This is a genomic window from Alteribacter natronophilus (genome assembly GCF_006007885.1).
GTDB lineage: Bacteria > Bacillota > Bacilli > Bacillales > Salisediminibacteriaceae > Alteribacter > Alteribacter natronophilus.
Window position 1 is genome coordinate 112847 of record NZ_VCRO01000003.1, and the last position, 230686, is coordinate 343532.

The 230686-nt window shown below is 48.7% G+C and carries 212 protein-coding genes, 2 tRNA genes, 3 riboswitches and 2 other annotated features (1 of these 219 only partly in view); of the genes, 40 read left to right on the forward strand and 174 right to left on the reverse strand.

The window, feature by feature from the left end; all coding sequences use genetic code 11:
- Nucleotides 1–122: the beginning of a GAF domain-containing protein gene (locus tag FGB90_RS10605; protein WP_138810821.1), read on the reverse strand. It extends 739 nt beyond the left edge of the window; only the first 122 of its 861 coding nucleotides appear in the window; its start codon is at nt 120–122; its stop codon lies off the left edge, out of view.
- 335 nt (nt 123–457) lie between these two features.
- Here FGB90_RS10605 and FGB90_RS10610 point away from each other — a divergent pair, with 335 nt between their 5' ends.
- The gene (locus tag FGB90_RS10610) at nt 458–694 is read left to right on the forward strand and encodes a DUF3813 domain-containing protein (protein ID WP_138810822.1); all 237 of its coding nucleotides are present in this window, start codon (nt 458–460) and stop codon (nt 692–694) included.
- A gap of 101 nt (nt 695–795) precedes the next feature.
- Here the strand turns inward: FGB90_RS10610 and FGB90_RS10615 are convergent, their stop codons facing one another.
- Nucleotides 796–1326: a tubby C-terminal domain-like protein gene (locus FGB90_RS10615; protein WP_138810823.1), complete on the reverse strand. Its 531-nt coding sequence runs from the start codon at nt 1324–1326 to the stop codon at nt 796–798.
- A 105-nt stretch (nt 1327–1431) separates the two neighbouring features.
- Here FGB90_RS10615 and FGB90_RS10620 point away from each other — a divergent pair, with 105 nt between their 5' ends.
- Nucleotides 1432–1887 (forward strand): GNAT family N-acetyltransferase, encoded by a 456-nt coding sequence (locus FGB90_RS10620; RefSeq protein ID WP_138810824.1) that lies wholly within the window; start codon nt 1432–1434, stop codon nt 1885–1887.
- A gap of 176 nt (nt 1888–2063) precedes the next feature.
- On the opposite strand, the gene FGB90_RS10625 is transcribed toward FGB90_RS10620, so the two are convergent.
- Both FGB90_RS10625 and FGB90_RS10630 read right to left on the reverse strand, forming a co-directional pair.
- Entirely contained in the window at nt 2064–2369 is a 306-nt protein-coding gene (locus tag FGB90_RS10625) for an AzlD domain-containing protein (RefSeq protein ID WP_138810825.1), read from the reverse strand.
- A complete protein-coding gene (locus FGB90_RS10630) occupies nt 2360–3157 on the reverse strand; it encodes an AzlC family ABC transporter permease (RefSeq protein ID WP_438502697.1) in 798 nt (265 codons plus the stop codon). Before FGB90_RS10630 ends, FGB90_RS10625 begins: the two co-directional genes overlap by 10 nt.
- Nucleotides 3158–3373: 216 nt before the next feature.
- Between FGB90_RS10630 and FGB90_RS10635 the strand changes: the two genes are divergently transcribed.
- Nucleotides 3374–3946 carry a DUF2179 domain-containing protein gene (locus FGB90_RS10635; RefSeq protein ID WP_138810826.1) on the forward strand — a complete coding sequence of 191 codons (573 nt, stop codon included), beginning with the start codon at nt 3374–3376 and terminating at the stop codon, nt 3944–3946.
- A 125-nt stretch (nt 3947–4071) separates the two neighbouring features.
- Here the strand turns inward: FGB90_RS10635 and FGB90_RS10640 are convergent, their stop codons facing one another.
- A complete protein-coding gene (locus tag FGB90_RS10640) occupies nt 4072–5073 on the reverse strand; it encodes a zinc-binding dehydrogenase (RefSeq protein WP_138810827.1) in 1002 nt (333 codons plus the stop codon).
- A 94-nt stretch (nt 5074–5167) separates the two neighbouring features.
- Nucleotides 5168–5443: a NifU N-terminal domain-containing protein gene (locus FGB90_RS10645; protein ID WP_438502691.1), complete on the reverse strand. Its 276-nt coding sequence runs from the start codon at nt 5441–5443 to the stop codon at nt 5168–5170.
- Nucleotides 5444–5702: 259 nt separating this feature from the next.
- On the opposite strand from FGB90_RS10645, the gene FGB90_RS10650 reads away from it, so the two are divergent.
- Both FGB90_RS10650 and FGB90_RS10655 read left to right on the forward strand, forming a co-directional pair.
- A complete protein-coding gene (locus FGB90_RS10650; protein WP_138810829.1) occupies nt 5703–8822 on the forward strand; it encodes an efflux RND transporter permease subunit in 3120 nt (1039 codons plus the stop codon).
- 483 nt (nt 8823–9305) lie between these two features.
- The gene (locus FGB90_RS10655) at nt 9306–9932 is read left to right on the forward strand and encodes a methanogen output domain 1-containing protein (RefSeq protein ID WP_246056149.1); all 627 of its coding nucleotides are present in this window, start codon (nt 9306–9308) and stop codon (nt 9930–9932) included.
- A 157-nt stretch (nt 9933–10089) separates the two neighbouring features.
- On the opposite strand, the gene FGB90_RS10660 is transcribed toward FGB90_RS10655, so the two are convergent.
- Both FGB90_RS10660 and FGB90_RS10665 read right to left on the reverse strand, forming a co-directional pair.
- Nucleotides 10090–11565: a phospholipase D family protein gene (locus FGB90_RS10660; RefSeq protein WP_246056150.1), complete on the reverse strand. Its 1476-nt coding sequence runs from the start codon at nt 11563–11565 to the stop codon at nt 10090–10092.
- 266 nt (nt 11566–11831) lie between these two features.
- A complete protein-coding gene (locus tag FGB90_RS10665; RefSeq protein WP_138810831.1) occupies nt 11832–12431 on the reverse strand; it encodes a YkzI domain-containing protein in 600 nt (199 codons plus the stop codon).
- A gap of 152 nt (nt 12432–12583) precedes the next feature.
- Between FGB90_RS10665 and FGB90_RS10670 the strand changes: the two genes are divergently transcribed.
- Together FGB90_RS10670 and FGB90_RS10675 are read left to right on the forward strand one after the other, a co-directional pair.
- On the forward strand, nt 12584–13459 hold the full coding sequence (locus tag FGB90_RS10670; RefSeq protein ID WP_138810832.1) for a hypothetical protein: 876 nt from the start codon (nt 12584–12586) through the stop codon (nt 13457–13459).
- Nucleotides 13443–16094: a DEAD/DEAH box helicase gene (locus tag FGB90_RS10675; RefSeq protein ID WP_138810833.1), complete on the forward strand. Its 2652-nt coding sequence runs from the start codon at nt 13443–13445 to the stop codon at nt 16092–16094. The genes FGB90_RS10670 and FGB90_RS10675 overlap by 17 nt, the downstream gene beginning before the upstream one ends.
- 223 nt (nt 16095–16317) lie before the next feature.
- Here FGB90_RS10675 and FGB90_RS10680 read toward each other — a convergent pair whose 3' ends face one another.
- The 3 genes from FGB90_RS10680 to FGB90_RS10690 form a co-directional block, all read right to left on the reverse strand.
- Entirely contained in the window at nt 16318–16836 is a 519-nt protein-coding gene (locus tag FGB90_RS10680) for a BsuPI-related putative proteinase inhibitor (RefSeq protein WP_138810834.1), read from the reverse strand.
- Between the two features lie 109 nt (nt 16837–16945).
- On the reverse strand, nt 16946–17794 hold the full coding sequence (locus FGB90_RS10685) for a YitT family protein (RefSeq protein WP_138810835.1): 849 nt from the start codon (nt 17792–17794) through the stop codon (nt 16946–16948).
- 100 nt (nt 17795–17894) lie between these two features.
- A complete protein-coding gene (locus FGB90_RS10690; RefSeq protein ID WP_138810836.1) occupies nt 17895–18167 on the reverse strand; it encodes a YbyB family protein in 273 nt (90 codons plus the stop codon).
- 117 nt (nt 18168–18284) lie between these two features.
- On the opposite strand from FGB90_RS10690, the gene FGB90_RS19685 reads away from it, so the two are divergent.
- On the forward strand, nt 18285–18425 hold the full coding sequence (locus FGB90_RS19685; RefSeq protein WP_171051786.1) for a hypothetical protein: 141 nt from the start codon (nt 18285–18287) through the stop codon (nt 18423–18425).
- A 101-nt stretch (nt 18426–18526) separates the two neighbouring features.
- Here FGB90_RS19685 and FGB90_RS10695 read toward each other — a convergent pair whose 3' ends face one another.
- The 9 genes from FGB90_RS10695 to FGB90_RS10735 form a co-directional block, all read right to left on the reverse strand.
- Nucleotides 18527–18670 carry a lmo0937 family membrane protein gene (locus FGB90_RS10695; protein ID WP_138810837.1) on the reverse strand — a complete coding sequence of 48 codons (144 nt, stop codon included), beginning with the start codon at nt 18668–18670 and terminating at the stop codon, nt 18527–18529.
- 366 nt (nt 18671–19036) lie between these two features.
- The gene (locus FGB90_RS10700; RefSeq protein WP_138810838.1) at nt 19037–19408 is read right to left on the reverse strand and encodes a rhodanese-like domain-containing protein; all 372 of its coding nucleotides are present in this window, start codon (nt 19406–19408) and stop codon (nt 19037–19039) included.
- 107 nt (nt 19409–19515) lie between these two features.
- Nucleotides 19516–20640 carry an AI-2E family transporter gene (locus FGB90_RS10705; protein ID WP_438502692.1) on the reverse strand — a complete coding sequence of 375 codons (1125 nt, stop codon included), beginning with the start codon at nt 20638–20640 and terminating at the stop codon, nt 19516–19518.
- Between the two features lie 147 nt (nt 20641–20787).
- Nucleotides 20788–21831, reverse strand: a complete 1044-nt coding sequence (locus FGB90_RS10710) for a LacI family DNA-binding transcriptional regulator (RefSeq protein WP_138810840.1) — start codon at nt 21829–21831, stop codon at nt 20788–20790.
- Nucleotides 21832–21976: 145 nt separating this feature from the next.
- The gene (locus FGB90_RS10715; protein WP_138810841.1) at nt 21977–24343 is read right to left on the reverse strand and encodes a glycoside hydrolase family 31 protein; all 2367 of its coding nucleotides are present in this window, start codon (nt 24341–24343) and stop codon (nt 21977–21979) included.
- A gap of 142 nt (nt 24344–24485) precedes the next feature.
- Nucleotides 24486–25328: a sugar ABC transporter permease gene (locus FGB90_RS10720; RefSeq protein WP_138811216.1), complete on the reverse strand. Its 843-nt coding sequence runs from the start codon at nt 25326–25328 to the stop codon at nt 24486–24488.
- A gap of 32 nt (nt 25329–25360) precedes the next feature.
- Nucleotides 25361–26668, reverse strand: coding sequence for a sugar ABC transporter permease (locus FGB90_RS10725; protein ID WP_138810842.1), 1308 nt, complete (start codon nt 26666–26668; stop codon nt 25361–25363).
- Between the two features lie 69 nt (nt 26669–26737).
- Entirely contained in the window at nt 26738–28042 is a 1305-nt protein-coding gene (locus FGB90_RS10730; protein ID WP_138810843.1) for a sugar ABC transporter substrate-binding protein, read from the reverse strand.
- A 481-nt stretch (nt 28043–28523) separates the two neighbouring features.
- Nucleotides 28524–29396 carry an AraC family transcriptional regulator gene (locus FGB90_RS10735; RefSeq protein ID WP_138810844.1) on the reverse strand — a complete coding sequence of 291 codons (873 nt, stop codon included), beginning with the start codon at nt 29394–29396 and terminating at the stop codon, nt 28524–28526.
- A 148-nt stretch (nt 29397–29544) separates the two neighbouring features.
- Between FGB90_RS10735 and FGB90_RS10740 the strand changes: the two genes are divergently transcribed.
- From FGB90_RS10740 to FGB90_RS10750, 3 genes are all read left to right on the forward strand, one after another.
- Nucleotides 29545–30921, forward strand: a complete 1377-nt coding sequence (locus FGB90_RS10740; RefSeq protein ID WP_138810845.1) for an MATE family efflux transporter — start codon at nt 29545–29547, stop codon at nt 30919–30921.
- Between the two features lie 464 nt (nt 30922–31385).
- Nucleotides 31386–32369 (forward strand): TAXI family TRAP transporter solute-binding subunit, encoded by a 984-nt coding sequence (locus FGB90_RS10745; protein ID WP_281280042.1) that lies wholly within the window; start codon nt 31386–31388, stop codon nt 32367–32369.
- A gap of 677 nt (nt 32370–33046) precedes the next feature.
- Nucleotides 33047–35023, forward strand: coding sequence for a TRAP transporter permease (locus tag FGB90_RS10750; RefSeq protein ID WP_138810846.1), 1977 nt, complete (start codon nt 33047–33049; stop codon nt 35021–35023).
- A 288-nt stretch (nt 35024–35311) separates the two neighbouring features.
- Here FGB90_RS10750 and FGB90_RS10755 read toward each other — a convergent pair whose 3' ends face one another.
- Nucleotides 35312–36163 (reverse strand): MurR/RpiR family transcriptional regulator, encoded by an 852-nt coding sequence (locus tag FGB90_RS10755; RefSeq protein WP_138810847.1) that lies wholly within the window; start codon nt 36161–36163, stop codon nt 35312–35314.
- Nucleotides 36164–36198: 35 nt separating this feature from the next.
- Nucleotides 36199–37587 carry an aspartate aminotransferase family protein gene (locus FGB90_RS10760; protein WP_246056151.1) on the reverse strand — a complete coding sequence of 463 codons (1389 nt, stop codon included), beginning with the start codon at nt 37585–37587 and terminating at the stop codon, nt 36199–36201.
- Nucleotides 37588–37803: 216 nt separating this feature from the next.
- Here FGB90_RS10760 and FGB90_RS10765 point away from each other — a divergent pair, with 216 nt between their 5' ends.
- Nucleotides 37804–38970 carry a KamA family radical SAM protein gene (locus FGB90_RS10765; RefSeq protein ID WP_138810849.1) on the forward strand — a complete coding sequence of 389 codons (1167 nt, stop codon included), beginning with the start codon at nt 37804–37806 and terminating at the stop codon, nt 38968–38970.
- A 72-nt stretch (nt 38971–39042) separates the two neighbouring features.
- Here FGB90_RS10765 and FGB90_RS10770 read toward each other — a convergent pair whose 3' ends face one another.
- Nucleotides 39043–39684, reverse strand: a complete 642-nt coding sequence (locus tag FGB90_RS10770; RefSeq protein WP_138810850.1) for a polyadenylate binding domain-containing protein — start codon at nt 39682–39684, stop codon at nt 39043–39045.
- Nucleotides 39685–39908: 224 nt separating this feature from the next.
- Here FGB90_RS10770 and FGB90_RS10775 point away from each other — a divergent pair, with 224 nt between their 5' ends.
- The 4 genes from FGB90_RS10775 to FGB90_RS19690 all read left to right on the forward strand — a co-directional run bounded on the left by FGB90_RS10775 (nt 39909) and on the right by FGB90_RS19690 (nt 43649).
- Nucleotides 39909–40484: a GNAT family N-acetyltransferase gene (locus FGB90_RS10775; RefSeq protein WP_138810851.1), complete on the forward strand. Its 576-nt coding sequence runs from the start codon at nt 39909–39911 to the stop codon at nt 40482–40484.
- A gap of 145 nt (nt 40485–40629) precedes the next feature.
- Nucleotides 40630–42414 (forward strand): B12-binding domain-containing radical SAM protein, encoded by a 1785-nt coding sequence (locus tag FGB90_RS10780; protein WP_138810852.1) that lies wholly within the window; start codon nt 40630–40632, stop codon nt 42412–42414.
- A 110-nt stretch (nt 42415–42524) separates the two neighbouring features.
- Complete coding sequence (locus tag FGB90_RS10785; RefSeq protein ID WP_138810853.1) at nt 42525–43430, forward strand: DMT family transporter; 906 nt, start codon at nt 42525–42527, stop codon at nt 43428–43430.
- A 57-nt stretch (nt 43431–43487) separates the two neighbouring features.
- Complete coding sequence (locus FGB90_RS19690; protein WP_171051787.1) at nt 43488–43649, forward strand: hypothetical protein; 162 nt, start codon at nt 43488–43490, stop codon at nt 43647–43649.
- Nucleotides 43650–43728: 79 nt separating this feature from the next.
- Here the strand turns inward: FGB90_RS19690 and FGB90_RS10790 are convergent, their stop codons facing one another.
- From FGB90_RS10790 to FGB90_RS10800, 3 genes are all read right to left on the reverse strand, one after another.
- Nucleotides 43729–44523: a hypothetical protein gene (locus FGB90_RS10790; RefSeq protein ID WP_138810854.1), complete on the reverse strand. Its 795-nt coding sequence runs from the start codon at nt 44521–44523 to the stop codon at nt 43729–43731.
- Between the two features lie 287 nt (nt 44524–44810).
- Entirely contained in the window at nt 44811–45722 is a 912-nt protein-coding gene (locus tag FGB90_RS10795; RefSeq protein ID WP_138810855.1) for a phosphatase PAP2 family protein, read from the reverse strand.
- A 269-nt stretch (nt 45723–45991) separates the two neighbouring features.
- The gene (locus tag FGB90_RS10800) at nt 45992–46951 is read right to left on the reverse strand and encodes an EAL domain-containing protein (RefSeq protein ID WP_171051788.1); all 960 of its coding nucleotides are present in this window, start codon (nt 46949–46951) and stop codon (nt 45992–45994) included.
- Nucleotides 46952–47343: 392 nt separating this feature from the next.
- Between FGB90_RS10800 and FGB90_RS10805 the strand changes: the two genes are divergently transcribed.
- Nucleotides 47344–47637 (forward strand): 4a-hydroxytetrahydrobiopterin dehydratase, encoded by a 294-nt coding sequence (locus tag FGB90_RS10805; protein ID WP_138810857.1) that lies wholly within the window; start codon nt 47344–47346, stop codon nt 47635–47637.
- Between the two features lie 82 nt (nt 47638–47719).
- Here the strand turns inward: FGB90_RS10805 and FGB90_RS10810 are convergent, their stop codons facing one another.
- Complete coding sequence (locus FGB90_RS10810) at nt 47720–48466, reverse strand: DUF2087 domain-containing protein (RefSeq protein WP_138810858.1); 747 nt, start codon at nt 48464–48466, stop codon at nt 47720–47722.
- Between the two features lie 144 nt (nt 48467–48610).
- Here FGB90_RS10810 and FGB90_RS10815 point away from each other — a divergent pair, with 144 nt between their 5' ends.
- The gene (locus FGB90_RS10815) at nt 48611–49135 is read left to right on the forward strand and encodes a DUF5673 domain-containing protein (protein WP_138810859.1); all 525 of its coding nucleotides are present in this window, start codon (nt 48611–48613) and stop codon (nt 49133–49135) included.
- A 241-nt stretch (nt 49136–49376) separates the two neighbouring features.
- Here the strand turns inward: FGB90_RS10815 and FGB90_RS10820 are convergent, their stop codons facing one another.
- The 3 genes from FGB90_RS10820 to FGB90_RS10830 form a co-directional block, all read right to left on the reverse strand.
- On the reverse strand, nt 49377–49982 hold the full coding sequence (locus FGB90_RS10820; protein ID WP_138810860.1) for a LysM peptidoglycan-binding domain-containing protein: 606 nt from the start codon (nt 49980–49982) through the stop codon (nt 49377–49379).
- Nucleotides 49983–50099: 117 nt separating this feature from the next.
- Nucleotides 50100–50444 (reverse strand): ArsR/SmtB family transcription factor, encoded by a 345-nt coding sequence (locus FGB90_RS10825; RefSeq protein ID WP_138810861.1) that lies wholly within the window; start codon nt 50442–50444, stop codon nt 50100–50102.
- 18 nt (nt 50445–50462) lie between these two features.
- Nucleotides 50463–51104, reverse strand: a complete 642-nt coding sequence (locus FGB90_RS10830; RefSeq protein ID WP_138810862.1) for a pyroglutamyl-peptidase I — start codon at nt 51102–51104, stop codon at nt 50463–50465.
- A gap of 238 nt (nt 51105–51342) precedes the next feature.
- On the opposite strand from FGB90_RS10830, the gene FGB90_RS10835 reads away from it, so the two are divergent.
- The 5 genes from FGB90_RS10835 to FGB90_RS10855 all read left to right on the forward strand — a co-directional run bounded on the left by FGB90_RS10835 (nt 51343) and on the right by FGB90_RS10855 (nt 53299).
- Entirely contained in the window at nt 51343–51837 is a 495-nt protein-coding gene (locus FGB90_RS10835; RefSeq protein ID WP_138810863.1) for a sigma-70 family RNA polymerase sigma factor, read from the forward strand.
- A 65-nt stretch (nt 51838–51902) separates the two neighbouring features.
- Nucleotides 51903–52118, forward strand: coding sequence for a DUF1659 domain-containing protein (locus tag FGB90_RS10840; protein WP_138810864.1), 216 nt, complete (start codon nt 51903–51905; stop codon nt 52116–52118).
- A gap of 40 nt (nt 52119–52158) precedes the next feature.
- Nucleotides 52159–52377, forward strand: coding sequence for a DUF2922 domain-containing protein (locus tag FGB90_RS10845; RefSeq protein ID WP_138810865.1), 219 nt, complete (start codon nt 52159–52161; stop codon nt 52375–52377).
- A gap of 94 nt (nt 52378–52471) precedes the next feature.
- Nucleotides 52472–52678: a YvrJ family protein gene (locus FGB90_RS10850; RefSeq protein WP_138810866.1), complete on the forward strand. Its 207-nt coding sequence runs from the start codon at nt 52472–52474 to the stop codon at nt 52676–52678.
- 417 nt (nt 52679–53095) lie between these two features.
- Nucleotides 53096–53299: a hypothetical protein gene (locus FGB90_RS10855; protein ID WP_138810867.1), complete on the forward strand. Its 204-nt coding sequence runs from the start codon at nt 53096–53098 to the stop codon at nt 53297–53299.
- Here the strand turns inward: FGB90_RS10855 and FGB90_RS10860 are convergent.
- From FGB90_RS10860 to FGB90_RS10875, 4 genes are all read right to left on the reverse strand, one after another.
- Nucleotides 53261–54622, reverse strand: coding sequence for a DUF2254 domain-containing protein (locus FGB90_RS10860; RefSeq protein WP_138810868.1), 1362 nt, complete (start codon nt 54620–54622; stop codon nt 53261–53263). The two genes, FGB90_RS10855 and FGB90_RS10860, sit on opposite strands and share 39 nt — an antisense overlap.
- A 271-nt stretch (nt 54623–54893) precedes the next feature.
- Nucleotides 54894–55541 carry a PAQR family membrane homeostasis protein TrhA gene (trhA, locus tag FGB90_RS10865; RefSeq protein WP_138810869.1) on the reverse strand — a complete coding sequence of 216 codons (648 nt, stop codon included), beginning with the start codon at nt 55539–55541 and terminating at the stop codon, nt 54894–54896.
- A 28-nt stretch (nt 55542–55569) separates the two neighbouring features.
- Nucleotides 55570–56241, reverse strand: a complete 672-nt coding sequence (locus FGB90_RS10870; RefSeq protein ID WP_138810870.1) for a hypothetical protein — start codon at nt 56239–56241, stop codon at nt 55570–55572.
- Between the two features lie 313 nt (nt 56242–56554).
- Nucleotides 56555–56818 carry a hypothetical protein gene (locus FGB90_RS10875; protein WP_138810871.1) on the reverse strand — a complete coding sequence of 88 codons (264 nt, stop codon included), beginning with the start codon at nt 56816–56818 and terminating at the stop codon, nt 56555–56557.
- A 162-nt stretch (nt 56819–56980) separates the two neighbouring features.
- Between FGB90_RS10875 and FGB90_RS10880 the strand changes: the two genes are divergently transcribed.
- Entirely contained in the window at nt 56981–57712 is a 732-nt protein-coding gene (locus FGB90_RS10880) for a class I SAM-dependent methyltransferase (protein ID WP_138810872.1), read from the forward strand.
- 326 nt (nt 57713–58038) lie between these two features.
- On the opposite strand, the gene FGB90_RS10885 is transcribed toward FGB90_RS10880, so the two are convergent.
- From FGB90_RS10885 to FGB90_RS10935, 11 genes are all read right to left on the reverse strand, one after another.
- Nucleotides 58039–61458, reverse strand: coding sequence for an efflux RND transporter permease subunit (locus FGB90_RS10885; RefSeq protein WP_138810873.1), 3420 nt, complete (start codon nt 61456–61458; stop codon nt 58039–58041).
- A complete protein-coding gene (locus FGB90_RS10890; RefSeq protein ID WP_138810874.1) occupies nt 61455–61907 on the reverse strand; it encodes a MarR family winged helix-turn-helix transcriptional regulator in 453 nt (150 codons plus the stop codon). Before FGB90_RS10890 ends, FGB90_RS10885 begins: the two co-directional genes overlap by 4 nt.
- A gap of 662 nt (nt 61908–62569) precedes the next feature.
- Nucleotides 62570–64636, reverse strand: a complete 2067-nt coding sequence (locus FGB90_RS10895) for a sigma-54 interaction domain-containing protein (RefSeq protein WP_138810875.1) — start codon at nt 64634–64636, stop codon at nt 62570–62572.
- A gap of 343 nt (nt 64637–64979) precedes the next feature.
- A complete protein-coding gene (gene iadA / locus FGB90_RS10900; RefSeq protein WP_138810876.1) occupies nt 64980–66161 on the reverse strand; it encodes a beta-aspartyl-peptidase in 1182 nt (393 codons plus the stop codon).
- A gap of 265 nt (nt 66162–66426) precedes the next feature.
- Nucleotides 66427–67215, reverse strand: coding sequence for a hypothetical protein (locus tag FGB90_RS10905; protein ID WP_138810877.1), 789 nt, complete (start codon nt 67213–67215; stop codon nt 66427–66429).
- A 12-nt stretch (nt 67216–67227) separates the two neighbouring features.
- On the reverse strand, nt 67228–68202 hold the full coding sequence (locus FGB90_RS10910) for an ABC transporter ATP-binding protein (RefSeq protein ID WP_138810878.1): 975 nt from the start codon (nt 68200–68202) through the stop codon (nt 67228–67230).
- Nucleotides 68168–69199, reverse strand: coding sequence for an ABC transporter ATP-binding protein (locus FGB90_RS10915; RefSeq protein ID WP_138810879.1), 1032 nt, complete (start codon nt 69197–69199; stop codon nt 68168–68170). The genes FGB90_RS10910 and FGB90_RS10915 overlap by 35 nt, the downstream gene beginning before the upstream one ends.
- Nucleotides 69200–69209: 10 nt before the next feature.
- Complete coding sequence (locus FGB90_RS10920) at nt 69210–70769, reverse strand: ABC transporter permease (RefSeq protein WP_138810880.1); 1560 nt, start codon at nt 70767–70769, stop codon at nt 69210–69212.
- A 17-nt stretch (nt 70770–70786) separates the two neighbouring features.
- Nucleotides 70787–71710: a nickel ABC transporter permease gene (gene nikB, locus FGB90_RS10925; RefSeq protein ID WP_138810881.1), complete on the reverse strand. Its 924-nt coding sequence runs from the start codon at nt 71708–71710 to the stop codon at nt 70787–70789.
- Nucleotides 71711–72160: 450 nt separating this feature from the next.
- On the reverse strand, nt 72161–73801 hold the full coding sequence (locus FGB90_RS10930; protein ID WP_138810882.1) for a glutathione ABC transporter substrate-binding protein: 1641 nt from the start codon (nt 73799–73801) through the stop codon (nt 72161–72163).
- A 367-nt stretch (nt 73802–74168) separates the two neighbouring features.
- Nucleotides 74169–74438 carry a hypothetical protein gene (locus FGB90_RS10935; protein WP_138810883.1) on the reverse strand — a complete coding sequence of 90 codons (270 nt, stop codon included), beginning with the start codon at nt 74436–74438 and terminating at the stop codon, nt 74169–74171.
- Between the two features lie 123 nt (nt 74439–74561).
- On the opposite strand from FGB90_RS10935, the gene FGB90_RS10940 reads away from it, so the two are divergent.
- Complete coding sequence (locus FGB90_RS10940; protein ID WP_138810884.1) at nt 74562–75869, forward strand: ATP-binding protein; 1308 nt, start codon at nt 74562–74564, stop codon at nt 75867–75869.
- 155 nt (nt 75870–76024) lie between these two features.
- Here the strand turns inward: FGB90_RS10940 and FGB90_RS10945 are convergent, their stop codons facing one another.
- The 3 genes from FGB90_RS10945 to FGB90_RS10955 all read right to left on the reverse strand — a co-directional run bounded on the left by FGB90_RS10945 (nt 76025) and on the right by FGB90_RS10955 (nt 78633).
- Nucleotides 76025–76504 (reverse strand): thioredoxin family protein, encoded by a 480-nt coding sequence (locus tag FGB90_RS10945; protein ID WP_138810885.1) that lies wholly within the window; start codon nt 76502–76504, stop codon nt 76025–76027.
- 4 nt (nt 76505–76508) lie between these two features.
- The gene (locus FGB90_RS10950; RefSeq protein ID WP_281280043.1) at nt 76509–76940 is read right to left on the reverse strand and encodes a disulfide oxidoreductase; all 432 of its coding nucleotides are present in this window, start codon (nt 76938–76940) and stop codon (nt 76509–76511) included.
- A 94-nt stretch (nt 76941–77034) separates the two neighbouring features.
- Nucleotides 77035–78633, reverse strand: a complete 1599-nt coding sequence (locus FGB90_RS10955; RefSeq protein WP_138810887.1) for a putative bifunctional diguanylate cyclase/phosphodiesterase — start codon at nt 78631–78633, stop codon at nt 77035–77037.
- A gap of 46 nt (nt 78634–78679) precedes the next feature.
- A riboswitch (cyclic di-GMP riboswitch) is annotated at nt 78680–78762 on the reverse strand.
- A gap of 174 nt (nt 78763–78936) precedes the next feature.
- On the opposite strand from FGB90_RS10955, the gene FGB90_RS10960 reads away from it, so the two are divergent.
- A complete protein-coding gene (locus FGB90_RS10960) occupies nt 78937–79170 on the forward strand; it encodes a KTSC domain-containing protein (protein ID WP_138810888.1) in 234 nt (77 codons plus the stop codon).
- A 188-nt stretch (nt 79171–79358) separates the two neighbouring features.
- On the forward strand, nt 79359–80474 hold the full coding sequence (gene ald / locus FGB90_RS10965) for an alanine dehydrogenase (protein WP_138811218.1): 1116 nt from the start codon (nt 79359–79361) through the stop codon (nt 80472–80474).
- A gap of 159 nt (nt 80475–80633) precedes the next feature.
- Here the strand turns inward: ald and FGB90_RS10970 are convergent, their stop codons facing one another.
- The 21 genes from FGB90_RS10970 to FGB90_RS11070 form a co-directional block, all read right to left on the reverse strand.
- Nucleotides 80634–81458 carry an HAD family hydrolase gene (locus FGB90_RS10970; RefSeq protein ID WP_138810889.1) on the reverse strand — a complete coding sequence of 275 codons (825 nt, stop codon included), beginning with the start codon at nt 81456–81458 and terminating at the stop codon, nt 80634–80636.
- 216 nt (nt 81459–81674) lie between these two features.
- The gene (locus FGB90_RS19695; protein ID WP_171051791.1) at nt 81675–81824 is read right to left on the reverse strand and encodes a YrzI family small protein; all 150 of its coding nucleotides are present in this window, start codon (nt 81822–81824) and stop codon (nt 81675–81677) included.
- A gap of 265 nt (nt 81825–82089) precedes the next feature.
- Nucleotides 82090–82449: a DUF1516 family protein gene (locus tag FGB90_RS10980; RefSeq protein ID WP_138810891.1), complete on the reverse strand. Its 360-nt coding sequence runs from the start codon at nt 82447–82449 to the stop codon at nt 82090–82092.
- 140 nt (nt 82450–82589) lie between these two features.
- Nucleotides 82590–83321, reverse strand: coding sequence for a response regulator transcription factor (locus tag FGB90_RS10985; RefSeq protein ID WP_246056152.1), 732 nt, complete (start codon nt 83319–83321; stop codon nt 82590–82592).
- Nucleotides 83322–83388: 67 nt separating this feature from the next.
- Entirely contained in the window at nt 83389–84048 is a 660-nt protein-coding gene (phoU, locus tag FGB90_RS10990) for a phosphate signaling complex protein PhoU (RefSeq protein WP_138810892.1), read from the reverse strand.
- 11 nt (nt 84049–84059) lie between these two features.
- Nucleotides 84060–84890 (reverse strand): phosphate ABC transporter ATP-binding protein PstB, encoded by an 831-nt coding sequence (gene pstB / locus FGB90_RS10995; protein ID WP_138810893.1) that lies wholly within the window; start codon nt 84888–84890, stop codon nt 84060–84062.
- A gap of 18 nt (nt 84891–84908) precedes the next feature.
- Nucleotides 84909–85793: a phosphate ABC transporter permease PstA gene (pstA, locus tag FGB90_RS11000; protein WP_138810894.1), complete on the reverse strand. Its 885-nt coding sequence runs from the start codon at nt 85791–85793 to the stop codon at nt 84909–84911.
- The gene (pstC, locus tag FGB90_RS11005) at nt 85794–86729 is read right to left on the reverse strand and encodes a phosphate ABC transporter permease subunit PstC (RefSeq protein ID WP_138810895.1); all 936 of its coding nucleotides are present in this window, start codon (nt 86727–86729) and stop codon (nt 85794–85796) included.
- Between the two features lie 102 nt (nt 86730–86831).
- Nucleotides 86832–87833 (reverse strand): PstS family phosphate ABC transporter substrate-binding protein, encoded by a 1002-nt coding sequence (locus FGB90_RS11010; protein WP_138810896.1) that lies wholly within the window; start codon nt 87831–87833, stop codon nt 86832–86834.
- A gap of 255 nt (nt 87834–88088) precedes the next feature.
- Nucleotides 88089–88823 carry an MBL fold metallo-hydrolase gene (locus tag FGB90_RS11015; protein ID WP_138810897.1) on the reverse strand — a complete coding sequence of 245 codons (735 nt, stop codon included), beginning with the start codon at nt 88821–88823 and terminating at the stop codon, nt 88089–88091.
- Nucleotides 88824–89383: 560 nt separating this feature from the next.
- Nucleotides 89384–89773, reverse strand: coding sequence for a thiol-disulfide oxidoreductase DCC family protein (locus FGB90_RS11020; protein WP_138810898.1), 390 nt, complete (start codon nt 89771–89773; stop codon nt 89384–89386).
- A gap of 435 nt (nt 89774–90208) precedes the next feature.
- Nucleotides 90209–90502, reverse strand: a complete 294-nt coding sequence (gene rpmA, locus FGB90_RS11025) for a 50S ribosomal protein L27 (protein ID WP_138810899.1) — start codon at nt 90500–90502, stop codon at nt 90209–90211.
- Between the two features lie 5 nt (nt 90503–90507).
- Nucleotides 90508–90840 carry a ribosomal-processing cysteine protease Prp gene (locus FGB90_RS11030; protein WP_138810900.1) on the reverse strand — a complete coding sequence of 111 codons (333 nt, stop codon included), beginning with the start codon at nt 90838–90840 and terminating at the stop codon, nt 90508–90510.
- A 12-nt stretch (nt 90841–90852) separates the two neighbouring features.
- Nucleotides 90853–91161, reverse strand: coding sequence for a 50S ribosomal protein L21 (gene rplU / locus FGB90_RS11035; RefSeq protein WP_138810901.1), 309 nt, complete (start codon nt 91159–91161; stop codon nt 90853–90855).
- 12 nt (nt 91162–91173) lie between these two features.
- Nucleotides 91174–91266 (reverse strand) — a sequence feature (ribosomal protein L21 leader region).
- Nucleotides 91267–91320: 54 nt separating this feature from the next.
- Nucleotides 91321–92781, reverse strand: a complete 1461-nt coding sequence (locus tag FGB90_RS11040) for an Rne/Rng family ribonuclease (protein WP_138810902.1) — start codon at nt 92779–92781, stop codon at nt 91321–91323.
- A 60-nt stretch (nt 92782–92841) separates the two neighbouring features.
- A complete protein-coding gene (locus tag FGB90_RS11045; RefSeq protein WP_246056153.1) occupies nt 92842–93684 on the reverse strand; it encodes a M50 family metallopeptidase in 843 nt (280 codons plus the stop codon).
- A complete protein-coding gene (locus FGB90_RS11050) occupies nt 93677–94498 on the reverse strand; it encodes a M23 family metallopeptidase (RefSeq protein WP_138810903.1) in 822 nt (273 codons plus the stop codon). The genes FGB90_RS11045 and FGB90_RS11050 overlap by 8 nt, the downstream gene beginning before the upstream one ends.
- Before the next feature lie 878 nt (nt 94499–95376).
- Nucleotides 95377–96390, reverse strand: coding sequence for a DUF2332 domain-containing protein (locus FGB90_RS11055; protein WP_281280044.1), 1014 nt, complete (start codon nt 96388–96390; stop codon nt 95377–95379).
- A complete protein-coding gene (locus tag FGB90_RS11060; protein WP_138810904.1) occupies nt 96387–96992 on the reverse strand; it encodes a GNAT family N-acetyltransferase in 606 nt (201 codons plus the stop codon). Before FGB90_RS11060 ends, FGB90_RS11055 begins: the two co-directional genes overlap by 4 nt.
- Nucleotides 96993–97688: 696 nt before the next feature.
- Complete coding sequence (srtD, locus tag FGB90_RS11065) at nt 97689–98429, reverse strand: class D sortase, LPxTATN-specific (RefSeq protein WP_138810905.1); 741 nt, start codon at nt 98427–98429, stop codon at nt 97689–97691.
- A 110-nt stretch (nt 98430–98539) separates the two neighbouring features.
- On the reverse strand, nt 98540–100033 hold the full coding sequence (locus FGB90_RS11070) for a BCCT family transporter (protein WP_138810906.1): 1494 nt from the start codon (nt 100031–100033) through the stop codon (nt 98540–98542).
- 175 nt (nt 100034–100208) lie between these two features.
- Here FGB90_RS11070 and FGB90_RS11075 point away from each other — a divergent pair, with 175 nt between their 5' ends.
- Both FGB90_RS11075 and FGB90_RS11080 read left to right on the forward strand, forming a co-directional pair.
- Complete coding sequence (locus FGB90_RS11075; RefSeq protein WP_138810907.1) at nt 100209–101141, forward strand: ABC transporter ATP-binding protein; 933 nt, start codon at nt 100209–100211, stop codon at nt 101139–101141.
- On the forward strand, nt 101131–102354 hold the full coding sequence (locus FGB90_RS11080; protein ID WP_138810908.1) for an ABC transporter permease: 1224 nt from the start codon (nt 101131–101133) through the stop codon (nt 102352–102354). The genes FGB90_RS11075 and FGB90_RS11080 overlap by 11 nt, the downstream gene beginning before the upstream one ends.
- A 46-nt stretch (nt 102355–102400) precedes the next feature.
- On the opposite strand, the gene FGB90_RS11085 is transcribed toward FGB90_RS11080, so the two are convergent.
- Both FGB90_RS11085 and FGB90_RS11090 read right to left on the reverse strand, forming a co-directional pair.
- Nucleotides 102401–102919 carry a DoxX family protein gene (locus FGB90_RS11085; protein ID WP_138810909.1) on the reverse strand — a complete coding sequence of 173 codons (519 nt, stop codon included), beginning with the start codon at nt 102917–102919 and terminating at the stop codon, nt 102401–102403.
- A gap of 358 nt (nt 102920–103277) precedes the next feature.
- The gene (locus FGB90_RS11090) at nt 103278–103904 is read right to left on the reverse strand and encodes an alpha/beta family hydrolase (RefSeq protein WP_138810910.1); all 627 of its coding nucleotides are present in this window, start codon (nt 103902–103904) and stop codon (nt 103278–103280) included.
- A gap of 161 nt (nt 103905–104065) precedes the next feature.
- Here FGB90_RS11090 and FGB90_RS19700 point away from each other — a divergent pair, with 161 nt between their 5' ends.
- The gene (locus tag FGB90_RS19700; protein WP_171051792.1) at nt 104066–104203 is read left to right on the forward strand and encodes a hypothetical protein; all 138 of its coding nucleotides are present in this window, start codon (nt 104066–104068) and stop codon (nt 104201–104203) included.
- A gap of 1 nt (nt 104204) precedes the next feature.
- On the opposite strand, the gene FGB90_RS11095 is transcribed toward FGB90_RS19700, so the two are convergent.
- The 10 genes from FGB90_RS11095 to FGB90_RS11140 form a co-directional block, all read right to left on the reverse strand.
- Nucleotides 104205–104669, reverse strand: coding sequence for a GyrI-like domain-containing protein (locus FGB90_RS11095; protein ID WP_171051793.1), 465 nt, complete (start codon nt 104667–104669; stop codon nt 104205–104207).
- Nucleotides 104670–104943: 274 nt separating this feature from the next.
- Nucleotides 104944–106494 carry a class I adenylate-forming enzyme family protein gene (locus FGB90_RS11100; protein ID WP_138810912.1) on the reverse strand — a complete coding sequence of 517 codons (1551 nt, stop codon included), beginning with the start codon at nt 106492–106494 and terminating at the stop codon, nt 104944–104946.
- A 35-nt stretch (nt 106495–106529) separates the two neighbouring features.
- Nucleotides 106530–108101: a class I adenylate-forming enzyme family protein gene (locus tag FGB90_RS11105; protein ID WP_138810913.1), complete on the reverse strand. Its 1572-nt coding sequence runs from the start codon at nt 108099–108101 to the stop codon at nt 106530–106532.
- Entirely contained in the window at nt 108098–109177 is a 1080-nt protein-coding gene (locus tag FGB90_RS11110; protein WP_138810914.1) for an acyl-CoA dehydrogenase family protein, read from the reverse strand. The genes FGB90_RS11105 and FGB90_RS11110 overlap by 4 nt, the downstream gene beginning before the upstream one ends.
- A gap of 17 nt (nt 109178–109194) precedes the next feature.
- Entirely contained in the window at nt 109195–110334 is a 1140-nt protein-coding gene (locus FGB90_RS11115) for an acyl-CoA dehydrogenase family protein (protein ID WP_138810915.1), read from the reverse strand.
- Nucleotides 110335–110697 (reverse strand): AtuA-related protein, encoded by a 363-nt coding sequence (locus FGB90_RS11120; RefSeq protein WP_138810916.1) that lies wholly within the window; start codon nt 110695–110697, stop codon nt 110335–110337.
- Nucleotides 110678–112063, reverse strand: a complete 1386-nt coding sequence (locus tag FGB90_RS11125) for an acyclic terpene utilization AtuA family protein (RefSeq protein ID WP_138810917.1) — start codon at nt 112061–112063, stop codon at nt 110678–110680. Before FGB90_RS11125 ends, FGB90_RS11120 begins: the two co-directional genes overlap by 20 nt.
- Entirely contained in the window at nt 112060–112284 is a 225-nt protein-coding gene (locus FGB90_RS11130; RefSeq protein ID WP_246056154.1) for a biotin/lipoyl-binding carrier protein, read from the reverse strand. The genes FGB90_RS11125 and FGB90_RS11130 overlap by 4 nt, the downstream gene beginning before the upstream one ends.
- A gap of 12 nt (nt 112285–112296) precedes the next feature.
- Entirely contained in the window at nt 112297–113082 is a 786-nt protein-coding gene (locus FGB90_RS11135; RefSeq protein WP_171051794.1) for an enoyl-CoA hydratase/isomerase family protein, read from the reverse strand.
- A gap of 19 nt (nt 113083–113101) precedes the next feature.
- Nucleotides 113102–114631: an acyl-CoA carboxylase subunit beta gene (locus FGB90_RS11140; protein WP_138810919.1), complete on the reverse strand. Its 1530-nt coding sequence runs from the start codon at nt 114629–114631 to the stop codon at nt 113102–113104.
- A gap of 260 nt (nt 114632–114891) precedes the next feature.
- Between FGB90_RS11140 and FGB90_RS11145 the strand changes: the two genes are divergently transcribed.
- Complete coding sequence (locus FGB90_RS11145; protein ID WP_138810920.1) at nt 114892–117042, forward strand: sigma-54-dependent Fis family transcriptional regulator; 2151 nt, start codon at nt 114892–114894, stop codon at nt 117040–117042.
- Between the two features lie 215 nt (nt 117043–117257).
- Here the strand turns inward: FGB90_RS11145 and minD are convergent, their stop codons facing one another.
- The 21 genes from minD to FGB90_RS11250 all read right to left on the reverse strand — a co-directional run bounded on the left by minD (nt 117258) and on the right by FGB90_RS11250 (nt 141593).
- Entirely contained in the window at nt 117258–118058 is an 801-nt protein-coding gene (gene minD / locus FGB90_RS11150; protein ID WP_138810921.1) for a septum site-determining protein MinD, read from the reverse strand.
- 98 nt (nt 118059–118156) lie between these two features.
- Nucleotides 118157–118849 carry a septum site-determining protein MinC gene (gene minC / locus FGB90_RS11155; protein WP_138810922.1) on the reverse strand — a complete coding sequence of 231 codons (693 nt, stop codon included), beginning with the start codon at nt 118847–118849 and terminating at the stop codon, nt 118157–118159.
- A gap of 58 nt (nt 118850–118907) precedes the next feature.
- Nucleotides 118908–119432, reverse strand: coding sequence for a rod shape-determining protein MreD (mreD, locus tag FGB90_RS11160; RefSeq protein ID WP_246056155.1), 525 nt, complete (start codon nt 119430–119432; stop codon nt 118908–118910).
- On the reverse strand, nt 119432–120313 hold the full coding sequence (mreC, locus tag FGB90_RS11165; protein WP_138810923.1) for a rod shape-determining protein MreC: 882 nt from the start codon (nt 120311–120313) through the stop codon (nt 119432–119434). Before mreC ends, mreD begins: the two co-directional genes overlap by 1 nt.
- A gap of 12 nt (nt 120314–120325) precedes the next feature.
- Nucleotides 120326–121366: a rod shape-determining protein gene (locus FGB90_RS11170; protein ID WP_138810924.1), complete on the reverse strand. Its 1041-nt coding sequence runs from the start codon at nt 121364–121366 to the stop codon at nt 120326–120328.
- A gap of 401 nt (nt 121367–121767) precedes the next feature.
- Complete coding sequence (gene radC, locus FGB90_RS11175) at nt 121768–122442, reverse strand: RadC family protein (protein WP_138811224.1); 675 nt, start codon at nt 122440–122442, stop codon at nt 121768–121770.
- Nucleotides 122443–122507: 65 nt separating this feature from the next.
- Nucleotides 122508–123080: a Maf family protein gene (locus FGB90_RS11180; RefSeq protein ID WP_138810925.1), complete on the reverse strand. Its 573-nt coding sequence runs from the start codon at nt 123078–123080 to the stop codon at nt 122508–122510.
- 218 nt (nt 123081–123298) lie between these two features.
- On the reverse strand, nt 123299–124723 hold the full coding sequence (gene aspA / locus FGB90_RS11185) for an aspartate ammonia-lyase (RefSeq protein WP_138810926.1): 1425 nt from the start codon (nt 124721–124723) through the stop codon (nt 123299–123301).
- A gap of 675 nt (nt 124724–125398) precedes the next feature.
- Nucleotides 125399–126550: a hypothetical protein gene (locus FGB90_RS11190; RefSeq protein ID WP_138810927.1), complete on the reverse strand. Its 1152-nt coding sequence runs from the start codon at nt 126548–126550 to the stop codon at nt 125399–125401.
- A gap of 120 nt (nt 126551–126670) precedes the next feature.
- A complete protein-coding gene (locus tag FGB90_RS11195) occupies nt 126671–127495 on the reverse strand; it encodes a hypothetical protein (RefSeq protein WP_138810928.1) in 825 nt (274 codons plus the stop codon).
- Nucleotides 127495–128427: a PilN domain-containing protein gene (locus tag FGB90_RS11200; RefSeq protein WP_138810929.1), complete on the reverse strand. Its 933-nt coding sequence runs from the start codon at nt 128425–128427 to the stop codon at nt 127495–127497. Before FGB90_RS11200 ends, FGB90_RS11195 begins: the two co-directional genes overlap by 1 nt.
- Nucleotides 128428–128433: 6 nt before the next feature.
- Entirely contained in the window at nt 128434–129420 is a 987-nt protein-coding gene (gene pilM / locus FGB90_RS11205; protein WP_138810930.1) for a type IV pilus biogenesis protein PilM, read from the reverse strand.
- A gap of 326 nt (nt 129421–129746) precedes the next feature.
- Nucleotides 129747–130490, reverse strand: coding sequence for a prepilin peptidase (locus FGB90_RS11210; RefSeq protein WP_246056156.1), 744 nt, complete (start codon nt 130488–130490; stop codon nt 129747–129749).
- 418 nt (nt 130491–130908) lie between these two features.
- A complete protein-coding gene (locus tag FGB90_RS11215) occupies nt 130909–131331 on the reverse strand; it encodes a prepilin-type N-terminal cleavage/methylation domain-containing protein (RefSeq protein WP_138811225.1) in 423 nt (140 codons plus the stop codon).
- A gap of 126 nt (nt 131332–131457) precedes the next feature.
- Nucleotides 131458–131541, reverse strand: a riboswitch (cyclic di-GMP riboswitch).
- Between the two features lie 122 nt (nt 131542–131663).
- Nucleotides 131664–132866: a type II secretion system F family protein gene (locus FGB90_RS11220; protein WP_138810932.1), complete on the reverse strand. Its 1203-nt coding sequence runs from the start codon at nt 132864–132866 to the stop codon at nt 131664–131666.
- A gap of 6 nt (nt 132867–132872) precedes the next feature.
- Complete coding sequence (locus FGB90_RS11225) at nt 132873–133904, reverse strand: type IV pilus twitching motility protein PilT (RefSeq protein WP_138810933.1); 1032 nt, start codon at nt 133902–133904, stop codon at nt 132873–132875.
- A 325-nt stretch (nt 133905–134229) separates the two neighbouring features.
- On the reverse strand, nt 134230–135900 hold the full coding sequence (locus FGB90_RS11230) for a GspE/PulE family protein (RefSeq protein ID WP_138810934.1): 1671 nt from the start codon (nt 135898–135900) through the stop codon (nt 134230–134232).
- Nucleotides 135901–135918: 18 nt separating this feature from the next.
- Nucleotides 135919–137649, reverse strand: coding sequence for a VanW family protein (locus FGB90_RS11235; RefSeq protein WP_138810935.1), 1731 nt, complete (start codon nt 137647–137649; stop codon nt 135919–135921).
- A gap of 26 nt (nt 137650–137675) precedes the next feature.
- A complete protein-coding gene (locus FGB90_RS11240) occupies nt 137676–138167 on the reverse strand; it encodes a hypothetical protein (RefSeq protein WP_138810936.1) in 492 nt (163 codons plus the stop codon).
- A 244-nt stretch (nt 138168–138411) separates the two neighbouring features.
- Nucleotides 138412–140118 (reverse strand): sensor domain-containing diguanylate cyclase, encoded by a 1707-nt coding sequence (locus FGB90_RS11245; protein WP_138810937.1) that lies wholly within the window; start codon nt 140116–140118, stop codon nt 138412–138414.
- 227 nt (nt 140119–140345) lie between these two features.
- Nucleotides 140346–141593 (reverse strand): bifunctional folylpolyglutamate synthase/dihydrofolate synthase, encoded by a 1248-nt coding sequence (locus tag FGB90_RS11250; RefSeq protein WP_138810938.1) that lies wholly within the window; start codon nt 141591–141593, stop codon nt 140346–140348.
- 120 nt (nt 141594–141713) lie between these two features.
- Between FGB90_RS11250 and FGB90_RS11255 the strand changes: the two genes are divergently transcribed.
- Nucleotides 141714–142601 carry an ATP-grasp domain-containing protein gene (locus FGB90_RS11255; RefSeq protein ID WP_138810939.1) on the forward strand — a complete coding sequence of 296 codons (888 nt, stop codon included), beginning with the start codon at nt 141714–141716 and terminating at the stop codon, nt 142599–142601.
- 76 nt (nt 142602–142677) lie between these two features.
- On the opposite strand, the gene FGB90_RS11260 is transcribed toward FGB90_RS11255, so the two are convergent.
- Entirely contained in the window at nt 142678–145317 is a 2640-nt protein-coding gene (locus FGB90_RS11260; RefSeq protein WP_138810940.1) for a valine--tRNA ligase, read from the reverse strand.
- 78 nt (nt 145318–145395) lie between these two features.
- Nucleotides 145396–145685, reverse strand: a binding site (T-box leader).
- Between the two features lie 178 nt (nt 145686–145863).
- Here FGB90_RS11260 and FGB90_RS11265 point away from each other — a divergent pair.
- On the forward strand, nt 145864–146058 hold the full coding sequence (locus FGB90_RS11265) for a YszA family small membrane protein (protein WP_138810941.1): 195 nt from the start codon (nt 145864–145866) through the stop codon (nt 146056–146058).
- Nucleotides 146059–146224: 166 nt separating this feature from the next.
- Here FGB90_RS11265 and ysxE read toward each other — a convergent pair whose 3' ends face one another.
- From ysxE to hemA, 9 genes are all read right to left on the reverse strand, one after another.
- Nucleotides 146225–147235: a spore coat protein YsxE gene (gene ysxE, locus FGB90_RS11270; protein WP_138810942.1), complete on the reverse strand. Its 1011-nt coding sequence runs from the start codon at nt 147233–147235 to the stop codon at nt 146225–146227.
- Complete coding sequence (locus FGB90_RS11275) at nt 147232–148155, reverse strand: hypothetical protein (protein ID WP_138810943.1); 924 nt, start codon at nt 148153–148155, stop codon at nt 147232–147234. Before FGB90_RS11275 ends, ysxE begins: the two co-directional genes overlap by 4 nt.
- 13 nt (nt 148156–148168) lie before the next feature.
- On the reverse strand, nt 148169–149320 hold the full coding sequence (gene spoVID / locus FGB90_RS11280; protein ID WP_138810944.1) for a stage VI sporulation protein D: 1152 nt from the start codon (nt 149318–149320) through the stop codon (nt 148169–148171).
- A 658-nt stretch (nt 149321–149978) separates the two neighbouring features.
- The gene (gene hemL / locus FGB90_RS11285; RefSeq protein WP_138810945.1) at nt 149979–151271 is read right to left on the reverse strand and encodes a glutamate-1-semialdehyde 2,1-aminomutase; all 1293 of its coding nucleotides are present in this window, start codon (nt 151269–151271) and stop codon (nt 149979–149981) included.
- A 19-nt stretch (nt 151272–151290) separates the two neighbouring features.
- Nucleotides 151291–152268 carry a porphobilinogen synthase gene (hemB, locus tag FGB90_RS11290; protein WP_138810946.1) on the reverse strand — a complete coding sequence of 326 codons (978 nt, stop codon included), beginning with the start codon at nt 152266–152268 and terminating at the stop codon, nt 151291–151293.
- Nucleotides 152269–152332: 64 nt separating this feature from the next.
- On the reverse strand, nt 152333–153118 hold the full coding sequence (locus FGB90_RS11295; RefSeq protein ID WP_138810947.1) for a uroporphyrinogen-III synthase: 786 nt from the start codon (nt 153116–153118) through the stop codon (nt 152333–152335).
- Nucleotides 153119–154051, reverse strand: coding sequence for a hydroxymethylbilane synthase (gene hemC, locus FGB90_RS11300; protein ID WP_138810948.1), 933 nt, complete (start codon nt 154049–154051; stop codon nt 153119–153121).
- A 28-nt stretch (nt 154052–154079) separates the two neighbouring features.
- Complete coding sequence (locus tag FGB90_RS11305; protein ID WP_138810949.1) at nt 154080–154898, reverse strand: cytochrome C assembly family protein; 819 nt, start codon at nt 154896–154898, stop codon at nt 154080–154082.
- 19 nt (nt 154899–154917) lie between these two features.
- Nucleotides 154918–156315: a glutamyl-tRNA reductase gene (hemA, locus tag FGB90_RS11310; RefSeq protein WP_138810950.1), complete on the reverse strand. Its 1398-nt coding sequence runs from the start codon at nt 156313–156315 to the stop codon at nt 154918–154920.
- 391 nt (nt 156316–156706) lie between these two features.
- On the opposite strand from hemA, the gene FGB90_RS11315 reads away from it, so the two are divergent.
- The gene (locus FGB90_RS11315; protein WP_138810951.1) at nt 156707–157201 is read left to right on the forward strand and encodes a LiaI-LiaF-like domain-containing protein; all 495 of its coding nucleotides are present in this window, start codon (nt 156707–156709) and stop codon (nt 157199–157201) included.
- A 51-nt stretch (nt 157202–157252) separates the two neighbouring features.
- Here the strand turns inward: FGB90_RS11315 and FGB90_RS11320 are convergent, their stop codons facing one another.
- From FGB90_RS11320 to FGB90_RS11370, 11 genes are all read right to left on the reverse strand, one after another.
- Nucleotides 157253–157984 (reverse strand): amino acid ABC transporter ATP-binding protein, encoded by a 732-nt coding sequence (locus FGB90_RS11320; RefSeq protein WP_281280045.1) that lies wholly within the window; start codon nt 157982–157984, stop codon nt 157253–157255.
- A 12-nt stretch (nt 157985–157996) separates the two neighbouring features.
- The gene (locus FGB90_RS11325) at nt 157997–158674 is read right to left on the reverse strand and encodes an amino acid ABC transporter permease (RefSeq protein WP_138810952.1); all 678 of its coding nucleotides are present in this window, start codon (nt 158672–158674) and stop codon (nt 157997–157999) included.
- Between the two features lie 72 nt (nt 158675–158746).
- The gene (locus FGB90_RS11330) at nt 158747–159613 is read right to left on the reverse strand and encodes a transporter substrate-binding domain-containing protein (RefSeq protein WP_138810953.1); all 867 of its coding nucleotides are present in this window, start codon (nt 159611–159613) and stop codon (nt 158747–158749) included.
- A 539-nt stretch (nt 159614–160152) separates the two neighbouring features.
- On the reverse strand, nt 160153–162954 hold the full coding sequence (locus tag FGB90_RS11335; protein WP_138810954.1) for an MMPL family transporter: 2802 nt from the start codon (nt 162952–162954) through the stop codon (nt 160153–160155).
- Between the two features lie 324 nt (nt 162955–163278).
- The gene (gene yihA / locus FGB90_RS11340) at nt 163279–163866 is read right to left on the reverse strand and encodes a ribosome biogenesis GTP-binding protein YihA/YsxC (RefSeq protein ID WP_138810955.1); all 588 of its coding nucleotides are present in this window, start codon (nt 163864–163866) and stop codon (nt 163279–163281) included.
- Entirely contained in the window at nt 163863–166187 is a 2325-nt protein-coding gene (gene lon / locus FGB90_RS11345) for an endopeptidase La (protein ID WP_138810956.1), read from the reverse strand. Before lon ends, yihA begins: the two co-directional genes overlap by 4 nt.
- Before the next feature lie 246 nt (nt 166188–166433).
- The gene (gene lonB / locus FGB90_RS11350) at nt 166434–168107 is read right to left on the reverse strand and encodes an ATP-dependent protease LonB (RefSeq protein WP_138810957.1); all 1674 of its coding nucleotides are present in this window, start codon (nt 168105–168107) and stop codon (nt 166434–166436) included.
- 119 nt (nt 168108–168226) lie between these two features.
- Nucleotides 168227–168472 carry a hypothetical protein gene (locus FGB90_RS11355; RefSeq protein WP_138810958.1) on the reverse strand — a complete coding sequence of 82 codons (246 nt, stop codon included), beginning with the start codon at nt 168470–168472 and terminating at the stop codon, nt 168227–168229.
- Nucleotides 168473–168520: 48 nt separating this feature from the next.
- Nucleotides 168521–169795, reverse strand: coding sequence for an ATP-dependent protease ATP-binding subunit ClpX (clpX, locus tag FGB90_RS11360; protein WP_138810959.1), 1275 nt, complete (start codon nt 169793–169795; stop codon nt 168521–168523).
- 455 nt (nt 169796–170250) lie between these two features.
- On the reverse strand, nt 170251–171546 hold the full coding sequence (gene tig / locus FGB90_RS11365) for a trigger factor (protein ID WP_138810960.1): 1296 nt from the start codon (nt 171544–171546) through the stop codon (nt 170251–170253).
- A 133-nt stretch (nt 171547–171679) separates the two neighbouring features.
- Nucleotides 171680–172723, reverse strand: a complete 1044-nt coding sequence (locus FGB90_RS11370; RefSeq protein ID WP_138810961.1) for a tetratricopeptide repeat protein — start codon at nt 172721–172723, stop codon at nt 171680–171682.
- Nucleotides 172724–172877: 154 nt separating this feature from the next.
- Between FGB90_RS11370 and FGB90_RS11375 the strand changes: the two genes are divergently transcribed.
- Nucleotides 172878–173294: a hypothetical protein gene (locus tag FGB90_RS11375; RefSeq protein WP_138810962.1), complete on the forward strand. Its 417-nt coding sequence runs from the start codon at nt 172878–172880 to the stop codon at nt 173292–173294.
- A 69-nt stretch (nt 173295–173363) separates the two neighbouring features.
- On the opposite strand, the gene FGB90_RS11380 is transcribed toward FGB90_RS11375, so the two are convergent.
- The 18 genes from FGB90_RS11380 to FGB90_RS11465 all read right to left on the reverse strand — a co-directional run bounded on the left by FGB90_RS11380 (nt 173364) and on the right by FGB90_RS11465 (nt 190100).
- Nucleotides 173364–173440, reverse strand: a tRNA-Arg gene (locus FGB90_RS11380).
- A gap of 2 nt (nt 173441–173442) precedes the next feature.
- Nucleotides 173443–173516 (reverse strand) — tRNA-Gly (locus tag FGB90_RS11385).
- A 78-nt stretch (nt 173517–173594) separates the two neighbouring features.
- A complete protein-coding gene (locus tag FGB90_RS11390) occupies nt 173595–174110 on the reverse strand; it encodes a metallophosphoesterase family protein (protein ID WP_138810963.1) in 516 nt (171 codons plus the stop codon).
- Nucleotides 174110–174721 carry an XTP/dITP diphosphatase gene (locus FGB90_RS11395; RefSeq protein ID WP_138811227.1) on the reverse strand — a complete coding sequence of 204 codons (612 nt, stop codon included), beginning with the start codon at nt 174719–174721 and terminating at the stop codon, nt 174110–174112. The genes FGB90_RS11390 and FGB90_RS11395 overlap by 1 nt, the downstream gene beginning before the upstream one ends.
- Before the next feature lie 5 nt (nt 174722–174726).
- The gene (gene rph / locus FGB90_RS11400; protein WP_138810964.1) at nt 174727–175482 is read right to left on the reverse strand and encodes a ribonuclease PH; all 756 of its coding nucleotides are present in this window, start codon (nt 175480–175482) and stop codon (nt 174727–174729) included.
- Nucleotides 175483–175588: 106 nt separating this feature from the next.
- Nucleotides 175589–176824: a GerMN domain-containing protein gene (locus FGB90_RS11405; protein WP_138810965.1), complete on the reverse strand. Its 1236-nt coding sequence runs from the start codon at nt 176822–176824 to the stop codon at nt 175589–175591.
- A 425-nt stretch (nt 176825–177249) separates the two neighbouring features.
- Entirely contained in the window at nt 177250–178071 is an 822-nt protein-coding gene (gene racE / locus FGB90_RS11410) for a glutamate racemase (RefSeq protein WP_138810966.1), read from the reverse strand.
- Nucleotides 178072–178103: 32 nt separating this feature from the next.
- Nucleotides 178104–178571 (reverse strand): MarR family winged helix-turn-helix transcriptional regulator, encoded by a 468-nt coding sequence (locus tag FGB90_RS11415; protein ID WP_138810967.1) that lies wholly within the window; start codon nt 178569–178571, stop codon nt 178104–178106.
- A gap of 331 nt (nt 178572–178902) precedes the next feature.
- The gene (gene ptsP / locus FGB90_RS11420) at nt 178903–180630 is read right to left on the reverse strand and encodes a phosphoenolpyruvate--protein phosphotransferase (protein WP_138810968.1); all 1728 of its coding nucleotides are present in this window, start codon (nt 180628–180630) and stop codon (nt 178903–178905) included.
- Entirely contained in the window at nt 180630–180893 is a 264-nt protein-coding gene (locus FGB90_RS11425) for a phosphocarrier protein HPr (protein ID WP_110516240.1), read from the reverse strand. Before FGB90_RS11425 ends, ptsP begins: the two co-directional genes overlap by 1 nt.
- 28 nt (nt 180894–180921) lie before the next feature.
- The gene (gene ptsG, locus FGB90_RS11430; RefSeq protein WP_138810969.1) at nt 180922–182916 is read right to left on the reverse strand and encodes a glucose-specific PTS transporter subunit IIBC; all 1995 of its coding nucleotides are present in this window, start codon (nt 182914–182916) and stop codon (nt 180922–180924) included.
- A gap of 200 nt (nt 182917–183116) precedes the next feature.
- Nucleotides 183117–183956 carry a glucose PTS transporter transcription antiterminator GlcT gene (gene glcT, locus FGB90_RS11435; RefSeq protein WP_138810970.1) on the reverse strand — a complete coding sequence of 280 codons (840 nt, stop codon included), beginning with the start codon at nt 183954–183956 and terminating at the stop codon, nt 183117–183119.
- 141 nt (nt 183957–184097) lie between these two features.
- Nucleotides 184098–184322, reverse strand: coding sequence for a helix-turn-helix domain-containing protein (locus tag FGB90_RS11440; RefSeq protein WP_110519602.1), 225 nt, complete (start codon nt 184320–184322; stop codon nt 184098–184100).
- Between the two features lie 182 nt (nt 184323–184504).
- The gene (locus FGB90_RS11445) at nt 184505–184969 is read right to left on the reverse strand and encodes an acyl-CoA thioesterase (protein ID WP_138810971.1); all 465 of its coding nucleotides are present in this window, start codon (nt 184967–184969) and stop codon (nt 184505–184507) included.
- A 99-nt stretch (nt 184970–185068) separates the two neighbouring features.
- On the reverse strand, nt 185069–185833 hold the full coding sequence (sdhB, locus tag FGB90_RS11450; RefSeq protein ID WP_210237236.1) for a succinate dehydrogenase iron-sulfur subunit: 765 nt from the start codon (nt 185831–185833) through the stop codon (nt 185069–185071).
- Nucleotides 185830–187605, reverse strand: coding sequence for a succinate dehydrogenase flavoprotein subunit (gene sdhA / locus FGB90_RS11455; RefSeq protein WP_138810973.1), 1776 nt, complete (start codon nt 187603–187605; stop codon nt 185830–185832). Before sdhA ends, sdhB begins: the two co-directional genes overlap by 4 nt.
- Nucleotides 187606–187675: 70 nt before the next feature.
- Complete coding sequence (locus FGB90_RS11460; protein ID WP_138810974.1) at nt 187676–188284, reverse strand: succinate dehydrogenase cytochrome b558 subunit; 609 nt, start codon at nt 188282–188284, stop codon at nt 187676–187678.
- A 466-nt stretch (nt 188285–188750) separates the two neighbouring features.
- Nucleotides 188751–190100 (reverse strand): TrkH family potassium uptake protein, encoded by a 1350-nt coding sequence (locus tag FGB90_RS11465; protein WP_138810975.1) that lies wholly within the window; start codon nt 190098–190100, stop codon nt 188751–188753.
- A gap of 285 nt (nt 190101–190385) precedes the next feature.
- Between FGB90_RS11465 and FGB90_RS11470 the strand changes: the two genes are divergently transcribed.
- Nucleotides 190386–190856: a YslB family protein gene (locus tag FGB90_RS11470; RefSeq protein WP_138810976.1), complete on the forward strand. Its 471-nt coding sequence runs from the start codon at nt 190386–190388 to the stop codon at nt 190854–190856.
- A gap of 199 nt (nt 190857–191055) precedes the next feature.
- On the opposite strand, the gene FGB90_RS11475 is transcribed toward FGB90_RS11470, so the two are convergent.
- From FGB90_RS11475 to zapA, 15 genes are all read right to left on the reverse strand, one after another.
- Nucleotides 191056–192288 (reverse strand): aspartate kinase, encoded by a 1233-nt coding sequence (locus FGB90_RS11475; RefSeq protein WP_138810977.1) that lies wholly within the window; start codon nt 192286–192288, stop codon nt 191056–191058.
- 172 nt (nt 192289–192460) lie between these two features.
- A riboswitch (Lysine riboswitch) is annotated at nt 192461–192643 on the reverse strand.
- A 74-nt stretch (nt 192644–192717) separates the two neighbouring features.
- Nucleotides 192718–194502, reverse strand: coding sequence for an excinuclease ABC subunit UvrC (uvrC, locus tag FGB90_RS11480; RefSeq protein WP_138810978.1), 1785 nt, complete (start codon nt 194500–194502; stop codon nt 192718–192720).
- 144 nt (nt 194503–194646) lie between these two features.
- Nucleotides 194647–194961, reverse strand: a complete 315-nt coding sequence (gene trxA, locus FGB90_RS11485) for a thioredoxin (protein ID WP_138810979.1) — start codon at nt 194959–194961, stop codon at nt 194647–194649.
- A 160-nt stretch (nt 194962–195121) separates the two neighbouring features.
- Entirely contained in the window at nt 195122–195967 is an 846-nt protein-coding gene (locus tag FGB90_RS11490) for a bacteriorhodopsin (protein WP_171051795.1), read from the reverse strand.
- A gap of 269 nt (nt 195968–196236) precedes the next feature.
- Entirely contained in the window at nt 196237–197214 is a 978-nt protein-coding gene (locus FGB90_RS11495) for an electron transfer flavoprotein subunit alpha/FixB family protein (RefSeq protein WP_138810981.1), read from the reverse strand.
- An 18-nt stretch (nt 197215–197232) separates the two neighbouring features.
- Nucleotides 197233–198003 (reverse strand): electron transfer flavoprotein subunit beta/FixA family protein, encoded by a 771-nt coding sequence (locus FGB90_RS11500; protein WP_138810982.1) that lies wholly within the window; start codon nt 198001–198003, stop codon nt 197233–197235.
- Nucleotides 198004–198092: 89 nt separating this feature from the next.
- Entirely contained in the window at nt 198093–198872 is a 780-nt protein-coding gene (locus FGB90_RS11505; protein ID WP_138810983.1) for an enoyl-CoA hydratase, read from the reverse strand.
- A 124-nt stretch (nt 198873–198996) separates the two neighbouring features.
- A complete protein-coding gene (gene fadR / locus FGB90_RS11510; RefSeq protein ID WP_138810984.1) occupies nt 198997–199581 on the reverse strand; it encodes a fatty acid metabolism transcriptional regulator FadR in 585 nt (194 codons plus the stop codon).
- A gap of 326 nt (nt 199582–199907) precedes the next feature.
- Complete coding sequence (locus tag FGB90_RS11515; protein ID WP_138810985.1) at nt 199908–201620, reverse strand: AMP-binding protein; 1713 nt, start codon at nt 201618–201620, stop codon at nt 199908–199910.
- 304 nt (nt 201621–201924) lie between these two features.
- The gene (locus tag FGB90_RS11520) at nt 201925–203625 is read right to left on the reverse strand and encodes an AMP-binding protein (RefSeq protein ID WP_138810986.1); all 1701 of its coding nucleotides are present in this window, start codon (nt 203623–203625) and stop codon (nt 201925–201927) included.
- 566 nt (nt 203626–204191) lie between these two features.
- Nucleotides 204192–204602 (reverse strand): DUF350 domain-containing protein, encoded by a 411-nt coding sequence (locus tag FGB90_RS11525; protein WP_138810987.1) that lies wholly within the window; start codon nt 204600–204602, stop codon nt 204192–204194.
- Nucleotides 204603–204614: 12 nt separating this feature from the next.
- On the reverse strand, nt 204615–206978 hold the full coding sequence (locus tag FGB90_RS11530; protein ID WP_138810988.1) for an endonuclease MutS2: 2364 nt from the start codon (nt 206976–206978) through the stop codon (nt 204615–204617).
- 27 nt (nt 206979–207005) lie between these two features.
- Nucleotides 207006–208733, reverse strand: coding sequence for a DNA polymerase/3'-5' exonuclease PolX (gene polX, locus FGB90_RS11535; RefSeq protein ID WP_138810989.1), 1728 nt, complete (start codon nt 208731–208733; stop codon nt 207006–207008).
- Nucleotides 208734–208845: 112 nt separating this feature from the next.
- Nucleotides 208846–209391, reverse strand: coding sequence for a CvpA family protein (locus FGB90_RS11540; protein ID WP_138810990.1), 546 nt, complete (start codon nt 209389–209391; stop codon nt 208846–208848).
- A 5-nt stretch (nt 209392–209396) separates the two neighbouring features.
- Nucleotides 209397–209666 (reverse strand): cell division protein ZapA, encoded by a 270-nt coding sequence (gene zapA / locus FGB90_RS11545; RefSeq protein WP_138810991.1) that lies wholly within the window; start codon nt 209664–209666, stop codon nt 209397–209399.
- A 134-nt stretch (nt 209667–209800) separates the two neighbouring features.
- Here zapA and rnhC point away from each other — a divergent pair, with 134 nt between their 5' ends.
- Together rnhC and FGB90_RS11555 are read left to right on the forward strand one after the other, a co-directional pair.
- Entirely contained in the window at nt 209801–210781 is a 981-nt protein-coding gene (rnhC, locus tag FGB90_RS11550) for a ribonuclease HIII (protein ID WP_138810992.1), read from the forward strand.
- Nucleotides 210782–211087: 306 nt separating this feature from the next.
- Complete coding sequence (locus FGB90_RS11555) at nt 211088–212512, forward strand: 4-hydroxyphenylacetate 3-hydroxylase family protein (protein ID WP_138810993.1); 1425 nt, start codon at nt 211088–211090, stop codon at nt 212510–212512.
- A gap of 148 nt (nt 212513–212660) precedes the next feature.
- Here the strand turns inward: FGB90_RS11555 and pheT are convergent, their stop codons facing one another.
- The 3 genes from pheT to FGB90_RS11570 all read right to left on the reverse strand — a co-directional run bounded on the left by pheT (nt 212661) and on the right by FGB90_RS11570 (nt 217500).
- Nucleotides 212661–215084, reverse strand: coding sequence for a phenylalanine--tRNA ligase subunit beta (pheT, locus tag FGB90_RS11560; RefSeq protein ID WP_138810994.1), 2424 nt, complete (start codon nt 215082–215084; stop codon nt 212661–212663).
- 74 nt (nt 215085–215158) lie between these two features.
- Nucleotides 215159–216187: a phenylalanine--tRNA ligase subunit alpha gene (gene pheS / locus FGB90_RS11565; protein WP_138810995.1), complete on the reverse strand. Its 1029-nt coding sequence runs from the start codon at nt 216185–216187 to the stop codon at nt 215159–215161.
- 557 nt (nt 216188–216744) lie between these two features.
- Nucleotides 216745–217500 carry a TrmH family RNA methyltransferase gene (locus FGB90_RS11570; RefSeq protein WP_138810996.1) on the reverse strand — a complete coding sequence of 252 codons (756 nt, stop codon included), beginning with the start codon at nt 217498–217500 and terminating at the stop codon, nt 216745–216747.
- Between the two features lie 136 nt (nt 217501–217636).
- Between FGB90_RS11570 and sspI the strand changes: the two genes are divergently transcribed.
- Nucleotides 217637–217846, forward strand: a complete 210-nt coding sequence (sspI, locus tag FGB90_RS11575; RefSeq protein ID WP_138810997.1) for a small acid-soluble spore protein SspI — start codon at nt 217637–217639, stop codon at nt 217844–217846.
- Nucleotides 217847–217895: 49 nt separating this feature from the next.
- Here the strand turns inward: sspI and FGB90_RS11580 are convergent, their stop codons facing one another.
- On the reverse strand, nt 217896–218975 hold the full coding sequence (locus FGB90_RS11580; protein ID WP_138810998.1) for a M42 family metallopeptidase: 1080 nt from the start codon (nt 218973–218975) through the stop codon (nt 217896–217898).
- 89 nt (nt 218976–219064) lie between these two features.
- The gene (locus FGB90_RS11585) at nt 219065–219565 is read right to left on the reverse strand and encodes a dUTP diphosphatase (protein ID WP_138810999.1); all 501 of its coding nucleotides are present in this window, start codon (nt 219563–219565) and stop codon (nt 219065–219067) included.
- 162 nt (nt 219566–219727) lie between these two features.
- Between FGB90_RS11585 and FGB90_RS11590 the strand changes: the two genes are divergently transcribed.
- Nucleotides 219728–220120 (forward strand): sigma-w pathway protein ysdB, encoded by a 393-nt coding sequence (locus FGB90_RS11590; protein ID WP_138811000.1) that lies wholly within the window; start codon nt 219728–219730, stop codon nt 220118–220120.
- A gap of 343 nt (nt 220121–220463) precedes the next feature.
- Here FGB90_RS11590 and FGB90_RS11600 read toward each other — a convergent pair whose 3' ends face one another.
- From FGB90_RS11600 to infC, 13 genes are all read right to left on the reverse strand, one after another.
- Nucleotides 220464–221894: a dihydrolipoyl dehydrogenase family protein gene (locus FGB90_RS11600; protein ID WP_138811002.1), complete on the reverse strand. Its 1431-nt coding sequence runs from the start codon at nt 221892–221894 to the stop codon at nt 220464–220466.
- On the reverse strand, nt 221881–222336 hold the full coding sequence (locus FGB90_RS11605) for a TVP38/TMEM64 family protein (protein ID WP_246056168.1): 456 nt from the start codon (nt 222334–222336) through the stop codon (nt 221881–221883). Before FGB90_RS11605 ends, FGB90_RS11600 begins: the two co-directional genes overlap by 14 nt.
- A complete protein-coding gene (locus FGB90_RS19965; protein WP_138811004.1) occupies nt 222233–223666 on the reverse strand; it encodes an FAD-dependent oxidoreductase in 1434 nt (477 codons plus the stop codon). The genes FGB90_RS11605 and FGB90_RS19965 overlap by 104 nt, the downstream gene beginning before the upstream one ends.
- Nucleotides 223663–224265, reverse strand: coding sequence for a CDP-alcohol phosphatidyltransferase family protein (locus FGB90_RS11615; RefSeq protein WP_138811005.1), 603 nt, complete (start codon nt 224263–224265; stop codon nt 223663–223665). Before FGB90_RS11615 ends, FGB90_RS19965 begins: the two co-directional genes overlap by 4 nt.
- On the reverse strand, nt 224258–225235 hold the full coding sequence (locus FGB90_RS11620) for an ABC transporter ATP-binding protein (RefSeq protein ID WP_171051796.1): 978 nt from the start codon (nt 225233–225235) through the stop codon (nt 224258–224260). Before FGB90_RS11620 ends, FGB90_RS11615 begins: the two co-directional genes overlap by 8 nt.
- 14 nt (nt 225236–225249) lie before the next feature.
- Nucleotides 225250–226056: an ABC transporter permease gene (locus FGB90_RS11625; RefSeq protein ID WP_246056157.1), complete on the reverse strand. Its 807-nt coding sequence runs from the start codon at nt 226054–226056 to the stop codon at nt 225250–225252.
- Nucleotides 226053–226931 (reverse strand): ABC transporter permease, encoded by an 879-nt coding sequence (locus FGB90_RS11630; protein WP_171051797.1) that lies wholly within the window; start codon nt 226929–226931, stop codon nt 226053–226055. The genes FGB90_RS11625 and FGB90_RS11630 overlap by 4 nt, the downstream gene beginning before the upstream one ends.
- Nucleotides 226909–228144, reverse strand: a complete 1236-nt coding sequence (locus FGB90_RS11635) for an ABC transporter substrate-binding protein (protein WP_138811008.1) — start codon at nt 228142–228144, stop codon at nt 226909–226911. Before FGB90_RS11635 ends, FGB90_RS11630 begins: the two co-directional genes overlap by 23 nt.
- 152 nt (nt 228145–228296) lie before the next feature.
- Nucleotides 228297–228878: a TVP38/TMEM64 family protein gene (locus tag FGB90_RS11640; protein WP_138811009.1), complete on the reverse strand. Its 582-nt coding sequence runs from the start codon at nt 228876–228878 to the stop codon at nt 228297–228299.
- Nucleotides 228879–228963: 85 nt separating this feature from the next.
- Nucleotides 228964–229266: a DUF1294 domain-containing protein gene (locus FGB90_RS11645; protein WP_246056158.1), complete on the reverse strand. Its 303-nt coding sequence runs from the start codon at nt 229264–229266 to the stop codon at nt 228964–228966.
- Nucleotides 229267–229353: 87 nt separating this feature from the next.
- Nucleotides 229354–229710 (reverse strand): 50S ribosomal protein L20, encoded by a 357-nt coding sequence (gene rplT, locus FGB90_RS11650; protein WP_138811010.1) that lies wholly within the window; start codon nt 229708–229710, stop codon nt 229354–229356.
- 93 nt (nt 229711–229803) lie between these two features.
- Nucleotides 229804–229995, reverse strand: coding sequence for a 50S ribosomal protein L35 (rpmI, locus tag FGB90_RS11655; RefSeq protein ID WP_138811011.1), 192 nt, complete (start codon nt 229993–229995; stop codon nt 229804–229806).
- 128 nt (nt 229996–230123) lie between these two features.
- Nucleotides 230124–230627 (reverse strand): translation initiation factor IF-3, encoded by a 504-nt coding sequence (gene infC, locus FGB90_RS11660; protein WP_138811012.1) that lies wholly within the window; start codon nt 230625–230627, stop codon nt 230124–230126.
- Nucleotides 230628–230686 lie beyond the last annotated feature (59 nt).

Consider the following 230686-nt stretch of genomic DNA (forward strand, 5'->3'; position numbering starts at 1 on the left):
TCCCGTTTAACTATGTAGGCGGTATCAACGTTCAGCTGTTCGGCCATGATCTGGAGCAGCTGATAAGAAGCCTTTTTAAGAGTTGGAAAATCATCGACAGTAAGTGCAATACTTTGGGACATTTGCAGGCCTCCATTCTGAAAAAAAACGTTTTCCTGTCAGTCAAACAAGATTACATTTTGTAACTCGAAATATTACTTTCAGTCTGAACCTTTTTACTTAAATATGCAAGGGATTTACCTATTTTTTAGTGCTTAATTTCCCTTTCAATTGATAAATCCGGAGCTTTTTGGAAACCCTACTCTGGAATCCCAAGAGAAAAGGAGAGTCATTTATTATGAGCAAACATTCCAAATCTAAACGAAATCCGGTTGACAGTTCAACAGCTGCGGCACCGAAAAATGAGAAAGTTGTTAAACACGACAAACAGGCAAATCCGAAACAGGGGTGTTAACAGATGGCCAATCAGCAGTTTCAGCAGGCACGTGAAGCCATCGAAGCGGCACACACAGCTATGAATGCAGCCCATACACCGGAAGGTCTGGAACAGGCGTACAATCAGATTCACCGGGCGCGTCAGGCGCTGAGTCAGGCATTCGCAGACTCATCCATGGCCGAACGGGAACAGCTGGGACAGATGCAGGAGGAATTTTACAGCGCAGCCGAATCATTTTCACCCGAGGATCTACAGTAAACCGGCTTAGGCACTGCAAAGTAAGCCAATCCTTTTTTATATGTAAAAAGACCCTGGAGGGCATTCATATGCTGCCTTCAGGGTCTTTTTATGGTTCATGTTTAACCGAGCACTCTTGTAAAATGCAGTGAAAACAGATGATAGACAGCCAGTATAACCTCCGGTTTCATCATTTCCGGATGATGAATTTCTGCCCGCTGACGTTTTGCAAGCCCCACAGCTCCCCGGGAAAAAGAGGCAGCAACTTTGTCATCCCTGACCCTGACAAGCTCTGTTCTTGTCCCACGGGTCTGATTACACAGCTCAAAGTCCTCATTATCATAACGAAGGTGAAACAGGCATCTTTTTCTCTGGATACAGCTTTTTACCGTACCGCACTCTTCACCGTTCACTGAGATGTCCCACACTTTTTTCGGGAACGTATTCAAGTATGGTGCCTGGACGATACGTACGCAGACGGTTCCGACTTTCACTTCTGCATTGGTACAGAAATGTCTGCTCATTCTGGCGAGCCACTTCCGGCCCCGGGTTTCATAAAAAAGGTTCAGATAGCCGCATGTTCCCATTTCCCCTTCAAGGGGGACAGGCTTATCCGAATACCTCAGGAGCGGGCTTGTATATTCATAATACATTCTGCAAAACTCACTTTCTCTGAATATGCAAAATTAGGTGTAGTCCTCTGTCTGCGAACATTGTATCATAGAAGTGACCAGAAGTTAGGGGGCAGACTGAACGACATGAACGTATACCGTGTACCGAAAACAGCAGGCCCGGAAACCCGTGCGGCATTAATGAACCTGATGATGGAACAGATGAATCAGCTCGGCGGACCGGTAACGGAAGAGAATCTCCTTAAAACAATCGATCTCGCTCTTACCGAGCATTCAGGCTCTGAATTTTTCGCTGCTGAAACGAGGGACGGCAGCATCGTCGGCTGCGCCTTTTTCAATACGGGTATCAGCCTCGACAAAGGCGGACGCTATATCTGGCTGAACGACCTTTACGTCAAAAAAAGCGAACGCCGCAAAGGGATTGCCAAACGGCTGCTCCTCCAGGTTCTCTACTGGGCCGAACAGGAGGATTACAATGGAATTGAGCTTGAAACCGGCATCAACAATGCCGCAACCAAGCGCCTTTACAATTCCCTCGGCTTTTACGATATTATTTCCAAACGCTACAGCCGCTCGCTTTAGGCGGACCGGCCACCCTTAACGGGTTGGCCGGTTTTTATATGAACCAGCCTCTATAGGGAGCAGGGTAAAAACCATAACCGTCAACTCCATCAAAATAAACCCCCAAAATAAATTAACCACCAAATCAGCACGACTAACCACCAAACTAATTACTCAGCAGTTTCCTGCTCCGGCCTCTAAAACACCATCTGCATGACACCCAGCACTCCGATCGCCGCTCCTACAACCACAATCAGAGGTGCCCCGAAGTATGCCAGCAGCGCTGCAGCACCGCCTCCTGCAACAGCAAACCACACATTGTCTCCTACCGTGAGGATGCCGGGAAGAATAAGCGCACCAAGCACCGCATAAGGCACTCTAGTCAGCATTCTTCTTGCCCATGACGGCCAGTTTTCCGTATTCAGCATCACCAGGGGAAGCAGCCGCGGTATATACGTTACTGCCCCCATCGCCACAATCATCCAGAACATCGTCATCGACATGAGCTGTCCGCCTCCTTCTTCACTTCCGCCTGTTCAGTATGTGATTTCCCTCCACTGTCCGCATCCTGCTTTCCCGCATTCATCACCTGCTCAAAACATTCATATACGGTCACTGCCAGAATGGTGGCAAACATAATTGCCCACCCGGTGCTGAGCCACAGCGCCAGAACTGTATGAAACAGCGCACCCATACCCGCAAGGATCACAACCATACGCCCTTCTTTACGGATCGAAGGTACCAGGAGTGCAATAAACAGGGCAAAAAGTGCAATTGCCATGCTCTCCTGTATCACGAGTGGCAGAAAAGCCCCCATGTAAAACCCGGCGGCGGTAAAACCGACCCAGCTTCCGTACGCGACCCCTGCCACACCAATAATATAAAATGACCGCAGCGGTGCTTTTTTAGTGGAAGCCACCGCAAACACTTCATCGGTCATTCCGAATGCATAGAGGGCCCTCTGGCCCTTTGTTCCCGTTTCGGCCTTTTCACTGATCGACGCGCTCATGAGAAGATGCCTCAGGTTGACAATAAACGTTGCCAGCACCACCTCAAACGCCCCTGCACCGACGGCGATCATGGAAAGGGACATATACTGGGCAGCCCCGGCAAAAACAAGCATGCTCATAAGCACAGCCTCAGCCGCGGTGAGCCCTGTGGCGCCGGCAATCAGGCCGAATGTTATTGCTACAGGCATGTATCCTACTGCTATGGGCAGCCCGTCGGCCAGTCCCTTTTTCAAAAACGCTGTCTGTGTCACCGGATCCCCGGTGCTCTCTGCTGCTGTCACTCCCAAAACCGCCACTCCCCTGCTGAAAGTTTTTATCTATTTTACGCCTCTCTCCGGCATCTGGCAAGAATTGTTTTCAGCCGTGTTTTACCGGTGTTCAGGGCGGAAATAAACACCCCTATTTTCCCATTAAAAAAATCCCCCAAAAGGGTAGACGGGGAGGCTTTTAAGGGAGTAAACTTAGCTGGATAAAACATCAAGCGAGGTGAATCACAAATGGTATGGCAGGCTATTATTATTTTCATTGCCCAGCTGCTGTTCGTTCCTGTACTGACGCTCCGTACGATTATGATGGTAAAAGGGATGAAGAAAAGGACCGCCGCGATGGGTATCCTGGAAGGGGCTATTTACGTCGGTGCCCTCGGTCTTGTCTTCAGTGACCTTTCCAACTACTACAATATGATCGCCTATGCCCTCGGATTCGGGGTTGGGCTTTATATCGGTGCCCTAATTGAAGAAAAGCTGGCCATCGGCTATGTAACAATTGAAGCAAACATCCCGGACCGCAACGAACCGCTCATCAGCCGCCTGAGAGAAGTGGGCTTCAGTGTATCCACCAGCCCTGTGGAAGGAATGAATTCAACGCGATACCGTTTGGATTGCACCGCACGCCGGGACCGTGAAAAAGAATTCATACGAGTTGTGGAAAATCACGAGCCGAAAGCCTTTATTGCCTCCTACGAACCGAGAAGCTTTAAAGGCGGCTACATTACTAAAGCCATGAAAAAGAGAAGAGAGAAGTTCCTTAAAAAGAAACGCCGGGAACAGGAAGAAAGCCAGTCTGCCTGATAGGCGGACCGGCTTTTTCTCTTGGACTACTTTCCTGTAAAAGTCTCACGTTTTTTTTACCCCTCTGACTGACAGCATATTTTCCCCGCTCAAGATAAGAGCGCTCTTCACCTGCTCCCCGTTCATTAAATATCCAGCACAATCTTCCCGAGCTGCCGGCCTGCCTCCATATACTTCTGCGCTTCGGCTGCTTCATCCAGAGCAAATGTCCGGTCGATTTCCGGCTGGATTTTATGTTCTCCGACAAATGCCAGCATACTCTTAAAATCCTCGGGACTTCCCATAGTCGTCCCTCTCAGATCCAGATGCTTGAAAAACAGCTTCGGCAAAAGCAGCTCAGGAACCGGTCCGGTCGTGGCACCGAAATTTACAATCCGGCCTGCCGGCTTTGCCACGCTGATCAGATCATTAAAGCTCTTTCCTCCGACCCCGTCCACACAGAGATCCGCAGCCCCCATCTCCTTTTTCAGCTTCTTCACATATCCTTCCGATTTGTAGTTTACCCCGCCGGATGCGCCGAGCTCTTCTGCCCGCTCAAGCTTTTCATCACTGCCGGATGATACAAATACTCTCGCACCGCGGGCAAGGGCAAACTGCAGGGCAAAAGTGGCGACCCCGCTCCCAATCCCGGGGATGAAGACCGTTTCTCCTTCCTGCACTTTTCCACGCGTCACCACGGCCCTGTAGGCAGTGAGTGCCGCAAGCGGAAGTGCCGCTGCTTCCTCCCAGGAAAGATGCTCCGGTTTACGGTAAACCTGTTCTGCCGGGACCTTTACATACTCTGCATACGTCCCGTCTGTCGGCATTCCGAGAATATGAAAGTCCGGTCCATTAAATTCCGGATCATCTCCCCAGTTAAGACCCGGGTTGATGATCACCTCATCTCCAGAGCTCCAGCCACTTACTCCTTCACCGCATTCCTCCACCACTCCGGCACCATCAGCTCCAGGTACAGCAGGAAGCGACATACCCGGGTACATGCCGTATGTAATAAACACGTCCCGACGGTTCAGGGCGGCTTTTTCCAGCTTTACAAGCACTTCACCTTCCCCGGGTTCAGGCTTTGACACCTCCTCAAAGTTCAGCTTGTCCGGTCCGCCTGTTTCTCTCAGTACAACTGCTTTCACAATAATCTCCTCCTTATATCCGTTTCCCTTCTCTATTTCCTTTTAAGACAGTTAAAAAACCGCCCCAGAAAATACTGGGACGGTCTCCGCTGCATCAGTCATATACTTTTCCGAACGCTTCCTCCACCTGGGAAAGAATCGCGTCCCACTCTGCGTCAGGCTCTTTGTTTACAGTGACAAAATCCTGAAATCCGAAGATGTTGTCCACACCTTCAATGGCTAGAAGTTCCTTTGCAAGGGCGTGATCAGGCTCGTCCCCTTTTTTAAAGGAGGCACTGCCGTTCCCTTCAAAAAGTACCTGGTTTGCTGTAAGTTTCATTGCGTTCGGGTTTGGTGTTGGTTCTGCTCGTACTTCTACTGCCACAATCATCATCTCCTTGACGGGTTTCTTCTATCATAACACGGCAGAAGTCCCATGCAAAAGAACGAAGCATATGGCTATTGCCGCACTGGCAGACAGGCCGGAAAAGTTCCGGGTTTTTTTTCGGGTAATTTTGACGAAACAGGTAACTTGAGCTTGAAAAAGTACAAATCAGGGAATGGTCTGATATAGTAAATATATTATACAAACGTTATACATAAAGTACTGCTTTTGACATATACAACAATACGAAGAGGTGGCATGCACAATGTTCAATGCTGTAATTAAAAAGCCGAAAATCACACTATTATTTATTCTCCTTGTAACCATCGTGGGGGCGATTACATATACCCAGCTGCCCCAGCGTGAAATTCCCGAAGTAACATTCGATATCAGCACGGTTTCGACTGCTTTGCCCGGCGGCTCTCCTGAGCAGGTGGAGCGGAGAATCACTGAGCCCCTTGAAAGCGAACTGCTGAACCTCGATGGCATCGATGAAATATCTTCAGTCTCAACTTCAGGATTCTCAAACATTATCATCGAAATCAGTGAAGGTGCAGACCGAGATCAGGTGTTATCCCGCATCCGCCAGACAGTTACAGATGTCAGTACCGGCTTCCCTTCCGAAGCACGGACCCCTGACGTATCGGAAGAAGTACAGCTCGGCGCCCTGTCGTCTTACCATCTTCTCAGTGACGACAGGGAAAACCTGTACGAACTGAACGGCATGGTTGAGGAATGGGAAGAGGAAATTCAGTCCATTCCCGGTGTTCAGGGTACCATTGTAAAGGGGCTCCCTTCAGAGGAAATCCTCATCGACATTGATTATGACGCTCTTCTTGAAGAAGGGCTGCAGGTGCCGGACGTCATTTCCGCCATTGAGGATGAACTGAATACGTCACCACTCGGTGTTGAACGGATCGATGACGAAAACGTCCAGCTTGCCCTGCCTGAAACGCAGGAACTGAGTGCTCTTGAAAATTTGGCCATCGGGCTGAACTTCAGTGATGAGCCTGTGACTCTCTCCGAAGTGGGGGCAGTCAGCCTTGGAAGAACCGACGAAGAAGATTTAATCACCTATGAAAATACACCAGCTGCCTCATTTACGGTGATCCCCGATGACGGGGTGGACATACCCGGCCTCCACGAAACAGTGGACGAACGGCTCGCCGGCCTTGCCCAGGAGCTTCCGGCTGATGTAACACTTGATAAATTCTACACCCAGAATACAATCGTTCAGGATATTTTCGGCGACCTGGCACTTTCCTTCCTGTTTGCCATCGTTGCTGTCGTAGTCATAACACTTCTCGGCCTGAACCTGTCGTCAGCTGCCATCGTCGCGCTCGCCATTCCAGTTTCAATTCTGATCGGACTCGTCCCTCTTCCTTTTCTCGGGGTGGATCTGAACCAGATTTCCATTATCGGTATGATTATCGCTCTTGGTATTCTTGTTGATGATGCCATCGTGGTGGGGGACAATGTGCAGCGAAAGTACCAGGAAGGCCTTGATCCGGTGGAAGGGGCTATTGAGGGGACAAAGGAAGTGCGAACCTCCATCATCACATCCACCCTGGCAATTGTTTTTACTTTCCTGCCTCTCGTCTTCATTACGGGAGCCAACGGTGATTTTATCCGTGCCCTTCCAAGTGTGCTGATCACTACTATTCTTGCATCAACCATTATCGCCCTGTCACTCGTGCCGATCTATCTGATCTGGCGCCGCCGCAGAAAAATCAGGAAAGCGGATGGTAACAGCAGCAATACCCCTGAAAACCGGGATGTAAAAGTGGGACTTCTCGGGAAGCAGATCGATAAACTGGCAGACTGGTACAGCGGCAGCGTCCTGAGACGTGTCGTGAAGCACCCTGTGAAAGTTGCCATATCAGGGCTCGTATTCTGTATTCTCTGCTACGGTCTGATTCCGTTTATTCCGGTCGTATTCTTCCCGAGTGCCGACCGTCCGGAAGTGACTGTGGAAGTCCGCATGCCGGCAGGGACACCTCTTGATCAGACTGAAGACGTCCTGTTTGATATGGCGGAGATGGTTCTCGCAGAAGATGATGCTATCTATGAAACGGCTGTGTATGCCGGTTCCGGACTTCCTCCCCTGTTTGGGGAGGGGATGAGCAACACGAGTGAGGAAACGGGCGAAATTCTCCTGAGAACCGACCGGGATATTCAGTCAGCCGAAGAAACAATCAGCCGCTGGACCGGACCGCTTCAGGACGCCTACCCGGATGCGGTGATCGAACTGAATACGATTGAAGCAGGTCCTCCGGTCGGTGCACCGATTGCCATTAAACTGCAGGGACCACAAATGGAAGAGCTCAAAACGATCAGGGATGACCTGATGGACTTTATTGGCTCCCTTCCTGAAACATCAACCGTAGTGGATGATCTGGGTGATGATCGCCCGGTAATCCTCTACGAACCGGATCGGGAACTGATGGAGGAAAACGGCATCACACTAAACCAGATCAGTGAACAGATCGGCCTTGCAACAGAAGGAATTCCGCTTACGGACTTCGATGACGGCACGTCCACTTATCCGATGCAGCTGATCGTAAACGGCGATGCCGAAGAGCTTGATCTGTCGGACTACGTGCTTCCTTCGCAGGCCGGAGGCGGAGAAGGAGCACCGGAGCTCATTGGACTCGATGAGCTGACAGAGGAAGTCCGAACCACACAGACACCGCTCATTGCCAGGGAAAACGGTGACCGTACGATCACGGTCCGCGTATTTCCCGATGACGGTGCCCAGCAGGATCTCGAAAGTGAAATCGAGTCATATGTTGAAGATACTGTTTCCGATGCCGGTTTTGATCAGGACTATACGATCAGTATCGGCGGCGAAACCGAGGATCGGGATGACTTCTTTGTGGAACTTGCCACGCTGTTTCTCGTGGTTATCTTCCTGATTTATATTGTGATGGCAATCCAGTTTTACTCGCTGGTCATGCCGTTTCTCATTATGAGTACCGTCTTTCTGGCAGTAACAGGTGCAATCATCGGCCTGTTTATCACACAGACCGGTCTCGGCTTCATGGCGATGATGGGAATCGTTTCCCTCGCCGGAATTGTGGTACGTAATTCCATCGTGCTCATTGAATTTATCGAGCAGCGCAGACGTGCAGGAATGAAACTTGAAGATGCGGTCGTAAATGCCGGGAAAGTAAGGCTCAGACCGATTCTGCTTACGGCGATTACTGCCATAGCAGCTCTTCTGCCGGTTGCCTTCAGCGGTGACGTACTGTTTGTGCCACTCTCCATCTCAATTATTTCGGGACTGCTGTTCTCCGCTGTTTTCACAGTCATCCTTGTACCGGCGTTCTACATGGTTCTTAAACGCCGGTCCGCCCGGAAAGAAACGGAACCGAAAGCTGAATAGGAAAGAAAATCACGTTTTGTTCCACTGTGTTATAGAATAGTGAAAACAAACAAAGAGGCTGGGACAGAAGTATTTTTACAGACGAAAATCCGAACAAATAATATGCGATGCTGATAAATCGCTCCTGAAATATACGCCGCTTTCCGCGGGAAGCGGCTGAGCCTCCGCGTGCTTCGCAATGCGGGGTCTCACCTGCGCTTTTCCTCCCGCAGGAGTCGGCGAATATTTCATCCGCTTGTCAGCTTTTTGTTCGGATTCTCATCAAAATACTTTCTTTATCTCCCAGCCTCTTTGTTTCTGTTTTTTACCCACTCTTCAACTGTGCCGCCTCCTCCCAGCCGCTCCCCGGATATTTCTTACTATTCCTGCACTAAAATGTTGGCCCTTAAAAGCTTTATCACCTATAATTGATAGTACATGCCAGACTTTCAAATTCTATTACCGAGGTGAGGGTCCGTGGAAAAAACAGAGGAACTAAGTAAGTTGACTGGACAAGCCTTTCTGGCCCAGCTGATTACACAGTACGCGGCCCTTCATAAAAAAACGGCCGGTCCACATGCAGAAGCATATATAAAGCAGATCGGCATCCGCACAGGGGAGTGGCTCGAGCGGTTCTTTAACGAGGACAGCGGAGCTTCCTGGACAGTGGAAAAATATGCTCAGGTCATAGTAGACATCAAGAATGCTATAGGCGGACACTTTCGGATCGTTGATGTCCATTCCGACCACGTGGTGGTACGGGCAACGGAATGTCCTTTCGGAAGTGCAGTTAAACATGCCCCCCATCTATGCAATATGACTTCAAGCGTGTTCGGCGGCATAGCGTCCCGCCAGTTCGGCTACGGTGAAGTGTCTCTGAGAAAAAGAATCGCCGCAGGAGACAGCGTATGTGAAGTCGCTGTCTATTTCACTCCGGCAAACAGCGAAAATGGAGATATCTATGAAAACATTCCGGTAACGCCTGAAAACGGCAGCCCGTTTTTATGGGAGGAAGAAACAATCAGGCTTCTCAATGAGGAAATGAGAAGAAATGACGAATACATTCTTGAACTGCTAGATGAGCTTGAGACTCTCAGAAACAAAGTAAAAGAGTCATCCGGGACTGATTAACTCCCCCGCATCAGCCAGTGACATAAGCAAGGCATTTAAACGAGAATCCGAACGAATAGCTGACAAGCGGCGGATTTCTCCGGAGTGGGTTTCCAGCCCCCCATACTGACTGTTTAAATTTCCATCTCTAAAACACTTCCCGCCCAGCCTCTTCGTTTTAAAAAGTGGAGAGGCCGCTCCATTCCTGAAACCTGTACAGCCAGCGGGTTAACTTTGAATCATCTGCGAAATGTTTGTAATCGAGCGTATACTCTGCACCATCGTTCGTCCAGAGCCTGCGGAAGTATTCCCTCACTTCAGTTACAGCGCCTGACTCCTCCCCTCCTGAGATCTTAACGTTCGTTTCAAGATTCAGATCATCCAGGTTACGACGGGTAAAATTGGACGAGCCTGCGATGACCACAGCTTCCGTCCCACGGTCCACAAGTACCATCTTCGTGTGGTACTGCTCTCCGTTTGTATTGTACCACCTGACCTCAACAGCACCAGCGGACTTCCCGGTGAGTTCGGCAGCAGCCGGCCGGTTGGGCACCCCGTTTTTTTCCCTTCCAAACGCATCTTTGTTTGCATCAAGGATTACCCGGACATCCGTCCCCCGTTTGGCTGCTTCCAGAAGTTCCGAAATGACATCCCGGTCCGAAAGATAAAATGCGCCAAGGTAGATGGTATCTCCTTCATCAGTCAGCTGAAGTTCCTCTAAAAGGTTTTCCTTTATTTTTCCCTCAGTAATGAGCTGAATCTTTTCCCCGGTTCCTTCCGTTTCATCCGTCAGGTCCTCAACCACAAATTCGTCAAACCAGTGCTCTTCGGCTCCCGACATTACCGCGACTGCTTTCTCCGATTCAACAAGATCTCCAAGTATCGGCCCATTCACAGCAAAGGCAACATTTGAATGAAGTCCGCTGGCATCGTGGGGATTTGCTGATGTTACGAGCCCTTCCTGGTCGGTCACGACAACCTTCCTGTGATTGGCTTTAAAATTTAATAGTTTTAAATAGGAACGAATTGTACCATCCGGACTGTCCGGGCTGAACGGGTTCGGCAGCCACCCGCCATCTTCCTTATTTCCTGTAAACTGCGGCCCGGCCCTCCAGAACGCACTGAACACCGGATTTGAGTCTCTCAGTCTGGACAGATCCGTTATAACTACTCTGATCCCCGCTTCCTCAAGAGCTTTCATCCCATCGGTTTCATAGGAACCGTAGAAAGTATTAATGGGATCCGTAATGACTATAATCTCTGTTTCAGGCTCGGTTTCTTTCTTTGTAATCAGCGCTTCCACCAGTTCACCTGATATCCCCGGAAAATCATGTGTCCTGTCATATTCATCATTAAACAGAAACATGTCGAGCAGGATAAATGACTCTGCTTCATCGATCATTTCATGAATTCTTTCAAATATAACGTGATCATGTTCACACCCGTCTTCACTTAAAAACGTCTGATCAGCAAGAAATTCCACCTCACCAGGATGAGCCTCCCCTTCATAGGAAAGACCTTCCGGCAGCGGCTTTAAAACCCCGTACAGAAAAAATACCGTATAAACGAAAACGGCGGTGAGCGCGATCCCTCCAGCCATCAGCTTCCTCCAGCCAAACCGCTTTCTCCCTGCTTTTGTCACTACCTCTGCCATACATAACTCCCCCTGCATCGACAGCCTCTGTCATTTATTTCAATAGTAGCATAAAAAAATTTAGAGATTATGTATAATTTAACTTTTCTGTAAACTTCATATTCCCACGCACAAAAAAAGCCCCTGAAAGAGCTTGTCCGCGTATTTTTCGCACGCCATAACCAGACGCGGTAAATCAGGTCCCCAACCCTCTCTCTTTGTTCAGTACTTCATCTAATCAGATGGCAAAAAGAAATCCGCCATTAGCGGATCGGAATTAAGAATCGCTAGTCGGCGTCGCGGAGCTCATCACGCTGTTCCGCAAGTGTTTTTAATTTCTCTTTCAGCTCTGCACACTTCTCCCCGTCGTTCGCTTCCATCGCTTCAAACAGTTCCATGAGAGAATAATCAATTTCAGCGCCAAGTACGTAGTCCATTACCTCAGGATCCACCTCACGTCTGTGGCCCTGTCTTCTTCTAATCGTTCTGTAGGAGCTCATCTCCTTTTCACCTCCGCCTATTTTCATTACTGAAACAATTTTCCCATTATCAAAGCAGCTCACATAAATCCAGCCATCGGTTTCCGTTTTTACAATGCCTCGGCCTTTGCCTTCCGTAATCAGCTCTTCAAGCAGAATGGCCACTTCCTCAAGATCCACCTGGAGCTCCTCCATGACGATTGCAGTTCCTTCATTCTCCTGCTTTCGAATCGGAATCATCGCTTGTCCCTGGTCATTTTTTATAAGAAGCTCTACAGTCTCCTCTTCATAACGCCACGTCAGGCGAAAATCCGCTTGAAGCAATTTATGAATGAATGTTTTGAGCATCGGTTTCGAAATACGAACGAAAAGATCCTGAAACTCGGCCTTGAACCGGTAATCTTCCATGACCACGCTCCTTTCGAGTTTCTTAATGCTATCCTATGTAGCTGCACCGAAAAAAGAATGACTTTTCCGCGTCCAAATTCATTTATTTTTGTTTGTCCACCCTGTCCAAAGCCTGTAAAATAAAGACTGATCATTTGAATGGAGGAAAAGCTGTGCCACGCCTGACCGAACGACTGCTCAATCAAAATATAGACCAGGACACCTGCCTGGCCCGTGCCCGTACAATAGCCAGGCAGCTTGTCCTTGGAGAAATACCCGAACCCATACCGGAGAGAGATCCTCTTTATTTTTTAAACGTCGTTCGCCTTACAATCGGTGAACTGACGGAAAAACGCTATCTATTGCTGAGAAAAAAGGAACTGAGCAGTTATGTAAGCAGGGAAGCTGAACGGTGCCTTGTAAATGAATGCAGCGACCGTTCGCTGTTTCAGGACCTGCTCTCGGAGTGCCGTCGCACCATCCCTGTTCCTGAGCCGGAACCCGATCGCGGCTTAGACAGAGGGTTTAAAGCTGTGGACACTTATGAGTCCTGGCTGCAGAGCTGGTTCTCACGGCCACACGCTGCTTCGTACAAAAAGAAATGCCTGGAAATTCCACAAAAAGACAGGAATGCCCTGCAGGAAAGAGTGCTTGACACCCTGTCCCAGTTTCGCCACCACCCGGGTACACGACGGGTCTGGTTCCAGCTGCTCCTCTTTCACGAACGGTATGAAGACGGGCTGGCATCGCTCCTCGCAGACGAACCGGATCCTCTGAAATGTTCTGCAGATGAAAAAGCACTTATTGCTGCTTCCGTTGCCGATGAGACTGCCATTCCGTTTCTCCACCAGTGGACAGAACGCCTGATCGAAAAACGGACAGCCGCTCACTATAAAGAAGCAGGAAACTGTCTGTCGCTTCTTGAACAGGCATACCGCAATCACGGAAGGAAGAGCCGGTTTCACGAGTGGCTGGAAATCCTTCACAGACGGTACGCCCGATTCACTGCATTTCGAAAGGAGCTGACAGCTTTTGAGAACAGAAACTAAGCGCATCGCCTTCTATCTGGACCGGGAATCCCCGGGCTTTTTCCTGTGGACGGAACAAAACGGACACCCGCTTCCGAAAAGCAGCCAGCTCCTGTTCAAGCAGAATCTGTTCCGTTCCGATGAACAAAGTTTCTACGGCACAGTGTATCCACTGACGGAAGCACAGGACCGGAATGAAACGATACTCACGGGTACTGTGATCCCCCTCGGAGATGCTGTTTCCCTGAGAAATCACTTTCCTGAGATTCTGACTGCCGAGCAGATGAAACCGAAGCCGACGCAGTTCGGCGGCTGGTCAGTGGAACACCTGCCCGATCTTCCCGTATTCAGCTCTGACAAAGGCCTTTTTGATTCTGATCTTGCCACAGTTCTCTTTGCCGGTTACGGCACTCACGGACTGAACCAGCTGCAGAGTGATCCGGACGAACGAATAAGAAAATGGGCTGTTTCCCTTACCAGGCCCGAAAAAACGTGTGAACTGCCTCTTCACCTGTACCATTACTGTCTCAGCCGGCTGGGTCTGACAGAAAATAAACCATTCCAGGTTGCACTGGCCGTACACGAACCGGATCTGATCTCGGATGAATGGAAAGTGGAACTGGCAATTACCGAGACAAAAACGAAACGAACGGCTGTACTGAACGACATCAGGGACGGCCGTCACTCTTTTATTCAGAACCCGATGCCGTATATCAGCGAAAAAGTTCAGGCTCTTTCACGTGTCCCGGGTCTTGAGATGTTTGCCGGTGGAGCAGGCGTGATTGAAATGGAAGATGAGGCTGTATACGCGTTGCTGCAGTCATACCAGGGTCTGTGCGAGTCAGCCGGTGTTGCGGTGCTCGTACCCCAAAGCTGGGAGCAGACAGCCGATCTCCGTGTCAATGGGGAAATCCGTCCCGGCAGTTCCGGAACAGGAGCTGAAGTGGACTGGTTTTTCACTCATCACGATTCCTCTCTCCCGGAAGACACGATTCGTAAATGGGTGGACGAAGAACGTTATTTCATTAAATTTGACCGCCGCTGGATGCGCTGGGATCTTCAGAAAGCAAAGAGATACCTAGCTGAAATTGACCGCATCCGCGGGCACCACCGGGCCAGTCTATTTCAGGCGATTCAGGAGATCGCCTATATGCCTGGTGATGAATCATATACTGAACTAACAAACGACGACAGCCGTGTTGCATTTTCCCTCTCCCCGGACTGGTTTGAAGCTGTCAGAAAAACGTCTGCACCTTCCCTGGGGGCCCGGTGGGCATCCATTTTAAAGCCATACCAGGATGAGGGTGCCCGCTGGCTCCTGGCCATGAGAAATCTCGGACTCGGTGCATGTCTGGCAGACGATATGGGCCTGGGGAAAACAGTTCAGGCGATCGCTTACTGCGAACACGTCACCGCAAACGGGACGGGGAGGATTCTGATCGTCTGCCCCACCTCACTTCTCGAAAACTGGGTGCAGGAATTTGAACGGTTTGCACCAGACGTAACTGTTTCTTCCTATTATGGATCCCCGGATCAGCGAAGCCGTCTGGATTTCTCGGACACACAGGTTGTTTTGACGACCTATCCTCTTCTCATCCGTGATTCAGAACGGCTTTCGGCCCCGGACTGGGCTGCCGTTCTGATGGATGAAGCGCAGATGATCAAAAACAGCCGGACGCAAATCTGGAAGGAAGCCAAAAAACTCCGGACGCCCCATCGGATTGCCATAACCGGCACGCCGGTGGAAAACCGCCTGTCAGACCTCTGGTCACTGTTTGACTGGTTTGCAGAAGGCTATCTCGGTCCCCTTCCCTCATTTCTGTCCAGGTTTTCAGGGGAAACTGAAAACCGCCTTGCTGAAGTGATCGAGCCGTTCGTATTAAGACGGACAAAAGACCGGCAGCGGCCGGACTGGCACCTTCCGGAAAAAACGGAAAAGACGATCTACAGTGAACTGACCCGTGAGCAGCATCTTCTGTACAGGGCTGTAGTGGAGGAAACGGCTGACACACTGGAGTATCTCGCCCCGCACGAACGGAAAGGCGTGTTCTTTAAAGGTCTAACCAGACTGAAACAGATCTGCAACCATCCGGCCCATTATTACGACGAAAGAACGCCCCTGGGCGGCCGGTCGGGAAAATGGGAACAGTTTATGGAGACGTCCCGGCACCTTCTCGAGACCGGGCGGCAGGCGATTGTATTTACGCAGTATCGTAAAATGGGATATCTCCTTCAGGATGGCCTGAAAGAAAACTTCGGCCTCGATGCCGCTTTCCTGAACGGAGCTTTAAAAATGAAGGAACGCTACCGGATGGTCGAGGAATTTAACCGGGGAGACTCTGCTCCATTCCTGATCGTGTCAATCAGGGCAGGGGGGACGGGCCTGAACATGACAGGAGCATCGGAAGTGATTCATTATGACCGGTGGTGGAATCCGGCCGTGGACCGGCAGGCCGCTGACAGGGTGCACCGGATCGGACAGACAAAGCCGGTTACAGTCCATGCCCTGACCACAAAGGGCACAGTGGAGGAATCCATCGAAAAAGCTCTTTTGCAGAAAGAAGCTCTTTACGGCTCCCTTTTTCAGACAGGAAAACAGACACCGGTCTGGAGGCTGCCTGCTGAAAAGATCCGTTCGCTTTTTTACGGAGCATAGCCATTGCTGGTCGGCATCAACACTGATTTTGGTCAGGAACAAGGCTCTGACAGATTGATTCGGAAAATAGTAAAAGACCTGCTTTCATCTGTATTCAGTGAAAGCAGGTCTTTTTGTTTTGCTGTTTTAGAAAAGATTGTTGTTTTTCTACGCTGCAGACCGATGCTTTCCGCTTTTTAAATCACAACAGTTTATACGAAAAACACCCTTTTGTTTAAGCAGATTAGAACTGTGCTGTTTTATTGAGTGTAAAGACGCTCTTATCGATTTCTTCATTATCCACAGAGAAAATATTGAGCATCGCTTCCACCTCGAAAGTACGACCGGAAAGATCCTCATCAGTCTCCCAGATGTCTTCCATTACGTACTCACCACCGGCTTCCACCGTTTCACTCACAAGGGCCTGGGTAAACATCTGTCCCTCGGAAAACTGGTAAAGGGCGTCACCATCTTCATCTTTTACAATCACGTCGTACTTCTGCGAGGTTGCAAAATCTATGCGCTTTTCCTCGTCAGTTTCATTTTGTATCGTCAGGACTGTTTTGAGGCCTTCATCCGTCTCTTCCACATCCATGGTGAATGTCAGCTCATATTCAGTGACAGATGCTTCCTCCTCTGTTTCTTCTCCTGCGTCTCCGTTTTCACCGGTTCCCCCTGTTGTTTCGTCCCCGGTACCACATGCAGCAAGCGCAAAGGCAAAACTGCCGATAACTGCTGATTTCAACCACTGCTTCATTGTCATATCGTGTGCCTCCTCTTGGCGTGCATTTGTTCTGTCTTGTTAGACGGGAGGATTGCGGGAACGTTACATCATTTGCAGGCCTCTCAGAGCCCAATTTCTGTAAGTCTGTCTAGTCTTTTCTGAACATCCCGACAACACCGGTCGTCTGAATGATGTTTGTAAATGCAGTCGGATCCACTTCTTCAATGATATGCCGCAGATGATACAGCTCGTACCGGGTGATTACAATCATAAGAATTTCCTTATCTTCCTTAGTATATCCGCCTTTCGCCGGGATGCGGGTAACTCCCCGGACAACACGTTCATGAAAAACCCGCTGCATTTCGTCAGGATTCTTCGTCACAATCATCGCAGTCAGCTTCACGTGACGTGTATGGATCGTATCAATAATTCTCGATGCCACATAAAGGGCCAGGAGCGTGTATAATGCCTGTTCCATACCGAACAGCAATCCCGCCGATATGACAATGATGGAATTCATTATAAAGAAATAGACCCCGAGAGAGCGGTCGCTGTAACGTGCCATAAGCAGTGCAAGGATATCCACCCCTCCGGATGACGCTCCGTACTTGAGCACCAGACCGCCGCCGATGCCGCTGAGCACTCCTCCAAATACGGCGTTTAGAATAACGTCCTCACTGATTACCCTGATTGGAATAACTTCAAGAAAAAAAGTGGTGGCCGCAACGTTGACAAAACTGTAAAAAGTAAAGCTCTTCCCGACCTTTTTCCACCCAAGGATGGCAACCGGAATATTTAAGAGCAGTAGAAACAGACCCGTTGAAATGACCGGCACAAGTTCAGCCAGAATCTGGGCCAGCCCCGTAAACCCGCTTGCAAATACATTTGCAGGTATCAGAAAAAAGTTCAGTGTTACGGCAAGAATCAGGGCAGCCCCTACCGAAACGGAAAATTTCTTTATTTCTTCAGATATACTGGTATCAAATTTCGCGAGCATAACCGTCTCCTTCTGCAGCAACAAGCAGCGTCTGTTTTTCTTAGTCTGGTTTATTTAAAGAGAAAAAACCACCATGCGCGCATGATGGTTTCCTCTGCCTCTATTTATTCATGTTTTCATTGTAGTAGTTTACTGAATACATGGCCCCTTCATCGACCATTGAATTATCCTGAATATCATCGGGATCCGAGTGACCAACTTTTTCATTCAGATACTCGTTATGATCTTCATTGGTCTCATTTTTAACCTTCGACTGGAGCCTCTTGAACTGATGATAAAGCTTTTCCCGGTTTTCCTCTTTACCGAGATAATAGGAACCTGCTGCGACTGCTGTTGCTACAAGTGTTGAAGTAATCAGTTTGTTTGCCAACATCCCTCACCCCTTCTTTTTTTGCTGGTAATAATACTTTACCCCCTTTTATTCGCGATAAACATTACATATCCTCCCGAAACAAGGCGCATAGTAGAACTGACGAAAGGAGGTTCCAGCATGCCGTATAACCCGAACCGTGACCCGAACAAAAAACCTGTTGACCGACAGGCGCGCCGTGAGGAAAAAAACCTCGAGGAACAGGCTGCACGTCAGAAAACAGACAAACACAGCTACTCCAAGAAAACCGATCATTTGTAATTCCGGCAGCCTCGGGCTCCGCTCAGAACACAAAAATGGAGACCCGTTATTTTTCTCTCGGGTCTCCTGTATGTGATCTCCGCCACTTTCTCTTATTTTCGTCAGGCGCGTCTGCCTGAAATTAAGTTGATAATCGCCACCACCAGTGCCACAACGAGCAGCAGGTGAATTAGTCCTCCTCCAATTTCAAAACTGAAACCGAGTAACCATAGAATAATGATAATCCCTACAATTGTCCAAAGCATGTTTTGTACCTCCTGTTTTTTTTAGTAGTGGAATTGTTCTTCATCTGCAGATGAGTATTTTTCCTGATGCTTAATTGTTTCTTGGTGATAAGTTACCCCCGGTTTTTAAGGGCTAAACATATGACAGAAACTTATCAATTGATCATTTATCCCCCGGTTCCACTGCACCCTCCCAGGGAAAACCACCCTGCCGGGTCTTCCGTTGGCGCTGCTCTCACAGGAGTATTGAGCGTTCTCTCCGATCATTTTTTAAAATGAACATTTCACCTTTAACAGAGCTGGACTTATAGTTTCACAGGACAAAAAAAGCTCCCACCGTGGTGAGAGCCTTTCTTTTCAGCCGGGATTGTCCCCGACTCATTTTTTCTACAGTTTTTTCAGATCCTCAGGCGACTGGATCCGCTCTTCGGGGCCTTCATTTTTTTCAGCATCCCATTCGAGCATACCGCCATCGTAATTTGTAACTTTATCGAATCCTTTATCTTTCAGAAACATCGCTACGTTCTGGGAGCGGTTCCCGCTGCGGCAGATAAACACATACTCCTTCTCCTTTGAAAACCCGTCAACCACTTCCGGTACGCTGTGCATCGGCAGGAGCGGCACCCCGGGGATGTGCCCTGCTTCATATTCTTCCGGTTCACGGACATCAATGACAACTGTATCTGCCGGTCTGTTTTTTACAAGCTCTTTCAGTTCTTCAGCATCGACCTGTTTAATACCGTCAATTTCGTGTGGCATTTCTGATCACCTCTGTTATTAGTACGTGCTTATTCAGTATAGGAAATTCCACTGCTGTTCATCAACTTTACAGATTTTCACCATACAGATGTGTCTCAACCGTCTGGTCACATCTCTTTCTCCTCTTTCCCATTTTCATGGTTCTCTTTTCGTTTAAGCATGTACAGCCTGTATGCATGGGAAACGACAACCTTGGAAACGGCATACGTTGGAACTGCAAGAAGGAGACCAATCAATCCGGCAAACTGACCTGCAACAAGTAAAAGCAGGATAATTGTCAGCGGGTGGACAGCCAGCTTTTTCCCCATTATCTGAGGACTGATGACGTTACTTTCAACCTGCTGGACCACGACGATCACAATTAGTACCTGAAGCACCATAAACGGGGAATCAATAATCGCCACAATAACGGCCGGTATTGTTCCAATCCACGGGCCTATAAAGGGAATTACGTTCGTTACCATCGCAACAAGGGCAAGGATAAGCGAATACTCGATTCCGATAATCAGAAAACCGATATACATGAGAACCCCGACACAGAAGCTTACGATAATCTGCCCCTGTATGTAGTTACTCAGTGCTCCATCAAGATCTCCAAGAATCCGGTGACCCTCGTCACGCTGTTTTTCCGGTAGATACTTCAGCACGGTATCCGGGAGCTTTTCCCCGTCCTTCAGCATGTAGAAAAGGATGAAAGGAATAATAATGATAATGATGAGAATGCTTGTGACTGTGCCGATAAAACCGGCAATGTTACGGGAGATCACCTCAAATGCCTGGGTGAGGTAGTCAGTCAGGTTTTCCGTAATTTCCTCGATGGAAAAATTCTCTGTTTCCTGGAAACGGTCCACCCATTCATTGTTCTGAAATTCAATGAGCATCGCTCTGAAGTCGTTAAACAGAGCAGGTGCATTGGCAACAAGATTATTTACCTGTTCCTGAAGGGTCGGCCCGATAAGGAAAACGAGGCCGGTAATGACACCAATTCCAAGCAGATAAATCATCAGAATTGCCAGAGGCTTCGGCACTCTGCGTTTATGAAGCAGCCCTACAATTGGCCGCAGCAGGTAAAAAAGAACCCCGGCTAAGAGAAATGGCACAAACAGTGTTGAAACCATAACACTGATTGGTGTGAAAATAAAAGGTACCAGAGTTGCCAGGTAAATGATGAGGAGAACAAAGGTTAATCCGTATAAAAATCTGAAAAACTTCGACTTTGGCAACAGGTTCACCTACCTTTTTTATATATGGCATATTATAGCACAATCTTCCTCCTGCGCCCGTTTTTAAAACGTGCCGCTTCTCTGCTTTCGGAACGTATTTTCTGCCTGAAAATACCCGCTGCCGTTTACCGGGAGCGGGTAATAATACGTCAATACCTATTGATGAGCAGGCTTTTTAGACTGGCGCCTGCACGACTGCCGTTTAATCAGCTTGTGGGGAATAAGAACTTTTTTCGGTTTCGCAGCGGGCTGCATGATTTTTTCGATCAGGCAGGTGGCCGCCTCATAACCGAGACTGTAGATGTTAATATCCACAGTTGTCATCGGCGGTGCAGACAGCTCCGAAATCATCACGTTGTTGAAACTCACGATGGAAACATCGTCAGGCACCTTCATATCCATCTCACTCAGCATCCGGAGTACACCGAACGTCATCATATCATCGGCAACGAGCATCGCAGTAGGCGGCTCCTTAAGGCTCATCAGATCAATGACCGCTTCCTGGCCGCCCTCCTGAATTTCCTCATGAAACACAACATATTCGTCCCTGAGCTTCACCCCTGCATTGTTAAGAGCGCGTTCATAGCCTTCCATATGGTCGACGGTGACAACAAAATCAAGATTGCCCCCGATAAAAGCAATCCGTTCATGACCGAGGAGAAGCAGGTATTCGGTAACTGTTTTTGCAGCTTTAAAGTTGTCGTTGTTTACGTAGGTGATATCCGACATTCTCTGGTCGTACGGCCGCCCAATTACTGTAAAAGGAAATTTCTGTTCATAAAGGTATGAAATCACTTTGTCATTCACCCGCGAGTAGAGAAGAATGATTCCGTCCACGCGGCGCCCCTGCACCATATGCTTTACTTCTTCAAAGATCTCTTCCTCTGTCTGTCCCGTTGAAAGATAGAGTCCGTATTCGAGCATATGGGCTTTTGTACTGATCCCCCGGATGACTTCCGGGAAAAAAGGATTCTGGAACGTTTTATTTGCAGAGTTTGGCATGACCAGTCCAATTGTTTTCGTACTCTGGTTTGCAAGACTGCGTGCATTGAAGTTAGGGTGATACCCCAGCTCGCTCATTGCCTCCCTCACTTTTTCCTTCGTGCGCTGACTGATCCTCGGGCTGTTTGCAATAACCCGGGATACTGTGGAAGGAGCCACATTTGCACGCTTTGCCACGTCTTTTATTGTCACGGCCATGGGCTTAACATCCCTTCGTTTATATTCAGAACCAGGCAGGATGTCCGGATGCAGACTGGTTATCGTTTAATCCTGCAGGTTCTGCCGGCGGTGGCAGTACAGGGGCAGATGCCACCTGAAACCACCGCCGCCCCCTGAATCTTTTTTATCGTTGTACTCTGATTTTCACAATGCCGCTTCCAAGCGTTTCAAAATGCGCTGTATTGCCATTAACGGATATTTCCTTCAGCTCATCCGCTCCGTGGACAAAAACAGTAAGCTCTTCCCAGTCAGGCGTATAAGTGCCGTTTACAGAGCCGGAAGTAATGGAGAGTCTGGTTTGATCATACGAAAAGGTGACAGGCATTTCAAACGATTCTCCGGTTTCGTAACCGAAAGTTTCACCATCGTCATCATACACCGTATACGACGTCTCGCCTTTTTCACCGGCATAGAAATGAAGCTGGTAATCGGTTTCCTTCACCGCCGTTGAACGCTTAGGGGATCCGTGTGCTACCACTGACCCTCTCTTCACAAAAACAGGCAGCGTTTCAAGATCAGCCTCTGTAAGAATGTGTCTGCCACCCTCAATCACTTCCTCAGTCCAGTAGTTTACCCAGTTCCCCTCAGGAAGGTAAACGGCGCGGTGGAAAGTATCCGGTGCTGTAATCGGTGCTACGATGACATTTTCACCAATCATAAACTGATCGCTGAGATTAAACGTGGCCGGATCTTCAGGATATTCGAGAACAAGCGGGCGCATAACCGGCACACCGGTAACCGACGCGTCACGAAACAGCTTGTACAGCTGCGGCATCCAGATGTAGCGGAGGTCGATGTATTTTTTAACGTTTTTCTCCACGTCCTCCCCAAAACTCCACGGTTCCTGGCGGAGGGTTCCGATGGCACTGTGGTTTCTGAAGTACGGGGTAAACGTTCCGAACTGAGTCCACCGTGCAAGCAGCTGGCCGTTGGCATCGTGTGCAAACCCGCCCACATCGGGCCCAGTGAAAGGTACACCGGACATGCCAAGGTTCATACACATAGGAATCGCCAGCTGGAGATGCTCCCAGAAGCTGCGGTTATCTCCGGTCCAGACACTTCCGTAGCGCTGGACTCCGGCATAACCTGCACGGGTTAAAAGAAACGTCCGTTTTCCATTGAGATTCTTCTTCATTCCTTCATACGTTGCCTCGCCCATCTTCAGTCCATAGATGTTATGAACCTCCCGGTGGGTTTTCGGACTGCCGTTGTTCTCATGGATCACCTTCGTATCCATCGTCTTTGTTTCGTTAAAAACAGCAGGTTCATTCATGTCGTTCCAGATACCTTCAATCCCGAGTTCCGTATAAAATCTGTGCTTCTCACCCCACCAGTCGCGGACATCATCCTTGGTGAAGTCAGGAAAGGCACTGTTCCCGGGCCATACATCGCCGTAATAGACATTACCTTCGATATATTTGCAGAAGTGATCCTGCCGGATTCCCTCCTGGTATGCTCCGTATTCCGGATCTTCCTTCACACCGGGATCGACAATCGGCACAACCCTGATGCCCTGCTCCTTCAGATCTGCAATGAGCTTCTTCGGATCCGGAAAGCGGTCTTCATCAAAGGTAAAGACGCGGTAGCCGTCCATATAGTGAATATCCAGATAAACGGCATCCACAGGGATCTCCTTTTCAATAAACTGACTCACAAGCTCACGAACTTCCTCTTCCGTTTCATAGCTGTAGCGTGACTGATGATATCCGATCGCCCACTTCGGAGGAAGCGGCATCGTACCTGTCAGACCTGTGTACTGGCCGAGGACTTCTTTCATAGTCGGGCCGGCCATCACGTAGTAATCCATCTGTCCGCTTTCGCAGCTGAAGTGATAAGTCCCGTCTCCATTACGCATATTAAAGTGCGTTTTTCCAGGGTTGTCAAAGAACAGACCATGAGCATGTCCGTTTCTCAGGGTCATGAAAAACGGAATCGACTGGTAAAGGGCGTCTGTTTCCGGATTGTGCGGTGCGTAGACATCTGTGTTCCACATTGTCATTTTTTCGCCGCGTTTATCAAGAAAGCCGGTCTTTTCACCAAAACCGTAATAGTGGTCGGCCTCATCAGATTCCTTATAGCAGACAATTTCCCCATTAGCACTGTGTCCCATTCCTTTGTCACCTTCGGAAATCAGAACTCTGCCACTGCTGTCCAAAAACGTAATCCGGAGCGGATCTGTAGTTACATGAGCTGTCAGATTGCCGGCAGTCAGTGTAAAACTGCCTTCCTGTTCCTGAAGATCAACCTTTATATTTTCCGGGGTCTGAATTACCGCAAAGCTGTCATCCAGCACGGGAACCTGTTTCGGGTTCATGACAACCCTGGCCACACTGCTGCTGTAAAAAAGGATCGTAACGTATCCATTTTCACATTCCAGCTGCAGGTGGGACGCCCCTTTCTGAACAGCGGTCACGCTGCCTGCATCGCGGTAGTCCGTTCCCTCAATCTGCTTTTTATTTCCCGGGTGAATCGCAAAACTTGTGTCCTGCATTCCAAAACCCTCCTGCCAGTTCGTTTTAATTTACTGTTTTACTCGTTTCCAGAACACTGCGGTAGAATATCTTCTGCAAAGAAAAAGATACGGAAGAAAGAAGGGACCTTTCTTGTACCGTATCTTTTCGAATATGCAGCTGTTACCCTTTTGTAGCCCCTGATGTAAGACCGGAAATCAGGTAGCGCTGCAGGTACAGGAATACTGCTGCGATCGGTACGGCAATCAGAATCGCACCGGCTGCGAATCGTGTAAAGTTGTTTGCGAACTGATCGTTAACGAAGTTGAACAGCCCCAGTGCCAGGGTAAAGTTCTCCGGACTCCGGAGTACAATCCTCGGCAGAATAAAGTCCATAAACGGTGCCATGAAGTTAAACAGGGCAACAACCGCCAGAATCGGCTTTGCAAGAGGAAGCATGATCTGGAAGAACACCCTCAGGTGACCGGCTCCGTCAATTCTGGCTGACTCATCGAGCTCCCGCGGAATCGTGTCAAAATACCCTTTTACAAGGAAAGCGTTCATTGGGATCGCCCCACCTACATAAATAATGATCAGACCAAGCAGGGAATCAAGAAGGCCAACCATATTCAGAAGGATGTAAAGTGCCACCATTGCCATCAGTACCGGGAACATCTGAACAAGAAGGAAGGCGTAAAGCCCGTTTTTCCGTCCGACAAACCGGTAGCGTGAAAATGCATACGCCACAAGGGCAACCATAAACGTTGCAATGATCGAGGTTGAGAAAGCCACAATCAGCGTATTCTGGTACCACTGAATATAATTACTTCTCGGATCCGTAAAAAGCCAGACGTAGTGTTCAAGGGACCAGTTTTCCGGAATCATGGAAGCACCGTAAAGGCTTGAACCGGGATTCAGGGAAAGACCGAACGCCCAGAGAAGCGGGTAAAAGATAATGACAAACATGATCCCGATCACTGTGTAAATACCGGTAAGTTCAAGGAGGTTTCTCCTTTTTTTACTCATTCTTTTAGGTTTCTTCGCTGCTTGTGTACTCATTATATCTGCCCCTCCTCTTTAAACGATCTTGAACGGCGGAACTGGAAGAAGGCGAATGTAACTACCAGAAGGCCAAGAATGATCGAGATTGCAGCAGCCATATTAAACTGCTGTGTTTCAAATGTCAGCCCGTACACCCACGAGATCAGGATGTCGGTACCTCCGGCGACCTGCCCCCGTACAGGCGGTCCACCCTGGTTAAAGAGATAGATAATATTAAAGTTGTTAAAGTTAAAGGAATACTGCATGATCAGAAGCGGTGCCGTGGCAAACATGACGTGCGGAAACGTAATGTTCCTGAATTTCTGCCAGCGGTTCGCGCCGTCAATGTCAGCCGCTTCGTACCAGTCACTGGAAATACTCTGGAGTACCCCGGTGAACAGTGCGAATACAAACGGGAACCCGAGCCACACCTGAATCATAATCAGGGCTATTTTGGCAAAAAACGGATCGCTCATCCATGGCAGACCTGATCCGAAAAGAGGCTCCAGAATGTCACGGTTAATTGCTCCGAAGTTATCGTTGAACAGAGCGGAAAAAATGATAATGGATACGAACCCGGGTACAGCCCAGGGAAGAATAAATACAGTACGAATAAGTTTTTTCCCTTTAACTCGTGCATCGTTGACAAGGATCGCAAGGAATAGAGCAAGAGCAATCTGCAGCGTAGTCGCAACAAACGTCCAGATCAGTGTCCAGGACAATACGCTGAAGAAGGTATTGCGCCACTCCGAAATCGTAAAGAGTCTTACAAAGTTATCAAATCCCACCCAGTCCAGGATGTTTCTCGGCGGTGCATTGTAAAGGTTATAGTTTGTAAAAGCCAGTCCAACCATGAACAGAAGCGGAAAAATAACAACAAAGATAAGAAGAAAGAGTCCAGGTGCTATAAGATAATAAGGGAATCCGGTGTCCCAGGCGTTTCTGAAACCTTCCTTTATCCCGGGAACGGTCCAGCCTAATTGAATTCTCTTTGCGTCCTTACGTGCGTCAATTATATTTACTACATAAAAAGTAATAAAGAAGGTAAGAAAAATCAGAGACAGAATACCGTAACTGAGGAAAATACGGGAGTCATCCTCACGGGGAATCTCACCGAGCGTTACAAGTCCCTGAAGACCATCTGTAATAAATTCAAATAAAACCAGAAGAAAAGCCGCAAAGAGAATGAATAAGGTCGCACCTTTAAACCACCGTCTGTTGTACATTTGCCCTAAACCTGGAATGATTGAAAGCAATGCAGCTACATTTGGATTGTGTTTTTCATTCACGATCTTTACGTCTGGTTGATTATCGTTAGTAGCCATAGTTGCGTCCTCCTGCTTTAAAGAATCGGGATTGGAGAACTGCTTCCCCAATCCCATCTTTTAACTGTCTTATTGACCCATGATCGCAATCTGCTCGCGAATCTGTTCTACAGCTTCGTCAAGGACTTCCTGAGGATCATCACCCTGGGAAATAAACTGCAGTGCATCACTGGCCGGCTCCCATACCTGGCTCATTTCAGGTACGTTCGGCATCGGCTCTGCAACCTGGGTCTGATCAAAGATCGGCCCCATGAATTCGTCATCGATTTCTACAGCCGTGTGTGCAGGAAGCTCACCTGCAACCTCAAAGTAATGCTCGGAGTTCTCTGCATTCGTCATGAATAGTGCAAGTTCAGTAGCCCAGTAATGATGCTCGGAGTACTCGGATACGAGCCATCCTTTGTTACCGGAGAAGGAGTTCAGCTGATCGCCATTCCACTCAGGAAGCATCGCTACAGCAAGGCTGTCACCAAGGGCGTCACGGTAGTCAGGGATTGCCCATGGACCTGTGATAACCGATCCGACTTTCCCATCCTGGAAGAGACCGTTCATAACCTCTCCATCAACACCAGTAGGCATGTAATCTTCTTCAAACCAGGACTGAATCAGTTCAGCACCCTGTACAGCACCTTCGTTGTTAAGACCAATGTCCTCTGTGTTATAAACACCGTCTTCATCCTGGTCAAAGATGTATCCGCCTGCACCTGTCAGGAACGGGTATACGAAATAGAGGTTTGTAGCTTCCATAAGAAATCCGTACTCGTCTGCACTGCGGTCTGTATGTTCTGAAGCTATTTCCATCAGTTCATCCACAGTCTGAGGGGCTTCTTCAACAATATCTGTGTTATAGAAAAGCGCGTAGGTCTCAACTACTGCAGGAATACCATACTGTTCTCCCTCATAGCTGAAAGATGTTACGGCTTCCTCGTTGTATTCTGCAAGACGCTCTGCCTGATCATCAGTAAGATCAAGTTCTCTTGCAAGACCCTGAAGCACGATGTCTCCCATACGATCATGCGGCTGGAAGAACAGGTCAGGACCCTGACCGGACGGACCATCAAGGCTGATCGCCTCTGTCTGGTCAAGCATGGAGAACGGAGTAATTTCAACTGCAATACCATGCTCGTCCTCAAAACGGTCCGCAAACTCTTCGTGAGCATCAAGCTGGGAATCTTCATCGTTTACCCATATAGAAAGTGATTCTGGTTTTTCAGGTTCTTCGCCATCTCCCTCGGCAGTGTCACCGTTTTCTTCTGTACCGGTGTCCTGGTCGTCTGCAGGAGTTTCCTCGGCATCATCTCCACCGCCGCAGGCTGCAAGACCGACAGAAAGGGCAAGAATTGCTGCCGGTGTCAAAAACTTCGCTCTAAACATTGTGTTTCCCCCTTAAAATAAGTATGTGTAAGTACTGTGCACTCATCTGTCTGTCATAATGCACTCCTATAAGCGGCCTCCCTGATGCGTGAATACTTCCTATCTCAGCGAATACTGAAGCGCTTTCACACAGGGCAGGATCTGAACCTTACACAGTTCATACAGGGTCGTATGGCCCAGGTTCTGCTGTGAGTGCAAGAGGTGAGACAACCGTTTGCACAATATGGGCAAAAACAATTCACAGAATGAAAATTACTCTGTGAAATCGTTTGCACCTGCTTTACAATTTTATTATATAGGCACTCTATTAGAAATACAACCCTTTTTATATAAATTTCTGTAACCGCTTACTTTTTTACTGATATAACTTCCGGTACTTGTGAACACCTTTATATCAGTAGTTTACCAGTGTTTCAGGGATGGTTTTTCTATACCTCAATACTATATTGCAAGCGGTTGCGCACTTTACTGTTAAAAAGGATCACCACTCCCTTTTCACCCGCATACTTCGGAACGCTGTCGGAGTGATCCCTTCGTATTTTTTGAACAGCCTTGAAAAGTAGCTGCGGTCCAATATACCTACTTCTGCGGCAACTGCTTCAAGATCCAGTTCCGTCGATAACAGCATTTCCTTGGCACGTTCAATCCTGCAGCGGTTAATATACTGGCCTGGGGTAAGTCCAGTGGTCCGTTTCACACATCTGGCCACGTAATCCACATGATACAGCAGTGCCCTTGCTATTCCTTCCACTTTTAAAGCAGGCTCATTGTAATGCCGGTGGATAAACCGGATTGCCTCACTGGCTACCTGTTCTGCACTGGTGGGCAGACGTACTGCTTCCCGCTGAAGAAACAGAAGAGATTCATAAAAAAGCGCCTGCTGCTGGAGCTGGTCAGCAGGGGCACCTGACAGATTGAGACTGTTAAGCCGTTCCATCATCGTTTCAAACTGGTTTCGATTATGGATCTGCCCGTACGTAGGGATTATCAGCTCGAAAATGGCCTCTTCCGTATAAGTACTTTCCTTTTTCAATATATCCGACCAGTCAAAATCCTTCAGCCTGTCCGTTTCGTATGAACCCGGCAGTTTAAAATGAATCCAGTAGATCTCGGTGTCCTCTGTACACTCCTTCCATCCTCCATGCTTAATTCCGGGTACAAGTATGAGGTATTCCCCTTCTTTTACTTCATAGGAAACACCCTCTTCCTTCATATATAATGTTCCTTTTTTTACAGCCAGAAGATCAAATACCTCAAACGTTCTGGAGAAATGTTTCTGACCTTTCCTGAAACTTCCTTTCCCACCCTTAATAAAGACAGGCAAAGGCGGGATTTTTGCTCTTATTGTTTTCACCTTTTCACCTCACATCGTTTTTGTCCTTATATTATCGTGTTTATGACTATTAAACAAAGTCTTTGACCGATAAGATAAATATAGCAAAATACGCTTTTGTCCACAAAACGTTAATTATATTGAAAACAGCGGAGACATGGAGGCATTTATGGATACAGATAAAAAGAAAAAACTTACCCTCTTCGCTCTTACCTGGCCCATATTTATAGAGATCTTTCTTCATATGTTAATGGGAAATGCGGACACCCTTATGCTCAGCCAGTATGATGACCAGGCAGTAGCTGCTGTTGGAGTTGCCAATCAGATTATGAGTGTCATCATTGTGATGTTCGGGTTCGTTGCCATGGGGACGGCAATTCTCATAGCCCAGTATCTCGGGGCCCGGCAGGAGCGGGAAGCCGGCAGAATAGCGGTTGTTTCCCTCGCTGCGAATCTGGTTTTCGGTCTTGCGCTCAGTCTTATTCTTTTTGGTTTTGCTCCCCAGATTCTCGGGGCAATGAATCTTCCCCCCGAACTTATGAATATGGCTCTTGTATACCTGCGGATCGTCGGCGGCTTCGCCTTCGTTCAGGCCCTGATCATGACTGCAGGCGCTATTGTAAAAAGTCACGGGTTCACAAAGGATGTCATGTGGGTCACGCTCGGAATGAACGTACTTAATGTGATCGGAAACTATCTGCTTATTTTCGGGCCGGGGCCATTTCCATCCCTCGGTGCCCAAGGAGTGGCGATCAGTACAGCGGGAAGCCGGACCATCGGCTTTATCGTTCTCGGATTTCTTCTGTACAGGCGTGTAAACGGTGAGCTCCCCTTTGCCGCTGTTTTCCGCTCATTTCCAAAGCCTGAAATTCAGCAGCTTCTTAAAATCGGAATCCCGTCAGCAGGTGAGCATCTCTCCTACAATATGTCCCAGTTCGTGATTACCATCTTTATCGCTGCAATGGGAACAGCAGAGCTGACAGCCCGTGTCTATGTTACAAATATTATGATGTTTATTCTTCTGTTTGCCGTTGCCATAGGCCAGGGTACGCAGATTATTGTCGGCCACCTCGTTGGTGAAGGAAAATACCGTGAAGCTTATGAAAGGTGCATGAAAAGTCTCTGGATCGGAATGGGACTCAGCATTGGAGCCGCCTCTCTGTTTGCTGTATTCCGTGAACCGATCCTGTCCATCTTTACGGATAATCCGGATATTATTGAAATTGGCGGCATTCTGCTTCTTCTTACAATTATTCTTGAACCAGGACGTACATTTAATCTTATTGTGATAAACTGCCTCAGAGCTGCAGGAGATGTAAGATTCCCTGTTTACATTGGAATCCTTTCAATGTGGGGTGTCTCTGTTACCATTTCCTACACTGCAGGCCTTGTGTTTGGGCTCGGTCTGATCGGTGTGTGGCTCTCCTTCATTGCAGACGAGTGGCTGCGCGGCCTCCTCATGCTAAGGCGCTGGAAAGGGCGAAAATGGGAGAGAATGGGCTTCACCTCAGGAAAAACGGATTCAGGAAAGGCCGCAGGCTCCTAATGTGGAAACTATTTTCTTCCTATTATAATAACCGGTTTCCATATTCAGAAAAGCAGCACGGGATCTCAGAACCTCAGAACCGTGCTGCTTTTTTAAGTTCTCCGTCATTTCCAGTTAATGTTTAATTATTTCAGCCGGGGGTAAAAGAAACCAACTGTGCATAATGTTTTATACACCATTAATCCCTATGTATAAAAATACATCATTTATACACGATGCTTTTCACCCGGGACAGGTGCCGATTCTGTCGATTACGATCGCAAAGTCTTCAGCACAATTCCCGTTAATTCCCTATGCTTCGGGGTATGGGAGATCTGCCCTGGTTCACCATGATGGCCGGATTCCAATATCTTTTGACAAGCATCCGGTTTTCTGCTTAAATGTATTAAGTAATACTAACAATTTTTATTCATTTGTTAGTATGAAACATAATATTTTATTTTCAAAAAAAGGGGGAAATAAAATTGAAAAAAGTACTTACTCTTGCTGCTTCAGTGGCGGCAACAGGAATGGTTCTTGCAGCCTGCGGTGATGGCGGAGACGGTGAAGCAGATGTATCCAACCTGCAAATTGGTACCGGAAGTACAGGCGGTACATATTACCCGCTTGGCCAGGAAATGGCAAACGTTATCAATTCCAACGTTGAAGGCTATGAGGATTTCGATCTCAGTGCTGTATCAACCGGTGCTTCTGTTGAAAACATTACCTCCATCGGAAGCGGCGATCTTGAGCTCGGGATGAGTGTACACCTTCCTGCTCTTGATGCTGTTGAAGGAACAGGTGAGTTTGAAGAAGCAGGAATTACAGTGGATAACTTTGGTTTTATGGGCCATATTTATCCTGAAGTTATGCAGATCGTTGTCCGTGCCGATGCCGGTATCGAATCTGTAGCGGACCTTGAGGGAATGGACATTGCCATTGGGCCGACAGGGTCAGGTACCCGTGAAGCAGCCCGCCTCATTCTTGAAGCTTACGGACTCAGTGACGATGATTATAATGCATATGAAGAAGGATTCGGTGACGCATCCGGCCGTATCCAGGATGGAAGCCTTGACGCTTCTTTCGGCCTTCTTGGCCTGCCGAACAGCGGAATAGAAGAACTTTCCGTTCAGCGTGATATCGAACTCCTGACTCTTTCCGATGAAGCTCTTGATTACATTGAAGAGAACAGCGGTTATGAGAGCATGGAAATTCCGGCTGATTCCTACGACTTCATGGACGAGCCGGTTATGGCCATGACAGCGTACGCTATTCTTATTGGTTCAACAGACGCCATTGACGAAGACCTCGGCTATGAAATCGTCAGGGCTCTCTATGAGAACTATGACAGTATTTCACACGCTCAGGGACCACAGCTGGCCCCGGAGAACATTATGAACGGTTCTGACGGACTTCCACTGCACCCTGGTGCTGAACGATACTTTGAGGAGCAGGGCTACCTCGACTAAGTAAATAATCCGGCCGGACACTCTGTCCGGCCTTTTTTAAGAACGATGAGCCTGTCCTTCCCGGGGACATGCGGACTGAAATTATTTACCCTTTAAAAAGTTCTTTTCGAAAAGCTGTGTTCGTATAGATTGTTGCTATTGAACAAATTAACTATTGAGCGAAAGGCGGCGACTCCAGCGGGAATAGCATCAGGTGAAGACCCCGCAGGGTGTTTTTCCCGAGGAGGCTGAAGCGATGCCCGCGGAAAGCGTCCGCCTGCAGCGGAATAAAACAACAATCTTTCCTAAAACAGCTTTTCGTAAAGATTGTTGCTGCTGGTATTATTAATTTCGGAGCGAAAGGCCGCGACTCCCGCGGGAAAAGCAACAGCCACAGACCCCGCAGGGCGATTTTCCCGAGGAGGCTGAGGTGCTGCCCGCGGAAAGCGTCGGTCTGCAACGTAGAAAAACAACAATCTTTCCTAAAACAGCCTTTTAAAAGGTACTGTTCCGACTGCTCTTTAACACAGACATAATATAATCCGCCCTCCTGCGGCGGGTCCACTCAGCGCAGTGTGCACAGGGTAGCAGGATGATCCGCACGAACAGCGGAATGCCGACGAAAAAGCAGGAAAACAATAACATCCTCCTACTTTTTCGTCGGTTTTTATTCGGATGAATATCAAGGTGGTGATTGTATGGCAGATGTAACAAAAGAACAAATGGATGACCAGAAACGGAAAGAACTGCTGGCAAAGTACGACAAAGAATCAACGTACCGGACAAATCTCGGCCAATGGAAATGGATTATCGCTTTTATTGCCATCTCCCTGACGGTCTTTCACCTGTACCGAGCCGCCCCTATGAACGGGCCGCTTGTTTCGCTGATGCAGGGAGCCGTCCACCTGGGAACAGCTATGGGACTTATCTTTCTCCTCTATCCCGCTACAAAAAACGGCATTAAAAAGAAAGGGATACCCTTTTATGATATAATCCTTGCATTTCTCGCCATGGGAAGTGTCTATTATATCGTATACCAGTACGATCACATCAGGGTCGCCATTAATTTCAACACGTTTACTACGTTTGACATTATTGTTGCGACCGTGGGAATACTGCTTCTGCTCGAAGCAACCAGACGGGCTGTCGGTCTTCCCATAGTAATCATCGCAGGACTTGCCATTGTTTATGCAATGTTTGGAAATAATCTTCCTTATGGCTTTGGTCATGGAGGATTCAACTGGGAAGGCATCTCCCGGCGACTGTTCTACACTTCAGAAGCCATATTCGGAATTCCGATCCAGATTTCCTCAACCTATATCTTCCTCTTCCTTTTCTTTGGCGTAATGCTGACGAAAACAGGGGTCGGCCAGTTCTTCAACGATCTGGCGTTCGCACTGACAGGACGATTTACAGGCGGAACAGCGAAAGCAGCAGTTGCAGCCTCTGCTCTTCAGGGAACAGTAACAGGAAGTTCTGTTGCCAACACTGTAGGTTCCGGTTCATTTACAATTCCCATGATGAAGCGTGCCGGGTTCCGTCCGGAATTCTCGGCTGCTACGGAAGCCTCTGCCTCCACGGGAGGACAGATTATGCCTCCGATCATGGGGGCTGCCGCTTTTATCATGGCTGAATACATCAGTGACGTATCGTACAGCGATATTATTATTATCGGTATTATTCCTGCCGCCCTTTACTTTACCGGTGTTATACTCGGGACGCATTTTGAAGCCAAACGTTACGGGATCCGCGGCCTTTCGAAAAAGGAACTGCCTACACTGCAGGGGATTCTGAAACGAATGGACCTCATTCTGCCGCTGTTTACGATTGTATTTATGCTCGTAAGCGGGTTTACACCGACAGCAGCAGCTCTTACTGGTATCGGTACAGCCTTCCTTGTTTCCACGTTCAGGAAAGATACACGGATGGGGCCGCGCGACATCGTCAGTGCACTTGAACAGGGTGCACGGATCGCCCTGCCGGTAATTGCTGCCTGTGCAAGTGCCGGTATTATCGTTGGAGTCGTTGTCTTTACGGGTCTTGGCGGAAAAATTGCCGGTGCTCTCTTAAACCTTGCAGGTGACAGTCTGTTTATGCTTCTCTTCTTTACAATGATTGCCTGTATCATTTTAGGTATGGGTCTGCCGACAACAGCCAACTACGTAGTTACGGCATCCATGGCAGCTCCGGCCCTTATTGAATTCGGTGTACCACCGGTTGCTGCCCACTTCTTCGTATTCTACTTTGGTATTGTGGCTGACATTACGCCGCCGGTCTGTCTGGCTGCCTATGCCGGTGCCGGAATTGCCAGAGCGAATCCAATGAAATCGGGAGTCAATGCCTTAAAACTGGCTATCGCTGCCTTCATCATTCCTTATGTGTTTGTTTACAGTCCGGTTCTCCTTCTGCAGGACGCCACGTTTGTAACGCTGGCACCGGTTCTTGTTACAGCCGTGATCGGAATGGTTGCAGTGAGTGCCGGTATGATGGGCTATTTCATGGACCGCCCTTACTGGTACGAGCGGATTCTTCTGTTTACAGCAGGTGTAATGCTCATTATTCCTGAAAACCTCACCATCTCCGGTGCCGGTCTTGTACTGCTTCTTCTTGTAGGACTGATCCAGTTCCTTCGCAAGCGCAAGCGTGACAGTAATAATGAGGAAGCTACAGCTTAATCTTTACGAAAAGCTGTTTTTCGGATAAATTATTGCTTTTGGTTTATAAATGATGGAACGGAGGGTGGCGACTCCTGCGGGAAGAGCAGGAGTCGAAGACCCCGCAGGGCGATTTTCCCGAGAGGCTCCAGGCCCTGCCCGCGGAAAGCGTCCGCCTGGAGCGTAATAAACAACAATCTCTACGAAAAAAGCCTTACGAAAAACCAAACCCCGCACTGCCCTTTTTTATGAGGGGCGGTGCGGGTTTTCTATTGTATCCTCCAATTCTCCTGACGATGAAGAAAACGTCTATTCCTCAAATACATCAAAGTTTTCCCACAGCCCTTCAAGCTCATGAAGCCGCTTTTCCACTTTTACATGCTCTGCCCGGGTGACAGCTGTTACCAGGGCGTTGACGATACTGAGAGGTGCAGAGAACGAATCGATAAACGAGTTAATCTCCGTAGCGGTAATTAATTTCAGATCCCCGAGAGGAACAAGCGGACTCATATAATGATCGGTAATTACGAGGGTCCTCGCCCCTCGCTGTTTTGCGTACCTGAGCACTTCCACGGTCCTCTTTGTATATCTGGAAAAACCAAATCCGATTACCAGATCGTTTTCCTTTATATCAAGCAGATGTTCCGAAACGCCGTCACCCTGTCGAATCATTTCGGTGTTCTGCAGAACCATGTCGAGATAAAACTCCAGAAAGCTCCCAATACTTGCTGCACTTCGGTACGCGATAATATAAATGTTCTCCGCCTCGATAATCTGCCGTACCGCTTCTTCAAAATGACGGGTGTTCAGCTGTTCAAGAGTCGTCTGCAGGTTATGAATATCATCTCCGAGAATTTCTGTAACCACATCTTCAGGTGTTCCGTCTTCTGTTGTTTTTGCAAGCACTTCTGCAGAAGTCATTTTTCTCTGCATCGATTCCTGAAGATGCCGCTGCAGATCCGGGTACCCCTTGTAGTTCAGAAAGAAAGCGAACCTGATAACAGTCGCTTCACCGACCCCAACATGCTTTGCCAGTTTTGAAGCTGTCAGAAAAGGTGCTGTTTCACGGTTTTCCACAAGGTAGCTGGCAATTTTTTTATGTGATTTACTCATTGTATCCTGCCGGTTCAAAATGCGGTCATATACTTCACTCTCATACATTATTGATGCCTCCCTGAGTCATGCTGCGGTCTGTCCTAGGAACCGCCCAGTCTGTGGTTAAAGATGTTGTGCAGAGCATCCATAGTTCTGGCGAGTTCCCGATCGGTATGAACAGTCGCTATACTGTATCTATTCAGCGGCTTCGTGTAAATTCCTTCATTTATCAGGTGAAGATCCAGATCCTTTCTGAAACCGAGGTCAGCTTTCTGCATATCACGGTAGTTACGGACCTCTTCAGCCGAAAAGATCAGATTAAAGATTGTACCCATTCCGGCTGTCTGGAACGGAAGACCTTTTGCGGCAAAAAAGGCCGAAAGCTCTTTTCTAAAGTGGTCTGTAAACTGAAGTGCCGCAGCATAGGACTTTTCAAGCTCTTCTATAACGGCAAGACCTGCAGCGAGAATCATGGGATGACCATTGTAGGTGCCACTGTGAAACAGTGTGTCCTCAGAAGATGAATTTCTGCTCTGAAGTGTATCGAATACATCGCTCCCCGCTTTGGGGCTGGAGATGTCCATAATCTCTTTTTTTCCTCCTACGATTCCAAAAGGAAAACCTCCGCCAATCACTTTTCCCAGAGTGGTCAGATCAGGTGTCACCTGATAGCTTTGCTGGGCACCTCCCAGAGCAGATCGGAACCCGGTTTTTACTTCATCAAAGATGAGCACAATCCCCAGTTCCTCTGTCACTTCCCTCAGACGGGATATAAAGGATTCATCTGCCGGAATAAACCCTCCCTGAACCGGCTCAATCATAACCGCAGCCAGATCGTTCTGATTTCTCCTCAGGATCCGCTCTGTCGCATCAATATTGTTAAACGGCAGAATGATGGTGTTTTCATCCCCTCCGGGCAGAAGGCCGGCAGATTCCGGAACTGATCTCGGCTCATCCGGATTTCCTGCCCTTGCAGTATCGGGGTTGATACTGTAAAGCACTTCATTGTATCCGCCGTGATAATGCCCTTCAAACTTAGCAAGCTTTGTTTTCCCGGTATATGCATATGCCAGTCTCAGGGCAAGAAGAGTAGCTTCAGTTCCGGAATTGGTATATCTAAGCCGTTCCATGGAAGGGAAGTAGCTTTTGATCTTCCCGGCATACTTAAATTCCAGTTCATGGGGTGTCCCGAATAAACATGTACCGTCTGTCTGCATTTGCCTGCCAATGGCGCCTGTAACCGCCGGATGACCATGTCCCAGTGCCAGAGAACCGTAACCCATCAGGAAATCTACATATTTATTTTGATCCACATCTGTCAGTTCTGCTCCTTCACCGTGTTTCATGACAATCGGGTACGGAGCAAAGTGCTTAATGTTCGCCGTCACCCCACCAGGAAGATGATCTCTTCCTTCCGTCTGCAGCCGGTACGATTCCTTCGTCCGTTCCAGGTACATGGGCAAAGGGTGTGAAAACCGATGAATTGCCACAGGATCTTCATCCTTCCATTCCTTCATTTTTTTGAAATATATATTTCATTATATGCTATATAAGCTTGTACTTGAAGAGAAAATTTCGCCCATTTTTAAAAATGAATGATATACTCCAAAAATGTTTGAAGATTCAAAAAAGTTAGCCAAATCAAATAATCACTGCTATACTTATCTGGTATACAGAATAGAAATCTTACACAGGAGGGTGATAAAATGGCTCAACCAAAGTACATTATGAACCTTGATAAGATTAAGGAAATTCCGGAAGAAGAGCGTGCCAGGCTGAAGCAGATTACGGAAAAGTTCGTTTTCCGCGTGAATGATTATTATCTTAGTCTGATTGACTGGAAAAACCCTGAAGATCCGATCAGAAAACTTGTAATTCCAAACGAAGGTGAACTCGAAGAATATGGACGCTGGGACGCGTCAGATGAAGATACAAACTACGTCGTACCAGGCTGTCAGCATAAATACACAACAACCGCGCTGTTAATCGTTTCCGAAGTATGCGGTGCCTACTGCCGTTACTGTTTCCGGAAACGTCTGTTCCGTAACGATATTAAGGAGGCCATGGCAGATGTACAGCCGGGGATCGAGTACATAAAAGATCACCCCGAAATCAATAACGTTCTCCTGACAGGCGGCGATTCCCTCATTCTGGCCACGAAGAAGCTGCGCCGGATTATCGAACAGCTCCGTGAAATTGATCACGTCAAAATCATCCGCCTCGGTTCCAAAATGCCGGTTTTTAATCCGATGCGCATTTATGAAGATGAAGAGCTCCTCAAACTGATCCGTGAGTATTCCACTCCGGAAAAGCGGATTTATGTAATGGCTCACATTAACCATCCAAACGAAATTACAGAGGAAGCCAAGCGCGGGTTTGCCGCCCTTCATGACGCCGGTGCCATTGTTGTTAACCAGACGCCTGTACTTAAAGGTATCAACCACGATCCTGAAGTGCTTGCCGAGCTTCTTGACAAACTTTCCTGGGCCGGAGTGACTCCTTACTACTTCTTTATCAACCGTCCTGTGGCCGGCAACAATGACTTTGTTCTCTCCCTTAAAGAAGCATACGAAGCAGTTGAAAAAGCAAAAGCGATTACAAGCGGACTGGGTAAACGGGTACGCCTTTCCATGAGCCATACGTCCGGAAAAATTGAAATCCTGGCAATCGAAGACGGTAAAGCCTACCTGAAATATCACCAGTCCCGTGATGGTGAGTACGGTAAGTTCATGGTGCTCGACTGTCCTGATGATGCCGGCTGGTTCGACGACCTTCCAGGTAACAAAGAACACTGGGAGCAGCCGAAAAAGAAAATGGAAACCTTCGAATCTGCCAACGAAAAAATTAAGCAGAAAGAAATTGTTAAGTCATAGACCTGCTCACAACCTGACTGTAAAAAAGCCCTCTGACGTTTCTGCAGAGGGCTTCCTGTTTTCCGGGTGTTCTTAAAAGTCGTCGTCATCTCCCGGCATATATCCCATATGATTCATCCCCTGATGCGGCATCCCATTCCCTGGAAGCATTGGCTGGCCAGGCATTTCCATCTGACCGTTCCCGGGCATCATCGGCATCCCATTATCCATATGGCCATTACCCGGCATCATCGGCTGACCGCCATTTCCATGGTGGTTATTGCCGTGACCGGGATTGCCGTGGTTACCGTGATGATGGTTTCCGCCCATCATCTGGTTCGGATCCATCGGCATCTGCTGCGCCCCCATCACGTTCGGGCCGCCCATCCCCATCATCTGGTTCGGATCCATCGGCATCTGCTGCGCCCCCATCACGTTCGGGCCGCCCATCCCCATCATCTGGTTCGGATCCATCGGCATCTGCTGTGCTCCCATTACGTTCGGGCCGCCCATCCCCATCATCTGATTCGGACCCATCGGCATCTGCTGTGCTCCCATTACGTTCGGGCCGCCCATCCCCATCATCTGATTCGGACCCATCGGCATCTGCTGTGCTCCCATCACGTTCGGGCCGCCCATCCCCATCATCTGATTCGGACCCATCGGCATCTGCTGTGCTCCCATCACGTTCGGGCCGCCCATTCCAGCCTTACCTTTACCGCAATTACACCCCATTAATTTTCCACTCCTTTAATTGTACTTTCCAGATTAGAACGCACAATTTCATTCCATTGTATGGATGTGTGTCACGGTTTGTGACTTTCCCTTCGGCAGCGCGGGAAAGCCCCTGACCCGGCCTGAAAAATTCTCCCCCCTCTCTCTTTAAACTTATTCTTCTCTTCTACAAACCTGCACTTCAAACATAAAGTAAAACAGTAAATCGGGAAGGAGAGATTACTTTGGCCTACATCGAACCTTCAACTGCCTGGCTCAGAGACGGACGTCCGTTTACTGTCCGGACAGCCTATCCGGCAGATGCAGAAGATATGAGAAACCTGACCAGGGAAACCATTGCGGAAAAGGACAGCGGTCTTCTCTTAACTGCAGAAGAATTTCAGCTCAGCGTACAGGACCAGGCCGAGCGGATTCAGAATTCCTTCAACTCCCCATGGCACACCCTTGCTGTTGCACGGCATGAGGGTAAACTTGCCGGAGTCGCATCCTTCGAACCGGAACAGATGCTGCAAAAGCTTCGCCACCATGGACTCATGGGGCTGATTGTAGCAAAGGAATACCGTTCCCTCGGCGTTGGCAGAACACTTCTCACCACCCTGCTCAAATGGGCCGCTGAACAGCCTCACCTGAAAAAAGCAGGACTCGAAGTGATATCAACAAACGAACCCGCCATCAGCCTATACCTTTCCCTCGGGTTTCAGCCGGCAGGCAGGTTCCATAATCACGTGCATCTCGGCAATGCCCGTTACGCCGACGTCTACAGGATGGAAAGGCCACTCAGGTATGACGACAATAAGTAAGCTGTAACAGGAGCACCGTGTGTACCTGCCGGTATTACCAGGCAGCTCCGTAACAATCCTCTTTCCGTTAAACGGCTCCGCATGCTCCTATAGAAATGTGGTATGATTAACCGGAAATCATGCCTGTTCTGGAGGTTTTTCAATCATGAATGTAACCGCAACCACACTGAATGCCAAGTACATCCATACATGCCTTGCTCTCCGGCTGTTAAAAACCTATGCTGCACCGGAATTCGATGTAGACATTGCTGAATTTACGATCAAGGATCCGGCGATGAACATCGTGTCCGATCTCTACAGCAGAAAGCCCGATGTTCTCGGGTTCAGCTGTTACATATGGAATATCGAAGAAACGATCCAGGTCGTTAAAATGCTGAAAAAAGTGCTGCCTGATACGAAAATTGTATTCGGCGGCCCGGAAGTATCATACGATACCGCCCAATGGCTCGAACGTGTACCTGAAGTGGACTTTATTGTCATTGGAGAAGGAGAGGAAACATTCAAACACCTTCTTCAGGAAATTGAACGTGGAAAAAACGGCTGGCACTTCGTCTTTGGACTGGCGTACTGGAAAAACGGGGAAGTCATCGTCAATCCGGGGAGAGGAAAACTGGATTTGAAGACCATGCCCTCACCGTACAGGCTGGATGAAGACCTCCCGGCACTCGGCAGGCGCGTTGTTTATTTCGAAACAAGCCGGGGGTGTCCATTCAGCTGTCAGTTCTGCCTTTCCTCCATCGAAGTGGGGGTAAGATATTTTGATATAGAAAAAGTGAAGTCCGACCTGCTGTATCTGATCAGGAACGGAGCAAAAATGATCAAGTTTATCGACCGGACGTTCAACATTAAGCGCGATTATGCTCTCGAAATCTTTGATTTTCTGATTAAAAACCATGGCGGCTGTGAATTCCAGTTTGAAATTACAGCTGACATCATGAGGCCGGAAGTCCTGTCTTTTTTAAACGAAAACGCCCCTCCAGGTATCTTTCGCTTTGAAATCGGAGTCCAGTCCACCAATGATGACACAAACGACCTTATTAAGCGCCGGCAGAATTTTAAAAAGCTTGCGAGAACCGTAACTATGGTACGGGAAGGCGGTAAAATCGACCAGCACCTCGATCTGATTGCCGGTCTGCCGGAAGAAGACTATGAATCATTTAAGACGACTTTCAATGATGTCTTCGCCCTGCGGCCGGAGGAACTTCAGCTCGGCTTTTTAAAAATGCTGAGGGGTACCGGGATGCGAGCCATGGCAGACCAGTACAATTACAAGTATATGGATCACGCACCGTATGAAATCCTCTCAAACAGCGTCCTCAGCTTTGATGAGGTTGTAAGGATTAAGCAGGTGGAAGATATTCTCGAAAAATACTGGAATGACCACCGCCTTGACCACACGACGGGATTTCTGACAGATAAGGTTTTCGACACTCCTTTTGATTTCTTTCAGAAGTATGGAGAGGAATGGGACAGGCAGGGCTGGGGGCGAATCGGCCACCAGTTTGAGGATCTTTTTATACGACTGGACCGTTTTCTCGGGAAAGAGAAGATTGAGGAGCTTGAAACGGCACGCAGCCTGATGAAGCTTGATTATCTGCTGCATCATAGACATAAACCGAGAAAGCGCTGGTGGAAAGCTGACTTTGACACAGAAACTGCCCAGCTTGTCCGTCACTTTCTATCCGACAGCCCTGAACACGTTTCTCCAGCCTTTTCCGCTCTTTCCCTGAATGCCAGAGAGCTTCGGAAGCATATCGTAATCGAGCGTGTATCCATTGATATAAACCGGTATCTTGCAGACGGTGAAACAGTCCGCGCCGAGCACTACCTTGTTGTTCACTACTGCCCCAAAACCCTTCGCGCACAGCCGTTCTCCGTGCCTGCAGCCACTGTGTCGCACAGTCAGAGTCAAATCAGCCGGGGTCATTAAGCGGCCTGGCCCCGGTGTTTTCCTCCGGGCATGGTGTGTTATAGTGGCAAAGCGTAACAGTTAATACCATCTGGAGTTCAACAATATATGCACTGAAGGAGGGAATCCCCTTGTATAAATGGGCTTTTCTCTTGATCATTGGGGGAGCCGCCCTGTGGGGCACCATCGGCATTTTCGTTCAGGGCCTCTACGATCTCGGTTTCTCACCTATAGAAGTGGTGGCAATCCGGGTCATTGTCGCTTTTTTCGTAATTGCCGCTCTCCTGCTGATCAGAAACCCGTCTCTTGGAAAGGTAAATTTCCGCCACCTGCCGCTGTTTTTCGGTACAGGTATTATGAGCATTGTGTTCTTTAACTGGGCTTACTTCACGACGATCCAGGAAATAAACCTGAGTGTAGCTGCTGTACTGCTTTACACCGGACCTGCTTTTGTCACAATAATGAGCCGGATTTTCTTTCGGGAGGCCATCACCGGCCCAAAGGTACTCGCTCTCTGCATGACACTGGCAGGCTGTACGCTTGTAATCGGCCTTTTTCCCGTGAGTGCAGGCCAGCTCTCGGTATATGGAATCGTCACAGGTGTTGCCTCGGGATTCGGATATGCTCTCTACAGTATTTTCGGAAAAACGGCATCCAGGCACTATTCATCGCTCACAATTACGTTCTATACTTTTCTGTTCGCATCGGCTGCTATGCTGCCGTTCAGTGGAATCGTTCACTCTGCCCCTGCACTGCTTACCATGGAGGGTATTCTGCTCGCAGCCGGACTCGGCACCATCCCGACTGTCTTCGCCTACCTCCTTTACACTGCCGGCCTTAATCAGGTGGAATCGAGCAGGGCTTCCATAGCGGCAACGGTTGAACCTGTCGTTGCGGCACTGATTGGCCTCATCGTTTTTGCAGACCAGCTGACAACGTGGCAGTTTGCCGGTATGGCCCTCGTTCTGCTTGCCGTCCTTGTCATCCAGAAAAGACGGAAACCGGCGAAACCCTCTCCCGTAAATGCCAATGTTTAGCCCTTTTCCTGTTAGGGAAAATAGTCTCCAATAGTCGAAAAAGGAGGGCGAAAGCAGATGCCGGACAAAGACGCAGATGTAAGACACAGAGAAGAAGAGGTTGAAAAGAAACACGACAGCAGCAAGGTTGCCTCCACATTTATTAAATACGCCGCCTACCTGATTATTTTCTTTGGGATCCTCTGGTTCATCATTAACTATATTCTTCCGCAGTTTTAAAAATCCCCGGACACGAATGGACTTTTCAGGCTTATAACCTTATCTCCACATAAAAAGACATGTTCCCGAAGTTACGGGATCATGTCTTTTTCGTCGTTTTTTCACTTATTTCAAGACCTTCCTGAAGCATAATATCATGTATGGCCTGCCGGTAGTGGGCAAACGTTTTATCCTGTACCTTCAGCTGATTTACAACAAATGCCTTTACAAGCTTCGTTGAAAAACCGGTATAGTACGCACTTGCCCCCATGAGAGTAACAGTTTCCCGGAGTCTCGTAAATTCGTCCACCAGGTTATCATCCTCCATTGAAGTGAGGCCGGAAAAGTCAAATATAATATAATCAGCGCCGGTTTCCTCTATTCTGGACAGGACCTTATTTCTCAGCAATTCAAAACGTTCTTCATCAAAGGTACCGATAAGAGGAGCAAAAAGGGCATTTTCAAGAACCACTGGCAGGATAGGGGTAGCTGTTTCTGCAAGCATTTTTTCCCTCCGCCGTTCATTCCGTTTTTCTTTTGTCACGTCCCGCCAGAACAGAATGTAACCGGTATGGTCACCGGCTTTATCGAGCAGTTTATCTGCGTGGAGATCCGCTATGTAATCATAAATCGGCACTGTTTTCCGATATGGGAGCCTGTTATTTTCAATTACTTCATGAAAATTTGAACTGGAATCATGGAGCCTGTCGACAGGATACCCGATCAGCTCCTCCGGTGATTCAACCGGAAGATATATGAGAAGATCTTTAACCAGTTTCACGGCCTGGGTGTTCATCCACTGCAGTTCAAAACCCTCGTTTACAATAAAGACATTATCGTTCATATTATCCAAGAGCCGAATGTAATCAATAGACTTCGAAAGCTGCCCCTGCATATAATATCCCTCCCTGTGTTTGTCCCTGCTGCGGTTCGGACGACCGATCGGACTGTATCCGGCTTATCCGGATGAACATCATAAACCTTTTCCCGGTGCTGTATTCAAAACACTTTGTTTCATATACCCTTTATATTATTTTTCAAACGTGTTTACATTAATTTCTGTTAAAATGTTCTTGCTCTTCCCGCAGGAGTGTCACGCCATCGCTCCAATAAACATTTCAAACTAACAGAGCCTTATATTACAAAAGAGCACCCCTTGGAGGTGCTCTTTTGTAAATTCCATTATCCGGTTTTCTTCTGTCCGGAGTAAATCTCTTTCCAATTAGGATAGAGGCCGATTTTCACAAACAGCCAGGGAGCAGCCCACAGCCCCCAAAGCCCGATCAATCCGTACCGCAGACCGCCTGTAAAAAGTGTCTGGGGTAATAGCCACTTGATACCTTCCTGAATAATGAATAGTCCTGCCAGTCCGATTAGGAGCGCTCCTGCCTTTTTCAGCCAGCTTTTTGGAATGACCATTCCTACATGCCGTGCTTCCATCATAAAACCGACTCCTGCCCCCAGAAGGAATGCACCATAGCTGATGCCTTCAGAGGCGGGAAAGATCATCATCATCAGGACCGGCACAGCAATGATGGCAGCCCACTTTGCTTTTTGGGACATGCCCGTAATCCAATTCTCCAGAACAATAAAGCCGAGAAGAATGACAGCCGCAGCGCCAATTCCCGTGAGTACGTCAGCAGGCCAGTGCACGCCTGTATAAAGCCTGCTGAATGAAATAAGTCCTGTAATCATAAATGCAAAAATCCAGAAAGCTTTGCTCTTCAGGGCGATGGCAAACATCCCCCACAGAGTAGCCGAACCCTGGGCATGTCCGCTTGGAAAACTGTCATACGGATAGTGGCTTCCCACCTCGGCTGATGAGACAAATAAAGAATTGATCCCCTCTGTACCCACAGGCCTTTCCACAGCAAAATGAGATTTAAGAAGAGAATTGGTATACACCGACAGTAAAAAGACATACACAAGCCGTATTCCAAACGCCTTTGACAGACACCAGTACACGAGCGGTACCATCAGAAAATAAAACAGTTCGTTACCCAGAAATGTCAGCACATACGCAGCAGCATCCGCCACCGGATGCTGAAGCGATGTAATATACTGCAAAAACGAGATTTCATATTCACGTATCATCCCTATTCCCCCTAATATAAATACAGCCGGGTCCACTCTCTATGTAAGGCTGTAACCCCAGTCTTCCCCATATATACATGCCTGGGCTCATACGATTAATTTCGGCAGAAATCACCGTGAGTCCTGTTATAACATTACGGGCCAGATCGGATTGAAACCAGAATCAGCTTACCACCGGGGACGGAGAAAAGGAATACCCTTTTGTCTGTTTCCTTTCCTAAACAGAAAAAGCCCCGAATCCGAAGCAGCGGAAACGGGACTTTTTCTGTTTACTTCACGTATTGTTCCAACGGAGTTTTGGACGGTTTACCAAAGAAATACCCCTGGCCAAGATCAACCTGGGTTCTTAAGAACTCCCATTCCTCCCGCGACTCAATACCTTCGGCAAGAAGTGTAATGCCGGTACTCTGTGCCACATTGGAAATCATCCGGATTACCTTCTGCTTCTCTGTACTCAAATGACAGTCCATAATGAGTTTACGATCAAGTTTGGCGTAATCCGGGCGGAGATCAGTCATGACATCAAGAGTCGAGTAACCGGCTCCAAGATCGTCCAGGGCCACTTTCACACCTGAACGTCTGTAATAATCAAACACTTTTCTCAGATGATCCATATCCTTGATCCGTTCTGTCTCCACTACCTCAAAAACGAGATCGCGGGGCTGAATCCGATACTCCTCCACGGCTTTAAATGTGCTTCTCAGGCAGAATTCGGGATCGTAGATGGAATTGGGCAGAAAATTAATAAAGCGCTTCGTACCGTGGTCAAGCATCATGGCACTTGTCCGGATCGCGTTCATTCTCGCCTCACTGTCAAGCATGGACTGCATACCCGACTCCTGGGAAAACCTGAACAGGGATCCGGGGTTGAAGTCATAGAGCTGACTTCTGGGCCGAAGCAGAAATTCATACCCGTACACATCTTCATCCGAAGCTCTGACGATAGGCTGCAGAAAGCTGCGGAAAAGCTTCTCCTGAATAATCTTCACAAGACGGGGATTCATGATTTTATGATACATCTCATTAAGAGGGATAAAGTCATTAGGCTGTTCCCCCGTCATCCCGAGACTGCATTTTACCGCCGAACGTTTTCCAGCAGGAAGTGTTGTGTAAAGCTCCTCTGTAATTTTCTGCAGAATGTGCCAGTCCGTAAATTCCACATCTGCTTTCCCGCGGCGGATCCGCATATTTAATCCCCTATCCTGTACAATCCCGGTCATGATGGCCATTAGTTCTGATCTGCTGGAATATATACTGAACACTCCCTCTTTGCTGAGAGGGATTTTTGTCGTACAGAGGTAACACCCGCTCACGTACATCACCTTCTTTCCAAGGATGCATGAAATATAAACCGAAAAGTCTTTTTATCCGGCTGAAAGTCAATAGTAAACAATACCCTCTGCAGACCGGTTAAAACCGGATTGCCCCTTATTTAAACAGGTTTTTTAGAGATTTTTAGACAGAAAAAGAGAAAAATATGAAAGATCGTTTTTTCACCTTTTCACGGGGGACCTGCTCTGATAGACTATTACTAATCACCGCAATTTATTTGAATTTTCACTTTATTAAGCCTTAAAAATACAAATTTTGCGGTGTGAATATTTTTCAAGGAGGATGTTAAATGACACTTACGCACGAAGAAGTGGCCGCTTGTCTGGAAGACTCTTCAGGTTGGGAACTCGATGCTCAGGAATTTATGACCAAACAGTTTACGCTGCCCTCGTTTGGAAAAGCCATCGCTTTTGTCGATGAAATTGCCAGACTTTCCGAGGACCGGAACCACCATCCTCAGATTACAATTGATCATAAAAAAGTCACTCTTCGCCTGCGTACAATGGATGTCAACGGTCTGACCCAGAAAGATGTGGAATCCGCCTATGCGTTCGACCGTACTGTAAGCCGTTATCTGAATTAATATACTTACAGACCCGCGTGCCGTATATTCGGGCGTCTGACATAAAACAGGGTGCCGCCCACTGATGGGCAGCACCCTGTTTTTATTCAACTGCGGTCGGATCCACGTAATACCTTGAACCATCCTGATTCCGCTTCATAAACCCGTATTCGATTAAGTAGCGCCGCAGAGTGGCAAAATCATCATAAAACTCTTTTAATCTTTCGCTTACTTCTCTTTCAGTGTAGGTCTTCGCAGGGTCAAACTTCCCGGTAAGATACTTAAGAATTACGATCTTTCTTTTTTCCTTTCGCGGAAACTGCGTGATTTTTCCAGTGCTGCTGTCCACGTAGGTTTCCAGAAACTTATCATTCTCTTCTTTTGTTGTTTTCCAGCGGTCATCCACCATTTTAGCCCCCTTATGCACATCCCCGTTTTTCTCACTCTGCTCATATGCATCCATCAGCGCCAGCATCACTCTGGCCTGCCTGGTCTTTTCCCGGAACTTAAACCGGTACTGCCTGACTGTCGATAAACTTGTAAACCCAAGACCAGCAGCAATCTGCTCATCCGTCTGCCCTTCCAGCATTCTGCCGAGCACCTGCTGCTGTACCTCAGACAATCCGGTCTGCTTTTTGGAGAGTGCCAGCATCTGCCTTTCCATTGATCCATGCTCGGCCTTTATATGCCGCTCGGCCGCCTTTCGTGCATCTGTAAATTCCCCGTTCTGCGAATATATGACACCCTCTTCATACCAGGCACCGCAGACCAGACAGTTGAAGCGCCCCTCTTCGTACACATAACCTCTTCTCATCACTTCCGGCTCGCAATCCCAGAAAAGTTCTTCCATCTGCGTTCACTCCTTTAGAAACATCATATGCTAAAACAGTATAATTGTAAACAAAGTTTACTTTCGTTTATAAAAAACAATCTTATTTCATTAAGGAAGACCAGTGTGATAAAATAGAGAGAGCTAAAAAACGGAGGAATTTTCATGCGATGGATTTACTTGTTTATCGGGACTGTTCTGGCGGTCATATCCCTGTACTACATTTTCACCCATAAACAGCGTAATGCCTTTCAGGACTATGTAATTTACACACCTGAAAATGATGATAAAAAGATCGGAACGGGAACAAAGCTTTACAAAGCCGCTCTTTATCTGAGCTACGTTGTGCTGATTCTCGCTCTCGTACTCTATGTGGAAGTGTTCAGAAGTTTTGAAACCTCTACTATTATCTTTATTCTCATGCTCCTGACAGGTGGTGCAGTCCTTCTCACTCTTGAAAAACTGTTTGAAATCAGAGGACAGGGGATCGTCTTTGCAGGCTATCAGGCAAACTGGGGCAAAATCCGGCAGATTGGCTGGGGAAAGAAACGGCGGCGCCGCACTCAGCTCATTATGGAGCTGGATAAGGGAACGAAAATTAAAACAACGATTGCCAATGAGGAAAAAGATCAGCTGGAAGAGCTTCTGGAGAATTACGTTACATTCGATAAAGAGCAGACAAAGAAATAACCGGCAGAAAAAAATGTTTTCCGTTTCGGTGGACAGTAAACATGAGACCAAATCGTATAGCGATTTGGTCTTTTTTAACTGCTGTTACTTCCATAAACACGTTGAGTAACCTTTAACCAGTATTAAAAACGGCCTCAGTCCTGTGGAATACAGGACCGAAGCCGCCGCTTAAATCATTTTCCCTGTAAGCCTGAACAAGGGCACTTCATTTAAAAGTGCAGGTTCCCTGTCGCCGGTTGTGTTAATCTTCCACTCGCTCCAGCAGGATTTCAGTACCGATTTGAATATTGTAAGGGTCTATTCCATGGTTAATATTATTCAATTCTTCTGCAGTTACACTGTCATACTGCTGGGCAATACTGTAAAACGTCTCGCCTTCCTGAACGGTGTGAGTAGCTGCATTTACGTCTGAAGAATCCTCACTGTCTCCTATGCGTTCCAAAAGAATTTCAGTGCCAACAGGGATATTGTAAGGGTCTATTCCATGATTAATATTATTCAGTTCTTCTGCGGTTACGTCATCATACTGCTGGGCAATGCTGTAGAATGTCTCGCCTTCCTGCACTTGGTGAGTATCAGCATCCGCCTCGGAAGAGTCATCGCTGTCATCTGAGTACCCAAGCATAATTTCGGTGCCTATTTGAAGGTTGTAAGGATCCAGTCCGTGATTAATCTCTTTTAAATCCCCGGCAGTAATACCATCATGTTCCTGAGCAATACTCCAGAAGCTATCGCCTGCTTCTACTGTCTCGGTATCCTGGTCTGCAGCGGCTGCTGTTAAACCGGTAAAACCAAATACCAGACCTGTAGTCACCAGTGGAGTTGCCAGTAATGAGATTTTTCTCACGTTTAGCCTCCTTAAAAAAGAATGTATTAACCTATTCCAACATTCTTATTACGACTAAACGTATAATTTTAATAATTCTGTAATGTTTATGTTAATTAATTATCATCTTTTTACCGGCTAGTCACAGCAGACACGTTTCCCTGACGCCATGAGCTCACTCAGGAGCGGCTGCATGTCCGGCAGCTGTTCAATGATGGAAACGAGCTGGCCGTAACCTGCATGGTCACTGTTCAGACGGTAGTAGATCCACTGGCCGCTGCGCCTTTCGTTTACTACCCCTGCGAGTTTAAGTTTCTTTAAGTGCTGGCTTACAGACGGCTGACTCATCTGAAAGATATCAACCAGTTCGCATACACAGCATTCGTCCCTGTACAGAATAGCGAGCATCTTCAGTCTCGTTTTATCACCGATCAGCTTAAACAGCGCTGCCGCCTCTTCAAGCTCCTCGTGCTTAATATCCACCGGATTCGCCTCCTTCTGTTAGTGAAAATAGCCCTGCTCCCTGCTGCCGGCAAGCACTTCAATCATTATTTTAAGAGCCCTTGCCTGCACCTCCAGACTCATGGAAGGCATGTGAGGCGTACCCGCCGTCATTGAAGGCAGTGGCGGTACATGAATGAAACCGGCTCTCAGGGAAAGCTTCTCCTCTTTTGCATAGAGCAGTGTTTCATAGAGGGTGTTGTTACAGATATATGTACCCGCTGTATTGGAAATCTGAGCAGGGATCCCCTCATTGTGCAGTGCTTTTACAATCGCATCACTTGGTATCGTGGAAAAAAGGCCATCGGGTCCGCCTTCCACGAGGGGCTGGTTTTGAGGTTTATGCCCCGCATTATCCCCGTACTTCCCTTCACCTTCAGTATGCTGCACGTTAATCCCGATCCGTTCGGGTGTAATGGCACTTCTTCCCGCCGCTATACCGAGAGAAAGTACTACATCCGGCTGAACCGCTTCGATCTCTTTTCTTAACCGGGAAGCGCATTCCCTGTACACGACCGGTAATACAACGGTATGAATTTCTGCCCCCTCAATCGTCCAGCCTGCCGCTGCTTCCGCCAGTGCCTGGGTCGGGTTTTCCATAAAAGTTCCAAACGGCTCGAAGCCGCTGATCAGAATTTTCATTGTAATCTCTCACTCCCTGCCGCTATTATAACACGCTCAGGAAATTGATACGTTACAGACAGTAGCCCTTTACTGTAAGCACCTTCAGATCACAAATCCTCCTGAACGTTACAGTGAAAAAGGCAGGCTGTTGTACGCACAGACATAAAGTTTCCACGTTCGCCTCCATGGTCCGGGTTCTTTACGATTGGGTTACCGCGGAATAAGAAGGGGGCGCCTCCGGAATGGAAAACCTTCAATGTCCCGCATCTCATTTGATGAAATCTGTAATCAGTTCGAGCCGCTCATTTATTCGTTTATTCATAAATACCGGCTGATCCATGACCAGGAAGAGTATGTCCAGATCGGAAGAATTGCCCTTTATGAGGCGTGGCGACGTCATGATGCCGACCTTGTCTCGTTTCCCGGTTATGCCAAAAGCTATATCAGAGGGTACCTTCAGAATGCCGTGACCGCTGACAGAAAGAAGCAGGAACGTTTCGTTTCAGCCGAACCCGCCACCCTCGCTCTTATGCAGGAGGGTGGCGATGATGAAGACCTTAGGTGCTGTGATATTCAGCTCGTCTGTGACTCGGCAGGATTATCGGACCGGGAGCGTAACTGGCTTTATGATTTTGTATACAGGGATCTCCCAATCGAGGCAATAGCCCGACGGCATGGCGTCAAGGCAACCACTGTAAAAACATGGCGGAAAAGTGCAGTCAGAAAGCTGAGACACGAATTGAAAAAATAATTTATTTTTCTTCTCCTCCTTTTTGCCTCCTGACTTTTACTTAGAGTGTGAAAGGAGGTGATCAGATGCAAACGACAGTAAATTCCCGGCTTTCACTTGTTTTCCGCACCGGCTACACAGATGAAGGAAAGGAAATCGAACGCACCCGTAATTTCCAGAACGTCATCACGGACGCCAATAATGAAGGGCTGGCCCAGGCTGCCCAGGCAATTGCTTCTCTTCAGATCCATCCGCTGGCACGCATTGAAAGAAACAACACGTATGACCTGCCGGGCCAGTAAACAGCGTACACGATTCTGAAAACAGGAAGGAGGAATAACGATGAGCAGACGGCTTGAACTTTTGTTTAAAAACGAAGACGGCGGCAATGTCACACTATTGGTGGAAGACCCGCAGGAGCCTGTTGATCCTGAACAGGTGAAAAATGCGATGGATACTGTAATTGAATCAGACGTCTTTTACTCGCCGGGCGGCATGCTGAAAGAAGTGCACGGAGCGAGAATCGTAGAACGTACTGTCGAACCTGTTGAATTCGAATAACCTTTAAACACAGAAGCAGATTGCCGTCTTTGCAGTAAAAGACAGGGCGCTGCTCCTGTTTCAATCATTACTGAAAAAGAAAGGAGGAATAACAATGGAAACGGAAATCTGGATGAGTGTTCTTGGAGATTACGGGTTTCCTGCTGCAGTGACATTCTATCTGCTCTATCGGATGGAGAAGAAGCTTGAGCAGATCAACCGCTCAGTTCTTCTGCTGTCCAGGCAGAATCCCCCTGCTCCCGAACAGCCGTCCTTTCCCCTGCCTCCCCGCAGCAGTAAGGCTTATATGCACGATCACTGAATGTGAAGAGGCCGGGTCAAAAAACAGTTAATTTTTGATACAAAGTAGTTCTCGTTGATTGTACAAAAATACACTCGCTTGCCGCGGGCAAGGCTTCAGCTACCCGGGGAATACCGCCCCGGGTGACCTCCAGCTCTGTCCTATCCCGCAGGCGTCCCGCGATTTTTGAACAATCAGCCAATACATTACTTATTCCAGAAAAAAGCTGCGACATAAGAAAAGTGTTTAGATGGGAATCCGAACAAAAGCTGACAAGCGGAGTATATCTCAGCAGCAATTTACTTACGCAGCATTTTGTCTATTCGGATTCTCGTCTGTAATAACACTTCTGTCCCGTCCTGTTTTCTCTCGTAATCAGTGTCATAGATTCGTTCCCGGATTCATAGAGTAGAACAAACGAACCTGGAGGGATGAAAAATGAATACAGCTTTTTATTCAGAGAAAAACATGAAAGAAATTAAGGACTCCCGCGCTGATTACGGCAGCGAAGACATTTTCCCGGAAGATAAAATAATCGATTTTCTCGACCGCGGTTCCAAAATACTCTTTGCCTGCCTTACCATCGCCGGTATACCGTATCTCCTATTTCTCCTGATCGAAGCCATTGTTCGACTGCCGTAGCCGGATCGTTGTACCTCTGTACGGCGAAGCAATTACTGCCAGGCGGTCGATTTTACCCTGAAGCCGGTCCAGGTCCCGGTTAAGAAACGCCTCTTTACGGAGACCTTCGGCCACGTACTCGGCAAAGTGCCACACATCAGACCTGATTGCCTTTGTACTGTGACTGGCAACCTCATAAAGCGCATCAAGCAGTTTCACCTGAACGGCTACATCTTCCCTGCCATAGAAACGGATCTGGAAAAAACTCTGGTAGAGGTATTCCCGAAAGCTGTAAACCTTTTTTACTACAAGGAGATTACCGTGTTTATCATGCAGAAAATGATCCCGGAAATCTTTCCGTGTAAGAGCAGACAACGTATGTCCGAGATAATTAATGCACTCGATCGCAGTAAATGGATCGTTAATTCCAGGTGACAGGGACCGCGCAGCAATTTCAACTATTTTCACAATACCATAGCGCACATCCTGGACACTTTCCCTTTCGTTCCCCATGATCATCAGCCGGGCATATTTCTGCTCGTTTATATGTGTTTTGTCCCCGTAAACCTTCATCAGGGGCAGCCCCCGTCCGAGATAATCACCGTGGGAGTGAAGCAGCTCCACAATCACACCATCTTCTTCAGCCGCTTTTTTCAGTCCTTCATAATCGATCCACTGCACGTACCCGGATCTGGATGCCCGGATCTGCTGCATCTCTTTATCCAGAACCTCCTCGCCCTCCCAGTCCTCCCAGGGATCTTCCTTCTCCTTATCACACATATCCTTCCAATTCTGATCCATCACCTTCAGGGTATAATCGAAAATGTTCTGGATCAGGTTACGGACCTGGATCCACTTTGCAACGTGATGAACAAAAAACACGAAGAAGCCCACGGCCACAATAGCGATGAGGACAGCCAGCAGTGGGGAAATCAGTACACCCGGTGGATTCTCCCCGAAATGTTTCGTAAGCAGAAGAAGTACCAGGGCGTAGACAAAACCGCTGATAAAAACACCGAGAATACGCTGTGTATGGTGATCGGTTATGAAATTCTGCAGCGAACGCGGTGAAAACTGCGATACATAGGTGGTCATGACCACCAGAATCGACGAAAAAGAAATAGAGGTCATGGTCAGAATTGACGTTGCAATGGTGCTGAGCAGCGTGTATGCGAGCTCAAAATCAGCCAGCAGAATAGTTGGAATACGGTCTTTTACATTGTCATTCACCCATATAAACTGATCAAGCTGGTGGCTTAAAAAAGCCAGAATAAAAGCGAAAACACCGTAAATCGTCGGAATAAACCAGTAACTCGCCCGCACAAACAGCAGCGCCCGTGTCATATCACCGCACCTCCCCGGTCTTTAGGCTCTAGTATCGGCAAAAAAAGCTGAATTATGACGGCAGGGATTTTCCAGGTGCGCCTGCCGAACAAGAACACTGGCGTGAGCCTTAAAACAAAGCTGTTTTCCCGAGGAGGCTGAGGCGTTGCCCACTGAAAGCACCCGTCTGCAGCGTCATAGAACTACAACCTTTCCAAAAAATGTTGTCCTAAACAAGAAAAAAACGGAACACCCGGGAAGGGCATTCCGTTTCAGGACATAATGTATTCGTTTATACCGGTGTCACGTAAAGAAGAATAGAAAGAAAGTGAGCCACCGACGCTGCAAGCACGAACAGATGCCATACAGCGTGGTGATAGCGGAATTTCCGCCACACATAAAAAATTGTTCCTGCAGTATACAGAACCCCTCCGGATACGAGGAGCACGATTCCGCCTGTATCCACGACTGCTGCGATCGGCTGCAGAACAAACACGATCATCCAGCCCATGCCGATATAGAACAGAGTTGATAGAAAAATAAACTTTTTAACAAAGAAAACCTTGAACACCACGCCCGTAGCAGCCAGCGTCCACACTGTTCCGAGCAGAAGCCATCCGTACACCCCGTCTACTACAATGACCATAAAAGGTGTGTACGTTCCGGCAATAAACAGGTAGATCGCAGAATGATCAAGGACTTCAAAAACGCTCTTCACTTTTGTTCCTTCCCTGAAACTGTGAAGCAGTGTCGAGCAGACATACATCAGCAGCAGTGTCACACCATAAATCGTAAAACTGATTACGTGTGATGCAGTGCCGTGTATGCTCGCAAAAACAATAAGGAGAGTAAGAGCTGCAACACCGAATGCCGCTCCTACTCCATGTGTAATGGCATTAGCAATTTCTTCTCTTTTCGTAAACGTATGTGTTCCCTGCAATGGCAGCCTCCTTTATCTATTGTACGTGTTATCTGTTTTGTATAGAGGCAATTTTCCAGGTGCCGCTTCCGTCTTCATTCTGTACAAATTCCATTTCAACCATTCGGCTCTCCGTTTCAAAGTCCCCTTTATTGTCATTGAGAACAGTAAAACTGTACTCGGCCCTGTAACGGTTCCGGCTTCTGTCATACTCTGCCTCATGCATACTCAAAAACTCAATTTCGGAGAAGTTAAGATTATCAAATTCAAATGATAATTCAATCTGGTTTTCAGGCGTTACCGTAAACTGTTCCTGTTCCATATCCACTTCCACCTGATCCGCTGTCAGATCTCTCAGCTTTTCACCATCGCGCCTGTGCAGCGCTTCAAAAAAATGGCCGGCAAGCTGGTCAATTTCCGTCCGGAGAGCCAGTTCCTCTTCCTTTTCGTCCCGTGCTTCATGCATCTGCTGCCGGTAGGTGATAATATCATTTTTTAATTTGTCATTTTCTTCTTCCAGTGCCTCAAGTTCCTCTTGCATCTCTTCGTTTTTCTCTGAATATTTTCCGAGCTGCTCAACAAGGCGTTCATTTGTTGCAATCAGTGTTTCCCTGTCATCATTTTCGTCCGCAGGTTCATATTCCTCCGCAGCGAACTGGTCATTTTCCGAACATCCGATGAGTGTAATCGTCAGAAACACGGGGATCAACAGCTTTTTCATGTTTGTCACCTGCGTTCTTCATAGTCTTAATCGTATTCCTGAGGAATGCTGTCTTGAGCAAAGGACGCTTTTCAGCAGAGGAGCTGCCTTCTCCCTCCCCTGTACCCCGATATCAGCAGGTACATGAAAAGCACAGTCTTATTACACCTATTATACAGGAATTTCAGCTGAGTAAAAGATTTCCTTCCGATTTTCGCATAAGCAGATGATATACGGCAATTTTCCTTAATCTCCGAAAACAGAAAAAACCGCGCCCCAATGACTGGAACACGGTGAAGAGTAATAATCGCAAACAGGCTCCCCCAACAACCTCCTACCAGAATAACAAAGCTCCCAGAGCAAATCCGCTTATGGCAGCAAGAGCAACCGGGTAAACATAAGGACGATAATAACCGTACCGGGGTCCCCATCCATAGCCAAATCCCCCACCCTGAGGCTGACGGGATTCAAGGAATACATGGCTCGGGCTTACCCTTACAATTCTTCCGGCATGCTGGCGTCCGCTGTGCTCGATAATCCGCACGTTGCGGCCCTGATGGCGTCTGCATACGTTATAGTAATGATCGCATCTTGACAACACATCCACCTCCTTTTACACCAGTCACTCTCAGTCTATTACCTTTTTGTAAAATGGATTGTACAAACATCACGACTGCACTTTATTTCGTACCGCGGTGATCTCCAGCTCCCCTGCCCCTTTAATCAGTTCACCATTTTCATAAAGAAAGAAGGTATTCCCTTGTCACACCTGTTCACATACACGGATATGCTCGCTCATTTTGGCGTTACGGTTGCACACCCCGGCGGAAGGGGAATGACAGAGAAAGCTGTCAGTCTTCTCCCCATCGCAGCCGGAACAAAAATTGCTGAACTCGGCTGCGGACTAGGTGATACAGCGCGCTGGCTTTCCGAGGAAAAAGGAGCCATCGTATACGGTATCGATGCCCATCCGCTCATGATCTCAAAGGCGCGCAAACGCCACAAAGATCAGCAGGAAAAGAAGAAACTCCACTTTCTTCAATCCGATGCTTCCCGGGTGCCTTTTCCCGATCATATGATGGACGGGATGCTTGCAGAAAGTGTCCTCAGTTTTGCAGATGTTCACGATGTACTGAGAGAGTGCCGGCGCCTCCTTCGTCCGGGCGGCTTTTTCGCCTCTCTCGATCTTGTCGCCGACCAGGACTTTACAGCACCTGATAAAAAGTCGTATGGAGAGTTTTACGGTATGAAAAATGTCCTTACGAAAAAAGAATGGATCCGCCTGCTGGAGGATTACGGTTTTACAGTAGAGCACGTAATTGAAGAGCGCCCTGGTGAGGCCGGAACCGATGAGAGCATTCCAGAACTTGTAATGTCCCGTGACATTCCTGCAGACTGCTATGAACTTATGGAACAGCACGTCCATCTGCTGGAAAAATACCAGTCGTGGACAGGATACGCCTACTTCATCTGTAAATATGACAGGGCCTGAGGAAAGGCCGGTTATATACAAAAGTTCGTTGTTGATTTTCCCTCACTGCACTCCCTTTCCGCGGGCACCACTGCAGCCAGCAGAGTAGTTGCCATGCTTCTTCCTCTTCCGGACTTGCTCCGAAGTGTCTGCGTCGAAGCAGCTCGAAGCGAACTCACGATGTAAACGCTCGTCCCTGCGGGGTCTTCCGTCGGTGCTTTTCCCGCAGTGTCACGTGTTCGCTCCAATCACCTTTTACAAATCAACATTAAGATTTAATAGAGCCATACAAAAAGAAACCCCGGCCAGGAGCAGAAAAGCTCATCAGCCGGGGCTTCAGTATTAAATTACTCATCATTTTTTCTGTTTCTGTCGACAATCCGCTCGAGCATTTTAAGAAGCTCTTCTCTGGACATTTCCTGCGATTTATGACGATCCTTCCGGGAAGGAAGAGAGTCCCCGGATTCCGGACTGGAATTCCGGCTCTCACGGCTCTCATTGTTTCCGGTTACTTCCAGGTATTCCCCTTCCTCCAGATAAGCAGGCTCATCTTCATAGGACTCATCCTGCTCTTTATAGAACTCCTCAAAATCAAGCTCTGACTGATCTGTCTCGCCCGTAATCATCTGCTGTCTGCCGGATTCATCACCTGCAGAATACCTCTCGTCCAGCAGATAGGCAGGAACGAGCTGACCATCCGGAGTGACGTACTTTTTATTCAGTGTCCGGGTTTCTTTGTCAAAGAAGCTGTACAGTACCGGAATCAGGAAGAGCGTAAGGAATGTTCCGCTGATCAGACCCCCGATTACCGTAATGGCCATCGGCTGCTGCAGCTCCGTTCCTTCCCCGATCCCGGCGGCAAGCGGCACCAGACCGAGAATTGTCGTGGCAGCCGTCATAAAGATCGGACGGGCACGGTCTTTCACGCCGGTGACAATAGCATCATAACTTTTCATTCCTGCTTCTTTCCGCTTGTTAATATAGTCCACGAGAACGATCGCATTGTTAACGACAATTCCCGCCAGGACAATGAAACCGATAAACGCCATGACACTTACAGGTGTCCTTGTCAGCGTCAGGCCGATAGCCACGCCGATGACGACAAGGGGAACACTGAACATGATAACAAATGGATACTTCAGTGATTCGAACTGCGCTGCCATGACGAGGTACACAAAGACAATGGCAAGGATCAGGGCCATAACGAGATCCATGATGGCATCATCGAAAAGCTGCTGATCACCGGTTATATCGATGGTGACTTCATCCGGAAGATCCAGATCCGCTACGGTTGACTGGACGAGACTGTGAATCTCACTCTGGTTATACTGCGTGCCGTACTGAAGGCTGAACTGGACCGCATCTTCCTGGTTAATCCGGTTGATCTGAGCCGGACTTTCCCCTTCCTCAACAGTACTGATATCCGAAAGGGAGACGTAGCTGCCTTCAGCTGTCCGGATCATGAGGTTTTCAAGTGCATCCACATCTTCGATAAACTCTTCCTGATACTGCACTCTTACATCATATACATCATCTTCTTCTGTTACGATCTGCGTCGCTGTCGTGCCGCGGAGAGCACTGCTGACAGCGCCGGCCACATCTGCCGGTGTCAGGCCTTCATCCCTTGCAGCTTCATCATCGATCTGAACCTGAACCTCCGGAGCCGTGTCGGTCAGATCGTTGGTGACCTCCTGGAACTCGCTCATCCCCTCCAGTTCTTCCTGGATCTCAAGGACGGCCTCCTCCAGTCTCACCGTATTTGTATCAAGGACGTTGAAGCTGTAGGTATTTGGGTTGCCTCCAAAGGAAGCTTCCAGCTGAATACTGACTTCCTCGGCATCTTCTGCTGCCCTTTCGATCTCACGGCGCAGATCTTCGGCAAATTCAGCAGTGGTCATATTCCTCTCGGCAACAGGAACCATGCTTACATAAATGTAGCCTTCGTCATTACCGCCGCCCCCAAGGGCATTATCCTCCTGTCCACCGGAGCCGGTTACACTCGTGTAATCCGAGATTTCATTCCTGCCGTCCAGAACCTCTTCCACATTCTCAATGACGGCAAAGGTATCATCAAGCGGGGTGCCGTTTTCCATTTCAATTTCAACCTGGAAAAACCCTTCATCGGTCGACGGCAGAAATTCGGATCCCACCGTGTAAACTCCGGCTGCACCTCCTGCCAGAAGCAGGAACGTAATGAAGATGACACTGAACCGGTGACGAAGCGACCAGCGGGCCGACTTATCAAACGCTTTAACAAAACTGCTGTTCTGGCGCTTCTCTTCAAGGTTTTCCTTCGGTTCCTTCAGCCAGCGCGCTGCAAGCATCGGTACAACAGTCAGCGCCACAAGCAGCGAGGCAAAAAGACTGAAGGAAACAGTAAGAGCAAATTCCCTGAACAGATTACCGACAATACCGGTAATAAAGATAACCGGAAGGAACACAGACACTGTAGTCAGAGTGGAGGCCGTAATGGCGCCGGCCACTTCCTTCGCTCCGTCCCTGGCTGCTTTTGCCGGATCCTTTTTCATGCTCAGGTGCCGGTAGATGTTTTCAATCACGACTATGGAGTTATCCACGAGCATCCCGATTCCGAGGGCGAGGCCTCCAAGCGTCATAATGTTAAGAGAAAAGTTCGTAAAGTAAAGAAGTACGAACGTGACGATCACGGAAAAAGGTATAGCGATTCCGATAAGAAGCGGCGTCTTAAAGCTTCTAAGGAAAACAAACAGGACAATCATGGCAAACACACCGCCGGCAATCAGAGCAAGAGAGACGTTGGAAATGGCCTCTTCAATAAATTCACCCTGGTCAAACAGCATCGCTGTATCAATGTCACTGTACCGTTCTTCCTCAAGGAGTTCATCCAGACGCTCCGTGAAGGTGGCCGACACCTCTGCCGTGTTGGCGTCTGACTGCTGCTGGACACTCATTAGAATGGAGGTGTCCTGGTTGGTACGTGTAATCACGTCACCGTCTTCTGCTGTCAGTTCCACTGTACCAAGATCATTAACGGTGATATCATCCCCTGTTTCGGGATCCTGGGCCACCGCAATATTTTCGATGTCCTCGACTTCAGCAAGTTCAAACAGTACACGGGTAGTCAGTTCCAGCCCATCGCTCTGAACGTTGCCTCCCGGCTGGGTCACATTGTGGGCGGAAATGGCTCCGGCCACTTCGTCTATCGTAAGCCCGGCCGATTCCAGCTCATCCTGATCGAGACTCACCTGAATCTCGTCTACGATACTCCCGAGGGAATCGATTGAGCCGACACCTTCCACTTTCAGAAGTTCCTGTTCGAGATCGCGCACGAGATCACTCAGTTCCCCGATGTCTCCTGTGGAGGAGATACTCATCTGAATGATTGGAAACTGGGACGGATCGAACTTCAGAAACTGAGGCGTGCCGGCTCCGTCCGGCAGCGGTGTCTGGTTCATATTTGTAATAATATCGTTTTCAACATCATCAAAAGATGTTGCCCATGAAAATTCCAGAAGGGTCAGGGATGAACCTTCCATGGAAATGGAACTGATGTTATTTAAACCGGGCAGGGTGGAGAGACTCTCCTCCATCGGTCTTGATACCCTGTCCACCACTTCCTGGGGTGAAGCGTCATCGTAACTCGTTACGACAGCTCCGATCGGAGGATCAATATCCGGGAGCAGTTTTAATGGGATGTTTGTCAGGGAGATGACACCAAGCAGAAGAAAAAGGGTCATCGCTACAAGGGTAAAAACGGGTCTTCTGATTGAGAAGTTAGTCAATTTCATCGGGTTCTTCCTTCCTGTTCCTCAAGCATTATGTTTCTCAGTTTTTCGTATACGGTCCGGAAGTGTTCGAGATCATCTTCCGGTATTTTTGTTAAGTACTTTTTCATAATCATCTGTCTCGTCTGTTCCATATGTTCAAGGAGAAGAAGGCCTTCGCTGTCGAGAACGAATGGAACGGTTCTGCGGTTACTTTCATCCGGTTCCCTTTTTACGAGTTTCATCTGCTCGAGTTTGGAGAGCATCTGGCTGACAGCACTGGCAGAAACATTCATATGATAGGATAAATCTTTCACGTAATGGACTTCCTGCCGGCCGATCAGGTAAAGAATCATCTGCTGGTTACTCGAAAGCCTGTTGTCGTACTCGGTACCGAACTCGTGCTGAATCATGAGAAAAACTTCCACAACGAGCTTTTCAATATCCAGCACGGTCTGCTCAATCTTCTCCATAAGCTGTATTCCCCCATAATTTATTTCAAATGAGACTGGACACAAATGTTTTACAGACGGAGATCCGAACAATCGATATGACGTGCAGGTGAATGGCTCCTGAAATACTACGCCACTTTCCACGGGAAGCGGCTGAGCCTCCGCCTGCTTGGCTGCTTAAGGGGTCTCACCTGCGCTTTTCCTCCCGCAGGAGTCGGCGAATATTTCATCCGCTTGTCAGCTATTGTTCGAATGCTCCTTTAAATTCTTCAATTATCTCTCAGCCTCTTTTCACTGTTTCCTCAAATTAAGAAAGTTAACCGTTAACTTTCTTAACTATAATTGTTTCAGCTTTCCTGCGTCAATCGTTTAGGGACGGGACTGCTGTGAACATTTTGTGAAGGAAGCAATTCCTCTCTGCTGTCCCGGTCACAGTACGGAGCAAAAGCGCTGACGCGCCTTAATAAAAAAGCTTTGCTTCACGTCTTCCGTTCGCTTTCCGCGGCGGTCCGGGGAGCCTCCTTCGGTTATCGCCATGCGGGGTCTCCCCCTGGCCCCGTCTGCCGCAGGAGTCTCACTACCGCCGTTAAGCTTCGCAAATCGAATTGATATTTGTCCAAAAAAACGGATTTTACGCTGCACGATTAAAAAAACATCTCCCCTCAAAAGGGAAGATGTCTGCTTTATATATGAATTGTCGAAAGAAACTCCCTGCCTTTTTCCGTTGTACGGGAACCCACCCGGCCCCGGCTTTTCTCAATGAGCCCTCGTTCCTCCAGAAGATCCATTCTGTAGCGGACCTGCTGTTCGGAAAAGTTCAGCTTTGTTTCCTTTGACTTTTCCGCTACTTTTATCCGGCTGATCGACTGTCCTTCCTTCTCCAGCCCGTCAATGATGGAAAGAACGGCAACAATCTCTTTTTCCTGTATCGTCGTACCAGCGATCTCTTTCCCCCGGGGAGTTCCATCCTCTATCCCGGCATTCGGCTGGCCAAGGCGTTTCGCCTGGAAAAAGCTTTCGTTGGGGATGTCTTTCATACGGATGACCTGATCGTCACAGACCGCCAGCATATAGTCGATTGTATTTTTCAGCTCCCGGATGTTTCCGTACCACTGGTACCTTTTCAGCTGCTGAAGCACTTCAGGTTCAATCTTAACGTCCATCCGTCCGGACTGGTGCATAAAGAAGCGGATCAGTGACTCAATATCATCCTTTCGCCTGCGGAGTTGAGGAAGGTGCAGAAACAGAACCTTAAGACGATGGTACAGATCCTCACGAAACTCGCCTTTTTCAATCAGCTCCAGAAGATTCCGGTTCGTAGCCGCTACAACCCGTACATCCACCGGAATGATACTGGTGCCCCCTATACGAAGCAGCTCTTTTTCCTGGAGCACCCTGAGAAGCCTGGCCTGCACTTTCAGGCTGATATCCCCGATTTCGTCGAGGAACAGAGTCCCCCCGTTTGCCTGCTCAAAAAGTCCCTTCCTTCCGCCTTTTTTGGCGCCGGTAAATGCCCCTTCTTCGTAGCCGAACAGTTCACTTTCAACAAGGTCTTCCGGCAGTGCGCTGAAATTCACAGCAAGAAACGGACCCTTATGGCGTGGAGAGGCATTGTGAATCGAGCTTGCAAACAGCTCTTTACCGGTACCGCTTTCCCCTTCAATCAGAATCGTAAGATGGGTTTTGGCAAGTTTCTGTGCAATGGTCTTCGTTTCAATGAGCTGCCTGTTATCGCCGATAATATCATCGAATGTGTATTTTCCGTAGTGTCCCCGCTTTACAAGCTCACGCCTGAGTTTCCGTTCCATTTCAATGGTTTCCACCGCATTCTTGAAGGTGGCCACTGTCGTGCCGTCAGAGTCAATCGTAAAGCGGTGCACGATGACATCTGCGTAATCCACTGTAAAGTACTCGTCTGCCTCTTCTTCATCCCCGCTCATAATAAAATCACAAAGTTCGCGGCTGGTGAGAATATCGCAGATTTTTTTGCCAATCACATGAGTCGCCTGGAAGCCGAGGAGTTTTTCCAGAATACCGTTGAAAACTGTAACAGTGCCTCTGCTGTCAACTGCGAGGATTCCGTCGTGAACCCCATCCACGACTTTTTTTAGGTGTTCGCTTACCTGATTGGCTTCGCTGGTGGCCAGTGCCAGTCGCCGGCTCAGCTGAATGATGGTCCTTATGTAGCGGGTGGACACTTCTTCCTGTTTTTCGTTCAGAAGTCCAAGCCGTTCGAGCACGGTAATAATCGTGGTCATATCCAGAAGACGCGGTCCGATATCAATGATTTTCGTGACGTTTCCAGGCACCAGATTCATTTCACCCGGCGTTATGGCCAGGTCCACGTTCTTGACCATTTTTTTACCCGGAAAATACGGGTAGAGATTAATGTGGTTTACCCCCAGTGTTTTCAGGGAGGCAATCGCTTCGTTAACAGTCTCGGGAAAATCATTCACATACAGTGCATCTGTTCCGTCTGGGACTGTAAAAAGCTGATCGATACTCTGAAAATTGACGATTCGCCTGGCTGTGATCATCTGGCAGTTTTCCCCGATAAACGGCTTCACTTCCTCTTCTATTAAATATGAAGAAAGAAGAATCAGACGATCTGAAATAATGCGGTCAATGCCCTCATCAACCGCAAAGCTTTCAATATTTACAAATGTTCCGATAAATTCGGACAGCTGATCCACAAGGGTGCGCCTCGTTTCCTCAGAGCCTGCCAGAAGAACCAGTTTTTTCTCTTTCACACCGAACACTCCCTCTGGCTCAAGTATATCATAATCCCGGTTCTTTATTGGCTAAAGGGTAAGTGTCTTCAAAACCATTAAAAACTCCTAAAGTAAGAGGCTGGGACAGAAGTGTTTTAAAAACGGGAATTCGAAAAGGTAAATCGCTCCTGAAATATACGCCGCTTTCCACGGGAAGCGGCTGAGCCTCCGCGTGCTTCGCTACTTAAGGGGTCTCACCTGCGCTTTTCTTCCCGCAGGAGTCGGCGTATATTTCATCCGCTTGTCAGTTTTTTTCCGCTTTCCTTCCAACCATTTTATTTATGTCCCAGCCTCGGCCCTTATTAACAATTCTAATGACAATTTACTCTTCGAAAGTCCCTTTTGTCACGATTTCCCGGTCTTTCATCATCCATTTCCCCCGGGCCATCACGCTGTCAATTGAAAGATCATCTCTGTTGAGAAGAAGCAGGTCCGCATCCTTCCCGGCTTCTACCCGCCCCTTACCGGTAAGGCTGTATGCATCAGCCACATTGGAAGTAGCCACTTTTATCGCTGTCTCAAAAGCGATGCCTTCTTCAAGAACCGCATCTCTGACTTCCTTAAAAAGGCTCGTCACCCTGCCGATTCGGAGACCTTTCAGCTTTCCGGCTTCATCAAACTCCGGCAGGCTCCCCTGGCCGTCACTTGTAAAGGTAATCCGGTTATCCGGCACCCCTTCAGCCAGCATATATTTCAGACCGCGGCTGCACTTCGTTTCGTCACCGGCCAGAATTTCCTTCGTGGTGCTTGTTGTAAAATCAACATATCCGCCCTTTTTGGCGAAGGAAACACCAGCTTCCAGCAGCTCCCGGTTTCTGTTAATATGCGTTGGAACAAACTGGGTAATAGGAATATCAGTTGTGTCCACCACTTCCTCTATGAGACGGAGGCGGTCGGGACTGTCTCCCAGGTGAACGTTCACCACGCCTGCCTTGCCTGACAGAATACCGCCTACACGGGCATCGCTTGCAATTCTCGCAAGCTCCTCTTTCGTTGGCTGGGACGATCTGTGATCGGAAATGGCAATCTCACCTGCACCGATGATCTCTTCAATCAGAATAATATCTTTTTCAAGTGAACCTGTCAGTGTTTTTACGGGAACCTGATACGAGCCGCTCTGACAGTAGCAGGTTATCCCTTCCTCATTCAGTGCTTTCGCTTTGGCAACGAGATTGGTCATTGTCCTCGTTGTTCCATCTGTTCCAATTACACCTACTACAGTTGTAATTCCCCCGGCCGTACAGTCCGACAGCATCAGTTCCGGCGTACGGGTTTTAAAGCTTCCCTCCCCGCCGCCACCTGTAATATGTACATGGGAATCAATCAGGCCGGGCATCAGTTTTTTACCGGTTCCATCCACGAGCTCAACGTGTGGCGAGCTCTCCTGCAGCTCAGGTAAGATGTGTTCCCCGACTGCTGCGATGCGCCCGTCTGCGATCAGGACATCTTTTTTTCCGAGAGGTTCCGGAGCGTATACCTCCGCATTTTTTATGAGTTTCAGCATCCTTCCACCGTCTTTCATTCAAAAGTAGTTTGTGCAGTAAAATAGCCCTGAAGAGCTGGGACTGAAGTGTTTTAATATAAGGAAATCCGAAAAAGCCCCTTTTTCCACTTATTTCTCAGCCTCTTCGTATCCAGACATAATGATGTTCCGGACAGGTCTTAAGCGTTTCCGGAAATTAACCACAATCATTATATCCAAAAAAACATGCAACTTAAATAATACTTCTGCACGCGGCCCGATCCTTTACGGAGCTTTCCATAACCGGTCATGCCTGAACAGCCTGTTCAAACGCCTGAATCCGTTCCCTGCAGAGCTGTTTTATACTCCCCGCATTGTGCACGGAACATATGGCGCCTCCGAGTTTTCTGTCCGGATGCCAGACAGCGGCGCATTCACCCCCGGGACCGTAATAAACATACCAGCCGTCAGGAAGTCCAGCCGGGCAATACCTTTCCATAACTTCGGCCAGCCGTTTAAGTGCCCGCTTCCACGGAAGGGATGCACAACTGTCCGGGTCACTGAGAGACTGGTACATGGATGCTGTTCTCAGCAGTGAACCAGGTGCTCCTTTCCCCATCCAGAACTCCCGGCTGGTCTCGAGCATTTTAGACACCGGATGCCCAGGTCCAGCAGAACCCTCCCAGTCTCTCTGGAGAAAGACAGCAAGCCCCGCCCGGGAGGCAAGAGTCGTCTGTTCTGCAGAGAGATCCTTTGGTTCCGAAACGGTCCGGCAGTCACGTGAAACCCAGCGGCAGAAGTCTTCAAGGTCGATGCCGAAGCGGAACAGAACCGACTTCAGGGCCTGCTCCTTCACTTCAGGTCTGAGGGGCAGACCGCAGCAGACGGCAATCTCCCTGTCTGTAAGAAGAAACTGTTCTGCCCCGCCGGCTGCTATGAGAGGCAGACCTGCAAAAGGAAGAAGAAGCGGGGATTGCTGCCCGTTTATGTCAGCTGCAGTACCCTCCCGTTCCAGACAGAATTCACTCCCTGCAAATACTTCGGTCACACCTGCCGCCCCTGTTGATTTCCAGTGATAAACAGCACTTTCCCTCATAACACCACACCTTTAGTTCTGATCATACAGATGGCAGGCCACATAATGGTCTTCACCCATTTTCTGAAGCTCGGGCCGGTCTGAATGGCAGCGGTCGTGAGCTTTCGGACAGCGCCCCACAAACGCACACCCTTTAGGCGGATCAACAGGAGAAGGTACATCTCCCTGAAGAATGATCCGCTCTTTCTGCTGGCGCGGATTGGAAATCGGGATCGCTGAAAGGAGCGTCTGTGTATAAGGGTGGAGGGGATTTTCAAAGATTTTATCGGTGTTTCCCACTTCCGCCATTCTGCCGAGATACATGACCGCTGTCTGATCGCAGAGGTGACGGACAACGCTTAAGTCATGTGAAATAAACAGATACGCAAGTCCAAACTCTTCCTGAAGATCCTTCAGCAGGTTCAGAATCTGGGCCTGAATCGATACGTCCAGTGCCGCAACGGGCTCATCAGCGATTATCAGCTTCGGGTTGAGAATGAGAGCACGGGCGATGCCGATCCGCTGTCGCTGACCACCGGAGAATTCATGGGCATAGCGGCTGATGAATTTCCGGTTCAGACCGACGACATCCATCATTTTTTCAATTCTTTCCCGTCGTTCCTTCCTGCTTTTTACACCATGGGCTTTCAAGGGCTCTGCCAGTATATCCTCCACCGTCAGGCGGGGATTCAGGGAGGCGTAGGGATCCTGAAACACCATCTGCATGTTTTTACGCTGCTCCCTCAGTTCACTTTTGGAAAGAGAGGCAATGTCTGTGCCTTCGTAACGGACTTCCCCGTCGGTTACGGGAACGAGGCGGGTAATCCCCCTTCCGGTTGTGGATTTTCCGCACCCTGATTCACCCACAAGACCGAGCGTCTCCCCTTCATTAACGGTAAAGGAGATGCCGTCTACGGCTTTTACATAGGTTGTCCTTTTTTTAATAACCCCTTTCCGCTGGGGAAAATGGATTTTAAGGTTCTTTACGTCCAGCAGCGGCTGTGTCACGGGCTCCCGCCTCCTTTCCTTTAAATTGATCGTCATAGAGCCAGCATCTTGCGTCATGTCCGTCCTTCAATTTCAGAAGCGGCGGATCTTCCTCGGTACAGCGTGGCATTACGTGACTGCATCTTCCTGCAAAGCGGCAGCCTTTTTCCACGGTTCCCGGCGGCGGCACCTGCCCTTTAATCGAGAACAGGCGGTCCTGCTTTTCCTCAACCTTTGGAAGGGACCCGAGCAGCCCCACAGTGTATGGATGTTTCGGATCGTTAAAGAGCGTATCCACGTCAGCCTGCTCGACGATTTCACCGGAATACATGACGACGACTTTGTCACACATCTCCGCAACTACACCGAGGTCGTGGGTAATAAACATGATGGCGGTGTTCGTTTTATTCTTGAGCCCGCGCATAAGATCAAGGATCTGGGCCTGAATCGTTACATCGAGTGCCGTTGTCGGTTCATCGGCGATAAGAAGCTGCGGCTCGCACGCGAGCCCGATGGCAATCATCACACGCTGCCTCATGCCTCCCGATAATTCAAACGGGTGACTGTCATAGATCTGCTCAGCGCGGGGAATTCCCACAAGTTCCAGCATTTCAATGGACTTCCTACGCGCCTGGGTTCTGTTCATGTTTTTGTGAAGAAGGAGCACTTCATCAATCTGCCGTCCGATGGTAAACACCGGGTTCAGGGAAGTCATCGGCTCCTGAAAAATCATCGATATATCGTTTCCGCGGATTTTCCGCATATCCCGCTCTTTTTTATCCAGGAGGTTTTCCCCTTTGTAAAGGATTTTCCCTCCTGAAATTCTTCCGGGCGGTGACGGAATCAGCCGCATTATGGAAAGGGACGTCACACTCTTTCCGCAGCCCGATTCCCCCACAACACCCACAGTTTCACCTGCCCCGATTGAGAAGGAAATTCCGTTTACCACCTTCACTTCCTTTCCGTCACTTTTAAAACTGACTTCAAGGTCCTGTATATCAAGTACATTCTCAGTCATAGTTGATCACCTATTCCTTAAGCTTAGGGTCAAGTGCATCCCTCAGGCCGTCTCCGAAAATGTTAAAACTGAGTACGGTAATCACAATGGCGAGACCCGGGAAAAACGTAGCATGAAACACCGTTCCGCTGTTGTCTTTTGCCGCGCTGAGCATTGATCCCCACTCCGGGGCAGTAATATCCCCGCCGAGTCCGAGGAAGCTCAGAGCAGCTCCGATCAGTATCGCCACCCCGATCCGCATCGTCAGATATACGAGAACGACCGACAGGGTCCCGGGGAAAATATGCCGGAAAATAATTACGGGATCTTTCACCCCGATGGATCTCGAAGCCTCCACGTAAGTCATTTCCTTTAGTGCCAGTGTGGAGCCGCGGACGATCCGGATGAACACCGGTACAGTAAAGACAGCAACGGCCATGATGATGTTCGTAATTCCTGCACCAAGGAACGCAATCACGGCAATGGCAAGAAGAATTCCGGGAAATGCAAGAAGAACGTCGGTCATCCGGGTTACGAGGCTGTCAACCCAGCGCCCGTAAAACCCGGCAAGCAGGCCGAGAACCGTTCCGAGAAAAGCTCCGATGGCAACAGAAACGAAACCGATCAGCAGCGTATCCTGTGTACCGTGAATCACCCGGCTGAAGATATCCCTGTTCTGATGGTCAGTACCAAACAGGTGAACCGAAGATGGAGGCTGATGCTTATAGATATCCGTCAGCGTGACGTTCGGTTCACTTATGGTCAGGTAGGCGAGGACCGGTTCAGCTGTTCCCCCTGCCTGGACATGGACAGCAGATTTCACGGGGCCTGTCTGAACAAGAATGATCCCCTCCCCTTCTCCGGTAATAGTCACGATGCCGTTTTCATCAACAGCAGCGACTTCTTCATTAAGAGACTGGAAGTGCAGCCCTTCGATAGCTTCTGCATTGGATGCGGGTGCATTAAAACCGCTCGTGTCCTCTTCTTCCTCTGTTTCATAAAGACGAAGAGCAAGCTCATGAATTTCACCACGGTCTGTTATTTCTGTTCCATCCGTTAGAACGGCAGTCACGTCAATCTGAAATTCCTCTCCTTCATTTAAGACGCCTTCGGGGTGAACCGGTTCCAGACGGGAAACGACCGCCTCTCTGCCTTCAAACTGTGACTCTCCTTCCACCACTACCTGAAAAACACCGCTTACTTCGCCTGCTTCCACGGTGGCATTTGTAAAGCCGGATGTATTGGCATTAACATTGATCCCCCGCTGGGACTGTCTGACTGAGGCAATCCGTCTGTTTTCGGACTCCACCTGCACCCGCGTCAGCTCACTTCCCTCAACCGTCGTGCCGTCGCTCATCACACCTTCCAGAACAACACTTGTATTTGTCAGCTGGTCCAGGTCAATTCCCTTTTCGGGATACTGCGCCGTAACAGGACGATGAGGGTCGTATGGGGCAAAGAAAGAGCCGAATATACCGACAAACATGATTGCAACTACGACGGCAAAGGCCACAACAGCCATCTTCTGTTTCAGGAATTTAGCAAGAAAAGCTCTGAAAGGAGAATAGGGTTTTGCTTCATTCTGCTTCATCGTGTCTCTCCTTTCCGTCAGTCATAGCGGATCTGTGGATTAAGGAATCCATAGCTGATATCCACCAGTAGATTAATAATTAAGAACTGCAGGGAAAACAGGAGAATCAAAGCCTGTATCACCGGATAATCCCTTGATAAAATCGAGTCGATCAGATAAGACCCCAGCCCCGGCCAGGCAAATACCTGTTCTACAACGACAGCACCGCCAATCAGAAAACCGAATTGCAGCCCCGCCATGGTCACAACGGGAATCAGGGCATTTCTAAGTACATGACTCCAGATAACAACCCGTTCTTTCTGCCCTTTTGCTCTGGCCGTTCTGACGTAATCCTCTCTCATAACTTCAAGTACACTTGAACGGGTAAAACGGACGATAGTCGCCGCCACACCAAAACCGAGTGTAATAGACGGAAGCAGCAGGTGCCAGATCGTTCCGCTGCCGCTTGTAGGGAACCATCCGAGCTGGACGGCAAAAATCTGCATCAGCATCAGACCGAACCAGAACTCAGGAATGCTCAGTGCCGTAATAGTGGAAACCATTCCGGCACGGTCCCAGATGGAATTCCGTTTTGTAGCCGAGATTATTCCTACAGATACACCAATAAGGATCGCCCAGAACATGCTCAGGATGGTGAGTACGGCAGTGTAACCGAACCTGCGTACTACTTCCTCGGATACATCGGCACGGGTCCGGTATGACTGGCCAAAGTCACCATGAACAAGCATGTCAACCATATACCGGCCATACTGAACAGGAAGCGGATCGTGAAAACCTTCGCGCTCATAGAGCGTCTGATACGTCTCCTGGTCAATCTCCGCTCCGTACATAATCCGGATCGGATCACCGGGGGTAAGATGGACAAATAAGAACGAAATAATGGTAATGATAAACAGGATGGGAACCATCCCGATCAATCTTCTAAGTACAAATTGAAGCACACCGTCACCTTCTTTCTTCTGCGCAGGAAGCTGTGCAGGTACTAAAGCTTTATTTCTATATGAATTGCGCTGTCTTTCCGGTTTTCGAAGCAGGATGGAACCCGGAAATCATTTTTCCGGGTTCACCGCTGCCCCAAGTAAATAGCTGCAGAAAGGTACGTGAAGGTTTTGCCGTCAGATAAATGCAGCTTCGCTCCACCCTTACAGTCGCTTTCCGCGGTGATGCCGGCAAGCCTCCGCGGCTCTGCCTGCGGGGTCTCGCCTGGCCTCCATTGCCGCAGGAGTCTCCCTGCAGGTGTTCCGCTTCGCACGTAACCAGGCGATCAACCGGTTATTCATGAGCCGGGAGGTTTCCATGAAAATAGCTCTGCTTAATTGACGGAGTGGAAATCCTGCAGAAGTTCAGCACACCATCCGACCTTTCCGCTTCTGTTTCAATGTTTCATAGTTTTAATGGATCTCTGCAAGGTTGAGGTGGATCGCACCGGACGGAAGAATGTAAATTCCGTGAACGTTTGATCTTTTTGCAATAAGAGCATCCGGAATGTGAAGGAACACCCACGGTGCATCCTGATAGATGATGTCCTGGATCTCTGCGTAAGTCTGCAGGGCCTCATCCTCATCCGGAGTAGACAGAGCATCGTCAAACAGTCCATCAAGCTCCTCATTGATGTAGAATCCGGAATTGTTAAAGTTCGGCGGCACACGGTCGGAAGCAAAGTTTGGTCTCAGACCGTAGTCAGCTTCCCCTGTTCCCGGAGACCAGCGGCCGATCCAGAGATCCGTATCTTCACCTGCATCGAGCATGTCAAAAAGTGTACCGGATTCGTATGCTTCAACTGATACATCGATCCCGATTTCCGCAAGCTGAATTTCAACGTACTCGGCAACACTGATAAATTCTGTACTGTTCCGGGTCCAAATCGTCGCTTCAAACCCGTCTTCCAGTCCCGCTTCCTCCATCAGTTCACGGGCATACTCCGGGTCGTACTCATAAACCGGCTGGCCGTCATATCCGTAAACAGCAGGAGCAATTGCGGAATCAGCTACCTGACCGTATCCGTCAAGCACCTGGGCAATGAGTCCGTCTTTATCAATAGCGTGGTTCATCGCTTTTCGCACGTTCAGATCATCGTAGTTGTCATTCTGAAAGTTCATTCCAACGTAGTAAAGATCTGTACTGGAACCTGTATAAACGTCAAGATCTTCTTCGTTTTCCAGTTCAGAGGCATTCAGCGTAGGAATAGGGTTAATGATGTCCACTTCTCCTGCGCGTAGCATATTTACACGGGTACTCGCTTCCTGGACAGGAAGGAATGTAATACTGTCCACCCGCGCTGCTTCTTCTTCATTCCAGTAGTCATCGAATTTCTCAACAATCACATGTTCACTGTCACGCCACTCAACAAACTGGAATGGTCCCGTTCCCACTGCTCCTTCACGGTCCAGGTTATAGTCCTGATCCTCCAGCTTTTTACTGATTTCCTCCACCGACTTCATTGCTGCCGAAGAATGAGCCATATAGGATGCCATAGCCGAGTTCGGCTCTTCAGCTACAATCGTGACCTGGTAATCGTCGTCCACGACGACTTCATCGATAAAAGAGAAAAAAGACGACCTTGCCATACCGTTGTCCGAATCTCTCACAAAATCGAGGTTTTCTTTAACCACATCGGCGTTGAAATCCGTGCCGTCGTGGAAGGTCACACCTTCACGGAGCATAAACGTAATTTCCATCGCATCGTCACTGAATTCATAGTCCTCTGCCAGGACCGGAGTGATCTCCATGTTTTCATCAAAGCGCAGGAGTCCCTCCATGATTGTGCTCTGAATTGTAGCGGAGTTTCCATCCGTTGTATTATGAGGATCCATTGAGGTAGGCTCAGCTTCTATCCCGACTGTCAGATCACCGCCATCTTCAGGTTCTGCAGCTTCTTCATCATTTTCCTCATCTTCCTGCTGTTCGGTTTCCCCGCCGTCTGCAGCATCCTCTTCTGCATCTGCAGGCTCGTCAGCCCCGTCATTGCAGGCAGCAAGCAGAAGCATTGATGCTGCTGCCGGAACGGCTAAGTATTTTTTCCAGACTTTCATTTTGGTTTCCCCCTTCAGTTATTCTCATTCACTCGTTATACAATGCAAGGATGATGCCAAAAAAGCAAAAAATTCTAATTTCTCTCCCCTTCCTCTTTATTTCTCTATTATTTCAAAGGTTTATAATGACCTTGTGAAATCTTAAGTATTCAGAAAAGTCAAACCATTAGGGTGTTTCGGTTTATTTATTGGTTTACGCTTATGTTTATTCACAAAACGTACTATACCGCGATATTTTGAATAAATCAACATAAAATTTCATTATTATGCACCACGCATAAAAAAAAAGCCCCTGACACCAGTAGTGTCAAGGACTTCTTCTTTTCCAAGTGAATAAAACATAATAAACCTTAAAGCAACCAATAAACTAACGCATCGCAAAGAACACAAAGATCAGGGCTATGGTAATGACACCGGCACCACCCAGAAAGACATTAATCTTTTTGCGGTCCCTGATAACAGAACCGAGAAACCAGATAAATGCAAAGATCAGGGCAAAAAAGACGATCCCGTCCACGATCGGGTGAATAACGGTCCCCTGAACCGTCGTTTCCTGGTAAATCGGAAAGTTCACCAGAAGCGCCGCCGCCCAGAGAACCACCAGACCGCCGGTACCAATCATTAAGTATTTTAACATTCGAATCACCTCTACAGCTGTATTGTTATTCAGTGAAATTTGACAAAGTGCTGCAAAAAGATTGTTTTACAGCCATCTTAACTTTACAATATAGGAAACAATTAGAAACGGGAGGGAGACGAGATGACCCTCTTCCGGGATCTCATACATAATCTTTTTTACATTATCACACCCGTTTTTCTTTATTATACCTTCTGGTCAGGATCAGGCCTTGAGCGGCACCGCAAAATGTCCGCGCTGATCTTTTTCGCCCTCGGTTCTGCATCGATGCTCCTGTCCATGATGTTTCCTGTTGAAATCAGCGGATTTAAATTTGACTATCGCTACCTGGCCGTCATCTTTGCCATGTTATACGGAAGCTGGATCCTGGCGCTGGCTCTCATGCTGACACAGTTCGTGTTCCGCATACTCATGGTTGGACCTCATGACGTGGCTTTCTATTTGTATTTCAGCGTACTGGTCTTTATAGGTTTTTACCTGCTTTCAAGGCATTACCAAACCTTTTCTGTAAAAAAGAAAATGACCTCCTATGCAGGCCTTCTGGCCATTCTCTGCTCCCTTTCAGCGGTATTTTCCAGTTCCCGTTTCGCTGACAGCAGATTGGAGATGCTTATTTATATGGGGCAGTTTTTTCTCATTTACGCAGGTGGATCCATCCTTCTCATTTATCTTGTGGAAAGACTTCTTGACAGCCAGAGAATGAAGGCGGATCTCAGAAAGAGCGAACAGCTGAGAACGGTCAGTGAACTGGCTGCCTCAGTGGCACACGAGGTCCGAAATCCTATGACAGTAGCAAGAGGCTTTGTACAGCTGATTCATTCAAGCCCCAGTCTTACTGACAGCGAACGGAAGTATTTACAGCTGACAATGTCCGAAATTGATCGCGCCCAGCATATTATAAGTGATTACCTCAGCCTTGCAAAGCCAAAGGACTCCAGATTGGAAACAATCAGCGTCTCACAGGCTCTCGATCAGGTGCGCCACACCATTCAGGCATACGCGCTTATGAATAATGTTTCGGTTTTCCTCGATGTTCCCTCGGGCATGAAGGTGCGGGGAGATGAGAAGGAGCTGATGCAGGTCCTCCTGAATCTCGCTAAAAACGGGATTGAAGCCATGCCTGATGGCGGGAAACTTTTTCTCACCGCCAGCCATGCAGGAGAAAAAGTCAGGATGACAATATCCGATACCGGAACCGGCATGACGAAAGATGAAGTACGCCAGCTCGGAGAAGCCTATTACACAACGAAGGAAAAAGGAACTGGACTCGGTCTGATGGTATCCTTCTCCATTATCCGGTCCTGGGGTGGACAGATTGACGTTAAGAGCGCCCCGGGTAAAGGAACGGCATTTACCATTGTCCTGCCTGCTGTCCGCGAGTCTGCCGGCCTGGATCAAACAGTGGAAAGCGAAGATGTGAACAGGGTATAACCTGGTCAGGCAGCTGCCATCCGAAGGGCTGAACGCCGGAATTCTTATCCTAACCGGATTCACCTGTACTTAACCGGGACGGAGACCCTCAGCTCATCACCAGGCTCTTTCCGCCTTTTCCGCAAAAAGAGAGACCGTCGCCGGTCTCTCTTTTGTTATTGCTGATCCAGCACGACTTCATTAAAGAACTGCCGGTACGTTTTTTCATCCGCACCGCCTGCGACCCGCGCTTCCTCTACCCCGTTTTCATAATGAATCACTGTTGGTGTGCCTTCAATGTCATAGTAATCGAACATCTCATTATCGTATTCCAGCAGATTGAGCATATGAAGGTCCACTCCCTCGTCTTCCGCTGCCGGGACAAGGTATGGTGTCACTTCATTACAGACCGGACATGCAGGACTGAAATAGTATACGGTAAAGTCCTCACCGTTATCTTTCATTTCATCAACTTCATCAGGAAGAATGATGTTTTCATACAAGGGGTTATCCAGTGTATCAATTGTTTCCGGATGGAGACGGTCTTTCCCGTATGGATTCCCTTCCGACTGCTGCTGGTTCTGCTGGGTTGTCACAAAGGCAAGGGCTGCAAAGATGACGAGCAGCACGACGCCGAATATAATAATTTTCTTCATGATGTCACTCCTTCGTTTTCACGATCACATAAATCATGATTATGGAGATCATTGAAAACGCCGTAAAAGCAAGAAAAGGAATCGTAACGAACCCTGCAAAATTAATATACTGATAATTGCATGGAACAACACCGCAGACGTCGGATGTTTCCGCAAGGGCCGGTACTTTCTGAATCAGATAGTGATAAAGGGAAATCAGCGCCCCGATCACACTGAGCGGTAATGTATAGACTGCCTGACGAGCGTCTTTCCTGACAGTCGCAATCGCCAGGGTAATGGCCAGCGGGTACATAAAAATCCGCTGTGTCCAGCATAGCTCACAGGGAATAAACAGCCTTATTTCCGAGAAATAAAGGGAACCGAGAGTTGCTGTAACAGCAATAGCCCAGGCAGTAAACATTCCATATTCAACTGCTTTTTCCGAAGTCGTCTTCAAGATCCATCTCTCCCATTTTACCATATGGATCTATCATAAACGATCACTCTGCATCCGTACAGACGGTTCACCTTTTTGTAAAATTCAGCTGCCCTCAGTCTTCCATAAACAGGCTTTCTCCCACTACATCAGCCTGAAGGTAGGGGATAACCTCCTCTGATGGAAGAGGTCTGCAGTATAGGAAGCCCTGGATTTCATCGCACTGCCGCTCACACAGAAATTTAAGTGTTTCTCCTTTTTCAACCCCCTCTGCTACCACTTTCATATTCAGGTTTCTTGCCAGTTCAATAATCGTAGTGACGATCTTCTCATCGTCGCTGTTTGCGTGCTCACACATATCACGAATAAAAGACTGATCAATTTTGACTGTATCCACGGGGAAGTTCTTAAGATAACTGAATGTGGAATACCCTGTCCCGAAGTCATCGATCGAAATCCTGATTCCGAAATCTTTCAGTTCGCTGAGCATTGTCCGCGCTTCCGGCAGATGGTACAGCAGCTGGTTTTCAGTAATTTCCAGTGTAAGCATATCCGGTTCAATGCCGCTTTCACGGACAGTATGCATTACCCGATTGGCAAACGACCTGTCTTCACACTGAACAGGCGACAGATTAACCGACATCCGTAAACTCAGTCCGCTCCGCTTCCATTCTACAGCCTGTCTGCAGGCTTCCTCAATAACCCAGTAACCAGCAGGGACAATCAGCCGGCTGGCTTCTGCTGCAGGTATAAACTCTCTTGGTGATACATTGCCAAGCAGCTCGTCCTCCCAGCGCAGGAGTGCTTCCACCCCGGAAACACACCTTCCCTGCAGATTTACCTGGGGCTGATAAACAAGGGACAGATTCTGATTCTCCACCGCTTCTGCCAGCCGGCTTTCAATGAGGTGCCTGCGTTCATCCTCTTCCCCGGTGCTTTGACCAGGCCTGCCGCTTCCTGCTATTTTCCTGAGATAATCAGTATAAAGTCCCTGCTCATAACATCCGGCATGCCAGGATGCTTCGGGTGTAATGTAACTGCTGCTGAATACTTTTGTACTTTGCCATTCCAGTGTTTCCCTCTCTTTTTTGGTGAGAGTCCGGTCACAGAGAAATACAAACACTCCATAGCCGAGATAGTAGACACTTACGCAGTCATTCTGAAGAAGCCTCAATTCATCTGCCGCCTGCCTGATTCTGCGTACATCTGTTTCAGCACCACCTGAAGGGGCGATACAGAGAACACGGCTTTCCGAGCAGGTATTATTGGAGGTAACGTAACGAAAAGCTTTCTCACCGGGAAGCATCGTTACACTGTCCAGCCAGGATGGATTAGGCACTGCCGTCCCATTCTGGCGGTCAGAGGGTGAGTAGACAAAGAAGGTATACTGCTCATCCTCCGGAAAATCCTTAAGCATCGGGATGCTGGTGCATTTAAACTCTGTTACACACCCGTCTGCGCAAAGAAGGCTGACATTCTTTTTCTGATCCGGCCCTTCCTCCCTCCCTGCTGCAAGCTCAAAAAGGCGATAATCGCTCCCCTCGATCTGGTGAGGGTGAAACCCTGTGAATGTGTAATAGGACGGACTGGCATAAATAACAGAATGGCTTTCATCAATAAGTAAAAACAGCGTTTCATCGCTGAGAGTCTGATTCAGACGTTCTATAAAATAAACAAAATTCTGCTTGCCCTCTCGTTCAAACGTTTGAAACATAGGAAAGACCCCTTCCGGAAAAATGCATAAAAAAACCAACCTTTCATTTTAAGAAGGTCGGTTGCACTACCAGCTCCCGGTTATCAAAGTGCCCACATACAGATAACCGTTCGTCGCTCCCTGTCTTGTCATATTATTGTAATATTCCGTCACTCGAACAATCAATAGGTAATTCTTTGATGATCCCTCTAAATAGTTCAGAACATTCCGCCTCTTTATGTCCGTTTCTTTTTTTACAACACGGGTAAACTGTTTAATAAATGCAGTAATTAATGGAAAACTGAACTAAGGAGAGGATATGCAATGGAAATGGAATTCACTGAAATTCATGAGGAAAAAATAAAATCAGTGGCCTATGACGAGATCAATCATCATTTTCATGTAAAATTTCAGGATGGCAGCTATGTGATCTACTATGAAATGAGAAAAGAGGACTACGTGGGATTCCAGAGTTCAGGCCGTTACAGTGAGTACCTTGAAGAGAAAATCATTCCTGCGTATCCGAATAAGGTGATTAAGGAAGCCAGCGGGAAGTGACACACGTATCTTATGGGGGATAACCTGGAGCTGGATGGATTCAGCCGCAGGTTATCCTTTCTTATTGACCGAATCTTTTTTCTTTTTTTCCGTTTAAAATAATTGTGGTACTTGTCCGGGTCTTTCGTTAAAATTGAAGTTGGTAAACATGTACCAGACAGATCAGGAATACATAAGGAGGTTTTATGATGAAGATTGGGGTACCACGTGAAATTAAAAACAATGAAAATCGTGTTGCACTGACCCCTGCGGGTGTACTTATCCTGAAGCAGGAAGGCCACGAAGTATTTGTCGAACATGACGCAGGAATTGGAAGCGGTTTCACCAGCACTGACTACGCTGATGCCGGCGCGACGATTCTGCACCATCCGGAAGACGTATGGGGCCGGGCAGATATGGTGATGAAAGTAAAAGAGCCTCTTGAATCGGAATACAGGTATTTCCGTGAGGGACTGATCCTCTTTACATATCTCCATCTGGCTGCAGTACCGGAACTAGCAAAAGCTCTGACCGAAAATAAAGTAACGGCTGTTGCCTATGAAACAGTTGAGGTTAACGGGGCACTTCCTCTCCTCACCCCTATGAGTGAGGTAGCGGGCCGTATGGCAGCTCAGATCGGCGCCCAGTTCCTTGAAAAACCACACGGAGGCAGCGGCGTACTTCTTTCCGGTGTTCCCGGCGTAAAACGGGGCAAAGTAACCGTAGTCGGCGGCGGAGTTGTAGGAACGAACGCAGCGAAAATCGCCATGGGCCTTGGAGCAGATGTGACAATTATTGATCTCAGCCCTGAAAGACTTCGCCAGCTCGATGATATCTTCGGAGTGGAAATTAACACACTCATGAGTAACCCCGTTAACATTGCAAATGCAGTAAAGGAATCGGATCTCGTCATAGGGGCAGTACTCATTAAAGGTGCTAAAGCTCCGAAACTTGTGACGGAGGAAATGATCTCCGACATGCTTCCGGGATCGGTTATTGTGGATGTTGCCATCGACCAGGGTGGGATTTTTGAAACGATTGACCGGATTACGACTCACGATGAGCCGACATACACGAAAAACGGCGTCGTACATTATGCCGTGGCCAACATGCCTGGTGCCGTACCGCGTACGTCAACCATTGCACTTACCAATGTAACAGTGCCATATGCTCTTCAGATTGCAAACAAAGGCCTTAACAAAGCTGTGGCCGACAATGCTGCCCTTGAAAAAGGGATAAACACAGCAGGCGGCTATGTGACGTATGAAGCTGTAGCACGGGATCTTGGTTATGAATACCGCACCGTTGCTGATGTGCTGAAATAAGCAGACAATAGAGCGCCCTGCAGGACTGTGTTCACGGTTCTGCAGGGCTTTTTTGTTATCTGTTAACCGGAAAGCTCCGCTGGGTTATTTATGGACAGAAAAAAAAGCCCTCTGCTCGTGATGTGAGCAGAGGACGTGTTTATCCGCGCGCAGCGTTTATTAAAACTTAAAATTTTCAACCCAGTCCGTAATGCGGTTCACCTGAATCAGGTTGTCGTGATCAACCGGGTTCCCGTGTGCGGAAATATAAACGGCTTTCATCTCCTGGAGCAGTGCAGGTGCAATTTCGTTTATAAAGTTATCACCAACGGACACCACTTCAGAAGGGGCAACACTGTATTCGTTTTTCAGCTCGTTGAAGTAATGATCCGTAAGGCTTGGCTTTTTTGCCGACGTAATGACCTTCGGGAATACACCTTCCAGGTCCAGTTCCTTAAACAGGCGTCCTACATCATCAGCATCGCTGTTCGTCATCAGGACAATGTTTGTTTTTTCCCCGAGACGGAGAAGGAAATCACGGAGGCCCGGAATCGGGTCAAGCTGGAACTCATCAGTGACCATATACTCCTTCGTCTCCACGTACCGTTTGTAACAGTTATCCACTCCGTAGTGTTTTGCACATGCGAACGGCAGCCACCATCCATCGCCTATTGCAACAATCTTCTCAAAGTCAAATTCAACATCACGGTCGTAGACCTGCTCAACCTTTTCGGAAGGCCACGCTGTTCCATCCCAGTTGTGCGCTTCAACAACCCTAAGCGTCATCGGATCAACGGTAAGCACCGCATCCTCTTCCACATCGTATGCCTTACCGATGGCAAGAATATGGTCGCCGATTTTCGATTTTTCATAGTCACGCCAGAACGATTCAAGGTTTTTCTCCTCTACATCAATTGCAAGCCGTTTGGCGTAATAGTCAAAATGGTCAGTACCTTCATAAAGCGTCCCATCAAGGTCAAAAATATACAGTTTCTCTACACTCATGCCCACACTTCCCCTCACTAAACGTAAAAAGCTCTACTTACCAGATTAATACGTTTTGAGGTTTCGCGCAAGTTCCGACAATTTTTTTACTTCCCTGATGCTGCTCTCTGTTACAGGATTTCAGATCCCTAGCCGTAACCTTCCCAATGTTCCTGCCTGACAATTTGATTCACATACCTCTTCCACATCGTTATCTCCCCCTTTGAAATTGCAGTGCTACAGGATCCGGTACATTTCCGACTGCCTGTTCCGCTGCTCATCAATTTTTCTGCAGCGGTCCAGGTACTTCTGTTCTTTTTCAATTTCGCTTGGTTTATATGGCTGTTTTTCAATAGATATGGTGAAGTGAAACAGGGTAAAAATCATCAGATCACCTCCTTCCACCTCAACCAGATTATGAAAAACACTCCCGTACGATACGACGTTTTCATACATTCGGGTAAGATCAGTTCTAAAGTCACCGTACATTTTTCGACGACCAGTTCTTTCGTCACACGAAAAAGTTATTAAAAAAACACGAATATGGCTGAATCCAAAAAAGGATGAGCCAAAAGATCACTGAATACAAAAAAGGCTCCCACCGATGGTGAGGGCCCTTATTATCAGCTGGGTTTTATCCCATTCTCTTCCGCTAGGCAACGAAGTATCCGAAATAAATGACGATAATCACAAGAATGATAAACTGCGTCCAGAGCACCATTGGCCTGGATCCCTGCAGCGTGTCTTTTTTTATGCCGGTCGAAAGCTGCTCCATCGTAAAGATCAGCGCCACAGCAAGAATTGCTTTTACACCTGTGGCCCAGTAAAAGTTCCAGATCAGAAGCGTCGCACCGGTTACAAGAACGAATATGTAAAACAGTCGAAGTGTCATCTGGACTATTTTGCCGCCTTTAGCCTTTCCGGACTTCAGCAGAATAACGGTTACGATAAACAGAATCAGCATCAGAAACCAGGCAAGTGTATGTGTGTGAAGCATTGCAGTATAGTTCACAGGTATCTCCCCCTTCTTTTTTTAATCACTCTCTGACAGTATATCGTTTTATGATTACGGGGTAAAGAATACGGGGATTTCTTCACGTTTTTGTCATCATTCTTTCCCCACGTAAAAAACCAGCAGGGAGCTGGCTGGTTTTACGAAGGCACCGTTATTCGCACGTCCTGCATCATGTAACCGATATTGCGGACGGTTTTTATATAGACCGGATTTTTTCTATTTGGTTCAATTTTTCCGCGAATCCGGCTGACAAACACATCAATGATTCTGACATCCAGATCGCTCCCATCCGCTGAAAGCTCCTGCAGCAGACGGTCCCTCGACAGGGCTTTTCCCTTGTTTTTCATTAAATAATATAACAATTCGAACTCTTTTTTCGTTAAATCAATGTGTTCATCATTCCTGAACACATTAAAGTGATCCGGGTCTATGGTCAGGTCCCCGATCCTCGTTATTCGGCTCTGCTCTTCCAGGCTGCCGCCGTGGTCCCAGCAGCATTTCCCGGAACGGCGGATTGCCGCTCTCACTCTTGCTGTGAGCTCCTTCATCCTCAGAGGCTTCGTCACGTAATCATCTGCACCAAGCTCGAGGCCAAGGACGGCATCGAGCTCATCATTCTTTTCCGATATAAGAACAATCGGAGTCCAGTTGTCGTGTACGAATCGCAGTTCCCGGCATAAATCCAGACCGCTGAATCCCGGAAGATCCAATTCGGTTACAATAGCTGCCGGTTTAATGGATATTGCCTTCGTTACCGCTTCGGCGGCATCTCTGATCACGTGAGTCCTATATCCTGCTTTTCTGAGCTGTGGAGTAAGAACCTCTACTATTTCCTCGTTCTGCTCCACAATAATAATCGATCCAGTCACGACCACCCTCCTCTGTTTCCCACCGGACTGCCAACGATACACCCCGGTAATTCGGTACCCTGAAGGTTTAATTTAAGTCAAAACGCTGCCCGTTCACCTCATAGATAATCCACTCGGCAATGTTGGTTGCGTAATCAGCGATCCGTTCGATGTACCTTGAAATGAAAGCCATCTGGGTAATCTGCTGAATGTCTTCTTTCTTGGAAACAGCAGTATCAAAAATAGATTTAACAAAATCCCCGTAAGCACGGTCCACATCATCATCCAATCCGGCAATCTGCTGGGCTTTCAGCACGTTGCATTCCTTATAAGCCTGCAGAACTTCCTTCATCATATAATCCGCTTTGGCAGCAAGCTCGAGAAGAGCACTTTTATGTTCCTCCAACACTTCTGAAGGAGTGATTCTCTTCGCCGCCTTGGACATATCCACTGCAAGATCTCCTACACGCTCAAGATCACTGGAAATCTTGAGCATAACGATAATCTTTCTGAGATCCGATGCAACCGGCTGCTGTCTGGCAATAAGCAGCGTTGCTCCTTCGTTAATCTCCTGTTCCAGTTCGTTAACGGTCTGGTCGAGTTCGATCATTTCCTCGAGTCTGGAGTAGTCGCCGGTTTCAAACGCCTCGACTGTTTCCCGCAGTGAATGCCTGACCATGGATCCTAGCAGCATCACTTCTGTCTTCAGCTCCATCAGGCTTGTGGCAAACGTTCCTCTTACTGTCATTGTGAGCCCCCTTACCCGAAGCGTCCGCTGATGTAGTCTTCTGTCCGCTTATCTGAAGGATTGGAAAAAATAGTGTCTGTTGCATCGTATTCAACCACTTCCCCGTTCAGGAAGAAAGCCGTTTTGTCACTGATCCGTGCTGCCTGCTGCATATTGTGCGTGACGATTACGATAGAATACTTTTCTTTCAGATCCTGAACGAGCTCCTCCACTTTCATCGTTGATTTCGGATCCAGAGCGGAAGTAGGCTCATCCATCAGAATGACGTCCGGTTCAATTGCAAGACAACGCGCAATGCAGATCCGCTGCTGCTGACCCCCGGAGAGACTGTAGGCATTCTCATCAAGGCGGTCTTTGACCTCATCCCAGATCGCAGCGCCGCGAAGACTTTTTTCGACGATCTGCTTCAGGGTCTTCTTATCACGGATTCCGTGAATCCGAGGTCCATAGGCCACATTATCAAAAATCGTTTTCGGGAACGGGTTCGGTTTCTGAAAGACCATTCCCACACGGGTGCGAAGTTCTTCAACCTTAAATGAGCGGTCGAATATATTACTGTCCCGGTAAAGAACTTCCCCGGTAATTTTTACGGACTCCACCATTTCCACCATGCGGTTCAATGCTTTAAGGTAGGTGGATTTTCCGCATCCCGAAGGTCCGATAATGGCCGTAACTTCGTTCTCTGCAATTGGAAGGTGAATGTCCTTTAAGGCATGTGTCTTCCCATAGTACAGATTTAATCCTTTGGTGTTAAAAACAAGCGGTTTTCCAGTATCAGGTTCTGGCTGGATAATACTCTGTTTCCGGGTGATTGTTTCAGGCTTCGGAGTAGCAGGGGTCATAGAAAAAGCCTCCTTTAATTAATAACGTTTCGAGAATTTATTTCGAATCAGTATAGCTGCCGAATTCAGAATAAAGAGGACGATTAACAGGACAACAATCGTTGCTGCGGCAAGGTTGGCATATTCAGCAACCAGAACAGCATCCAGCGTCCAGTAGTAGATCTGCATTGGCAGTGCTGTAAAGTTATCCGTCACGTTTGTCGGCACCGGAATCAATAAAGCAGGAATGCCGATTACAACAAGCGGAGCCGTTTCCCCGATCGCTCTGGACAGTGCCAGGATTACACCTGTCAGAATACCTGCGATGGAGGCCGGCAGGATCACATTTTTGATCGTCTGCCATTTCGTTGCTCCCATCCCGTAGGATGCTTCACGCAGGTGGGAAGGAACGGATCTGATTGCCTCCTGTGCTGCCACAACTACAATCGGAAGAACGAGAAGGGACATTGTGAGTCCTCCGGCAATGACACTTGCACCAAGGCCGAAAAGTCTCACAAAAATCGTCAGACCGAGGATTCCGAATACAATAGAAGGAACACCCGCAAGGTTAGCTATATTGGTTTGAATGATCGAATGAATTTTTCCCTTTTTCGCATATTCTTCAAGGTAGATCGCCGTTCCCACCCCGAGAATCATCGTCACCGGCCCTACAATCGCCATCAGCCAGAGGGTACCGATGATTGCGCCCCGTATACCGGCACGCTCAGCGCTGGTGGAAAGAAGCCCTGTAAGAAAATCCATCGAGATCCAGCCGATACTGTCTGCTATTACTCTGTACAGTAGAATTGCAAGAACGACTAAACCAAACATGGCAGAAGCAAAAAATATGCCTTTAACCATTTTGTTAATGAAGAGGCGTTTGTCCATTCTCTTTTTGACTCTGTCAATGTCAATGTACTCCATTTAATAAACCTCCCGGAACCTGCGGCTTATATATCTCGCCAGCATGTTCATGGTGAGTGTGAACACAAACAGTGTCATAGCCACCGCATACAGACTGTAGTAAATAGTGGTACCCGCGGCAGCATCACCACTTGTGACTTCTACGATATAAGCTGTCATTGTCTGCATGGACTGTGTTACGTCGAAAGTAAAGTTCTTTGTGCTTCCGCTTGCGATCGTAACGATCATCGTTTCTCCTATCGCACGGGAAATCCCCAGAACAAAGGAGGCAATAATTCCCGAAATTGCAGCAGGGATAACAACACGGAACGTAACTTCAAATTTCGTGCACCCCATGGCAAGGGCGCCTTCTCTCATGGCGTTCGGGACTGAACTCATGGCATCTTCCGACAGTGATGCCACCATCGGGATGATCATAATCCCCATAACAAGTCCCGGACTCAGAGCATTTGTAGATGCAAGTCCCGGGATCACTTCTCTCAGGACAGGCGTTACGAACGTAAAGGCAAAAAAACCATAAACAATTGTTGGTATCCCTGCTAAAACTTCAATCATCGGTTTCAGCACTTTTCTCGCGCCTGTACTGGCGTATTCACTCAGGTATACCGCTGTTGTAAGACCGACCGGAATGGCAACAAGCATGGCAATAATGGTCGTCATCATCGTTCCCATGATTAATGGCAGAATACTGTACTGAGGCTCAACCCGGCTGAGCGGTCTAAGCACTGTACCCGAGAAAAATTCCGCGATGGAAACCTGTCTGAAAAACAGAATCGTTTCTATTATTAATGTAAATACTATGCCGATCGTAGTAAGAACAGATATAAATGCGGCAGTGAAGAGTAAAACCGGTACTGCTTTTTCAATCACTGACGTACTGCTGGTTGCTTTTTTCTTCTGCTGGATCATTTCTTTAACACTGCCAGCCTTAAGCATTGAAACTATCCCCTTTCCTGCACTCAATGTATCCCCATGTAAAAATGATGGAGATGAGAAGGACGTGTCTCCCCACCCCCGTCACAAACTTTCCATCAGCAATCAGTCAATGGCACGGATTTCTTCAAGCTGCTGCTCGAGCTCCTCTTCCGGAAGCGGAGCAAAACCTGTTTCTCCTGCGAATTCGCCTGCTGCATATTCAAACACATACTCAGCGAACGCTTTTACTTCAGGCTTTTCCTTTGCCGAGTTAAGGCTGATGTTTGTAAATACCGGACGTGTAAAAGGAGCATAGTCTCCTTCTTCATCGATCGTATCAAGAGACGGTTCAACAGGGCCGTCACCGAAATCAATACTTACTGCATTCAGCTGGTCCTGGTTATTCACGTAGTAACCAAACCCGAAGAATCCAATGCCGTTTTCATCCTCGGAAATGAGGCTGACAAGCGTGGAGTACTCCTGCTGAAGGTTGATGGTATCAACAAGATCCTGCTCCTCAATAATTTCATCTACGAAAAACTCATACGTTCCGTGGTTCTCGTTCGGACCATAGAAATTGATTTCCTCCTCCGGCCATTCGTCGCGGATATCAGACCACATTACAACATCGTCATCAGCATAGTTACCTGTAACGAACATGTTCTGTACTTCTTCCTGTGTCAGGTCTGTTGCCCAGTCGTTTTCGGGATGGGTTACAATCGTAAGTCCGTCCAGCGCCACTTTAAATTCCCGGGTTTCAATTCCGTTTGCTTCAAGTTCTTCAATTTCGCTGTCGCGAATTTCCCGGGATGCGTTTGAAAGATCTGTTTCCCCGTTAACAAAACGCTGCATACCCGCAGTCGTTCCCGCACGGCTCACTTCCACACTCACGCCGGGCTGTTCTTCAATCATAAATTCTTCTGCAATTCTTGACATTAGAGGATAAACTGTCCCGGACCCGTCAATAGCGACCGTACCGGAAAGGTCTTCTGTCTGTTCTTCTGAAGTATTTTCATCTCCGCCGTTCCCATTGCTTTCCTGACCTGCGTTTCCTTCTTCTCCCCCACATGCTGCTGCAACGACCGCAAGACCTGCTGCAATAACTGATAAGCCGAATTTTTTCATGACAATTTCCTCCTCATATCAAGTGAATTCTCTTTTTGTGTGAATCTCGCTCTCACAATTAGTAGTATAGTAGCGATATATTAAGGAGAAATAAACGGGGTGTAAATCAATTGTGTAGGTAGTGTAAAGATCGGCTTTACAATAGAGAGGGCCGCTGTCAGACGTACACAGCGTCGATAGCTTTGGAGTGCAAAACAAAAAGAGCCTTTCCCGAAGTGATTCATACTCCCCGGGAAAGGCTCTTTTACTGTCTGTTTATAATTCGTATGTATTTCCTGATGCAGCAAGTTCAACCGGTCCGTCATATTCCTTTCGGGCTTCCGTCACAAGTTCGTCCCTGTCGCCAAAGTGCGGCAGGTGGGTAAGGACAAGCTTTTTCACGGCCGCTTTCCGCGCCAGTCTGCCCGCTTCCGTACTGTTCATATGGCCGTACTTACTTGCATCCTGACCTTCATAAAAACTCGTCTCCGCAAACAGCAGATCCGTCCCCTCACTGAAGTCTTCGAGAGATTCCAGATACGTTGTGTCAGCTGTGTAAACAAAAGACCGTCCTGCTGCCTCCACCCGCATGGCATAGCATGGAACCGGATGATCTGTCGGAGCGAAGGAAAAGGTCATCTCACCGAGCTGAAGGGTTTGACCGCTGCTGTACGGCAGTCCTTCTGCAGCGCCCTCCTTAGTGAGGGAATCGTATCCCTTTTGATCTTCCTGATGGCCGTACATGATAAGGTGGTCGCTCGTGCGGCCGAGGCCGAGATCGACGACCCTGCTGTACTGCATTACCCCGATATCGGCCACGTGATCGGCATGGTAGTGGCTGAATACAACCGCATCGATGTCCTTGAGTGCAGAATACTTCTGAAGCTGTGACACCGCACCGCTTCCCAGATCAATGACAACTTTCATCCCTTTGTACTCAACCAGGTAACAGGAAGTGGCCTCCCCTGTTTCAGGGTAGCCCCCCCAGAAACCGACAACTGTAATCTTCATATGCATGCGCTCCTTCCAGGATAAATTTTGGTCCGCTGACTTGCTGCTTTGGACCGGAATGACTGTGATGAAGGGAGTGTTATTGTCCTTGGTGGAGGGTTATTGTCCTTATATCAGATTTATTGTTCTTACAAAATATATATTGTCCTTATATCAGATTTATTGTCCTTACAAAATATATATTGTCCTTATATCAGATTTATTGTCCTTACAAAATATATATTGTCTTTATATCAGATTTATTGTCCTTACAAAATATATATTGTCCTTACATCAGATTTATTGTCCTTACAAAATATATATTGTCCTTATATCAGATTTATTGTCCTTACAAAATATATATTGTCCTTACATCAGATTTATTGTCCTTACAAAATATATATTGTCCTTATATCAGATTTATTGTCCTTACAAAATATATATTGTCCTTACATCAGATTTATTGTCCTTACAAAATATATATTGTCCTTATATCAGATTTATTGTCCTTACAAAATATATATTGTCCTTAGCGGTTGCGAGCGCCTGTCTCCACCACTTCATTCGCCGAAACAGCCCGGCTACAGAAAACGCTTCCTCACATCTGGTGAGGGCAGCGCACAGCTTTGCTTTTTCCCGAACCACCTGATCCGATTTCGTGCAATGAGGCTGTATACCGCATTCCTGACCGGAGGCGGCACAATGATGAATACGTAAACCAGCTTCCACAGCCCCCGGAGGTGCCGGGCGATCCGCAGTGCCGCTGCAGAACGGAGGTAATACTTACCTTTATCGATAAGTACCATGCTGTCCGTCGATTCGGGTACGCCGTGTTCCTTCAGAAGCCGCTGCCCCGCCTCACTCTGAAGGGAAGCGAACCTGAAGACGGCGTCCGGATCCCGCTTAATAATAAACTGCACACTTCTGTCGCAGAAATTGCATTCACCGTCAAAAAGCACTACTTTACTCAATTCAACCGCCTCCTTCTGTCCCCATTTTACCACTTCAGGGAGGGTGGGTTGCAAACCGGAGGCCGGGAAGGAAGAGAGGAGTTTCGCTGGCAAATTGATTTTCGCGTAATTATCCGGATTTTACCGTAAAAAAACAAAATCTCTGCGAATATCTTTACCTCTTATTCCTGAATGTCAGGGGAAATTACACACTAATCGCTCCGAACACAAATACAATCACCCGGAAGCACTATCTAATCGCTCCGAACACAAATACAATCACCCGGAAGCAGAATCCAACCGCTCCAACTCAGAAACTTACCGCTCCCGACAACACCTCTGCCACCAGCTCCGTTCCTCAAAAACCACCGAAAACACAAAAACCCCCTGCGCTCAAAATGAGCACAGGGGGCTGAACAGTCTTCTATGTGATCAAACGCCGGGCCACAGAAAGGCTTACGCTTCCTGAACCTCCGGGTATACGCTCACGCGCTTGCGGTCACGTCCCACACGTTCGAACTTAACGATACCGTCCACTTTTGCGAAAAGCGTGTCGTCGCCGCCTTTACCTACGTTTACACCTGGGTAAATGCGAGTTCCGCGCTGACGCACAAGGATAGATCCGCCGGTAACTTCCTGACCGTCTCCACGCTTCGTACCGAGGCGTTTGGAGATTGAGTCACGACCGTTCTTCGTACTACCTACCCCTTTTTTCTGGGCGAAAAACTGAAGATCGAGTTTCAAAAACATATCTTTCACCTCCCGGATACTTTGATATACTCCCCGTATTGTTCCTCCAGCATGGCAAACGATACGATGAGTCCTTCCAAAAGAAGCTGAACCTTCTCGCTGGTACCGGTCTCAAGATCCTGAGGTACCCGGCAGCGGAGAAAGCCGCCTTCGTCTCCCATTTCAACCGGGAGTTCCAGGCCGGTCAGCTCTGCAACCGCATTGATGGATCCGAACGACAGAGCAGACGCTGCGGCACACACCAGGTCATGACCGTGGGGCCCCGAATCAGCATGTCCCTCCATCGTAAACGCCATCACATGCTTATTTTCATTTCGCTCAATCGTGACCTTAATCATAAAAGCCTCCGATTAAACGGTAATAGAGTCGATTGTCACTTTTGTGTAAGGCTGACGGTGACCCTGCTTACGACGGTAGTTCTTACGCTTTTTCATCTTCCACACGATTGTCTTCTTGCCTTTACCGTGCTTCTCGACTTTAGCTGTAACACTCGCTCCGTCAACCAGTGGAGAACCAACTTTTGTCTCGTCTCCGCCGACAAGGATTACGCGGTCAAAAGTAACCGTGTCACCTTCAGCAGCTTCAAGCTTCTCGATGAAGATCTCCTGACCTTCCTCAACCTTGACCTGCTTGCCGCCAGTTTCAATAATTGCGTACATATGCGCACCTCCTTAAATACTCAGACTCGCCATCACAGGTGCTTTCTATCCCTCAGATGAGGGGCAGTTCGCTTAAAAACCTGATCTGCGCGGTTGCAGTTCCTTGGGCGCAGCCAAACAACTAACAAGAAACATCATACCACAAGCCAAAAACCAGTGTCAACGCTCATTTCCCCTCTCAAAGAAACGGCGGACTTCCTTCTCGTTACCGGTTAAACGGATCTCAAACCCCGCCCCTTCCTTGCGGGCAAAGAAAACAAGTTTCCCCGTACGCTCCTCAAGCTCCCTGTGATTGGAACCGGCTTTCAGAAACGCTGCCAGGCTGTCTCCGGCGCTGATGCAGACCGCTTCTGTTTCCGACGGGAGTGCAGTAAGCTCGCGCTCGAGTGCCGAGTAGAGGCTGTGGGCCGACTTCACCTGACCGGTGCCGCTGCAGGACGGGCACGTTTCAAGAAGCCGTTCTGCTACTGAAGATCGGGCTTTTTTCCTCGTCATCTCCACTAGTCCAAGGCTCGTAAATCCGGCCACGCTTGTTTTCGTCCGGTCTTTTTTCAGCGCTTCCTTCAGGGTCCGGAGCACTGCATCCCGGCTCGTGTCGTCCTCCATATCGATAAAGTCGATCATGATGATCCCGCCCAGATCACGGAGCCGGAGCTCCTCGGCAACCGCCGCTGCTGCTTCCAGGTTCACTTTTACAGCAGTATCGTCGAGTCCTTTTTTCCCGGTATATTTCCCGGAGTTCACATCGATCACCGTCATGGCTTCGGTTTCTTCTATAATAAGAAACCCGCCGCTTTTCAGCCATGCCCGTTTCTGAAACACCCGCTCGAGCTTCTGTTCCAGTCCGTAAGCCGCAAAGATTCCCTCCCTGGCCGTATACTGCTTTACCGTCGCCTGCTCGGCCGGGTTCATACTCATCCACCGTTTCAGAAACCGGACATCCTTCGGGTTATCGCAGATGAGTTCCGTCCCCGGATTATGGGCGTAGTTTCTGGCAGCCTGAAGCACGAGTGAGCCGCCGGCAAATACGAGGGACGGCGTCTTTTTTTCCTCTGCCTCACTGAGGGCGTCGCCAAACATCGTTCTGAGCACATCCATTTCCCTCAGAATCTGCTCCCGGCCCATTTCCTTTGCCGCCGTCCGGATGATGATCCCTTCCTCATCGTGTACGGACTCCCGTGCAAACTCACGCCACTCTTTCCGCAGTTCGTCATCCCCGAGCCGCTTTGAAACTGCCACGTAATCGGAATATGGGAGGTAGACGATCGACTGTCCGGGCATCTGGATGTATTCCGACAGCCGTGGCCCTTTCGTTCCCATTTCCTCTTTCGTTACCTGGACAAGAACGGTCTGTCCCTCTTTCAGACAGGACGTGAGAGGCTTGTCCCCGCCTTTTGCCGCTCTGACTTCCTTCATATGAAGATAGCCGTCCTTTCCGGTTCCGATATGAACGAATGCCGCTTCCATACCGGGGAGAACCCGGGACACTTTTCCCGTAAAGATATCTCCTTCCCTCGCTCCCTGGGAAGGGGGTTCAACGAGCCATTCCGTCACTTTTCCGTTCTGGAGGACTGCGCCTCTTTTTTCCTCAGTTGCTGTGTTCAGCACGATCTCGTACACACGCGTCCGCTCCGTTTCTCAATTATTCTGCTTCGTATTATACACGAAAAGCCCGGCCGGCTACAGGAACAGGGCGCCGACAGGGCTCATTTGTTTTTCCTTATTAAAGTAAGCATCGATTACTGCTGTTTCCTCCACTGATTCACCCGACTCTCTCTGAATAAACACATGCCGGCAGTCCCGGCGCAGATTTTTCATCGTTTCTGCCACGTTTTCCGATCCTGCAACAAAAACAGGCCGGATCCTGTCCGGCATCCGGTTTTTCTTTTCCCGGCGCTCAATAAGGAACCGCATGAAGATAAAATGCCGCTGTTTCCACTCCAGGTAGTGATGAACCATAAGGAACATGAGTACGACAATCAGATTCAGATGGAACGGGAGGATGAGGAGGGCAGCAAGCGTCAGAATCCCAAGGAAAAAAAGAGACGTACAGAACGATACGGACATGGCCCTCCGGTACGGCATCAGGGCACTCTGAAGGGAAAAAACAAGCTTCCCTCCATCCAGCGGCTTAACCGGGAGCAGATTAAATAGAAGGATAGTGAGGTTATGGAACAGGAAAACACTGTGGTCGGCAGCACTCCACCAGGGGAGTGGAAGAAGAATAAAACTCATTCCGACCATCCAGAGATGCTGGGCCGGTCCCGCCAGGATCACCAGTACCTCTTCCTTAACCGGCCGGTTGCCGTATTCCTCCGTTTCGGCCACTCCTCCGAAAGGAAGCAGTTCAATTTTCGTCAGCCGCCAGTCAAACTTCCGGGCCATCCAGGCGTGGCCCATTTCATGGATGAACACAATTGTAAAAAGCATGATGACTTCTTTAAAGTATCCGGTCACCACCCCGGTTCCGAGAACGAGCCAGAAGAGCGGATGAACTTTAACGAGCCTCAGAAGACTAATCAAGCGGGATCACATCGATCGGGTCGACGAACGCCTCCCCTTCCTTCAGGGCAAAGTAGTACACACCCACTTCCTCATTATCGCCTGCCGGTGATACATACCCTACAAGATCCCCTGCCTCTACATGGTCATAGAGGTTTACCTGGATGTTTTCGAGCATCCCGTACCAGGATTCCCCTCCGTCATAATGACTGATTACGACGGTCTTGCCCCACTCCTGTTCCTCATCCTCCCCTACAAACCGGATAATACCGCTCCTGACAGCTTCAACGGTTTCATTGAGCTCCGTTTCCACATAAATTCCCCGGCCGTTCTGGGCAAAAGACTGGGCAATTGTACCGGTTGCCGGAAGCGCAGAGGCATATTCCACTTCGGCCCCTTCCTGTCCGGGTGCCGTTTCCATCCCCGCCGGAAGAAGAGCGAGCGGTCTGCCAAACTGGCCTTCATACCAGTCCGCCACAGCCGTAAACTCAAACTCCTGATTAAAGGAGTTGTACATAAACTGCCGGGCCTGATCAAACTGCCCGGACGGCAGGCTGAATATGATGGCCGTCACCAGAACCAGACAGATGCTTGCCAGCAGCTGAAACATAATCCGTTCCTTTTTAATGAACGGTTCCGGCTTTCCATCCTCATCCACTCTTCGCGGCTGCGGACGGTAAAAGTCCGTTTCATCCCTCGCTTCGTCGTGACTGGTCTGGACCCACGGAACAGTGGCTCTGTCCCTTCTTTTTTCGCCTTCCCTTACTCTGCCCGGCTGGCGCTTTCTTCTTTTGGCTTCCATCAGTTTTTTTATTTTATCCACTCGGTGATCCATAAATTTCCCCCGCCTGTCTGTGTAGAAATTGCAGTATAAACAGGTTGTCTGCTCTTACTGCACTATATGTCCTGTCCACTGTGTTTATGCAGGGGGGCGGGAGAGGGAGGGCGTTCATTTTGATTGGCTGTTAGATGTTTTCGGGAGGCTGTCGCCTTAAACAGGAGGGGCGTATCATTTCTCCGCTTTTTGCAGGGTGTTTTAATACGATTTCGGCTCTATCTCATCATTTCCGCCTTAAACTCACAGCGTTTTAATACGATTCAGGCTCTATCGCATCATTTCCGCCTTAAACTCAAGGTGTTTTAATACGATTTAGGCTTTATCGCATCATTTCCGCCTTACACTCAAGGCGTTTTAATACGATTCAGGCTTTATCCCATCATTTCCGCCCTAAACTCACGGCGTTTTAATACGATTCAGGCTTTATCGCATCATTTCCGCCTTACACGCAAGTCGTTTTAATACGATTCAGGCTTTATCGCATCATTTCCGCCTTAACTCAAGTCGTTTTAATACGATTCAGGCTTTATTGCATCATTTCCGCCTTACACTCAAGGCGTTTTAATACGATTCAGGCTTTATCGCATCATTTCCGCCTTACACTCAAGGCGTTTTAATACGATTCAGGCTTTATTGCATCATTTCCGCCTTACACTCAAGGCGTTTTAATACGATTCAGGCTTTATCGCATCATTTCCACCTTAAACTCACAGCGTTTTAATACGATTCCGGCTCTACAGCATCATTTCCGCCTGCGATTCACAGCGTTATAATACGATTGATTTCCCCTCCGTTTCACCTGAACATAGGACAAAGCCCGCCCGGCAAATCTCACCGGGCGGGCTTCTCATCTATACTGTGGAATACCTCCTGTGTCACAGGGTCCACTCAAACCAGCGGGCATGACCATCTGTTTTTCCAACGGTCTGGTATTTGACGTTCCCGCGCAGGTAGGCATCTGCGTGAAGGAGACGATCATGCATATTGTTGTATACGTGATAGACATCGCGCTCCCTGCCGAGTTCATAAACCGTTTCAAGCAGCGTTTGCTTCACATCTTCAGGCATCTGATTTGCTACATGAGTATGAAAAACCACGAGTGGGCCCGAATCCGGCATACCAGAAGCAATTTTGGGAAGAAGTTTCACACCATCACCTTCCACAAGGGGGACCGGATCTTTTTCCATGATCCTGCATGCCTGGGTGAACTGTTCGCGCCGCCTGCTGTGTTCAGGCCAGATCAGCGCATCCAGCCAGCGTCTGTCAGAATCAGCCGTTACATCCAGTACATTGAGATCGACACCGGTGCGGGCAGCTACCGGTGGAACCTGACGCAGATTCATGTCCAGCTGTCCCGTCACCTCCGAAGTCAGGTGTACGTCTGATTCTGTACTTCCATATACGTGCCCGTCTCCATAAGAGTAGGAGTACCGATCCCATAAAAGCTGAAGGCCGGCACTGGTGCCAATCTCAATCATTGAAAGAGGGGTTCCCGTCCGGGCATAAATATGGGAGAAAACCGGGAACAGGTAGGCACAGCGGCGAATTTCATTGGTCTGCACCCTTCTTGTCTGCATGAGCTGCGTCACTTGTTGACGGTAAGTTCCGCAAAAGTCCCTGAACGCATTCCAGCTGTTTTCCGGCACGTCGGGTACATCGGTTATACTGGGGTAAAAACGCGAGAGTTCGTGCTCCTCGCCCCTGAGAAGCAGATCCTGAACGGATGCAAAAAGCAGATTCGGTGCCGGCTGGCCCGTCTCCCCCGACATTGCAAGCTTCAGAATCTCCTCATCGCCGGCGATCTTCCGGGAGAGAAAATCATAAAGGGGGCTTGAGTCCCTGCATTCCATTTCAGCAAACTGAATAAACCATTTTGAAGCGTCTGTCACGTCGTTTCCGCACCTCCTACTGAAATCTCTTTCACATAGCACATACAGTCATGAACGCGGTCATAACTCTTTTTCACCTGCTCCTTCTCCTCGCCTGCGTAGTGGGCAAAAGCCTGCATCGGAATCAGACCGGGTTTATTTGTCACGAGTGGCCTGCTGATTTCACTGCCTTCCAGGTAGACATGGAGGTAGGAGGTTTCAAGACTGAACCCGTTTTTCTCATACCAGCGCTGCACGCGGTCGTCATCCCGTGTCCATACTTCCAGGCGGTTGAGACCCAGTTCTTTTGCACGCGTCTCTCCTTCTGCAAGAAGCTCACCTGCAATCCCCTTCCTCTGGTGATCCGGGTGAACGGCCAGGTGCCAGATCATGCCCCCAAGCCCTTCCCCTCTGGAACAGACTGTAAGTTCCTTTTCCTCGTATTCAATATCCAGCATGCCTACGATTTGATCGTCATCCACTGCCACGAGTTCTATCGAAGGGTTGCTGTATTGTTCTTTCCTGTTCAAAACGTTGTCATAATAGGCTGTGTCGAGGAACGAAAGAACACGGCACCTCAGCCATTCTTTTTCATAAGTACTATTGTATGGTCTTATTTCCATATGTCATGTCCCTCCAATTATGAAGTGAGGGCGCGGGCGTATCCCGATAATACCGAACCATTATTTTACAACCACGCGTCCGGGAGCCCCTGCTTCTCCCATGTGCCAGCTTCCAGCTTAACCGGCAGAGCTGATCTATGAATGAACGGTCAACATCTGTAAACTTTTTCAGCTTCACGGGAGCCAGCCCCTTATTTTCCTTTATACATGGCAGATTCCCTTTTTTTAGAAAAATCAATCAGTTAGATCTTACCACAAATTACGCTTATATAAGTCAAATACAGCATCGGCTCGTTAGACACCCTTATGACCGGCTCTTATGAAGCTAAAATACTCCCTCGGCTCGTTTGCCCCCTTTTTGTCCGGTTCTTATGCAGCTCAATTTCTCCATCTGCTCATTTGCCCTCCTTTTGTCCAGTTCTTATACAGCTTAATTTCTCCATCTGCTCGTTTGCCCCCCTTTTGTCCCGTTCTTATGCAGCTCAATTTCTCCATCTGCTCATTTGCCCTCCTTTTGTCCGGTTCTTAAGCAGCTCAAAGCCTCCCCCTGCTCGTTTGAGCCCCTTTTGAACGTGCCCTGTAACTATCAGGGTTAAGTTCCCCCCTTACTACTTGTCTTTAAGCAGATCCACCACACAGCTGTAAAACATGCCACACAGCAAAAAGACCCGATCCCTCTGTACCGGATCCGGTCTCTTAAGCGCCTTCGTTCATCTCACTGTCACTGTCACTGTCTCTGTCCTGTTGCGTAATGTCCGTCAGTTCCGCCTGAATAATATAGCGGTCGGGAGCAGCCCCGAAGTAATTAAACGGGTAGCAGGTTGTAAGTGTCAGCGTCGGCCTGTCCTTATCCACTATTACCGTCCGGTCATCTGCATCGGTAATCCAGATATCCCGAATCTGGTATTCGTAAACCCGGTCTTCAAACTCCATGTAAAGCCGGTCACCTTCCTCAAGCTCACCAAGTTCCCGAAAGACCGTGTCCCTGTGTCCGGAAAGAACTGTGTGACCCAGGCCGTCAGGTGGCGTTGTAAAATCACCTTCATGGTAGCCGACTCCCTGGTCGAGTGTATCATCATCTGTTCCCCAGTAAACCTCATAGAGCCTGTCCAGCTGCGGAATAATCAGTTCACCCACTTCATCACCGGCTTCGTAGGGATAGTCCTCACGCCCGCCTTCAGTCAGGTCCTCCCCTGTACCGGAGATCATCGGCGGATCTTCGGATACAGCACCGGAAGAGGTGAGGCTTTCAACGTCTGAACGATCAACGGGGCTGAACACCTCCTGGTAATCAGTATCACTCCAGTTTTCACTGACGGACTGGGCTCTGTCGGCATCCTTTGTCACCCCGGCACTGCCTGTGTACCATTGAATAGCGCTCCATCCGGCTACCGCAAGTCCAGCTGTCAGAACGATCCAGGCCAGTTTATTAATCATAAACGCCCTCCACATTCCGTCTTCACTACATCCATTTTACACCAGTGTTAATAAAATGGAAAACAGAAAGCAGTGACTCTCCACCGGGGATTGTGACCCGGAAAAAGCGTTTAAACTTCTTTCTGTTTCTCCTCTTTTTCCTCGCTGAGTGTTTTCACAATACCAATGCACATGAGAATCAGGATAATCGAAAGCGGGAAGGCACTGATGATGATTGCCGTCTGAAAGGCATCAAGCCCTCCTGCAGCAAGCAGGACCGCTGTCGCTGAGACAAAAATGAAGCCCCAGAGAATTTTGATTTTCACCGAAGGATTCAAATCTCCTCCTGTTGACTGCATACCCAGAACAAACGTGGCCGAATCCGCCGTTGTCACAAAAAAGATTGTAATGATGATGATCGTAAATGCTGAAATGATCATACTCAGGGGCAGTTCCTGGAACACGTAAAACAGTGCAGTCTCAAGCTCCTGCGCAGAAACCTCAAGCCCGTGATAGAGTTCCAGATAAATCCCGGTTCCCCCGAAAACGGAAAACCAGATAAACGAAACGAGGCTCGGAGCCAGAATGACACCGGTAATAAATTCCCTGATGGAACGCCCCCGCGAAACCCGGGCGATAAACATACCCACAAACGGTGTCCACGAAATCCACCACGTCCAGTAAAAGACGGTCCATCCCTGTGTCCACGCTGCTTCCTGTGGATCGACAGGGCTCATACGGAGTCCCATATCGAAGAACGTCCGGATGTAGGCCCCCAGCGCCGAAGAAAATGTATTAAGAAGAAACAGTGTCGGCCCTGCAATAAATACAAAAATCAGAAGCAGACCGGTGATGGACATGTTGATTGTACTGAGATATTTAATTCCTTTTTTAATCCCCGTTGATGCCGATATAACGAAAATAACAGTGATAATCGACATAATAATCAGCTGTACAGTGAAGTTATACGGCACGTTAAACAGAAAGCCCAGGCCGGAGTTGATCTGCTGGGAACCGAGGCCAAGCGATGCTGCTACACCGAACAGAGTTGCAAATATAGCTATGATATCAACGACGTTACCCCACGGTCCCTTCATTCTATCCCCTAAAACCGGATTAAGCGTGGTGCTCACAAGGCCCGGAGCCTTGTAGCGGAACTGCTGAAGAGCCAGTGCCAGTGCCACAAGCGCATAGATTGACCAGGCATGCAGGCCCCAGTGAAGCCAGGTATAGCGTACACCATCCACAGCCGATGCTGCCGTCCCCCCTTCACCGCGGGGCGGGTCGGCAAAATGGTAAATCGGCTCGCTGACCCCGTAAAACAGCAGACCGATCCCAATACCTGCCGAAAAAAGCATACTGAACCAGACAGGCCGGGAAAACTCCGGCTTTTCATCCGGACCCCCAAGCTTCACTTTTCCATACTTACTGAACGCAAGCCAGATGGCGAAAACAAAAAAGCTCGTTGTTAGCAGCTGAAAATACCAGCCGAATGTTTCAAACATAAACGCCTGGGCCTCTCCCATCCAGACTTCCATTCTTCCGGGTATCATCGCACCGACCACCACAAAAACGGCCGCCAGTGAAACGGATACTTTTAAAACGACTGAGAACTTTTCCTTCATGTCTTCCATCCCTTCCGAGCAAAGTCCCTTACTTCTTAAGAATCAGCTTCTGATAGGGTGCCCATAACTTCATCTTCTAATTGAATAATTTTCCGGAAGCATGAAACTTCCGCTTCCTTTTATTCGTAACCAGTAAAGTGAAGTAGTACATTTGTTTTATGAAAAGGAGAGAGAAATGGAAAAAGTACTAAGCGTAAGTCAACTCGGCAAATCGTTTAAAGACAGGCAGATTATCAGCGACATTTCCTTCGAAGTACATAAAGGAGAGATTATGGCTGTTCTCGGACCAAACGGGGCAGGTAAATCAACAACAATCCGCAACATTATGGGCATTATGTATCCCGACGAAGGGGACATAAACTTTCACGGTTACGGAGATGGTGCGATCCCACGCCACCGGATCGGCTATCTGCCGGAGGAACGTGGCCTCTATAAAAATGTGAAAGTGATGGATATTCTTCTCTATTTCGCTGAACTGAAGGATTACCCGGCAAAAAAAGCAAAAGAAAGAGCACTTCATTATCTGAAGAAATTTGATCTCGAGGGCAAAGAGAAGACATCTGTTGAGGAACTTTCCAAAGGGATGGGACAGAAAGTGCAGTTTATTGCCTCCATCATTCACGAACCGGAGCTCCTCATTCTTGATGAGCCTTTTTCCGGGCTCGATCCTGTCAGTCAGGAGCTCTTTAAAAAGGAAATCCGTAATCTTGCGGATAACGGCACAGCCATTCTTCTTTCCTCTCACCAGATGAATCTCGTTGAGGAACTGTGTGATCGCCTGTTCATGATTCACCGGGGTCAGAAGGTGATTTACGGGACACTGGACGATGTGAAGGCCCGCTACGCCAACTTTAAATGCACAATACGCGGACGAAATGACCGGGAACGCCTTCAGCAGCTGACAGACGTACAACGGGTGGAGGAACAGGAAGGCCGCTCCGTTCTGCACCTGTCCAGGGAAACCCATGTACCAGGCTGGCTCCGTCAGATCCCCGAAGAACTCGATATTCAGGAGCTGTCCATAGACCGTATCAGTCTCCATGAGATCTTTATCGGTATTGCAACAGACCGTTTAGGGGCAAAGGAGGCTGATCTCATTGAGAAATAGTATGAAAGTAGCCAAATGGGAAATTAAACGGAATATGATGAATAAGTCGTACTTTATCTCTTTATTTCTTACTCCCGCTATTTTTATTTTCTTTTTTACCGTACCGGGAATGTTCACTTCGGATCCGGCTGACGATGAGCTTCTTGTCTATGTGGACGACAGGATTGGGGTATGGGAACAGGCTGAGGAACATATCAGCCGGGAAAATATGAACATCATTACCGATTCCTCGTTTGAAAGCGAAGATGAGATATTAAGAGAACTCGAACAGTACACCGAAGACGCCGTCATCATTCAGATTACGGAGGAACGTATCCAGTCTGGCGCTGTACCGGTATATTTGAGTGAGGATGTGGATGAGATGGCTGTGTTCCAGTTTAATGCACTGGAACAGCCGTTAAGACAGCTGCAGCTTGAAAACCTCGGACTCGATGAAACGGAAGCCGCTCTCGCATCTGCCGGCGTCAGTCTGACTCCCGTTTCAGCCGAAAGTGAGACAGAAGCAGTGGAAGAGGCTGCTGCTGATCCTCTGGAACGGCTCGTTCCCGGACTGTTTGCCGGCGCGATCCTGTTTGCGATTATGTTTACCGGGATGATGATCTTTCAGAGTGCTTCCCAGGAGAAAAAGGAAAAAGTCTCGGAAATGGTCCTCTCATCGGTTACCCCTTCCGACCTGATGCAGGGTAAAATAATGGGGTACTTCGTCCTCGGAATCGTCCAGGTTCTGTTCTGGGCAGCAGTGGCTCTGCCTCTGGTACAGTGGCAGACCGACATCCCAGTATTTGATTACCTGTTTGTACCGGAGCTCGCCCTTCTTCTGCTGATCGCAATAGCCGGCTACCTCATGTTTGCTGCAATCTTTGTAAGCCTCGGCGCCACAGCGGAAGACGTTAATGCATCGAGTAATTTTCAGGGCATCATTATGATGCTGCCGTTCCTGCCGTTTGTTTTTATCGGACCGGTTTTGTCTGATCCGTCGGGCACTCTTGCACAGGTGGCTTCCTTTATTCCAATCACCTCACCTGCCATTCTTCTTCTCAGGCTGAGCGTAATCGAGGAATGGCCGTGGGTGGAGCTTATCCTTGCCCTGCTCGTTCTCTTCGGCTCCATCCTGATCATTATGAAACTTGCAGGTAAAATCTTTAAAACCGGTATTCTTATGTACGGGAAAAACGCCACACCGAAAGAAATCCTCAAATGGATTCGTCAGTAAAGTCACTAAAGTCCGGAAGCCGATCGGCTCCGGACTTTTATATTCTTTAAGCAGTGGCAGGCTTATAAACTGCTTTCCCCTTTTTACTGCGGATGTGGCTGAACAGCTGCTCCCGGATATACGGGATTACCCAGCGGTCCCCGCCGTAACGGCCTGCATTCAGACCCGCTGCCAGAATGAAGATGGTAAACAGGACCATCCACGGATTTGAAGAAATGGTACCGGCAAAAAGAAAGGCAAAGTTCATCATAATTCCGAAAAACGCTGCTGCGGTGGTAAACACTCCGAGAATCAGACCGAGACCGACCAGGACTTCTCCCCATGCCACCAGGAAACTGAAGACGTCTGCGTTAGGCAGGGCAAAGGTTTCAATAAAGGCATGGTAATTCGGGTACTGGGCCGCAACATCAGGGTTTGCAACAACCCCGTTCAGGTAGCCGCCTGCGTTAAAATCCCCGGTCACTTTCCCCCATCCGGCACTCAGCCAGAGCCATCCGATGTAAATCCTGATAACAGCAAGAATTCCGGCTGCAATACGATTCTTTCTTAAAAAATTCATAATCATGTCAACATTCCTCCTGCTAGTAATTAAGTTGCTCAATATTTCACATAATCATCGAAAAAATAATAGCCTGGTCTTTCCTGAAGAAGACTTTAATTACGCGGACACCTTATTGCTCACGATTTCACATTAACATCGTTAAAAAACTGCTCCCATATTCTGAGGTCTTCAAAACTGTTTTGCTCATCATTTCACATTAGGTTGTCCAGTTAGTGATCACTAACGATCTTTCACTTATAGTATAACCCGATAAAGTTTGTGAGGGTGATCACAATGTTGAACATTCGGTGACAGATTTTCTGATTAATACGAAGACAGGTGGCAGGACAAGCTGTCCTGCCACCCCTGTCTGTCAGTGAAGCTAAAAACGGCTGATCACGCTGATCACACTTTTCAGTACGTCCATCGATTCGTGCACATTGCCTTCAATTTCAAGACTGTGGTTCGCATCCTTTATCAGGGAGAGCTCAAGGCGCCTGTTCCTTTCCAGTTCCTCAAACCGCTCCCGGCGAAAACAGGGGTCCTGATCACCGAGAATCACGAGTGATTCATGGCGAGATGCTGCAAGACTCTCAAACACATCGTCCCGCTGAATAAGCGGAGTCATCCACAGCGCTTTCGCCTCCCTGAACCGTTCTTCCTCCAGAAGTCTAGGAAGAGCTATGGTTCCCAGTGACTTAGCAGCAAGACAATAGTGCTGATAGGATCTTTTTCCCACAGCGCTGTCAATAACGGCACGAATGGTCTCCGTAAATTTTTCTTCGCTTAGGGCAGCAAACTGTTCCCTGTCAAAGCTGTAATTGACATGAAGGACGTCGAATCCCCTGCTGCAGAAGATGCCCGTCGTGTAGTAGAGAAGCGGTGCCTGTGCGGTGTATCCTGCTCCGGGAAGGATGACTGCAAGAGTATCTGTACCTCTTTCCTGCCTGATCAGGGAATAAGGTGTCTTCTCTCCTTCGTTTTCCACATAGCTGTTCGAAATGTCCATTTCTTCATCCCCTTCCGTCCTTTTAAGTATATTTGCCTGTCGGGCACGTTTGTCCTTCTTTTTTGGAAATTGTGCAGGACACTTAATTAGAGGGCATGGTTTACCAGGCAGGACATAGACTGCTAGTAACGATACCTTATATTTTTAGAGAGGTGACGAAGATGAAGCGGAAAAAGAAACAGGACCCTCACCTGAAGCTCGTCCATAACGCCAAACATCAGTCCGAGAAACAGGTAAAAAAACCTGTACGGCGCTGGGTAAAATACGGTTCGACCCAATATGCGATCTACTACAGCTGAATCAGAGCCTGTCCTCTTTCAAAGGAACGTACAGCCTTACTTCTTCACCTTCACTTCCACGGTTATAAAAGCACTCGATGGAACAGGAATTGCGGTTCCACTCTCTTCCCTGGGCGGCGATCCAGCTGTGCAGGGTTTTATACCCATTATTAATCGTGCCTGCCGTACAGCGGGTCACTCCATAGTCGTGCTCCAGAAGAGTAAAGCCCGTCATAGGTTCCGGAACACTTTCAATCTCCGATACTTCCGAGCATGCCCAGTAGGTGGACAGGACTTCGTTTTCGTAATGGGGACTCCACGTCAATTCCGGTCTTATCACGTTCTGCACCTTGTGCCGTTCTGCTTCAAAACGGTTCTGGACGTTTACAGCAGCTTCAGGAAAAGCCGAGGGGAACGGGCCGGAGAAAATGATTCCAACAAAATGAAACCTCTTCGCTCTGATTATTTCGCACTTCTGCTCTTCCATTAGCAATCTCCCCATTTCCTGTTCGGTTTGTGTGACTCCTTCTCGGTCGATCCAATAACATCCTTTTAATTGAACATTAATATTCAGATAACTCCCACATCCTCCTTATATAGTATATAATCGCCTACACTCAGCCTTCCCTGCCAAAGCTTTCAGGCGTAAAGTAAGGAAGGAGTCCAGGTCCGGGGCGTTATCGCGTCAACTAACCACGGTGCCTGTGAAGCAAATATAAATAAACCTGCATCCCTAATTGAATGCAGGTCGTATTTAATAATTATCGCTGTTTGTTTAGATAGAGATCTTTGTTTGTCTGCCTTAAAATATGTTTCTGAATCTTTCCCGTAGTTGTCATAGGAAGTTCTTCTGTAATCACTGCTGCTTTTGGAACCTGGAAACTGCCCAGACGCTCCTTGCAGAACTGAATAATTTCATCTTCCGAAAGTGTCTCGCCCGTTTTTGGTACAACAAAAGCCGTTACAGCCTCATTCCATTTTTCATGAGGTAGTCCCACAGCTACTGCATTGGCAATTTTCTCATGTGTGAGAAGCACCTGTTCCACTTTGATGGATGCAACATTTTCACCGCCGGTCTTAATAAGATCCTTCTTACGGTCCACAAACACCATCTGGCCATCCTCATCCCAGTATCCAAGGTCCCCTGTGTGGTGCCAATTATGCTTACGGCTATTTCTGGTTTCTTCTTCATTATTCAGATAACCGGTCATTACATTCGGTCCACGGTGTACAATCTCACCAATTTGACCACTCGGAAGGAGATTTCCTTCCTCATCCATTACAGCAGTATCGTTAATCAGAGCAGATCCTCCCCAATAAGAACCAAAGCGCCGAAGCTGCTCTTCCGGTTTGAAAAGCATTGTTGCCGGATAAACTTCCGTCTGACCGGTACCAAGGGAAAAATCTGCTCCAAGTTCGTTTATGCACCTCTCAAGTGTCGTTTTATCCATCGGTGCCATGGCATACATACAGGTTGCAAGAGAAGAGAGATCATATTGCTTTCTTTCAGGATGATGCAGAATAGCCTTGTACATAATCGGAAGGCCGAACGTCCATGTTATCTTATGATCCTGAATTGTCTTCATCAGTGAAGCGGGCTCAAACTTTCTGATTATGACACTTGTAGCTCCTATGTTTAGAAATGATACAGTAAATGTGTGCTGAGCGCAGTGGAACATCGGCATCATTGCAGTTGCCGTGTCTGAAGATTTAAGCCCCATTTCAATAATATTACTCATACTGGACACATAAACAGCCAGGTGGCTGATCAAAACCCCTTTCGGGTTCCCCGTAGTTCCGCTTGTAAACATAATCTGTGCCGTATCCCGGTCTTCGATTTCCACTTCCGGTTCATTCTCATCTTCGTCGGAAAAAACATCCACAAACGTTTGTTCCGAATCCAGCTCCCCAATTACGAGTACTCGTTCACATAGTTCTTTAAACTCAGTTAGGTCAGAACTGATCAAATCAGCGTCTCCAATGAGCATTTTCGCCTGTGTTTCTTTCAGAATGTAGTTTTTTTCTCTCAACGAGACGCCGGGATTTACCGGCACCCAAACAAGTCCCGCTTTAGCAATCCCAAACATTGCAACAACGAAGTCAGATGAATTTCCGCAGATAGTGGCAATGGCATCCCCTTTCTGATAACCACTTTTCAGAAGGTAATTTCCAAACTGATTGGCCATGCGATCCAATTGAAAATAGCTGATATTCTGCCCCCCGTCTGTCAGTGCAGTTTTCCCGCCGAACCGTGCAGCACTCCTTCTGAGGATATCTCCTACCGCGACCCTATTAACAACCGAAGTTTTCATCCAATCACCCCTTATTTTATTAGAAAATTCAGACATCAAATGTTATACTGCTCTTCCAGTTTTTCTTTCAGCTTAACCTTCTGAATTTTTCCGGCAGGTGTCAATGGTACATCCCTTGTAACTACAAAAGATTTTGGTATTTTGTAATCTGCGAGATACTTCCGGCAGTGGGCCTCCAGTTCACTCTCCATCGGTGCATCCTCCCCCGATGGAACAATAAAGTAAACTCCCGATTCCCCGAAAAGTTCATCGGGTACACCAATACCGGCTGCCATCTGCACTTTTGGGTGAGAAACCAGTACGTTTTCAACTTCACCGGGAAAAATATTATAGCCCCCACTTACATACATTTCTTTTTTCCGTCCCTTAAATGAAATACGATCCTCTTCATCCATGGAAACCATATCACCTGTAAAAAGCCAGCCACCCCGTTGAAAGCTGCGGGCTGTCTCACTCTCGTTTTTATAATAACCCTTTGCTACACAGTCACCTCTAATCACAAGTTCACCGATTTCCCCTCTTGCCACTTCGCGCTCATCATCCCCTACTACTTTCACCTCAAAATCTCCTATCGCGACACCGATCGATTTCTTCAGCTGTTCAGGTGAATCTGTGATATTTGAGAGCACACATGCTCCGGAGGTCTCACTCAAACCGTATAAGTTGGCCATTTGAGCCTGAGGGATCCTGTCTCTGATCATATCGCACAATTCCGGTTCTACATTCGAACCTCCCGCGATACAGAGTCTGAGCGAGGAAAGATCATAAGAAGCATGCTCCTTGAAGGTAAGCATCATCAAATACATTGTGGGGACCCCGCCGAAAATAGTCGCCTTTTCTGACTGAATGACTTCCAGTACGGTATCCGGTCTGAAACTGGGTACAAGAGCCACGCTGCTTTGACTTAGCAGAGCAGCCATAATTGTACATGTTATGCCGCCTACATGATTAAACGGAAGGCTCCCGATTGCAACATCATGACTTTTCATTCCAAAATGGCGAACCTGTGCCCTGGCGGAAGCTGTAATGCTTTGATTTGTAATCATTGTTCCTTTAGGATTCCCTGTCGTACCTGAAGTGTAAATCATTAGGATATTATCTTCTTCCCTTATGTTCTTCAAACTATGCGATAATTGTTCCTCATCTGCCTCTGTTTCCATCAGGTCTGCCAGCGAATAACTTCCCCGAAAACCCTCCCCTATGAAAATATAAGTATCCACTTTTGGGAGTCTGGAAGATAAACTTGAGAAGAACTCACTGAAGTCAAAGTCCGGCAGTGCTGCAATTGATACAATCGCCCTCAGATCAGAATGATTACACATGTATTCAAACTCTGACTCACGAAACCTTGGACTTAATGCAACAGTTTCTGCCCCTATTTTCGCTGCAGCAAAAAAAGTGAAAAGCCACTCAGACTGGTTGAGGGCAGCGATTCCTATTTTATCCCCGGGGGAGAACCCTTTTTGAAGAAAAGCTGTCGCAAGCCGGTCTGTGTAGTGGTCAAACTGACTATAGGTTATTTTCTGCCCTCCTTCTATTAAAAATGGAGCGTTCGGGCTCCTCTTTGCCGCTTCTTTCAGGCATCCTGCTGCAGTATTTGCATTCACAGACTCATCACCACTTTTTCTGCTGGAATATTATTTAAATGAAGATCAAACATCTTTGTATCTCTCCAGAACCTCTGAACCGGAAATTCCATCATATAGCCTGCACCCCCATGAATCTGGAGAGCTTCGTCGCAAACATGAAGTGCCATACTGACAGCTTCCTCAAGAACAATTTGTCTTTGAAAGCTGTCGATATTATAGATAGAATCATACACTGCGCGGTAGGTCATGTTACGTGACTTTTCCAGATTCAGTGCCATATCGGCCATCTTATGACGAAGACTCTGAAATTCAGACAGCGCACTTCCAAACTGCTGGCGTGTCCGGCTGTAGCTCACCGCTGCCTCCAATGCTTTTTCTGCGATGCCTGTGCATATGAGTGACCAGGTAATCCGTTTCTGGTCATTGATCAGCCGGCGCTGTTTCTCAGCCTCATCCCCCTGACACAGCAGGTTTTCAGTCGATATTTTCACATTACGGAATTCAACCTCCGAAACAGAAGAGCTCCTCCAGCCGAGCATGTTTTCAGTTTTTTGCACAGTAATTCCTTCGCTGGCAAAATCCACTGTGATAAAACCTGATTTGTCATCGTCAAAGAAGGAGAGAATCAGGAAGTCGGCCATTCCACCATTACGGACATTCTTCAGTCTGCCGTTTAAATTAAAGAAGCCTTCTTTAATCTTTACCGTCATGTCTCCTGGATCAGCAGCTACGGTTGTGCCGATTCTTTTTCCTTCCAGAGCCGCTGACAGAAAATCGGGTACTAATTTGCTTTTATTTGTCCGATCCAGCAGAGAAACAGCATTGTTATGCTCCTGAAGAACAAGAGCAGGTCCGGCAGCTCCTGTCTTGGCCAGTTCTTCCATCAGTACAGCTTCCATTACTTCATCCATGCTTTTTTCCCTGTCAGGTGTCATCCCTGTAAGACCCAGTTCACTCAATCTTGCTATGAACCATTTTGGAATCAGTTGGTCTTCCTCCCAGTTTTCAATCCTGGATTCGATTTCATTTCTTATCATTTTTTTAAATGAGCTTCGAAACATGTCATGCTCTTCGGAAAAAATCCAATGTGACACATCACTTCCTCCTTTCCCTACAGGCCAATTTCTTTTGCTATGATTTCTTTCATTACTTCATCTGTTCCTGCACCGATTCTGTTAAGCCTCGAATCTCTCCATAGCCGCTGCACAGGATGATCAGGTCCAGCTGCCTCTTCCCCCAGGAGTTTAAGAGCCTGGCCGGCTGCGTAGTGAGCAGTCTGGGCAGAAAGGAGTTTAATCATGGAAATTTCTTTTGAGGGTACTTCACCCTGACTGTATCGAAAGGCAGTAGCGTATGTCATTTCCCGGCATACTTCAATACGTCTCTTTATATCCAGCAAACTCCGCCTGTAAGCAGGTCCCCTGTTTTCAACAGCCTCCGCTGCTTTTTCGTAACAGAAATCCATAATGCCGATTGCACTGGCAGCTGCAATCATTCTTTCTCCCTGAAGCTGCCACATTATCTGGTAAAATCCTTTGCCTTCCACTCCCAGTAGGTTCTTATCCGGTACCCTGACATTATCCAAAATCAATTCTGCTGTGTCAGATGATCTCATGCCAACCTTATCCAGTTTTCGGCTGACGGAATATCCAGGGGTGTCTGTCTCAACTAAAAACAGACTTATACCTTTGTAACCCGGCTCATCGGAAGTCCTGACAACCATTGTGACAAAATCAGCACGAGTTCCATTGGTAATATACATTTTCGCACCGTTCAGGACCCATTCACCACCTTGCTTTACGGCCCGGGTCTGGATGGAAGAAACATCCGATCCCGTATTCGGTTCGGAAATACCGATGGCAGCAATTTTTTCCCCTCTTATAGCCGGCTTTAAAAAATGCTCATGATGGTAGGGGCTGCCGAATTGAAGAATCGGTGGTGTCGCCATATCGGTCTGGACCGCGATCCCCATAGGAAACCCTCCAGCACCGCACTTGTTGATTTCTTCTGCCAGAACCATCTGCATAAAGTAGTCTCCCCCTTGACCACCGACGCTCTCAGGGTATCTGAGTCCGAGAAAACCAAGTGAACCCATTTTCCTGAACATGCTGACTGGAAAGGTACCAAGTTCCTCCCACTCACTGATGTAAGGAGATACTTCCTTTTTTACAAATTGTCGCACTCTCTCCCGTAAAGCATCATGTTCTTCAGTAAAATAAGGTTGTTTTCCTTTTCTTAATACCGTCTCCATTTAAATTCCCCCGCCTCCACGGCTCTGTATTTCAGGTAACAGATGTTCAGGAAGTTCTATCTCCATTCTAAGAAGGTTTGCACCAAAGCATTTTCCCAGGTTATCCAATCGCAGGGAAGACGCACCTCCACCGTTAAGCGCACTGTGACAGACGAGTTTTAAGGCCTTAATATTCGGCAGTTCATAACGGAACACGTCACCTTCTACAAGTCCTTCAAAATGACTTTTCACTCTTTCCGGTGTGACCTGATCGAGAACAGCCTGATAGATTTCGTCGTTATTCACAAAAAGTCCAATATCCACAGTATTTCCCTTGTCCCCTGACCTCGCGTGTGATATCTCCTTAAGCATTACTTTCGACACCTGTTTTCACCTCCTCAAAACCTACTGTAACGAAAGGCTCGATTAGTTCACGCGGAACGAGTGATGACCACATTCCAACCAGATCCCTCGGCGGACTCCCTGTAAAAGACCCCATGGACGGAGGACCATTTAATGCAAGGGGTGGAAACAGCCGGGCAAATTTTGCAGCGTCCCTTTTAGTGTCTGCTCTCACCGCCATACGAAGATATACTTCATTCAGGTCTTCTCCCGGTTCACTTGCCAGTGGCCCGTGAAGAGAATTGTATCCCACATAGTCAGTGCGGATTTCTTCATACTCCCAGCCGTTTTTTCTGATCTGATTCCTGATAATTTCGTCCGCTTTTTTGGCTTTCAAGAGAGCGTCGGGCCAGGAAAATCCGACCATTACCTGCCCCATACATCCGTTCTCATATCCCATTACAACTTTCAGGCTGTCCGGTTTTGGTTTTCCTTTCACTCCGGTAACTTTAACGACGTCCGGTCCGGTTTCTTCGAGTCTCACCTCTGTCAGGTCCACCACAACATCCGGTGTAATGTAGCTGGATGGGTCATGGATTTCATAAAGCATCTGTTCTTTCACTGTTTCAGAGGTCACAAGGCCTCCTCTGGTCTCCAGTTTACTTACAGTGAATTCTCCATCCTTCGATACTTCTGCAATCGGATAACCAATATTATCAAGTCCTTCAATGTCTTTCCAGTTTCCGCTGAAGTTCCCTCCGGTGGATTGTCCTGAGCACTCGAGAAGGTGACCCATGAATACTCCTGAGGCCAGACTGTTCCAGTCATCCGACTTCCAGCCGAACTCATAAATCAATGGGGCAAGGAATTGTGCAGTATCCGTTGTTCTGCCGGTAATGATAACGTCAGCCCCTTCCTTTAAGGCTTCTACCAGCGGCATGGCTCCGATATAGGCGTTGGCGAACATAATCCTGTCCTCAACCTCAGATAAATCCCTTTGTGTTTCCATGTCTTCAAGGGATACCCCGTTTTCCTTAAACTCTCCCAGCCTGCCTGCCACATCATCACCGGTAACAACGGCAATCTTCAACCCTTCAAGCCCCATCTCGGACGCTATTCTAACCACTTCCTGCTGTGCAGCGTAAGGGTTCAGCCCACCTGCATTCGTTAAAATCCTTATCCCCTTTTTCTTTACATACGGTAAAAGCGCTATCATAGAAAGAGAAAGATCTTTTGTATAGCCCGCTTTCTCGTCCTTTTTTTTATCTTTCACCAGGATCGACATTGTCAGTTCAGCCAGACAATCAAAACAGAGATAATCCACATTTCCCTCTTTAGCTGTAGCGACAGCCGGCTCAATCGTATCTCCGTAAAACCCCTGTGCCGCACCTATTCTTACTTTTTTCATTCATTATCCTCCTCTTCTACGGTCATAATCAGATCACCTTCCTGAATAAAATCCCCTTCGCTGACACTGACATCTGTAACCATTCCGTTAACAGGTGCCTCAATAGGAATTTCCATTTTCATGGATTCAAGAATTACGAGGTTCTCTCCTACCCTGACACTGTGGGATTTACGCTTTTCAATTCTCCATACACTTCCGCTCATCGTCGAATGAACTTTCAATGAAAATCCTCCTTACCGCCCGTTCCATACCGGGCTTCTTTTCTCAAGAAAAGCGGCTGCCCCTTCTTTCAGGTCATCACTTCTGAAGGAAACCACTCTTAAAGTGGACAGATAATCGAATGATTTCATAAGATCCATCTGTTCCGTTGTATAAAAAGCATCCATGCTCAGCTGTACTGCCAGTGGACTGTAGGAAGCGACCGTCATTGCCGTTTTCATCACTTCTTCTTCAAGAAGTTCCGGTTCCACCACCCTGTGAACCAGCCCTTTTTCTGCAGCTTCCTCAGCTGTTAGAACACTCGCTGATAGCATCATTTCCATTGCATTACGGTCTCCGACCGCCCTTCTTATCCATGGAAGAATCACAAAAGGGACGAGTCCGAGCCTGAGTTCTGTTAAGCCAAGCTTAGCTTCGGAAGACGCAATTGCAATATGGCACATTGCAACAATCCCACATCCCCCACCAAGTGCCGGTCCGTTGACTGCAGCGATTAGCGGGGTGCTGACCTGTGCTCCAAGCTTGAAAAGTTCCGTGCTGTCTCTTCCCTCGAAATGAAGCTGCGGAACTGGTTTATCAAAATTGCTCTTAAATTCTTTCAGATTTCCTCCGGCAGAAAAAGCTTTCCCTTCTCCTGTGAGGATGATTGCGTTCACATCGTTCCTCTGATCAAGGTCTGTAATTGCCTCTTTCAATTCCTCAGCCATCTTCTCAGTCAGGGGATTGCGCATATCCGGTAAATTCAGAGTTACGCGTGCAACCTTTTCCGTTACTTCCACCAGTATCGTTTCATAATTCATTTTCACCGCTCCTTTATGATCAGACCGGATGGATGGCATTTCTTTTATCCGGTCCTTTCTTTATTTTTGATCCGTACAATTGAAAACGTCTTGCTGTATTCGCCCTGAGCTCATCAAAACCGATAATATCATCAATGATCAGCTCGGATGCCAGTCGATGAATATCGATGTTCTCAGAGTATTCCTTCCTTTTCTGACTGATAAATGATGCTCTTTCTGTTTCGTCAAGTTGCTGAATTTTATTAAAGTAGACAGCGTTTACCGCTGCTTCCGGTCCCATAACCGCAATTTGTCCGCTCGGCAGGGCCAGAACAGCATCAGTTCCAAACGCCGGGCCGCTCATAGCAAATAATCCGGCTCCAAAACACTTTCGTACCACTACGGATATCTTAGGCACAGTCGCTTCCGCCATTGCGCTGATCATTTTTGCTCCGTGACGGATAATGCCGGATTGCTCGACTTTTGAGCCGATCATATATCCAGGTACATCTGACAGAAAAAGGAGCGGTATCTGGAAAGCATTACAAATCCATATAAACCTTGCCGCTTTATCCGGTGTATCCACAAACAGTGTTCCGCCTTTTACCTTGGACTGGTTGGCTACGATGCCGGTTACTTTGCCTTCTATACGGGCAAAACCGGTAATAATTTCCGGAGCAAACAGTTTTTTATACTCAAACCAGCTCCCTTCATCAATCACCTGGTCGATCAGTTCGTACATATCGAATGGCGTATTGGTGTTTTCCGGAATGATATCTTCAATTTTTCTCCCCTGGACAGGCTGTTTTGATTCAGAAGCAGCCGGTTTTTCCCGATAATTCGAAGGCATATAGGAAAGGTAATTTTTACAGACTTCAATTGCCTCGATCTCCGAATCAACCAGAACATCACCAAGACCACTTTTTGAGCAGTGCATTCTCGAGCCCCCCATCTGCTCCATGGTAGTCTTTTCTCCAATAGCCATTTCAACCATCCGGGGTGAACCCAGATAGGCACTTGCGTTTTTCTCAACCATAATTACCAGATCGCTGAAAGCAGGCACATACGCAGAACCTGCAGGAGAGGGGCCGAAAAGGATGCAAATTTGCGGCACCACTCCCGACATTTGTACCTGATTATAAAAAACCTTTCCGCCATGGCGTCTTCCTGGGAATACTTCCATCTGATCCGTGATCCTCGCACCTGCCGAATCAATAAGATAAAGAATCGGTACTTCAAGCTCCATTGCCTTTTCCTGAATTCGGATGTTCTTTTCTACCGATTTAGGTCCCCAGGACCCTGCTTTTACCGTTGGATCTGCTGCCAGAAAACACACCGTTCTGCCCTGAATTTCACCTATTCCTGTCACACAGGCATCTGTAGGCAGCGTCGGGTCCTCTCCATTTGCAAACAATCCGTCCTCAATAATGCTCCCCTCGTCAAATAACAGGTCAAGCCGTATTCTGACAAACATTTTTCCATCCTGTTCGTTACGGACATGGTATTTTTCAGGTCCCCCCTGCATAATCCTGCTTTTTTCTTTTAGATAACGCTCCATCGATTCCCGCATATTCTCCCTCCTCTTCTTTCACTTTTTAGATAATGCAAATACCGTGCCAAAGAAGCGTGAGTCGTACATTTTGTCATGAAATGTACGTCTATCAGGTGATTTGGGCCCTTATGTTAAAATAGATCTCTGCCATCTCCCGGAATTTCTATGTAAAGCGGAAAATACAACTGTCCATACTAAAAGACAGTTGTATTGCAAATTAGTCAGAATATTATTATAATTAAAAAGGAGACAACTGCTTACATACAGGGGGATAAAAATTGGAAATATCTCGCTTTACTACAGTGGATTTTGTCAGCCTCAGTCCTGATAATACCGTGGAGGAAGTCCTATCAACGTTTTTGGAGAAGAGAGTCGATATTGCATGCATTATGAATGATAATCAACTTGAAGGAGTGATTACAAAGTATTCTCTTTACCGGCTGCTTCTCAGGAAAAAAACTCTTGATCAAAACATAAAGCCCGAAATTATTAAAGATGTAATTAAAATTAATAAAGATATGAATCTTTACGAAGCAAGGGATGTAATGGTAGAAGGAAAAGTCAGTCATGCAGTTGTCGTTGATAACAACGAAAAAGTGTTCGGTATTATGTCGAAGTCCGATCTTATAAGAGGTATAATGTCCGAAGCCGAAAATATTGCAAACAAAATGAGTTCTCTTATTGAAAACCTGAGAGATGCCGTTGTTTCCATTTCCACTAAAATGACAATCACTGCAATAAATAAAGCAGCTGAGGAGATGTTCGGTGTTTCACGCTCTACTCTTCTTCATTCTTCTCTTTATCACCACCTTCCTGAATTCGTTCCCAGTGTATATAAAGTACTGAAAGAAGAAACAGTTCTTGAATCCAGAAGAATTGAAGTAGCAGGCTTTACTGCCATCGTATCGATTATTCCGATAAAAAAATTCGGCGAACTGTCAGGGGTAATGATCGTATTAAGAGACGTTACTTCTTATGAGTCGATAGCCAGTGAACTGGAATCCACAAAAAGACTGAAAACGACCTTGGACTGTGCCCTGAAACTGACCTATGACGGTGTCGTCATTACAGACAGTGACAGGAAGATCACAATGGCCAATGATGGATTTCTCGATTTGTTCGGATTCCATTCGCAGGAAGAAGTCATCGGCTCCACCTTTTCAAAAGCTGCCCCTCAAATCCCTTTAAAAACAGGGGGTCAGTCGAGTGCTGAGGGAGAAGTTATTCAAATAGGACAAGTGAAGTGTATTTCTGTGCAAAACCCCATTATAAAAGACGGGAGAAATATAGGGTATATTCATAAAATCATCTATAAACATCTCGACCAGTGGAAAAGTCTGCTGAATCACATGGATAACCTTGAACACGAACTTTCGTATTACAGAGGGGAATTTTTAAAAGCTTCCAATCAGACAAGCCCCTTCTCACATATTGTTTCTGAAAGCTCCATCATGAACAAGGTAAAGAACGATGCCTATATTGCCGGACAGAGCTTTTCCACGGTATTGATTAACGGTGAAAGCGGGACAGGTAAAGAATTGATAGCCGAGGGAATTCATAACGTATCAGGAAGACACGGTGCTTATATTAAAGTTAATTGTGCTGCCATTCCTGAGGAGCTCCTTGAATCTGAATTTTTTGGTTACGCTGAAGGTGCATTCACTGGAGCAAAAAAAGGGGGGAAACCAGGTAAATTTGAACTGGCTGACCGGGGTACTTTGTTTCTGGATGAAATTGGGGACATGCCCATGTCGCTGCAGGCTAAACTTCTGAGAGTCCTGCAGGAACAGGAATTTGAAAAGCTGGGAGCAATTGAACCCACTTCCGTTGATGTCAGAATTATTGCTGCTACAAATAAAGACTTGATTAACCTGATAAAAGAGGGCAGATTTCGGGAAGATCTTTATTACAGAATTAACGTCATTCACCTGACGATCCCCCCATTAAGGGACAGAACTCAAGACATTCCTCCCCTCTGTAAACATTTATTAAATAAAATCAACGCTAAAACCCAAAAAAACGTCCTCAGACTGACGCATGAGGCTGTTAATGCTTTACAGCAGCACAACTGGCCCGGAAACGTACGTCAGCTGGAAAACGTTCTTGAACGAGCCGTTCACTTCTGTACCGGTTTATCAATAGATAAACACGATCTTCCTGAAGATATTATTACTAAAGCTGTTAAAAATGAGAAAGATGAATTACTTACAATTAAAAATGAGAAAGATGAATTACTTACAATTAAAAATGAAACAAAAAAACAATCTATGCATTCATTTGACGAAGCTGAAGTAGAGGTAATTATTAATGCTCTGAAAAAAACCGGTGGCAACAGAACTAAAGCTGCTAAACTTCTAAATATCAGCCGATCGAACCTATACCAGAAAATGAATAGATTAAATATCCAGGAACACTTCCATTACTCATAACATCATTTAAGCTAATAAGCCACCTGTAAATCATGCAGGTGGCTTAGCTGGGTCTGAATACAGAGTTTTCGAGGACCAGTAAGCTCTAAGCTTTCTCTGCAGACATAATGTAATCACGGTCAGTATCTGCATCGACCTTCTTTCAGCGGCTGGTCTATAACAAAAAAGCATGCTGACCCAGCGGATCAGCATGCTTTTTATAAATTTATTTACAATCAGGCGCGCATACCGAAGAATTTTTTCACCTTCGTCAGCATGCCCTTGTCTTCATACAGGTTCAGTAAAGGGACAGACTCTCCGTTAATACGGCGGGCAATGTTGCGGTAGGCGATGGACGCTCTGCTTTTATTGTCCATGGCGATCGGCTCACCATCATTGGAAGCACGGATCACTTCGTCGTCATCTGCAACTATGCCAAGGAGTTCAATAGCAAGAACAGAAACAATCTCGTCCACGTCTATCGCTTCGCCGTTTTTGACCATCTGGGGACGAATCCGATTTACAACGAGCCGGGGGGAGGATACGTGATCTTCTTTTTCAAGAAGGCCGATGATCCGGTCTGCATCCCGTACAGACGACTTTTCCGGTGTTGTTACAACGATGGCCTGGTCGGCACCTGCAACGGCATTTTTATATCCCTGTTCAATACCGGCAGGGCAGTCAATAAGAACATAGTCGTAATCCTGCTTCAGTTCGTCCACAAGCTTTTTCATCTGGGCAGGTTTGACAGCAGACTTGTCCTTGGATTGTGCAGCAGGAAGCAGTGTCAGACTTTCAAAGCGCTTGTCTTTAATGAGCGCCTGGTGAAGCCGGCAGTCTCCTTTAACAACATCGACGAGATCGTAGATAATTCTGTTCTCCAGACCCATCACGACGTCCAGGTTTCTAAGACCGATATCCGTATCAACCAGACAGACCCGTTTTCCATTAAGAGCAAGGGCGGTACCAATATTGGCGGTCGTTGTTGTCTTTCCGACACCGCCTTTTCCGGAAGTAATGACGATGGCCTCTCCCATGTTGCGTCTCCCCTTTCATCCTGCATTAATCTTCTATGTGTAAATCTATTTTATCATGAAATGACAGGTGGATACTGTCATTTTTTCGAGCATTTCCGTTAGCCGATTCTCTCGTCTGTAATGCCGGGACGAATGATACCAGCTTTGCTGATTCGCTCAAGCTCCATCTGGTTCTCTCCGTTTACAAATGCACATTCCATGTCTTCTTCACCGGTACGTTCCTCACCTTCAGGAGGACGGCGGATGACGTCTGCAATGCGGAGCTGGGAGGGATTCATCTTGCCGGCACATATGATCGCTTCCCTGTTTCCGTTCATGCCTGCGTGGGCGATCCCTCTAAGCGATCCGAGAACATAGATGTTCCCGCTGGCCTTAACGGTACCGCCAGGGTTGACATCGCCAACCACGAGCAGATCACCCAGGACCTCGATAATCTGGCCGGACCGGACGACGCGGGCAAGCCGGCTAACCTGATTGTCAAGCCGCATCTCTTCTGCTTCGTGTTTGGTTATAACGTCTGTATCAATTGTATCAATGACTGCATGAATCTGCTCGGTAAACCGGTTCTGCAGCTGCTCAATCTGCTGCTCCTCCAGGTAGCGCTTACCGGTAACCAGCTTGATTTTCACCACGTTGGAATCGTTTTCCTGGGGCTGGGGACGCTCTGACAGTTTATCGGACAGTTCCTCCAGAATATCGTCAAAGGCGCACTGGTCGTTCAGCACAAACGTCAGACCATCCTTCGTCCCCTTGATGATCACGTTCTGCTGTTTCACTTGTTTTTGAACCATCTATTATCACCTCTGGTACTGATATTGTGGAAGCTGATCTGCTGCCCGGAAGCACGGATCAGATAATTTCATCTTTTCGTCTGTTTACAAGCAGAAGCCATTTTCGGATAAAATAGCCTGCTGCAATAAAGATCAGGCCATTAAACACGAACGTCGGTAAAAGCCTCTGATAAAGAAACAGATTGTGCGGCATATGCGCAAGCCCCATAAGGGAGTAAATACTGTATACAAAATATTCAAGCCCCACGATGGCAGCAAGAACGAGAAAAACTGTCATACCCATATTTTTCTGGACAAACGGGACGGTTACACTTACAAGGTAAATCGCAAGCGCCATTCCGAAACTGTATACCCCAAGGAGCGGGGAATAAATAATGTCGTAGAGAATACCAAAAACAATTGCATAAGACAGGCCGATTCCCCGTCCCTGGAGAATCCCGGCAAATACAATTACTCCGAGTACCCAGCGGGGAACCATCGTATAGGCAAAACCGTATTGATCCGGTGCAAAGATCTGATAAACCGTACCTTCAAGGATGAACAGAACAAACAGGACAATGAAAACAGAATAACGTACCAGCATCAGCTGTCCTCTTCTTCCGGATCAATTTCCGGCTCAAGTCCCGGAGCCTCACGTTCAACAACCATTACATGATTGAGGTGATTAAAGTCCGCTGACGGTTCAACGTACGCCTGCTGTGTGAGACCGAATTCATCGTTTTCATAGTCAACGATTTCACCGATCACAAGCTCACTCGGAAATACGCCTCCGAGGCCTGACGTCACCACTGTCATCCCCTCTTCAAGTTCTGCGTCCATATCAATCTTTGTAAACTGGAGATAGCCTGTCTCGTCACTGATTCCTTCAATGAATCCGTAAATGGATTCTTCTCCGTCCACAAACGCGGAAATCCGGTTCGTGCGGTCCTGATCGGACAGGAGCTGTACAGTCGACGTAAGCTGGCTTACGTCCCGTACTTTCCCGATTAAACCTTTCGATGTAATAACCGCCATATCCTCCTCAATACCGTGCCGGGCACCTTTATCGATGCCGATATACTCGTTCCACCGGTCAGGGGAACGGCTGATCATTCTTGCCGATCGGAGGGATGAGGCATTCAGGGCTGCCGATTCCTGCAGACCGAGGGAGGATTCCAGCTCCTCGTTCGTCCTTCTCAGTTCCGACAGTTCCACCTGAAGGGAGGCATAGTCATCGAGATGGGATTTTAATACTTTATTTTCTTCGTATACGGTCCGCATATCATTGATGGTCTCAAAGAAACCCGCTGCCAGATGAGCGGGTCTTGAGAAGGCAGACTGGACAAAACCGACACTGTCATGAAGCAGCTGCTCCGGCAGTGACATATCCCGCCTCTCACTCATGGAATAACCGATGAGTGCCACAAGTACAATGATGCAGACAAGCAGTACAATCAGTCGCTTGTTTGAAAAAATGGGAGGCATTCGGACACCTACTTACCCTTTCCGATTTGACCGGACGGTAATACCCGCTTTTGAACGGAACAGATGAAGATTTTCAAGGGCACGTCCAGTACCGACAGCAACACAGTCCAGCGGGTCTTCAGCCACAAGAACCGGCATACTCGTTTCCTCGCTGAGCACTTTATCGAGGTGGCGGAGAAGCGCCCCGCCGCCGGTCATGACAATTCCCCGGTCCATAATGTCCGCAGCCAGTTCAGGAGGGCTCTGCTCAAGCGTGTCCTTCACAGCCTGGACAATGCTTGCCACTGTATCCTCAAGTGCACCTGCAATTTCCTCGGCAGTGATGGAAATGGTTTTCGGAAGGCCGCTTACAAGGTCACGTCCCCGGATTTCCATTTCTTCCGCCTCACCCTTATTGTCTGCAGAACCGATTTCAAATTTAATCGCTTCAGCTGTCCGTTCACCGATCATTAGATTGTATGTTTTCTTCACATATTGGACGATATCATCATCCATTTCGTCACCGGCAATTCTGATCGACTGGCTCGTTACGATCCCGCCGAGGGAAATAATGGCCACTTCAGTCGTTCCTCCACCGATGTCCACGATCATGCTTCCTGTCGGTTCCCACACAGGAAGATCGGCACCTATTGCTGCTGCAAAAGGCTCCTCAATTGTATAGGCTTCGCGGGCTCCTGCCTGTTTAGTGGCGTCTTCCACAGCTCTTTTTTCCACAGCTGTAATCCCGGACGGCACGCAGACCATTACGTTCGGCTTTCTTGTAAATATGGAGCGGTGACGGAGAGCCTGTTTAATAAAGTACTTCATCATTGTCGCAGTCGTATCAAAATCAGCGATGACACCGTCTTTCATCGGGCGGATTGCCACGATGTTACCCGGCGTACGGCCGATCATGTTTTTCGCGTCATTTCCGACTGCTTCGATCGTACCGGAATCGGAGCGCGTCGCCACTACCGATGGTTCACGTACAATAACCCCTTTTCCCTTTACATATACAAGTGTGTTCGCCGTACCGAGGTCAATTCCCAAATCTTTCGAAAAACCACCAAACATCTATGTATGCTCCCTTCATTTTTAAAAGATCACGTTTTATATCATGTCACTGTCGTGTTCCTGTTTTCATTTTATTTTAAACTGAAGCCGGTTTTGCTTACGAACCAGCCTGCCAAAGTTTTATTATACCAAAACTCCCATCGTTAATTATACTCAAATTTTTCTCAGATGAGTAGCATTTTCAACGGGAGTTGTAAAATTCCTCACATAGTCCTTGAAGCTCATTGTCAATGTAACACGTACAAAAACGCTTTACCAGTGACGAAAGGGAAAAACACCGGCCCCCACTGATGGGGAAAACCGGTGCTGTTCACATACATATTAGGCTGTCGAACGGCGGTTAACGGGCAGTCTGCACGGCACTGAGGGACTCCGTTATGCCGGATGCGTGCAGTAAAAAACTACACGTACCCTTTTTCCTTGAGGGAGACAAACTGCTGGTCACCGATGATCACATGATCGAGAATCTCAATTCCCAGAACACTGCCGCACTCCACGAGCCGCTTTGTTACTTCGATGTCCTCCCGGCTAGGGGCTGCATCACCGCTGGGATGGTTGTGAAGACACACAATCGACGCTGCCGAGTAGCGGAATGCCTCCTTAAACACCTCCCGCGGGTGCACAATTGACGCGTTCAGGCTCCCGATAAAGACGGTGTGCCTGAAAATTACCTGATTTTTCGTGTTCAGATAGAGACATACGAAGTGCTCCTGCATCAGGTGACGCATATCATCCATCACGAAGTTAGCCACGTCTTCAGGGGAGCGGATCGCGTAGCGCTCCTCGGTTGGAAACCGGTGGATCCTCCGTCCAAGCTCAATAGCCGCTTTCAGCTGGACTGCTTTAGCATCGCCGATACCGTGAATATCGAGAAATTCCTTAATTGAAGCATCTTTAAGAAGCCTCAGTCCGTCGAAGTGACGAATCACTCTTCCTGACAGGGACAGCACCGATTCATCTTTAGTCCCGGAGCCGAGAATAAGGGCCAGAAGTTCCTGATTCGTAAGCGCCGATGGTCCTTCCTGCAGCATCCGCTCTCTCGGACGTTCGCTTTTCGGTACATCCCTGATCATCATTTCCGCCAATTTCGTCACCCTCTTTTTCGTGAATGACCGCGTTCACGGGTGACTTGCAAAGAGGTTTACGCCTGCCAGTTCACACCAAATTCCTTTAACACCCGGACGGTTCCTGCCAGGGGCAGTCCGACAATGGCAAAGTAATCTCCGGAAATCCTTTCAACGAGAACCGCACCGAGTCCCTGGATTCCGTAGCTTCCCGCCTTGTCAAACGGTTCACCGCTATTGATATAGGTGTCGATCTCTTCGTCTGACAGAGGGTAAAAATACACGTCTGCTTTTTCATAAAAGGTTTTTCTCTTTCCGTCAGCCAGGACGGCCACACCGGTATAAACGCTGTGGGATGTGCCTGACAGCCGTTTCAGCATGCTCCTGGCATCGTCAGCATCCACAGGTTTACCAAGTACGTCGCCATCGATGGCCACGACAGTATCCGACCCGAGGACCACATGCTCAGGATGGTCACGGAAAACCGCCTCCGCTTTCTGTTCGGCAAGGGAAACGACGAGTTCTCCCGGGCTCAGGGCCGGGTCTGTCCATTCTTCAACATTACTGGAAATAGTCTGGAAGGGTATGTGTGCCTGCTCGAGGAGCTCCTTCCGGCGGGGGGATTGTGAGGCAAGAATCAGTCTTGTCATTGCGGGTTCCTCCTGACCGGCCAGCCGGTTCAGGTGTTAGAGGTAAAAATATCATACCATAAACCCTGAACCAATTTAGCCATAAAATTTGTAAAATCAGGCAGGAAAAATTGTGTGACAATTCTTCCTGCCTGTACTTAAAAACTACTTATATTGAGGATTCGCTTCGCGCCTTACGCTCGCTTTCCGCGGCGATGCCGGCAAGCAGCGGTTGGTTCCTACTCACCGAAAAGCAGTTCTGAAGCGGCAATACCGGGTCTCGTCATCTCTTTCGGGTCGAGAATGCGGTCGAGCTCTTCTTTTGTAAGAATACCGCGTTCGGTGCAGATTGCCCGGACGCTCATGCCGGTGCTGATTGCCTCTTTGGCAATGCGCGCTGCTGTTTCATAGCCTACGTGCGGGTTGATGGCGGTGATAATTCCCACGCTTGTTTCAACCATGTCCCGGCACCGTTCAATATTCGCTGTAATACCGTCAACTGCAAATTCCCGGAACACACTGATTCCGTTCTGAAGGATCGTAAATGACTGGAGCAGGTTAAAAACAAGTACCGGCTCCATGACGTTAAGCTCAAGCTGTCCGGCTTCCGATGCCAGACTGATTGTATGGTCGTTGCCGATCACCTGAAAGGAAATCTGATTGACCACTTCGCACATAACCGGGTTCACTTTTCCCGGCATGATGGAAGAACCGGCCTGACGGGGCGGCAGGTTGATCTCGTTGAACCCTGTGCGCGGACCGGAACTCATGAGTCTCAGGTCATTGGCTATTTTTGATAAATTGATCGCAAGAATTTTCATGGCGCTTGAAAGCTGCGTGTAGGCATCCGTATTCTGCGTTGCATCCACGAGATCCTCGGCACTGTGAAACGGCATGTTCGTATCTTCCGCTAGGTACTCGGTCACCTTGCTGATGTAGTCCGGCATGGCGTTCAGGCCGGTTCCCACAGCAGTTGCTCCCATATTGATTTCATAGAGAATATCAACGGAGTTCTGAATCCGTTTTAAATCCCTTGCAAGTACCCGCCGGTAGGAGCCGAACTCCTGGCCGAGACGTATCGGTACCGCATCCTGAAGGTGGGTGCGCCCCATTTTAATCACTTCGTCAAATTCCATCTCTTTCTTTTTCAGTGTCTCAATGAGGTCGTTGAGTGCTGTAATCAGTCCGCGGGAAAGGTTCAGACACGCAATATGTATCGCTGTCGGAAACGCGTCATTCGTGGACTGGGCCATGTTTACGTGGGTGTTCGGGCTCACTCTCATGTACTCGCCCTTCTTCCCCCCGAGTATTTCAATCGCCCGGTTTGCTATAACCTCGTTGGCGTTCATATTAAACGACGTCCCTGCGCCGCCCTGAATGCTGTCCACGATAAAATGATCGTTAAACTTGCCTGCGATCACTTCATCCGAAGCTTCCATAACCGCCTGTGCGATTCTCGGGTTCAGTACACCAACCTCACGATTCGCACGGGCTGCCGCTTTTTTCACGTGACCGAATGCCCGGATCAGCTCTTCGTGCGGGGGATAGCCGGTAATCGGAAAATTCTCCTTCGCCCGTACGGTCTGAATCCCGTAATAGGCATTGGCGGGAATCTCTTTTTCCCCCATCAGATCCCGCTCTGTTCTTACATTTTTATCTGTCATCTCCGCGTCATTCCTTCCCTCTCTTCATAAACATCCTATCTTATTGTATAGAAAAAAGCATGATTATGTAAGGTGGAGGTTTGTTAATATCCGTTTATAGTATGGTCGGAAAACGACCGGGGCATGAGTTTGCCTAATGAGCTCGTTACCCCATGGCGGACGGGGACCTGACAGGAAGGTTCTTGTCATAAAGATAGTTGTTTTACTACACTGCAGGCGGACGCTTTCCGCGGGAGTCGCCGCCTTCCGCTCCATAATTAATTTTACGAAAAGCAGCAAATTATCCGAAAAGACCTTCCCGGAAACAGCACTCCCTTGCACACTGATTGTGATTTAAAAAAATAAGTATACCTCTTAGTCAGCAAATCGCTCTTTTGCGCAGCTGACGCCAGCAGCGAGACTCCTGCGGCAGTGGCGAGCATCCGCATCATGCTCTAACTTCGAGGTGCTTCGACGTATTCTGCTTCAGAGCTACGCCTGCAGAGGAAGAAGCAGGGAGTCTTTTCGCCAGGCGAGACCCCGCAGGGCGAAGCTCGCGGAGGCTCGCCGGCACCGCCGCGGAAAGGGAGCGGATGGCGTTCAGCGGAGCTGCACGAAACGACGGAAGAGTATACTCATTAAAAAAACACCCGCCCCTTTTGAAAGGCGGATGTTCTGACAATAGCACAAGAAATTCTATGACTCCTTCAGAGCCCCTACAAGCTCCTCATAAAGGAGTACGCTTTCCAGAAGCCGGTGCTGCAGATCCCAGCCCGTTACACCATTGTGCTGGAGCTGTTCCACCGCTTCCCCGGTCTTTGCGGTCCAGAGTGCGGCCGCTTCCTGAACCGAAGCAGATTCCCCGTCGAGATCTGCAAGTTTTTCTTTCCATTCGTACCACTGATCAGCCATAGCTGCAAGATCGGCGTCAGGTACTTCTGTACCGTTCAGAGTAAACGCAGCGCCAAAGCCGAGAAGTTCGTCCACCAGCTGCGTACCGGCGTATAGATACGCGGCTGTCTCCTCATCAACAGACACATTCTCGCCTGAGACACTGAATACTTTCGGGTACGTATCATAGCCGGCCTGCGTATAGGCCGCGGCAATATCATCCCCTGCCCCTTTGTTCGGGGCGATACCGATAAACATAAAGCTTGGGTCCGTATTCCCGGTGAGCACAGCCGGATAGCCTTCCGTCCGCATGCTCCGGACCGCTTCGCTGCCTTTTTCGGCAGTGGAGAATGCCCCTCCCTGAACGACGTGAACAGTGAGGTTTGGAACCCCTCCAGTAAACTCGTCATCCGTCACGGAACCGACGGGCGCGGACGCTTCAATTGAGCCCCCGTCCATCTCACCGCCCGATGCTTCCTCGGCAGCAGGAGCAGCCGCCGAGCTGGCATAGTCTCCTTCACCGGTAGTAAAAATGGTATAAAGCATCAGACCGAAGCCTGTCCCAACTATAATCGCCGACATAACAACCGCCAGCATCCTCCCTGGAAGCTGAAGTTCCGGAAGCACAAACTTCCTTCTGACCGGACGCTTTTTCTTTCGTTTAACCGGTGGAAGCTTCGGGCTCCCGTCCCGGTTGCCGTCATCCCAGAACGGCTTTCGCAGGATCGATTTCTCCTTATGATGCTTACCGAAATCCACAACGTTGCCCTGATCGGCTGTATGATCAGATCCCGGCGGCTCTTCAGCTGCCAGAACCCAGTGAAACACTTCAGGTTCGTCCCTGTTCTTCTCTGATGCCGCCTCTTCGGACTGGACGCTGCCGCTGTCGTCTTCATCCCGGAAAATCAGTTTCTTTTCGCCATTCATCCGGATCGTAATGACATTCTTTTTATCCACCACGCCCAAACTCCTTTCACGGTGATCGTTATACTTTACTCTATTAACTAGCACCGGCTGATAGAACGGAAAGTTTGCTTTTTCTCGGCATTGGCTTCCTGTTTTCCTGACTATGTCAGTTTAGTCGATAAATGGCTGGTCTCTGTCTTCGTAAATTGGATAATCGGTTTTTGGTGCCTCCTGTTCAAGCTCACCTAATGCCGGATAATAGTAGGATGAAACGACGACCTGGAAATCAAGAAGGTCCTCCCCGTCAATAATCATCCGGTCTTCTGTCTCTTCGTCTGCACTCTCATCCTTTGAGAAATACACTGTCTCTATGTTCATAATTCTCGTAAGATGATCAAGCTCCCCGAGAAAACGGATCAGGTGATCGTACGTATCCACGCGGACGTCCATAGTGGCCGTCTGTTTATACATACCTTCTCGTTCCTCACCTCGCCACTCACCGCCGACGAAATCCCGTTCTTCCTCGGTTGTAACGGAACCGTCCTCAAGCGGATCATCCGAGTCCCCGTCCTCCGGGTCCCTTGTATCCGTATTATCGGTCTCCTGCTCCACTATTTCCCCTTCCGGCGTCACACTGCTGCCGAGCACCTCGTAAACCGGCGCTTCCGACTCCATGGTCAGATTCATTACACGTACACCGGAAATTTCCTCACTTCTGTTAATATCCAGCAGAAACTGGTCCGCCAGCGGTACCACCGGAAGCTCACGCTGAAGCGGCGTCGAGGAAGCCGTGTGCCCCTCACGTTCCGCCCGTTTGTCCGCGCGTTCTTCCTCAAGATGCTCAATCCGGCTTTCCTCCTCATAAAGGTCCGCCATTACCGCCTCACGCTCGGACAGCTTCGGCTGCAGATAAAGAAAGTACGCAGCTGCCAGCACGATCAAAAGTAAACCGGCAGCAGCCGCTGTATACGAAAGGAGACGTCTCGTGTTATCCATTACTCATCGCCTCCGATCTCATCGTCCTCAAAATCAAAATCCAGATCGGCATCGAAATCAATATCCGCATCCACTTCGTCATCCCCGCTGCCGTTCGGACCGTCGTCATCAAAACCGTCATCGTCAAAGCCATTATCGTCCAGACCGTTATTTATATCTTCTCCGCCGGAAGGAGAATCTCCTTCACCTTCTGTATCAATCTCCAGATCGAGATCCAGGTCAAGATCCAGATCAGCATCTGTCCCGTTCTCCTCTTCTCCAGGCGACGCCGGCTCCTCACCTTCCGCCTCATCCTCTGCGAGCTCCTCTTCAAGAGCTTTTACGCCGGCAGGGTCCAGGGTCACCGTCATGGACGCGACGTAGTGAGGCAGGTAGACCGCTTCACCTGCAGCAGGCTGGTTCTGGAAGCCGAAGCCCGCACCCGGGTCCGTGTCCTCTTCTTCTTCCTCCGGGATCATATCCTCCCCCGCAATCTCATGGAGTGTCACCTGGCTTACCAATCCGGAATCCTCAAGCGCACGGTGGTAATAAGCAACGTCAGCCATCTCGTAAAACGCCGCTTCTATGTATACATCAAACGGGAAATTGTATTCGTACTCAACGAAGTACCCTTCAGGCGGCATAAGCCTCACCATCTCGTGAAGCACCGTACTTCCAGGCTGGACTTTCTCATTCATTTCACTGATCATCCCTGCCAGTGTCACCTGATCGGCATCCGAAAGTTCATTGATCTCGGAACGGATTTCCGCCGCCTCGACCTGACGTTCAAAAAGCTCCTCCTCAAGAGCCAGGGTTTCCCGCTCAACAGCAGAGCCCCAGAACCCGGTGCCGGCAACAGCCAGAAGACAGACAGCCGCCAGGCCGCCGGTAACATACAGGAGCGTTCTGTCCTTTTTTTCCCGCTTTGGAAGTAAGTTGATTTCAACTGGCATGTACGACTACACCTCTTTTTTCAGCAGCAGCCCTACCGTTTCGTGAAAACGCTCAGGAATACTGGTATCGGAATTTGACACACGAAGCTTTGCAGAATCGTACCGCTGCACCGGTATATCAAACTTCGACCGGCAGTCCTCCTCAAAATAGGAGAGAAACGGATGATCGCCGTCAATGCTTACTTTCGTCAGATCCTTCTCCCCCTGATGGTAGGACGATTCATAGTAATTTCTCAGTTTTCTGACATCAGACAGAATATCCTCCCACGCCTGCATGACCTCCGCTTCGCTCCCCTTCCACTCATAGGTGAGCTCCCCGTCAATGGACTCCACGTCCCAGTTATGGGCTCCTCCGCCCCAGGATATATGGCGCGTTACCACAGGCGTTTCCCCGTTAAATACCGTGAGGAGCACGTGACTCGGGTAACACTGCATCACGAGAAGATGCTCATCCGGCTCCTGGTAACGGGCATCGTGGTAGAACCGGTAAAACGCAAGTGGCGTCACATCTGCTGCCACCGGCTTGAGCTTCACCGTCTCAAACAGCTTCGCGTACTCCGCAACCGCCTCCTCAGGTGCAGCCACAATCAGAAGATGCCGGTGCCTGTCATCGGCTCCCGTCTCCTCCCAGTCAAACGCCGGCTCATCAAACGGCAGGTGGAGCTGTTTTCCAAGCTCCATATACAAATGCCCCGTCGTCTCCTCGTCCTTGACCTCCCGGGGAATCGAATGCTCACGGACCACCACAAGGGCATCCGGTATCGTAAACACAATTTTCTGCTTTTTCATCTGCCACTCTTCCACACACTCTTCCAGAATCGTCACCAGCGTATCCCACTCCGCAATCCGTCCGTTCTCAATGACCCCTTTCGGAAGGTACCGCTCACCGAAATCCGCCACATCGTCCAGGGAAGTATTCTTCCCCCGCACATACCGGATCGCATGATCTTTCACCGTAATCGCCGCCAGCGCCTGCCTTTTTCCAATTCCCATCTCGTATCCTCACCTTTAACCAGTCTATGTAAAAGAAAACAATCATCAGCGTCTATGTAACACCCGTTGATCACTGGTGCTTCGTCTTTATTACCCTTTGCTTCAGACCCGTTGAGCCGCCCCCGCGAAGCTCTCGAATCCAGTGTCGCTCCATGCGGACACATTTTATTGGGGCTGTGATAAAGCTCCGCTGAACGCCCTCCGATCGCTTTCCGCGGCGGTGCCGGCGAGCCTCCTCAGGCTTCGCCCTGCGGGGTCTCGCCAGGCCCCCCCACTGCCGCAGGAGTCTCACTGCTGGCGTTCAGCTGCGCACACTATGAAATACCCTACATAAAGAGCCCGCTGTACCACTGCCAGATCTGGGCGCCGTAGAAATAGGTTATGAGAGTTCCGACGGCAATGGACGGGCCGAATGGGATCGGGCTTTTCCGTTTTTTACCGAAGAACAGCATCCCGGTTACGCCAACTAAGGCTCCAATCAGGGAAGCTATGAAAATACTCATCACTACCAGCGGAAACCCGAGCACCGTACCGATTACCGCATACAGTTTTACGTCGCCGCCGCCCATGCCGCCTTTTGAAACGACTGCAACGAGGAAGAGAAGACCGAATCCGGTAAGCATCCCGGCAACCGTAAGCCACCACGGCTCCGGAGCCGCGAACGTCAGCCTCAGAAACAGAAGCGGCACAAAGAAGAACACGAGCACTTTGTTCAGAATGAGAAACGACGTCAGATCGCTTACCGTGATGATCACAAGGAGCGACACAAACAGAAGACTCACCAGAAGCTCTGCACTCCAGCCGAACTGGACGTAGCTCATAAGGAACAGTCCGCCCGTAATCAGCTCCATCACCGGATAGAGCGGCGATACCCGCTCCCCGCATTCGCGGCAGCGGCCTTTAAGAAATATGTACGAAAATACCGGAATCAGTTCCACGGCCTTCAGACGGTGGCCGCACTTCGGACAGCTGGAGCCGGGACTTACGATCGACTGCCTTTTCGGCATCCGTATTCCCACAACATTATAAAAAGAGCCCATAATCAAACCGAACAAAAACACGTAGATCATAATTACGATCTCCAACCCGATCACCAGCTCTCTGTTATTCACCTGTACTTTTCAATTAATCATAGACTTCGCTGTAGACGACGTTTTCTGCGTGCACCGCTTCAGCCTGCTCCGGAAGATCGCCCTACAGGGTCTTCCGTCGATGCTTTTTCCTCTGCCAGTATTGCTTCGAAGCTGGCTAGTTTCGAAGCAATACCGGCTGGCTCACGAAGCAAAGCTCATTGCTGATCCGCTGGGATCGCCAACTGTCAAAAAAAACACCCTTTGCTTAAAAACTGGCCACAGCCAGACAAAATATATACATATCTTTCATTATAAGACCTTTCAACGTCGAGAGGAACCGAAACTTGGGAGATTTTGAAAATAATTGTCTACATATAAAAAATACAGTCACAAGGACTGTATTTTTTTTAAATATCTAGTTTAAATCTACAGCATTTCTATTTAGATCGTTAATGTTAACTTTAGAAGTTATATGATTATCAATTTCAACCAGGTAATCACCATCATTATACTCTACAACAATTTTATAATCCTCTCCGCTAGGGTTTGAAGGTAGATTTTCCATATAATCGTTATCAACCAAATCAAAATGCTCTCCATCATAAAACAGATAAACTCCATTTTCTGAATTAGCAGTTACTTCAGAATAATTATGAACTCCGGTAGTCACCATCAAACGAGCAGAATTTACAGCCTGCTCCGCATTTGCAATGTGAGCATCCTTTCTAGAGTTATCCATAATATTACCAATCGCCGGAATCGCGATCGCTGCGATGATCCCGAGGATGACGATAACCGCAAGCAGCTCGACCAGGGTAAGACCTTTTTCATTCTTCATGATTCTTTTCAGTTTCTGAATTTGTCTGTTCACTTTTGTGAACCTCCCTCACTTGTTGTTTTAGAGCACACAAAAAACCGGCAAACGTGGAGAAAGAGGAGTCCGCATCGTGTGGTATGTTTCCTCTCAGGTGTCTGCCGGTTGCACTACTCGCTCCCTGCGGCCCAAGTGCCCAGATATAGGCCGCAGTTCATAGCTTTCGAGTAATATTTTGTTCTCTATAGTAGTATTATAGTTGATATTTCCTACTTAGGAAAGATAAAAACCTCAAAATTTCACTATTTCTCAACTAATTCATAGGAAGGAAGTCAGTCTAGGTGAAGATACTGCTATTAGATCGTATCGAATATCTCAAACATCGGTATTGCAATTGCTGCTACGATGACCCCCACTACCACGGCAAGACTGACAATCAGGATCGGCTCGATTGCTGTTTTCAGCCGTTCGGTCGCCTGGTCCACTTCCGCTTCATAAAAATCAGCCACTTTACTGAGCATCGAATCAAGTGCACCCGTCTTTTCGCCGACTACGACCATTTGTGTTACAAGGGGAGGGAAAATCCAGTGTTTCTCCATCGGTTCAGCCATGCTTTCCCCTTTTTCAAGCGCCTGGCGTGAATCCCGGATCACTTTTGCCAGCACTTCGTTTCCCACAACCCGTTCAACGATGGATGTGGCATGAAGCACCGGAACGGAACTTGAAAACAGGGAGGCAAGCGTCCTCGACATTCTTGCAATGGCCGCTTTCTGCAGAAGGGAGCCAAAGATCGGCAGCTTTAAAAGAGCATAATCCAGGTAATACTTGTACTTTTTATCCCTGCTCATGAGCACAACGGCCAGAGCGGCCACCGCTGCAAAGACGATCAGAATCCATCCGCTGCGCTGCATCCATTCACCGGCTGCAAGTACCATCGCCGTAAGCCACGGCAGTTCTCCTCCAAATCCGGCAAACATATCAGCAAACATTGGCACTACAAACGCCAGAAGAAACATAACGACTCCCGCAGCAACAAACCCGACGACTGCCGGGTAGGAAACAGCGGAGATGACCTTCTGTTTCGTCTGGTGCTGTTTTTCATAGTACAAAGCGAGGCGGTCAAGAATTTCCTCGATGTTTCCTCCAGCTTCCCCAGCTTTAATCATGTTCGTAAACAGCGAAGGAAACACGTGACGCTGCTTTTCCGCTGCTTCGGAAAACGTTGCCCCTTTACGAATATCCTCAGCTGTTGCCTTAAGACCTTCCGCAAGGAGTTTGTTTGAGGTCTGTTCGGCCAGGATTTCGATACTTTCCACAAGGGAGAGACCTGCGTGAAGCAAGGTGGAAAACTGCCTCAGGAAGATAAGAAAGTCCTTCGTTTTCACACGCTGAAAAAGGGTCACATCTTTATAGAGCCAGCTGTCCAGATGTTTAAGATCGACGACGTTAATGTTTTTTTCACGGAGCTTCTCCCGTGCCTGCTTTTCAGAATCGCTCTTTAATTTTCCGTTAACGAGGACGCCGTTGCGGTTGCGTCCACGGTACCTGTATATGGCCATTGCTATCTACCTGCTTATGTAAAAGGATGCTGCTTCGTTATCAATCTTTCGGTCACGGAGCAGTTCGTTCACGCTCATTTCAAGGGTATGCATGCCCAGGGAACGGCTCGTCTGAAGAACCGTAGGAATCTGGTGAATTTTTTCCGAACGGATCAGGTTCTGCACAGCCGGGTTGCTGATCAGGATTTCCGTTGCAGCTACCCGTCCCCGGCCGTTTGCCGATTTAAACAGACGCTGGGAAACGACTGCCGATAGAACCGAGGCGATCTGAATCCGCACCTGCCCCTGCTGCTCGGGAGGAAACACATCAATGATCCGCTCAATTGTGCTGGCAGCGCTCGTCGTGTGCAGGGTGCCCAGAACGAGGTGACCTGTTTCCGCAGCCGTTACGGCAGTTGCGATCGTTTCCAGGTCGCGCATCTCTCCTACAAGAATCACATCCGGATCCTGCCGGAGGGCCGCTCTGAGTCCATTGGCAAAATTCCTCGTATCAAAACCCACTTCGCGCTGATCCACGACGCTTTCATTATGTTTATGTAAATATTCGATCGGATCTTCAAGAGTAATAATGTGGCGCTTCATCGTTTTGTTCATGAAGTTCACCATCGCAGCCAAAGTAGTAGACTTGCCTGAGCCGGTAGGTCCGGTTACGAGAACAAGTCCCTGGGGCTTTTTGGCGATGTCTCTCAGCACCGGCGGCATGTTAAGGTCTTCGAGAGTCGGGACTGAGGTAGGGACAACCCGGACGGCAAGACTGATGCAGGAGCGCTGGAAGTATGCATTCATCCGGAAACGGGAAACACCGGGGATGCCGTGGGAGAAGTCCAGTTCTCCTTTCTGTTCAAACGCCTGCCACATCTCATCGGGTAAAACGGAACGGGCCATCCGCTCCGTGTCAGCCGGTGCAAGCGGTTCGCTGTTATGGTGCATCAGTTCACCGTCAATCCGGAAGACCGGCGGTACACCCACTGTCAAGTGAACATCGGAAGCTCCTTTTTCAAATGCTTCAACTAGTAATGACTCCAGGTCTCCTGGCATAGTCACTCCCCCTTATCTGTTTCTCTTTAGCTGTTTACGGAAAGAATGATGTTTTATGTTGCTGCAGGCGGACGCTTTCCGCGGGCATCGCTTCAGCAGAGGAGGATTCCTGCTTCTTCCTCTGTAAGTTAAGCTCCGAAGCCGGCTCCGTCCAAGCAACTCGACGTTTACTCACGAAGATAACGCTCGTCGCTGGAGTCGCCGCCTTTCGCTCTATAATTAATTTGACCAATAGCAACAATCTACGAACACAGCCTTCTCTATTAATTAATTTTGTATTTAACCCAGTTCCGTGAGCGACCCTGACATTTGCTTTCAGAACCCCCTAATCATCCAGGGCCACCCGCAGCACTTCATCGATCGTGGTTCTGCCCTGCTTTGCCTTCAGCAGACCGTCTTCCACGAGAAAAATCATATCGTTTTCCGTAGCGTAGTCTCTCACAGCGGACATGGGTCTGTTGTCGAGGACAAGCCTTCTGAGTCCGTCGTCGATCATGAGAATTTCGTGAATCGCCATTCGCCCCCGGTACCCTGTATCGTTACAGTGTTTACAGCCTTCTCCCCGGCAAAGTTCATCCACAGGGATTCCCCGGCTGTCAAACCACTTCCGCTCTTCCTCCGTCGGCGGATAAGGTTTTGAGCACTCCGTACATACCTTTCTCACAAGACGCTGGGCGATAATGCCTGTGAGTGATGACATAACGAGGAACGATTCCACGCCCATGTCGATGAGACGGGGAATGGTAGAGAGTGCGCTGTTCGTGTGAAGCGTACTGAGAACGAGGTGACCTGTGAGGGAGGCCCGGACGGCAATTTCTGCGGTTTCCCGGTCTCTTATCTCTCCGACCATGACAATATTCGGGTCCTGCCGAAGCATGGATCGAAGTCCCGCCGCGAAGGTGAGGCCCACTTTAGCGTTTACCTGTACCTGGTTAATCCCTTCCATCTGGTACTCCACGGGATCTTCGATTGTCATTATATTAACGTCGTCCTTGTTCAGCGCATTTAGCCCGGCGTAAAGTGTGGACGTTTTGCCCGAGCCGGTGGGGCCGGTAATAAGGACCATTCCGGACGGACGGTTCAGCAGCTTCCTGAAGTACGTTTCGTTCACTTTATTGAACCCCAGGGCGTCGATTTCAGTCACCGACTGATTCATATCGAGAATACGGATGACCATTTTTTCACCGAACACTGTTGGGAGGGTGGAGATCCGAAGATCCACCTGCTTTCTGTCCATACTCACTTTAACGCGGCCGTCCTGAGGCAGCCGCGTTTCTGTAATATTCAGATTGGCCATTATTTTCACCCGGGCTACCATGGCATTGTGAAAATGCTTTGGCAGGGACTGTTCTGTCCGGAGAACGCCGTCAATCCGGTTACGGACAACGATCTTTGTTTCCTGGGGGTCCACGTGAATGTCACTTGCACCGTGCTGCAGGGCCGTGACGAGAATCTGATTAACAAGACGGATGACAGGCGCTTCCTCGTCTTCGTCAATAGCCGTGCTGTCTTTACCGACCTGACTTTCCTCCACGTCTTCCACAGAGAACTCCTTCATGGAAGGTTCAAGCTCGTAGTATTTATAAATGGCCTGCTGCACATCTTTTTTGGAGGCGATGAAAGGTTCAATTCGAAAGCCTGTATGCAGGCGAAGGTCATCAATAGCCACGTAATCGAGGGGGTCTGCCATGGCGATGACAAGCTTCCCCCCTTCTTTCCTGAATGGCATGACGAGGTGCCTTCTCGCCATTTCCTTTGGAATAAGCGACATAAGTGACGAATCCACCGGTTCCCGGCTCAGCATCACGTGGGGGATGCCGAGCTGTTTTTCCAGAACATCCATCAGCTGTTTTTCTGAAATGAGCCCTTTTTCAAGGAGCACGTCCCCCAGCTTCTGGGAACGGTCCTTCGTGGCTGCAACGGACTCGACCTGCTCCTTTGTAATCACATTTTCCTCGACCAGAAGATCGCCGAGTCTGCGGTGCCGTGCTTTCATGCCGTTTTCCTCCAGTAACTAGTAGCCTTTGATCGGCTCTTCTTCGTCATCATCAGCCGGCGGGGTCTGGCCTCCCGGACCCGTGCCGCTTCCAGGCTGGCCGTGGCCGTTTCCGTTCCGGTCATCATTCTGACCCGGAACAGTGCTTCCAGGAGGTTGGCCTGATCCGTTGTCCTGGTCACCTGAAGGGGGCCATCCGCTTCCGTTTTGGCCTCCTTCTCCATCATCGTCCCACTGATTGTTACCATCCTGCCAGCTGCCGTTTCCGTTCTGATCCCAGTCATGCTGGCCGTTTCCATCCTGATTCCAGCCGTTCTGGCCATCCTGAGAGCCGTCTCCGTTCTGATCCCAGCCGTTCTGGCCATCCTGGGAGCCTTCTCCGTTCTGATCCCAGCCGTTCTGGCCATCCTGGGAGCCGTCTCTGTTCTGGTCCCAGCCGTTCTGTCCATCCTGGGATCCGTCTCCGTTCTGATCCCAGCCGTTCTGTCCATCCTGGGATCCGTCTCCGTTCTGATCCCAGCCGTTCCAACCATCTCCCGGATCCTGGCCGTTCCAGTCTCCGTCTTCAGGGAACTCTTCCTCTTCTTCAGCTTTATGCCGTTCTGCCGTACTCCACTCTTCAAGACGGTTTTCCGGAGGATAGTAGTCTTCAGCGACGATCTCCTCCTGAGCGTCCACATCACCGGTTTCCGTCAGGGAGGTATGGCGCACTGTGCGCACCTGATGTCCTGCGCTTCCTTCGCTGATTACAGCCCTGTCTCCTTCAGAACGGCTGCTTGAAAAGCGCACTCTCGTTTTGGGTTCCACCTCGGCCACTTCCTCCACCGTTACGCGGATATCGTAAGGCAGCGGGATGCCGTAAAGAGTTGCTTCGATTCTATTATTCTGTTCGAACAGCTCCAGTTCATAGGCATGGGCATTCGGATTATAAAATACGAGATCCCGCTCTCCCGGTACGATGGCAGCATCATATCCAAGGGGGACACCGTCCGGAAGTTCATGACGCTGTGTGCGTTCCAGCAGTTCAAAGTTGGTGTGAAGAAGGACTTCAAACACTGCCGAAGCTGCAGCCGCCGTTTCTGCAGCCGCTTCAGGTGAGTCGCCCGGTTCGCCGATGGCTTCAAGGAATGAAAACGCACTTTCGGCAGGGATTTCCACTACAGTCGCTAATCCGCCCGTTCCGGCTGCCGCAGTCCGCGAAGCAGAAGCAATAACCGTCTCATCAGGTTTAACATCGTCCAAAAGGTAGTCATGGACGTTTTTATGAAGTTCTTCCACGGGAAGCTGGGACACCCGCTCCCCAAGATCCGCTGTCAGCATGTCCACATCTGTTTTTCCCTCGGTATATTCCGAGAAGGTAAACTCATTAAGAAGTGTGCGGATCTGCTGCTCATTCACCTGAACAGAAAGCCCTTCCGTTCTGCCTTCCCCCGCAAACATCCGCTCAACCGAATCGTCTACGTCGAAAGTAAAGACATCGTTTGAGACTTCGAGTTTTTCGTCATACCATACAAGTGCCACTTCACTGTTTTCCTTCCACTGGTCCAGCTCGGCCTGCACAGCTGTAACGGCTTCGTCCTCACTCATTTCACTCACGTCGACCCCTGCAATCTGCGTTTCCCTCTCGAGCCTTTCGTCCTGCCAGAACGTCTCATGAGCCATTGACCCTGCATATGAAAACAGGGACAAAAAGGCGACACTTCCAACGAGTACAACGAGCGATGCGGCAAACCATTCATGAAACTTCACGGCGTTTCCCCCTGACAATTATTCTGCTAATCCCGTCCTGCTGAGTCATACAGCCTCTTCCTGCGTTTTAACAGCTGTTCTTCATCCCGCACATCATCATCTTCTGACTTCGTATCTTCCAGTGGCTGTTTATGTACAATCCGGTTTTCCGGATGTCCCTCTCCGCTGGAAGATTCCGGTTTCCCCGTCTGCCTTCTCTCATCTGCAGCTTTCCTGCCTGCACTATTATAATTACGTTCCCTTTTTTCTTCCTTTTCCACCTCTTCACCATCTTCAACCCTTGATTTACCGGCATGTTTCGCACCGATTACGGCAGAAATAAGAATAAGGACGAGCACGACTGCCGCAAGCGGAACCCACCAGGGGTAGAGCTCAAGCAGAGCAGATGCCCCTGCTGTAAGCGCTCCGGCAAGTATTACGAGAAGTGCGGTCACTTTCCTGCTGAAAACCGATGGCAGGAGCAGCATGAGAGGAATCAGTAAAACTGTTCCAATCCCTATGAAAATATATTCAGACAATCCGCTCACCTACTTATCTGGTAAAAATTCTGACAAAAATGCTGTTATTTTCATTTTATACCAGACATGGCAACAATGAAAGAAGCGGAGGCCGAGTTTATTGTCAATTTCTGCAGACTTTTGCCGGGATATCCTTTTTCGAGGTGAATTCAGGTGAGACTCCCTGAACAGGAATCTTTGAAAAAAAGCAAAAGCCGGCCCTCCACTGCTTACGAAGAACCTGCTTTTGCTTTTTTCCTGTCTGTTAAATGCTCGTCACCTCGGACGAATGAAAGTTGGCAACCCGGTTGCGCCCTTTCTGTTTCGCCCCGGTATACATGGCCCGGTCCGCGTTTCTCAGTACTCCCATTGCACTTTCATCCGGCTCCGTTTTCCCGGCAACACCAATACTTGCCGTCACCTGAATGGTAAGCTCGTTTCCTGTTTCAAGGTCATTTTCCACTACAAACTCATGCTGCTCAAGTGCCCGCCTCAGTGTTTCTGCAAGACTGTGGGCAAACTGAACGTCCGTATCATCTATGAGAATCACAAATTCCTCTCCGCCGTACCGTGCCACTGTACCACGTTCAGCGACTTCCGAACGAAGCACTTCCGCCACCTGGCAGAGAACTTCATTGCCGCTGTGGTGTCCGTAAGTGTCATTTACTTTTTTAAACCTGTCAAGATCGAGAAGAATGATGGCAAACTGTTTGGCGTTTTCCGGCTGCTGATCATACTTTTCAAGCAGGAGGTTTTCAAAGAACCGGAAATTATATAAACCTGTGAGGGCACACCGTTCACTCTCGCGTTTTTTCTCTTCGTAGTTTCTCGCATTCTGAGCAGCCACTGCCATATAGTTGGCCATAAACTCCAAAATCATGGCATGTCTTTTTTCAAAAGCCTTTTTCCTGATTGAGGTGAGGGTTACAACGCCTACACTGCTGTTATTGCGAATGACGGGTACGCTCAGCACAGACTGGCTTCCGCTCAGTGTATCCCGGCTTTCCATATGCGACCACTGTTTATAGTAATCAAAATGATAGGATGTTCCCCTCATTAGCACTTTCCGGCTGATCCGGTCCCCCTCTAAAGGGATATCTTCCACCTCGCACATGGGGTGGGCACGAAGTTCTCCGTCCACTTCATCGTAAAGATAGATCCGGTCAGCGGGAAAAATGGCCCGTGCGTGTTTATAAAAGAGCGAGATAATACCGTTAACCGTTAAACTTTCATTTACCTTGTAGCCAAAAGAGCTGACTTCCTTAAGGAGGGAATTCGTAGTTTCTGTGTTGTGGTACTGTCTGAGGATAAGGGACACGCTGATGAACGGAATCCCCATCAGCAGGATGGCAATAAAACCGATCTGTTCGTAAAGCACAGTAAGTGTAAGGCCAACCGGAATGATCATGACCGCTGAAATGGCCTCCCACTTCAGGCCTTCATCCCAGAATGTGATTCCTTCCCGTCTGGCCACGTACTTCATGGAAAAGTAGATAATCACGTGGTTGGAAACAAAGAATGTGAGAGCGTAGCCGATCGTCGGGATGATCTCGTTGGACCAGGTGAGACGCTCAAGACTGCCCGTCGTCCCCCCGAGGAGGTAGAAGACCCCTGCCGAGGAAAGAGAGACGATCATAAAAATGATTGAATTAAATGGAATTCTGTAGAGATCCCGTTTTGTCAGCCTCAGCATCAGCAGAGCTGTCAGCAGAGCCAGCTGTGTAACCGCCATCTCCACCAGAAGACCGAACTGGAGAAATACAGCCAGGGCGATCCCGTGAAGCGGGATGAGTGAGGTGTTTTTCACCCGGATCGGGAATAGAGAGACAATGACAATGAGCAGTGTAAAAGCGAGAAGGGCAATTGTCTGTTCACTGGAAAGACCGGTAATACGGTCAATGAAAAAGTAAAGGAATAAAGGAAATGCGACGGCCCACATGAGCCAGAAGGTGCGTTGTCTTCCTTTTGTCATGTCATCTCTCTCCTCTTTTATGACATCTCAAAGATCTTTTTACGGAAAAGTATGAATTTTCCACGAACGATTAAGTGCTCTCATTCTATCACACTCTGTTCACTATTGTTAATACTATTGACTCAATTTTCCACAAAGTTGTAAAAACAACGGAGTGGCCACTAGTTCATTTGTGCTTGTTCTGCACAGATTCCCCAGGGTCACTCCGCTCGAATAATATAAAATACCTATTTCTTTTTTACCAGAATATTTCTTATTTCACCGGCAAAAGCCTGAGAGCCTGAAACGAGAATACCTTCGTTTTTCCCGGTTTCACTCATCTGTTCATAGAGCCAGCGTTCTGCGTCTTCTGTTACTGAGGCGCTTTTAAGTCCGGCTGCAAGTTCTTCCGCAGAGGCAACACGTTCATCATCGAAGGAAGTCACTGTAATATGTTCAAAGCTCTCTTCCATAATATTCAGCATGGTCCGGTAGTCTTTGTCTTTCATTGAAGCAAACAGAACAGTGAACGTCCGGTTTTCATATGATTCCCTGATCGTCCGGCAGAGCGCTTTTACAGATGCCGGATTATGGGCTGTATCGACAATAACGAGTGGTTCCGTGCTTACCGTTTCCATTCTTCCCGGCACCTGTGCAGCAGCAAGACCTTCTCTGACCGCCTCTTCGTCCACCATCATGGCGTAATACTGACGCATATAATCGAGTGTCATGAGGGCAAGGGTGGCATTTGTAACCTGATGGTGCCCCTGCATGGCTACTTTCAGTGATTCGAAACTCTGGTAGTTTGACTGATAATCGAATACCGTTCCGGATGTTCCGGAGGATTTAATCTCCGACTGTCCACGTGGACCCGGCACGTAAAGTTTTGCATGACGGGCCGCTGCTGTCTCCTTGAGAACGTCCAGCGCTTCCCCTTCAGCCGCTGTCATCACGGGAACGCCTGACTTAATGATCCCTGCTTTTTCCCGGGAAATATCACGAATCGTGTCACCGAGAAAATTCTGATGGTCCATCGATACATTCGTGATGACAGAAACAAGAGGAACGATGACGTTCGTCGCGTCCTCCCTGCCACCGAGTCCCGTTTCAATCACAGCAATATCCACCGGTTTTACTGTGGAAAAGTAATAAAGGGCTGCCGTTGTCATCCGTTCAAATTCCGTAACGGTTTCTCCCGTTTCCTCTTCCGTTTCCTTTATGGCAGGAGCAATCTCCGCCAGGCAGGCGTTGAGCTCCTCCTCCGTCACGTGCGTGCCGTTTATGGCAATCTGCTCAGCCGGGCTTTCCCAGTAAGGCGATGTATATGTACCGACAAACAGACCGGAACGTTTCAGCATTTCCATCAGAAACGCAGTAGTAGAGCCTTTCCCATTTGTTCCGGCTATGTGAATCGTTTTCACCCTCCGTTCGGGATGTCTCAGTTTTTCCATCAGTTTTTCCATCCGCCCGAGGCCCAGGCTGATTTTTTTCGTCATTTAAGGTTCCTCCGTTTCAACCGCGCTGTAAAAAGACATTTCGGTTTGCTAAAATAAGTGCTGTCCCTTAATTTTGCACAATCAGGCTTTAAATTGCAATGCGGGAAGGAGCCCTTAGCAATGACATACGGCTGGCTTATAGCCAACAGCAGTCTTCAGACAGATAAATTTAATGATTATTCCCGGTGGTTTCAAAAAGCTGCCGCCCGAAAAGGAATTGAACTCGACCTCGTCTGGAACAGTGACCTCCAGGTGGCCTTTGACCGGTTTGGAAAAAGAGAATTCCGGCCTCCGGCGAACAGAGGAATACCTGATTTCATCCACTTCGCAGACAAGGATCTTCACCTTGGTGAACATCTCGAGGCAAACGGAATCCGCCTTTTTAACAGTACCCGGGCGATCGGGCTCTGTGATAACAAAGCCCGGATGCACGCAGCCCTCTCCGGTCACGGACTCCCGGTTCCAAAAACCGTGATTGCCCCTAAAGTGTACGATGGGTGCGAGCAGGGAAATCCTTATTTCCTGAAACAGGTCATCAGTCTTCTCGGTCTTCCTCTGATCGTCAAGGAAGCTTACGGATCGTTTGGCCGCCAGGTATTTAAGGCCGAAACTCCGGAAGAACTTGAGGCCATTGTCAGAGGGATCGGAAGCCGCGAAATGATTTTTCAGGAGATGATAACGGAAAGTACGGGAACCGATGTCCGCCTGAATGTTGTCGGTGATGAAGTGGTGGCATCCATGAAGCGGACGTCCGTCACTGATTTCCGCGCCAATGTGACCACAGGCGGTTCAGCCGAACCATGGGTTCCTTCGACCGAGGAAAAAGAACTGGCTGTCTCCGCTGCACGGGCTGCAGGTGCGGATTTCGCCGGGGTGGATCTGCTGTTCGGCCGTGACGGACCTGTTCTCTGTGAAATCAATTCGAATCCCCACATCAGAAGTATTTACGAGTGTACAGGTGTGGACGTAGCTCCTTATATGATCGATTACATTCTGAATGCCATCTGACAGCGCTCAGCTCAAAAATTAACGCCCCAGCCAATCCGGCTGGGGCGTTTTACGTGAGAAACCTCTCATATACTTTTTAATTTTTCAGCTCTGCAATACGTGCATCCACTTTTTCGCGCTGATCAAGGTAGTCTTTTTCCTTTTCCCGTTCAGCCTGGACAACGGCTTCAGGGGCTTTGGCTACAAAGCCTTCGTTGCCCAGCTTTTTCTGTACGCGCATAACTTCCTGATCCAGTCGCTTTCTTTCTCCTTCAAGGCGTTCGATTTCCGCATCGAGGTCGAGAAGGCCTGCAAGCGGCATATAGAGCTCGACGCCTGACAGCACGCTGGACATGGATTTTTCAGGAGCAGTAAGATCCGCTCCCATCTTCAGATCACTTGGGCGGCAGAAGCGCTCGATATACTCTTCACCGCGTTCAAGCTGGGCGAGAATGTCCCCGCTGTCGGCTTTGATCTGAAGCTCCACTTCCTTACTCATCGGTACGTTCAGCTCCGCTCGGGTGTTACGGACAGAACGAATGATGCTCTGAAGCAGTTCCATATCCTTAACAGCCAGGCTGTTCATCAGCTTCTCGTCTTTAACCGGCCATTCTGCAACGGTGATGGATTCACCCTGGTGCGGAAGGTGCTGCCAGATTTCCTCTGTAATAAACGGCATGAACGGGTGAAGCAGACGGAGTGTCCGGTCGAGTACATAGGCAAGTACCGAGCGGGTTGTGTGCTTCGCTTCCTCGTCGTCTCCGTTTAATGGCAGTTTTGCCATTTCAATGTACCAGTCGCAGAAATCATCCCAGATGAAGTTGTAAAGGGAGCGGCCCACTTCACCGAACTCGTAAGCATCAATGTATTTAGTTACATGCTCCGCGGTTTCCTGGAGGCGGGTCAGGATCCATTCGTCTGCGATGGACTTTTTGCCGCTCAGATCGATGTCCTCGTACTTAAGGCCGTCCATATTCATGAGAGCAAAGCGGGAAGCGTTCCAGATTTTGTTTCCAAAATTCCAGTTTGCTTCGACTTTTTCCCAGTAGAAACGGAGGTCCTGACCAGGTGAACTTCCAGTGGAAAGGAAGAACCTGAGAGCATCGGCACCATACTTGTCGATCACATCCATCGGATCAACGCCGTTTCCGAGGGACTTACTCATCTTGCGGCCTTCTGCGTCGCGGACAAGCCCGTGAATGAGAACATCCTTAAACGGACGCTCACCGGTAAACTGCAGACCCTGGAAAATCATCCGGGCAACCCAGAAATAGATGATGTCATAACCGGTCACAAGTACATCGGTGGAGTAGTAGCGCTTAAAGTCCGGTGCTTCCTCATCCGGCCAGCCCATCGTGGAGAACGGCCAGAGTGCGGATGAGAACCACGTATCAAGAACGTCTTCGTCCTGCTCCCAGTTTTCAATATCCTCAGGCGCCGTGCGGCCAACATAAAGCTCTCCTGTTTCCTTATGGAACCATGCCGGAATCCGGTGACCCCACCAGAGCTGGCGGCTGATACACCAGTCACGGATGTTCTCGATCCAGTGCATATACGTTTTTTCAAAACGGTCCGGCACGAAGTCAACTTTGCCTTCACCTTTCTGAAGTTCGATAGCCTGTTTTGCCAGAGGTCCCATTTTAACGAACCACTGGGTGGAAAGGTACGGCTCGACAACTGCGCCGCTTCGCTCGGAGTGACCAACAGAGTGCATGTGATCTTCGATTTTAAAGAGAACGCCTTCGTCCTGCAGGTCCTTAACGATCTGCTTTCGGCACTCAAACCGGTCCATACCCTGGTATTTACCGGCATTTTCGTTCATTACCCCGCCTTCGTCCATAACGAGAACGCGTTCAAGGTCGTGACGGTTGCCGATTTCAAAGTCATTCGGGTCATGTGCAGGGGTAATCTTTACGGCACCGGATCCGAACTCCATGTCCACGTAGTCATCTGCTACGATTTCGATCTCACGGCCGACGATCGGAAGTTTTACTTTTTTCCCGATGAGGTCCTGGTAGCGCTCGTCTTTCGGATGAACGGCAACCGCCGTATCCCCGAGCATCGTCTCCGGACGTGTTGTCGCTACTTCAATGTGGCCACTTCCGTCTGCAAGGGGATACCTCATATGGTAGAAACCGCCCTGGACGTCCTTATAGATAACCTCGATATCAGACAGCGCTGTTTTCGTCTGGGGATCCCAGTTGATGATATACTCCCCACGGTAGATGAGCCCTTCCTCGTAAAGACGGACGAACACTTCCCGCACTGCATCGCTCAGTCCCTCATCCAGGGTAAAACGCTCGCGGGAGTAATCAAGGCTCAGGCCCAGTTTGGACCACTGCTGGCGGATAAAGTCCGCATATTCCTCTTTCCATTCCCAGGACTTTTCAAGGAATTTTTCTCTTCCTAGTTCATGGCGGGAAACACCTTCCTCACGAAGCTTCCCTTCCACCTTTGCCTGGGTGGCAATGCCCGCATGGTCCATTCCCGGGAGCCATAGTGCGTCATAGCCCTGCATACGTTTTGTGCGGATGAGAATGTCCTGGAGAGTCGTATCCCACGCATGGCCAAGGTGGAGACGTCCGGTTACGTTCGGCGGCGGAATGACGATCGTATAGGGCTTCTTATTTTCGTCACCGGTTGCCTCAAAGAATTTGCCGTTTACCCAGTACGGATACCATTTGGCTTCGGTTGCCTGCGGATCGTACTTCGGCGGCATTGAAATTTCATTGCTCATGTTTATTTTCCTCCTTATTATAAATGGGTTTTCTATGTCTGCAGGCGGGTTCCTGAAACACAAAAAAGCCCTCTTCCGTCAAAGGACGAAGAGAGCATTGCTTCTCGCGGTACCACCTTTGTTTACACCGGTTCCGTTCAGACCAATAGACTGCGGCGGATTGCGGTGTACACTCGTGTGACCATAACGGGGTCTGCCGGTCCGGACTACTGGCACTGACTGGGCACCTGTTTACCAGGGCCTGACGGTGCGTTCGCACGGACAACTCCGGGGCGACGTTCCATCCCTACATCCAAGAAAACCTTTCAGCAGTGCGGTTTTCCTCTCTGGTGGGTTCACGATGTACTCTTCCCCATCACGGTTAAACTATGTTGACTATCGTTATTTTACTCAAAGATCCTCCAAGTTGCAATAGGCACAGGGGTAAACTTTATAAACATCTTGCCCTGTGCTCCACTGTTTTAAACCTCTCCTGTCCCGCGCCACACAAAAACGCCCGCATCGGCATAGAATGGGAGTAAAATCTGTACAGGGAGGCCCCGCGCCGTGACCAGACGATTCAGTAAAAACCGGCTGCCTTTATGGGGGCGGCGGATTATCGACGCTTTTTACCAGTGTCTGCTTCCAATTATCTTTTTCCAGCTCATCCGCACTCTTCTGTTTCCGAGTACATTCGATGTGATTCTCCTTGCTACACTGGCGGTCCTTTATTTCTCAACCGCCTACGGCTGGTTTAACTGAACCGGTGCGCCCAGGCATTACGGCTGAGCGTACCGCTTTTTTATTTAGTTAGATGACGCGGCAGACGGACGCTTTCCGCGGGAGCCTCCGTCTTTCGCTCCCTAAGAGCACACAGCAAAAGGGCCGGAACCAGCGCGGCTCCGTGCCCTTTTGATTATATGAAGTTTTACTCGTGCGGTTCCTGAAAGAGGGTATTCATAAGCCGGTTTGTGCGGTTCAGTGAGAGAATCCGCCGCTCCAGGTGAGTGACGAGCTGGAGCTGGGTTTTTTCACGCTGTTCGTTTCTGTAAAGGTCCACGCTGTGAAAGACACTTTCGGGAAACGCCAGGTAGCTCATAAGCAGATGCCGCTCTTCATCAAACAGGGAAAAATGGCGCTCATAGGTGCCAAGCCAGTGTATGCCCTCTGCCGTATCCCAGGGCTGGCTCTGAAAATAATGACGGAATAAAATAGCCAGTTCTCTTGCAGGTGTATCAAGTACGGCCCGCTCAAAATTAAGAAAATAACCGGAGCCGTACTGATCAAACAGGACGTGGCTTTTATTCAGGCGTCCGTGACAGAGAACGCTCCGGAACGCTTTTTTCTCCTTGCACATCTCCACCCATGATTCCAGGTGCTCTTCCGCAGCTTCTGCCATCTGCGTCATCCGGTGGAAATGGGTCAGAAACGTGAGCTCAAATGGCGACATATACATACGCGATTCCGCCTGGTCCGCAAAACGTTCCATCTCCAGCTTTCTGTGATCCCAGCGCCTTTTTAATGAGTCAAAAGAAGCCTGGATCGTTTCCTCGGAGTAGTCCTGGTTTTTTTCTGTCAGACCGTGGAGTTTTGCCGTCTCCTCCAGAATGACGTCTTCTTTGCTGACGGGATGCTGGAATCGTTCGTGTGCTTCGTACCAGGGCATCAGATAGTACGTATCATTGCCTCTTCGTACGAGAAAATCACCGTACTTTGTCTGGATCACAGGGACCACGTAATGAAAGCCGATCCGGTCCAGCCGCCGCATGACGTGAATAAACCAGTCGCCTTCCTCCCGGGAAAGCTGTGTTTTTTTAAGAGCGAAGGTGCCTCTGGACGTATGGATCTTACTCACCTTGCCAAAGCTTTCCACCCGCTCCGGATAAAGATCATAGTGAAACAGTACTGAGCCGAGGTGATCGTAGGTTTTCGTTGTCAATTAGCCACCTTCTCTCTCTTCCCGTCCACCCACTCACTGAAAGCAAGCACAAATGACCGGGACTGTTCCCATTCTTTATACATCTCTTCCAGCAGAAGATAAGCCTTTTCCGGATTCTTGGCTCCTGCTTTTTCTATCTTATCTGCAGTCCGGATAAACTCCCACGGTACGAGTGCTTCCCTGAGAATCTCCAGATAGTGCTCCTCACTAAGCACTTCAAAACTGTCGATTTCATCCAGAAAAACAATCAGTCCCTTTTTACCGGCAGCACCGCTGTATTCCTTCAGGAAGCCGGCCATTGAGCGGAAGCCTTTTTCCGGTTCCCTTCCCGAGAATGTCCAGAAAAGCTGGCCGTACACCTCCCTGCCCTGTGCGAGTCCGGTAAACGGATCCATCACAGGCAGATCCTCTTCTGCCATCGCCGGAAGGGTTTCAGCTTTCCCAAGTCTCGCCACTGCTTCGGTGAGTGTTTTTTTAATAATGGACATCACCACCGGATCCGTGTCGGATGGCAGTTTTTTCACTGCATCCAGGAGGCACTTCTCCGTCATCACCGGTCTTTTTGCATCCGTTCCCTTCATCTTCATGCCCACAGCAGCCGCTCCCGCCACCAGCGCTGCGGCGTCACGTTCACGATTTTCATATGAAAAAAGGGAAGTGACCTCATCATGCAAGGTCAGCCACCCCTTTGTATCAAGCAGCGCCATGTCTCCGTCTGCAGTCCTGATCATCCGGTTAATCAGACAGAGGCCACGATTGTCAACCGACTCCCGCCACTGGATATGCCAGTTCATCAGCTGGGTGTTTGCCCACCGCCGGACGACTTTAATTCCTCTTTCTGTGTTCAGTTTCTCCCCCGGTACAATCCAGTCCCCTTTGGTAAAGCCGTATGCAGCTTTAAGATGTTCAAGTTCTCCCATAGCTCTTCTCCTCCTAGGATGAGGCCGAAGATGTCTTTCGTGTTGGAATATACAGGATCTGGCCTTCCTCCACCCGTTCTTCATTCAGATTATTCGTTCGCATCAGGTGGCTGACCTGGAGTTTGTAGCGGTTTGCGATTGTTTCTATCGATTCACCAGCCTGAACAATACACATGCGCAGACGTGAAAACTCTTCGCCTTCATCGTTATTAGCCAGCACCTTCGTTAAATACAGGGCATTTTCATCGCGGGGCTGTTCCTCTGCAGGCTCTTCATACTCCTCGTATTCCTCTTCTTCCTCCTGTCCGAAGGTTTCCTCCTCATACCTCATGGCATAAAGATCTTCGGCAGGTTCTTCCTCTTCCTCACTGGAAGCCTGATCATATGCGTGTGGCTGTTCATTTCCGCTGACCGCAGAGAGAGGTTCCTGCTGCTCTTCCTGCTGCTCATAAGAAGGAGACTGCCACGCCTGTTTTTCGCTGGTCCCGTTACTGATCTTCTGCTCTTCCGCTGCAGGTTCGCTTCTCACGGCAGGTTCCACCTCTTCGGCTTCCTGTTGTGGAGGCTGCTGCCATTCCGGCGGGCGGAAGCCTTCAAAATGGAACGTACGATCACCGTCCAGGTCATCCTCGGTCACAACTTTTTCAACGTACTCTTCCTCTTCCTCTTCCTCTTCGTCTCTGTTTTCCTCGCTGTCTTCATTGGCAGGGGCGTTAAATTCTCCGCGCATACCGGTAATAGCGAGGTCGGCCTGCAGTTCAATGCAGCCGTTCCCGGGCAGGTCGTAATCGAATGATTCCACGTTCACATACACTTCATCCAGGTTACTGATTCGGCTCCTCGGAATCGTGACATCAATCGGAAACGGATGCCTGATTTCCCCGTGTCCTTCTTCTGAAATCCGTACTTCATCGATAGAACGGAACGATACCTGCTCGGACAGACTCGCATTGCGCTGCTGCTGAGTTGCATCCACTTCCTTACCCGGACGGTACTCTCCGGTTAAAACAAGGTTGCCTTTCACCGTTACGTGCTCTTCTGCCTCTTCAATCGCAATCTCCGGTTCAAGCTCCAGTGACATCACACTGTCAATCTCCTGCCCCCGATTCAGCCAAACTGCTTCCTGAATGGAAAACGATAAGGTTGACGCCTGTTCATTAGCCACACGCTTCTCCTCCTTTTATCAAAAGAACATCACTTTCCGCTCTGATTCTCAGATGCAAATCTTTGTCCTACATGAATGTAAAAACCGCCATTCATACAGTACACATTTATGAGCAGGCAGGCCGGATTATGACTGGAAGAGGAAGTTTGATGGCAGAAGTACGCTTTGCAGGTGAAATGGATCGGAAATTATAGTTTAGTTAAGTGCATGCTGCGGTCTGGGGTGACTCATTCTGTGTTCTCAGCGATTGTTTCAGCTTTAAGGTGGTTAGTTATGTGTTTGGAGCGATTAAATGCGGCTTTAGGGTGATTAGTTCCCTGGACGGTGATATAGTTCGGTTTCTTTCATTAAAGCTGTATTCGGATAGATTGTTGTTTTATTGCGCTGCAGGCGGATGCTTTCCGCGGGCATCGCTTCAGCCGACAGAGTAGTTATCGTGCTTCTTCCTCTGCCCGAAACGCTCCGAAGCGTCTGTGTCGAAGCAGCTCGAAGTGAACTCACGATGTAAACGCTCGTCCCTGATGCTTTTCCCGCTGGAGTCACCGCCTTTCGCTCCATTAATAATGTGACCAATAGCAACAATCTATACGAACACAGCCTTCATTAAAAAAGTCCGGTAAAGAAGAATCCCTTTACCGGACTTTAACACGTTTATGATTTACTGTTCTTCGCGGATACGGGCAAAGGCTTTCCCGGCTGCCTCCACTGTGCGGTCGATATCTTCATCCGTATGCTTTGTGGAGAGGAACATACCCTCGAACTGGGATGGAGCAATGGAAACTCCCTCTTCAAGCATGTAGCGGAAATACTTTGCAAACATATTGAGATCCGACTGTGCAGCCTGATCGTAATTTTTCACCGGTCCGTCGTTGAAGAAGAAGCCGACCATTGATCCTGCACGGGTAATGGAGCACGGAATATCGTGCTTTTCAGCCGCTGCTTTAATACCGTCTTCAAGACGTTTACCCAGGCGGTCAAACTCCTCGTAATCCGATTCTGTCAGCTGGACGAGCGTTTCATAACCGGCTGTCATGGCGAGAGGGTTACCGGAAAGAGTGCCTGCCTGGTAAATCGGCCCTGCAGGAGCGATCTGCTCCATGATTTCCCGTTTGCCGCCGTAGGCACCAACTGGAAGTCCGCCGCCGATTACTTTCCCAAGACAGGTCAGATCAGGCGTCACACCGAGTTCACCCTGGGCACAGTTATACCCCACCCGGAAGCCGGTCATAACCTCGTCAAAAATCATAAGCGATCCGTGGTCGTGAGTAATCTCGCGTACTGCTTCAAGATAGCCTTCTTCCGGACGGACAACGCCCATATTACCGGCGACCGGCTCAAGAATCACGGCAGCGATATCATCGCCGAATTCGTCAAACGCAAGCTTCAGACTTTCAACATCGTTATAAGGGACGGTAAGGGTGTTCACAGCAACCGACTCCGGAACACCTGGGCTGTCCGGAAGGCCGAGAGTGGCTACACCGGAACCTGCTTTAATGAGGAGCGAGTCACCGTGGCCGTGATAGCAGCCTTCGAATTTAACAATCTTGTTGCGCACTGTGTAACCCCTGGCAAGACGCAGGGCACTCATCGTGGCTTCAGTCCCTGAGTTGACCATCCGCACAACTTCGATGGAAGGAACGCGGTCGATGACCAGCTCGGCAAGCTTCGTTTCAATCTCTGCGGGTGCCCCGAAGCTTGTTCCTTTTTCCGTAATGTCCTTAAGGGAGCTGACAACGCGGTCGTCAGCATGGCCAAGCACGAGCGGGCCCCATGACATAACGTAATCGATGTACTCGTTGCCGTCGATGTCCCAGATGTGTGACCCTTTTCCCTTTTCCATGAAAACAGGCTCCATGTTTACGGACTTGAATGCCCGTACCGGACTGTTTACGCCGCCGGGCATCACTTTCTTCGCTTGTTCAAATGCTGCTTTCGATTTTTCAAAGTTCATTTGATCGGCCTCCTTTAGCTTATCCGTTCAGCCAGCGGACAGCGTCCTTGGCATGGTACGTGAGAATCATATCTGCTCCTGCCCGCTTCATACTCGTCAGCTTTTCGAGCACGACTGCTTTTTCATCGACCCAGCCGTTCTGTGCGGCAGCTTTCACCATGGAATATTCCCCGCTTACGTTGTAGGCAACCACCGGATACGGATGGCGGTCACGCACTTCCCGGATCACGTCAAGATAGGACAGGGCCGGCTTGACGATGAGAAAGTCTGCGCCCTCCTCTACATCCGAATCTGCTTCGCGGAGTGCTTCCAGACGGTTTGCCGGATCCATCTGATACGTTTTTCTGTCTCCGGATTTCGGGGAGCTGTGGGCAGCATCCCGGAACGGACCGTAAAAAGCAGATGCATATTTCACTGCATAGCTCATGATCGGAATGTTCGTAAACCCGGCCTCATCCAGCCCTTCACGAATTGCCGCAACGAATCCGTCCATCATGTTTGAAGGTGCGATAATATCGGCACCAGCTTCAGCCTGGGAGACAGCTGTACGTGCAAGAAGCGTCAGGCTGTCGTCGTTTACGATTTCACCGTTTTCCACTACCCCGCAGTGACCGTGATCGGTAAACTGGCAAAGACATGTATCTGCAATGACCGTCATATCCGGATAGCGCTCTTTAATCCGGCGGATACCCTGCTGGACAATGCCGTTCGGATCATAGGCGGAGGAACCCACCTCATCCTTGTCTGCCGGCACTCCGAACAAAATCATCGTTTCAATACCAAGCTCAGCCACTTCGTCCACTTCCTCGTCCAGGCGGTCAAGAGACCACTGGTAAACCCCGGGCATGGACGGGACTTCCGTTTTAATATTCTCTCCCTCTTTTACAAAAACAGGGTAAATAAAGTCAGATGTATGTAGATGTGTTTCTCTGACACTGCTGCGGATCCCCGCAGTTCTGCGCAGACGGCGGTGCCGTCTGAATGAGGCGTTAGTCATGTCGTTCTCCTCCTTAAATTTCTGCTCATGGCTGTTACAGCCGGACCAATGACGCCACAGGATTTTACCTGTACAGCTCCCTTGTAATGGCTTCAATAAGCCCTTCCGCTGTGTAGGTGCCGGCCATTAGAAAGTCGGAAATCCCGGCCTTCTTAAGAGCAGCTCCTGTAACGGGTCCGATGGCGGCAATCCGGGATGCCCTCCAGATCTGCTCTTTTTCACAGGCCGTTAATGGCCCGAAAAAAGCACGTACCGCTGAAGGACTGAAAAAAGGCAGTACGTCCAGCCGCCCTTCTTTCACCGTTTCAGCAAGACGGCGCGCGCCTTCCGGATCCGGCACGGTGTCATAGACGACAGGATCCTCCACAATAAAGCCGTGGGCAGACAGAGTATTTTTCAGGACGGGCCGGGCAATCCGGCTTCGCGGATAGAGAACACGGCTCCCGCCGGGAAGCTCCTGAACCAGCTCTGCGGCCAGGTGCTCGGCGTCAAAGGCCGCCGGCATATAGGTAACCGTCAGGCCCCTGGCATTCAGGTACCTTTCGGTCTTCGTCCCTACACAGGCGAGACGCACGCCTCTGATCAGACTCTCGTCGACTCCTGCTTCCTCCATGGCCTTCAATGTAAAATAAACAGCGTTCGTGCTTGTGAAGACGACCGTATCGTAAGCCGGAAGACGCAGAAGCATGCCTTTAAGCTTCTCCGCACTCTCACTCTCACCAGCCCTGATTTTAATCAGCGGAACTTCAAGAGATGATCCTCCGCTTTTCCTGATCAGTTCAGTAAAGGGGGCTGCCTGGTGCTCTGCTCTTGTGTTGGCAATCGCAGCCCCTTTGAGCTTTCCTTCCACTTAAAGGTCGAGCTCCTCTTTTACCTGATCGAGCACTTCCTTAGCTCCCTCACCAAGCAGAACAGACGCGACACTTTCACCCACAGCTGCCGGATCCTCTCCCGCTTCGGTGCGTTTAAACACCTGCTTTCCATCAGGTGAAGCGACAAGGGCCGTCAGTTGAACACGTCCATCATCCAGCAGTTTCGCATGCCCTGCAATCGGAACCTGACAGCCTCCTTCCACCTTATGAAGAAAAGCGCGTTCCGCAGCTGTGGTCCGTTCTGTCACTTTGTCGTTAATTTTCTTGAGGAGGTCGATCAGTTCGTGGTCATCTGCACGGCACTCAATGCCGAGAGCGCCCTGTCCCACTGCCGGAAGAGATACCTCAGGATCAAGAAATTCCGTGACGATATCCTCTGTCCAGCCGACACGCTCGAGCCCCGCAGCTGCCAGAATAATAGCATCAAAGTTCTCTTCACGGAGCTTTCTCAGACGGGTATCGATGTTCCCGCGGATCCACTGGATTTCAAGGTCCGGCCGTTCAGCAAGGACCTGGGCGGAACGGCGCAGACTGCTTGTACCTACAACCGAACCGGCAGGAAGCTCCTTCAGCGTCTTCCCGCTTTCGGAAATAAAAGCATCTCTCGGGTCCACACGTTTTGGTACCGAAGCAATTGTCAGCCCTTCTGTTTGCCCGGAAGGAAGGTCTTTCAGGCTGTGCACGCTCATGTCGATTTCCTTATCAAACATGGCTTTCTGAATCTCTTTAACAAAAAGGCCTTTTCCTCCGACTTTGGACAGTGTGACATCGAGGATTTTATCCCCTTTCGTCACAATTTCCTTAATTTCGAATTCAAAAGGCAGACCAAGCTTCTCCAGCTCGCTAATGACCCATTTCGTCTGGGTGATCGCCAGGTTGCTTCGTCTTGAACCGATAACTATTTTTCGCATAGAAACCTCCGCTTAGTCGTTAATTAGTTTAATACCACAAATGAAATTCCGAGAACGAACTCGAAAGAAAGTAATTAATCAGGAGGACAAGAAAGGCGGCCATGTTAAGAAGTGCCAGACTGTAACCCCGCTTTTTATTCACCACGTGCTCAAACAGGTACCATCCGTAAACCGCGATAACCACAAAACTGGACACAACTTTAAGATCAAACCAGGGGACGGTACCGAATTCAATCCATGCCCATATGACTCCGAGAATGAGACCGACAACCAGAAGAGGAAAACCCACCAGGGCGAAAACGTAGGAGAAGCGCTCAAGTTTAGCCAGATCGCCAATTCTGTACATCCGCTTTCCCCACTGCTTCCCTTTAAGCATAAAGTGCTGAAGCATGTACATAAAGGAGAACGCAAATGAAAGTGTGAAGGCGCCGTAGGAAAGAAGAATCACGCTCACATGAATGACAAGAAGCTCCATAACAAGCAGGTTCTGCAGCTGCTCAGGTGCATCCCCGGTAGGAGCGAACACGCTGATCGTCATGATGACAAAACCGACCACATTGACAAAGAAGATAAGAAAGTCCATTTTAAACAGACGGTTAATGATCAATGAAAATGTTACCAGTATCCACGCGTATAGAAAAAGCCCTTCAAAGATCGTCATCAAGGGCAGCCGGTTATATTCAAACATCCTGAGCACAAAGAAAAAGAACTGCAGGAACCAGACAATAGAAAGCAACCAGAAGGCAATCCGGTTCACCTTCTGGCTGGTCTGTATGAAATCAATAAAATACCCGAGTACACTTAAAAGATAAAGAACGATAATCAGAAGATAAAGAGCATTCAGCATAGCCCGTCTCCTGCAGTCATTACGACCGGGCCAGGGCCTTGACAGACTCTTTTAAACTCTGCCGGTCCGCCAGTTCCGCTTTGCGCTTCTGTATATTCCATTCACGTTCCGCTTTATTAATCTGAATCCGGGATTTCGGCATGTCGTTCTTCTCAAGCTCGTCTTCAATTCCGAACAGCTTGGTAACGAGGGCCAGTGATTCCTCGGCGTTCTCTTCTTCCGGCAGCTCCTTCACTGTCGTAATCGGGTCACGGAGGATCTGGTTAATGATGCTTTTCATGTGTTTGCGGATTACTTTCTTTTCCCGCTCTGTCAGGTCAAGCTTACGTTCAAGGCTTTCCATCGTATCCGCCTGTACGGAAAGGGCCTTTGTACGGAGAGCTGAAATAATCGGTACGACACCGAGCTGGTCGAGCCATTGACTGAACGCCACAAGCCCTTCTTCAATCATGAGCTCAATTTTTTCTGCTTCCTTCTGACGGACTTCGAGGTTGGCAGCCACAATTCCCTGAAGGTCATCAATATCGTAGAGATAGACGTTATCAATTTCCCCTGCTCCCGGGTCTATATCACGGGGAACCGCGATATCCACGAGGAAAAGCGGGCGGCCATTCCGCTTTTTCGTCAGAGCGGACATCCGCTCTCTTGTGAGCACATATTCAGTTGAACCGGTGGAACTGATCATAATATCCGCCGTTTCAAGAGCCTCGTCCATTTCGGACATGGCACGTGCTGCACCATTGAACTTGGCAGCAAGCTCCCGCCCTTTTTCCGCAGTCCGGTTCATGACAGTAATATCATTTACTCCACTTGCGTGAAGATGCTTCGCTGTAAGCTCACTCATCTTTCCGGCACCGAGTACAAGCACTTCCTTTTCACTGAATCCACCGAAAATCTTTTTACCGAGCTCCACCGCCGCGTAGCTGACACTTACGGCGTTTTCCCCGATGCTTGTCTCGGAGTGGGCACGCTTTGCCAGTGTCACAGCTTCCTTAAACAGCTGGTTGAACACTGTACCGGTTGTCCCTTCCGTCTGTGCCGTCTGGAAGCTGTTGCGGATCTGACCGAGAATCTGGGTTTCTCCCACAATCATGGAATCAAGCCCGCAGGTAACGCGGTAAAGATGTTCAACCGCACTTTCATCTTCACGGATCTGAAGGAACGGTGAAAAGTCTTCCTTCGGCATATTAAACCACTCAGAAAGAAACGCCTTCGTATAGTAACGCCCAGTGTGAAGCTGATCCACGACAGCATAAATCTCCGTGCGGTTGCACGTGGAAACAATCACACACTCAAGCATACTTTTGGAGTTTCTCAGTTTCGTTAATGCACCCTCAAGGTCGTTCTGAAAGGTAAATTTTTCTCGAATTTCGACCGGTGTTGTTTTATAATTTAAGCTGACAACAAGGATGTGCATTGTTTCACCCCCGAATATAACCTGGAACGCTGACTCAGCCAGGGCCCCTTATAGGATCTATATATAAATAAACACGTTTTTCCTGCTGCATACGACCATTTTACATACCTGAACCATTGTAACATGTCTGACCTTATGAATGAAAGGCAGTACCTGTACATACTGTCTACATTATAACATCCACAGGAACCAGGACAAAAACAAAGGTTTGAACAGACTGTGAAACTTTCCGGATACCGAATCAGATGATGGGTCGTCTGCCAGGTTCTTCTTCTGTTATCTTACCCTTCTGCTGTTTTTTTAACCTGACGGTTGTGGGATCAGGCTGGAAGCGGCGGGCCGGGAGCGTACAGGTCTGTATTTACCAGGAAAACAGAGAGGATGACCCTTTATGAAAAAACGTTCAAGACGCAATCTCGTTCCCGCCCTGATTCTTTTAGCGGTCGGTTCCTATTTCCTTGCCCAGCAGCTCGGTATGGATATTCCTTTTGCAGGCACGATCCTGTCGTGGCCTTCAGTTCTTGTGATTGCAGGACTGTTTTTTCTCAGTCAGGGATATTCGCAGCGTGAAGACGGCCAGGTTTTCACAGGAGCTGCCACACTTGGATTGGGGCTTTACTTTCACGCAGTTTATACATTTGACCTCTGGTCCATTCACTGGTCCCACTTTACACTGATTTTCGGAATTGCATTTCTTCTGAAGTACCGGTACAGCCGCCGTGACGGCTGGATTCCGGGGATTATTCTTATAGGGATCAGCCTTTTTTCACTTTTCTTTCAGGGATCTGTCAGGCTCATTCAGGAAACTTTAGGTGCAGCCTCCCAGTTCTGGCCCGTAATCCTGATTGGCCTTGGGCTCTACCTTCTTTTTTTGCGGAAAAAATAAAAACAGACAAAGAGGACCGCCTGGTGGCAGTCCTCTTTTTCACCTATTTATCTAAAGCACCTTGCTCAGAAATTCCTGAGTCCGTTTTTCTTTCGGGTTCTCGAACAGCTCTTTTGAATCACCTGTTTCCACTATCTGCCCATCGTGCATGTAAACAGTGCGGTCTGCCACTTCCCGGGCAAAGCCCATTTCGTGGGTGACAACGATCATGGTCATGCCTTCCTTTGCCAGCTGCTTCATCGTCTCGAGCACTTCTCCGACCAGTTCCGGATCCAGTGCTGATGTAGGCTCATCGAAAAGCATAATCTTCGGCTTCATGGCAAGCGCCCTGGCAATCGCCACCCGCTGCTTCTGACCTCCTGAAAGCTTGTTCGGGTAGACGTCGTACTTGTCCCCGAGCCCTACTTTGTCGAGAAGTTCCTTTCCTTCCTTAACAGCCTGAGCCCGGTCGATCTTCCGGACAATCATCGGGGCTTCCGTTACATTTTCCAGGACGGTTTTGTGAGGAAATAGATTAAAGTGCTGAAACACCATTCCCACCTGCTGACGGACTTCATTAATATTGTGGGTTTTCAGTTCAATCTGGTCCCCGTCAAACACGACCTTTCCGTCATTCTTTATTTCAAGGAAGTTGAGACAGCGGAGCAGGGTACTCTTTCCCGACCCGCTGGCACCAATCAGGCAGACAACTTCGTTTTCATAGACTTCAAGATCCACGTCTTTCAGTACGTGAAGATCACCAAACGACTTATTAAGCTTTTCTACTCGTATCATCTCTTTCATGGTCTTCTCCCCCTATCTGTCACTGACAGACAGCCTGCGCTCGACCATATTTACAATCCATGTAAGGATCATAACAAGGGCGAGGTAATAGACGGCTGCAATAATGTATGTTTCGAGTGTATTAAATGTTGCTGCGGCAATACCCTGTGTGAGCCTGAACAGCTCTGCGATCCCCACGAATGCCGCAAGTGAGGAGTCTTTGAGGGCAATGATGAACTGGTTGCCAAGAGGCGGTACAGCCCTGCGCAGAGCCTGGGGCATGATAATCCGCTTCATCGTCATACCTTTTGTCATTCCAAGGGAGCGTCCCGCTTCCATCTGCCCTTTGTCAATGGACTGAATGGCGCCCCTGAAGATTTCCGCAATATAGGCTGAGTTATGTACAGCAAGGGCAAAGGATGCCGCCCAGAACGCAGACAGCTGCACGACCCCGGTTAATCCGTAAAACAAGATAAAGATCTGTACAATCAGAGGTGTTCCCCTGATGACAGTAATGTAAATATCTGCAACCACCCGGGTTACGGGGTTTGCAAGCTTAAGAAGTGCAACAAAAACACCTATGACCGTTCCGATTACTACAGCGGCCACGGTGATCCGGATTGTCACCCACGCGGCTTCAAAAAAGAACGGATACGTACGAATCAGTTCGGAGAAAAACGTATTCAGATCAAAAACATTCGCTACTATCATTCTGTCACCTCGTTTTTAAGAGGGAAAAATGTGCACGAATCCGCGCACATTTTTCCGGAGTTTTATGATTTATTAATCTTCACCGATGTTTTCATCGAAGTAACGCTGATTGATTTCCTCGTACTTACCGCTCTCATGAAGAGCTTCAAGCGCTTCGTTGATTCCCTGCATGAGCTCATCTTCGTCGTGACGGAGGGCGATGGCCATTTCCTCCGTATCAATCAGGTCGCCCCGCAGCTCAATATCGAGCTCCTGGTCCTCAATATTGATGAGGCCTACGAGACGGTCGGTAACAACTGCATCGTGGCGGCCCTGGGACAGCGTCTGAAGAGCTACAACGTCAGAGTCGTACGTAACGGTGTTTTCAGTGTAGTCCTGAATCATCGTGTGATAAGTCGTTCCTTCGGCAACAGCCACTTCTGTATTCTCATCGATGTCCTCAAGTGACTGAATATCGCTGTCGGATCTGGCAAACACCTGTGCCCCGGAGTAGTAATACGGATCGGAGAAAGCTACATTTTCCTTTCGCTCCTCTGTAATACCCATACTTCCGATAATCGCATCGTAACGATTGTCGTTCAGTCCAAGGATGATGGAGTTCCACGTAATGCGGTGCGGTACACCTTCCAGACCGAGCTCCTCGGCAATTGCCATTCCGATGTCTACATCGAAACCTACTACATCTCCCGTCCCATCATCGTAACTGAATGGACGGTATTCTCCGGAAAGGGCAAATACGAACTTCCCATCCTCCAGGGTGTACTGGTCATAATCCGTATCGTCCCCCGGAGAGTCGGTATCGTCACCGTTTTCCCCGGCTGTTTCTCCGCCGTCATCAGCACCTGTATCTGCTTCGTCTTCCTCCCCTTCACCGCAGGCGGCAAGCACCATGGTCGCAGCAAGAGTTACTGGAACAAACCCTTTTAAGTACTTTTTCATGTTCATATCTCCCCTTAATTATGTTTTACCCCGGATTCCGGAGCATGTTTCTGTCTCTTAGGTTCAGAATTGAACTTTGCTTTATTATCATAGCAAAGCTCTGAATGGGCACACAAAACAGCAAATTCGTAATTTACTGTCAAATTAAAGCCTTGTGCGGTTATTTTTCCGGGTTATATGTAATTTCCATACACATCCTCTCCAATCCTTCCTGCACCGGATTAATTGTATAAAAGCTTCCATTTATATTGGATGTAAGTTTATTCCCGCTTTTTACACAGGATAAACTTCCGTTTACAAAAGCAAAGACACAGACATTTTGTCTGCGCCTTTGCTTTGCCTGTTCTCGGGTAATTTTCTGGAAGTATCTATATCGTGCGAAAGGCGGAGACTCCAGTGGGAAGAGCAGGATCAAAAGACCCCGCAGGGTGGGGGTTCCCGAGGAGGCTGAGGTGTTGCCCACGGAAAGCATCGGTCTGTAGCGTAGAAAAACAACAATCTTTCCGAAAATAGCCTTCTGAAAAGAGATTGATTTTCTTTTAAATCGGTCGCCTGAACGGCCACCAGTTCTTATTACCAAAAAGACCGATCATAACCGGAATAAAGAGTGGCAGCATGATGACTGCGTACACGAGAAGTCCAGTCAGAACAAGAGTACCGATCTGCATCAGACTCAGCACCCCAGAAGGCATCATAGCTCCGAATGTACCGGCCAGAATCACAGCAGCCGAGAGCACAACTGTACCGATCTGCCGCATTGCGTGAAGAGCTGCCTCCCTGATATTTTCATGCGTGCGCACATCTTCCGTAAACCTGGTCATCAGAAAAATAGAGTAATCCACCCCGAGGGCCATGAGCATGATAAAGCCGAAAAACGGCACAGCCCATGTAATTCCCGGGTAACCGAGCAGAGTGACAAAAACAAACTCCGTAAACGAGATCGATACGATATAGGTCATTACAAGAGACACAAGAATATAGAGAGGCATCACGAGCGACCTCAGCAGTACAACAAGGACGATAAAAATTCCGGCCAGCATTACAAGGGCAGTTCTGAGAAAGTCGTCATTAGAGATTGTCTGCAGATCCAGATTGACGCTCGACAGTCCCCCTACGGCAATAGGGGCATCCTCCAGAGGTGTCCCTTTAAGAGCCAGGGCAGCACGTTCTTCAATCACCGCCGAAGTTTCCATCGCTTCGTTGCTGTAAGGATTAACCGAAAAGATAACATCGATCGTGGTCACTAAACGGTTCGGTGTCGTATAGGCCTCCCATACTCCATCCAGCTCCTCAGCAGCAGCTTCCGCCGGTACAAAGAACCCCTGAAGCGGGTGTGCCTGCTGAGCGGCAATTTCAGCAAGCAGATCCTCCACTTCCCCAAGGCCGTCTTCCAGTTCATTCATTGCTTCTACCGCTTCGTCCAGGCCATCCGCTACCTCCTCAAAGGCATTTTCTATTTCGGATAAAGACGCGGCAAGCTGCTCCTGACCTTCAGCAGCTTCCTCTGCACCTTCCGCCAGTTCTCCGGCTCCTGTACCGATGTCGTCCTGAGCTGCAGAAAGTCCGGTAAGACTTTGCGACAGCTCTGCCAGGCCTGATTCAATTTCCGCCAGACCTCCCTGAAGTTCCTCCACTCCACTCCCAGCTGGCAGCTGCTGAGCGAGTAAGTCCAGCTCCTCTGTCAGGACAGCCAGATTCTGCTCCAGCTCTCCTGCACCGGCAGCAGCTTCTTCTGTGCCTGCAGCTGTCTCTGAAATGCCGTCTTCTATTTCACGGGCCCCTTCGGCAAGCTGTCCGGTCCCTTCGGTAAGTTCATCCACGTCCCCGGCACCGTTTTCCTCCTCATTACGAAGTTCGTCTGCCAGTTCCTCCAGACCTTCCGCCAATTCGGTTAAACCATCTCTGATTTCATCCGTCCCGTCTGCCAGTTCACCGGCAAGGTACGGTACAGTAAATTCCTCAATCCTGCTTCCTTCGGGGCGCGTGGCACTTCTGACCTCCTGAACACCGTCAATTTTTCCAAGTTCATAGGTTACCAGTTCGATGTAGGGGAGCCACTCCTGACTGTTCCATGGCTCGTCATGTTCAATGACCACCGTTGCCGGAAACATCTCCCCGTCTCCAAAACGGTCAGCAGTGACGTGAAACGCCTGCACGGACTCGAAATCATCACCAATTTCGTCGAGTGAATTAAAGGAGGTCGCATTGTCATACGTGAGGACAGATGGAATCATAATTGCAGCAAGAATGAGTACTGTCCAGCCCGGTCTGTAAAGGGAAAAACGCCCAAAAGCTCCCCAGGTCCGGCTCGGTTTAACCTGAAGTCCCGACCGTGACGGCCAGTAAAGCTTTTCACCGAGAAGCATCATGGCTGCCGGCACCCATACCCAAATCGCTGCAGTAAGTACAACAATTCCGATGCTCACGCCCATTGCCGAACGGTAGAGGTCAAACTGGGCAAAACCAATGGCAAAAAAACCGATAAAACCGGTCAGGGCACTTGATGCCACGGTCGGCCCGACAGCTTTAAAAGTCCGCCTCATTGCTTCGGTACGGTCCTCAGCCTGGATGAGCTCCTCCTTAAAACGGTTCAGAAGCAGAATACAGTAGTCGGTTCCGATTCCGAAAAGAACAGCCACGATAAAAATCTGAGTGAAGTTTGAAACCGGAAAATGGAAGTACTCAGCCATGTAAGAAACAATCCCGACACTCACCGCATACGACGCCCCGACGGTTACAAGTGGAACGAGCGGCGCAGCCAGAGATCGGAATACAATAAGAAGAATCACGAGCACGAAAATGACTGTTATGATTTCAGTTGTTGCAAGCCCTTCTTCCGAACTGATAATCACGTCATCTTCAATGACAGATGAGCCTGATATTAGGACAGGTACTGTCTCTGTCTGAAGTGCATCATCCAGATCGTCTCTCACGGAGGCAGTATCACTGAACAGCATATCCATACGGACAAACGCAATTGCTGTCGTCTCGTCATCACTGATCAGGAGCTCGCGATTTTGCTCTGAATCAAATGGAGTCACCACTTCTTCAACCGGAAAGCCGCCAATTTCGCTGCCTATACCGTTGAGCACTTCCTCAATATCTTCAAGTTCAGTATTTGTTAACGGATCGTCACTATGGTAAACAGCAAGCACTGTCTCCCCGGAAGCACCTTCATTGTCAGCCAGGATCTCATCGGCCAGCTGGGAAGGATATCCTTCCGGTACACCCGCCTGCCCCCGTTCACGCACAAGTTCATCCAGATCCGGTGAATAGATAAATAACAGTACGGCCCCTGCAACCCAGATAACCGGGAGCAGATATATCCAGCGTAATGACAACGTACAGGTCCCCTTTCACCGTTTCCGTTTATTGAAGTTAAATTCTGTAAAACCTAATGTAATCTTAATGCTGAGGATTAACTTTTACAAGCGGTTTGCGTGTCTGGGGGGCGACTTCCATTTATGGAACACGAATTGGACTGAGGTTTGGCTGAAGATCAATTATATCCAAAAAATACAATCTGAGAAGTGGTCCAATTATTCTTTAAAGTGGTCCAATCATTCCAAATCATAGTCCAATCCTATTTGATTTCAATGCAATCAAGCGTGGTGCCGCACACACGAAAAAGAGACCCCTCGTCATCAAGGGGTCTCCGGAGGAATTCAGGCGAAAAGTGCGTCACTGATCTCCCGCCACGCCTTGTCTTTGCCAAGGCCCGTCTCGGATGAGAAAAGGATCACCGGGTCGTCCGGCGCCACATCCAGATCACGTTTGATGACGGCGAGATTTTTCTGCTGTTTGCCTTTTGAAATTTTATCGGCTTTCGTTGCCACTACGATTACTTTCTGTTCGTGGTGCTTCAGCCAGTCGTACATCATCCGGTCGTCTTCAGTCGGTTTGTGACGCACGTCGACCAGGAGAACGACACCGCGGAGCTGTTCCCGTGTCTCAAAATAAGTTTCCATAAGCCGGCCCCATGCGTCCCGCTCCTTTTTGGACACTTTAGCATAGCCGTAACCCGGTACGTCCACAAAATGAAACCGGTCGTTGATTTTATAAAAATTCAGCGTCTGCGTTTTTCCAGGGCGCTGGGATGTACGGGCCAGAGCCTTACGTGCAAGAATTGTATTAATAAAGGACGACTTCCCCACGTTTGAACGTCCGGAAAGCGCCACCTCCGGGAACGGTCCCGGAGGAAACTGGTCTGCTCTCCCCGCACTTATGACGAGATCTGCTTCTGTTACTTTCATTTCTTTTCCCCTGCCAATGCGTGCTTCAGCACTTCATCCAAGTGTGAAACAGCGATAAATGTTAAGTCTTTTTTCACGCTCTCCGGAATATCTTCGAGATCTTTTTCATTATCCTTCGGCATGATGATAGTTGTGAGCCCGGCGCGGTGGGCACTCATGGATTTCTCCTTTAATCCTCCGATCGGGAGCACTCGTCCTCTAAGGGTGATTTCACCTGTCATCCCTACTTCCTTCCGGACAGGCCGCTCAGTTAAAGCGGAGATCAGAGCAGTGGCCATCGTAATCCCGGCTGAAGGTCCGTCTTTCGGAATCGCGCCTTCGGGTACGTGGATATGAATATCATTTTTCTCATGGAACGAAGGATCAATCGACAGCTCATCTGATTTGGAGCGGATGTAGCTGAACGCAGCCTGGGCTGATTCCTTCATCACGTCGCCGAGCTTCCCTGTAAGGGTGAGTTTACCCTTTCCCGGTGACAGGCTCACTTCAATAGTGAGCGTATCGCCCCCCGCTGTTGTATAGGCCAGACCTGTTGCTGCACCGATCTGGTCTTCGGCTTCTGCCTTGCCGTAACGGAACTTCGGTTTTCCAAGCATGGACTCGACTGTATTCTCCGTTAGAACAACGCGCTTTTTCTCACCTGAAACGATCATTTTCGCTGCTTTACGGCAAAGGGAAGCCATTTGCCGTTCCAAATTCCGCACTCCGGCTTCACGGGTGTAGTAGCGTATTGTTTTCAGAATCGCTTCTTCCTTTACCTGAAGGCGGCTTTTGTTCAGACCGTGATCCTTCATCTGCTTTGGAAGGAGATATCCATTGGCAATCTCCAGCTTTTCCACTTCCGTATAACCCGGAATATGAATAACTTCCATGCGGTCCATAAGCGGTCCCGGAATACGGGAGATGTTATTGGCCGTTGTCACAAACATCACCTTGGACAGATCGTAAGGCTCTTCAATGAAGTGATCGCTGAATGAGTTGTTCTGTTCGGGATCCAGAACTTCCAGCAGTGCCGAAGATGGATCGCCCCTGAAATCATTGGCCATTTTATCGATTTCATCGAGTAGAAATACAGGGTTTACGGAACCAGCTTTTTTCATTCCCTGGATAATACGTCCAGGCATGGCTCCTACATAGGTCCGGCGGTGACCGCGGATTTCGGCTTCATCCCGTACTCCACCAAGGCTCATGCGGACAAATTTCCGGTCGAGGGATCTGGCAATGGACCGTGCAAGGGACGTTTTCCCAACCCCCGGTGGTCCGGCAAGACAGAGGATCGGCCCTTTCAGTTCTTTTGTCAGCTCCTGCACAGCAAGGTATTCAAGCACACGCTCCTTGACCTTTTCAAGTCCGTAGTGGTCCTCATCAAGAATCTGTTCAGACCGGTGAATGTCCAGAAGATCCTCAGTTTCCTCGTACCAGGGAATGAGGACGAGCCACTCGATATAGTTGCGGATCACGGAGCTTTCAGCAGAGCTTGCCGGCATTTTTTCATAGCGGCCAAGCTCTTTGTAGGCCTTTTCCTCAATGGTCTGCGGCATCTGAGCCTTCTCGATCTTGTTTTTAAGCTCGGCAATTTCCCCTTCCTTGCCTTCCTTATCGCCGAGTTCCTTCTGGATTGCCTTCATCTGTTCACGCAGGTAATACTCTTTCTGCGTTTTTTCCATTGATTTTTTCACGCGCTGACCGATTTTTTTCTCCAGTCCGAGTACTTCTTTTTCATTGCTCAGAATGCGGAGAATTTTATTTAGCCGGTCGGATGGGGCCTGCGTCTCAAGAATATCCTGCTTCTGGACAATTTTGAGCGGCAGATGGGACGCGATGATATCGGCCATTCTGCCCGGCTCGATAATATCGGAAACCGATGCGAACGTTTCCTGGGATATTTTTTTTGAAAGTTTGATGTACTGCTCGAACTGTTCAAGGACGTTGCGCATGAGGGCCTGTTCTTCAACTGTCGCCTCCTGGCGCTCCTCTTTAAGATCGATTTCAGCTTCATAATACTCCTCGCGGTCATGGAACTCTCTGATTTCCCCGCGCTGAAGCCCCTCCACAAGAACACGGATTGTACCGTTTGGAAGTTTGAGCATCTGTTTCACTTTTGCCAGTGTGCCAATATGATATATATCATCAGATGAGGGTTCATCTACACTGATTTCTTTCTGGGTGGCGAGGAAAATCTCATGCTCCTCGACCATGGCACGTTCAAGTGCCTGAACGGATTTATTTCTTCCTACATCAAGATGAAGGACCATCGTCGGGTAGACGAGCAGCCCCCTGAGCGGTAGTAAAGGCAATGTACGCTGATTGCTGTTGCTCATTATGTAGTCCACCTCCACATCGTTAATATCCCCTTTTAGACAGTCACTGACCAACCGGAAAATTGTATAAAAAAGGAAGTGACGATGACAATTGTAATCTTGTTCAATTTTATCCTATTGCCTGGGCAATGTCTAATAAACCATGCTGCCTTCAGCAGGTAAAAGAGGACGGGCAGTAAACTGACCCGCCCCCTCAGGTGAGAGCCTTTTTCCCATGCTGGTTTCACGCCGCCGTTTAAGTGATGATCAGATTTTTGCTTCCTGAACGGCTCCTGCTGCAGCCGGAAGGACATTTTCGTCTTCGGCCATTTCTTCGCCTTTCAGTGCCAGTTTCAGTACTTCGTCAAAAGAGTCGACAGCGTGAATCATGATTCCGTCCATCTCAGTCAGGATCGCCTGAAGATTTTCCTTAGGAATAATGACGGCACTTGCACCGGCCTGTTTTGCCGCTTCGACTTTTGCCACAACGCCGCCGATTGCTTTCACATTGCCGTGAATGCTCAGCTCCCCTGTCATGGCTACTTTATGGCTGATCGGTACTTTATGAATGGCTGAGTAGATCGCCGTAGCAATTGAAATCCCTGCTGAAGGTCCATCCACCGGCGCTCCTCCAGGGAAATTCACGTGGATATCGTAATCATACGTGGCAATCCCCATATGACGGAGGACGGTCACCACGTTTTCAACAGATCCCTTCGCCATACTTTTGCGCTTAATCTGCCTTGTCTGATCACCTGTACTTTCCTCTTCGGCAATCCCTGTAATGTTAATGGAGCCTTTGCCTGTGTTTTTCATTACCGTAACTTCGATTTCAAGCAGCGCTCCCAGGTTTGGACCAAATACAGCAAGACCGTTCACAAAACCGACTTTATCCTCTTTATGAATTTTCTTTTCCGGACGCGGTGCACGCTGGCTGGAGTGAATGACCCACTCTACATCACTTACCGTAATGGAAGTGCGTTTCTCACTTGTGGCCATCCCGGCTGCAATCTGCATAATGTTGACTGCTTCCCGGCCGTTGGTGGCGTATTTGGCAATAACACCGTAAACTTTTTCGTCCACGTCTGCATGAATCCTGCTGGCAGCTTTCTTTGCTATGGACTCGATTTCAGCCGGAGTGAGTGCCCGGAAGTAAACTTCCATACACCGGGAACGAATAGCAGGAGGAATCTCCTGCGGGTTTCTTGTCGTTGCTCCGACGAGCCTGAAATCAGCCGGAAGACCGTTTTGAAAAATATCATGAATATGCTCGGGGATCTGCTCGTTTTCCTCACTGTAGTAGGCACTTTCAAGGAATACGCGCCGGTCCTCGAGAACCTTTAACAGTTTGTTGATCTGAATCGAGTGAAGTTCGCCGATTTCATCGATGAATAAAACACCACCGTGAGCCTTCGTTACAGCTCCCTGTTTGGGCTGGGGTATGCCGGCCTGTCCCATGGCTCCTGCACCCTGGTATATCGGGTCGTGAACAGAACCGATCAGCGGGTCTGCAATGCCCCGTTCATCAAAGCGGGCAGTCGCTCCGTCAAGTTCGATAAATACCGATGTCCGGCGAAACGGGGTGAGATCGCTCTTTTTAGCCTCTTCAAGCACAAGACGTGCAGCTGCTGTTTTTCCAACTCCCGGCGGGCCGTAGATAATCACGTGCTGAGGGTTGGGGCCGCACAGGGCAGCTCTTAGTGAACGAATGCCGTCCTGCTGGCCGACAATGTCCTCAAAGGATTTCGGCCTTACTTTTTCAGCCAGCGGTTCGCTTAATGTAACGGACCGCAGTTTTTTAAGCTGGTCAAGTTCCTTTCGGGCCTCTTTATCAACGCTCACACGCTGGGAGCGCTGGTTTCTGAGTAGATTCCAGAAGTATAGCCCGATTACGACTCCGAAAAATAATTGTATAACAAACGCCAGTCCTGTAAATGACATGAGTGATTCCTCCCGGTGCTTTAAGTCTGTGGTGATTAGTATGACCTGTTGCAACCGGGATAACCTGTGTCAGGGCACTAGGCAATAATTAGCACGAGTACCAGTTGGGAATTTAAAACTTAGTCTGAAAGAAGTTTCGCTTTGATGTTCATATGCTGCGAATGGCCGGTTTCAATACAGGGAATAGAAACGCCGCTCCTCACCGGCTGCTCGCTTTCCGCGGCGATGCCGGCAAGCCTCCTCAGCTTCGCCTGCGGGGTCTCGCCTGGCCTCCACTGCCTCAGTACTCTCTCTGCCGGTGTTCCGTTCTGTTTGTAATAGTCATATGAACTTTCACCGGGTCTCACTGTTAGCTCACACATCATTAAACCCCCCGGCTTGCAGCCGGAGGGTTATGATACAGCATGAGCTGTTTATGCACTTTCCTTTGATTCGCTGTCCTTTTCATCCACGACTGTTCCGTCGGATGTTTCGAGACGAGGGCGTGCGTGATCTCGCACCGTTTCCGCCGTAATGACACACTTTGCGATGTCTTCACGGGAAGGGAGTTCGTACATGACATCAAGCATCATGCCCTCAATAATGGAACGAAGGCCACGGGCACCGGTTTTACGTTCAATTGCCTGTTTAGCCACTTCAACAAGCGCTTCTTCTTCGAATTCGAGCTCCACGTCGTCAAGCTCAAGAAGTTTCTGATACTGCTTTACCAGAGCATTTTTCGGCTTCGTAAGAATTTCGATGAGCGCATCTTCGTCGAGTGGACGAAGGCTGGAGATAACCGGCAGACGACCGATGAACTCCGGAATCAGTCCGTAACGCAGAAGGTCTTCCGGCAGGATTTTGCCAAGGTACTGACCTTCTTTCAGATCCTCTTTGGAGGAATCGGAACCGAAACCGATTACTTTTTTACCGAGACGGCGCTTGATGATCTGTTCGATGCCGTCGAAGGCTCCTCCACAGATAAACAGTACGTTCGTCGTGTCGATCTGGATGAATTCCTGATGAGGATGCTTCCGTCCGCCCTGCGGTGGTACGCTGGCTGTTGTACCTTCAAGAATCTTAAGCAGGGCCTGCTGGACACCTTCTCCTGAAACGTCGCGGGTAATAGACGGGTTTTCGGATTTACGTGCCACTTTATCGATTTCATCGATGTAGATGATGCCTCGTTCTGCTTTTTCCACATCGTAGTCGGCAGACTGGATAAGCTTAAGGAGAATGTTTTCAACATCTTCCCCTACATAACCGGCTTCTGTAAGTGACGTTGCATCAGCAATGGCAAACGGCACGTTCAGAATACGGGCAAGAGTCTGAGCCAGAAGGGTTTTTCCGCTTCCTGTTGGTCCAATCAGACAGATGTTACTTTTCGCCAGTTCCACTTCGTCATTCTTGCTTGTGGAATTGACACGTTTGTAGTGGTTGTATACCGCAACAGACAGTGATTTTTTCGCCTGATCCTGACCAATGACGTAATCGTTCAGAATCTCACGGATTTCCTGTGGCTTTGGAATATCCTCCATTTCCACTTCCTCTTCGCTTCCGAGCTCCTCTTCCACAATCTCAGTGCAAAGTTCAATACATTCGTCACATATATACACGCCGGGACCGGCTACCAGTTTACGCACCTGATCCTGCGTTTTACCGCAAAATGAACACTTAAGCTGGCCTTTTTCTTCGTTAAATTTAAACATTCCGCTTCACCCCTTGTCTTTTTTCGATGACGTACAGTTTATCGAGACGGAAAATCCGGGATCTCACAGTATCTGATTTGTATGTTCTCATTGTACGTACACACACCCGTTTTTAATCACGGGGAACCAAAACACATACGGCAGAAAGGGAAATTTCTCCCTTATTTTCTGCTCCCATTGTATCACAGCAGAAAGCTGCGCCTGAAACAGGACGCACTCCTGTATGATGTTTTTACAGCATAAAACAGCCATTTTCCTCTGTCAAACATAACGGATGACAGGCAGCACTACTATGTATCCATTTCCACATCCCGGAGAATTTAACCTCTTATTACCGGTAAAAGAAATTCTACATATACCGGCTATTCTCGCAGTTGAACTTTTATATGTATGTACAAAGCAAGGTGCGCCTGGAAAACGCACCTTGCTCAGTGTGATCATAAACGGTTTTCTGCTTATGCTTTTGCTTTGCTTTCGTCTGCAAGGAAGTCGATCGCTTTACGGACTTTAAGGTCGCCCTTAAGTGTTTCCGTTCCACCCTGCATCTGAAGGATCTGGCGGATTTCATCTTTTGAACGCTTGTATGTTTCAGCCATTTTGTCGAGTTCCGCTTCCACGTCCTCTTCGGAGGCTTCAAGATTTTCAGCTTCGGCAATTGCTTCAAGCGTAAGGTTCATGCGAACACGCTTTTCCGCATCGTCCATGAACTGGGCTTTCATACCTTCTTCGTCAGTACCGGAGAACTGATAGTACATGTCAAGCGTCATGCCCTGGCTCTGAAGACGCTGTCCGAATTCCTGAAGCATACGGTCGGTTTCAGTTTCCACCATTGCTTTCGGGATGTCGATTTCAGCGTTTTCCGCAGCCTGTTCCACGAGGGAATCACGCTTCTTCATGTCCGCTTCCTGCTTACGGCTCTCCTGAAGGTTTTCTTTCAGTTTGTTCTTAAGCTCGTCGAGTGTTTCAACGTCTTCGTCAACGTCTTTAGCGAACTCGTCATCAAGTGCTGGAAGCTCTTTGCGCTTAATGTCATGCACTTTAACTTTGAAAAGTGCCGGCTTGCCCGCAAGCTCTTCGGAATGGTAGTCTTCAGGGAATTCCACGTTAACTTCCGCATCCGTGCCTGTTTTCGTACCCACGAGCTGCTCTTCGAAGCCCGGGATGAACTGGCCTGAACCGATCTCAAGAGAGTAGTTCTCAGCTTTTCCGCCTTCGAAAGCTTCTCCGTCAACAAAGCCTTCAAAGTCCATAACGACAGTATCGCCTTCCTGAACTTCTCCATCTTCAACGGCAACAAGGTCAGCATTCTTTTCCTGAAGCTGCTTGATTTCGCCTTCAACGTCTTCGTCTGTTACTTCAGCGGATTCCTCTTCCACTTCAAGACCTTTGTACTCGCCGAGTTTTACTTCAGGCTTCACTGTAACAGTCGCCTTGAATACGAGGTTCTCGCCTTTTTCCATTGTTTCAATGTCGATTTCAGGACGGTCAACCGGCTCGATTCCTGTTTCCTCAACAGCTTCACCGTAAGCCTGCGGAAGAAGGATATCAAGGGCATCCTGGTAAAGAGACTCTACACCGAAACGCTGTTCGAACATGGAACGTGGTACTTTCCCTTTACGGAATCCAGGTACGTTTACTTTCTGAACAACTTTTTTAAATGCTTCATCCAGAGCAGTGTTTACGCGTTCTTTGTCAACTTCAACTGTAAGAACGCCGGAATTGCCTTCGAGTTTTTCAAAATTTGCGCTCATAATCTATTCCCTCCAACATAAAAATACGTCTGTTATCCTATTCAAACCACTTCATTATAACACAGGTGCACTTCTTTTCAATAATTATTGAAAATCGCTATGTATCCAACTTTTGTGAGACAGCTGTTCTTATTTATGAATGAAAGAGGTGGGTTTCAATCCTGCGGATGTGCGCTGCAGCAGCCTTAACCTCTTCCGGCGCAGCACTATACATGGAAGCCGTTTCCTCCGCCTTCATCATTTCACCGTCGCTTTCGGAAAGAAGCTCGGTCCCCAGGTAATGAAGTGCTGCCGCCCATACCCGGGCATCCAGAGGGACCGGTGACTTTGGATAGACAGCAAAAAGATAATGCCACCAGACCTGCATCACCATCTCCACAAGACCGGGACTTTCCTGCCCAAGTCTCTCCTCCACAATCCGGACGACTTCATTGCCGAACCGCTCGTGAAAGACATCTTCAAGTTCACTGATCTGAATATGATATGTATCGCCGAACTTATGTACTTCAAAAGATCCCTGTATGTTCATGTCCTTCATCATCTGAAGGACGTAGCTTTTCAAAACTGGATCGTTGCTTTCTTCCTTAAGAAACGAACGGTATGCTTCCACTACTTTCGAGGTATTTACCTGACTAAGCTTCTTTAATGCCCCCAGCTGCTGGTTCGGGTCGCCTCTTTCAAGAGTCTCGATCCATTCTTCCGGGGTACTGAACTGATCAGCGGGTTCCTCTTCAGCAGGCGCCTGGCTGTCTGCGTCCGATGTCATCTGCCGGGAAAATTCAAGCAGCTGGTAGAACGATTCCGCCATATCCGGCGGGAGCTTCTCCTCGGCAATGACTGTCTCGAGAATTGTCACCACTTCACCGTAATCCCCAAGCTGAACAAGAAGGGATACATAGACCTGGAGTACTTCATAGTACTGGCCGATACCTTCCTTAAGCATGGATTCACAGTGTTTTTTTGCATCATCCAGCCTGTTGAGCTCTATATTTGTAATCACCAGTCCATAGCGCGCCTGCGGATGCGCTGGTTCCAGTTCTGTCGACTGCTGAAAGTACCGTAGTGCATCGACATGCTTCTTTTCCTTCAGCGCTGACATCCCTTTCTCAACCAGGCGGGCAACAAGACCGGGGAACATAATGACATTGTCACCCTGTCCCTGTTTCTGTTTTCCCATAATTCGTTCCACCTTTGTCAAGAGCAAAGTTATTAACTTTCAGTTTATCAATATAAATTATGAAAAACAAATAATTTAAGAAAATGAGGTTTCCCCTGGCGCTTCAGCGTAAATAATGAATAGTAGGAATATCCTACACGAAAGGGTGAGGGCGTTGGCGGAAATACTGACCATCCTGGCGGCGGCAGTGATCACTTTGTACCTTGCCACGAGAAAAGGCAGCACTCCTGCTCCGAAATTTACTATTGTAAAAAACGAACGTGACAGACTGGATTCCGAAGATGACCGTGCTCTGTATGACAGCCTTACGCGAAACGGCTATTACGTAAGCTGCAGAGTCCACTCGGGTTCGGCTGTCATCCCACTTGCACTTGAACCCTACAGGATTGCTGTCCTTCCATCATCAGCAGGCTCGTACAGGCGTGTTTTCATGAAGTACTATTTAAGGAAAAGCGGCTGGAAAGTCGTATGTCCTGCGGACCCTGAAAGCTGTCTGAAAAAAATCCATAAACTGATTGCAGGGCAAGAAGAACATATACCTGCCTCAGCGGGCGAACAGAAACCGTCCTAAATCAAAACCCCCGGAATCCTGTGTTAAAGATTCCGGGGGTTTTGTATGTAAATGATTTTGTGTGCAAAATGGCGTCCCAGGAGAGATTCGAACTCCCGACCGACGGCTTAGAAGGCCGTTGCTCTATCCAGCTGAGCTACTGGGACTCTGGAGCGGGTGATGAGAATCGAACTCACGACATCAGCTTGGAAGGCTGAGGTTTTACCACTAAACTACACCCGCATCAGCTATGTTAATTTGTTTGTGCGACAAATATTAATATAGCTGATTCCCTGTTAAAAGTCAACAATAATTTTCATATCATCTGCGGGGAAACGTTCTGCTCAGCTGGGGTACCGTTTCTCCCTCGAAGGAGAAAAACTCCACTTTCACTTCAGCTTCGGACACTTCAGCCAGAGCGTATGTGCCAAAGTCCACCGGTCCTCTCGGAAGACGGATGCTTCCCGGATTAATAAAGACCAATCCTTCTTCCTCAAATGTTTCCGGAACGTGGGAGTGACCATAGCAGACAATGTCCGCTTCATTTTCCTGACCTTTGTATTTAAGTTGCAGTGAGGACATTTTGACGTTTAGAAGATGACCATGGCCGGTAAAAAACCGGACACCTCCGGCTTCATCCACCCGCTCTTCCGGAAAGTCACCGCCAAAATCACAGTTTCCCTTAACAGTCCGCACCCCTTCGAGTTCAGGTGCGGCTCCATCAAGTTCGGAATCACCGCAGTGGACAACGAGGTCCACCTCTTCCCTGTGCCGGTCGATCACGGTCCTCAGTTCGTCACGCCAGCCGTGACTGTCACTGATAATCATCGCCTTCATCAGAGTGCGCCTCCTTTATCAACCGTCTCTTCCCATTTCTGTTCGAGAAGCTGTAAGGCTCTTGCCCGGTGGCTGAGAGTGTTTTTCTCCTCTCTTGTCAGTTCCGCCATCATCCTGCCTTTGGAAGGAACGTAGAAAAGGGGATCATAACCGAAACCATGCTCGCCTTTTTGATCCTCGGCAATCAGGCCTTCACACGTTCCTCTCAGTACAAACGACTTGTTACCCGGCATGTATACGGCCAGGGCACAGACAAAGCGGGCTGTACGTTTTTCTTGCGGAACACCTTTCAGCTCCCTGAGAAGCTTGGCATTATTGGCATCGTCATTCTTTTCGTTCCCTGCATACCGGGCAGAGTAAACCCCCGGTGCCCCGTTCAGAGCATCAACTTCCAGGCCGGAATCATCTGCAATTACGGGTATTCCTGCTGCTTTTCCGATTGCTTCGGCCTTTTTAACGGCGTTGTCCTCAAAGGTTTCCCCGTCTTCAACCACATCCTGCGGTTCCTCCAGATCAAGCAGTGAGGAGACACGAATTCCCCTGCCTGCAAAAAATGCTTCGAATTCCCTTACTTTTCCCGGATTTTTTGTGGCAATGAGCACTTCGGAAATTGTCATTACTCGGACTCTCCCTGTTTATCAAAGTGACCGGCAGCTTCCCCAATCACTTCTTTCTGTATATTAAAAAGCTCGGTAATCCCTTTTTCCCCGAGATCGAGAAGACTGTTCAGCTGACTGCGGGAAAAAGTGGCCTCCTCACCGGTTCCCTGGATTTCAACAAACTCGCCGGATCCGGTCATAATGAGGTTCATATCCACCTCAGCACTTGAGTCCTCGGCGTAGTTCAGATCAAGAATGGCCCCGTGTTCTTCATCTACACCTACAGAAACGGCTGCCAGGTAATCTGTGACAGGGAATTTCTTAAATGTTTTGGCCTCAATCCCCTTTTGAAAAGCGAGGCACATAGCGGCAAAAGCCCCTGTAACGGCTGCTGTTCGTGTACCTCCGTCTGCCTGGATGACGTCGCAGTCCACCCATACTGTCCGTTCCCCAATTGACTCGAGATCCACCACGGAGCGGAGAGCCCTTCCAATCAGGCGCTGGATTTCCATCGTCCTGCCCGACAATTTTCCTTTTGATGATTCACGAATGTTCCGCGACTCGGTTGCCCGCGGAAGCATAGCGTACTCTGCCGTAACCCATCCCTTTCCCTGACCGCGCATAAACGGAGGTACCCGGTCCTCAATACTTGCCGAGCAGATGACTTTCGTGTCACCAAAACTGATCAGCACGGACCCTTCCGGATGTTTAATATAATCAGCCTCAATTGTTACCGGTCTTAATTCATCTGCAGTTCTTCCGTCCACTCGCATGTTTATCACTCCTGTATGGTATTTCATTATGTACAAAGGAAAAGAGGCAGCTGTGACAGCCGCCTCCTACATCATAATCGTTTACCAATTGGAATTCAAACCGGTATTAATATTTTCCTGTATTCACACTTCCCGGGCGTGTAACCGGCTCAGTGAGAGTTGCTCCGGAGCTCACCATGAGCTGGTCTTCATCGTTTACAGTGATGGATACCTGCTCCACATCTTCCTGTTCCGTGAGGGAGAGAACGATCATATTAACAACATGCTCTGACAGTGCTGTACCTTCCATCTGGGAGAGAAGCCCTTCATTGAAATTCAGCTCCACCGTCCCATTGCGGAAGCGCGGCTCGTCAAGAAGCGCGGTTTCCGTACGGAAGTCCGTCAGCAGGGATGTTGCAAAACCGGGCCCTTTAAGGAGTTCATCCACTACAGCTGTATGGACGTCTGCGTTCGCAGGTACACGGCGTGTAACCGGGACATAGTACGTTTCATCATCCGGCTGACTGAGGAAGTAAACCGTTACCGGTTTTGTATTGGAAATATCACTGATGGCGGTCGGCTCAAGATTGATTCCGTGACTTCTGCTGTACCCTTCCGAAACCGGTGTTCCGTTCTGCGGCATCACTTTCAGTTCCTCACCATTGACGCGAAGGTGTACGCGTTCCACTCCATCGAACTGTGTTGCTGTCCATGTAACTGACTGAAGCACGCGCAGCTCATCTTCAGCTCTGTATTCCGTGAATTCCTGGGAAAAATCAACAACAGCCTCTCCGTCTTCTGTTACTTCGGCATTAATTACCTGTGTATCCGGAGGAAGTACAGCCTGAAAACCGTTTGGCAGCAGATCTGTTACCGGTCCGCCTTTAATGAGATAGGAGATCGACTGGGCAAGCTCATCGTCAGTGCTTGGAAGCGCGAAGGTCTGAGGGGTAACCATTCCGTTACGGTCCATCAGGTAAAGTTCCCGCATGGCCGTTTCCTCCATCATGGCGCCGCCTTTTTCTTCCATGTCCATGTCTTCGTCCATTTCCTCATCCATGTTCCCGTCCATATTTTCATCCATTTCATCGTCGTGGGTCATTCCACCCTTTTCATCCATGTGCATGTCGTCTTCTTCCATGTTCATGTCTTCATCAGTACCGTCATCCATTACTCCGTCCATATCCTCTTCCGCGGTTCCGGCCGGCGAATCTTCGAGTCCCAGCTCATCCTGCTCGTCAACAAATTGCGGCGGGTCTATTTCTTCGAGTGTTTCCTGCGCTTCTTCTTCAGCTCCGCATGCCGCAAGTACAACGGTTGCCGAAAGCAGTATCCACCAGGGTTTTTTTATACGACGAAACATACTTTCCCCTCCTCAGGCAGTTTGTACTAACATGTATACGAGCTATGAATTCATTTAGACCAAGTTTGTTTCGGGAGGGGCAGAGGGTAAAGAAGGATGCCGGGACATAAGGAAAGTGTTTAGATTAGAATCCGAACAGTAAGCTGATAAGCGGATGAAATATTCGCCGACTCCTGCGGGAGGAAAAGCGCAGATGAGACCCCGCAGGGCGAAGCACGCGGAGGCTCAGCCGCTTCCCACGGAAAGCGGCGAATATTTCAGGAGCGATTTACCTGCACCGCCTATTGGTTGTTCGGATTTTCGTCTGTAAAAATACTTCTGTCCCAGCCCCATTAAATGTGGAGACAGGGCAATCTTCTTTCTTAGTTCCCGGACAGAAAAACACACAGCACCATTCAGGTACTGTGTGTTTCAATCAGCTGATTTTAATTCTCCTGTCCACTTCGGACGAGACCGATTTCCTCAACGGCTGTCCCAGGAACAGGAATGGTCAGCCAGTCGTCTGCAATACGGGCAAACGACTCGCCGCTGCCGGTTGTGAGAAAACGATGGGCCGGTTTCCTGGATCCCGTAAAAAGAAGTCCATTGTGAAACATCAGACCGCTGACTTCACGGGCAGTTTCATCTCCGGAACAGATAACCTGAATACGGTCGCCTGCATATTCCTGGATTACATCCTCAAGAAGAGGATAGTGGGTGCATCCGAGTATGAGACTGTCAATGCCGGTTTCCACAATCGGCTCAAGCGTCTCTGCAACGACCCTGGCCGCCTCGGGGCCTGAAAATATGCCTCTTTCAACCATGGGAACAAAACGGGGACACGGCAGACTTTCCACCTTGACTTCGTCGTTAATACTGCGGAGAGCCTTTTCGTATGCACCGCTCAGGATCGTCCCAACGGTGCCGATAACACCGACATGATCATTTTCAGTCGCCTTGAGGGCCGCTGTTGCTCCCGGGTTAATGACCCCGACGACAGGAATATCAAGCTTTTTTTTCGCTTCTTCAAGCACCACTGCAGTAGCGGTGTTGCACGCAATCACGAGCATTTTAATATCTTCGCGCTGCAGGTAATCGATCATCTGCCACGTGTATTCCCTTACTTCATCAACCGGGCGTGGACCGTACGGGCAGCGGGCTGTATCACCTATATATATAATTTCCTCTTTCGGAAGCTGACGGATCAGTTCGGAAACCACGGTCAGTCCGCCAACTCCGGAATCAATAACACCGATCGGTTTGTTCAATGCTGGTTGTTCCTTTCTCTCCTATGACTGAATTAAAATGACTTCCAGGTCTTCGCATCCTTTTTCATTTCATCAAAAAGGTAGGATAGACTCCGGTCAAGAAAATCTACATTTTCCGGGGAAAAGTCATCGAGAATCCCCTGAAGGTATGCCTGACGGCGTGTGATAACTTCTTTAATGATTTCCGCCCCTTTATCAAGGAGATGAATCCGGACAACACGACGGTCATTTGTATCTTTTACCCGTTCAACGAGTTCGTTTTTTTCCATACGGTCAATGAGATCCGTTGTTGTGCTGCATGCGAGGTACATTTTAGACGACAGTTCTCCGATTGTCATATCACCATATTCATGGAGCCACTGAAGTGCAACAAACTGAGGTGGCGTAATCGGAAACTCGTTTAGAATTTCCCGCCCTTTCTGTTTTACGATATCTGCAATCATCCTGAGTGATTTTTCAATGTCGGCAACCTGCTGTTTTTTAATCGTCTGTTCTGGCATAAGCTTTACCCTCCTGATGACCCGGCGGTCATTCATTTCAGTATTTTCAGCTTCCGTTACTTTGCATGAAAACCGCCTGTTGATGACTAAGGAGCTGAATATGTATCTACTTCCGGTATATCCGAATCGCAGCTTCCTTTCGGGAAGCAAAGGATCGTGATTACTCTTATTCTCCTTGTTTTCAGGTATCTTTTCAAGTGTTTCAGCAGAAATAGCTTATAAAGTTTTATGCCTCACCTATTTCCCGCTCCCTATTACAGACCTTCTCCCCCCGAACAAAAAAGCAAAACCCCCGCAGATCATATCTGCAGAGGTTTGGTAATTACGGGTGTTATATAACCTCAGACGGAAAAGTCTCTTCAATGAAAGCCTTCACATCGTCTGCAGTTTCCATATCAAGTGCTTTTTTCGCAGCTTCTTCAGCTTCTGCTCTGCTCAGTTTTGAAATCTGGCTTCTGGCAGGAAGAACAGACGTTGCACTCATACTGAACTCATCAAGACCAAGTCCGAGAAGGAGCGGAATCGCCACTTCATCCCCGGCCATTTCCCCGCACATACCGGCCCATTTGCCTTCGTTATGTGCAGCGTCGATCACCATCTTGACGAGACGGAGTATCGCCGGATTATAAGGCTGGTACAGGTAGGATACCCGCTCGTTCATCCGGTCCGCTGCCATTGTATACTGAATAAGGTCGTTTGTGCCGATACTGAAAAAGTCAACTTCCTTGGCAAAGGTGTCGGCCATTACAGCAGTTGATGGTATTTCCACCATTATGCCCACTTCAATCTCATCGCTGACATCAGTTCCATCGGCTTTCAGTTTATCTTTTTCTTCAAAAAGAATCTCCTTTGCCTGTCGGAACTCTTCAAGTGTAGCGATCATTGGGAACATAATTTTCAGGTTACCGAACGCACTTGCACGAAGCAGTGCCCGCAGCTGTGTACGGAACATATCGTCTTTTTCAAGGCAGAGACGAATAGCACGGAAACCGAGAAACGGGTTCATTTCTTTTGGAAGGTCCAGATACGGCAGCTCTTTATCACCGCCGATATCAAGCGTCCGGATCACAACCGGCTTGCCGTCCATGTCCGAGATGACTTTTTTATAGGCTTCGAACTGCTCTTCTTCTGTCGGCAGCTCGTCACGTCCCATGTAAAGGAATTCCGTGCGGTAAAGACCGATCCCTTCAGCGCCATTATTAATGACACCTTCAAGGTCATCGGGTGTACCGATGTTCGCTGCAAGTTCTACGTGGTGACCGTCCTCTGACTCGGTTGCATCATTCACGAGCTTGGCCCATTCCTTTTTCTTGGCAGCAAACTCCTCCTGCTTTTTACGGTAAAGATTGATCTCATCTTCAGTCGGATCCACAATGACCGTACCTTCAATTCCATCCACAATCATCATCGTATCAAATTCCGCTTCACCGGTTACTTCTTTTGTACCTACGACAGCCGGGATTTCCATGGAACGCGCCATAATTGCAGAGTGTGATGTACGGCCACCGATATCCGTGGCGAAACCTTTTACAAATTCACCGTTAAGCTGGGCAGTATCAGATGGTGTAAGGTCATCAGCAATGACCACTACTTCCTCGTCAATTTCAGCAAGGGAAACAAGTTTCTTTCCGAGAACGTGGGCGAGCACCCGCTTGGACACATCACGGATATCCGCCGCACGCTCCTGCATGTATTCGTTATCCATGTTTTCAAACATGGACACAAACATATCGGAAACTTCCTTCACCCCGTAACCTGCATTTACGTTTTCGTCCCTGATTTTCCCGCGGATCGCATCCACGAATTCAGGATCACTTAACACGAGGAGGTGAGCGGAGAAGATTTCAGCATGCTCTTCTCCCAGGTCGTTGAGGGTCTTTTCTTTGATTTTTTCGAGTTCTCCCTTGGCGGAAGCCAGAGCGTCGTCAAACTTTTTCTCCTCTGCTGCCTGGTCCTCTGGTTCTGTCTTTTCAACAGTAAGGTCAGGAGTTTCAAGAAGAAAAGCCTTGGCAATGGCAATACCGGAAGAAGCCCCGATTCCGGTTAATGTTTTGGACATTACTCAGCCAGTCCTTCTTTCATAACTTCCTCAAGGCCTTTAATTGCTTCCTCTTCATCGGATCCTTCTGCCTTAATTGTTACTTCAGCACCCTGACCGACACCAAGGCTCATTACCCCCATGATGGACTTGAGATTAACGGATTTGCCGTTATGCTCAAGAGTGACTTCGGACTCATATTGTCCTGCTTTATTTACAAGCTGCGTAGCCGGACGCGCGTGGATTCCTGTTTCTGCTGTAATCTTAAAGTTCTTTTCTGCCATGAGAAAACACTCCTTCTGGTTTTAAGTATTATTTTGATATTTCTATGATTCCTGTATCCCCCAGGGAAACAGAGCCTTGCTTCTGAAGCTTGACCGCTTCACCCTCCTGCAGGTTTGTAAATACGACAGGTGTCATTAAAGAGGGAACCCTCTCTCTAATTTTGTCCAGATCAACCTTTAATAAATCCTGACCCTGTGTAATGCGTTCGCCTTCATCGACAAACGTTTCAAACCCGTCTCCTTTGAGGTTGACTGTATCAATACCAAAGTGTATCAGAATTTCATGTCCGCTGTCAGCCTCAATGCCTATTGCATGTTTCGTTGGGAAGACATTCATTACTTTACCATTAACCGGCGATTTGACAAGACCGTTTTTTGGATCAATGGCAAAGCCGTCTCCCATCATTCGGCCCGAGAACACCTGATCAGGTACATCGGAAAGATCGGTCAGTCTGCCCTCAATCGGCATGGCAAAGGAAAGAGCCTTCTCTTCAGGATTCGGATCCTCTCCGCCATCCCCGGGAACGATCTTTGTTTCATCAACTTCCTGTTCATCAAGGTCTTCCTGAACCTCTTTTCCATCAATTAAATCCTTAATCTGCCCTTTAATGGCATCGGATTTCGTACCAAAGATAGCTTGTATATTATTACCCACTTCCATTACACCTGAAGCACCTAATTTTTTCAGCTCGTCTTTGTCCACCTCGCTTTTGCTGTTCACCGTTACACGGAGGCGTGTAATACAGGCATCCAGCTTACTGATATTCTTCTTACCCCCAAGAGCTGAAAGAACATCACGGGCCAGACCTTTGGACGGTTTCGCTCCTTCATCTCCGCTTTCTGCATCCTTCTCCCGTCCGGGCGTCTGAAGATTAAACTTACGGATGGCAAAGCGGAAACCGAAGTAGTACATAACCGCAAAGACAAGACCTACAGGAATTACAAGCCATGCGTTTGTTGAGAAGTTCCAGTAAAGAATATAATCGATAAAGCCTCCGGAAAACGTGAACCCTGCCTTCACATTCAGCAGATCCATAGCCACAAAGGAGAATCCTGCAAAAATACAGTGGATGAGGAACAGGATCGGTGCTACGAATAGGAAGGCAAATTCAATCGGCTCGGTGATTCCCGTCAGAAAGCTTGTTAGAGCTGCAGAGCCCATAATACCGGCAACAGCCTTTTTCTTCGCTTTATCTGCTTCATGGTAAATAGCCAGCGCCGCTGCCGGAAGTCCGAAGAGCATAAATGGAAACAGCCCTGCCATAAATGTCCCTGCTTCCGGGTCACCTGCAAAATAACGGTTCAGGTCACCGCGGACCGTTTCTCCTGCCTCGGTTGTATACTGACCGAACTCAAACCAGAAAGGCTGGTAGAAAATATGGTGAAGGCCGAACGGAATAAGAATACGCTGGCCAAACCCGAAAATAAAGGCTGCAAGAGTGGTTCCGGTTTCAGTTGCCAGAACACTGAGATAATCGATCCCCTGCTGAATTGGCGGCCAGACAAAAACAAGAATGGCACCGAGTCCGACACTTACCGCTGCAGTGATGATTGGAACGAATCTTTTACCACCGAAAAAACCGAGAAACTGCGGGAGATCGATCTTATGGAATCGATTGTAGAGATACGATGCGGTGAGACCGATAATGATCCCCCCAAATACCCCCATCCCCAGTGTTTCCATACCGAGGACGGTTTCGGTTTCAAGTCCTCGGTAATCCGCAAGAATGGCCAGTGTCTGGTTCATAATCAGATAACCGATGACTGCTGCCAGTCCGGCCACCCCATCACCGTCCGAAAGTCCAATGGCAACACCTACGGCAAAAATGAGTGCCAGGTTTGCAAAAATGATGCCTCCGGCCTCTGTCATTACCGGTATATCGAGCACATTTTCATGTCCCAGCCCGAGCAGGAGTCCTGCCGCCGGAAGAACCGACACCGGGAGCATCAGAGAACGGCCAATTCTTTGAAGAAGGCCAAACAGATTACTGAAAACGCTGTCTTTACTTACTGCTGTACTCATAAACATTCCTCCTTTTCCTGTGGTAACGCTGTCAGATAGAATAATAATTTGCAGAAAAACAAAAAAGGCACGAGTAAAAAATGATACACGAATTCCGAGGTCGGCAGCGGCACCTGTTAGAGTTAGGTATCCCCAGCCAGCGGTTCGTATACACCTTTTTACTCATGCCTGATCGAATCAGTAACACGTAAAAGTGTTATTTATGATGTTAGGAGCCTCTGAAGATGCACCGTGATGTAAACGGTTTCTGCTTCGGGCACAGATTTCTGCAGTTCATGCTGAATTATTCTGATCAGCTTCCAGGAAAGATTGTAGCACACCGGATATTCCTGTTTCAAGAGCCAGGCGAGTTTTTCCTGGGTCTCACCGGCTTCCCCTTTCTCAACACGGTCAATGACACGCCTTAAATGGCTCAGCAGCCTGGCATAGTCGATACTCTGCCTGTCGATTGTAATTTTCAGCTGATCCTGAATTACTTCAATAAGCCTTCGGAGCAGTCCCGCATGTGCATTAACGGCTGAAAGAGGCCTGTCCGATAAAGCGCTGTGAATATGAAGGGCAACAAAGCCGATTTCTGCTGAAGGCAGTTCGGTCTCCAGTTTTTTATTCAGGAAATTCACCACTTCCTCGGCAATCTGGAATTCCCGTGGATAAAGGAGTTCCGTGTCCTCAAGAAACGGATTCTTAATTTCGAGCCCCTGGCGGATGCGCTTTACCGCAAATGCAATATGGTCGGTGAGACCGATATGGATGTGTTCGTTCAAGGGAATATCAAGTCTTTTCCTGATAAGCAGAATGGCTTCGGAAACAACTTCAAGCACCACAGGATCCAGATCCTGTACAAGTTGCTTGTACAGTTCCTGCTCCTCCGGGCTGAACAGTTTGAATACCTTTTCAAAGTTATCGTCATGAAGACGATCTCCCTGTTTTCTGCCAAAACCGATTCCTTTGCCGATCAGAATAAATTCCTCTCTGGATGCACCCCGGCTCACGACAACATTATTATTCAGTACTTTTTCAACGGTATAGTTCTGGGACATGGCCTTTCCCTTTCCTCTGCAAATCTCCGTATTAGCATAAGCCAAGGCTCCCACTGTGTCAATGCTCGCACATGCCCCGGAACAAGTCTTCTGCGTGTGAATACAATGAAACCGGCTCCCTTTTACAGAAGCCGGTTATCACTATATTTTCAGTTCTCCTAGTCGGATCAGTTCGATGACTGCTTGCGAGCGCCCCTTTACTCCAAGCTTCTGCATTGTGTTGGATATATGATTTCGTACAGTCTTTTCAGAGATGAACAATTCTGATGCGATTTCTTTAGTTGTCTTATCTTGTACCAGTAGCTCGAATACTTCTCGTTCTCGTTTGGTTAATAGCGGTTTTGGCCGGAAATCGTGCTCTTTCAATCATTTCACCCTTTCTTGCATGGGCTGTTCGTACGTTGGCGGGTTGAATAGTATTTAGTCATGTTATCTTATGTCATCCGCCGGATGGGTGTGACTTGCGAATAAAAGAAGAGGCACGAATTTCCCGTTTATTTTCGGGGCTTTTTAAAAGAACCGGCTGACTGTATGTCCAGCCGAAGACGTTACCCGGCTATCGCCTGTGAAGCTTCCAGCTTCTCCAGAGCAGCTTTGCTCCAGGACAGCGGTTTCCCGCTCGTCCGGGAAACCTGAACCATGCGGCCCCTTCCTGTCATGCATACTTTGCCTGCTTCATTGGTGATAAGATAATGCAGGTCAATGGATGAATTTCCGATCCCTGCCACCTTCACGTGGACTTCCAGGTTTTCGTCAAAGAATACCTGTCTCTTGTAATCGCAGTGCAGATCCGCTGTGACAGGGATTCCCTCTCCCCCTTTTGCAAACCACTCTTCCCCAAAGCCGATGTCCTTGAAAAAATTAATACGGCCCTGCTCAAAGTAGACAAATGAAACGGTATTATTCAGATGGCCGAATGCATCCGTTTCGGAAAAACGGACCGTGACCGGATAGCTGTGACTGAATTCCGACTGCCATTTTTCCAGGTCTTCGATGTAATCAGGCAATGCCATTAACCTCATCCCTTTCTTTCATTTATATGAATGAACAATCATTCACTGTGTGTTTGCAGGAAAAGGACAGCAATTGTACTGTCCTTTCCAAATCAGGCTTTAGAAGTTGTTGTCACTTCCGAAGAAGTTTTTAAATGATTGCAGTGTGGTATCGCGGTTAAGTGCAGCAATGGATGTTGTAAGCGGGATGCCTTTCGGACATGCCTGCACACAGTTCTGGGAGTTACCGCAATTCGACAGACCGCCGTCTCCATCCATCAGCGTATTCAGGCGTTCCGCTTTATGCATCGCTCCAGTTGGATGAGCATTAAACAGACGCACCTGGGAGAGGGCTGCCGGTCCGATAAATTCGGACTTGTCGTTTACGTTCGGGCAGGCCTCAAGACAGACACCGCACGTCATACACTTGGAAAGCTCGTAGGCCCACTGGCGCTTCGCTTCCGGCATCCGGGGACCAGGCCCCAGGTCGTATGTGCCGTCGATCGGTACCCAGGCTTTTACACGCTTGAGGGAATCAAACATCCGGCTGCGGTCAACGACGAGGTCGCGGACAACCGGGAATGTTCTCATCGGTTCAAGACGGATCGGCTGCTCAAGCTGATCCACAAGGGCTGTACAGGACTGGCGCGGCTTGCCGTTAATGACCATCGAACAGGCACCGCACACTTCCTCCAGACAGCTCGCTTCCCAGGATACTGCTGTTGTTTCCTCTCCCTGGGCATTGTACGGGTTCCGGCGGATTTCCATAAGCGCGGAAATGACGTTCATATTCTCACGGTAGGGAAGTTCAAACTCTTCTTTATAGGATTTCCCGTCCTGATCTTTCTGACGGGTAATAATTAAACGGATTGTTTTTTCGCTCACGATTTAACACTCCCTTGTTTCTTAGACGTGTAGTCACGTTTACGAGGCTTAATAAGGGAAACATCAACATCTTCGTACTCAAATTCAGGGGCTCCGGTCTCTGTGTTCATTTTTGCTTTCGTTGTCTTGAGCCACTCATCGTCGTTACGGTCAGGGAATTCAGGCTTGAAGTGGGCGCCGCGGCTTTCGTTACGGTTGTATGCACCTAGGGTGACAACCCGGGCCAGGTTTAGCATGCCGTCAAGCTGACGTACAAAGGCTGCACTCTGATTGCTCCATTTTGCCGTATCGTCGATGTTAATGTTTTTATAACGCTCAAGCAGTTCCTGAAGTTTTTCGTCAGTTTTAAGAAGACGGTCGTTTTCACGAACCACTGTTACGTTGTCCGTCATCCATTCACCGAGCTCCTGGTGAAGTTTAAACGCGTTTTCGTCTCCATCCATCTTAAGGATGTCCTCAAACTGTTCCTGGTCCTTTTTAAGCTGGCTGTCAAACACCTGGGAACTGAGATCCTCGCTGGACTGCTCAAGACCGCTGATATACTCCACCGCTTTCGGTCCGGCAACCATTCCGCCGTAGATGGCAGAGAGCAGCGAGTTTGCTCCAAGACGGTTTGCACCGTGCTGGGAGTAATCACATTCACCTGCTGCAAAGAGGCCGGGGATGTTTGTCATCTGATCATAGTCAATCCAGAGTCCGCCCATGGAATAGTGAACCGCAGGGAAAATCTTCATTGGTACTTTGCGCGGGTCATCTCCCATGAACTTTTCATAGATCTCCATGATTCCGCCAAGCTTTACATCAAGCTCTTTAGGATCTTTATGGGAAAGATCAAGGTACACCATGTTTTCCCCGTTAATACCGAGCTTCTTGTCCACACATACAGAGAAAATCTCCCGTGTGGCAATGTCCCGAGGTACGAGGTTTCCGTATGCAGGGTATTTCTCCTCAAGGAAGTACCATGGCTCGCCGTCTTCGTTGTATGTCCAGACACGGCCACCCTCCCCGCGGGCAGATTCACTCATAAGACGCAGTTTGTCATCCCCGGGAATCGCAGTCGGGTGAATCTGAATGAATTCCCCGTTTGCGTAGTAGGCACCCTGTTTGTAAACAGAAGCCGCCGCATAGCCTGTATTAATCATGGAGTTCGTGGATTTACCGAAGATAATTCCAGGTCCTCCTGTTGCAAGAATCGTAGCATCCGCACGGAACGACTGCATTTCGGAAGTACCCAGATTCTGGGCTGTAATTCCCCGGCAGCGGCCGTCGCTCTCGTCAACAATAGCGCTGAGGAACTCCCAGCCTTCGTACTTCGTAACAAGACCGGCCACTTCATGGCGGCGCACCTGCTCGTCCAGAGCGTAAAGCAGCTGCTGACCTGTAGTGGCACCGGCAAATGCCGTACGGTGGTGCTGCGTTCCACCAAAGCGTCGAAGGGCAAGAAGTCCTTCCGGTGTACGGTTGAACATAACGCCCATCCGGTCCATCAGGTGAATGATTCCCGGAGCTGCATCACACATTGCTTTTACCGGCGGCTGGTTGGCCAGGAAGTCCCCTCCGTATACGGAATCATCAAAGTGCTCCCATGTGGAGTCCCCTTCCCCCATCGTGTTCAGTGCTCCGTTAATACCGCCCTGCGCGCACACAGAATGGGAACGTTTCACCGGAACGACCGAAAATAAATCTACTTTCATGCCGGCTTCTGCGGCTTTAATTGTCGCCATCAGGCCTGCAAGGCCACCGCCGACAACGATAATTTTTCCTTTGCTCATCTGTAACACTCCTTCTCATAGTGCATGTCGAAGCGGCTTAAAAACCTGCTTCATACCGGTTTCTGACTGATTAAACGAATGCCAGGATGGAAGCTACACCTACGTAGGTAAGAGCGAGGAACACTCCAAGCGTGACATACGTTGAAATTTGCTGTGAACGGGGTGATACCGTAATACCCCACGTAATACCGAAGGACCATAGTCCGTTCGCAAAGTGGAACGTTGTTGAAACAATTCCGATAATGTATGCAATGAGGGCTACAGGGTTTTCCACAATGTTAGCCATCATATCAAAGTTTACTTCCTGCCCCATAGCGGCTGCAATCCGTGTTTCCCACACGTGCCAGGCCATGAAGATCAGAACGATTATGCCTGAGATTCTCTGAAAACGGAACATCCAGTTGCGGAAGTAGCTGAAGTTGTTTGTGTTGTGGCGCGCCTGGAAAGCAATGTAGATTCCGTAGATTGCGTGAAACAGAATCGGAAGGAAAATAATGAAGATTTCCATCGTGTAGCGGAAAGGCAGGTTTTCCATGAAGTTAACTGCCTGGTTATATTCAGCTTCACCCCGTGTGGAAAAGTAGTTCACACCAAAGTGGACGATAATAAAAAGACCTACTGGAATAACACCCAGCAAAGAATGCATTTTTCGCAAAAAATACTCTCGATTTTGTGCCATCGGTTCTTTCCCCCTGTATTAGTTTTAAATTTTCTGAACAGGTATGTGATACTTTGTCTTACTGGTCCTTCCTTCGAGCCCCCTTCACCGGACTTCTCTCCCTCATCTTTTTCAGTCATTTTTCGTCAAATCCCAAGTTCTTACGATTTTTTGACAATTTATATTGTACTCCCACTAAAAGTGGCTCGTCAAGAAAGCGGATACAGAACTTATTTTAACAAAAAAACGTTCAAAGGGACACAATCCTAGACTTTTTCTGAAAGAAAATTTCCCCTTTCCGATTCGTCTTCTGCCAGATCGTGGAACTTTCAGCATATCATGTTCCTTCCAGGAGCCGGGACAATTGAATTATAACCACTGCCTGTGACTGACAGAAAAAATACGTGCGCAGGCAACGGAATGCCGGCACACGTATTTATTTAGACTCTCGTACTTTTTTAATATACCTTTATTCCCCTTTTTATCTTTACCCAACAATAATTCTCTCTGTCGGATATTTGTAGAGCGTCTTCTGTTCCCGCCGTCGAATGGAGAAGAGGAATGCCACCAGTCCGACACGGCCGATAAACATGAGAATCATCAGCGTGTTCTGACTTGCCTGAGTCAGCTCACTGGTAATTCCCATTGAGAGCCCGCATGTTCCGAAAGCCGAACTGACTTCAAAAATAATCGGCATCAGGGCAATCTGATCCATGTCCTCAAAATGTGCCAGCAGCACGATGGATGTGAACAGCCCGACGATAAATACAGATAGTACAATAAAGGCTTTCTGTCTGTCTTCAGGGTGAATCTCCCGGCCGAACGCCTTGACATCGCTCCGTCCCATGGCAAAACTCCGGATGGTGAGGAACATTACAGCCAGTGTAGTTGTCCGGATTCCCCCACCCACACTGGAAGGGCTGGCACCGATAATCATCAGTCCGGATAGAAGCAGTAGGCTTGCCAGTCCAAGATCACTTACGTCCATAACTGCCAGCCCGCCACTCCTGGCTGTTGCTGAATTGAACAGGGAGAAAAACAGCTGCTGGTGCCAGCTGAGCCCATCGTAGTATTCGTTTCGTTCCAGGATCCAGAGACCGATAAACCCTACTGCAAGCACGATGAAGTACGTGGACACTGCAATTTTTGTAAACAGGCTGAACCTGAAACTGTTATCCTTTGAAGTAAGGTACTCCTTAATTTCCATCAGAACCGGAAAGCCGATGGCCCCTGCAATAATCAGGAGGATATTTACGATCTGAACGAAATAGTCATCTGCAAATGGGATCAGCGACTGGCCCGTGACATCAAAACCGGCGTTCGTAAAGGCCGAAAGTGCACCGAACGCCCCCTGATAGTAGGCTTCCAGCGCAGTATCAAAATAATTCAGGTAGTATGTACCGAGTATGAGGGCACCGATAATTTCAATTCCCACGGCCACAGCCAGAATTCCCCGCATGAGTTTTACAAGCCCCGAAAAAGCAATCTGGTTATGATCGACCATGATCAGCATACGCTGTGACAGATGAATTTTCCTTCCGAATATCATCCATACAAACGTTCCGATGGTCATGACGCCGATTCCCCCGAGCTGAATGGCAAGGGCCAGAAAGAGGACTCCCCACCCGCTGTATGTTTCCGAGACATTTACCACTGTCAGTCCGGTTACACTTACAGCGCTCACAGAAGTAAACAGGGCTTCCGAGTAACTCACCGTCACCCCCTCCTGGGATGAGAACGGGAGAAACAGCAGAACGCTGAACACGAACATGGCGATTACATATGCAGTTAAAATGATTCGAAATGGTGTTAGAAGTTTGGAAAAACCGAGTTTCATCGCCGGACCTCCATCTATATTCGCGACTTAGTATACCACTGAACTGAAGTGGTTTCTATGAAAAATCTGTAATTTTTCCCCACTGCTGTTCTGCTCACTCGCCTTTGTACGGATTTCCACACCAGTGCACCAGTTCTCCCTGAAAAACGGTTCGAATTTCTTATCCTGCAGACAAAAAGCTGTGATAAGATGGAATCAGACATCAAACCGGTCCGATCAGCCTGGTTCAGGCTCCATCATAATGACCGGCCTGGTTAGAACCGGCATGGAAAGTAGGCGACAATTATGTCTAATCAAGATGTAAAGCAGGCTGAAAAGGAAAGGGAAGAACAGCAGACTGAAGCTGTACTCCCTGATGGAGATTTCAGCCTTGACCTGATTCGAAACGAACTTATCCCCGAGCTTCTCGGAGAGCACGAAGAAGCAATCCTCTACTGGGGCGGGAAGGCTCTGGCCCGGAAACACCCGCAGAGTTCCTCCCGGGATACAGCGTCTTTTTTCTACCGTGCAAAATGGGGAGTCCTCAAGCTCGTAAAGGAAAAAAAACAGCAGCAGATCTTCGAATTGACAGGAACCCGGCATACGAAGGATAGAAAGTCTGTGTCTTTAGAGTGCGGCTTTCTTGCCGAACAAATACAGAACCAGACCGGCTGCCTTGCTGAAGCCGCGTATGAAATCCGCAGACAGAAACCACTGACCTATGAAATTACCGTCAGGTGGGACAAAAAAGACCCTGTCGATACAGACTCACAATAATAAAAATCCCGCCGGCGTATTTAACCCGGACGGGATTTTCTTTTTTTCACAGTCTATTTCAGTTTTCGCTGCAGGCGGACGCTTTCCGCGGGAGTCCCCGCAGGGCTCAGCATACGGAGGCCTGCCGGCATCGCCGCGGAAAGCGAGCGCTCGGCGTAAAGCGAAGCTTCCTTCCTGCTCGGCAGAAGCTCAGTGACGTTTAAACATTCACCTCAACACGCTCATCGAGCTCAAAAAATGTATGCAGCGCTTCAACTGCGCCGACCATTTTTTCCTCCTCAACTACAGCGGATACTTTAATTTCCGATGTGGAAACCATCTGCACCCGCACACCCTGTTCCGAAAGCACACGGAACATATCGGCAGCTACACCGGGATTGGAGATCATTCCTGACCCGACAATGGAAACCTTTGCCAGACGGTCAAAATGATGAACGTTCGTATACTGCAGTTTTTCCTGATTGCGTTTCACCACATCAAGGGTATCATTCAGTGCCTGGGTATGAATGGAAAATGCCACATTGATCCGGCCGTTTTCCGTCACCTGCTGAATAATGATATCCACATTAATTCCGGACTCGGCAAGGGACGAAAACAGATTGGACAGTGTGTCCACTTCATTCGGCATCCCTTCGACCATCACCTTTGTTACAGCACTTTCAAACGCCAGACCACGAACTACGAGATTCTGTTCCATCGATGCTTCCTCCTCCACGAGCGTACCTTCTTTTTCAACCATGCTTGATTTTACAATAAGTGGGATCTGATAATTTTTAGCGAACTCCACCGCCCGCGGATGCAGGACCCCTGCTCCAAGGTTGGCCAGTTCGAGCATTTCATCGTAGGAAATGCTCTGCAGCTGTCTCGCTTCCTTCACCACACGGGGGTCGGAAGTGTATACTCCTGTCACATCGGTAAAAATAGAGCAGCTTTCCGCCTTCAGTGCAGCTGCCAGAGCAACAGCCGTTGTATCCGAACCGCCCCGTCCGAGAGTGGTAATTTCCCCGTCAGGTGTCATCCCCTGAAAGCCTGCAACAATAACAACTTTTCCTTCCTTCAGATGAGACTCAATGACATCGGTTTCGATGTCGGTGATCCGGGCATTCTGATGCACCGGTTCAGTGCGGATGCCCGCCTGCCAGCCTGTAAGGGAAACTGCATCGATTCCCTGTTCCTTAAGAGCCATCACCATCAGGGAGATTGTTACCTGTTCTCCGGTACTCATGAGCATGTCCATCTCACGTTTATCAGGATTATCACTCAGCTGATGGGCAAGATCCACCAGTGTGTCCGTTGATTTTCCCATAGCGGAAACCACCGTAACCACATCGTATCCTTCGTCTTTTGCCTTTTTCACCCGTCCCGCAGCCCGGCTGATTTTTGCCGCATCTGCTACTGACGTACCGCCAAACTTCTGAACAACTGTTGCCAATCAAAACGCCTCCTCAGTTTTTTACACATGAAGACATATCTGCACCATTTATCTGACTTTTCCGGCGCGGAAGCTGTACCTCTCCGCGCGCAGAGGACTGATTGGGAAACAAAAAACGGCAGCAGGATCACAATCCCACTGCCGTACCGACTACGATATCACACGCGTCGCCCGGTGAGATAGTTCTCCACACAACAAATCGTTGTATGACAGCCCTGCATCTCTTAGATGCAGATCCAGTAAAAAAACGATTGAGCCGTTCCTTTACTTCGGCGTCCGTTCCTTTCACGCAGCATCACCGGGTCTCAATCCCCTCAGATGCGCTACTCTTCACGTACGCTCCTCTATCAGTCACTTCATTGGCTGAAGCTGATATTCAACTGTTTACGAGTGTACCAGACATCCGTACAGACAGCAACAGATTTCTGCTTATGAATTTCCGCTGTCTTCGTCCAGTTTCTTCCTGAGACCGGCTGCCACTGAGGCCGGAAGCCCGGCTTTACGGAAATCATCCTCGCTCGCTTCCTTGATGCGTTTAACGGAACCGAAGTGCTTCAGAAGTGATTTTTTTCGTTTCTCACCTATACCCTCTACCTCATCCAGCACGGAAGTAAACATTCCTTTTTTCCTTACGTTTCTGTGAAAAGAGATGGCAAAACGGTGCACTTCATCCTGGATCCGCTGAAGCAGATAAAATTCCTCACTCGTCTTTTTCAGAGGAACGACCCGCGGCGGATCCCCGATCATCAGCTGGGAAGTCCGGTGCTTCTCATCTTTTACTAGACCGCACACGGGAATGGCCAGTCCAAGTTCATCTTCCAGAATGCTCTGGGCAGCCGAGATCTGCCCTTTCCCCCCATCGATGACAATCAGGTCGGGAAGGGGCTGTTCCTCTTTAAGAAGTCTCAGATAGCGCCTGCGGACAACCTCCCGCATGGATTCATAATCATCCGGTCCCTGAACGGAGCGGATCTTGTATTTCCTGTAACTCTTTTTATCCGGTTTGCCATCGAGAAAAGACACCATCGCAGATACCGGATCCACACCCTGGATGTTCGAGTTGTCAAACGCCTCAATTCTGTGGGGCGTTTCGATCTGCAGCGCTTTTCCGAGTTCATCGACAGCCACGATCGTTTTCTTTTCGTCTCTCTCTATCAGATCAAACTTCTCCTTGAGAGCAATCGAAGCGTTTTTACCGGCCAGCTTGACGAGTTCCCGTTTCTGGCCTTTTTTCGGCTTGAAAGCTTTCACGTCGAGAAACTCAGTGACCAGTTGTTCGTCAGCTTCCTCAGGGAGAAAGATTTCCTTCGGCTTTTTATGCTGGGGATCGTCGTAGAACTGCCCAATGAACGTATAGAAGTCATCCTCCACTTCCTGGTACATGGGAAACATGCTCACGTCACGTTCAATCAGCTTGCCCTGGCGGACAAAGAAAACCTGAACGCACATCCAGCCTTTATCGTAGCTGATTCCAAAGACATCCCGGTCCACCAGATCGGTCAGGGCCATCTTCTGCTTTTCCATGACCGCTTCAATATGCTGGACCTGATCGCGAAGCTCCTTTGCACGTTCAAAATTCAGTTCTTCTGCTGCCTGCTCCATTTTCTGAGTAAGCTCTTTCTTAATTTCCTTGTGTCCCCCGTTCAGGAAACGGGTAATCTGGCTCACCAGTTCCCTGTTTGTTTCCTGCGGAACATCAAACTCACACGGAGCCAGACACTGACCGATATGGTAATAAAGGCAGACTCTGTCAGGCAGCGTCCGGCATTTCCGAAGCGGATAAAGCTTATCAAGCAGTTTTTTAGTCTGATTGGCCGCAAAGGCATTCGGATAGGGCCCGAAATACTTCCCCCCATCTTTCTTCACTTTCCTCGTAGTGATAAGGCGGGGATGTTCCTCGCTCGTGATTTTCAGATACGGATAGCTTTTGTCGTCCTTTAACAGAACGTTGTAGCGCGGCTCGTACTTTTTAATCAGATTCTGCTCGAGTACGAGGGCTTCAACGTTGGATGATGTAACGATATATTCAAAATCGCGGATCTCTGAGACGAGCCGCTGTGTTTTCAGATCATGAGAGCCGGTGAAATAGGACCGGACCCGGTTTTTCAGCACTTTTGCCTTCCCTACATAAATAATGGTTCCATGCTTGTTCTTCATCAGATAGCATCCGGGATCGTCCGGCAGCAGGGACAGTTTATCCTTCAGGGTATCCATTGGCCGTTCACCCCCGATTGTATGTTCGTCTTTCTATCTTATCACACAGGGCGGCGGGCGGGAAAATGGTGTGATTTACCTCGTTGATGCCGGCATGACAACAAAAAAACTGCCCGGCTTTTATACCGGACAGTCCGTTTTTATTTACGCGTGTTTGTTAAGAAGTTCAGCAAGAGCTTCCTTAGGCTGGAAACCGACTACCTGGTCGACTTTCTCACCGTTCTTGAATACGAGCAGTGTAGGAATGCTCATAACGCCGTACTGGCTTGCTGTTTCCTGGTTTTCGTCAACGTCGATCTTAACGATCTTCGCTTTATCGCCCATCTCTGCGTCAAGCTCTTCAAGAACCGGCGCAATCATTTTACAAGGGCCGCACCAAGGTGCCCAGAAGTCTGCAAGTACGAGTCCGTCACTGACTTCCTGGGAAAAATTCTGATCTGTTGCATTTGTAATAGCCATAATAAAACTCCTCCTTAAAGGGTTTGATTCTCCCGTTTAGTATATCATTTTTCCTGGCAATGTTGCGGGTAACCGCATTTTGCGGATTGCAATTGCTATTTTATCGAAATTCTGCCGTTATGCCAAAACATATGCTCCACAGGTGTAAAACGTTTTTTTATCATCCGGTTTCCCGTTCCTTTCCACCTGCAAAAATCGACGTAAGCTTGTCCTTGGCGGGCTGATATCCCTTATGGGCACTGATTTTGAGGGCAATGTAGGACAGCCAGGCACCGTAAATCAGTTTAGAGAAGATGTCCGCGATGGTGTAAAGAATCTGGCGGACGGCAGCCCCGTCTGCGGAAAAGGAAAATACGGGCATAAGATACGCAGCCAGGTACACGTTCCATGAAATCAGCTGGAAAATAAACAGTTTTCTTACAAGCGGCACCACGTGAACCGGAACCTGGTCACGCTGCCTGAAGTACACATCATAGAGAAGCCAGAGGATGGGAATGTAGGCAATGGACCCCACAATAAACCAGAACCAGTACTGAAAGGTGGAGGTGACTTCGTGCATCATCCCGATGTACCCGGTCCAAACCATCACCGTGCTGGAAACCACAAAAATGACTGTGTTTCGTACAAAGATCTTCCCTCTGATTCCAAAAACAAACATGGGCTGGGTCAGGAGAAGGGGCAGTGTAATAAACCAGTTGAAGTAACGGAAACCGTTTGAAAATGTCTGCTCCATCTCATAAGCTGAACCGTTCCAGGTAAACGCGTCATTCCATGAGGAAAACTGCCTGAACAGATTCAGAGCAGCTGCAGCCATGATGAAACACGAAAGGATGGTCGCTGTTCTCAGCTTTGGGTGAATGTCCTTCTGGGCAAATGCAAAATAAACAAGACCCGCTGCATGGGCAACAAACCCGAGTGTAAGGACATGGGCTATAAGATCGTGCTGCATGGGGGTGTAGGTAAACATGTTTTCAAAGTTGAGTCCCGGCTGGGAAGCCAATGACATTCCGGCCAGCTCCTTTACGCAGTGATTTCCATAGTCTGCCATAAAGAGACCCGGAATATTCCTTTTTGCAGAATTGTGCCTCTGCAGACGAAACTCCACTTATGACGATAAAAAAACTGTTTTCGGAAAGTTTGATGTTTTATTCCGCTGCAGGCGGACGCTTTCCGCGGGCATCGCTTCATAATTAATTTGAGGAATAGCAGCAATCTGCACGAACGCAGCGTAAAAAAAGACCGGACGCTTCAGAAAAAGCATCCGGCCTTTTATAATTATGATTTGACTACAACGTTTTTGAACTCTTCCGTCAGCTTCGGTACCACATCGAACAGGTCGCCCACAATACCGTAGTCGGCAATGTTGAAGATCTCTGCTTCAGGGTCCTTGTTGATGGCAACGATTATTTTGGAGTTGGACATACCGGCCACGTGCTGGATCGCTCCGGAAATACCGACTGCAATATAGAGATCAGGCGTGACAACTTTACCTGTCTGGCCGATCTGAAGGGCATAGTCACAGTACTCGGCGTCACAGGCACCGCGGGATGCTCCGACTGCTGCACCGAGAACGTCTGCAAGCTCGTCAAGAATCTTGAAGTTGTCTCCGCTTTTCAGTCCCCGTCCACCAGCAACGATGACATTTGCTTCGGACAGATCCACTCCGGAAGCTGTGTTGCGGACAACATCCTTAATAATCGTGCGGATGTCCTTGATGTCCACAGTGAGCTCGCTCACATCTCCTGAGCGGGACTCGTCTTTTTCAAGTGGAGCAATGTTGTTCGGGCGGATCGTCACAAAGACTTTCCCATCAGCCACTACTTTCTTTTCAAATGCCTTACCGGAATAGATTGGTCGGGTGAAGATGACTTCCTCACCGGCCACTTCAATCGCGGTTGCGTCAGATACAAGGCCTGAGTCAAGGCGTGCAGCCAGTTTCGGCGCCGCATCACGGCCGATTGACGTATGACCGAGCACCATGCCGTCCGGATCTTCCTGCTCGAGTACTGCCTGAAGGGCCTGGGCATAACCATCCGGCGTGTAGGATGCAAGCTTATCACTTTCCACTACCACGGCACGGTCGGCACCGTACTGGATCAGCTCCTGCGCGAGACCGCTTACATTTTCACCAAGCAGAACGCCGACAACTTCTCCGCCTGCTGCAATTTCCTTCGCTGCTGCTACTGCTTCATATGAAACGTTACGGAATTCTCCGTCACGAATTTCTCCTACTGCTAACACCTTTTTCGTCATCGTCAGTTCCTCCTCTGTTTATATCACTTTCGCTTCGTTTTTCAGTAAGGAAACCAGTTCTTTCACCTGATCATCCACTTCGCCTTCAAGGACTTTACCAGCCTGCTTTTCCGGCGGAAGGAAGCGGTCAACAGTTTTCGTTTTGCCCGTTACGTCGTCTTCGTCAAGATCGAGATCATCCACATCGAGCGTTTCAAGCGGCTTCTTCTTGGCTTTCATAATTCCCGGAAGTGAAGGATAGCGCGGCTCGTTCAGTCCCTGCTGGGCAGTGACAAGAACAGGCAGGCTCACTTCAACGATTTCCTGGTCACCTTCAACGTCGCGCTCGATCGTCGCCTTGCCATCTGCAATATCAATCTTAACGATGGACGTCACGTGCACAATTCCAAGCTTTTCAGCCAGGCGTGGGCCGACCTGTCCGGAGCCACCGTCCACAGCGATGTTACCGCCGAGGATGATATCGGCTTCCTTATCTTCAAAATAAGCGGCAAGAAGGGCCTGGGTTGTATAAGGGTCACGGTCTTCCACTTCTTCGTTATCAATAAGAACAGCTTTATCAGCACCCATGGCAAGACCTGTGCGGAGCTGCTTTTCGGCTTCTTCCTCACCGACCGTGACAAGTGTCACTTCTCCGCCGTGCTCATCGCGCAGCTGAATTGCTTCTTCAATTGCATATTCGTCATACGGGTTAATGATGAATTCAGCCCCGTCCTCTTCAATCTGGCCGTTGGTGATCTGAATTTTTTCCTCAGTGTCAAACGTGCGTTTTAAAATCACGTAAATGTTCATCGTTTTCCCTCCCGAAAGATCAATCATTAATTTTTAATGTATTGCCGGCTTCACCCGTCCCGGTGTGAGCCAGCAGAACGACCGTTCAGTCAGCGGTCGTTAAAAACAGGCTGACGTTTGTTCATAAAGGCATCGATGCCTTCTTTCGCATCTTCTGTTTCAAAGACTTCGCCAAAGGATTCGGCTTCTTTTTTCCCGCCGTCCCCGTCACCGTAGTCGGCATAATGAAGAAGTCTGAGGGCATTACGGACAGCAACCGCGCCTTTTAAGGCGACTTTTTCCGCAAGTGCTTGTGCTTCCCCGAGAACTGCTTCATCTTCAAATACGGCGTCAACGAGTCCAATTTGCTGCGCTTCATGTCCTGTGACAGGTTCGGATGTAAGCAGCATCTGCGTGGCTTTGGAACGGCCAACCAGCTTCGGAAGCCGTTGTGTGCCGGCAAATCCGGGAACAAGTCCGAGCTGCAGTTCAGGAAGGCCGAGCTTTGTTTTCTCCCCTGCAAAACGGATGTGGCAGGCCATGGCAAGTTCCAGTCCTCCACCGAGTGCAGCACCGTGAATGGCTGCGATGACCGGTTTTGGAAAAGCGTCGATGCGGTCAAATACCCGCTGGCCGTTTTCAGCCATCTTCTGGAATTCCGCTCCATTTTCCACTGTTGTGAATTCCTTAATATCCGCTCCTGCAGCAAAGAATCGTCCTTCTCCGTGAACAAGGATGACTTTTACATCATCGTCGTTCTCGAACTGATCCAGGGCATCATTCATTTCCTTAAAGATAGGCTGACAGAGGGCATTAGCCGGTGAGTGCTGAAGTGTCAGGTATCCGATTCTGTTTTCTGTTTTTGTACTGATATAGCTGTATTCGCTCAAGCGGCGTCACTCCTTTCGATCTCAACTAACTGTATTCGACATTAAAACGCTTTCACCTTTAAGAAAAAAAGAAAGATTCCGTCTTTTACGGGCGCAATTTGACCTGCAGGGACTTCTCCCGGGCTTACGATCGCAGCCCGGACAGAAGCATTTTGTTCAGCGGTTCCGCAAGCGGAACGAGTTCGTATTTATGATCCTTCATAACCCAGTTGGTTACCACCTCATCGATGGCGCCGAAAATAACCTGGCGGGCCATTCTGACATCGAGGTTCCGTGCAAAAAAGCCCGTTTCCATTCCCTCTCTCAGTATGGAATCGATCAGACCGAGGTACCCTTTCAGTACTTCGTTAATCCGGTTTCTGAGGTCAATATTGGACTGCCTCAGCTCGAGCTGCGTCACAATCGCCAGATCGTAATCTGCTTCGAGCTGCCGGAGATGCATTTCGATCAGCAGCTTCAGTTTTTCCTCAACGTCAGATTCGTGAGCGAGTTTTTCCTTGCTCCGTTCCACAAAGCGGCCCATTTTTTCTTCAAAGAGAGAGATAAGTATATCTTCTTTGTTTTTAAAGTAGAGGTAAATGGTGCCGTCAGCGACGCCGGCTTTTTTTGCGATTTTTGATACCTGCGAATGGTGATAGCCGTTTTCGGCGATCACTGCAACGGCAGCATCGATAATCTGATCAAACTTCTTTCCTTTTTTCTTTGCCATATCTTCACTTCCTCAGCCAATCCTGTGGTCATCCACCAGCTAAAAATGAATGACCATTCATTCACTTTATGTATAGTTTATTGCACAACGGGAATTGTGTCAAATGAATTCACCTGTTTTTTTATGATAGCATGTTCGGGTGCTGATGGACAGGCAGCGGTATATTCAGGACAGCCTCCATGCCCTTCGCTTTCCGCGGACTGGCGATGAGCCTCCTCGGGAAGACCGCCCTCCGGGTCTCCTTCGACTCATTTTTCCGCTGGAGTCTTCGGGCATTACAAACAACAAATAAGAAGAAAGCACCCCGCAGGATGCCTTCTTTACTGTCAGCTGCTCTTTACCTGGGCAGCTTCTTTTTCGCGTTTCTGTTTCTCTTCGTCCACGAGTGCCCGGCGAAGGACTTTGCCGACCATAGTCTTTGGCAGCTCGTCACGGAATTCAAACTGTTTCGGTGCTTTGTAGGCGGACAGGTTCTTCCGGCAGTAGTCGTTCAGTTCTTTTTCCGTAAGTTCATTCCCGTCTTTTAATACGACGAACGCCTTTACGGTTTCACCTCTGTAAGGGTCAGGAACACCGATGACGACCGCTTCCTGAATGGCCTCGTGTTCATAGAGCACTTCTTCCACTTCACGGGGGTAAATATTAAACCCGCCGGCAATAATCATGTCCTTTTTCCGGTCCACGATATAGAAGTAGCCTTCCTCATCCATATAGCCCATGTCACCTGTCAGAAGCCAGTCGTCACTGAACGTGGCATTCGTATCTTCCGGACGGTTCCAGTAACCCTTCATTACCTGGGGACCGCGAACCGCAAGTTCACCAATTTCACCGGGCTTTGCCTGTTCTCCCGTTTCAGCGGAAAGAACAGCTGCGTCCGTATCCGGCCACGGAAGACCGATACTGCCACTCGGCCGTTTGCCCCACATAAGGTTGAAGTGGGTAACCGGTGATGCTTCAGTAAGGCCGAAGCCCTCGGAAAGCTTGCCTCCTGTAAGGGATTCAAAGCGCTCCTGTACTTCCACCGGCAGAGGAGCGGATCCGCTGATACAGACCTCAACAGAGGAAAGATCGTATTTCTGCACTTTCGGGTCGTTGATGAGCCCGATATACATCGTCGGCGCTCCCGGGAAGATGGTTACTTTCTGATTCTGGATCGCTTTGAGTGTCTGTGCAGGATCAAACCTCGGCAGAATCACCATTTTGGAACGGTCCATAATCGAAAAGTTCATGCCTACCGTCATGCCGTATACGTGGAAAAACGGCAGTGCACAGAGAATCACTTCGTTGCCGTGATCAATTTTGTGCATCCAGCGCAGAGCCTGGGTAGTGTTGGCCACCAGGTTATAGTGGGTAAGCATGACACCCTTGGCCACCCCTGTAGTACCCCCGGTATACTGCAGCAGCGCAAGGTCTTCAGCAGGATCAATGGACACATTCACTTCCTCCGCCCTGCTCTTTTTCAGGAGTTCAGTAAACGAATGCGTTTTGCTGTTATAGGAGATATCCACTTTGATTCCTGTATTCTTTTTCTGAATAAACGGGTAGATCAGGTTCTTCGGGAACGGAAGATAATCCTTTATTCCCGTTACAATAACATGCTCGAGCTTCGACTTATTAAGTATGTTGGCCACTCTCGGATAAACAAGATCCAGGCAGATCATCACCTTCGCTCCCGAATCGGCCATCTGATGCTCCAGCTCCCTCTCCACATAAAGCGGATTTGTCTGGACCACGATCCCGCCGGCAAGCAGGGTGCCGTAGTACGAAACAACAGACTGCGGGGTGTTTGCAAGCATAATGGCAACCCGGTCGCCTTTTTTTACACCGAGATCCTGGAGCGCGTTGGCAAACCTCAGCGCTTCGTCGTACACTTCCCCAAAAGTCATTTCCTTGCCCATGAAGTGAAGGGCCGCTTTATCCGGTGTTTCATGAGCCGCTTCCTCAAGGTAGGTCTGAAGCGCTTTTTCCTCATATTGAATCCTGTGCGGAATTCCTTCAGGATAATGTTCCAGCCACGGTCGTGCGAGTCGTTCTTCCATGAAAAGACCTCCTTCAACACTCACTTTCAAAAAGGTGTCCGCTGCCAGCAGGCCGCAGAACATGCAACAGTCAGCCGAATTCCCCCGCGAATGCTGCGCAGAGCCTGTGCAGCACCTCCCCCGCGGATCAGCCGGAGACCGTCCGGGACAAACTTCTCTCTATCCTTCATTCTAATGAAAACGATTACAGATTTCAAAGAATTTGTGAAATTTTTTCAAATTTATATTCTTGAATAATTATTATGACAATTCCCCTCTTTTTGGCGTAAAAAAACACCCGCTTCCAGTCAGCGGGTGTTTCAGGTTAAGTCTGCTCCTGTTTTTCACTTTTCGCACGCTCTTCTTCCACCAGAACTCTTCGCAGAATTTTTCCGATCATGGTTTTTGGAAGTTCATCGCGGAATTCCACCAGTTTCGGAACTTTGTACGCTGCCAGATGTTTACGGCAGTAGGCTTCAAGCTCCTCTTCAGTGAGTTCCCTGCCCTCTTTTTTCACGATAAACACTTTTACCGTCTCGCCACGGTATGGGTCAGGTACACCGATGGCACACGCTTCCTGGACCGCTTCGTGTTCGTAGAGAACCTCTTCGATTTCACGAGGATAAATGTTGAACCCTCCGGCAATAATCATATCCTTTTTCCGGTCCACGATGTAGAAATAACCGTCTTCATCCATGTGACCCATATCACCGGAAAGGAACCATTCCCCTTTAAAAGAGGCCTTGGTCGCTTCGGGATTATTCCAGTAGCCGCGCATCACCTGCGGCCCTTTGATCATAATTTCCCCTGTTACGCCCGGGCCCGCAATGTCACCCGTTTCTGCATCAAGAACGGCAACGTCTGTGTCCGGCCACGGGATGCCGATACTGCCGGTCTTCCGATTTCCCCAAATCAGATTGGCTACAGCTACCGGCGACGTTTCTGTCAGGCCGTATCCTTCCACCAGACTGCCTTTCGTTACTTTTTCAAAGCTGTTCTGAACTTCAACCGGAAGCGGTGCCGATCCGCTCAGGCAGCACTTAATGGAAGACAGATCGTACTTTTCAATATCCGGGTGATTTAAGAGCCCGATATACATCGTCGGCGCTCCCGGATAGATCGTTGCTTTGTGCGTTTGAATTGCTTTCAGGATGTCCTTAGGTTCAAATTTCGGCATGATAATCATTTTGAAACCCATCCGGATTGCCAGGTTCATGACTGTAGTCATACCGTACACATGGAAGAATGGCAGAGCGGCAACAACCGTTTCCTCACCGGGCTTCATCTTGTACATCCAGTGTTTACACTGAAGTGTATTGACGACAAGATTATAATGAGTAAGCATGACCCCTTTTGCCGGTCCGGTTGTACCGCCGGTATACTGAAGCAGTGCCAGATCTTCTTTGGGATCGATGTCAAACTCCTTCTCCTGCGCCTTCCCCTGCTTCAGAAGTTCCTTAAAGGAATGAAGACGATCATTGTACTCAAGCTCCACCTTAATCCCTGTCCGTTTCTTCTGGATAAACGGATAAATCAGGTTCTTTGGAAACGGCAGATAATCCTTAATACCCGTAACAATGATGTGCTCCAGCTCTGTCCGGTCCTTGACGTTTGCCACTTTTGGATAGACAAGATCCAGACAGATCATAACCTTTGCCCCGGAATCGTTCATCTGGTGTTCAATTTCCCTTTCCACATACAAAGGGTTGGTCTGAACAACGATGGCACCTGCGAACAGGGCACCATAGTAGGCAATAACGGCCTGAGGGGTGTTTGCAAGCATGATCGCCACTCTGTCACCCTGTTTCACACCAAGGGCTCCGAGCTGGTCAGCCAGACGCAGGGACTCCTCATACACTTCCGCATAAGTCATTTCCTTGCCCATAAAGTGGAGACAGGCTTTGTCGGGAAAATTCTCTGCGGATTCCTTCAGATAGCTCTGCAGCGTCCGGACCTCGTAATCGATTGTGGTTGGAATTTCCTCCGGGTAGTGCTGGAACCAGGGTTTCTGTGTAACTGTTTCCATACTCTTTTCCTCCCTTTCCTTATCAGGACATGATCAAAAAGACTGCTTCTCTTTGAACAGCGGCGTTCGTGATCTCTCCTTTCGAAAGGATTCCGTTGCCGGAAGCGGGAATGAACCGAGCCGTGTCTGTCATGCTCTTTTCACCTTTTGGACATCCTCCTCCCTTATTCCTATTTTAATGAAATCGTTTACAATAATAAAGCTGTTTGCAGGAATTTTTAGAATTTTCTTTTAGTAAAGCTGTACGCACCTGTATATATCTATGCCTGGGACCACATAAAAAGACGGCCATTTTTATGAAGGCCGCCCGGTTCATTAGTTCTTTCTGCCTAAAAAAACCAGATTAAATATTGTACATCACTGAGAGAATTCCCGGCAGAAGCTCGTTTCACGCCGCAGGCCTGCCTTTTCCGGGCAGGCCTCCCGGACCAATCAGGGGAGGCCTGCCGGATCCGGCTTTAACTGAAGAAAAATACATAAACGAAGCCTGCAATGATAAAGCCTGCGCAAAGGACGGCGAGGACTTTCCATAACGTTTCCATCGTATTTCACCTGCTTTTAATGCTTTAATGCGGAATACTTGCGCCAATCACGTAGGAGAGGGCCACGGAAAGGGTCAGCGAGATAAGACCCACAGCCCGGTTTCCCTGCCTCAGTTCTTCATCCACTTTAAATCCCGGTGTCAGGAATTCAAAGATAAAATAAACGAACAGAAGCAGCAGAAACCCGTAGGCACCCCAGGCGAGCATAGTAAGGACAGTATCGTTCGCCTCCACTGAGTAACGGAACACATTGGCTGTGCCGAAAATCTTGCCGCCTGTGGCCATGGCAACTGCAGTGTTTCCCTTTTTAATTTCCTCCCACGCCGAGTACCGTGTCACCAGCTCGAAAAGAGCAAGAAACACGATGATCGCCATTACTACTGTGCTGTATATCCCGGCTGTATAGATAAAATCGTGTCCGAATAAGGCTTTCATGACCAAAACTCCCTACTTTAGTTCCGCCACTGTCACGCCGGATCCGCCTTCATTCATGCCGCCCATTCTTGTTGATGTTACGCTGCGGTGGCGTTTCAGTTTTTCCTGAACCCCTTTTCGTAAAGCCCCGGTCCCTTTTCCGTGGATGATGGAAACCTGGTGGTAGCCTGCAAGGAGGGCATCATCAAGATATTTGTCCACCATGAGCATGGCATCTTCGAAACGCTCGCCCCGAAGATCAAGCTCGGACTTTACGTGGGCTTCCTTGCCCCGAACAGCGGCAAGAGGGGTTTTGTGTTCCTGCTTTGGTCTTGAGAGATACTGAAGATCCGCCGTTTTCACTTTCATTTTCATCATGCCGAGCTGTACGTAAAATTCCCTGTCGCTCACCTTTTCCACGATGTGGCCTTTCTGGTCGAAGCTGATAACCTTCACTTCATCACCGGGCATTAGTTTATCTGCCTGTACAGACGATGGTTTTTTCGGTTTCTTCTGCTTCGTTTTGCCTTTCAGTTCAGGGGAGGCCTCGTCGAGCATCTTTTTCGCCTCGATCAGCTCATGATCTTTAATCGCAGGGTTCGACTTCTGCACTTCCCGGAGATACTCGATGATATCGTCGGCCTCCTGTTTCGCTTTCTGAACGGCTTCTTTCGCCTTCTGTTCCGCCTTTTCCATTGCCCGTTCTTTTTCACTTTCGAAACGGGACACTTCCGCCTCCAGTTCGCGGTGGAGACGCTCTGCTTCTTTACGGTGTTCAGCCGCTTCCTCCATCTCACGCTCAGCCTGCTTCCGGCTGTCATCGAGGGATGCGATCATGTTTTCGATTTTATTTGTATCCGCCCCGATCTGGCTCTGGGCTTCCTCGATCACGTCCTCCCGGAGACCAAGACGTCTGCTGATGGCAAACGCATTGCTTCGTCCCGGTACCCCGATCATGAGACGGTATGTGGGACGCAGCGTCTCCACGTCAAATTCCACGCTCGCATTCATGACGCCCTCACGGTTGTAGGCGTATCCTTTCAGTTCACTGTAGTGCGTCGTTGCTGCCACACGGGCCCCGACTTTGTATACGTAATCAAGTATCGAAATGGCCAGTGCCGCACCTTCAGTCGGGTCGGTTCCGGCACCGAGCTCATCAAAAAGAACGAGACTTTCGTGATCAAGGTCGTCAAGGATGCTGACAATGTTAGTCATGTGTGAGCTGAATGTACTTAAGCTCTGTTCAATCGACTGCTCGTCACCGATATCGGCGAACACCTTTTTAAATACCGCTGCTTCCGAACCTTCCTCACAAGGAATGTGAAGGCCTGACTGTGCCATAAGGGTCAGAAGGCCGATCGTTTTAAGCGTAACGGTTTTACCACCGGTGTTCGGCCCGGTTATGACAAGGGACTGAAAAGCGCTGCCGAGTTCCACATCAATCGGCACGATTTCTTCAGCCGGGATCAGCGGGTGCCTGGCCTTTTTAAAATCAAGCCGCCCTTCTCCGTTGAGCGTTGGCTGTGTTCCTTTTATTTCCCTGCTGTAGTAGGCTTTTGCAAAGACGAAGTCCGCTTCTTCCATTGCATTGGTTACCTGCGCAAGCTCGTGCTCTGATTCAGCCACTTCAGCTGTAAGCTCGTGAAGAATCCGTTCAATTTCCTGACGCTCCTTCACCCTCGCTTCACGGAGCTGGTTATTGATGGACACTACCGCGTCCGGTTCAATAAACAGTGTCGCTCCCGATGAACTCTGATCGTGGACAAGCCCGCCGAACTGTCCTCTGTATTCCTGTTTAACCGGGATCACAAAGCGGTCATTACGGATGGTGATGATGGCATCAGAGAGCATTTTGCGCCCGGAAGCGGAGCGGGTAATGTTTTCGAGCTTTGAGCGGACTGCCGATTCATTGCTTCTGATCTGCTGACGGACTGATCTGAGCTGACTGCTGGCAGAATCCAGCATATCGCCGTTTTCATCGACGGACTGCTTAATCGTCCGCTCGAGATCGGTCAGGGGAACATAGGAAGCAGCGAGCCCGGCCAGTATCGGTACGCCGAGTTCGTCCTCTTCGCACTGTTCGATAAACTGCTTAAACCGTCTGCTTCCGTAGATGGTGGAGGCGATATCCAGAAGTTCCTGCTCATTGAGCATTCCCCCGATGGCCGCCCGTTTAATCGACGCCCGGATATCACGGATTCCCCCAAGAGGGACCTGTCCTTTGAGCCGGAGAATCTTAGTCCCTTCATAGGTGGCTTCCTGGGAGTGTCTGACCTCTTCCAGATCAGTGGCCGGCATGAGTTTTTCCACCCGGCGCTTTCCCAGGCTTGAACCGGCGTGCTGCATGAGCTGTTTTTTCATTTTTTCATATTCCAAAATACGGCTGACCCTTTTCATATCAGGGGTCACCTCCTGTACTGTATATCAGCGATTTTTACTCAGGAAACTTAAGAGCGTCTCCACGTCCCATGTATTCACAACGTTTTCCTTTTTGAGCCACCCTCTGCGACCTGCTTTCACACCTGTCTGCATGTGGGCCAGCATGTCCGCTTTATGGGCATCGGTGTTTATCCCGATCTTCACGCCTTGTTCCTGTGCCTTCTTCACGTACTCCGATGCAAGATCAAGGCGGTTTGGGTTGGCGTTCAGTTCGAGGATGGTTCCTGTTTCGGCAGCCATTTCGATCAGGCGTTCCATATCCACCGGGTACCCGTCACGGCGGCCGATCAGTCTTCCTGTCGGATGGGCGACCATTGCCACGTATGGATTATTCATCGCCGTCTCCAGCCGCTTCATAATTGTCTTCTCATCCTGCTTAAAAGCCGAGTGAATAGAGGCAATGACGAAGTCGGTTTCCTTCAGTATGTCATCGGAAAAATCCAGGGATCCATCAGGCAGAATGTCCATTTCAATTCCTGTAAGAATCGTAAAATCACTGAATTCATCGTTCACTTTACGGATTTCCTCCTGCTGGCGTTTCAGCCTTTCTTCATCGAGACCATTGGCGACACGGAGAAATTTGGAGTGGTCGGTAATCGCCATGTGGGTATAGCCCATCCCGCGGCTGGCTTCCGCCATTTCCCTGACGGACTGGGCTCCGTCGCTCCAGGTAGTGTGCATATGAAGGTCGGCTTTTATATCAGAAACCTTTATAAGATTTAAATCTTCTTCCTCTGTTTCAAGCTCATCATAGCCTTCACGGATCTCAGGCGGGATGTACGGAAGGCCGAAATGGGCAAAAAATCCGGTTTCATCCTTAAATGTGGTTACTTCACCTGTCTCAGTCGATTCAACCCCGTATTCGCTGATCTTTTCGTTTTTCTCCTTCGCCCGCTGGCGCATGAGAACATTGTGATCCTTTGATCCCGTAAAGTGATGGAGCGTTGATGCGAAGGCTTCGTCCTCAACCATACGGAAGTCAACAGGGACAACGAGCCTGTCCCCAAACGAAAGTTCGACACTGATCTTTGTCACGCCGTTACTTACAATGGTTTCAATGTTTTCCATCATCGTAATCTGTGAGCCTACCTCTTCCGGATCTGAGGTGGATATGATGAAATCAAGATCTTTCACTGTTTCGCGGCCCCGTCTGAAGCTTCCGGCAAGTTCAAACCGCTCTATCCCGGTAAACTCATTCAGCCTGCGGGTAATCTCCGCTGCTGCCGGCATCACATGTGCAATGGGCAGGCGATCCGGACGCTTTCCGAATTCGTCCAGCGCTTTCAGGATTTTTTCCTCTGTCTTCGCCCCGAATCCGGCAAGACTCTGCACTTTTTTCTCCTCACACGCTTTTCGGAGCGTGTCTGCGTTTTCCACACCCAGCTCCTGGTACAGTTTGCCGATCTTCTTGCCCCCCATACCAGGCAGGGAAAGGAGGGCCACAAGACCCGATGGAATATCTTCTTTAAGCTCATCAAGAAAAGAGGATTTCCCTTCTTCCATCAGTTCGGTAATGATGGAAGCCGTCCCTTTACCGATTCCCTTCAGCTTTGAGGGATCACCGATCTCCGCCATCGTACGCTCGTCCCGTTCCAGTGCCTGGGCGGCCTTTCTGTAAGCGGAAACTCTGAACGCATTTTCTCCTTTAATTTCAAGATAAACAGCAATCTGTTCGAGTGTCTGGATAATTTCCTTTTTATTAAAAGCGGCCATCAGCCGTCACCTCATTTTTTAAGTTGGTCACGTCACCTATCATCTTATCCAATCCCGGCATCCGCCCGCAACTGATCGGCCGGAGGACAGACAAAAGAAAAGACTCCCTTTATTAGAAAAAGGAAGTCTCTCCGGCTGCCACATCGAGCCACAGCTCTTTCAGCTGATTCGAAATGACTGGTGTATATTCGAAAATCAGCTGGGCGACAGTCGAGTTCTGCAGCATCTGCTGAATAAAGTCGATCTGTATAATGGCCCCAAGATGAACCAGAATGACAACGATCAGGAGACCTTCAAGAAACCCGAGTGCTCCCCCCAGCCAGCTGTTGACCGTGGAAAGAATCGGAAGGTGTGCAAGAAAATCAAACATTGACCCGATAATCTGCATGAGAATTTTAACTGCGAAAAAGATAATAACAAAGGCAATCCCGTTGTAGTATACGGCCTCGGCGGAAAATGCCTCCAGCATGAGTTCGTTGCCAAACGTTGGAAAAGGTATCCAGAGCCTTATGTATTCAGCGAATGGCTGGTAATAGAACCAGGCCACGAGAAAAGCAGCGACAAAACCGAGCAGGTGAACCAGCTGGAGAATCAGACCGCGCCTGAAACCGATCATGAAGCTCATAAGTAATACAATAAACAAAATCAGACTCAACATGTGTTTTATTCCCCGTCTTTCTCTTTATTTGTGTTCTCCCTGAGCTTTACGAGCTCATCTCCTATATTTAAAGCAGCCAGCACGGCCAGCTTTCCTGTATCCAGGTAGGGATTACTCCCCTTTATTTCTTTCATTTTATTATTGACAATGGCAGCAACCTTCTTGACGTGGTCAGAACTTTCTTTTCCGACGATCGTATACTGCTGTCCATAGATTGTAACGATTGTTCGACTTTTTCCCGTCCCGTCTCCCACCGACAAGCCCCCATTCGTCATAATAATCCTACAGTCTATCATAACATGATGAATGATGAATGAAAATATTTCAAATAAAAGTTAAAACGGGGCGTGACGTTTGCCGCCCTGTTGATTATACTCTAATTTGAGTCTTAACCGATAAGGAGGACGTTATGAGCCACGAAGTACTTAAAGTTAACAGTGAGCTGTTACATAAAATGAAAGATCATTATTCAGGAACCAGTACAGCCCACCCCCCTCAGCACGCCCTGTTTGCTGCAAAAACAGGAGGCTGCACGATTACAGCCTACCGCTCGGGGAAAGTGCTGTTCCAGGGAGGCGGTGCAGAAACAGAAGCCTCCAGGTGGAAAGCTGCCGGCGCCACGGGTGCAGGTGCAAAAACAGCAAAGAATAAAACATCCGGAACAGGCAGGTCAGCTGTGGACAGCCACGAATATGCCCCGCCTGCCGAAAACCTTCCCTCACGCCTGCTGCTGGGAAGTGACGAAGCAGGGACCGGCGATTTCTTCGGTCCCATTACTGTTGCATGTGCCTATCTGACTAAAGAACAGATGAAAGCCGTTGAACCGATGGGAATCCGTGATTCCAAAACGATCAAGGATCCTGAGATCCGTGAACTTGCACCGGAAATTGTGAAGCATTCCACCTACAGCCTCCTTACCCTGTCGAATGAGAAATATAACTCCCTGCAGGAAAAAGGCTGGAATCAGGGGCGTATGAAAGCAATGATGCACCATCAGGCAATTATGAATGTGCTGAAAAAATGTGACGCCCAGGGTCTCGAGCCGGAAGGAGCGTTTATCGACCAGTTCTGCCAGCCCGGTGTTTACTTCAATTACCTGCGTCAGAGCAATCATAAGTGGGAACGGAACATGCCGCTCTACTTTGCCACTAAAGGAGAGTCCCTTCACGTCGGTATTGCGGCTGCATCAGTCATCGCACGATTTTCCTTTATCCGGGAGATGGATCGTCTCGAAGCAGATCTTGGCATGCCCGTACCGAAAGGAGCAGGGCCGAAAGTCGATCAGGCTGCTGCTGCGATCATTCGGAAAAAAGGTAAGGAAACACTCCGAAAATACACGAAAATGCATTTTGCCAATACTGCCAAAGCCGAGCGTCTCGTCAAACGATGAGACGCTTCCGCTGTTAAATAAGGGCAGATCGGTTCTTTTAAATCGCTCTCCTGAAATATATGCTGCTTTCCGCGGGAAGCGGCTGAGCCTCCGAGTGCTTCGCCCTGCGTGGTCTCACCTGCGGTTTTCCTCCCGCAGGAGTCAGCATATAAAATCCCAGCCTCTTCTTTTTACATACACTTTCCGCCGCCTGCCTTTTAGGATCCGGCTCTCCCGTATTCGGTGAGATTTCCTTCCAAAGTGGAACCAGTCGCCCAATCGTTCATAAACTGTATATTATTTGCTGAACGGAAACGGAGGACCGGTATGGCTGTTATATCAGGAAAAGAATACATCCGGCGGATCGACAGGCTGAATTCGAACATCTGGATAGAAGGCAGACAGATTTCCGGGCCAATCTCAAAGCATGCAGCATTCAGCGGTGCTGTAAAAAGTCAGGCACTTCTTTATGACCTTCAGAAATGCTCCGAGCATGAGAGCCTTCTTATTCACAAAGACTGTCACGGCCGATCTTTCGGCACATCGTTCATCATTCCAAAAACACGGAAGGATCTGGAGAAAAAAAGAGAAATGGTTCAGTTGTGGGCGAGACATACAGGCGGCCTTATGGGACGGAGTCCGGATTATATGAACACTGTGCTCGCTGCATTCCGCAGTTCCATCCACCTTCTTGAAGGGGAGGAAAACTGTTTTCCGGAAAACATCGTAAAGCTTTACGATCGGGCAATTGAAAAGGACCTTTCGTTTACCCATACTTTTATTAACCCCCAGTGCAACCGCGGTTCCCTTGCCTTTATGGACGAAGATCCGCCAAATGCCAGGACTGTGGACCGGACAGAAGACGGGATTATCGTTTCCGGAGCAAAACTGCTTGCTACCCAGGGCGGGATGACTGACGAGATTATTGTCTACTCACCACCGGGCCTCATGGATAAGGATCAGGCATTTGCCTTTTCATTACCTGCAGATACAAAAGGACTTACTTTTGCATGCAGAAAACCCTTTTCAGGAACAGGAGAGCGTTTCGACTCGCCGCTGTCCAGCCGGTTCGAGGAGATGGACAGTCTTGTCATCTTCGACCGTGTCCTCGTGCCATGGGAACGGATCTTTTACTATGACAACAATAAAATCGCCGACCACTTTTTTAAGCAAAGTCATTTCGCATCTTTCGCCCTTCATCAGGTCGTCTCAAGGCAGATCGTTAAAACTGAATTCATCCTGGGAGTTGCCCAGCTGATTGTCGATACAATCAACATTTCAGAGTACGAACATGTCCAGCTTAAAATAACGGAAATCATCTGCGGGCTCGAATGCGTGAGGGCACTGCTGGGACGTTCTGAATCAGAAGCTGAAAAAGATGAACGCGGTGTTCTCGTCCCTGCCGCAGGACCCCTGTATGTCGCTGTCTCCATGTTTCAGAAATCCTGCGCACGATTTACGGAAATTATTCAGATTCTCGGGGCAAGCGGAATGATCTGTCTACCGGATAAAGCCCAGTTTGATTCCCCCATCGGAGAGGATCTGAACCGGTATCTCAGAGGTTTTAACATAAACGGACGTGACCGCGTTGAGCTGTTCAGCCTTGCCTCCGATCTCTGTATGAGTCATTTCGGCTCAAGGCAGACCCTGTATGAACGTTTCTTTTTCGGTGATCCCGTCCGGCTTTCCCAGTCTATATACAGGTCGTATGATTCCAGTATTCATAAAGAGCTGGTGAAGAAGTTTTTATAGAGAACGACTTTTCCCCACGCCAGGTGGCAGGCCTCATTAAAACAAAAGTAAGTAACTTCGAAGAAACTCCTCACTACTTGCATTAAAAATGACAGAAGCCCTGAAGACATGACCGTCTCCAGGGCTTCTTTACATACAGCACAGCCGTTTAACTTCTAAGGGCTGCACCGAGCTTTTCTTCCAGTGCCTCCACAACCCGGTTATGAACCCGGGTCACGTCCTCATCGGTGAGGGTACGTTCCGGATCGAGATACCGCAGGGAAAAGGCAATGGATTTCCTGCCCTCTTCCAGGTTCTCCCCTTCGTACAGGTCAAACAGTTTTACGTCACGGAGCAGATGGCCGCCTTCTTCACGGATGACAGCTTCAAGCTGCCCGGCAGATACTTTTTCATCAACGACAAGAGCAATATCTCTGTCGATTGACGGGAAGCGCGGAATCGGCTCGTAACGCACGTCTCCCTTTGTGTTTTCCGTCAGAACATCAAAATCCAGTTCAAACACGTAGACTTCCTTGAGAGACCAGTCTTTTGCGACGGCAGGATGAACCTGGGCCACAAAACCTGCGTAACGCCCGTCAACCATCACCCGGGCTCCGCGTCCCGGATGCATGCCTTTAATTTCTGCCTGCTCAAATTCCAGAGCACCCTCGGTGTCCAGCTCTTTGGCAAGGCCTTCCACAAGTCCTTTAGCAACATAGAAATCCACTTGTTTTTTCTCCTGCTGCCACGGATGCTCCTGCCAAGTCCCCATAAGCGCTCCTGCCAGGTTCAGCTTTTCTTCCGGCTGAAATTGCAGGTCAGCCACGCTCGTATGGAATACTGCCGACAGTTCAAAGAGCGCTGCATCGTAGATGCTCCGCTTTCTGTTGTGACTGAGAGCCTCAAGCAGGTGAGGAATCAGTGTTGTACGCAGTGTGCTGCGGTCCTCACTCATTGGCAGTGCCAGTTTCACTTCGTGCTCAAGGTGAGCTGGACGGACTGATGCTTCTTTTTCACCTGTTGTAAGAGCGTAAGTAATCGCTTCGTTCAGCCCGGCACTCTCAAGATAGCGGCGGCTGCGACGCTTAAGTACCTGTCTTTTTGTCAGGCCTCCCGGCGTTGTAACCGAATCCGGAAGGGTAGTCGGGATGTTGTCGTAGCCGTAAAGGCGGGCCACTTCCTCTATAAGGTCCACCTCGATTGAAAGATCTGGACGGCGCATCGGCACGGCCACATTAAAGCCGCGGGATGTTTTCGTTAACGGGAAATCGAGACGATGCAGAATGTCAGACACTGTTTCATCCGAAAGTGAAGTGCCCAGTTTTCTGTTCAGACGCTCAAGGCTCAGCTCCACTTCCAGTTTTCCCGTGTCACGGTTGTCCGCCTCTTCAACTCCTTCGGCAATGGTTCCGCCGGCAAGTTCTGCCATAAGAGATGCCGCACGACGGGCTGCTTCCTTCACCCGTGAAGCATCCACCCCTTTTTCAAACCGCGTACTTGCATCACTTCTGAGGCCCGTATCTTTTACCGCTCTGCGGATTACAGAGCCGTTGAAGACGGCTGCTTCAAGCAGTACGGCTGTTGTTCCTTCATGCACCTCGGAATCTGCTCCTCCCATCACACCGGCAAGAGCGACCGGGACTTCACCGTTTGTAATTACAAGGTGATCTTCGGAAAGCACCCGCTCCTGATCATCAAGGGTCACCATTTTTTCACCGCTCTTTGCCCGGCGCACGAGAATCTCCTGTGAACCCAGCCGGTCGTAGTCGAATGCATGAAGCGGCTGACCGTATTCAAGGAGCACGTAGTTCGTAATATCCACCACATTGCTGATCGGACGGATGCCCGCAGCCATCAGACGGTTCTGCAGCCAGAGGGGGGATTCCTTAATTTCCAGGTTACGGATGATTGTGGCACCGTAATACGGTGTATCCTCACTGCTGTCCACTTGTACGCTCACGAGATCCGATGCCTTTTCCCCTGATGTATGCACACGGGGTGCCGGCAGTTTCGGTTCCCGGTTAAGAATTGCGCCTACCTCGTATGCGGTTCCGATCATGCTCAGGCAGTCTGAACGATTCGGGGTAAGATCGAGTTCAAGTACTGTATCATTCAGATTCAGCTCTTCCAGGGCATCTTCTCCCGGTGTAACCTCGTGGGGGAATACAAAAATTCCTTCCGCATAGCTTTTGGAGACAAGCTTCCCTTCGTATCCGAGCTCCTGCAGGGAACAGATCATGCCCTGGGAAACCTGGCCGCGAAGCTTCGCCTTCTTAATCTTGAAATCTCCCGGAAGACGGGCCCCGACTTTTGCCACAGGTACAAACTGCCCTTTGCCGACGTTTTTGGCCCCGCAGACGATCTGGACAGGTTCGACTTCTCCAACGTCCACCTGGCAGACTTTTAATTTATCAGCATCCGGGTGCTGTTCGCACTCCAGTACATGCCCCACCACGACGCCTTTAATTCCTTTATTGAGTTCATGCAGAATATCCACTTCCACCCCGCTGCGTGTCAGCTTTTCTGCAATCTGGGCCGGCGTGTAATCATCAATATTCAGGTATTCTCTGAGCCAGTTATATGAAATCAGCACGGGATCTCCTCCTTGTTTCTGTTTGACCGTTCATAATATTTTTTGATCATTTTCAAAACCTCTGTTCCGTGCAGTTATTTAAACTGCGAAAGAAAACGGACATCGTTTGTGTAGAAATGACGGATGTCGTCAATGCCGTAGCGAAGCATCGCCAGACGCTCAACACCCATACCAAAGGCAAATCCTGAATACACTTCCGGGTCGAAGCCGCCCATTTTAAGTACGTTCGGGTGAACCATTCCGGTACCAAGCACCTCAATCCAGCCGGTCTGTTTACATGTGCGGCACCCTTCCCCGCCGCAGATCGCACAGGAAATATCGAGCTCAGCCGACGGCTCTGTGAATGGGAAAAAGCTTGGGCGAAGACGGATTTCACGGTCCTCACCGAAGTAATTTTTCACAAATGTCTCCAGTACCCCTTTCAGGTCGCTCATACGGATGTTTTTGTCCACCATGAGTCCTTCAATCTGCATAAACTGGTGGGAGTGGGTCGCATCATCCTCATCGCGGCGGTATACTTTCCCCGGGCAGATAATTTTGACCGGCCCCTTGCCTTCGTGTTTTTCCATCGTTCTGGTCTGTACCGGAGATGTCTGTGTACGCAGAAGCAGATCCGGGGTAATGAAAAACGTATCCTGCATGTCACGGGCAGGGTGGTCTTTCGGAAGGTTCAGGGATTCAAAGTTGTAGTAATCGGTTTCCACTTCAGGACCTTCGGCTACGGTAAAGCCCATCCCGATAAAGATATCTTCAAGTGTCTCGGTCACGCTCGTGAGCGGGTGACGGTTGCCGCGGCGGACGGGGCGCGCCGGCAGTGTGACATCAATGCTTTCCTCTTTAAGCTTTCGGTCAAGTTCCTCCTGCTCGAGGCGGGCTTCTTTTTCTTCAATGGCGCTGGTGATGGCGTCCCTGACTTCGTTAGCCTTCTGGCCGACTTTCGGGCGCTCCTCGCCGGAGAGTTTGCCCATGCCTTTAAGAACCTCGGTAATTGGTCCTTTTTTTCCGAGATAGGAAACACGGACTTCTTTAAGATCTTTCAGGTCTTCTGCCCGGCTCACTTTTTCAAGTGCTTCCGCCTGCAGTTCTTCTAAACGGTCAATCATATTGGATCCTCCTTATTGATATAAATTAAACCTTCATGCCCTCTGCTTTCCGCAGGCTCGCGCTGAGCCTCCCCGGGAAGTGCACCTGCGGGGTGTCATCTGTCTCGCTTTCCTGCTGGAGTCTGCGGGCATTTCGGGTTTGCTTTCATTTGTTCTTTTCCTTCATGCCTTTCGCTTTAGGGCGCTAAGTGCAGCAGCACGAAAACAGCCTACAAAAAAGAGCCTTCTCCCTGAAAATAGGGACGAAGACTCGCGGTACCACCCTGATTAGCAACGTTAATAACGTATACTCACTCATGCATTGTAACGGACAAACGTCCGGGCAGCCTTAACAGACGGAGGGTCTGTGTTCCGGTGCCAGCTCGGGAGTGAATTCAGCTGTGTCGCGCATAAAAATGCTTTCAGTCCGGGGCATTTTCTCCCTGCATGCTGACGCTCAGCTTACTGCTCTCCGTTATCGCTTTTCATACTGTTTCAAATGTACGCCTTATTATAGCCTGTTTTACCGCTTCGCGCAAACGGATTTTCATTTCAAGCATCGCCCTGACAGGACCCTTTTATACCTGTTTCAGGTGATATACAAGAATTCCGCAGGCAACGCTCACGTTGAGGGATTCCGCTCCCCCATAGAGTGGAATATAGATGTTCTGATCAGTCTGTTCAAGCAGAGCCTCTTCGATCCCCTGGCCTTCGTTGCCCAGGATCAGGGCAAAATTCTCCTGAGGCTCAATGGCCGAATAGGTGCTGCCTTCAAGGGAGGTGCCGAAAACCGGTACTTTATTTTCCTGACAGAGGGTGACTGCCTCTCCGAGTTCCATCTTCTGAACCGGTATATGGAACACAGATCCCTGTGCAGCTCTCAGTACTTTACTGTTGTACGGGTCGGCAGTGCCTTCCGACAGGACAAGTCCGTTAATCCCTGCCGCATGGGCTGTCCGGATAATCGTCCCCAGGTTACCCGGATCCTGTATGCGGTCGAGAAACAGAAACTGGCCCTTTTCCAGAGGAATGTTCCGGTTCTCGGGAAGCTCGCATATGGCAGCAAAGCCCTGGGGTGTCTCCGTATCGGCAAGTTCCCTCATGACCCGGTCGGTCACTTCAACCGGTTTCACGTCTGCTGCTTTCCATTCTCTCGGCATTTCCTCCCCTTCACGGATGATCAGCTCTTTAAAGGGAACATTCGCTTTAAGAGCTTCCTCAATGAGATGACGGCCTTCTATAAAAAACAGGCTGCTTTTTTCCCGCCCCCGCTTCGTGTGCAGTTTTTTCCACGCTTTTACTTTCGCATTTTTCGGTGATTCAATTCGTTCCATGATTGTCTCCTTTTTTCAGCCTGACGTTAATCATGCGCTTTATACATATATTTCTGCTCAACTTATCATACTACAAACGAGACTCCATCCAAAATGGACGGCCGTTTCGTGAATACGTGGAGAAAGGATGATCTTGATGGGTTTTAATCTGCGCGGTGCCATTATGGATAATATCCAGGGCAGTGACGAGGAAAAAGTTGAAGCTACGATTCAGGATGCCATTCAGAGTAACGAGGAAAAAATGCTGCCCGGTCTTGGCGTTATGTTTGAAGTTTACTGGAAAAACGCAAGTGACCAGGAAAAACAGCAGGTTATTCAGCAGATTTCCAATGGACTTCAAAGGTAGGAAAAAGGCCGGTGCTGGGAGCATCCGGCCTTTTGTCCTGTTTTATTCATTACTCAAAAGTAATTTTATTTACTGTGTCGCGGTCGAGTTTTTTAATAACTTCCACAATCAGCTTCACCGCGTTTTCAAAGTCATCACGATGGAGAATTCCTGCGTGGGTATGAATGTAGCGTGTAGCGATCGTAATCGACAGTGCCGGTACACCGTTGGCTGTCAGGTGGATTGCCCCTGAGTCCGTACCGCCGCCCGGAACGTAGTCAAACTGGTATGGAATTTCCTTTTCATCTGCAGTCCCTGTTACAAAGTCACGGAGACCTTTGTGACTGACCATGGAAGCATCATACATAATAATCTGTGGACCGTCACCCATTTTCGCAAGAGCATCCTTGTCGGATACACCCGGTGTATCACCGGCAATTCCAACGTCAACACCAAAGCCGATATCCGGCTGAATGTGGTGGGCTGACGTACGGGCACCGCGGAGACCAACTTCCTCCTGAACAGTTCCGACACCGTAAACTGTGTTCGGGTGCTCTTCATCTTTCAGGCGGCGCAGCACCTCAATGGCAATGGCACAGCCGATCCGGTTATCCCACGCTTTGGCCATAAGAAGTTTTTCGTTATTCATCACTGTGAATTCACAGACAGGAACAACGGAATCTCCTGGACGTACTCCGAACGACTCCGCTTCCTCACGGCTTGACGCTCCGATATCAATGTACATATCCTTTTTGTCCACACTCTTCTTCCGGGCTTCCGGAGGAAGAATATGCGGCGGCTTCGAACCGATGACACCAGGAACGTTCCCTTCTTTTGTCATTACCGTCACGCGCTGGGCGAGCATTACCTGCTCCCACCATCCACCGACAGTCTGGAACTTTACAAAACCTTTGTCATCGATATTTGTGACCATAAATCCGATTTCATCCAGGTGCCCGGCTACCATGACTTTCGGTCCATCCGAAACAGAACCTGTTTTCTTTGCAATAAGACTTCCTAGGCCGTCAGTTTCGACTTCATCGGCAAACGGCGCAATGTGCTTTTTCATAACATCACGTGCTTCCCGCTCGTTTCCCGGGATTCCGTTGGCGTCAGTGAGCTCTTTGAGCATTTTAAGCGTTTGATCCATTGTTTTACCCCCTGTTATTGTTAAAAAATTATGTATCTTTCCACACCTCAGTATAACGTGTTTCTATGCGCGGGACAATTATCAGGACTTTAATACCCTTTCCTCTGACGTTCATAATTCACTTCATTTTTTTTCAGGTAGGCATTTTCCACCTCTTCCCCGGAAAAGCCGAGTGCACTTCCAAGAGCGGTGTAACTGTCAAAAAAGCGGGTGTACGCTTCCCGGGTTCGGGTCTGACGCACACTTTCAACGGCCTGAATAACGGAATTAAACCGGTCTGCAAGTGCCTCGCCGCTTTCACTTTCCGCCTGGCGGTAAGTACGGCCGGTATCGTCATCAAAGCCGAGTTCGATGCCGATGGACATGAGAAAATGGACTCCGTCCACATATTCTTCAAGGATGACTTCTTGTGGAGAAGGCGGTTTACTGCTCCAGAATTTAAAACAGCGGGTTTCATTGGCCAGCTCGCCCAGCTCCACATGAAATGCGAGAAATTTTCTGTCGAGGAGATCCTCGTCTGCGAGCCCCTTTGATTGCTCGATATGTCTGTCGAGTGCTTTTTGCATTTCAAATAATCGGGTAAAGGTCATTTATCATGTACTCCTTTTGCAGTATTTCGGATGAAATCACATTTATTTTGAAACCTTACAGTAGAACGGAACGTAGAACAATACAACGACTGCCCTGGGACTGCCGGTAAAACCTGCAGATGCAGGGCCGGATTTACGCTTTAAAAGAGGGAGAGATCACTCATGTTTACCGTGATACTATTTCGCATCCTGCTCCTCATTGCCGTCAGTATCCTCGTATTCAGTGTCATAAAGTATATAATCGACCCTCGCCGCAAGCTTGAGGTCGCTCACAGACGCGGGGGCTTTCACTTTCTCGATGATTCGGAAAATGTCCGTCGGAACTTTCTCCTTACCTACAGGTACGTAATGTTTGAGGGTGAAAAATACCTCGGGACGGTGGATGATTCCTTTGACGTAACCTCGGTCACCGTCTGGACGGAGGAAACAGACAAGCTGAAAGGACTCAGCAAAACAGATTTCCTGTTCATAGAAAAAGAAATTTCGATCCGCTATCCGAATGCGAAGATCGAATGGCGCAGTCCGATTAAGGAGCTGCTGAAAAAAATGAATTGATTTTAACCCGGAAGGCTCCATCTGGAACAGCCTTGCGGGTTTTTTGTCCGTGTGTCGTCACAGGACCTCCCCGTGTGATGGGGCTGGGACAGAAGTGCGGAGACAGAAGAAAATCGGAACAGTCAAAATGGGCTGCAGATAAACGTTCCTGAAATATACGCCACTTTCCGCGGGAAGCGGCTGAGCCTCCGCGTGCTTCGCCCTGCGGGGTCTCACCTGCGCTTTTCCTCCCGCAGGAGTCGGCGAATATTTCAACCGCCTGACAGCTTTTTGTTCGGATTCTCGTCAAAACACTTTCCTTATGTTCCAGTGTCCCCTGCCCCGCAGAAACCGCACTCCACTGCTAACGGAACCACTTTACGAACTTCCGGGTGACCTGTGGGATCCATCCGCTGAACAGGCGCTTTCGCCAGTACTCGTCCGCAGCTTTGGACACGATTTCACCTCTGGCCGGATACGGCTGAATCACACTTGATATATCTTTCAGTCTGTGGCCGTGATGCTTTGCAAAGACGATCTGCTGCATCCAGTCACCGGCGGATGTTCCGATCGCATGAGCACCGAGAATAAAGCCTTTTTTGTCGGTAATGATTTTCACGAATGCATCTTTATCCCTTTCAGCGATGAAGCGGTCCACCTCGTCTCCCTGAACCTTGTAGACGTGAATTTCATCCTGATACTGGTCACGTGCCTGTTTCTCGGTCAGCCCGAGATGGAAGACTTCCGGATCTGTATAGATCACGTAGGGAAAGTGGGTGTAGTCCGTGTGCCTGCGAAGACCGAAAAGGGCATTGGCTACAATACTTTTCCCCTCCATTCCCGCTGCATGGGTAAATGGATATGTGCCGGTTACATCTCCGCAGGCATAAATGTTTTTCATGGTAGTCTGCATTTTTCCGTTTACTTTGATGCTTCCATCCTCCAGTTCAACCTCCGCGTGCTGCAGATTCAGATTCTCCACATTTGCCTTTCTGCCGGCAGCAATAAGGAGGGCATCACATACAAGAACCTCGCTTCCGTTGTCCTGATCCTCGGCTGTAAGACGAAGTTCGCCACCGTCTCTCCGCGCTTTCGTAATTTTTGCTGAAAAGATAAACCGGATTTCCTCAGACAGTTTCCGCCTTGCATGGTCACGGATTTCCCATTCTTCCCGGTCCATAAGGTCAGGAGAGTGATCTACTACGGTAACCTGTGAGCCGAACCGTGCCATGGCCTGGGCAAGTTCAATCCCTACAGGACCCGAGCCGATCACCACAAGACGTTCAGGTATTTCATCAAGAGAAAAAATCGTTTCATTTGTATAGTAAGGCACATTTTCGAGCCCCTCGATTGGGGGAATGGCAGGTCGCGAGCCCGTGGCAATTACGATACGCGTGCCGTAAATGGTCTCGTTTCCATCTATGGAAACTTCATGTCTGGAACGGAATGCAGCAAACCCCTTATATTCATCAATACCCAGTGACCGGAGACGCTCCCGGCTGTCGTGGGGCTGAATTTCTCCGATCGCCGCCTCAACCCTTCTTTTCACGGCACTGAAATCCATCTTTCCTCCAAGGGAAAAACCGAATTCCCCTGCAGCCCGCCTCGCATGGTAGATCTCTTTGGCTGCCTTTATATAGGTTTTTGAAGGAACGCACCCATAATGAAGACAGTCCCCGCCAGGCTCCTCATCTTTCTCAATGAGAGCAACTTCTGCTCCGAACTGAGCGGAACCGATGGCAGCAGTCAGGCCGCCGGATCCTCCGCCAATTACGATCAGATCATACTTCTTCATCACCTTCCTCCTTTCTTTTATAAGTATCGTTTTCTGAGGTAAGTCCGAGCATCTGTCTGACTTTTTCCCTGAATAACAACGGCACAAGCATAACAATTACAAACAGACTGCCTGCAAAAATCCAGGTACCGGCTCCTCCGTCCACAAAGCTCGATCCAAGATAGGTGTAGGCAAATACACCGGGAATCATTCCGAGGGCGGTTGCTGTAATAAAAGGAATGAACCGGACTTTCGAAACGCCTGCCGCATAGCTGATTAAATCAAAGTTAAATACCGGGATCATCCTGAGTGTCAGAACATAGAAGAATCCCCGTTTCTCCAGCTGGTTCTGTATTTTTTTATAACGCCCCTTCCACTCTTTTCCGGCAATATTTTTCCCGAGATACCTGGCTGTTATAAATGCCAGAGCGGCACTCCCGGATGCTCCGATCAGTGTATACAGCGTGCCGGCTGCCGGGCCGAAAGCCAGACCGCCGGCGATGGACAGGACAGAAGCGGGAAAAAGAATAAGCGGCCGCAGAGTATAAAGAAGGATATAAATTACCGGACTGAACAAGCCGAATGACAAAATCCATTCCCTGATTTCTTCGGGACTCACCTGAAGTACTTCCCGGTTCAGAAAGTACATTCCGCCCAATGCTGCAGCGATACAGAAAATAATGAAGACTTTCTTTCTGGACAATGGTCATCACCTGCACTGTATGGTTTTCATAAACCTGCGGTCGATTCTGTTCTTCAGCATCCAGGCCCACCTGCCGTGAACTGCCCTCCCCCCCGTAGAGGAGGAGCCCCCTTTGGCCACCTGTCGATAGAATTGCAAGATAGCGTTTCTGAGCTTCGAATGATTTTAGTGTGTTTCCGGCCGCGCGGGCAACCAGGTTATCGTAGAGAACCGGAGCCTGACGTACCGCATAAACACCGTTTTTCGGAAGTTCCGGGCTCGTCTCCAGTGTGACACAGTCACCTGCACCGAATATATCGGGATCCTCTAATGACTGAAGGGAGTCAGTGACGAGGAGAAAGCCCTTCCCGTCAGTTTTCAGTCCACTTCCTTCAGCAAGAGGATGGGCTTTCGGTCCCGTAAGCCAGAGCAGGTCACTGAAAGGCACTGAACCCCTGACTGTTTCCACCGTTTCTGCTGTCACTTTCCGTGCCGGTGTCTTTTCCAGGAGACGGATCGGCTTTTCTGCCATCAGCCGCCGCACTTTTCCCCCTGCTTTTTCACTGAAAGAAAGAACATCTTCCTTAGTCAGGAGCGTCACCTGCTCGGAGGTGTAATCGTATTTTGTCCGCCATGCGGCGAGGGAAAAAGCGAGCTCCACTCCGGCTGCCCCTCCCCCGGCGATCACCGGGAAATCTGCCTTCCTCAGTTTTTGAACCGTTTCCGGGAACATGAAGTTCGGCTTTAAACTCAGGCTGTGCTCACCTGCTCCCGGAATGCTGTCATCTGCAAGTGAGCCTGTATTCAGGCTGACAAGATCATAGGGGAGAGGACCACTGCCTGTGATTACCTGTTTACCCGCACGGTCAATCTGCTCTGCCGCCGCCCTGATGAACGTTACACCATTCTGCCTGCAGAAGGATGCAAGATCGATTCTGATCTCTTCTTTCCTGTAAAGCCCTTCTGTATAACCGGAAAACATTCCGGAATAATACTGAAAATCGTCTGCTGAAACAAGTGTGCATGCAAGTCCCGGTGGCTTTTCCTTCCCGAGTCTTTTCACGACCCCAAGATGCGCATGCCCACCGCCAATGAGAACAATGCGGGTCATGTGCCGCCTCCTTCCGCGCGTCCCAGGATCCTTTTCGCCTCAAGCATACGCTGGACGCCAGTAAAGACCTCCACTGCGAGAAACAGGAGTGTCGTATATAAGAGAATGGAGGGAAACAGAATCATAATCGTAAACAATATGAACCCCTCAGTTCGTTCTGCAAGTCCCGCCTGATAATAAAAAGATTTCATCCCTTTCTGTTCCGAAACGGCTCCCACCGTCAGAAAAACTGTCATGGAAAAAATGATGGAGACACTGAGAAGAAGCAGTGCCCACATGACTTCCGGAAACAGAAAAGCGAGACCGAGAATGACACTGATTTCCACGAGACGGTCAAAAGTAACGTCCATTACCGTGCCGAAAGCCGTTGATTTCGTTTTTCTTGCCATCGACCCGTCAACCGCGTCAAGATAGCCGGAAAGCCAGAGTACAGCCACTGCAAGCCACGGCATGCCGAAATAGATCCACAGGCCCGCTGTCACCCCGATGATGAAGGATGCCGCTGTTACCTGGTTGGCTGTCAGCTTCCACTTTAAGAAAAGATCAGCGGTACGGCCGATCACAGGCTGTACGTATTTTCTTGCATGTGTATCAAGCATGGCGATCGTCCTTTACCTGTTTAAATGTTCTGAAGGTACTCCTCTTCCAGACCAGCTGCACAGAGTCCCCTTCAGAAACCGTCCTGCTGCTGTGAATTGTGAAGTTCCCTTTTCCTGTTCTCACATTCACAAACGTAACCCCGTGTTTTTTCCATACCCTTTCAACGACAGCTTCAATGCTGTCAGTTTCTGAATTCTCCGTTACACAGGTTTCAAGAGTGACAGCTTCAGCCGGCACAAAACCGTTTCCCAGGTTCAGGCCATCACCGACAAGCAGGGACACACGGGATGAAACCGGAGATCCGGTCACTTCTTCCGCTGTCCCAATCTGGGCTATTCCCCCCTCGTCCATTACTGCCAGCCTATCGCCCATAAAGACCGCTTCCTCCCTGTCATGAGTGACAAAAACAGAGGTCATGTTTTCCTCTTTCAGCAGATTCCTGACCCAAACCCGCAAGGAGTGACGGAGCTGTTCATCAAGGCTGGAAAATGGCTCGTCCAGTAAAAGGAGCCGCGGCTTGATAATGAGTGCCCTCGCAAGCGCGATACGCTGCTGCTGTCCTCCGGAACACTGGGACGGGTACTTGTCCGCATAGGTTTTAAGAGACACTTTTTCAAGCATATCCAGCCCTCTGGCTGTCCTCTCTTTTCGCCGGACTTTCCGGATTTTCAGTCCGTATGTAACGTTCTCCAGTACGGTCATGTGCGGAAACAGCATAGGCTGCTGAAACATGAGAACCACAGGGCGCTTTTCGGCACGGAGACCGCTCATATCTTCTCCATCAATCAGGACCCGCCCTGAAGACGGTTTTTCCAGACCTGCAAGACAGCGGAGAAACGTACTTTTCCCCGTCCCTGAGGGACCAGCCAGACTCAGGATGTCTCCCTCGGCTGAATTGATACTGATATCGGTAAAAACCGGCTTTTGACCAAAAGTTTTCGAAAGCCGGTCGATCTCAAGAAATGACACAGGCACCTCTCCAATCAAGTGCTCCTCTTTAGCGGATACGGCAGCACTGTCCTCAATAAGATTTCAATTACAAGTACCATGGTCACAGGAACAGCGGCAAATAAAATGGAAAACGCTGCTGTAATTGTGTCGTTCCCGCCCGCCGCATAAGGATAGTAAAGAAGTGGGAGCGTAACCACTCTCCCCCCTCCGATTATTACTGTAAGTACATACTGACTGAGGGAAATAACCATTGTTAAAAATACGGCTGCCCTCAGACTCGGAGCAAGCCGGGGCAGTTCCGCATGCCAGAACGTCTGCCATCTGCCCGAGCCCAATGTCCTGCACTGCTCCTCCCACTTTGTACCAATGCGTTCAAAACCTGCTCTGAAAATACGAATGGCGTACGGTACTGTAGGAATCAGATGAACAATCAGAACGCCTGTAAAGGAATCAGCTATACCGATACGGATAAATACCAGATGCAGCCCCATTGCAATGGCGATGACAGGCACAAGAATCGGCATAAAAAGAATCGTATCCAGCACGGATTTTCCTCGGAATTCCCGGAAAGCAAGAAACCTGGCGGCAGGAACGGCAATCAGAAGATTTAAAGCGACTACCGCAGCTCCCAGGCCCACTGTAACCATAATGGCGTGCTGAAGACCAGGATCCCCGGAAATATGAAGCCAGCCCCCTGTGTTCAGATCCCCGGGCAGCAGCGTACCGAACCGCCATGGAGAAGATACACTCTGCAGAAAAAGAAGCAGAACCGGAATTATAAACACAGCAGTAAGAAGCAGAAAAACGAAAGGACGGGCCATCATCCTGACAGTCTTCATGAGCCTCCGCCCCCTTCCTGCATCCGTTGTCGCTGCCGCCGGATTGTACGGCTTATAATGTAAAAACAGACAAGGACTGATGCCGTTATTATCGCCATTAGAGCGAAAGCCGCGGGCCGCATGCTCCAGTCTCCTCCGTAAAACCATTCATAGGAGAGCACCGGCAGCATTTTGGGATAAGTGGCACCAATAAGGTAGGGTACCTCAAAGGCGCCGATTATAAATACGAAAATGATAACAGAGGTCTCAAGCAGTGCAGGCTTCAGGTAATGCCACTCCAGATCCATGAACTGCCGGTACCTTCCTCCTCCGAGTGTGGCAGCTGCGTCTTTCAGCCGGTGATTCATCTCGTAAAATACCGGAAGCATCATAAGCATAACAAACGGTACTTCCTTCCATACATACGTGAGAATCAGACCGATTCCGTACCTGTCGTTGGTAAGAACCGGGAACTGACCGGGCGTGTCGATTACACCTGCCTGATACAGCAGTGAAGCTGTCCAGCCACTCTGCGAAAAAAAGAGAAGAATCAGATAGGCTGCAACGAAATGAGGAAACAGCATCGGCAGCCAGGCGAGCCATTTCCAGCTCCGGCCGCGAAGATAAACAAACATCCCCCTGGCAAGAACCGTTCCAATGACTATGGAAATAAGGGTCGAAACTGCGGTGACATAAAGACTGAACACGAGTGAGTCCAGGAAAAAAGTGTGACCGAAAAGATTCGCATACGCTTCTAAAGTCCAGCTCTCGTTCCAGCTGTCCCTGAAACTGAGGATGATCCCGTAAATGACCGCTCCTGCCGTGATTGCAGCTGTAAAGAGTGCCGGCAATACCATTAGTGATCCTCCGCCTTTACGGCTTAACCACTTGTTCAAACCAGACCTCCTCCAGCCATGGAACATAGCCTGCATCAAGTTCAGGCAGATAGGCATCCTGAAGTACTTCCGCTCCGGGAACCGATTCTCCCCGGTCAATCTCTTCAAAGGAGTTCCTCATTTCAGGTTCAAGCGCGGATATGTCAAGGACTGTATTTTCCCCCCAGCCGTCAGGGTCGAGCTTTTCCAGCTGCGCTTCCGGAGAAAGCAGTTCGTTAATCAGTACCATGGCACCCTGGGGGTTTGAAGCGTTAAATGGAATAGAAAGAAAATGGGTGTTGCCGATGGAACCACTGTCCAGTACAAACGTATCCGTCGTTTCCGGAAATGTACCATCTGCTATTTTATTTACGGCCCTCGCTTCGTTATAGCCCATTGTCATCCACACTTCCTCTCTCTGATAAAGACGGTCAAGGTCTGTCAGGGAGGCGGGATATGTCTGGCCTTCACGCCACAGATTAGGCTTAAGAGCAGTCAAATACTGTTTCATATATTCAGCTGCATCCGTTGATTTACTATCACCTGCCTCAGCTTCCAGAAGTGTCCCGGGATCGTCAGCCCCTGCATAGAGAAGATGACGAAGAAATGCATTGCCGGTAAAGTCCGTCGCTTCCGGATAAGTAAACCTTCCCGGATTATTCTCAATCCAGTCTGCCAGCTCCTCGAAATTTTCAGGCGGTTCATCAATATGTTCAGTATTATAGTTAAAAACAAACTGCACTTTCCCCCACGGCGCTTCGTACCCTTCAACAGACGTTCCGAAATCCACCTGGTAATCAAGACTGTCCCCATCTATGTATGCTTCCATATTCGGCAGTTGATCCGCAAACGGACCGATCAGGAGATCACGCTCTTTTGCATTACGGAAATTTTCCCCGTTAATCCAGATCACATCAGCTGCCCCGTCCATTTGACCAGCCTGCTTTTCGGTCTGCAGGCGCTGAAGAACTTCCGGAGCATCCATCGGAATACGCGTCAGTTCAAGGCCGTACTCTTCCTCCACGCGTGGAGATATCCAATCATCGATGTAGTTGTTGACTGCCTCGTCCCCGCCCCACATATACAGGCGGACTTCCGTTCCTTCCGCCTGTTCCTCAAGATCAGACCACTCCTGGTCAATGAGCGCAGCACGGTCGTCTTCACCATCTGCCGAACAGGCGGCAAAAACGAGTGCACCAAGCGATGCAGATAACACCTTCCATTTATGATTCATAACGCCACTCCTTTTTTCTCTGCTTAAATGTACCACTGTGCTGATTTTATGTATGTGACCATGGTTAAAAATATGATGTACATTTATTATACAGATAACGTTTCAGAAGATGAAAAAGAGTGCCTGAAAGGTTTCTTCCAGGCACTCTCTGTTTATTCCGACATGGATCGGGATGCAAAGAACTTTTCCCATTTGTAAGTGACAGGCCCTTTCTGCCCGAGAAGGTAGAAGACAACCCCGAGGAAAGTAAGAATTACGAGCGAACCGTAAATGGACAGTTCCCCAATCGCCTGCCCGAAGGACGTAAATAAAAGAGACGGAAGAATAAGGCCTGCAAAGGAGTACTTCATGTACTCCCTGAATGAAGAAGTCATCTCCATCAGATACCAGGACAGGAGATGAAAATGCATGAACGGAAGCATTCTCAGAATCATCACCTGGCCAAGAGTAAGGTGACGATCCTTAAAAACCTTCTGCTTCATTCTTGACATTCTCCCTCTCAGAGAAGGAAAATAATCCACCACTTTGTAAAAGGAAAAGCTCATGAGTGTAAGCCCGATCAGTGAATAAAGACTTCCGTAGAAAAAGCCGAAAAAATAACCGCCCACAATACACAGCACAATAACAGGAATAAATAAAAACGGACGAATCAGATGAAGGAGAATAAAGATGAGCGGAGCCAGCCATCCTGCCTGTTCAATCAGTGTAGGAATGCCTTCGATGAAATCGTTCATGATGTCTCTCCTCCTCTCGCGCTTACACTATTTGTATGACTGTATCAGACAATCTATGAGAAAGGGCCGTGGATAAAGGAAGGTCTCAGGGAGTAAGCTCCCCTCCTGCCCACACGAGAAAGCCTGTTAATCCAATATGAAGAATGATAAACAGGGGCAACCCGATTTTAAAGGCCGGCTTCTGTGTTTTATGGCGAAACATCCTTGAGGCAAAAAGCATTCCTGCAGCACCGCCGAAACCGGCCCACGTAAACAGTGCCTGCTCCGAGGTGCGTCTTCTTCCATTTCTCGCCTTCTGTTTATCCAGCCGCATGATGAAAAACCCTGCTGTGTTCACGATCACATAATAAATAAGGAGCCACTGCAGAATTGCCTGTTCCATATCCATGAACCGCCTTCCCGGTTTACTTGCTATTTTATTCCCTCTAACAAAGAAAGTCACTCCCTGAAGAGAGTGACTTTCTGATTTTTTTGCTTACTTAAGGTTTGCTTTTGCTTTTTCAGCAAGAGCCGCGAAGCCCTGCTCGTCGTTTACAGCAATGTCAGCAAGCATTTTACGGTTCATTTCGATGCCGCCCTGCTTAAGACCGTGCATGAAACGGTTGTAGGAAAGACCGTTCACACGTGCAGCCGCGTTGATACGTGTAATCCAGAGTTTACGGAAGTCACGCTTTTTCTGTTTGCGGTCACGGTATGCATATTCAAGGGATTTCATTACCTGTCCCTGTGCAGATTTAAACAAACGGTGCTTGGAACCATGGTACCCTTTTGCAAGCTTTAATACTTTGTTACGACGACGACGTGATACAAATCCGCCTTTTACTCGAGCCATCGTAATCCCTCCTCAGTAAATATTTCGTGTAGTAGATTCTATAGAAGAACTTATCGTTCGGTCAGCAGCCATGCTGCCTGTTCAGGTCTGTCATTAAGGAAGCAGAGTGTCGATGCGCTTCTGGTCACTTTTGTGGACCATTGCAGCTTTACGAAGCTGACGCTTCTGCTTTGTTGATTTGTTTTGGGCCAAGTGGCTTGTGTAGCCCTGGGAACGCTTAAGTTGGCCGGTTCCTGTTCTCTTGAAGCGCTTTGCTGCGCCTTTGTGCGTTTTCATTTTAGGCATTTGCAAGTCCTCCCTGTTGTAAAAAGTAAAGGTTGTCGTTGTCTTTTTATAAGTGAAAGTGAAATGGGCGATATAAATGTTGTCAGGTTCACGAGGGAACCGGTAAGTTCAGAGCTGGTAATACAGAGTTATTTTTCGTTGGTTGGTGCGAGCACGAGAAACATGCTGCGCCCTTCCATCTTAGGTCTGGACTCTATGGTAGAGATGTCTGAACATTCCTTGGCAAGACGCTCAAGTACAACTTTACCGAGCTCGGAGTGAGTAATCGCACGTCCGCGGAAGCGGATCGCTGCTTTCACTTTATCTCCCTTGCTAAGGAATTTACGGGCATTTTTGAGTTTCGTGTTGAAGTCGTGCTCCTCGATGTTCGGGCTGAGACGAACTTCTTTTGTGTTAATGATTTTCTGGTTTTTACGAGCTTCTTTCTCTTTTTTCTGCTGCTCGTAACGGAATTTTCCGTAATCCATAATCCGGCATACCGGTGGTTTTGCGTTCGGTGCGACGAGTACAAGGTCAAGGTTGGCGTTTTGGGCCATTTCCAACGCTTCACGCTTTGACTTTACACCGATCTGGTCGCCGTTTGCTCCAACAAGACGGACTTCACGTGCACGAATTGAATCATTAACGAACATATCCTTACTAATATTGAGCCACCTCCATAAGATAAATCCGGATCAAAGCAAGTCCTGCT

Bases quoted from the DNA above. Each gene is read 5' to 3' on its own strand.
- FGB90_RS10960 (WP_138810888.1), top strand. From the start codon at position 78,937: ATGGAAATGGAATTCACTGAAATTCATGAGGAAAAAATAAAATCAGTG.
- FGB90_RS11640 (WP_138811009.1), bottom strand. From the start codon at position 228,878: ATGAACGATTTCATCGAAGGCATTCCTACACTGATTGAACAGGCAGGA.
- FGB90_RS10650 (WP_138810829.1), top strand. From the start codon at position 5,703: ATGTTCAATGCTGTAATTAAAAAGCCGAAAATCACACTATTATTTATT.
- FGB90_RS11520 (WP_138810986.1), bottom strand. From the start codon at position 203,625: ATGGAAACAGTTACACAGAAACCCTGGTTCCAGCACTACCCGGAGGAA.
- FGB90_RS11305 (WP_138810949.1), bottom strand. From the start codon at position 154,898: ATGCTGAATGCTCTTTATCTTCTGATTATCGTTCTTTATCTTTTAAGT.
- yihA (WP_138810955.1), bottom strand. From the start codon at position 163,866: ATGAAAGTAACAGAAGCAGATCTCGTCATAAGTGCGGGGAGAGCAGAC.
- FGB90_RS10765 (WP_138810849.1), top strand. From the start codon at position 37,804: ATGGCTCAACCAAAGTACATTATGAACCTTGATAAGATTAAGGAAATT.
- FGB90_RS10840 (WP_138810864.1), top strand. From the start codon at position 51,903: ATGCAAACGACAGTAAATTCCCGGCTTTCACTTGTTTTCCGCACCGGC.
- FGB90_RS11050 (WP_138810903.1), bottom strand. From the start codon at position 94,498: ATGGATCACCGAGTGGATAAAATAAAAAAACTGATGGAAGCCAAAAGA.
- infC (WP_138811012.1), bottom strand. From the start codon at position 230,627: ATGTTCGTTAATGATTCAATTCGTGCACGTGAAGTCCGTCTTGTTGGA.
- mreD (WP_246056155.1), bottom strand. From the start codon at position 119,432: ATGCTGGTACGTTATTCTGTTTTCATTGTCCTGTTTGTTCTGTTCATC.
- trxA (WP_138810979.1), bottom strand. From the start codon at position 194,961: ATGGCTATTACAAATGCAACAGATCAGAATTTTTCCCAGGAAGTCAGT.
- FGB90_RS10720 (WP_138811216.1), bottom strand. From the start codon at position 25,328: ATGAGTAAAAAAAGGAGAAACCTCCTTGAACTTACCGGTATTTACACA.
- hemC (WP_138810948.1), bottom strand. From the start codon at position 154,051: ATGCGAAAAATAGTTATCGGTTCAAGACGAAGCAACCTGGCGATCACC.
- pstC (WP_138810895.1), bottom strand. From the start codon at position 86,729: ATGCTTAAGGCTGGCAGTGTTAAAGAAATGATCCAGCAGAAGAAAAAA.
- sdhA (WP_138810973.1), bottom strand. From the start codon at position 187,605: ATGAGCAAAGGAAAAATTATCGTTGTCGGCGGTGGCCTTGCAGGCCTG.
- FGB90_RS11260 (WP_138810940.1), bottom strand. From the start codon at position 145,317: ATGAGCAATGAAATTTCAATGCCGCCGAAGTACGATCCGCAGGCAACC.
- FGB90_RS11515 (WP_138810985.1), bottom strand. From the start codon at position 201,620: ATGGAAGAACGACTCGCACGACCGTGGCTGGAACATTATCCTGAAGGA.
- FGB90_RS11095 (WP_171051793.1), bottom strand. From the start codon at position 104,669: ATGGAAGAGCAGAAGTGCGAAATAATCAGAGCGAAGAGGTTTCATTTT.
- FGB90_RS10935 (WP_138810883.1), bottom strand. From the start codon at position 74,438: ATGTTAAAATACTTAATGATTGGTACCGGCGGTCTGGTGGTTCTCTGG.
- FGB90_RS11225 (WP_138810933.1), bottom strand. From the start codon at position 133,904: ATGCCAGGAGACCTGGAGTCATTACTAGTTGAAGCATTTGAAAAAGGA.
- FGB90_RS11010 (WP_138810896.1), bottom strand. From the start codon at position 87,833: ATGAAAAAATTCGGCTTATCAGTTATTGCAGCAGGTCTTGCGGTCGTT.
- pheS (WP_138810995.1), bottom strand. From the start codon at position 216,187: ATGATTGACCGTTTAGAAGAACTGCAGGCGGAAGCACTTGAAAAAGTG.
- FGB90_RS10750 (WP_138810846.1), top strand. From the start codon at position 33,047: ATGGCAGATGTAACAAAAGAACAAATGGATGACCAGAAACGGAAAGAA.
- FGB90_RS11470 (WP_138810976.1), top strand. From the start codon at position 190,386: ATGTCTAATCAAGATGTAAAGCAGGCTGAAAAGGAAAGGGAAGAACAG.
- fadR (WP_138810984.1), bottom strand. From the start codon at position 199,581: ATGGCAAAGAAAAAAGGAAAGAAGTTTGATCAGATTATCGATGCTGCC.
- FGB90_RS10710 (WP_138810840.1), bottom strand. From the start codon at position 21,831: ATGGCCGTGACAATAAAAGACGTGGCAAAGCGTGCAAATGTGGCTCCT.
- FGB90_RS11115 (WP_138810915.1), bottom strand. From the start codon at position 110,334: ATGGAGACGGTATTAAGAAAAGGAAAACAACCTTATTTTACTGAAGAA.
- FGB90_RS11210 (WP_246056156.1), bottom strand. From the start codon at position 130,490: ATGATCTACGTGTTTTTGTTCGGTTTGATTATGGGCTCTTTTTATAAT.
- hemB (WP_138810946.1), bottom strand. From the start codon at position 152,268: ATGACTAACGCCTCATTCAGACGGCACCGCCGTCTGCGCAGAACTGCG.
- FGB90_RS11245 (WP_138810937.1), bottom strand. From the start codon at position 140,118: ATGACAAAAGGAAGACAACGCACCTTCTGGCTCATGTGGGCCGTCGCA.
- FGB90_RS19695 (WP_171051791.1), bottom strand. From the start codon at position 81,824: ATGATTTTTACCCTGTTTCACTTCACCATATCTATTGAAAAACAGCCA.
- FGB90_RS11445 (WP_138810971.1), bottom strand. From the start codon at position 184,969: ATGGCATTGCCTGATTACATCGAAGACCTGGAAAAATGGCAGTCGGAA.
- FGB90_RS11135 (WP_171051794.1), bottom strand. From the start codon at position 113,082: ATGAATTATGAAACGATACTGGTGGAAGTAACGGAAAAGGTTGCACGC.
- rph (WP_138810964.1), bottom strand. From the start codon at position 175,482: ATGCGAGTGGACGGAAGAACTGCAGATGAATTAAGACCGGTAACAATT.
- FGB90_RS19965 (WP_138811004.1), bottom strand. From the start codon at position 223,666: ATGACCCGCATTGTTCTCATTGGCGGTGGGCATGCGCATCTTGGGGTC.
- FGB90_RS10940 (WP_138810884.1), top strand. From the start codon at position 74,562: ATGACCCTCTTCCGGGATCTCATACATAATCTTTTTTACATTATCACA.
- FGB90_RS10665 (WP_138810831.1), bottom strand. From the start codon at position 12,431: ATGGAAGATTACCGGTTCAAGGCCGAGTTTCAGGATCTTTTCGTTCGT.
- FGB90_RS10860 (WP_138810868.1), bottom strand. From the start codon at position 54,622: ATGACACGGGCGCTGCTGTTTGTGCGGGCGAGTTACTGGTTTATTCCG.
- FGB90_RS11090 (WP_138810910.1), bottom strand. From the start codon at position 103,904: ATGGACATTTCGAACAGCTATGTGGAAAACGAAGGAGAGAAGACACCT.
- FGB90_RS10830 (WP_138810862.1), bottom strand. From the start codon at position 51,104: ATGAAAATTCTGATCAGCGGCTTCGAGCCGTTTGGAACTTTTATGGAA.
- FGB90_RS11590 (WP_138811000.1), top strand. From the start codon at position 219,728: ATGTTTACCGTGATACTATTTCGCATCCTGCTCCTCATTGCCGTCAGT.
- hemL (WP_138810945.1), bottom strand. From the start codon at position 151,271: ATGAACTTTGAAAAATCGAAAGCAGCATTTGAACAAGCGAAGAAAGTG.
- FGB90_RS10740 (WP_138810845.1), top strand. From the start codon at position 29,545: ATGGATACAGATAAAAAGAAAAAACTTACCCTCTTCGCTCTTACCTGG.
- FGB90_RS11425 (WP_110516240.1), bottom strand. From the start codon at position 180,893: ATGGCAGAAAAGAACTTTAAGATTACAGCAGAAACAGGAATCCACGCG.
- FGB90_RS10810 (WP_138810858.1), bottom strand. From the start codon at position 48,466: ATGGAAGAACTTTTCTGGGATTGCGAGCCGGAAGTGATGAGAAGAGGT.
- FGB90_RS10945 (WP_138810885.1), bottom strand. From the start codon at position 76,504: ATGAAGAAAATTATTATATTCGGCGTCGTGCTGCTCGTCATCTTTGCA.
- FGB90_RS10885 (WP_138810873.1), bottom strand. From the start codon at position 61,458: ATGAAATTGACTAACTTCTCAATCAGAAGACCCGTTTTTACCCTTGTA.
- minD (WP_138810921.1), bottom strand. From the start codon at position 118,058: ATGGGAGAGGCCATCGTCATTACTTCCGGAAAAGGCGGTGTCGGAAAG.
- FGB90_RS11060 (WP_138810904.1), bottom strand. From the start codon at position 96,992: ATGGAAATAAGACCATACAATAGTACTTATGAAAAAGAATGGCTGAGG.
- FGB90_RS11180 (WP_138810925.1), bottom strand. From the start codon at position 123,080: ATGACAAGACTGATTCTTGCCTCACAATCCCCCCGCCGGAAGGAGCTC.
- FGB90_RS10920 (WP_138810880.1), bottom strand. From the start codon at position 70,769: ATGAAGCAGAATGAAGCAAAACCCTATTCTCCTTTCAGAGCTTTTCTT.
- FGB90_RS10660 (WP_246056150.1), bottom strand. From the start codon at position 11,565: ATGGCAGAGGTAGTGACAAAAGCAGGGAGAAAGCGGTTTGGCTGGAGG.
- FGB90_RS11070 (WP_138810906.1), bottom strand. From the start codon at position 100,033: ATGAAGGAAAAGTTCTCAGTCGTTTTAAAAGTATCCGTTTCACTGGCG.
- FGB90_RS11580 (WP_138810998.1), bottom strand. From the start codon at position 218,975: ATGGATCAAACGCTTAAAATGCTCAAAGAGCTCACTGACGCCAACGGA.
- FGB90_RS11030 (WP_138810900.1), bottom strand. From the start codon at position 90,840: ATGATTAAGGTCACGATTGAGCGAAATGAAAATAAGCATGTGATGGCG.
- FGB90_RS10800 (WP_171051788.1), bottom strand. From the start codon at position 46,951: ATGGCCATCATGACCGGGATTGTACAGGATAGGGGATTAAATATGCGG.
- FGB90_RS10680 (WP_138810834.1), bottom strand. From the start codon at position 16,836: ATGACAATGAAGCAGTGGTTGAAATCAGCAGTTATCGGCAGTTTTGCC.
- FGB90_RS11230 (WP_138810934.1), bottom strand. From the start codon at position 135,900: ATGAAAGCACGGCACCGCAGACTCGGCGATCTTCTGGTCGAGGAAAAT.
- FGB90_RS10890 (WP_138810874.1), bottom strand. From the start codon at position 61,907: ATGGAGAAGATTGAGCAGACCGTGCTGGATATTGAAAAGCTCGTTGTG.
- ptsP (WP_138810968.1), bottom strand. From the start codon at position 180,630: ATGTCCAAAACATTAACCGGAATCGGGGCTTCTTCCGGTATTGCCATT.
- sspI (WP_138810997.1), top strand. From the start codon at position 217,637: ATGGGTTTTAATCTGCGCGGTGCCATTATGGATAATATCCAGGGCAGT.
- FGB90_RS11570 (WP_138810996.1), bottom strand. From the start codon at position 217,500: ATGGAACGAATTGAATCACCGAAAAATGCGAAAGTAAAAGCGTGGAAA.
- FGB90_RS11320 (WP_281280045.1), bottom strand. From the start codon at position 157,984: ATGAAAGAGATGATACGAGTAGAAAAGCTTAATAAGTCGTTTGGTGAT.
- clpX (WP_138810959.1), bottom strand. From the start codon at position 169,795: ATGTTTAAATTTAACGAAGAAAAAGGCCAGCTTAAGTGTTCATTTTGC.
- FGB90_RS11540 (WP_138810990.1), bottom strand. From the start codon at position 209,391: ATGTTGAGTCTGATTTTGTTTATTGTATTACTTATGAGCTTCATGATC.
- iadA (WP_138810876.1), bottom strand. From the start codon at position 66,161: ATGCTGAAACTCATAAAAAATGCGGAGGTATACGCTCCGGAACCTCTC.
- FGB90_RS11220 (WP_138810932.1), bottom strand. From the start codon at position 132,866: ATGGCCATATACAGGTACCGTGGACGCAACCGCAACGGCGTCCTCGTT.
- FGB90_RS10715 (WP_138810841.1), bottom strand. From the start codon at position 24,343: ATGCAGGACACAAGTTTTGCGATTCACCCGGGAAATAAAAAGCAGATT.
- radC (WP_138811224.1), bottom strand. From the start codon at position 122,442: ATGATGATCAGGGATGTACCGAAAAGCGAACGTCCGAGAGAGCGGATG.
- FGB90_RS10855 (WP_138810867.1), top strand. From the start codon at position 53,096: ATGAATACAGCTTTTTATTCAGAGAAAAACATGAAAGAAATTAAGGAC.
- FGB90_RS11500 (WP_138810982.1), bottom strand. From the start codon at position 198,003: ATGAACATTTACGTGATTTTAAAACGCACGTTTGACACTGAGGAAAAA.
- pilM (WP_138810930.1), bottom strand. From the start codon at position 129,420: ATGGGAATTGGAAAAAGGCAGGCGCTGGCGGCGATTACGGTGAAAGAT.
- FGB90_RS11585 (WP_138810999.1), bottom strand. From the start codon at position 219,565: ATGACCTTTACCCGATTATTTGAAATGCAAAAAGCACTCGACAGACAT.
- ald (WP_138811218.1), top strand. From the start codon at position 79,359: ATGAAGATTGGGGTACCACGTGAAATTAAAAACAATGAAAATCGTGTT.
- FGB90_RS11530 (WP_138810988.1), bottom strand. From the start codon at position 206,978: ATGAAAAGGGTCAGCCGTATTTTGGAATATGAAAAAATGAAAAAACAG.
- FGB90_RS10695 (WP_138810837.1), bottom strand. From the start codon at position 18,670: ATGCTTTGGACAATTGTAGGGATTATCATTATTCTATGGTTACTCGGT.
- FGB90_RS11250 (WP_138810938.1), bottom strand. From the start codon at position 141,593: ATGACGAAAAAAATCAGCCTGGGCCTCGGGCGGATGGAAAAACTGATG.
- mreC (WP_138810923.1), bottom strand. From the start codon at position 120,313: ATGCCTCCCATTTTTTCAAACAAGCGACTGATTGTACTGCTTGTCTGC.
- FGB90_RS10955 (WP_138810887.1), bottom strand. From the start codon at position 78,633: ATGTTTCAAACGTTTGAACGAGAGGGCAAGCAGAATTTTGTTTATTTT.
- tig (WP_138810960.1), bottom strand. From the start codon at position 171,546: ATGAGCGCAAATTTTGAAAAACTCGAAGGCAATTCCGGCGTTCTTACA.
- FGB90_RS11600 (WP_138811002.1), bottom strand. From the start codon at position 221,894: ATGAAGAAGTATGATCTGATCGTAATTGGCGGAGGATCCGGCGGCCTG.
- FGB90_RS11555 (WP_138810993.1), top strand. From the start codon at position 211,088: ATGGCTGTTATATCAGGAAAAGAATACATCCGGCGGATCGACAGGCTG.
- FGB90_RS11615 (WP_138811005.1), bottom strand. From the start codon at position 224,265: ATGCTTGATACACATGCAAGAAAATACGTACAGCCTGTGATCGGCCGT.
- FGB90_RS11100 (WP_138810912.1), bottom strand. From the start codon at position 106,494: ATGAAAACTTCGGTTGTTAATAGGGTCGCGGTAGGAGATATCCTCAGA.
- FGB90_RS11460 (WP_138810974.1), bottom strand. From the start codon at position 188,284: ATGGCACAAAATCGAGAGTATTTTTTGCGAAAAATGCATTCTTTGCTG.
- FGB90_RS19700 (WP_171051792.1), top strand. From the start codon at position 104,066: ATGAAGCGGAAAAAGAAACAGGACCCTCACCTGAAGCTCGTCCATAAC.
- FGB90_RS11625 (WP_246056157.1), bottom strand. From the start codon at position 226,056: ATGAAGACTGTCAGGATGATGGCCCGTCCTTTCGTTTTTCTGCTTCTT.
- FGB90_RS10770 (WP_138810850.1), bottom strand. From the start codon at position 39,684: ATGGGGTGTAATTGCGGTAAAGGTAAGGCTGGAATGGGCGGCCCGAAC.
- rplT (WP_138811010.1), bottom strand. From the start codon at position 229,710: ATGGCTCGAGTAAAAGGCGGATTTGTATCACGTCGTCGTCGTAACAAA.
- FGB90_RS11330 (WP_138810953.1), bottom strand. From the start codon at position 159,613: ATGAAAAAGTACTTAAAAGGGTTTGTTCCAGTAACTCTTGCTGCGACC.
- FGB90_RS11495 (WP_138810981.1), bottom strand. From the start codon at position 197,214: ATGACGAAAAAGGTGTTAGCAGTAGGAGAAATTCGTGACGGAGAATTC.
- FGB90_RS10755 (WP_138810847.1), bottom strand. From the start codon at position 36,163: ATGTATGAGAGTGAAGTATATGACCGCATTTTGAACCGGCAGGATACA.
- FGB90_RS10845 (WP_138810865.1), top strand. From the start codon at position 52,159: ATGAGCAGACGGCTTGAACTTTTGTTTAAAAACGAAGACGGCGGCAAT.
- FGB90_RS10610 (WP_138810822.1), top strand. From the start codon at position 458: ATGGCCAATCAGCAGTTTCAGCAGGCACGTGAAGCCATCGAAGCGGCA.
- FGB90_RS10790 (WP_138810854.1), bottom strand. From the start codon at position 44,523: ATGCAGGGGCAGCTTTCGAAGTCTATTGATTACATTCGGCTCTTGGAT.
- FGB90_RS10700 (WP_138810838.1), bottom strand. From the start codon at position 19,408: ATGCCACACGAAATTGACGGTATTAAACAGGTCGATGCTGAAGAACTG.
- FGB90_RS11645 (WP_246056158.1), bottom strand. From the start codon at position 229,266: ATGGATATGGAACAGGCAATTCTGCAGTGGCTCCTTATTTATTATGTG.
- FGB90_RS11405 (WP_138810965.1), bottom strand. From the start codon at position 176,824: ATGTTTCGTCGTATAAAAAAACCCTGGTGGATACTGCTTTCGGCAACC.
- FGB90_RS11355 (WP_138810958.1), bottom strand. From the start codon at position 168,472: ATGATGTGTGAGCTAACAGTGAGACCCGGTGAAAGTTCATATGACTAT.
- FGB90_RS11015 (WP_138810897.1), bottom strand. From the start codon at position 88,823: ATGAAGATTACAGTTGTCGGTTTCTGGGGGGGCTACCCTGAAACAGGG.
- FGB90_RS10690 (WP_138810836.1), bottom strand. From the start codon at position 18,167: ATGTTGGCAAACAAACTGATTACTTCAACACTTGTAGCAACAGCAGTC.
- srtD (WP_138810905.1), bottom strand. From the start codon at position 98,429: ATGATTAATAAACTGGCCTGGATCGTTCTGACAGCTGGACTTGCGGTA.
- lon (WP_138810956.1), bottom strand. From the start codon at position 166,187: ATGAGCAACAGCAATCAGCGTACATTGCCTTTACTACCGCTCAGGGGG.
- FGB90_RS11200 (WP_138810929.1), bottom strand. From the start codon at position 128,427: ATGCCAGTTGAAATCAACTTACTTCCAAAGCGGGAAAAAAAGGACAGA.
- FGB90_RS10625 (WP_138810825.1), bottom strand. From the start codon at position 2,369: ATGTCGATGACGATGTTCTGGATGATTGTGGCGATGGGGGCAGTAACG.
- FGB90_RS11215 (WP_138811225.1), bottom strand. From the start codon at position 131,331: ATGAAGAATGAAAAAGGTCTTACCCTGGTCGAGCTGCTTGCGGTTATC.
- FGB90_RS11415 (WP_138810967.1), bottom strand. From the start codon at position 178,571: ATGCCAGAACAGACGATTAAAAAACAGCAGGTTGCCGACATTGAAAAA.
- FGB90_RS10930 (WP_138810882.1), bottom strand. From the start codon at position 73,801: ATGAAAGTCTGGAAAAAATACTTAGCCGTTCCGGCAGCAGCATCAATG.
- FGB90_RS10805 (WP_138810857.1), top strand. From the start codon at position 47,344: ATGACACTTACGCACGAAGAAGTGGCCGCTTGTCTGGAAGACTCTTCA.
- FGB90_RS11490 (WP_171051795.1), bottom strand. From the start codon at position 195,967: ATGTCATTGGCTTCCCAGCCGGGACTCAACTTTGAAAACATGTTTACC.
- uvrC (WP_138810978.1), bottom strand. From the start codon at position 194,502: ATGGATACCCTGAAGGATAAACTGTCCCTGCTGCCGGACGATCCCGGA.
- FGB90_RS11140 (WP_138810919.1), bottom strand. From the start codon at position 114,631: ATGCGGGAATCGATGGAGCGTTATCTAAAAGAAAAAAGCAGGATTATG.
- FGB90_RS11170 (WP_138810924.1), bottom strand. From the start codon at position 121,366: ATGTTTGGTGGTTTTTCGAAAGATTTGGGAATTGACCTCGGTACGGCG.
- FGB90_RS10645 (WP_438502691.1), bottom strand. From the start codon at position 5,443: ATGATTGTGGCAGTAGAAGTACGAGCAGAACCAACACCAAACCCGAAC.
- FGB90_RS11075 (WP_138810907.1), top strand. From the start codon at position 100,209: ATGGAAAAAGTACTAAGCGTAAGTCAACTCGGCAAATCGTTTAAAGAC.
- rpmA (WP_138810899.1), bottom strand. From the start codon at position 90,502: ATGTTTTTGAAACTCGATCTTCAGTTTTTCGCCCAGAAAAAAGGGGTA.
- FGB90_RS19690 (WP_171051787.1), top strand. From the start codon at position 43,488: ATGCCGGACAAAGACGCAGATGTAAGACACAGAGAAGAAGAGGTTGAA.
- pstB (WP_138810893.1), bottom strand. From the start codon at position 84,890: ATGACCCCTGCTACTCCGAAGCCTGAAACAATCACCCGGAAACAGAGT.
- minC (WP_138810922.1), bottom strand. From the start codon at position 118,849: ATGGTTCAAAAACAAGTGAAACAGCAGAACGTGATCATCAAGGGGACG.
- rnhC (WP_138810992.1), top strand. From the start codon at position 209,801: ATGAGCCACGAAGTACTTAAAGTTAACAGTGAGCTGTTACATAAAATG.
- FGB90_RS10815 (WP_138810859.1), top strand. From the start codon at position 48,611: ATGCGATGGATTTACTTGTTTATCGGGACTGTTCTGGCGGTCATATCC.
- FGB90_RS10635 (WP_138810826.1), top strand. From the start codon at position 3,374: ATGGTATGGCAGGCTATTATTATTTTCATTGCCCAGCTGCTGTTCGTT.
- FGB90_RS11275 (WP_138810943.1), bottom strand. From the start codon at position 148,155: ATGGGAGAACTTGAACATCTTAAAGCTGCATACGGCTTTACCAAAGGG.
- FGB90_RS19685 (WP_171051786.1), top strand. From the start codon at position 18,285: ATGCCGTATAACCCGAACCGTGACCCGAACAAAAAACCTGTTGACCGA.
- FGB90_RS11195 (WP_138810928.1), bottom strand. From the start codon at position 127,495: ATGGATAACACGAGACGTCTCCTTTCGTATACAGCGGCTGCTGCCGGT.
- FGB90_RS10970 (WP_138810889.1), bottom strand. From the start codon at position 81,458: ATGAGTGTAGAGAAACTGTATATTTTTGACCTTGATGGGACGCTTTAT.
- ptsG (WP_138810969.1), bottom strand. From the start codon at position 182,916: ATGAGTACAGCAGTAAGTAAAGACAGCGTTTTCAGTAATCTGTTTGGC.
- polX (WP_138810989.1), bottom strand. From the start codon at position 208,733: ATGGCCGCTTTTAATAAAAAGGAAATTATCCAGACACTCGAACAGATT.
- FGB90_RS10905 (WP_138810877.1), bottom strand. From the start codon at position 67,215: ATGAGGGAAAGTGCTGTTTATCACTGGAAATCAACAGGGGCGGCAGGT.
- FGB90_RS11255 (WP_138810939.1), top strand. From the start codon at position 141,714: ATGACATACGGCTGGCTTATAGCCAACAGCAGTCTTCAGACAGATAAA.
- FGB90_RS11085 (WP_138810909.1), bottom strand. From the start codon at position 102,919: ATGATTATGAATTTTTTAAGAAAGAATCGTATTGCAGCCGGAATTCTT.
- FGB90_RS10620 (WP_138810824.1), top strand. From the start codon at position 1,432: ATGAACGTATACCGTGTACCGAAAACAGCAGGCCCGGAAACCCGTGCG.
- FGB90_RS11635 (WP_138811008.1), bottom strand. From the start codon at position 228,144: ATGAATCATAAATGGAAGGTGTTATCTGCATCGCTTGGTGCACTCGTT.
- pstA (WP_138810894.1), bottom strand. From the start codon at position 85,793: ATGGAGTACATTGACATTGACAGAGTCAAAAAGAGAATGGACAAACGC.
- FGB90_RS11325 (WP_138810952.1), bottom strand. From the start codon at position 158,674: ATGATAGTAGCGAATGTTTTTGATCTGAATACGTTTTTCTCCGAACTG.
- FGB90_RS10850 (WP_138810866.1), top strand. From the start codon at position 52,472: ATGGAAACGGAAATCTGGATGAGTGTTCTTGGAGATTACGGGTTTCCT.
- glcT (WP_138810970.1), bottom strand. From the start codon at position 183,956: ATGTCCCAGAACTATACCGTTGAAAAAGTACTGAATAATAATGTTGTC.
- zapA (WP_138810991.1), bottom strand. From the start codon at position 209,666: ATGACGAATGGGGGCTTGTCGGTGGGAGACGGGACGGGAAAAAGTCGA.
- FGB90_RS10870 (WP_138810870.1), bottom strand. From the start codon at position 56,241: ATGAAAAAGCTGTTGATCCCCGTGTTTCTGACGATTACACTCATCGGA.
- FGB90_RS10835 (WP_138810863.1), top strand. From the start codon at position 51,343: ATGTCCCGCATCTCATTTGATGAAATCTGTAATCAGTTCGAGCCGCTC.
- FGB90_RS11465 (WP_138810975.1), bottom strand. From the start codon at position 190,100: ATGAAACTCGGTTTTTCCAAACTTCTAACACCATTTCGAATCATTTTA.
- FGB90_RS10780 (WP_138810852.1), top strand. From the start codon at position 40,630: ATGAATGTAACCGCAACCACACTGAATGCCAAGTACATCCATACATGC.
- FGB90_RS10685 (WP_138810835.1), bottom strand. From the start codon at position 17,794: ATGCTCGCGAAATTTGATACCAGTATATCTGAAGAAATAAAGAAATTT.
- FGB90_RS10795 (WP_138810855.1), bottom strand. From the start codon at position 45,722: ATGATACGTGAATATGAAATCTCGTTTTTGCAGTATATTACATCGCTT.
- aspA (WP_138810926.1), bottom strand. From the start codon at position 124,723: ATGACAGATAAAAATGTAAGAACAGAGCGGGATCTGATGGGGGAAAAA.
- FGB90_RS11315 (WP_138810951.1), top strand. From the start codon at position 156,707: ATGAAAAAACGTTCAAGACGCAATCTCGTTCCCGCCCTGATTCTTTTA.
- rpmI (WP_138811011.1), bottom strand. From the start codon at position 229,995: ATGCCTAAAATGAAAACGCACAAAGGCGCAGCAAAGCGCTTCAAGAGA.
- FGB90_RS11125 (WP_138810917.1), bottom strand. From the start codon at position 112,063: ATGAAAAAAGTAAGAATAGGTGCGGCACAGGGGTTTTACGGAGATACG.
- lonB (WP_138810957.1), bottom strand. From the start codon at position 168,107: ATGTCATTTACAGGACTGGCGTTTGTTATACAATTATTTTTCGGAGTC.
- FGB90_RS10615 (WP_138810823.1), bottom strand. From the start codon at position 1,326: ATGTATTATGAATATACAAGCCCGCTCCTGAGGTATTCGGATAAGCCT.
- FGB90_RS10915 (WP_138810879.1), bottom strand. From the start codon at position 69,199: ATGACTGAGAATGTACTTGATATACAGGACCTTGAAGTCAGTTTTAAA.
- rplU (WP_138810901.1), bottom strand. From the start codon at position 91,161: ATGTACGCAATTATTGAAACTGGCGGCAAGCAGGTCAAGGTTGAGGAA.
- FGB90_RS10730 (WP_138810843.1), bottom strand. From the start codon at position 28,042: ATGTTTAGAGCGAAGTTTTTGACACCGGCAGCAATTCTTGCCCTTTCT.
- FGB90_RS11370 (WP_138810961.1), bottom strand. From the start codon at position 172,723: ATGGGAAAACAGAAACAGGGACAGGGTGACAATGTCATTATGTTCCCC.
- phoU (WP_138810892.1), bottom strand. From the start codon at position 84,048: ATGACAGTAAGAGGAACGTTTGCCACAAGCCTGATGGAGCTGAAGACA.
- FGB90_RS11525 (WP_138810987.1), bottom strand. From the start codon at position 204,602: ATGAAAGCCTTATTCGGACACGATTTTATCTATACAGCCGGGATATAC.
- FGB90_RS11390 (WP_138810963.1), bottom strand. From the start codon at position 174,110: ATGAAGGCGATGATTATCAGTGACAGTCACGGCTGGCGTGACGAACTG.
- FGB90_RS10725 (WP_138810842.1), bottom strand. From the start codon at position 26,668: ATGGCTACTAACGATAATCAACCAGACGTAAAGATCGTGAATGAAAAA.
- hemA (WP_138810950.1), bottom strand. From the start codon at position 156,315: ATGCACATCCTTGTTGTCAGCTTAAATTATAAAACAACACCGGTCGAA.